General features: G+C 50.1%; 182 protein-coding genes, 1 tRNA gene, 1 other RNA gene and 1 pseudogene (2 of these 185 cut by a window edge). 86 read left to right on the forward strand and 99 right to left on the reverse strand.

Features of this window, described 5'->3' with window-relative positions; genetic code table 11:
• On the reverse strand, positions 1-274 hold the 5' end (the start) of the coding sequence (locus B5X72_RS10050; protein WP_079716745.1) for a SusC/RagA family TonB-linked outer membrane protein. The gene continues 2,726 nt to the left of window position 1, outside the view; 274 of the gene's 3,000 nt are visible here — the first part of the coding sequence; it begins with the start codon at positions 272-274; its stop codon lies beyond the left edge, outside the window.
• 213 nt (positions 275-487) lie between these two features.
• A complete protein-coding gene (locus B5X72_RS10055) occupies positions 488-2,011 on the reverse strand; it encodes a sialidase family protein (protein ID WP_079716746.1) in 1,524 nt (507 codons plus the stop codon).
• A gap of 247 nt (positions 2,012-2,258) precedes the next feature.
• Here B5X72_RS10055 and B5X72_RS10060 point away from each other — a divergent pair, with 247 nt between their 5' ends.
• The gene (locus B5X72_RS10060; protein ID WP_079716747.1) at positions 2,259-3,143 is read left to right on the forward strand and encodes an AraC family transcriptional regulator; all 885 of its coding nucleotides are present in this window, start codon (positions 2,259-2,261) and stop codon (positions 3,141-3,143) included.
• Between the two features lie 7 nt (positions 3,144-3,150).
• Here the strand turns inward: B5X72_RS10060 and B5X72_RS10065 are convergent, their stop codons facing one another.
• The 15 genes from B5X72_RS10065 to B5X72_RS10135 form a co-directional block, all read right to left on the reverse strand.
• Complete coding sequence (locus B5X72_RS10065) at positions 3,151-4,446, reverse strand: bifunctional folylpolyglutamate synthase/dihydrofolate synthase (RefSeq protein ID WP_079716748.1); 1,296 nt, start codon at positions 4,444-4,446, stop codon at positions 3,151-3,153.
• A 4-nt stretch (positions 4,447-4,450) separates the two neighbouring features.
• Entirely contained in the window at positions 4,451-5,272 is an 822-nt protein-coding gene (locus B5X72_RS10070; RefSeq protein WP_079716749.1) for an energy transducer TonB, read from the reverse strand.
• Between the two features lie 63 nt (positions 5,273-5,335).
• Positions 5,336-5,743 carry an ExbD/TolR family protein gene (locus B5X72_RS10075; RefSeq protein ID WP_079716750.1) on the reverse strand — a complete coding sequence of 136 codons (408 nt, stop codon included), beginning with the start codon at positions 5,741-5,743 and terminating at the stop codon, positions 5,336-5,338.
• Between the two features lie 13 nt (positions 5,744-5,756).
• Positions 5,757-6,458, reverse strand: coding sequence for a MotA/TolQ/ExbB proton channel family protein (locus B5X72_RS10080; protein WP_079716751.1), 702 nt, complete (start codon positions 6,456-6,458; stop codon positions 5,757-5,759).
• A gap of 67 nt (positions 6,459-6,525) precedes the next feature.
• Complete coding sequence (locus B5X72_RS10085; protein WP_217698125.1) at positions 6,526-7,578, reverse strand: SPOR domain-containing protein; 1,053 nt, start codon at positions 7,576-7,578, stop codon at positions 6,526-6,528.
• Between the two features lie 145 nt (positions 7,579-7,723).
• On the reverse strand, positions 7,724-9,439 hold the full coding sequence (locus tag B5X72_RS10090; RefSeq protein ID WP_139378632.1) for a TonB-dependent receptor: 1,716 nt from the start codon (positions 9,437-9,439) through the stop codon (positions 7,724-7,726).
• Positions 9,440-9,474: 35 nt separating this feature from the next.
• Positions 9,475-12,504, reverse strand: coding sequence for a tetratricopeptide repeat protein (locus tag B5X72_RS10095; RefSeq protein ID WP_079716754.1), 3,030 nt, complete (start codon positions 12,502-12,504; stop codon positions 9,475-9,477).
• Positions 12,505-12,664: 160 nt separating this feature from the next.
• Entirely contained in the window at positions 12,665-13,600 is a 936-nt protein-coding gene (locus B5X72_RS10100; RefSeq protein ID WP_079716755.1) for an aspartate carbamoyltransferase catalytic subunit, read from the reverse strand.
• A 21-nt stretch (positions 13,601-13,621) separates the two neighbouring features.
• Positions 13,622-14,173 carry a bifunctional pyr operon transcriptional regulator/uracil phosphoribosyltransferase PyrR gene (gene pyrR / locus B5X72_RS10105; protein WP_079716756.1) on the reverse strand — a complete coding sequence of 184 codons (552 nt, stop codon included), beginning with the start codon at positions 14,171-14,173 and terminating at the stop codon, positions 13,622-13,624.
• 223 nt (positions 14,174-14,396) lie between these two features.
• The gene (locus B5X72_RS10110) at positions 14,397-14,858 is read right to left on the reverse strand and encodes an RES family NAD+ phosphorylase (protein ID WP_079716757.1); all 462 of its coding nucleotides are present in this window, start codon (positions 14,856-14,858) and stop codon (positions 14,397-14,399) included.
• 2 nt (positions 14,859-14,860) lie between these two features.
• Complete coding sequence (gene parS / locus B5X72_RS10115; protein ID WP_176146158.1) at positions 14,861-15,298, reverse strand: type II RES/Xre toxin-antitoxin system antitoxin; 438 nt, start codon at positions 15,296-15,298, stop codon at positions 14,861-14,863.
• Between the two features lie 44 nt (positions 15,299-15,342).
• Complete coding sequence (locus tag B5X72_RS10120) at positions 15,343-16,368, reverse strand: WD40/YVTN/BNR-like repeat-containing protein (protein WP_079716759.1); 1,026 nt, start codon at positions 16,366-16,368, stop codon at positions 15,343-15,345.
• Between the two features lie 23 nt (positions 16,369-16,391).
• Positions 16,392-19,412: a glycosyltransferase family 117 protein gene (locus tag B5X72_RS10125; protein ID WP_079716760.1), complete on the reverse strand. Its 3,021-nt coding sequence runs from the start codon at positions 19,410-19,412 to the stop codon at positions 16,392-16,394.
• Positions 19,413-19,530: 118 nt separating this feature from the next.
• On the reverse strand, positions 19,531-20,223 hold the full coding sequence (locus B5X72_RS10130) for a helix-turn-helix transcriptional regulator (RefSeq protein ID WP_079716761.1): 693 nt from the start codon (positions 20,221-20,223) through the stop codon (positions 19,531-19,533).
• A 9-nt stretch (positions 20,224-20,232) separates the two neighbouring features.
• Entirely contained in the window at positions 20,233-23,262 is a 3,030-nt protein-coding gene (locus tag B5X72_RS10135; protein WP_079716762.1) for a glycosyltransferase family 117 protein, read from the reverse strand.
• Between the two features lie 204 nt (positions 23,263-23,466).
• Between B5X72_RS10135 and B5X72_RS10140 the strand changes: the two genes are divergently transcribed.
• The 5 genes from B5X72_RS10140 (at position 23,467) to pth (ending at position 26,417) form a co-directional block, all read left to right on the forward strand.
• Positions 23,467-23,537: transfer RNA gene (locus B5X72_RS10140), tRNA-Gln, on the forward strand.
• A gap of 266 nt (positions 23,538-23,803) precedes the next feature.
• Entirely contained in the window at positions 23,804-24,748 is a 945-nt protein-coding gene (locus tag B5X72_RS10145; protein WP_079716763.1) for a ribose-phosphate pyrophosphokinase, read from the forward strand.
• A gap of 73 nt (positions 24,749-24,821) precedes the next feature.
• The gene (locus B5X72_RS10150; RefSeq protein ID WP_079716764.1) at positions 24,822-25,412 is read left to right on the forward strand and encodes a 50S ribosomal protein L25/general stress protein Ctc; all 591 of its coding nucleotides are present in this window, start codon (positions 24,822-24,824) and stop codon (positions 25,410-25,412) included.
• Between the two features lie 144 nt (positions 25,413-25,556).
• Positions 25,557-25,742, forward strand: coding sequence for a hypothetical protein (locus B5X72_RS20555; protein ID WP_139378633.1), 186 nt, complete (start codon positions 25,557-25,559; stop codon positions 25,740-25,742).
• A 108-nt stretch (positions 25,743-25,850) separates the two neighbouring features.
• Positions 25,851-26,417, forward strand: a complete 567-nt coding sequence (gene pth, locus B5X72_RS10160) for an aminoacyl-tRNA hydrolase (protein ID WP_079716766.1) — start codon at positions 25,851-25,853, stop codon at positions 26,415-26,417.
• 38 nt (positions 26,418-26,455) lie between these two features.
• Here pth and B5X72_RS10165 read toward each other — a convergent pair whose 3' ends face one another.
• Complete coding sequence (locus B5X72_RS10165) at positions 26,456-28,144, reverse strand: M56 family metallopeptidase (RefSeq protein WP_079716767.1); 1,689 nt, start codon at positions 28,142-28,144, stop codon at positions 26,456-26,458.
• A gap of 2 nt (positions 28,145-28,146) precedes the next feature.
• A complete protein-coding gene (locus tag B5X72_RS10170; RefSeq protein WP_079716768.1) occupies positions 28,147-28,512 on the reverse strand; it encodes a BlaI/MecI/CopY family transcriptional regulator in 366 nt (121 codons plus the stop codon).
• A gap of 200 nt (positions 28,513-28,712) precedes the next feature.
• Between B5X72_RS10170 and B5X72_RS10175 the strand changes: the two genes are divergently transcribed.
• From B5X72_RS10175 to B5X72_RS10210, 8 genes are all read left to right on the forward strand, one after another.
• Entirely contained in the window at positions 28,713-29,999 is a 1,287-nt protein-coding gene (locus B5X72_RS10175) for a citrate synthase (RefSeq protein WP_079716769.1), read from the forward strand.
• A 136-nt stretch (positions 30,000-30,135) separates the two neighbouring features.
• Positions 30,136-31,218 (forward strand): complex I subunit 1/NuoH family protein, encoded by a 1,083-nt coding sequence (locus tag B5X72_RS10180; RefSeq protein ID WP_079716770.1) that lies wholly within the window; start codon positions 30,136-30,138, stop codon positions 31,216-31,218.
• A gap of 38 nt (positions 31,219-31,256) precedes the next feature.
• Entirely contained in the window at positions 31,257-31,817 is a 561-nt protein-coding gene (locus B5X72_RS10185; RefSeq protein ID WP_079716968.1) for a 4Fe-4S binding protein, read from the forward strand.
• A gap of 6 nt (positions 31,818-31,823) precedes the next feature.
• Complete coding sequence (locus tag B5X72_RS10190; protein ID WP_233632456.1) at positions 31,824-32,366, forward strand: NADH-quinone oxidoreductase subunit J family protein; 543 nt, start codon at positions 31,824-31,826, stop codon at positions 32,364-32,366.
• Complete coding sequence (gene nuoK, locus B5X72_RS10195; RefSeq protein ID WP_079716772.1) at positions 32,363-32,668, forward strand: NADH-quinone oxidoreductase subunit NuoK; 306 nt, start codon at positions 32,363-32,365, stop codon at positions 32,666-32,668. The genes B5X72_RS10190 and nuoK overlap by 4 nt, the downstream gene beginning before the upstream one ends.
• A gap of 11 nt (positions 32,669-32,679) precedes the next feature.
• Entirely contained in the window at positions 32,680-34,728 is a 2,049-nt protein-coding gene (gene nuoL / locus B5X72_RS10200) for an NADH-quinone oxidoreductase subunit L (RefSeq protein WP_079716773.1), read from the forward strand.
• Positions 34,725-36,335 carry a complex I subunit 4 family protein gene (locus B5X72_RS10205; protein ID WP_079716774.1) on the forward strand — a complete coding sequence of 537 codons (1,611 nt, stop codon included), beginning with the start codon at positions 34,725-34,727 and terminating at the stop codon, positions 36,333-36,335. Before nuoL ends, B5X72_RS10205 begins: the two co-directional genes overlap by 4 nt.
• A gap of 68 nt (positions 36,336-36,403) precedes the next feature.
• Positions 36,404-37,888, forward strand: coding sequence for an NADH-quinone oxidoreductase subunit N (locus tag B5X72_RS10210; RefSeq protein ID WP_079716775.1), 1,485 nt, complete (start codon positions 36,404-36,406; stop codon positions 37,886-37,888).
• A gap of 72 nt (positions 37,889-37,960) precedes the next feature.
• Here the strand turns inward: B5X72_RS10210 and B5X72_RS10215 are convergent, their stop codons facing one another.
• The 3 genes from B5X72_RS10215 to B5X72_RS10225 all read right to left on the reverse strand — a co-directional run bounded on the left by B5X72_RS10215 (position 37,961) and on the right by B5X72_RS10225 (position 42,957).
• Positions 37,961-39,277 (reverse strand): PQQ-dependent sugar dehydrogenase, encoded by a 1,317-nt coding sequence (locus tag B5X72_RS10215; RefSeq protein WP_079716776.1) that lies wholly within the window; start codon positions 39,275-39,277, stop codon positions 37,961-37,963.
• Between the two features lie 103 nt (positions 39,278-39,380).
• Entirely contained in the window at positions 39,381-40,160 is a 780-nt protein-coding gene (locus B5X72_RS10220) for a GLPGLI family protein (RefSeq protein WP_079716777.1), read from the reverse strand.
• A gap of 4 nt (positions 40,161-40,164) precedes the next feature.
• Entirely contained in the window at positions 40,165-42,957 is a 2,793-nt protein-coding gene (locus B5X72_RS10225) for an outer membrane beta-barrel family protein (RefSeq protein WP_079716778.1), read from the reverse strand.
• A 350-nt stretch (positions 42,958-43,307) separates the two neighbouring features.
• On the opposite strand from B5X72_RS10225, the gene B5X72_RS10230 reads away from it, so the two are divergent.
• The 5 genes from B5X72_RS10230 (at position 43,308) to B5X72_RS10245 (ending at position 46,680) form a co-directional block, all read left to right on the forward strand.
• Positions 43,308-44,675: a dipeptidase gene (locus B5X72_RS10230; RefSeq protein WP_079716779.1), complete on the forward strand. Its 1,368-nt coding sequence runs from the start codon at positions 43,308-43,310 to the stop codon at positions 44,673-44,675.
• Positions 44,676-44,776: 101 nt separating this feature from the next.
• Complete coding sequence (locus tag B5X72_RS10235; RefSeq protein WP_245826911.1) at positions 44,777-45,439, forward strand: lysophospholipid acyltransferase family protein; 663 nt, start codon at positions 44,777-44,779, stop codon at positions 45,437-45,439.
• Positions 45,440-45,479: 40 nt separating this feature from the next.
• Positions 45,480-46,238, forward strand: coding sequence for an ABC transporter ATP-binding protein (locus B5X72_RS10240; protein WP_079716781.1), 759 nt, complete (start codon positions 45,480-45,482; stop codon positions 46,236-46,238).
• An 8-nt stretch (positions 46,239-46,246) separates the two neighbouring features.
• Positions 46,247-46,414 (forward strand): hypothetical protein, encoded by a 168-nt coding sequence (locus tag B5X72_RS20770; RefSeq protein ID WP_176146159.1) that lies wholly within the window; start codon positions 46,247-46,249, stop codon positions 46,412-46,414.
• A 44-nt stretch (positions 46,415-46,458) separates the two neighbouring features.
• Positions 46,459-46,680: a DUF2795 domain-containing protein gene (locus B5X72_RS10245; RefSeq protein WP_002996718.1), complete on the forward strand. Its 222-nt coding sequence runs from the start codon at positions 46,459-46,461 to the stop codon at positions 46,678-46,680.
• Positions 46,681-46,780: 100 nt separating this feature from the next.
• On the opposite strand, the gene B5X72_RS10250 is transcribed toward B5X72_RS10245, so the two are convergent.
• Positions 46,781-47,596, reverse strand: a complete 816-nt coding sequence (locus tag B5X72_RS10250; RefSeq protein WP_079716782.1) for a tRNA threonylcarbamoyladenosine dehydratase — start codon at positions 47,594-47,596, stop codon at positions 46,781-46,783.
• Entirely contained in the window at positions 47,597-48,253 is a 657-nt protein-coding gene (locus tag B5X72_RS10255) for a TatD family hydrolase (RefSeq protein ID WP_217698126.1), read from the reverse strand.
• Between the two features lie 248 nt (positions 48,254-48,501).
• Here B5X72_RS10255 and trpD point away from each other — a divergent pair, with 248 nt between their 5' ends.
• From trpD to trpA, 4 genes are read left to right on the forward strand one after another with little or no spacing between them, the layout of a single operon-like run.
• On the forward strand, positions 48,502-49,494 hold the full coding sequence (trpD, locus tag B5X72_RS10260; protein ID WP_079716784.1) for an anthranilate phosphoribosyltransferase: 993 nt from the start codon (positions 48,502-48,504) through the stop codon (positions 49,492-49,494).
• A 56-nt stretch (positions 49,495-49,550) separates the two neighbouring features.
• Positions 49,551-50,180 (forward strand): phosphoribosylanthranilate isomerase, encoded by a 630-nt coding sequence (locus tag B5X72_RS10265; protein WP_079716785.1) that lies wholly within the window; start codon positions 49,551-49,553, stop codon positions 50,178-50,180.
• Positions 50,173-51,357 (forward strand): tryptophan synthase subunit beta, encoded by a 1,185-nt coding sequence (trpB, locus tag B5X72_RS10270; protein ID WP_079716786.1) that lies wholly within the window; start codon positions 50,173-50,175, stop codon positions 51,355-51,357. Before B5X72_RS10265 ends, trpB begins: the two co-directional genes overlap by 8 nt.
• 3 nt (positions 51,358-51,360) lie before the next feature.
• Positions 51,361-52,134, forward strand: coding sequence for a tryptophan synthase subunit alpha (gene trpA, locus B5X72_RS10275; protein WP_079716787.1), 774 nt, complete (start codon positions 51,361-51,363; stop codon positions 52,132-52,134).
• 11 nt (positions 52,135-52,145) lie between these two features.
• On the opposite strand, the gene B5X72_RS10280 is transcribed toward trpA, so the two are convergent.
• On the reverse strand, positions 52,146-52,595 hold the full coding sequence (locus tag B5X72_RS10280) for a PepSY-like domain-containing protein (RefSeq protein ID WP_176146160.1): 450 nt from the start codon (positions 52,593-52,595) through the stop codon (positions 52,146-52,148).
• Between the two features lie 131 nt (positions 52,596-52,726).
• Here B5X72_RS10280 and B5X72_RS10285 point away from each other — a divergent pair, with 131 nt between their 5' ends.
• Together B5X72_RS10285 and B5X72_RS10290 are read left to right on the forward strand one after the other, a co-directional pair.
• Positions 52,727-53,185, forward strand: a complete 459-nt coding sequence (locus tag B5X72_RS10285) for an HYC_CC_PP family protein (RefSeq protein ID WP_079716789.1) — start codon at positions 52,727-52,729, stop codon at positions 53,183-53,185.
• 124 nt (positions 53,186-53,309) lie between these two features.
• Positions 53,310-56,177: a TonB-dependent receptor gene (locus tag B5X72_RS10290; protein ID WP_079716790.1), complete on the forward strand. Its 2,868-nt coding sequence runs from the start codon at positions 53,310-53,312 to the stop codon at positions 56,175-56,177.
• Between the two features lie 71 nt (positions 56,178-56,248).
• On the opposite strand, the gene B5X72_RS10295 is transcribed toward B5X72_RS10290, so the two are convergent.
• From B5X72_RS10295 to B5X72_RS10315, 5 genes are all read right to left on the reverse strand, one after another.
• A complete protein-coding gene (locus tag B5X72_RS10295) occupies positions 56,249-57,091 on the reverse strand; it encodes a VOC family protein (RefSeq protein WP_079716791.1) in 843 nt (280 codons plus the stop codon).
• Between the two features lie 84 nt (positions 57,092-57,175).
• Positions 57,176-57,745, reverse strand: coding sequence for a Maf family protein (locus tag B5X72_RS10300; protein WP_079716792.1), 570 nt, complete (start codon positions 57,743-57,745; stop codon positions 57,176-57,178).
• Between the two features lie 4 nt (positions 57,746-57,749).
• Positions 57,750-58,247 (reverse strand): KdsC family phosphatase, encoded by a 498-nt coding sequence (locus B5X72_RS10305; RefSeq protein WP_079716793.1) that lies wholly within the window; start codon positions 58,245-58,247, stop codon positions 57,750-57,752.
• 534 nt (positions 58,248-58,781) lie between these two features.
• Positions 58,782-59,771: a flotillin-like protein FloA gene (gene floA / locus B5X72_RS10310; protein WP_079716794.1), complete on the reverse strand. Its 990-nt coding sequence runs from the start codon at positions 59,769-59,771 to the stop codon at positions 58,782-58,784.
• A gap of 120 nt (positions 59,772-59,891) precedes the next feature.
• Complete coding sequence (locus B5X72_RS10315) at positions 59,892-60,611, reverse strand: head GIN domain-containing protein (protein WP_176146161.1); 720 nt, start codon at positions 60,609-60,611, stop codon at positions 59,892-59,894.
• Positions 60,612-60,771: 160 nt separating this feature from the next.
• Between B5X72_RS10315 and B5X72_RS10320 the strand changes: the two genes are divergently transcribed.
• From B5X72_RS10320 to B5X72_RS10355, 8 genes are all read left to right on the forward strand, one after another.
• The gene (locus B5X72_RS10320; RefSeq protein ID WP_079716796.1) at positions 60,772-61,938 is read left to right on the forward strand and encodes a hypothetical protein; all 1,167 of its coding nucleotides are present in this window, start codon (positions 60,772-60,774) and stop codon (positions 61,936-61,938) included.
• 85 nt (positions 61,939-62,023) lie between these two features.
• Positions 62,024-65,107, forward strand: a complete 3,084-nt coding sequence (locus tag B5X72_RS10325) for a response regulator (RefSeq protein WP_079716797.1) — start codon at positions 62,024-62,026, stop codon at positions 65,105-65,107.
• Between the two features lie 13 nt (positions 65,108-65,120).
• Entirely contained in the window at positions 65,121-65,933 is an 813-nt protein-coding gene (locus B5X72_RS10330) for a CheR family methyltransferase (RefSeq protein ID WP_079716798.1), read from the forward strand.
• Positions 65,926-66,558 carry a chemotaxis protein CheB gene (locus B5X72_RS10335; protein ID WP_139378634.1) on the forward strand — a complete coding sequence of 211 codons (633 nt, stop codon included), beginning with the start codon at positions 65,926-65,928 and terminating at the stop codon, positions 66,556-66,558. Before B5X72_RS10330 ends, B5X72_RS10335 begins: the two co-directional genes overlap by 8 nt.
• Positions 66,546-68,159, forward strand: coding sequence for a response regulator (locus tag B5X72_RS10340; RefSeq protein WP_079716800.1), 1,614 nt, complete (start codon positions 66,546-66,548; stop codon positions 68,157-68,159). The genes B5X72_RS10335 and B5X72_RS10340 overlap by 13 nt, the downstream gene beginning before the upstream one ends.
• Positions 68,160-68,290: 131 nt before the next feature.
• Complete coding sequence (locus tag B5X72_RS10345) at positions 68,291-68,824, forward strand: plastocyanin/azurin family copper-binding protein (protein WP_079716969.1); 534 nt, start codon at positions 68,291-68,293, stop codon at positions 68,822-68,824.
• A gap of 123 nt (positions 68,825-68,947) precedes the next feature.
• Positions 68,948-70,354, forward strand: a complete 1,407-nt coding sequence (gene lpdA / locus B5X72_RS10350; protein ID WP_079716801.1) for a dihydrolipoyl dehydrogenase — start codon at positions 68,948-68,950, stop codon at positions 70,352-70,354.
• Between the two features lie 115 nt (positions 70,355-70,469).
• Positions 70,470-70,859 (forward strand): acyl-CoA thioesterase, encoded by a 390-nt coding sequence (locus tag B5X72_RS10355; protein WP_079716802.1) that lies wholly within the window; start codon positions 70,470-70,472, stop codon positions 70,857-70,859.
• A gap of 3 nt (positions 70,860-70,862) precedes the next feature.
• Here the strand turns inward: B5X72_RS10355 and B5X72_RS10360 are convergent, their stop codons facing one another.
• Positions 70,863-71,168: a DUF3817 domain-containing protein gene (locus tag B5X72_RS10360; RefSeq protein WP_079716803.1), complete on the reverse strand. Its 306-nt coding sequence runs from the start codon at positions 71,166-71,168 to the stop codon at positions 70,863-70,865.
• A gap of 183 nt (positions 71,169-71,351) precedes the next feature.
• Here B5X72_RS10360 and lpdA (B5X72_RS10365) point away from each other — a divergent pair, with 183 nt between their 5' ends.
• Both lpdA (B5X72_RS10365) and B5X72_RS10370 read left to right on the forward strand, forming a co-directional pair.
• Positions 71,352-72,740: a dihydrolipoyl dehydrogenase gene (lpdA, locus tag B5X72_RS10365; protein WP_079716804.1), complete on the forward strand. Its 1,389-nt coding sequence runs from the start codon at positions 71,352-71,354 to the stop codon at positions 72,738-72,740.
• Positions 72,741-72,908: 168 nt separating this feature from the next.
• On the forward strand, positions 72,909-73,988 hold the full coding sequence (locus tag B5X72_RS10370; protein WP_079716805.1) for an acetate and sugar kinases/Hsc70/actin family protein: 1,080 nt from the start codon (positions 72,909-72,911) through the stop codon (positions 73,986-73,988).
• Between the two features lie 17 nt (positions 73,989-74,005).
• Here the strand turns inward: B5X72_RS10370 and B5X72_RS10375 are convergent, their stop codons facing one another.
• From B5X72_RS10375 to B5X72_RS10395, 5 genes are all read right to left on the reverse strand, one after another.
• Complete coding sequence (locus tag B5X72_RS10375) at positions 74,006-75,016, reverse strand: LacI family DNA-binding transcriptional regulator (protein ID WP_079716806.1); 1,011 nt, start codon at positions 75,014-75,016, stop codon at positions 74,006-74,008.
• Positions 75,017-75,242: 226 nt separating this feature from the next.
• Positions 75,243-76,685: a S41 family peptidase gene (locus B5X72_RS10380; protein ID WP_079716807.1), complete on the reverse strand. Its 1,443-nt coding sequence runs from the start codon at positions 76,683-76,685 to the stop codon at positions 75,243-75,245.
• A 27-nt stretch (positions 76,686-76,712) separates the two neighbouring features.
• The gene (locus tag B5X72_RS10385) at positions 76,713-77,327 is read right to left on the reverse strand and encodes an HAD family hydrolase (protein WP_079716808.1); all 615 of its coding nucleotides are present in this window, start codon (positions 77,325-77,327) and stop codon (positions 76,713-76,715) included.
• An 82-nt stretch (positions 77,328-77,409) separates the two neighbouring features.
• Positions 77,410-77,895, reverse strand: coding sequence for a hypothetical protein (locus tag B5X72_RS10390; protein ID WP_139378635.1), 486 nt, complete (start codon positions 77,893-77,895; stop codon positions 77,410-77,412).
• Between the two features lie 13 nt (positions 77,896-77,908).
• Positions 77,909-78,574 (reverse strand): ABC transporter ATP-binding protein, encoded by a 666-nt coding sequence (locus B5X72_RS10395; RefSeq protein ID WP_079716810.1) that lies wholly within the window; start codon positions 78,572-78,574, stop codon positions 77,909-77,911.
• Between the two features lie 166 nt (positions 78,575-78,740).
• Between B5X72_RS10395 and B5X72_RS10400 the strand changes: the two genes are divergently transcribed.
• The 7 genes from B5X72_RS10400 to B5X72_RS10430 all read left to right on the forward strand — a co-directional run bounded on the left by B5X72_RS10400 (position 78,741) and on the right by B5X72_RS10430 (position 87,902).
• Positions 78,741-80,681: a KUP/HAK/KT family potassium transporter gene (locus tag B5X72_RS10400; protein WP_079716811.1), complete on the forward strand. Its 1,941-nt coding sequence runs from the start codon at positions 78,741-78,743 to the stop codon at positions 80,679-80,681.
• Positions 80,682-80,752: 71 nt separating this feature from the next.
• On the forward strand, positions 80,753-81,943 hold the full coding sequence (gene sucC, locus B5X72_RS10405; RefSeq protein ID WP_079716813.1) for an ADP-forming succinate--CoA ligase subunit beta: 1,191 nt from the start codon (positions 80,753-80,755) through the stop codon (positions 81,941-81,943).
• A 94-nt stretch (positions 81,944-82,037) separates the two neighbouring features.
• Complete coding sequence (gene lgt, locus B5X72_RS10410) at positions 82,038-82,880, forward strand: prolipoprotein diacylglyceryl transferase (protein WP_079716814.1); 843 nt, start codon at positions 82,038-82,040, stop codon at positions 82,878-82,880.
• Between the two features lie 68 nt (positions 82,881-82,948).
• Positions 82,949-84,394, forward strand: coding sequence for an asparagine--tRNA ligase (gene asnS, locus B5X72_RS10415; protein WP_079716816.1), 1,446 nt, complete (start codon positions 82,949-82,951; stop codon positions 84,392-84,394).
• 150 nt (positions 84,395-84,544) lie between these two features.
• Entirely contained in the window at positions 84,545-85,165 is a 621-nt protein-coding gene (locus B5X72_RS10420; protein WP_079716817.1) for an L-threonylcarbamoyladenylate synthase, read from the forward strand.
• Positions 85,166-85,198: 33 nt separating this feature from the next.
• Complete coding sequence (nhaA, locus tag B5X72_RS10425) at positions 85,199-86,368, forward strand: Na+/H+ antiporter NhaA (protein ID WP_079716819.1); 1,170 nt, start codon at positions 85,199-85,201, stop codon at positions 86,366-86,368.
• 1 nt (position 86,369) lies between these two features.
• Entirely contained in the window at positions 86,370-87,902 is a 1,533-nt protein-coding gene (locus B5X72_RS10430) for an ATP-binding cassette domain-containing protein (RefSeq protein ID WP_176146162.1), read from the forward strand.
• Between the two features lie 149 nt (positions 87,903-88,051).
• Here the strand turns inward: B5X72_RS10430 and B5X72_RS10435 are convergent, their stop codons facing one another.
• The 5 genes from B5X72_RS10435 to B5X72_RS10450 all read right to left on the reverse strand — a co-directional run bounded on the left by B5X72_RS10435 (position 88,052) and on the right by B5X72_RS10450 (position 94,341).
• Positions 88,052-88,360: a hypothetical protein gene (locus tag B5X72_RS10435; protein ID WP_139378636.1), complete on the reverse strand. Its 309-nt coding sequence runs from the start codon at positions 88,358-88,360 to the stop codon at positions 88,052-88,054.
• 65 nt (positions 88,361-88,425) lie between these two features.
• On the reverse strand, positions 88,426-88,599 hold the full coding sequence (locus tag B5X72_RS20775; RefSeq protein WP_176146163.1) for a hypothetical protein: 174 nt from the start codon (positions 88,597-88,599) through the stop codon (positions 88,426-88,428).
• Positions 88,600-88,824: 225 nt separating this feature from the next.
• Positions 88,825-91,128 carry a GH92 family glycosyl hydrolase gene (locus B5X72_RS10440; protein ID WP_394332952.1) on the reverse strand — a complete coding sequence of 768 codons (2,304 nt, stop codon included), beginning with the start codon at positions 91,126-91,128 and terminating at the stop codon, positions 88,825-88,827.
• A gap of 160 nt (positions 91,129-91,288) precedes the next feature.
• On the reverse strand, positions 91,289-93,553 hold the full coding sequence (locus B5X72_RS10445) for a GH92 family glycosyl hydrolase (RefSeq protein ID WP_079716824.1): 2,265 nt from the start codon (positions 93,551-93,553) through the stop codon (positions 91,289-91,291).
• A gap of 98 nt (positions 93,554-93,651) precedes the next feature.
• Complete coding sequence (locus B5X72_RS10450) at positions 93,652-94,341, reverse strand: basic secretory protein-like protein (protein ID WP_079716825.1); 690 nt, start codon at positions 94,339-94,341, stop codon at positions 93,652-93,654.
• A gap of 416 nt (positions 94,342-94,757) precedes the next feature.
• On the opposite strand from B5X72_RS10450, the gene B5X72_RS10455 reads away from it, so the two are divergent.
• From B5X72_RS10455 to B5X72_RS10470, 4 genes are all read left to right on the forward strand, one after another.
• Positions 94,758-97,775 carry a SusC/RagA family TonB-linked outer membrane protein gene (locus B5X72_RS10455; protein WP_245826912.1) on the forward strand — a complete coding sequence of 1,006 codons (3,018 nt, stop codon included), beginning with the start codon at positions 94,758-94,760 and terminating at the stop codon, positions 97,773-97,775.
• A 36-nt stretch (positions 97,776-97,811) separates the two neighbouring features.
• Positions 97,812-99,461 carry a RagB/SusD family nutrient uptake outer membrane protein gene (locus tag B5X72_RS10460; RefSeq protein ID WP_079716826.1) on the forward strand — a complete coding sequence of 550 codons (1,650 nt, stop codon included), beginning with the start codon at positions 97,812-97,814 and terminating at the stop codon, positions 99,459-99,461.
• Between the two features lie 382 nt (positions 99,462-99,843).
• Positions 99,844-101,277 (forward strand): sensor histidine kinase, encoded by a 1,434-nt coding sequence (locus tag B5X72_RS10465; protein ID WP_079716827.1) that lies wholly within the window; start codon positions 99,844-99,846, stop codon positions 101,275-101,277.
• 7 nt (positions 101,278-101,284) lie between these two features.
• A complete protein-coding gene (locus B5X72_RS10470) occupies positions 101,285-101,983 on the forward strand; it encodes a response regulator transcription factor (protein WP_079716828.1) in 699 nt (232 codons plus the stop codon).
• A gap of 29 nt (positions 101,984-102,012) precedes the next feature.
• On the opposite strand, the gene B5X72_RS10475 is transcribed toward B5X72_RS10470, so the two are convergent.
• From B5X72_RS10475 to B5X72_RS10505, 7 genes are all read right to left on the reverse strand, one after another.
• Positions 102,013-102,306: a DciA family protein gene (locus tag B5X72_RS10475; RefSeq protein WP_079716829.1), complete on the reverse strand. Its 294-nt coding sequence runs from the start codon at positions 102,304-102,306 to the stop codon at positions 102,013-102,015.
• Positions 102,303-103,418 carry a DNA replication/repair protein RecF gene (gene recF, locus B5X72_RS10480; protein WP_079716831.1) on the reverse strand — a complete coding sequence of 372 codons (1,116 nt, stop codon included), beginning with the start codon at positions 103,416-103,418 and terminating at the stop codon, positions 102,303-102,305. Before recF ends, B5X72_RS10475 begins: the two co-directional genes overlap by 4 nt.
• Positions 103,419-103,444: 26 nt before the next feature.
• Positions 103,445-103,750, reverse strand: coding sequence for a DUF4834 family protein (locus B5X72_RS10485; RefSeq protein WP_233632453.1), 306 nt, complete (start codon positions 103,748-103,750; stop codon positions 103,445-103,447).
• A 101-nt stretch (positions 103,751-103,851) separates the two neighbouring features.
• Entirely contained in the window at positions 103,852-104,343 is a 492-nt protein-coding gene (locus tag B5X72_RS10490) for a hypothetical protein (RefSeq protein WP_079716834.1), read from the reverse strand.
• A gap of 3 nt (positions 104,344-104,346) precedes the next feature.
• The gene (gene tilS, locus B5X72_RS10495) at positions 104,347-105,678 is read right to left on the reverse strand and encodes a tRNA lysidine(34) synthetase TilS (RefSeq protein WP_079716836.1); all 1,332 of its coding nucleotides are present in this window, start codon (positions 105,676-105,678) and stop codon (positions 104,347-104,349) included.
• 30 nt (positions 105,679-105,708) lie between these two features.
• Positions 105,709-108,375 carry a carboxypeptidase regulatory-like domain-containing protein gene (locus B5X72_RS10500; RefSeq protein ID WP_079716837.1) on the reverse strand — a complete coding sequence of 889 codons (2,667 nt, stop codon included), beginning with the start codon at positions 108,373-108,375 and terminating at the stop codon, positions 105,709-105,711.
• Between the two features lie 93 nt (positions 108,376-108,468).
• Positions 108,469-109,266 (reverse strand): GLPGLI family protein, encoded by a 798-nt coding sequence (locus tag B5X72_RS10505; RefSeq protein ID WP_079716839.1) that lies wholly within the window; start codon positions 109,264-109,266, stop codon positions 108,469-108,471.
• 596 nt (positions 109,267-109,862) lie between these two features.
• Between B5X72_RS10505 and B5X72_RS10510 the strand changes: the two genes are divergently transcribed.
• Positions 109,863-112,226 carry an OstA-like protein gene (locus B5X72_RS10510; protein WP_394332954.1) on the forward strand — a complete coding sequence of 788 codons (2,364 nt, stop codon included), beginning with the start codon at positions 109,863-109,865 and terminating at the stop codon, positions 112,224-112,226.
• On the opposite strand, the pseudogene B5X72_RS21185 reads toward B5X72_RS10510, so the two are convergent.
• A pseudogene (locus tag B5X72_RS21185) lies at positions 112,224-112,457 on the reverse strand (DoxX family membrane protein); the annotation flags it as partial. The gene B5X72_RS10510 and the pseudogene B5X72_RS21185 sit on opposite strands and share 3 nt — an antisense overlap.
• 310 nt (positions 112,458-112,767) lie before the next feature.
• Between B5X72_RS21185 and B5X72_RS10520 the strand changes: the two are divergent.
• Together B5X72_RS10520 and B5X72_RS10525 are read left to right on the forward strand one after the other, a co-directional pair.
• Positions 112,768-113,115 carry a YciI family protein gene (locus B5X72_RS10520; protein ID WP_079716842.1) on the forward strand — a complete coding sequence of 116 codons (348 nt, stop codon included), beginning with the start codon at positions 112,768-112,770 and terminating at the stop codon, positions 113,113-113,115.
• Positions 113,116-113,120: 5 nt separating this feature from the next.
• A complete protein-coding gene (locus B5X72_RS10525) occupies positions 113,121-114,371 on the forward strand; it encodes an RNA polymerase sigma factor (protein ID WP_079716843.1) in 1,251 nt (416 codons plus the stop codon).
• 19 nt (positions 114,372-114,390) lie between these two features.
• Here B5X72_RS10525 and B5X72_RS10530 read toward each other — a convergent pair whose 3' ends face one another.
• Complete coding sequence (locus B5X72_RS10530; RefSeq protein ID WP_079716844.1) at positions 114,391-115,113, reverse strand: SDR family NAD(P)-dependent oxidoreductase; 723 nt, start codon at positions 115,111-115,113, stop codon at positions 114,391-114,393.
• Positions 115,114-115,237: 124 nt separating this feature from the next.
• Between B5X72_RS10530 and B5X72_RS10535 the strand changes: the two genes are divergently transcribed.
• The 4 genes from B5X72_RS10535 (at position 115,238) to B5X72_RS21045 (ending at position 117,588) form a co-directional block, all read left to right on the forward strand.
• Positions 115,238-115,783 (forward strand): hypothetical protein, encoded by a 546-nt coding sequence (locus B5X72_RS10535; protein WP_139378637.1) that lies wholly within the window; start codon positions 115,238-115,240, stop codon positions 115,781-115,783.
• Between the two features lie 286 nt (positions 115,784-116,069).
• Positions 116,070-116,924, forward strand: a complete 855-nt coding sequence (locus tag B5X72_RS10540) for an SPFH domain-containing protein (RefSeq protein ID WP_079716848.1) — start codon at positions 116,070-116,072, stop codon at positions 116,922-116,924.
• Positions 116,925-116,969: 45 nt separating this feature from the next.
• Entirely contained in the window at positions 116,970-117,143 is a 174-nt protein-coding gene (locus tag B5X72_RS10545; RefSeq protein WP_079716849.1) for a type II toxin-antitoxin system antitoxin, read from the forward strand.
• Between the two features lie 268 nt (positions 117,144-117,411).
• Positions 117,412-117,588, forward strand: coding sequence for a four-helix bundle copper-binding protein (locus B5X72_RS21045; protein ID WP_245826916.1), 177 nt, complete (start codon positions 117,412-117,414; stop codon positions 117,586-117,588).
• A 118-nt stretch (positions 117,589-117,706) separates the two neighbouring features.
• On the opposite strand, the gene B5X72_RS10555 is transcribed toward B5X72_RS21045, so the two are convergent.
• Both B5X72_RS10555 and B5X72_RS10560 read right to left on the reverse strand, forming a co-directional pair.
• Positions 117,707-118,336: a gluconate 2-dehydrogenase subunit 3 family protein gene (locus B5X72_RS10555; RefSeq protein WP_079716852.1), complete on the reverse strand. Its 630-nt coding sequence runs from the start codon at positions 118,334-118,336 to the stop codon at positions 117,707-117,709.
• 21 nt (positions 118,337-118,357) lie between these two features.
• Positions 118,358-120,097, reverse strand: a complete 1,740-nt coding sequence (locus B5X72_RS10560) for a GMC family oxidoreductase (RefSeq protein ID WP_079716853.1) — start codon at positions 120,095-120,097, stop codon at positions 118,358-118,360.
• Between the two features lie 275 nt (positions 120,098-120,372).
• Here B5X72_RS10560 and B5X72_RS10565 point away from each other — a divergent pair, with 275 nt between their 5' ends.
• The 3 genes from B5X72_RS10565 to B5X72_RS10575 all read left to right on the forward strand — a co-directional run bounded on the left by B5X72_RS10565 (position 120,373) and on the right by B5X72_RS10575 (position 122,382).
• Positions 120,373-121,251, forward strand: coding sequence for a bifunctional helix-turn-helix domain-containing protein/methylated-DNA--[protein]-cysteine S-methyltransferase (locus tag B5X72_RS10565; RefSeq protein ID WP_079716854.1), 879 nt, complete (start codon positions 120,373-120,375; stop codon positions 121,249-121,251).
• Between the two features lie 85 nt (positions 121,252-121,336).
• Positions 121,337-121,945: an alpha-ketoglutarate-dependent dioxygenase AlkB family protein gene (locus tag B5X72_RS10570; RefSeq protein WP_079716855.1), complete on the forward strand. Its 609-nt coding sequence runs from the start codon at positions 121,337-121,339 to the stop codon at positions 121,943-121,945.
• A gap of 71 nt (positions 121,946-122,016) precedes the next feature.
• Complete coding sequence (locus B5X72_RS10575; protein WP_079716973.1) at positions 122,017-122,382, forward strand: VOC family protein; 366 nt, start codon at positions 122,017-122,019, stop codon at positions 122,380-122,382.
• A gap of 12 nt (positions 122,383-122,394) precedes the next feature.
• Here B5X72_RS10575 and B5X72_RS10580 read toward each other — a convergent pair whose 3' ends face one another.
• The 3 genes from B5X72_RS10580 to B5X72_RS10590 are packed head-to-tail and all read right to left on the reverse strand — an operon-like array spanning position 122,395 to position 124,476.
• On the reverse strand, positions 122,395-122,973 hold the full coding sequence (locus B5X72_RS10580; protein ID WP_079716856.1) for a non-canonical purine NTP diphosphatase: 579 nt from the start codon (positions 122,971-122,973) through the stop codon (positions 122,395-122,397).
• Complete coding sequence (locus B5X72_RS10585; RefSeq protein ID WP_079716857.1) at positions 122,970-123,494, reverse strand: hypothetical protein; 525 nt, start codon at positions 123,492-123,494, stop codon at positions 122,970-122,972. The genes B5X72_RS10580 and B5X72_RS10585 overlap by 4 nt, the downstream gene beginning before the upstream one ends.
• Before the next feature lies 1 nt (position 123,495).
• On the reverse strand, positions 123,496-124,476 hold the full coding sequence (locus tag B5X72_RS10590) for a deoxyhypusine synthase family protein (RefSeq protein WP_079716858.1): 981 nt from the start codon (positions 124,474-124,476) through the stop codon (positions 123,496-123,498).
• A gap of 264 nt (positions 124,477-124,740) precedes the next feature.
• On the opposite strand from B5X72_RS10590, the gene gltB reads away from it, so the two are divergent.
• Complete coding sequence (gene gltB, locus B5X72_RS10595) at positions 124,741-129,255, forward strand: glutamate synthase large subunit (RefSeq protein ID WP_079716859.1); 4,515 nt, start codon at positions 124,741-124,743, stop codon at positions 129,253-129,255.
• A 21-nt stretch (positions 129,256-129,276) separates the two neighbouring features.
• A complete protein-coding gene (locus B5X72_RS10600; RefSeq protein WP_079716860.1) occupies positions 129,277-130,743 on the forward strand; it encodes a glutamate synthase subunit beta in 1,467 nt (488 codons plus the stop codon).
• On the opposite strand, the gene B5X72_RS10605 is transcribed toward B5X72_RS10600, so the two are convergent.
• Genes B5X72_RS10605 through tgt form a run of 3 tightly spaced genes read right to left on the reverse strand, consistent with a single transcriptional unit; the run spans position 130,740 to position 133,906 of the window.
• Entirely contained in the window at positions 130,740-131,657 is a 918-nt protein-coding gene (locus B5X72_RS10605) for a DMT family transporter (protein WP_317043110.1), read from the reverse strand. The two genes, B5X72_RS10600 and B5X72_RS10605, sit on opposite strands and share 4 nt — an antisense overlap.
• A gap of 14 nt (positions 131,658-131,671) precedes the next feature.
• A complete protein-coding gene (locus B5X72_RS10610) occupies positions 131,672-132,772 on the reverse strand; it encodes an LptF/LptG family permease (RefSeq protein ID WP_079716861.1) in 1,101 nt (366 codons plus the stop codon).
• A 3-nt stretch (positions 132,773-132,775) separates the two neighbouring features.
• Positions 132,776-133,906 (reverse strand): tRNA guanosine(34) transglycosylase Tgt, encoded by a 1,131-nt coding sequence (tgt, locus tag B5X72_RS10615; RefSeq protein WP_079716862.1) that lies wholly within the window; start codon positions 133,904-133,906, stop codon positions 132,776-132,778.
• Positions 133,907-134,110: 204 nt separating this feature from the next.
• Here tgt and B5X72_RS10620 point away from each other — a divergent pair, with 204 nt between their 5' ends.
• Together B5X72_RS10620 and rsmG are read left to right on the forward strand one after the other, a co-directional pair.
• Positions 134,111-135,253, forward strand: a complete 1,143-nt coding sequence (locus B5X72_RS10620) for a glycosyltransferase (protein ID WP_079716863.1) — start codon at positions 134,111-134,113, stop codon at positions 135,251-135,253.
• A 19-nt stretch (positions 135,254-135,272) separates the two neighbouring features.
• Positions 135,273-135,908: a 16S rRNA (guanine(527)-N(7))-methyltransferase RsmG gene (gene rsmG / locus B5X72_RS10625; RefSeq protein WP_079716864.1), complete on the forward strand. Its 636-nt coding sequence runs from the start codon at positions 135,273-135,275 to the stop codon at positions 135,906-135,908.
• Here rsmG and B5X72_RS10630 read toward each other — a convergent pair.
• Positions 135,905-136,435, reverse strand: a complete 531-nt coding sequence (locus B5X72_RS10630) for a DinB family protein (RefSeq protein WP_079716865.1) — start codon at positions 136,433-136,435, stop codon at positions 135,905-135,907. The genes rsmG and B5X72_RS10630 overlap by 4 nt on opposite strands.
• Before the next feature lie 259 nt (positions 136,436-136,694).
• Here B5X72_RS10630 and dprA point away from each other — a divergent pair, with 259 nt between their 5' ends.
• The 5 genes from dprA to B5X72_RS10655 all read left to right on the forward strand — a co-directional run bounded on the left by dprA (position 136,695) and on the right by B5X72_RS10655 (position 140,550).
• The gene (gene dprA / locus B5X72_RS10635) at positions 136,695-137,789 is read left to right on the forward strand and encodes a DNA-processing protein DprA (protein ID WP_079716866.1); all 1,095 of its coding nucleotides are present in this window, start codon (positions 136,695-136,697) and stop codon (positions 137,787-137,789) included.
• A gap of 77 nt (positions 137,790-137,866) precedes the next feature.
• An RNA gene (gene ffs / locus B5X72_RS10640) (signal recognition particle sRNA small type) lies at positions 137,867-137,965 on the forward strand.
• A 102-nt stretch (positions 137,966-138,067) separates the two neighbouring features.
• The gene (accD, locus tag B5X72_RS10645; protein ID WP_079716867.1) at positions 138,068-138,910 is read left to right on the forward strand and encodes an acetyl-CoA carboxylase, carboxyltransferase subunit beta; all 843 of its coding nucleotides are present in this window, start codon (positions 138,068-138,070) and stop codon (positions 138,908-138,910) included.
• A 210-nt stretch (positions 138,911-139,120) separates the two neighbouring features.
• Positions 139,121-140,089 carry a M23 family metallopeptidase gene (locus B5X72_RS10650; protein WP_079716868.1) on the forward strand — a complete coding sequence of 323 codons (969 nt, stop codon included), beginning with the start codon at positions 139,121-139,123 and terminating at the stop codon, positions 140,087-140,089.
• 125 nt (positions 140,090-140,214) lie between these two features.
• The gene (locus B5X72_RS10655; RefSeq protein ID WP_079716869.1) at positions 140,215-140,550 is read left to right on the forward strand and encodes a MerR family transcriptional regulator; all 336 of its coding nucleotides are present in this window, start codon (positions 140,215-140,217) and stop codon (positions 140,548-140,550) included.
• Here B5X72_RS10655 and fbp read toward each other — a convergent pair.
• From fbp to B5X72_RS10670, 3 genes are all read right to left on the reverse strand, one after another.
• On the reverse strand, positions 140,547-141,575 hold the full coding sequence (gene fbp, locus B5X72_RS10660) for a class 1 fructose-bisphosphatase (protein ID WP_079716975.1): 1,029 nt from the start codon (positions 141,573-141,575) through the stop codon (positions 140,547-140,549). The two genes, B5X72_RS10655 and fbp, sit on opposite strands and share 4 nt — an antisense overlap.
• A gap of 106 nt (positions 141,576-141,681) precedes the next feature.
• Positions 141,682-142,176, reverse strand: a complete 495-nt coding sequence (locus B5X72_RS10665) for a metallophosphoesterase family protein (protein ID WP_079716870.1) — start codon at positions 142,174-142,176, stop codon at positions 141,682-141,684.
• 22 nt (positions 142,177-142,198) lie between these two features.
• Complete coding sequence (locus tag B5X72_RS10670; RefSeq protein WP_245826918.1) at positions 142,199-142,942, reverse strand: tRNA1(Val) (adenine(37)-N6)-methyltransferase; 744 nt, start codon at positions 142,940-142,942, stop codon at positions 142,199-142,201.
• Between the two features lie 204 nt (positions 142,943-143,146).
• On the opposite strand from B5X72_RS10670, the gene hutH reads away from it, so the two are divergent.
• The gene (hutH, locus tag B5X72_RS10675; protein ID WP_079716872.1) at positions 143,147-144,712 is read left to right on the forward strand and encodes a histidine ammonia-lyase; all 1,566 of its coding nucleotides are present in this window, start codon (positions 143,147-143,149) and stop codon (positions 144,710-144,712) included.
• Positions 144,713-144,815: 103 nt separating this feature from the next.
• Here the strand turns inward: hutH and B5X72_RS10680 are convergent, their stop codons facing one another.
• The 3 genes from B5X72_RS10680 to alaS all read right to left on the reverse strand — a co-directional run bounded on the left by B5X72_RS10680 (position 144,816) and on the right by alaS (position 149,345).
• Positions 144,816-145,502 carry a response regulator transcription factor gene (locus B5X72_RS10680; protein ID WP_079716873.1) on the reverse strand — a complete coding sequence of 229 codons (687 nt, stop codon included), beginning with the start codon at positions 145,500-145,502 and terminating at the stop codon, positions 144,816-144,818.
• Between the two features lie 101 nt (positions 145,503-145,603).
• Positions 145,604-146,704, reverse strand: coding sequence for a TlpA disulfide reductase family protein (locus B5X72_RS10685; protein ID WP_079716874.1), 1,101 nt, complete (start codon positions 146,702-146,704; stop codon positions 145,604-145,606).
• A complete protein-coding gene (alaS, locus tag B5X72_RS10690) occupies positions 146,694-149,345 on the reverse strand; it encodes an alanine--tRNA ligase (RefSeq protein ID WP_079716875.1) in 2,652 nt (883 codons plus the stop codon). Before alaS ends, B5X72_RS10685 begins: the two co-directional genes overlap by 11 nt.
• A gap of 205 nt (positions 149,346-149,550) precedes the next feature.
• Here alaS and B5X72_RS10700 point away from each other — a divergent pair, with 205 nt between their 5' ends.
• Together B5X72_RS10700 and B5X72_RS10705 are read left to right on the forward strand one after the other, a co-directional pair.
• Entirely contained in the window at positions 149,551-150,873 is a 1,323-nt protein-coding gene (locus B5X72_RS10700) for an OmpA family protein (RefSeq protein WP_079716877.1), read from the forward strand.
• Between the two features lie 164 nt (positions 150,874-151,037).
• Positions 151,038-152,810, forward strand: a complete 1,773-nt coding sequence (locus B5X72_RS10705; RefSeq protein WP_079716878.1) for a DEAD/DEAH box helicase — start codon at positions 151,038-151,040, stop codon at positions 152,808-152,810.
• Between the two features lie 89 nt (positions 152,811-152,899).
• Here B5X72_RS10705 and B5X72_RS10710 read toward each other — a convergent pair whose 3' ends face one another.
• The 11 genes from B5X72_RS10710 to B5X72_RS10755 all read right to left on the reverse strand — a co-directional run bounded on the left by B5X72_RS10710 (position 152,900) and on the right by B5X72_RS10755 (position 170,747).
• The gene (locus B5X72_RS10710) at positions 152,900-154,276 is read right to left on the reverse strand and encodes an MFS transporter (protein WP_079716879.1); all 1,377 of its coding nucleotides are present in this window, start codon (positions 154,274-154,276) and stop codon (positions 152,900-152,902) included.
• Between the two features lie 120 nt (positions 154,277-154,396).
• The gene (gene uxaC, locus B5X72_RS10715) at positions 154,397-155,812 is read right to left on the reverse strand and encodes a glucuronate isomerase (protein ID WP_079716880.1); all 1,416 of its coding nucleotides are present in this window, start codon (positions 155,810-155,812) and stop codon (positions 154,397-154,399) included.
• A gap of 15 nt (positions 155,813-155,827) precedes the next feature.
• The gene (locus tag B5X72_RS20560) at positions 155,828-157,465 is read right to left on the reverse strand and encodes a UxaA family hydrolase (RefSeq protein WP_139378638.1); all 1,638 of its coding nucleotides are present in this window, start codon (positions 157,463-157,465) and stop codon (positions 155,828-155,830) included.
• A gap of 3 nt (positions 157,466-157,468) precedes the next feature.
• On the reverse strand, positions 157,469-158,935 hold the full coding sequence (locus tag B5X72_RS20565; protein ID WP_245826920.1) for a tagaturonate reductase: 1,467 nt from the start codon (positions 158,933-158,935) through the stop codon (positions 157,469-157,471).
• 8 nt (positions 158,936-158,943) lie between these two features.
• Positions 158,944-160,914: a glycoside hydrolase family 88 protein gene (locus B5X72_RS10725; protein ID WP_079716881.1), complete on the reverse strand. Its 1,971-nt coding sequence runs from the start codon at positions 160,912-160,914 to the stop codon at positions 158,944-158,946.
• 3 nt (positions 160,915-160,917) lie between these two features.
• Positions 160,918-162,576: a glycoside hydrolase family 28 protein gene (locus tag B5X72_RS10730; protein ID WP_079716882.1), complete on the reverse strand. Its 1,659-nt coding sequence runs from the start codon at positions 162,574-162,576 to the stop codon at positions 160,918-160,920.
• A gap of 115 nt (positions 162,577-162,691) precedes the next feature.
• A complete protein-coding gene (locus B5X72_RS10735) occupies positions 162,692-163,453 on the reverse strand; it encodes a rhamnogalacturonan acetylesterase (protein WP_139378640.1) in 762 nt (253 codons plus the stop codon).
• A gap of 10 nt (positions 163,454-163,463) precedes the next feature.
• Positions 163,464-164,864 (reverse strand): Gfo/Idh/MocA family protein, encoded by a 1,401-nt coding sequence (locus B5X72_RS10740; protein ID WP_200119761.1) that lies wholly within the window; start codon positions 164,862-164,864, stop codon positions 163,464-163,466.
• Positions 164,865-164,877: 13 nt separating this feature from the next.
• Positions 164,878-166,560, reverse strand: coding sequence for a RagB/SusD family nutrient uptake outer membrane protein (locus B5X72_RS10745; protein WP_079716884.1), 1,683 nt, complete (start codon positions 166,558-166,560; stop codon positions 164,878-164,880).
• Positions 166,561-166,574: 14 nt separating this feature from the next.
• A complete protein-coding gene (locus B5X72_RS10750) occupies positions 166,575-169,664 on the reverse strand; it encodes a SusC/RagA family TonB-linked outer membrane protein (protein ID WP_079716885.1) in 3,090 nt (1,029 codons plus the stop codon).
• A 60-nt stretch (positions 169,665-169,724) separates the two neighbouring features.
• Entirely contained in the window at positions 169,725-170,747 is a 1,023-nt protein-coding gene (locus tag B5X72_RS10755; protein ID WP_245826924.1) for a pectinesterase family protein, read from the reverse strand.
• A 304-nt stretch (positions 170,748-171,051) separates the two neighbouring features.
• Between B5X72_RS10755 and B5X72_RS10760 the strand changes: the two genes are divergently transcribed.
• Together B5X72_RS10760 and pelA are read left to right on the forward strand one after the other, a co-directional pair.
• Positions 171,052-172,668, forward strand: a complete 1,617-nt coding sequence (locus B5X72_RS10760; protein WP_217698127.1) for a glycoside hydrolase family 43 protein — start codon at positions 171,052-171,054, stop codon at positions 172,666-172,668.
• A gap of 4 nt (positions 172,669-172,672) precedes the next feature.
• On the forward strand, positions 172,673-173,731 hold the full coding sequence (gene pelA, locus B5X72_RS10765) for a pectate lyase (protein ID WP_217698128.1): 1,059 nt from the start codon (positions 172,673-172,675) through the stop codon (positions 173,729-173,731).
• Here the strand turns inward: pelA and B5X72_RS10770 are convergent.
• A complete protein-coding gene (locus B5X72_RS10770; protein WP_217698129.1) occupies positions 173,725-174,987 on the reverse strand; it encodes an alpha/beta hydrolase fold domain-containing protein in 1,263 nt (420 codons plus the stop codon). The two genes, pelA and B5X72_RS10770, sit on opposite strands and share 7 nt — an antisense overlap.
• A gap of 275 nt (positions 174,988-175,262) precedes the next feature.
• Between B5X72_RS10770 and B5X72_RS10775 the strand changes: the two genes are divergently transcribed.
• Both B5X72_RS10775 and B5X72_RS10780 read left to right on the forward strand, forming a co-directional pair.
• Complete coding sequence (locus B5X72_RS10775; RefSeq protein WP_079716888.1) at positions 175,263-176,285, forward strand: LacI family DNA-binding transcriptional regulator; 1,023 nt, start codon at positions 175,263-175,265, stop codon at positions 176,283-176,285.
• Positions 176,286-176,361: 76 nt separating this feature from the next.
• Positions 176,362-177,984, forward strand: coding sequence for an ABC-F family ATP-binding cassette domain-containing protein (locus B5X72_RS10780; protein WP_079716889.1), 1,623 nt, complete (start codon positions 176,362-176,364; stop codon positions 177,982-177,984).
• A gap of 19 nt (positions 177,985-178,003) precedes the next feature.
• Here B5X72_RS10780 and B5X72_RS10785 read toward each other — a convergent pair whose 3' ends face one another.
• Together B5X72_RS10785 and holA are read right to left on the reverse strand one after the other, a co-directional pair.
• On the reverse strand, positions 178,004-178,564 hold the full coding sequence (locus B5X72_RS10785) for a hypothetical protein (protein ID WP_079716890.1): 561 nt from the start codon (positions 178,562-178,564) through the stop codon (positions 178,004-178,006).
• 2 nt (positions 178,565-178,566) lie between these two features.
• Positions 178,567-179,571, reverse strand: a complete 1,005-nt coding sequence (gene holA / locus B5X72_RS10790; RefSeq protein ID WP_079716891.1) for a DNA polymerase III subunit delta — start codon at positions 179,569-179,571, stop codon at positions 178,567-178,569.
• 121 nt (positions 179,572-179,692) lie between these two features.
• Between holA and B5X72_RS10795 the strand changes: the two genes are divergently transcribed.
• From B5X72_RS10795 to B5X72_RS10815, 5 genes are all read left to right on the forward strand, one after another.
• Positions 179,693-180,148, forward strand: a complete 456-nt coding sequence (locus B5X72_RS10795) for a type I restriction enzyme HsdR N-terminal domain-containing protein (protein ID WP_079716892.1) — start codon at positions 179,693-179,695, stop codon at positions 180,146-180,148.
• A 181-nt stretch (positions 180,149-180,329) separates the two neighbouring features.
• Positions 180,330-181,025 (forward strand): ATP-dependent Clp endopeptidase proteolytic subunit ClpP, encoded by a 696-nt coding sequence (gene clpP, locus B5X72_RS10800; protein WP_079716893.1) that lies wholly within the window; start codon positions 180,330-180,332, stop codon positions 181,023-181,025.
• 2 nt (positions 181,026-181,027) lie between these two features.
• Positions 181,028-182,275 carry an ATP-dependent Clp protease ATP-binding subunit ClpX gene (clpX, locus tag B5X72_RS10805; RefSeq protein WP_079716894.1) on the forward strand — a complete coding sequence of 416 codons (1,248 nt, stop codon included), beginning with the start codon at positions 181,028-181,030 and terminating at the stop codon, positions 182,273-182,275.
• Positions 182,276-182,318: 43 nt separating this feature from the next.
• Complete coding sequence (locus tag B5X72_RS10810; protein WP_079716895.1) at positions 182,319-183,140, forward strand: AMP nucleosidase; 822 nt, start codon at positions 182,319-182,321, stop codon at positions 183,138-183,140.
• Positions 183,141-183,301: 161 nt separating this feature from the next.
• Positions 183,302-184,663: a pyridoxal-phosphate dependent enzyme gene (locus B5X72_RS10815; protein ID WP_079716896.1), complete on the forward strand. Its 1,362-nt coding sequence runs from the start codon at positions 183,302-183,304 to the stop codon at positions 184,661-184,663.
• 62 nt (positions 184,664-184,725) lie between these two features.
• Here the strand turns inward: B5X72_RS10815 and B5X72_RS10820 are convergent, their stop codons facing one another.
• The 5 genes from B5X72_RS10820 to dnaB form a co-directional block, all read right to left on the reverse strand.
• The gene (locus B5X72_RS10820) at positions 184,726-185,355 is read right to left on the reverse strand and encodes a YceI family protein (protein ID WP_079716897.1); all 630 of its coding nucleotides are present in this window, start codon (positions 185,353-185,355) and stop codon (positions 184,726-184,728) included.
• Between the two features lie 115 nt (positions 185,356-185,470).
• Entirely contained in the window at positions 185,471-186,796 is a 1,326-nt protein-coding gene (gene murA / locus B5X72_RS10825; RefSeq protein ID WP_079716898.1) for a UDP-N-acetylglucosamine 1-carboxyvinyltransferase, read from the reverse strand.
• Positions 186,793-187,440 (reverse strand): DUF4290 domain-containing protein, encoded by a 648-nt coding sequence (locus tag B5X72_RS10830; RefSeq protein WP_079716979.1) that lies wholly within the window; start codon positions 187,438-187,440, stop codon positions 186,793-186,795. Before B5X72_RS10830 ends, murA begins: the two co-directional genes overlap by 4 nt.
• A 26-nt stretch (positions 187,441-187,466) precedes the next feature.
• The gene (locus B5X72_RS10835) at positions 187,467-189,737 is read right to left on the reverse strand and encodes an ATP-dependent helicase (protein ID WP_079716980.1); all 2,271 of its coding nucleotides are present in this window, start codon (positions 189,735-189,737) and stop codon (positions 187,467-187,469) included.
• 232 nt (positions 189,738-189,969) lie between these two features.
• On the reverse strand, positions 189,970-191,550 hold the full coding sequence (dnaB, locus tag B5X72_RS10840; RefSeq protein WP_079716899.1) for a replicative DNA helicase: 1,581 nt from the start codon (positions 191,548-191,550) through the stop codon (positions 189,970-189,972).
• A gap of 499 nt (positions 191,551-192,049) precedes the next feature.
• Here dnaB and ubiE point away from each other — a divergent pair, with 499 nt between their 5' ends.
• Genes ubiE through B5X72_RS10860 form a run of 4 tightly spaced genes read left to right on the forward strand, consistent with a single transcriptional unit; the run spans position 192,050 to position 196,213 of the window.
• Positions 192,050-192,787 carry a bifunctional demethylmenaquinone methyltransferase/2-methoxy-6-polyprenyl-1,4-benzoquinol methylase UbiE gene (ubiE, locus tag B5X72_RS10845; RefSeq protein WP_079716900.1) on the forward strand — a complete coding sequence of 246 codons (738 nt, stop codon included), beginning with the start codon at positions 192,050-192,052 and terminating at the stop codon, positions 192,785-192,787.
• Positions 192,784-193,551, forward strand: a complete 768-nt coding sequence (gene porT, locus B5X72_RS10850; protein ID WP_176146164.1) for a type IX secretion/gliding motility protein PorT/SprT — start codon at positions 192,784-192,786, stop codon at positions 193,549-193,551. Before ubiE ends, porT begins: the two co-directional genes overlap by 4 nt.
• Positions 193,552-193,571: 20 nt before the next feature.
• Positions 193,572-194,360 carry an SDR family NAD(P)-dependent oxidoreductase gene (locus tag B5X72_RS10855; protein ID WP_079716902.1) on the forward strand — a complete coding sequence of 263 codons (789 nt, stop codon included), beginning with the start codon at positions 193,572-193,574 and terminating at the stop codon, positions 194,358-194,360.
• Positions 194,361-194,413: 53 nt separating this feature from the next.
• The gene (locus tag B5X72_RS10860) at positions 194,414-196,213 is read left to right on the forward strand and encodes a M61 family metallopeptidase (protein ID WP_079716981.1); all 1,800 of its coding nucleotides are present in this window, start codon (positions 194,414-194,416) and stop codon (positions 196,211-196,213) included.
• A 14-nt stretch (positions 196,214-196,227) separates the two neighbouring features.
• Here the strand turns inward: B5X72_RS10860 and B5X72_RS10865 are convergent, their stop codons facing one another.
• The gene (locus B5X72_RS10865; protein WP_233632450.1) at positions 196,228-196,722 is read right to left on the reverse strand and encodes a hypothetical protein; all 495 of its coding nucleotides are present in this window, start codon (positions 196,720-196,722) and stop codon (positions 196,228-196,230) included.
• A gap of 166 nt (positions 196,723-196,888) precedes the next feature.
• Here B5X72_RS10865 and B5X72_RS10870 point away from each other — a divergent pair, with 166 nt between their 5' ends.
• Both B5X72_RS10870 and B5X72_RS10875 read left to right on the forward strand, forming a co-directional pair.
• Positions 196,889-198,649 carry an AMP-dependent synthetase/ligase gene (locus B5X72_RS10870; RefSeq protein WP_079716903.1) on the forward strand — a complete coding sequence of 587 codons (1,761 nt, stop codon included), beginning with the start codon at positions 196,889-196,891 and terminating at the stop codon, positions 198,647-198,649.
• A 230-nt stretch (positions 198,650-198,879) separates the two neighbouring features.
• Entirely contained in the window at positions 198,880-199,860 is a 981-nt protein-coding gene (locus B5X72_RS10875) for a YihY/virulence factor BrkB family protein (protein ID WP_079716983.1), read from the forward strand.
• A 26-nt stretch (positions 199,861-199,886) separates the two neighbouring features.
• On the opposite strand, the gene B5X72_RS10880 is transcribed toward B5X72_RS10875, so the two are convergent.
• The 5 genes from B5X72_RS10880 to B5X72_RS10900 all read right to left on the reverse strand — a co-directional run bounded on the left by B5X72_RS10880 (position 199,887) and on the right by B5X72_RS10900 (position 207,869).
• The gene (locus tag B5X72_RS10880; RefSeq protein WP_079716904.1) at positions 199,887-202,613 is read right to left on the reverse strand and encodes a carboxypeptidase-like regulatory domain-containing protein; all 2,727 of its coding nucleotides are present in this window, start codon (positions 202,611-202,613) and stop codon (positions 199,887-199,889) included.
• An 84-nt stretch (positions 202,614-202,697) separates the two neighbouring features.
• Positions 202,698-204,167 (reverse strand): cardiolipin synthase, encoded by a 1,470-nt coding sequence (gene cls, locus B5X72_RS10885; RefSeq protein ID WP_079716905.1) that lies wholly within the window; start codon positions 204,165-204,167, stop codon positions 202,698-202,700.
• Between the two features lie 32 nt (positions 204,168-204,199).
• The gene (locus B5X72_RS10890) at positions 204,200-205,207 is read right to left on the reverse strand and encodes an ATP-grasp domain-containing protein (RefSeq protein WP_079716906.1); all 1,008 of its coding nucleotides are present in this window, start codon (positions 205,205-205,207) and stop codon (positions 204,200-204,202) included.
• A 24-nt stretch (positions 205,208-205,231) separates the two neighbouring features.
• Entirely contained in the window at positions 205,232-207,079 is a 1,848-nt protein-coding gene (locus B5X72_RS10895) for a peptidase MATCAP family protein (RefSeq protein ID WP_079716907.1), read from the reverse strand.
• The gene (locus B5X72_RS10900; protein WP_079716908.1) at positions 207,069-207,869 is read right to left on the reverse strand and encodes an N-formylglutamate amidohydrolase; all 801 of its coding nucleotides are present in this window, start codon (positions 207,867-207,869) and stop codon (positions 207,069-207,071) included. The genes B5X72_RS10895 and B5X72_RS10900 overlap by 11 nt, the downstream gene beginning before the upstream one ends.
• 156 nt (positions 207,870-208,025) lie before the next feature.
• Here B5X72_RS10900 and B5X72_RS10905 point away from each other — a divergent pair, with 156 nt between their 5' ends.
• The 3 genes from B5X72_RS10905 to B5X72_RS10915 all read left to right on the forward strand — a co-directional run bounded on the left by B5X72_RS10905 (position 208,026) and on the right by B5X72_RS10915 (position 213,926).
• On the forward strand, positions 208,026-209,201 hold the full coding sequence (locus B5X72_RS10905) for an efflux RND transporter periplasmic adaptor subunit (protein ID WP_079716909.1): 1,176 nt from the start codon (positions 208,026-208,028) through the stop codon (positions 209,199-209,201).
• 91 nt (positions 209,202-209,292) lie between these two features.
• Positions 209,293-212,463 (forward strand): efflux RND transporter permease subunit, encoded by a 3,171-nt coding sequence (locus B5X72_RS10910; protein WP_079716910.1) that lies wholly within the window; start codon positions 209,293-209,295, stop codon positions 212,461-212,463.
• Positions 212,463-213,926, forward strand: coding sequence for an efflux transporter outer membrane subunit (locus B5X72_RS10915; protein ID WP_139378641.1), 1,464 nt, complete (start codon positions 212,463-212,465; stop codon positions 213,924-213,926). Before B5X72_RS10910 ends, B5X72_RS10915 begins: the two co-directional genes overlap by 1 nt.
• A 64-nt stretch (positions 213,927-213,990) precedes the next feature.
• On the opposite strand, the gene B5X72_RS10920 is transcribed toward B5X72_RS10915, so the two are convergent.
• The 9 genes from B5X72_RS10920 to B5X72_RS10960 all read right to left on the reverse strand — a co-directional run.
• A complete protein-coding gene (locus B5X72_RS10920; RefSeq protein WP_079716912.1) occupies positions 213,991-215,943 on the reverse strand; it encodes an OmpA family protein in 1,953 nt (650 codons plus the stop codon).
• A gap of 17 nt (positions 215,944-215,960) precedes the next feature.
• A complete protein-coding gene (locus B5X72_RS10925; RefSeq protein WP_139378642.1) occupies positions 215,961-216,170 on the reverse strand; it encodes a hypothetical protein in 210 nt (69 codons plus the stop codon).
• Between the two features lie 46 nt (positions 216,171-216,216).
• Entirely contained in the window at positions 216,217-217,227 is a 1,011-nt protein-coding gene (locus B5X72_RS10930; protein ID WP_079716914.1) for a PorP/SprF family type IX secretion system membrane protein, read from the reverse strand.
• A 31-nt stretch (positions 217,228-217,258) separates the two neighbouring features.
• Positions 217,259-224,290, reverse strand: coding sequence for a CshA/CshB family fibrillar adhesin-related protein (locus tag B5X72_RS10935; protein WP_079716915.1), 7,032 nt, complete (start codon positions 224,288-224,290; stop codon positions 217,259-217,261).
• Positions 224,291-224,531: 241 nt separating this feature from the next.
• Complete coding sequence (locus B5X72_RS10940; RefSeq protein ID WP_079716916.1) at positions 224,532-225,659, reverse strand: helix-turn-helix domain-containing protein; 1,128 nt, start codon at positions 225,657-225,659, stop codon at positions 224,532-224,534.
• Positions 225,644-226,741: a helix-turn-helix domain-containing protein gene (locus tag B5X72_RS10945; RefSeq protein WP_079716917.1), complete on the reverse strand. Its 1,098-nt coding sequence runs from the start codon at positions 226,739-226,741 to the stop codon at positions 225,644-225,646. Before B5X72_RS10945 ends, B5X72_RS10940 begins: the two co-directional genes overlap by 16 nt.
• A 158-nt stretch (positions 226,742-226,899) precedes the next feature.
• On the reverse strand, positions 226,900-228,486 hold the full coding sequence (locus B5X72_RS10950) for an AraC family transcriptional regulator (protein WP_079716918.1): 1,587 nt from the start codon (positions 228,484-228,486) through the stop codon (positions 226,900-226,902).
• A gap of 151 nt (positions 228,487-228,637) precedes the next feature.
• Complete coding sequence (locus tag B5X72_RS10955; protein ID WP_079716919.1) at positions 228,638-228,868, reverse strand: hypothetical protein; 231 nt, start codon at positions 228,866-228,868, stop codon at positions 228,638-228,640.
• 13 nt (positions 228,869-228,881) lie between these two features.
• Positions 228,882-230,686 carry the 3' portion of an OmpA family protein gene (locus B5X72_RS10960; RefSeq protein ID WP_079716920.1) on the reverse strand. Its footprint extends 169 nt past the window's final position, so the window shows 1,805 of its 1,974 coding nt (coding positions 170-1,974); its start codon lies off the right edge, out of view; it ends in the stop codon at positions 228,882-228,884.

Here is a 230,686-nt window from a genome sequence, read left to right on the forward strand (position 1 = left end):
CTTCTTGTGTGGTGTAACCCACATTCCTGAATACCAAAGTGTCGCCGCTGTTGGCTTGGATGCGGTATTGGCCGGTTGCGTCGGTGACTGTACGTGCAACACCTTGCTTCACTTCCACGGATACCCCCTCCAAAGGCCCGTCGCTATCGCTCACCACGCCCGACACCGTTTGTTGTCCCTGTGCAAAAGTGGCAGCTATTGGCAAGGTCAAGGCCAGACAGAGGCAAAATACCTGTTGGCTTCTTAATAGCAATAAAAATTTACTCATCATCATTATAATTGATTAGGTTTGAAAATTGGTTAACGCGTTTCCCGTTTATCAACTTCGGCAAATATCCGGCAAAGGCCGGTAAATGCTGTTCAATCATTTATCAACTCTGTATACTCGTTTACCATTTCGCCAAACGCTGGGATGTAGCTGATGCACGAATCAAAAACAACATCCTATAGACCAATATGTTGCATACCACCAAAGCTAGCGCCAAGGTCAGTCATCCGCTTTACTGATCAACTGCTTTTGTTTGGCTTGTTTACCGACAAACCGTCCCTGCTTGATATCTTCCTCGGTAAATGCAGCCATCAAAATCTCTTTCTCTCCCCCACGGGATCTATCGTAGCACACATAGATCAGGCCGTCATCATCCTGTACCACATCCGGATACGAAACGTTGTTACGCTCGTCCAGCAACAACTCATATGGCCATGTCTGCCCATCGTCCAAGGAAAGGCGAGCCGTCATATTCTTCCTTGCCTTACGCGTAGGATCGTTGTTATACACAAGAAGAAGGTTGCCGGACTGCAGCCGTCCGATATATAGCCGTGAATTAGCTGAGGCCAATTCTTCAACTTCCTGCAGGGAAGTCCAGCTTTTTCCTTGATCATCGGAAATACTTTCCTGCACATTTCGTTGCAGCATCCAGATATTTCCGTTAGTCAACTGCACGCACATGTGTTCATAAAAATTGCTGATAGGCTTGTTCAGCGGCCCGCCCTGCAATGTCCAGTGCTCACCTTCATCATCGGAAATGTAAACTGCACTTTGGTGGTTAATCCAATCATAGGACGGCAATAACCACTTTCCCGAAGCCAACACAATGGGTTTGTTCCGGGTCAGCCCATCGCATAAACGCCTTGGAGACGTCCAGGTAGGTTTGTCTGAGGTTGGATTATCAATACGGACAGCCCACGTCCCCCATATGCCGTCAAAACCCTTTGGCCCGGTATTCTGCACCCAAAAAATCCATAATCGCCCTTGGGGATCTTTCCAAAGCTGTGGGTCCATAACCCGCACCGCACTATTGGGATGAGTGATTACCATGGCGGGATCTACCCACTCTTTGCCGTCATCGCTGTACGATATGATGCCGTAATTGCCTGCATCCGGCTCACGAGTGCCGCCCGAAAACCATGCAGCCCACAGCCGCGTTCCCGTTTTTGTGATAGATGGACATCCCTGCCATTTCCGTGTGCTTCTGCCGTATTCAATACCCGGTAACCAGCTGACCTGAGCCGGTTCAGTGATAGATGGCAACGGTCGCGCATCAAAGAATGCTACCGCCCAGCCTTCGTATCGGACATCTTTCAGGCGGAAATTATCGTACACTATGTCCTTCTTGAATATACCAATTTGAACCTCTTGGCCGCTAAAAAGCGTAAACGACGGATGATCCAGTTTAATAAAACCCTGTTCATGTAGAACCGGCTCCTGTGATCCCGGCTCTCCCGCAAGCGGAGTAACGACGAAGAGGCTACCTGTAGTAACCGGAACAATACGGTTTCTCCCTGCCATTGAGCCAATAATGTAGCCTGACCCCCGCAGGAAACGGGGCAATTGCTTAAATACATAACGCTCATCGGCAAATATGGGAGCTCCTTTTCGTGCTATACCCACTTTATCCGCTTTTTCAGGAACAACGGCTGCAAGGACCTTGGTACTGTCGGGAAATTGTGCACGGACATCGGTCCCGAAGCAAATTATCAACGCGATAGTAATGATAGATTTATAAAACATAGGTTTCTCAATTCGTCCAAATATCCCTTGATCAATCCTAAATTCTGTTCAACCATTTAGCTATTATGTATACTAATTTATCATACCAATAATCCCGAATTGACCGTCAAACGATCAGAAAAACAACACACATCACTAAAAATCAATTATTTACACAAAAACAAAACCCAACTACCTCCTACAGGGTGATTTGTATTTGTATACACTTTTCCTTAAACTTGTCCCTATAACCAATTATTAGCAAGTCATGAAGCCCCATTTTCATTTGGTACCAAGGACCACAGCATACCCCTATCTTTCGCGACAGCACACCCTACCTAACTTTGGTACAGTATGGCATTATCATCCTGAATTGGAGTTACATTACATCGTCCGGGGCGAAGGGGTTCGTTTTGTCGGCGACAACATCAGCAATTTCGATGCGGGGGAGTTATTACTGTTAGGCGAAAACCTTCCCCATATGTGGCGATGTAACAAGCGGTATTTCCAGGGAAACCCCAATATTACGGCGGAGGCCGTCGTCGTGCAGTTCCTCGCCGATTTCATGGGAAGAGATTTCCTGCGGAAGCCAGAAGCAGCGGCCATCCACGCCCTGTATGAACGCGCCCGGTACGGGCTGGTCATCCACGGCAGGACCAAAAAACAGGTGGTAACCCTAATGCGGGAGTCCGTTCAAGCTGAAGGCCTGTCCCGGCTGATGCTGATATTCAACATGCTGCACGTATTGGCCGACAGTAAAGAGGTAACGCAAATCGCGACAGGCTGGACGACACACCAGGCGAATAAGGACGAGACCGATCGGATTAATAAGGTATACCATTATATCCTGTCCAATTACCGCAACGAAATCACGTTAGACGAGATTGCTACAGTGGCCCATTTGAGTGTCACATCATTTTGCCGTTACTTCAAGATGATGACCAAAAAGACGTTTCGCGATTTCCTCATCGAAGTGCGCATTAGCCACGCTAAGCGTATGCTTATTGAAGACAGCATATCTACCACGGAAGCCATCTGCTTTGAGTGCGGATTCAACAACCGTTCTAACTTTTTCCGGCATTTCAAACGCATCACCGGCTGCACACCGGTTGAATACCGGCATCGGTATTTGTACGAAAACGTATTTGTGTAGGAGCGCCTCAATAAATCGCCAACAATTCGCCAACCACGAATGTGCTCCCGCCGACGAAAATCAGATCATCCGCCCCTGCGTGCTGCCTCGCCGCCTGCAACGCTTCGCGCACGCTGGTAAATGCGCTGCCCTCCAGGCCATAGTTTATGGCTGCGGCATGCAGCTCTTGCGCAGGGAGTGCCCTGGGCATCGCCACCTGGCAAAAATAATAGCGGGCCTCCCGGGGCAGCATGGGAAGCATGTTGTTCAAGTCCTTATCGCGCATCACACCGATGACCATATGCAACGCATGATGAGGCGTGGCGCTGATATTCGCCAGCACTTCGCGCCACCCATCGGCATTATGGCCGGTGTCGCAAATAACCAATGGGTCAACCGACAGCGTCTGCCAGCGGCCCATCAAGCCGGTAAGGTGCTGCACTTGCATCAGGGCTTGCCCCACATGCGTATCAGTAATGGAAAATCCCATCCGTCGCAGCTCATCCACCGCACAAAGTACGGTAGCAAGGTTTTTCGTCTGGTAGCTACCCGTCAAATCCAATGCATACACCGCTTCGTTCCTTGCAGACCGATGGTTGACGTTTACGTGCAAGAATCCCGAGTGCTTGTTCATGGACGTCACCTGCCACAGCTGCGATGCGTACATCAGGCGGCTTGCATGGACGGCAGCGGCACGTTCGAAAACACCGGCCACTTCCATCTGCCATTCGCCGATTATCACTGGCACACCCGGTTTGATGATTCCGGCTTTTTCACTGGCGATCTCCTGCAACGTGTTGCCCAATAGCTGGATATGGTCATAACCAATGTTGGTAATAATGGAGAGCAAGGGGGTGATAATATTGGTCGAATCAAGCCTGCCTCCCAACCCCGTTTCGACGATAGCGATATCTACCTGTTCGTCAGCAAAACACTTAAATGCCATTGCAACCGTCACTTCAAAGAATGAAGGTTCGACGGCCGCTATCAACGGTTGGTATTCGCCTACGAAGTCAACGACTGCCTGCTTGGCAATCATGGCCCCGTTGATGCGTATCCGCTCGCGGAAATCCAGCAAATGCGGTGAGGTGTAGAGTCCGGTTTTGTAACCAGCAGCCTGCAGGATGGCCGCCAGCATATGCGACGTAGAGCCTTTGCCGTTCGTGCCGGCAATATGCACCGCCTTAAAGCGCTCCTGCGGGTTGCCGAGCGCTTCGCAAAGTCGGTAAGTGTTAGTCAGATCTTTTTTTAACGCCGATGCACCATCGCGCGTAAACATCGGCAAACGCGCGTACAGGTAGTCGACCGCCTCTTCGTATTGCATGCGCTTATTTCAACCGAAATCGAACCGGAACAATGGCCTTCTGAACAGTTGGTGCCCGTTCCAGCTCATTCAGCCGCGCTCCGCGCAAAGCACGCTCGCATTTTTCCCAAAGGCTTCTGTCGGGCAAGGTCGTGCCTTTCACGCCCGCCCGGGCATAAGTAATCGTTCCGTTTGGCGCTACATGCACCTCCACCGCCACGACCCCAGCCTGCTGGCCGTTGTCTTCAATTTGCGGCGGCACAACCCAGCGCCTATTTGCGATGGTGAGCCCCTCGGTACCAAAGCCCGACCCGCCTTCGCCATAGTTTGCTGCCAGCGGATCACCCTGGGCGCTTCCCTGATTGCCTCCTTCGGCTCCCGTACCATCGCCCCTTCCTGCGGCATTATTGCGCTTGCCGGTGTACAGGGCATTGGGATTGACTGCCGGTTTACTTTCCTTTTTTTCTACGGTAGCCTCCTCGGCGTTGGCCTTTTTTGTTTCGTTAGCCACCACAGCCGGTGCATCATCCATATCTTGGGTAGCGACTGTCCGCTCGGTTACCTGCTGGGACGGCGTCGGTTGTGTCTCCTGCTGTGGGTCTATCCTATCCGGCCGTACATGATTAGCATTTGGATCCATGGACGCCTCGTCGACGGTCATGTAGTCATCCCCCATGCCCACTTCCGCAGTGCCGTAATTGACAATAATGCCTCCTGTCCCAATTTCAGGGAAAGCAGAACCGATCATGATAAAAAAACTAAGCAGTAACAGCCCGCCCATCACGCCGCCCGAAATCCACAACGCCTTCGGGTAGTTGTTGTCTTCCTGTAAGTGATAATAGCCCATGGTGTTTAAAACGTCCCCTTTTAATTAGATGCGTGCCCAATACGCATTCCATAAATCAACCTGTTATTCCCGCAGTGGTTCGGTTGCCAATACCAATCGTATCTTGAGCTTATTGGCAATATCCATCACCGAGATAATATTTTGTATCGGCACCGTGCTATCTGCATACAGCATAATGGTCAGCTCCTCTCCCGGCTGGACATAGGCCTGGATAGCGTTCGATAGATTAGCGTAAGGCACCTCCTGCTTATCAAGATAATATTTCAAATCCTGGGTCACAGACACCGTCACCGTCTTCTTCGCGACTGATTGCTCACCCGCACTCGAACGGGGCAACAGTAATTTCACGACCTGCGGGTTTGCCACAGCAGAGGCCAACAGGAAAAACAACATCAGGAAAAACATGATGTCGTTCAACGAATCCGTAAATACCCTAACTTCTGATTTATTTCGTCTTGCTCGTAAATTCATCGCATTAGCCTATTTAAGCCCCCGGCTCATCCAACAAGTCAACAAACTCTATGGCATCTGTTTCTATCCGGAGAATCAATCGCTCGAGCATGGTATTCAACACATGGTATCCGGAGAACGCCAAAATGCCGATGGTCAACCCCGCAGCCGAGGCTATCATCTTTACATATAATCCTCCTGAGACACTGGCGATATCGATTCCACCTGCAGCCTCTACATCCCTGAAGATGATGATAACACCGAAAATGGTACCGACGAACCCCAGCATCGGCGCTACCGCGGCAATGATACTTAATAGATTAAGGTTTTTCTCTAATCTCGCGACCTCCAGTTTGCCGATGTTCTCAATGGCACCCTCGATATCTTTGATGGGCCTACCAATGCGCAGCAGCCCTTTCTCAAGCATTCGTCCAAGCGCGCTGTTACTTGCTCGGCATACGGATAGCGCGGAGTCCAATCTTCCTGATAGTACACTCTGCTTTACGTGCGACATCAAACTGGGATCATATTTTGATGCCTTCTTGATGGTCAGGTATCGTTCAATAAAAACGACCAATGTGGCAAAAAGTAAGAGCGCCAATGGAACCATGATCCATCCTGCTTTTACCAAAAGCCCAATCAAGCTTACTTGTTCGTTTGCAAGTTCTACGGTTTGCTGTGCAGCCCCCGCTAAGCTATCAAGCGGGTATACGGTGTCTTGTTGTAATAGTGACATAAATTGTTGGTGGTTTCCTGAGCTTGTTTTATAATCTGCTTATTAAATTTTATTACTTATCTCCTTATTATTTTTCCTCGCCGTGTTCTATTTTCGCTATCCAAGCACCCGGTTCGAACGTCTTTTGTACCCTCGCCAACTCACGGTACGCTTCTTCTTCGGTCGCGAAAGATCCCCAGCTTATCTTTTTCCGGTTGCCCGGCATCCGGCTCTCGATGGCATAAAGATCATAGCCTTTGGCTTTCATCTGCGCGACATATTTATTAGCTTGCGCCATTGTGGCAAACGAGCCGACAATAATTTCATAAGTGACCGATGGTTTTGCAACCATGCCGTTCCCCGGATGTGCCACACTATCTGCTACGATACTATCCGCAGACATGGCGGCCAATGCCGTGTCTAACTCGGACGTATCGGCGGTAACAACATGCAGTTGAGTAGGCTGGTCTGACGGATCGCTATCCTCCTTATGGGCAGCATCGCTTCCCCGTTGCCCAAAAATCGCGGCCAACTTTGCCCGCTCAAACCAAGCTGGCTTGAAATACCACGCCAACCCGACAGCTGTGGACAACAGCACAGCGGTAAGCACCGCTGCAACCAGCCAGCGCGAGCGCCGCTTTCCGCTTATTGACACCTCATCGGTTGCTTCCTCTCGCTCGGTGACCGCCCCGTTGGTTTCAGCAACCGGCGCTGGCACCACCTTTTGTTCATTCGGCTCCGCCGTAGCGGCTGCAACGGACGGCTGTTTCTGTACAAGGGCGGGCTCCTTGACGGGCTTCAGGCCGAAGCCCTCCATGTCAAAAGGCTTGAATAGCAAGGAAGCACCATCAGCAAATAAATAGCCCAGCCCCGTCAATAGCGCCTGGCCATGGCGACTGATGGATTCCATAACCTGCGCAACTGCCTTATCCAGTATACGCTTGGCTGTCTGCTCATCCACATGACGTTGCCTTTGCAGGTAAGTGATAATTGGAAACGCTTCCGCATCGCTTTCTATCAACTCAATATAGCTCGTAGGCGGAAGGTAGGCCGACTGCTTTTCATCGTACGACGCAGCTACATGCGTTACCTTAAACACACCGATCTCCGGCACATCCACTGCTGGGTATCGCCTTAACAAATTCACTATACACAGACCCAAATTCATACGATATGATTCCCTTTACTTACCACGTCATAACTGCCGACGCTCGACCCGCAAACTTAGCTAACTTGCCGTTTATATGCAAGTTACAAAAACAGCCTCTAACGCTAAGTGCTAGCCATTAAAACGAAAAGTTTACACCACCGATGACATTCAATCCCAACCTCGGGTAAAACAGATACCGTTCATAATGGGTACCCAGCATATTGTTCATCCGCAGATAAACGCCTATCTGGTCAGTCACCCGGTATTCCGCGCCAGCACTTAGATCGGCAAACGACGGGATGGTGGTTTTACGGGCACCTGTACCACCCAACTCGGTGATGGAATACTCCGATAAATCAATATTCGCATCTCGTACCAAGCCATACGTTTGCCCTTGGAACAGCAACTCGCCGTCGATATATAGCTTATCGCTGATATTGAACCGGGCGTTAGCCGCCAAGCGCATTTTGGGCATATACCAGGCCTCTTCCTCGCGTTGCAGGTCGAACTCATTGAAATTCAACCTGCCCCCGATCGTTACGACCTCCGACACACGTACATTGAGCTCGCCTTCCAGTCCGATAATGGTGCTGGCATTTTCGCCATCCTCATAGAGCAGGCCAAATTCGTAAGGTCTATCCGGAGCGACCGCATAAAATGGCATGCCTTCTATACGGCGGTAGAACGCTTTTACTTTATAGCCGAAGGTCGCGCCTGCATTCCCCTTAATACCGCCGAATATTTGCATGCGATCCACCGAATTGCGTATATAGTTTGTCCCCCCCAATGCGCCCAGCCAAGGGTTTTCCTTGGTCAGTTCTTTGACCGATGTCTTATTCACGTCACCGTTGATCCCACCAAAAAGGTGCGCATATTGCGGGATTAGTGCAAAATCGATTTCTGCTGAAGGAAAGATGTTGGTCCGCGAAGAATCGCCAAATTCAGACACAAAGTTAGCGCCCAACGTAATGTTGTAGTTCGAACCCTGAAAACGTATGTAAGGATTTATCCGGGCGATATGGTTGCCCAAGTCATACGAAGCGTCTTTTACCGAGGTAAAATCTCCGGAAATGTTTGCTCCGACATTGAATACATTAAGCTGTTTATTCACATAACCTGACAAGGCAAAAGCACTTTCTTTGGTTTCATAGGCATTGCTGTAACTGTATGCATCTGCCTTGAGCGAATAAGAAAGTGCGTCCGTTGCTTGCTCATCGTAATTGCTCGTCAATTCACCGGTAAAATAAATATCATTGAACGCCTGCTTGGCGGGGTTGAGGTTCAAATTCGTGCCATCGATATCGCCGACCAGACCGTAAAACCGCGTTCCGTACCGATTGTAGCCAATTTCACCGTCCAGGGTGATAGGACCAAGTATCGTCCGGCCAAACACGCCCACTTGTTGTGACGAAAACTTTTGCTCTTCGTAGCTTCCTTGTTGGCTTAAATGCTTTACATAGCCGCCCAACCGCGTATCTACATAATAGTCTGAACTCAAATAGACTTCTCCCAATATCGAACCCAGATTACCGGCGCCGACCTTCACGTAATTGTTGGTCAGCGCTTGTGTCCTCGTAAAAGGCATCTCCTGGATGGTAAGCTGTTTGGTACCTGTGTTGATATCCAGCTTTCTATCCAGGATGTGATAAGTCAGCTTTGGCTGGTATTGCCGTTTATTGGTCATATCAGGGCTGCGCCGTATTTTCACGGCGTCCGCCAATATCGGACGGTAATCGCGTACGACATCAATCGAATCAATAGTAGCAGGTCTTTCGTCCTTCTGCTCTTCCTGGGCGTACCCCATCATGATCATGCCCGAAAAAATCCCTGTAAGCAAATACCTGTAGCGCATTGATGTATGAAAGATCATAAGTTATTAAATTCCCGTTACTTATTATTCAATTTTTGTAGACGCTCTTTTGCAGAAGGTATCACGTCATCCTCACCTTCATAATTTTCAATCACACTCTCCAACGTGCTCTTTGCCTGAAAATCATCACCTTTCCCCGCATACGCGTCAGCCAGTAGAATAAAGCTCTTGGCTACCCAATAATCATGTGATGCCATATTGTTAATCACCTCGAAAGCAGATTCGATAGCTTTGTCATAGTCCTTGGCCTCGTATTGCAGCTGGCCAACCCGATAGCGCGCCTCGGCGCCCACCACAGTCTGGCTTTTTAGGGCTGCAAGGTTCAATTCTTTCATCGAATTTTGGGTATCTCCTTGGCGCAGGAGGGCCCTCGCCGTATACAGGTGCGCTTTCGCAATATCTTCTTCAGACGAGCGATCATAATCCTTGATCAGCTTGGCATACTTGATGACCTGTTCCATATCGCCGATCTCATAGTAGCAAACCAAGAGGTTATTTACGGCATACCCGTAATTGGCCTTGTATTCAGACGTAAGTTCCAATTTCTTAAGGTGCACAATTGCTTCGTTGTACTGCCCCAAACCAAGGTAAAGCTCCGATACCGTAAGCAAGGTATTCTCAGTATACTGGCTGGTCCAATCGTTGAGGATGATGTTCAGATCGTGCAATGCTTCCTTAGGGTGACCGGTCCGGTAAAGGCTCACACCTCGGATATAGCGGGCATGTTTTTCCTGTATCGGCTTGGGGAATTTATCAAAATACGCATTGATAGCCTCCACCGCGGCCTGGTATTCTCCGCGTGCAAACAAGGTATGGGCCGCTTGGAATGCCAGGTTATCCTGCTCGGCGGTAGACAGGTCGCCAATATTCGTGCTCGTGGCGTAGTTGATATACCCCGAAGCATCGCCCCTGTCCAGGTAAATGTTTTCAATAGACCGCAGCGCCTGCCGGGCCTCGTCGGTTGTGGAATGTTCCTCCACGACCCTTCTAAATGTCGCCATCGCCGCCTCAGTGTCATCCTTATTATACTGGACAAGGCCGATCGTCATCAATGCCCGCGGAGCGTAACTGCTGCGCGGATATTTCTCAATCATTTGCTGCAGCCCGTCAATAGCGGTATCGTAATCACCCATGGTGAAATAAGTGTAGGGGATTTCAAACGCTACGTCGTCTGCATAGTTCGAGTTGGGGAACCGCTCCACGACCGATCGCAGCGTACTGAGCTTCGCATCGTTATTGCCTTGCAGGCCTTGAATGATGCCCCGTTGAAACAACGCATAATCCTGGCTGGACGCTTTGCTATTGATCAGCCGATCATAGTATTGCATGGCCCTGCCGTAATTGCGCATCGAGAAGTACGAGTCGCCCAGCCGTGCAATGGCGTCGTTACGTACGTTGGGCTCTATGGCGTTGCCCCCAGTAGACAGAAAACGCTCAAAATAATTGGCGGCGGTATTAAAGCTGTTGTTCCGGAACGCGGCATAAGCCAGCGCATAGTTTGCGTAGGCATAAACGTCGGTATTGCGCGCGGCAGGCATGCGCAGGAAACGTGAAAAATTCTGTACAGCTTCGCCATATTTACGCACTTCGTACATCGCCTCGGCTTTCCAGTACGTCGCTAACGCAGCGATTTCCGGATCGATAGAATATTGCTCCGATCGCATAAACAACGAGATACTGTTTTCGAATGCCCGCTCGTTGTAAAACTCCAATCCCCGGTAGTAAGTAACTTTCTGGTAGGCGGCATCGGCTTCTCGACCACGGTTTTTGATCGATTCCAGGATATCCACCGCTGCCCGGTAGTTGTTGGTGCCCAACAGTGTCTCCGCATAAAGCGTTTTGGCTTCCTCCAGCCGCTTGCTGTTCGGATAGGTGTCCAAATATTCCTTTGCGGCCTCCAATGCCACTTGGTGAAACTCCAGTTCGTACGATAGCTTCGCATAGTTAAAGAGCCCTTCTTCCTTCAGCGCCGGGTCAAAGTCCAGCTTGGAGGCCTTGAAAAATGCATTACGGGCACTCTGTTTGTTGCCCACCTTCAGGAAGGCATCGCCGAGCGCAATCATTGCACTTTGGTAATACGCATCAGGTTCCTCCATTTTCTCCAATTCGGCAATGGCTTTTTCATAGTCGCCATTTTTGTAAGCGATATAACCAATCTGGTAGCTATCCTGGTTATTCTGGGTCTTGCCCTGATCGGCTGATTGGAACCTGTCATAGTATTCCTTGGCCCGCTCAAAATCGTTCTTTGCAAAGTAGGTCGCGGCTATGATACGAAACATATCCGTTTCATGCGCTTGCTTGGTGGTCTCCAATATCGGCAGCGCATAGTCCAACACATCATCATACCGGTGATCAAGATAGTACAGGGCCGTGATGTAATAAGGATAGGTCGCCTCATAGGTCTTCGAACCTTTCAACTTCTCAAATTCAGCCAGGGCAACTTTAAACTCCCTGTCCAGGTAGCACAGGTAGGCGTAATAGTAAATGGATGCTTCCTGGTAAACTCCTCCCTCATCTTTAAGCTGCTGGAAAAGCGGCTTTGCCGAGGCATAATCATCTGTCATGAAAAAGGAGTAGGCCTGTTTATACCGGAATTCCTTATTTTCGCGCCCCGCTAAATTGCGGCTATCCAGCCTGTTAAACCATTCCAGCGTTTTTTTGTAATCTTTCTTCGCGAAATAGGATCGACCCACCTGGAAGTACGCAGCCTTAGCATTTGCACTGGCTGGGTAATCCTTGATATAACGAAGGAAGCGGCTCTCGGCGTCAGACTCTTCCAGTTCAAGCGCGCAGATAGCCTGATAAAAACGGACATTTTCTTTCAGCAGGGTCAGCTCGGCATGTTCATCTTCCTGCAAGGTCGAATTTATCCGGATCGCTTCCACTTTATCGAAGTGCTTTGCAGCTGCGGCGTACTTCCCTTTTTCGTACAACTCCATACCGGTTTTGTATGCCTGGTTGACTTCCTGCCATGCGCTTTGCTGCGCTAATGCAGGTGATGCTGCTAAACTTAATAGTAAACCTAACTGATAAATCCGATTACACATGCTTCAAATTAATCTATTTTCGTTTTCCTCGATTTCCACACAAAGTTGGGGCCATAAAATACACTCAACGCCAATCCAACCCCCTAAATTACGGGGAAACCATGACGTTTTCCTCAAAAGTTGTCCACAAATGTTAATAACATTGCCCCGCTAAAGCACCTTATCCGCGTGTACCCGCAAGCAAATACAATACGGCCATCCGTACAGCCACACCATTTTCCACCTGGTCCAGGATAATCGAATGATGGCTGTCGGCCACATCACTGGTGATCTCCACGCCACGGTTTATCGGTCCGGGGTGCATGATCGTTATCTCTTTGTCGAGTGAATCGAGCAATTGCTTATTCAACCCGTAAAGCATGGCATATTCCCGTAGGGACGGGAAATAGGCAATATCCTGCCTTTCCAATTGGATACGCAGCATATTAGCTACATCGCACCAGTTGAGTGCATTGACTAAGTTATACTCAACCTTTACCCCGAGCGAACTGATATATTTGGGTATTAAGGTCGTGGGGCCGCACACCATTACCTCCGCACCCAGTTGGCGGAGGCATAGGATATTCGACAACGCGACCCTAGAATGCAAGATATCGCCAATAATAGCGACTTTCTTCCCCGCTACATCCCCATAACGTTCGCGGATAGAGAACGCATCCAATAAAGCTTGGGTAGGATGCTCATGCGCGCCGTCACCCGCATTGACGATCTGTGCCTTTACATGTTTACTCAAAAAAATCCCCGCCCCGGGGTACGGATGCCGCATGACAATCATATCCACCTTCATGGCCAAAATGTTGTTTACGGTATCGATGAGCGTCTCTCCTTTGCTCACCGAGGACGAAGAAGCCGCAAAGTTGATGGTGTCCGCAGATAGCCGCTTTTCCGCCAACTCAAACGAAAGCCGCGTACGGGTAGAGTTTTCAAAAAAGACATTGGCTATCGTGATATCACGCAACGAAGGGACCTTTTTTATCGGACGGTTCAGCACGTCCTTGAAATTGTCAGCTGTCTCGAAAATAAGCTGAATATCGTCCTCGTTAAGGTCTTTAATACCTAAAAGGTGACGCGTGCTGAGTTGCCTTGATGTTGTCATTGATTGCAAAAAACGATGGTCTTAACTTTCTTCTTCTGTCAGTAATGTAATCCTATCGTGCGTATCCACTTCTTTCCACCTCACGGTTACCCGTTGTGAATCTATGGAATCCACCTGAATGCCGATGTAATCGGGCTCGATGGGCAATTGCCGTGAAAAACGACGATCCACCAGGACTAACAATTCTATCTTGGCAGGACGTCCGAATGCTTGCAGTGCATCCATCGCCGCGCGGATGGTCCTTCCGGTCCACAGCACGTCATCCATAAGGATGACCTTCTTGCCCTCTACAATGAAATCAATATGTGTGCTGCTCGGCACCAGCGGCCCACTGTCTTTTCTTCGGAAATCGTCGCGAAAAAAGGTGATGTCCAACTCACCGTAAGCAATGGCCGATACGCCTTCTATCTCCTTTAGCTCCTCCACAATCCGCCTTCCAAGATAGATACCCCGGGGCTGAATACCAATAATCACCGAATCGGAGAAGTCGGCATGATTCTCTATCAGTTGATGACACAGTCGCTGAATAGTAATCTGGAATTTCTGACCTTCCAATAATATAGATTGTTTCATCAAAAACAATTATTGATTGATTGTATGTTCTTCAGTGGCATCAATGAGATCGCTACGCTGAGTTTTCCTTTGGCCAGATGGAACCTGCATTTCATCGCCTTTTCCGTCGGGCACTGACCTATCAGGCCTCAGTCGAAACTGACTTTCAAATCGGCACGGAATACGGCACAAACCTACTACATTTTTTTGACTTACCATGTCCCCGTACAATATTTTTCCGCCATCACAGCCTATCCAACAGCCTCGAATCCATCGTAAAAACTTCAGGTTTGGAAAATCTCAGGGCATTGAAATTCACGGCCTGTGTATTGATAATGACATTGCGCTCAGATGGAACAATTACCGACGGCACGGAGAAGGCCACAATGGAAGGTTCGTTGAGGATCTGTGCGCCTAACCACTGCGAATAACCAACGTTATCCGGCCAATCATCCACCAAGCGCGAACTATCGGCATGGTAAATCCGGCCCGCAGCTTCCGGTATTTCAATTTGCAAAAGCATCAATTCCGTCATATTTTCCCTCCCCCGGGCATGTACAAATTTCTCCAACAAAGCGAGCGAAATATGTTCGCTGGTATACAGACAGGCCAGGCCTTTTGGATTCCAGCGACCGCCGTACAATCGGGCTCCCACACCTGCCATGTCCATGATGTAATTTCGGGCAGCCAACCGGTACACCTTCATGCTCAACTGTAAACACCATAAATCATCCGGCCCAGCTCATCGGCAATAAGCTGAACCCCACCAAAAGACTGTAGCGCCTCGAATCCAATATCCTTGCCAAGGATGGACTTCGGCATACGAAGCCAGGCTTCAAAAGCCTTTACATTGTCAAAAACCGACAAGCCTGTATTGGCCAACGCAGCCAGCTGATGAAGATGCTCGGCATGTAACCCTTCGAATGGTTTCTGATCCTTAAGGTAGCGCTGCAACGTACGCTCGCTAATGTGGAGAATGCCCGCCCATTCCTGCTGCGTGAAAGGCAACTTCTCGCTAAGGGATTCAAATTGGGATATCGGAAACAAACCGAGCTCCACAGAAGACAAATACATAGCCGCCGGCTCCGTAGCTAGTCGAGCGCTTATGGCCGACGATTGCGGCTTGTCGTATTGGATAGCTTTCATGATTACGCCTTTTGTCATGCAAACATACGACAATTGTTTGACTCCTAAAAATTCATTTGTAAGGAGGCTATCCGCCCATTTGCCCCAGCCAGAACCACCCAGGTACCGGCTTTGGCTTGCCGCACCACATGGAAACCCTCCTTTGAAACGGCATTCCACGTCATCCCGCCATCCGACGAAATATCCACACCCGATGTACCAACGGCCACTAAATCACGCGCACCTACATACTCGGCGGCCGAACGGAAACCATGGGTACCCACCATCGGCTGTTGCCATGTAGCACCACCGTCGGCAGTCACGAATACGACACTGTCCGTGCTCCGATCTACCTGATAGTCACCGCCAACTACGACACCGTGCCTTTCATCCCGGAAGGCCACGGAGAATATTCCGGTGGAAGCGCTGCCGTGGATAATCGGGCAACCATAGGCCCGCCACGTATTCCCATGGTCTGCTGAATGCAAAAGCCGGGCGTGGCTGCCCCCTGTGCCGATAAACGCATGCCCTGCCGACAAGGTACGGATGCCGGTCCCGCTGGCAGCAAACCCGGCTTCACCATCGCCCAGACGGACGTCGGCCTGTTCACTGATGTCTTGCCATGTCTTTCCCCGGTCTTCGGTTGCCAGCAGTTGCATAACGCCGTCAATCGGATCACCGTAGGCCAGTCCCCTCCCGTTGTCCCAGAAATCCATGCCGTCAAAAAAAATTTCGTGCCGCTCATCCCGGTAGGTTTCCTGCCAGGTCGTGCCCCCATCAGTAGTGCGGAGTATCACTAAGGGCGATCCAGCGCTGATAATAATTGCCTCAAGGCCCGAAAACACCTCGATATCACGGAAGTCTGTCGCTTCATGGCCGGCTACCTGTTGCCAGCGCCATGTTCGTCCGCCATCCGTCGTACGGCTTACCCAACCAGCGCTCCCGCTTACCCAAGCTACCGAATCGTCGAGTACTGAAAGCCCACGGATACTGGTTGGCTTACCCCCTTCCAACATCGCGATTTGTGCCCCTTGTCCGTATGCAGATAGCACCACGGCACAGCTACTGATGATGCCTAATAACCACTTCATCGTATTCCTTTCGTTAACCGCCCCTAACCCTTGTCAAAAAACACTTGCCGATACCGGTCAAACACAGCCATAGCCGCCTGATGCTGCTTTTGCTGTCCGCGCGCCGCTGCCACAAATGCAAATTGTTGCAATGCAACCAGGCTATCGCGTATGGCCATGCCCTCGATATTGGGCTTGGTCGCTGCGATGGCCGCGTAGTAAGCCAGCTGCTCATCCAAAAAAGCCACATTCCGATCCAGCAATTCATTGGCTTTAGCCGTTTCTCCCACCTCATACAGCTGATCTGTCAATACGGGGTAACGCGCGGCGAGCTCCACCAGATGGATCCGCTCGGGCAGCACCTCCACCGCACGGTTTACTACATCATGTGCGGCATCTTTCTTTCCTTCCGCTATCAGCATCTCGGCTGTATCTGAAAACACCTTCATCGATTGGCCCACGAGCGCATAGGAGGTGGGATCAAGGTGTGCCGTTTCTTTCATGTTGCCCCAGGCATATTGCTGCATAATGTTTTCATAAGTGGCCTCCGTATTGACCAACCGCTTACCGTCTTTACCTTCCGCTCGTGCGTTTACCGGCATCAGCCTTAAGGCAAACCCTTCGGACACCAGGTAGTCGTCAAGTCCGAGCCGTTGACGTTCAGGCACCGAAAACGCAAAGTATATGGGGCGTTTCCACGCATTATGCACGAGGACGTCCATCATTGCCAGCTCTGCACGGGTCACGATATCCTGGTTATAATTCCAGATCATGGTATCTACGATATCCCCGTACCACTTCGCAGGCACTACCTGGTTTTCAATTACCTGATCTTTATCCACCGTCAGCTTAAACCGTTTGGTCGGGAGAAAATTACGTCGTGTACCGTTTGAATATTCCAGTTGGTCTGACGGGTTATCGGATAGCAGCAGGGCCAGCAATGTTTCCAGCTCCACCGAATCCTGGATACCATAATCGTGATAATAAAGCACATCGCGTTGCCCTTTTACAAACTGGCGGTCCTCCATGGAAATGGGCAGTGCCCCGGCGTCATTAATAGGCTTCTTCATCTGCCGCACCTGCCAGTCCATCCCCAGCAAGCTTAAATTTACGACACGGACATCCGGCCTTATGCCCTCCACCTCCTGCAAGTACCAAAGGGGGTACGAATCGTTATCGATATAAGTAAACAGAATGGCGTTCGGCGCGCAGGATTCCAGGTAATTGCGTGCTATATCCCGGGCCATAAACTTTTGCGAGCGGTCGTGATCATCCCAACCTTCGGCAGCCATCAATATAGGCGCCGCGAACAATGCGATCCCGACGGCGACCGGTACGGCGGTGTGCCGATTCAATCGTCTGTTCAGCAGGTCTGCCACCGCTGCCGCCCCCATGCCTATCCATATAGCAAACGCATAAAACGAACCTGCATAAGCATAATCCCGTTCACGGGGCTGCAGCGGGCTCTGATTGAGGTAGAGCACAATAGCAAGGCCTGTAAAAAAGAACAGCAACCCCACGACTGCCATGTCTTTCCGATGCCGCCGCACATGCCAAACCAACCCCACAATGCCGAGCAACAACGGAAGGAAATAAAACGTATTGCGCGAAGGATCCATCCGCATCGCTTCGGGCAGATCATTTTGGCCGCCAAGCCGCCACTGATCAAGGAAGCTGATGCCGCTAATCCAGTTGCCTTCCGTATAGTTTTCGAAAAGCGGCTGCCTGTCGTTCTGCCGCCCGGCAAAATTCCACATAAAATACCGCCAATACATGTGACCGAGCTGGTAAGTGGTTAGAAACCTAAGGTTATCCGCAAATGCCGGCCGTTCCTGGTCGCCCAGGCCCAGCCAAGCGCGGTACGCCTGCGGATGGAAATCGCGATCGCTGTAAACGCGGGGAAACACCGTCGTGCGATCATATACGTATGTCAATGCTTTCCCGGCCACTTCGTACTTGGTCTCACCCTTACGGTAGGTGTTGGATCCCTGTTTGACATCGACGATATTGGCATCAAAGTACGGTCCGCTCAGCAACGGCTCGCTGCCAAACTGCCCCCGATTCAGGTACCATAAAAACGAAAAAGCATCATCGGGTTGACTGTTGTTCAAGGACGGATTGGCTTTCGCCCTGATAAGCACCATGGCAAATGAGCTATACCCAAAAATGATGAAGCTAAAACAGACAAACGCCATGTTCAGCATAGGTTTTGCACGGCGCATGGTATACCACAGGCCATAGGCAATACCACCTACCAACGACAGCGCAAACACAGCGGCGCCGGTTCCGAATCCTGCTCCCAACGTATTTACAAAGAAGAGGTCGGTATACGCAGCGAATTTGACGAGGTATTGAACCACTCCCCAAAGAATGAAGGCCAGCAGGGCACAACCAATCAATAACGCACGCGTCACGCCTCGGGCGGTCACTTTGGAAGTCCTGCGGAAATACACCACCAGCGCCAGTGCGGGAATGGTCAATAAATTGAGCAAGTGCACACCAATGGAGAGTCCCATGATGTATGCAATGAACACCAGCCACCGGTCGCCCCCCGGCTCATCGGCCCTCGCCTCCCATTTCAGGATGGCCCAAAAGACGACCGCCGTACATAGGGAAGACATGGCATAGACCTCTGATTCCACTGCGGAAAACCAAAACGTGTCCGAAAACGTGTACGCCATCGCGCCGACCACACCCGCCCCCATGATCTGAAGCAGCCCCATTGGGGTGAGCGGTTCACCGTTCTTCCAGCAAATTTTCCGCACCAGCGCCGTGATGGTCCAGAACAAGAACACAATGGTCAACCCGCTGGATAAGGCCGACCCGAAATTCATCCAATAGGCTATGCGTTGCGGATCACCGAATGCGAGGTTTGAAAACACATTTTGAAGCATCAAGAACAACGGCGCCCCCGGTTGGTGCACAATCTGCATACGGTACGCGGCAGCAATGAATTCGCCCGGATCCCACCAACTGGTTGTCGGTTCCATGGTCAATATATAGGTGATTGTGGCTGTCGCCGCACATAACCAGCCGACGAGATTGTTGATCTTTTGGTAATTCATGCTTATCCGGTTAGTCGGTATGCAATACGTTATTAATTGCATAAAATTAAGGGATAAGCAGATACGTTATCCTCACCACGGCCCGATTTAACATTTTTTAACATCGGCATGGCCGGTGTCAGTAATCCACAGGCAACTGCTTCATGAATTCGCTGACAGACGGGTGATCGGTCTTCTGAAAAGGCAGGCCCGTGCTACGCAAGCTTATGATTCGTGAGACCCTGAAGTCACGGTAGTCCTTGCGCAAGTGGCACCAGCCGATAACATGCCAGTTCAGCGCATAAAATATCAAGCCGACGGGCTCTATCCGCCTGCCGCTTTCTTCGCCGTCCGCCTTGCAATAGCGGATGTCCAGTATGGTCTTGGAGACGACCGCCTCCTGCAAGGCGGACAGGTGCTCATAGTCATGCCCTTTCAGGTCCCTGGGAAGTTGAAACCCCGTATTGCTGGTCAGGTATTCCAGCTTTTCTTTTTGGGAGTCGCGCATCACCGCTTTTACTTTATTCAGCGCGCTGGAATAATGCTTGCGGATGGATTTATCGGCAAACCCGGTCAGCAGATTTTCCATCAGTAACAGGGCATTGGCCTCCTCCAAGCTGAACGATACCGGCCGGAGGAAATATCCCTCTACGACGAAATAGCCCTTGTTTGGCTCGAAGCCTACGGGTATCCCCTGCTCATTCAGCGCTTTGATATCGCGGTACACGGTACGGATGCTAATATCGAACCGCTCGGCCAATTGATCGCCCATCACGTACCGGCGCGACTGCAAAAGGGTTAGGATGCCAAACAAACGGTCTATCCTGTTCATGGCAGTCTCCTAATTCGAGGGCACGCCGCCTCCGAAGAACCTGACCTCATACTGGCCGAAAATTTTGGAAACACGCGCAGCCAGATCGTCCTGCCCATGTTCTTTGGCTGATTCAGCAAACCTATTCAACGTAAACATGCTATACTGAATGTTTTGCATTTCCAGGTTGGGCTTCGTTTCTGCAATGGCGGCGAAGTAGCGAAGTTGTTCCTCCAAATACTTCACATTGCGCTCGGTCAGTGCATTAGCCTTTTCCGTCTCCCCCACCGCATATAGGTTGTCTACAATAAAGGAATAGCTGTAAGCATCCATGATCCGGTAAATTCGTTCGGGCAAGGTCTCCAGCGCATTGTTCAGCAATTTTTTAGCTTCATCTATCCGGCCTTCCGCGATAAGCGCCTCGGCGGGTGCCGCGTAGATATTGTTCAATATCAAGCTAATCATCCGATACGATTCCGGGTCGATGTACGGTGAATTCTTCATGTTACCCCATACATATTTATTCATGGCATGGTCATATACAGCGTCTGCATTGACCAACCCCTGTGAGGAGTTCTGTACCATATTAATGGGCATCAGCCGGAGCGCAAACCCCTCGGAAACCAAGTATTTGTCCAACCCCATGAAATTTTCGCTCGGCACCGTGGTCGCAAAATAAATAGGCCGTTCCCAATTGTTGTTTACCAGGATATCCATGATGGCCAATTCTGCACGGGATACATAATTACGGTTGTAAGTCCACTGGAGGACGTCAACAATGCTATCCTGCCAGCGTTCGGGGACAACGTTGTGTTTGATGACGTCGTCTTTGTTGATGGTAAGCTGCAAGTTCTTGGTCGGCAGGAAATTCTCAGGCGCCTCGCCCTGTATCTGCCGTTTATCATTCGGATTGTCGGACAACATCAGGGCAACGATATTCTTCAGTTCGACCGCACCGGGAATTTTCGCGTCCTGATAGTAGATAACGTCGCGCACTCCCTTTACATATTTTTCATCCGGAATGGTGATGGGTAGCGGCTCCGCTTCATTCACCCCGTCTTTCATCTGCCGCACGTACCAATCCGCGCTCAATAAGCTGAGGTTGACCACGCGTACATCCGGCCGCACGTTCTCCACCTCCTGGGCATACCACAACGGATACGTATCGTTATCCCCGTATGTAAAAAGAATGGCATTCGGTGCGCAGGATTCCAAGTAATCCTTGGCAATATCGCGCGCCAGGAACTTCTGGGAGCGATCGTGGTCATCCCACCCGTCCTTAGCCAAAATCACCGGGCCAGCCAGCAGGCCGATGACGGCAGCCACCAGCCCAGCCGTACGGGCATTGAGCTTCCGCACCAACCAATCACTGATCCCCACGACACCCAAGCCAATCCAGATGGCAAATGCATAGAACGACCCTGCATACGCATAATCACGTTCGCGCGGTTGCAGGGGCGTTTGGTTGAGGTACAGGACGATGGCCAATCCGGTCATAAAAAACAACAGCCCCACCACGCCTGCATCCCGCTGGCGGCGTTTGAAGTGCCAGAACGCGCCTATCAATCCCAGAATCAGGGGCAAAAAATAAAACTTATTGTATGAAGGATCCGTCAGCTGCGATTGCGGCAGTGCGTCTTGTCCACCCACATGCAGCTGATCGATAAACTTGATGCCGCTAATCCAATTGCCCGTGGTGAGATCACCATGGCCCTGCTGATCATTCTGCCGGCCCACGAAATTCCAAAGGAAATACCGCCCATACATATGGCCTACCTGGTAGCTGAAGAAAAAGCGCAGGTTATCGCCAAACGTGGGTTGCTCGTTTTCGCCCAAGTTGAGGTAGCTGCGGTAATATTGCTGGTGGGACGGCTCGCGATAGCCATATATCCTCGGGAAGATGGTCTCCCGATCAAAAACGTAATCAAAATTTTGGCCGGCCACCTCATACTTTTCCGCCCCCTGCCGATAGATTTTACTTCCGTAGTTGACATCTATCGGCCGAGAGTCAAAGTAAGGCCCCTTAAAAAGCGGATTATCACCGTATTGTTCGCGGTTGAGGTAGCTTAAGAACGCAAACGCGTTGTCGGGGTCGCTGTTATTCAACGTCGGGTTCGCTTTGGCACGGATAAGAATCATGGCAAAAGAACTGTAACCGAATACGATGAAAGCGAACGACAGCAGGATAATGTTAAGCAACGGTTTTGCTCGCTGTATGGAATACCATATTCCGTAAACGGTGCCACCGATGAGCAGCAGGGCAAATACCACCACGCCGGACCCGAAACCCATCCCCAGTGTATTCACAAAAAACAAATCAAAGTAAGCCGCAAACTTGATCAGGTATTGGATAATCCCCCACAATACGACGGCTACCACGACAAAGCCGATAAGTAATGCCTTAAGTGCCCCGCCGCTTGTGACCCGTTGCGTACGGCGGAAATAAATGACCAGAGCGATCGCAGGGATTGCCAGCAAATTCAGGAGATGCACACCGATGGATAGCCCCATAATATAAGCGATGAAAAGCAGCCACTTGTCTGACCCCTGCTCATCAGCACGTGCTTCCCATTTCAAAATCGCCCAGAAGACCACCGCTGTACAAAGGGAAGACATGGCGTATACCTCGGATTCGACCGCCGAAAACCAAAACGTATCTGAGAAAGTGTAAGCCAACGCACCTACCGCACCGGCTCCCATGATTTGAATTAAACCACTTTCCGTAAGATCTGTCCCTGCCTTCCATACCACCTTGCGGGCCAGTGCCGTAATGCTCCAAAACAAAAAGACGATGGTCAATCCACTGGATACCGCCGAGCCAACGTTCATCCAAAACGCAATGCGCTCGGGGTTGCCAAACGCCAAATTCGAAAAGACATTCTGCAGCATCAGGAACAACGGGGCTCCCGGCTGGTGCACAATCTGCATCTTATAGGCCGAGGCGATAAACTCGCCCGTGTCCCAAAAGCTCGCGGTGCGCTCCGCCGTCAAAACGTATACAGTGGTCGCGATCAACCCGCATAACCAACCGATAATATTATTGATCTTATTGTAGTTCATAAAATATCGTGCGAATGGTCCATTACAAAATCACGCCCCGAAAATAAAGAATAGTACCGTAACACAAACATAATATTTGGTTTTTTAACACATGACGCATACTATCAAGCCCTTGCAGCAAAAAATAAAATATTTTTGCAATAATTGTTTTGTCGCCCTATATTTGCAGTCCCATTCGCAAGGGTGGTAATATAAGATTCGGATTGCCCGATAGTATAATGGTAGTACGACAGATTTTGGTTCTGTTTGTCTAGGTTCGAATCCTGGTCGGGCAACAAAAAAAAATTACGGATTGTCTTGCGGCAATCCGTAATTTTTTAACAGGTATTCTAATACGTGCAATCGAATCTTCATGGCACACTGGCATCTCGTAAACTGTGCAGCGATACACTACACACCGTATGGACTGGCGCAGTATACTTATGAATAAAATGTTTTGAAAAAAACAGGAAAGTTGTGGAAACAATGTTTATCTTAGCCTTACAGTGAAACATCACCATATCCCAATCCATTTGCTAACCCCAAAAACAACAACAGAACCATGCCTTTGCAATTCAATCCGGTAAAGCTTTTTTCCGGTTCCGGCTCCACGGAATTAGCCAAAAAAATCGCTCATGCTTACGGCAAAGATCTCGGTGCGATGACCGTTTCGTGCTTCAGCGACGGCGAAATTCAGCCATTTTACAATGAATCCGTCCGCGGATGTGATATCTTTCTCATCCAGTCGACCAATCAACCTACGGACAATCTATTTGAGTTGTTACTCATGATCGATGCTGCGAAGCGCGCTTCGGCACATTACATCACTGCCGTAGTGCCGTATTTCGGCTTTGCGCGGCAAGACCGCAAAGACAAACCCCGTGTAGCTATCGGCGCGAAAATGATTGCCAATCTCATTACTGCGGCAGGTGCACACCGTATTATGACCATGGATCTCCATGCCGCCCAGATACAGGGCTTCTTCGACATCCCGGTAGACCACCTGGATGCATCGGTTATCTTTGTGCCACACATCAAGTCACTTAACCTGCCGAACCTGACTATCGCCTCCCCCGACATGGGCGGATCATACCGTGCGCGCACATTTGCGAAGTTTTTCAACGCCGAGGTGGTCATTTGCGACAAGCAGCGCAAACGCGCCAATGAAATCGAATCCATGTCCATTATCGGTGACGTCACCGGACAGGACATTGTCCTCATTGATGACATCTGCGACACAGCTGGCACATTATCCAAAGCCGCTTCGCTCATCATGGAAAACGGCGCCACGAGCGTGCGTGCAGTGTGTACCCATCCTGTTTTATCCGGCAAGGCCTATGAAACAATCGAAAATTCTGCGCTCACCGAACTCATTGTTACGGACACCATTCCGTTGAAGCAGCCCAGTCCCAAAATCAAGGTGCTTTCCACGGCCAATCTGTTTGCAGAAGCCATTAAGAATGTCAATGAACACGGGTCTATCAGTAATCTTTTTAGAGTAGAATGACATAAAATAGAAATATAGAATATTTTTACATATCTTTGCGGCCTCAAATTTTAAACATAATTTTAGATTCAAAATGAAATCAATTGCTATTAGCGGTTCTTTGAGAAAGAACGTAGGGAAAAGAGATGCGAAGGAGCTGCGCTACGCTGGTAAGGTACCCGCAGTGCTCTACGGTGGTGAAAAACAATACCACTTTGCCGTATCCGCAACTGATTTGAAGCCGGCAATCTATACGCCGGATGTTCACTTCATCGACTTGGAAATTGAGGGCAAAAAGTTCGAAGCTGTCGTTCAGGACGCACAATTCCATCCCTTGACGGACCAGGTGCGCCATGTGGACTTCCTGGAGCTCAACGATAAAAAAGAAGTTGCCCTGGAAATCCCAATCAAGCTTACCGGTACTTCCCCCGGCGTAAAAATGGGTGGTAAATTGGTACAAAAACTTCGTAAACTACGCGTAAAAGCACTTCCGAAAGACTTACCTCAATACATCGAGGTGAGCTTGGAAAGCCTGGAGGTAGGCAAGTCTGTCCGCGTCGGCGAAATCCAACTGGAAAATGCACGTGTACTCAATAACGCTGACGATACCATTGTATCAGTCATCATGTCGCGCGCATTGCGCCAAGCCGAACAAGAAGCGGCTAAGGCTGACAAGAAAAAATAACTTATCACACCACATCTGTGAATGGGCAACCCTCAGCTGCGCAAGCACTGAGGGTTGCTTGTTTTAGTATGGGCTACCTGCCCCTGCCCGTCTTGAACATCCCTGGGAATAAATTCCCCATATTCCGCGGATACCCCGGAAACAATGGTGGAATCAATCACTGAAATACTCGCGGCTTACAAGGCTGACCATGTTGACCCGCTGGATTTCGCGGGGATATTCGAAGAAATCACAAAGCGAAAAACACCTGAAGATGTATTGGCTTATCTCCATGTATACGGTGAATTTCCAGGGGGATACCCAATGAAGCTGGAAGATTACATGTTTTAGCTTTAAGCCTTTATGTATATCTTTGCTGCCATCGATGCGTACAGTGCCGGACGATGTAGCAATCGTGCTGTCCAGCACAATAAATAACAAGCTGCATCATAACAGTTAATGGCAAAAAAAACGTTGATAGTGGGCCTTGGCAACATTGGCCCGGAATACGCGGATACCCGGCACAATATTGGCTTCATGGTGGCCGATGAGCTGGCTAAACAAGCAGGAACTACCTTCTCCACTCTTCGGCATGCTTACTATACCGAATACCGGCAACGCGGCAACAGCGTATACGTCATCAAGCCGACCACCTATATGAACTTAAGTGGCAAAGCCGTCAATTACTGGATGCACGAGTTGAAGATTCCATTGGAAGATATCCTGGTGATTGTAGATGATCTCGCCCTGCCATTTGGCAAGATACGGCTGCGGCCCAAAGGCAGTAGCGCCGGCCACAACGGACTAAAAAACATCGAAGCACTGTGCGGAGGGCAAGGGTACCCCCGGCTGCGCTTTGGCATCGGCGATAACTTTCCGAAAGGTAGGCAGGTAGATTACGTGCTAAGCGGATTTGATGACGATGAATTGCTGGAATTACCCACCCTCATCGAACGTGCGGTACAGATGGTAAACAGCGTTGTCCACGTAGGTGTGGAGCTGACCATGACACAGTTCAACAAATAGCTCCTTTCCAAATTTGCAGGTCCCCAAGGCTACCTAAATCATTGCCGGCGCTTGGTCGTGATTTCAATCACACCATTCCGCCCTTTGTCGCCGTACTTGTCGACCGCCGCCTTGTCCTTCCATACGCGGATCGCCTCAATATCATCGGGAGGAAGCAGCTTGAGCGTCATGTCCTCTTTTTCTTCGCCATCAATGATAACCAAAGCCCCATTGAAGTCTGCATTGCCCGTTGCTACGCCCCTGACAGCCACACGGCCTGCGGCATTGTCCGCATTGTTGTCCGTCACGGCGTTGTCTCCCAGCGTTTGCATGCCGTAGCCCCTGATGCGGATGCTGCTTTCCTGAAGCGTATCCGTGGTGCGCATCGGACTTCCCACAACAGCAACCTCTTCGAGTCCATCCAACGTGCGGCGGCCGCCACCCTCCGAGGCATCCCGCTTCGTCGTTATATATACGATACCGTTATCGCCACGGCGGCCATACAGTGCCGTTGCGGCTTCTCCTCCTTTGAGCACATCAATGCGTTCGATATGGTTCGGATTCAGCCCGTTTAAATCCCGCTCGGGATATATTTCTCCATCTACAACAAATAATGGCGGTGATGAAGAAAGGCTATCTGTCCGCCAAGCAGCCTGCTTAGCCAGCGGCACGTTAGGAAACATGTCGGCGAAGTTGAGCCGCTCCGCTGCGCGATTGTCCGGAACGGTCCCCTTGGGCACCGTTTCCCCGATAGGGTCCGAGCCGCCGTCAAGCATCATCGTAGCGTCATCGTCGGATACCGTTGCTACGGAGGGAGTATCCACCGCCGTCGCGACAGCCGGAATAATGCCGGCCGGATGTAGGCCATCCATTTCTGTTCGATGCTGGTATGCTTTTGTCACCGTAAATACCAGCACGAAAACAGCAACTGCGGGGATGGCAACCATGTATTTCCCCAGCTGCAACCGCGACGATCGCCGTTTATTCATCATCGCAATCCGGCGCTTCAGGCTTTTGAAATTAAACCCGTTCCCGATAGCCGGACTGCCGGCCGCATAGGTACCTACCTTCAGCAGGCTGTACTGATAGGCTTTCTTATCCACGCCGCTTTGCAGCACCCTCCTGTCGGTGATGAATTCCAGATTCTCGTAGATTGCATGGCGGATCAGCCAAGCACCAGGGTTAAACCAGCAAATCACGCCGCACAATTCGGCCAATAAGACGTCCAGCGTATGCAGCCCGTCCACATGGATTTGTTCGTGTTCAAAAATCTCCTCCAGTTCACATTCACTGTGGTTGTGTACATTGACATAGATGTGCTGCCAGAAAGAAAAAGGGAGCACATTACCAAAAACCTGCCGGTAACGGAATAGCCGCCACATTGCCGGCCGCGACCCGCGGTGTATGCGCCACAAGCTGCCCAGCCGCATCAACAACTTCATGGCAAACCATGCCACGCCACCGCCTATCAATGCCGTAACCAGCGGCCACCAATCAAACGTATCCGCAGGTACCTGCTGCCAGTCAGGAATGATATAGACAACCTCGCCTGGCAACGTCTGATCAGCCTTTTCCAACAGGGCACCCACGTCCACCAGGGGATAGCCCATCGAAAAAAACAAGGCAAACAACAGGTAAAACCGGTTGAGGGTGTAGAATGTCAGCTTGCGCAACAGCCATCTGTAGACAACGTAAAACAGGATAACGGCCAGATTGGCCTTCAGCAGGTATATGACAACATCAGGCACGGCTATTCGCTTTTTTCTTCCTTAATCATCCTGATGATGTCGTCCAGTTCATCCGCACTGATTTTTTCTTCCTTAGCGAAAAAACTCACCAGTTCTTTATAGGAATTTTTGAAGTAGTCGCTCACAAAACCGCTCATAAACATTTTTTTGTAATCTTCCTCCGCAACGATTGCCTCGTACCGATAAGCGTTGGCATACTTTACTGCCTTTACATACCCCTTGCGCTGCAAGTTTTTTATGGTGGAAGCCAGCGTAGTGTACGGCACTTTTTCTCCCGGCATGCGCTCAAGCAACTCTTTGACGAATCCACCGTTGTTGCGCCAAATCAATTGCATGGCATCCTCTTCCTGAATAGTCAGTTTTTCCATTTGCTTATGTTCGTGACGTAAAGTTACGAGGAAAACGTAGAACTCCAATATTTCCGTTAAAAATGATTTGTTTTATGGCGCCACACATTGGCCACCGTCGTTATTATATTAATTTAACATTAAAATGGCATCAAATAATCTGTTTAAACGCTTTTATATTTTCCCAATTTCATTACATTTGCAATTCATCCAATTAGATTATGTCAGAAACAGCTTCAATATCATTAAACGGAAAATCCTATGAACTGCCTGTTATCACAGGCACAGAAAATGAACAAGGTATCGATATATCGAAATTGCGCGATGTGTCGGGAGCAATTACCGTTGACCCAGGGTACAAAAATACGGGGGCCACTAAAAGTGCCATCACATTTTTAGACGGGGAAAAAGGCGTACTCCGCTACCGAGGGTATCCGATTGAGCAATTGGCTGAACATTCGACATTTTTGGAAGTGGCGTACCTGCTGATTTATGGCGAATTGCCTTCTTCAGACACCTTACTTGACTTCAGGAAGAAAATCAGCCGCCATACGCTCATCCATGAAGACATGAAAAAATTTTTTGATGGTTTTCCATCAAAATCGCATCCTATGGGGCAGCTCTCCTGCCTGGTGGGAGCACTGTCAGCTTTCTACCCTGAATCACTTAACCCCAATCCCAGTGAGGAAGAAGAAAACCTGACCATCATCAAGCTATTGGCCAAGATGCCGACCATCGTATCATGGATCTATAAGAAATCCCTCGGCCACCCCGTTATTTATCCCCGCAATGAGCTCAACTATGTGCACAATTTCCTCAATATGACATTCGGCCAAATCACCGAAGACATTGTCATTGATAAATCGGTGGTAAGTGCGATGCATAAGCTGCTTATCTTGCACGCCGACCATGAACAAAACTGCTCGACGTCCACGGTGCGTATCGTAGGCTCTTCAAATGCCAATTTATATGCATCCATATCAGCTGGCATCTCCGCACTTTGGGGGCCGCTGCACGGCGGCGCCAACCAAGCGGTCATTGAGATGCTCGAAAACATCAAAAACGATGGCGGCAACAGTGCAAAATGGTTGGCCAAGGCAAAAGACAAAAACGACCCCTTCCGGTTGATGGGCTTCGGTCACCGTGTATACAAAAATTTCGACCCGCGTGCAAAAATTATAAAAAAGGCCTGTGATGAGGTGCTGGATAAACTGGGCATCAATGATCCGGTACTTGACATTGCCAAAGAGCTTGAGGAGGCTGCACTGAAAGACCAGTACTTTGTGGACCGCAAGCTTTATCCCAATGTTGATTTTTATTCGGGGATTATCTACCGTGCATTGGGCTTCCCGACGGATATGTTTACCGTGTTGTTTGCACTGGGAAGGCTACCCGGATGGATTGCCCAATGGAAGGAAATGAAAGCCAACAAGGAACCCATCGGTCGCCCCAGGCAGATATACACCGGCAGCACGATAAGAGATTATGTGCCGTTGGATCAACGATAATCTTTTGTAAACCCAACGGATTCGAGCATCGGTTGGGTTTACACGCTTAGAATCATTCAAAATAATCTAGCGTCCCGCTGCGTATTATCGGGCCAATTCCTTATGTTTGCACGAATGTTTTAGCGTGTAAAGCAACGTGGTCTTCTATATTACATACATCATTGTCGCAATCGCATTATTTGGGTTCATTGCACTTTTCACCTTATTTGCGGTATACAGCGAGCGCAAGATAGCCGGCTTCGTCCAGGATCGTCTCGGTCCGATGGAAACGGGCAAGTACGGCAGCCTACAAACCTTGGCCGATATCCTCAAGCTTATCCAAAAGGAATTTATCACGCCTTCGGCAGCCGACAGCATATTGTTCAGCGTAGCGCCTGTTGTCATCTTCGCTGCCGTTTTTTTGGGTTTTGTCGTGATGCCTTGGGCACCGGGCATTGCCCCGGCAGCACTTCATTTGGGGCTTTTTTATGGGTTGGCCATCGTTTCGGTTGATGCCATCGGCCTCCTGATGGCCGGATGGGGATCCAACAATAAGTTTTCACTGCTTGGCTCCATGCGGGCTGTGGCGCAGATCATCTCCTATGAGATTCCCGCCGGCATCGCATTGATTGCCGCCGTAATGATCGCGCAGACACTTGATATGCAGGAAATCACACGCCAACAAGGTATTATGGTTGAAGATGAGCGCATCCTGTTTCTCGGGCTCTGGGATGTCAGCCACATCGGCGGTATACTGGCTTGGAACATCTTCCAAGCTCCGCACCTTTTACTTGCATACGTTATTTTTTTCATCGCTTCGCTTGCAGAATGCAACCGCGCGCCGTTTGACATTCCCGAAGCCGAATCCGAATTGGTCGGGGGCTTCCATACCGAATATGGCGGCCTGCGGTTCGCGTTTATTTTTCTGGCGGAGTATGCCATGATGTTTCTGGTAGCCATGATTGGCGTGACGGTCTTTCTTGGCGGATGGAATACACCATTACCCAACATCGGGACGGTGAAGCTGGCAGATTGGACCACGGGGCTGGCTTGGGGGATTTTCTGGACACTCATCAAGACGTTACTTGTCGTGGGCCTCCAAATGTGGATTCGGTGGACTTTACCCCGCCTGCGGGCTGACCAGCTTATGGCGCTTTGCTGGAAGGTGCTTACTCCATTGGCGTTCCTCTGTATGGCCCTTTCGGGGATATGGCGGGTGTGGGTGATCGTTGGTGGGTGATTGGGAACTGGCCCTCCCACCACAAAAAATTTAAAAAAATGTTCAAAACGACCTTACAAGCATTCATTACCGCAGCGAAGGGATTAGCTATCACGCTGGCGCACTTCATCGGCGCGCGCAGGTCTCGCCATGCGCTGGACATACGTAAGGCAGGTTATTTCGACAAACAGGAAGGGGTTACCACGGTACAATTCCCCAAGGAGAAGATGCCTATCCCCGAAGTAGCCCGCTACCAACTTGATGTGGAGATAGACGACTGCATTGTCTGCGACCTATGCGCCAAGGCCTGTCCCGTAGACTGCATCACCATCGAATCTGTCAAAGCCACAGGCGTCATCGGTAAAACTTCCGACGGTAGCGTCAAACGCTTATATGCTGCCAAATTTGATATCGACATGGCCAAATGCATGTATTGCGGACTATGCACGGTGGTATGTCCCACGGAATGCATCACCATGACGGACCTATACGATCGCAGTATGACCAATCTGGCGGAACTGACCTATTCCTTTGCGGAGATGAGCCCCCAGGAGGTAGAAGAAAAAAAACGGGAATGGTCCCTATTCCAGGCCGAAAAGGAGGCGGCAAAAAGGAAATAGCTGGCTATGGAAACACTGGTATTTTACGGCTTTGCAGCCATGGCAATCGGTTCGGCCATCTTGTTGGTCAGTATGCGTAATATTGCCCGTGCGCTATTCTTGTTTTTTATCGTCCTTTTCTCGGTAGCGGGTTTATACGTTTTTGCCTTGGCCGACTTCATCGCTATCACACAACTGCTTATTTATGTGGGTGGTGTATTGGTATTACTGCTGTTTGCTTTCATGCTTTCTAATAAGGAGTTGCTCAACCAGCTCCAGCGTGGTGTATCCCACTTCTTCGCGATGCCGGTGTGGCAAGCGCTGTTGATTGCGGTTTCCTTCCTTGCGATATTAATCCATACCGCCATACAGGTTGGTGCGGATGAACCTGCCTGGATAACCGCTTCCAAAACGGCGGGGACGACCATCCAACCGGGGGACAACACTGTGCAACACATCGGTGTACAGGTGATGACCCAATACCTGCTGCCATTTGAAGTGGTCTCCATACTCCTGATGATGGCCTTAATCGGCGCGGCCCACCTGACTCGAAAGGAGGAGACGCCATGATTACACTCACGCACTTCCTGGTCGTCGGTGCCTGCCTGTTTTCAATCGGCCTTTATGCCGTTTTGGCACGCCGCAATGCGATCTTGGTATTGGTAGGCATTGAACTGATGATTAATGCGGCGATTGTGAACCTTGTGGCCTTCAGCCGCTATGATAAAGCGTTCTATGGTGGACAGGTTTTTGCGCTTTTTGCCATCGTACTGGCTGCGGCAGCGGTAGCCGTCGCATTGGCCATCATCCTGAATGTATATAAATTTTACAAATCGGTCAACCCCGAGGACATTAGAAACTTAAAAGATTAACAAAAACGACATTGCCTAACCTCACACTGACATATCCGCTGTTGGCTGCCTTATCGGCGGTGTTGTTGCCTTTCGCGGGTTTTCTCCTTTCCATCGCACTGGGCAAAAAAGCCAGACATGGAACCGTGGCCATCGTTGCCATCTCCCTCAGCCTCCTGGCTGCAGGATATGCGTTCGCGCAGGTATGGGGCCATGATCCTATCCACGTACGCTGGCATTGGTTTACGATAGGCCAGCATGCGTTTCATGTAGGTCTACTTTTGGACAATGCCGCTGTGCTGATGCTCCTACTGGTCTGCCTTATCGCGCTGCCGGTCCACGCCTATTCCTTTGCCTATATGAAAGGCGACCCGGGCATCCACCGGTACTGGGCTTACTTAAGCTTATTTTGTTTTGCCATGCTTGGACTGGTGGTGGCCGACAACCTGTTGCTGATGTACATATTTTGGGAACTTGTAGGCTTTGCTTCCTACCTGCTCATTGGCTTCTGGTATACCCGGGATGCGGCGGCCCATGCCAACAAAAAAGCATTCATTATAAACCGTGTCGGTGATATCGGATTTCTCGTAGGCATTGCCATGGTCTATAGCAGTGTTGGCACACTGGACGTCCAGGCGCTTTTTGGCCCGCAAGGGGTGTTTGCTGCGCCTGCCGGGGCTGATATACCGGCTGCCAACGGGAAAGGCACCGTCACAGCCGGCTGGCTCACCGTCGCGGGATTTGCTTTTTTCCTCGGTGCTATGGCCAAGTCGGCACAATTCCCTTTCCATGTATGGTTGCCGGATGCCATGGAGGGGCCTACCTCCGTGTCGTCACTCATCCACGCAGCTACCATGGTGGCCGCCGGCGTCTTCCTGCTCGCCCGGGTGTTTCCGTTGTTCAACGAAGCGATGTTGCTGGTTATCGCCACCACCGGCACCATTACGGCTTTCGTCGCGGCCTATTTTGCGCTGACCCAATACGATATCAAAAAAATTCTGGCGTTTTCAACCATCTCACAACTGGGTTTCATGATGTCCGGTATCGGTATCGGCATGTACCACATCGCGCTGTTTCACCTTGTCACCCACGCTTTTTTTAAATGCTTGCTTTTCCTGGCAGCGGGTGCCATCATCCACGAGATGCAGCACATGAAGGAAAAACATGGGCTGGCCATCGACCCACAGGATATCCGGAATATGGGCGGCCTGCGCAAGCGGATGCCTATAACGTTTGCTACCATGCTCATCGCATCACTTGCGTTGGTCGGCTTCCCGCTGACCGCTGGCTATCTTTCCAAGGATGCCCTGCTCGTGCATGCCTTTGAATGGGCCGCCCTGCAACGGGGGCCTGTCAGTGCCATCCCTTATGTGCTTGCCATCGTGAGCATACTGACCAGCTTTTATATTTTCCGTTTATTAGCTAAGGTGTTCTTTGCACGGCCGGCCGCCATATTGGCCAACAAGGGTGTCAGCGCGCATGAAGCCCCTCGGCAGATGCTGGTACCCATGGTGTTCCTCGCGTTTTGCTCGCTTTTTCCTTTATTCACGTTTAATCCGCTGAATGATGGACAGGTTTGGCTGCTGCAAGGCATCGCCGCGGAATTGCCTACATTGCCGCCACTCCGCCTGTTGCACCTGCTTGTGCCCATCTTGGCAACAATAACAACAATAATCGTGGCTGTGGTCGTTTGGCGCTGGTATATCCGCGGGCATTATCCACTCAACACTACAGGAGCGTTGTATCGGCTGTCCGAACGCCAAGGCTATGTAAACGAGCTATACGGTGCTGCCATTGTCCGTCCGCTGCTTAAATTGTCGGCCCTGCTGTGGTGGACGGATCGCCATGTGGTGGATGGCATCATAAACGGTATAGCGGCTGCGGGACGGGCGCTCGCAGGCATAACCACATGGATAGACCGGCACATCGTGGATGGCGCCGTCCGCCTGGTGGGTAAGCTGGCCTGGGGTGCCGGCAATGTGCTGAGACGTTCACAGACCGGCAGGGTACAGCAATACCTTGCCCTGGTATTTTTTATTATTCTGTTGATTTTGCTTTATCTTATATTCGCGCAAGCATGAACCCGCATTTATTGACCATACTGATTTTTTTGCCGCTGGCTGCCGCCATGTTGATGATGCTTGTGCCATCAACCAAAAAGACTGTTTATAAATACATCGCATTAATCACCGGGCTCCTTCAATTGCTATTGAGCGGGGCAATGTATTGGTTGTTTCACCCCAAGGGATCCGGCATTACGGAAGAAAGATTATACCAGTTTGTCGATCATGTGCCTTGGATACGGTTGGACATGGGCAGCCTTGGCCTGTTGGAAATCGACTATTATGTCGGCGTCGATGGCCTCTCCATGCCGTTTCTTTTCCTTACAGCGTTCGTGATGGTCATCGCAATAGGTGCTTCATGGGACATTCAAAAGCGTGTAAAAGGTTATTTCATCCTCCTGATGGTGTTGGATATGGCCGTGATGGGCGTATTCTCCGCCCTCGATTTTTTCCTGTTTTACGTCTTTTATGAATTGATGCTGCTTCCCTTGTATTTCCTCATCGGCATTTGGGGCGGCGCGCGGCGCGAATATGCGGCGATCAAATTTTTCCTGTATACCTTATTTGGTTCGGTATTTATGCTTTTGGTCATTGTGGGGCTTTATTTCTCGGTGACCAATCCGGATACCGGCGCCCACACGTTCAACATGTTGTACATGATGAATCCGGCTAATTATGCCCCCGATTCCATCTTTTCGGCCTTTACCCAGCGGGAATTGTTCGGCATCTCGGCCCGGTTGCTCGGCTTCATCGTTTTGTTCGTCGCCTTTGCCATTAAAGTACCTGTGGTACCACTGCACACCTGGCTGCCCGATGCACACGTCGAAGCGCCTACGCCCATTTCCATCATCCTTGCGGGGATCTTGCTCAAAATCGGCGGATACGGTATCCTGCGGGTTTGCTTCAGCATTTTCCCTGATGCCGCATTGCAGTCTGCTTGGTGGTTGGGGCTCATCGGCGTGGTATCCATCATCTATGGGGCATTGGTCGCCCTGGGCCAGCGCGACCTGAAGCGCATGATCGCCTACTCGTCTGTGTCGCATATGGGTTTCGTAATGCTCGGTATAGCCTCCTTCACCGTGGAAGGCACTGCTGGGGCAGTATTCCAGCTAATCAGCCATGGCTTCCTGTCGGCGGCGCTGTTTTTTCTCGTCGGCATGCTGTACGACCGCGTGCACGATCGCGATATCTACCATTTCCGGGGGCTTGCAAGCCTGATGCCCCGGTTTACGGTATTTGTGGCCATCACATTCTTCGCATCACTGGGGCTACCCGGTTTCTCGGCATTCATTGGGGAGGCATTCGTTATCATCGGGGCATTCAACGCTGAGGGTTTGCATGGTCTGCTGCCACGATGGATGGCCATTGGCGGATCGATTGGCATCCTGCTTAGTGCGGTATATTTCCTTTGGACGCTGCAACGAATGTTTTTTGGGCAGCTCCGTGTCAAGGGTGGCAACGCGTGGGTGGCAGCCCTCTCCGATGCCTCCCCGCGCGAGACATTCGTCATGGTGCCGATGCTTGCCCTGACGCTGGCATTGGGTGTATGTCCGGCCTTAGCCTTGGATAACATCAACGCATCGGTATTGGCGCTGGTGGAGCTGGTAACAGGAGTAGATCATTGAAACGACTAATAGGTTGTGAGCTTAGGCGCTAAGCCATAAACTTGGACTGTAAGCTGTAAAGACATATAATGACCGAGCTTTTACCCAATATAAGCAACAAACTGGACCATGTCCTCGCAGGGCTGCCGATGCTGCTGCCCGAACTGGTCCTGACAGCAACGTTCCTTACAGGCATAGGTGCCGGGTTGTTTGCCGACCGTTATTGGCGGCACGCCTCGTTTGCCGTCACCACGGTTGGCATTGTGCTTGCCGGGGTGTGCAGCGCCTGGCAACTGGCATTACCCGCTGTCGACAATCTGCTGTTCGGGATGGCGACGATGGATGCCTTTGGCCGTTATGCCCGTCTGCTGACCGCTGCCGTTTGCTTGCTGTTCGTACTGTTTGCAAAAGCAAATCCGGGATTCAACGCACATCGGAAGAAGACGTCCGATTTGTACAGCATCTTGCTGGCCGTACATATCGGCCTCAATCTCATGGGAGTGGCCACCAATTGGCTGATGGTCTTCGTGGCTATAGAAATGGCGTCCATCGGTTCTTACCTCATGGTGGGATACCTCGCCAAGGAGGCCCGGCAGACCGAAGCCGCCATGAAGTACGTGCTATTTGGTTCGGTATGTTCCGCCGTGATGCTATACGGCCTATCATTTATGTACGGCTTCACGGGCGATCTCAATTTTACGTCAGCCGCCCATATCCAAGGACTGGAAGGTACCGCTCCCCTGCTCGTTGCTACGGCGTTGCTGTTCGTCTTCACAGGCATCGGGTTCAAGCTGTCGTTTGTGCCTTTCCACTTCTGGACCCCCGACGTATACCAGGGGGCGTCTACGCCTGTGACGGCGTTCCTTTCCACCGCGCCGAAAATTGCCGGCATTGCTTTGCTGGCGCGAATAGGCTATGCCTGGCCTGCAGACAGCAATGCTTTCCAGTACTTACATACCCTGATATTGGTATCGGCTATCGTGACTATGCTGCTTGGCAACCTCGCCGCGCTGCGCCAAACCAACGTGAAGCGGATGATGGCTTACTCTTCTATCGGCCATACCGGTTTTCTCATGATGGCGGTACTGGCCTACTCATCCGGGGAATTTGCCATTCTCCTGTTTTACCTTGCTGTATATGCGCTGATGAATATGGGCGTATTCATGCTCGCCGATTACATTGAAGCACGCACGGGTGCAGTCGACGTCGACGAGTACCGCGGATTGGGTAAGGTACTTCCCGCGGCCTTCGTCAGCTTCGTCATCCTGCTGATATCGCTTACCGGTCTACCCCCCACCGCAGGGTTCGTCGCCAAACTACTCGTATTCAGTGCGGTATTCAACAATTGGCAGCTGACGGGCAACGCCGGCATGCTGTTGCTGCTCATCGTTGGCGCGCTTACTACCGTCATTTCTCTCTTTTATTACTTCAAGGTGCCATTGCATGCATTTCTACGGCAACCAGAGCAGGAAAGGAAGACCCTGCCCGCGCACCCCATTGTCGTTGGCCTGGCCCTACTTATGGCCGCGGCTGTATTGCTGCTGGGCATTTTCCCGAGTTGGTTGATGGCCTAACTTTGCCTGTATGCTTGGCCAACACATCATCGCTTTTTATTCTGACAGCATAAAGCAGCGTGTAAGAGTCCGTTATTCCGGCACTACCGCCCAAATGGTATTGGCGGCATCGTCTGTCACCAACAGGTAGCCTTGTTGCGCGAAGGTCACGCCCACCGGACGGCCATATACCTCGCCTTTTTCCGCATCGGCGATGAACCCGGAGAGAAAATCCTCCGGCATACCGGTCGGCTTGCCATTATCAAAAGGTACGTAGACGACTTTATAGCCCACCAATTCGGAGCGATTCCACGACCCATGCTGGCCGATGTAAGCACCCGACCGGAATCCTTCATGTTTGCTGAAAGCCAGTCCCAGCGATGCCGTATGTGATCCCAGGGCATAATCTGGCACAATGCTTTTGGCAACCAAATCCTCATGTTGTCCTTTCCAATTCGGGTCGGGATGCTTGCCCCAATAAGCATAGGGCCATCCGTAAAAACCGCCCTCCTGTACAGCTGTGATATAATCCGGCACCAACGCATCGCCCAGTTCGTCGCGCTCATTGACGGCTGTCCAAAGTACGCCGCTTTGCGGCTCCCAATCCATACCTACCGGATTGCGCAGGCCCGATGCGAAGATACGTTCGCCCGTGCCATCCGGGGCGACCTCGATAATGTTTGCCCGCCGGACTTCATGCTCCATGCCGTTTTCACCCACATTGCTGCCGGATCCGACCGAAATATAAATTTTGCTCCCATCGGCATTGGCAACGATATTGCGTGTCCAATGGTTGTTATATCCGCCAGCCGGCAGCGCCAGCAGCTTCTCCCCTTCGGCCACGATACTCGATGCTTCCGGGTCATAGGGGAACCGCCACAGCCCATCGGTATTTGCTACATAGAAATAGTCGCCCAGTACAAGCATACCGAAGGGCTGGTTCAAGCCGTCCAGATAAACGCGCTGCAAGTCGGGTTTGGCATCGCCGTCCGTATCCCTGAGGAGAATGATTTGATGCGAGCTGACCGCCAGGTTTTCGTTTCGGGATTTGGCTTTCCCGCTGACCAAATCTTTGATGCGTTCGGCACCACGTTTCACCGTGCGCGCTTCTGACACAAAAATGTCGCCATTCGGTGCTTGGTAAATCCATCGCGGGCTATTCAGCTTATCGGCAAACTTTACGACCCGATAGCCTTCCGGGGCGGTCGGCTTCTGCCCCTCCGGCCAACCAACAACCTTGGACAACTTGGTTGCCGACGGCGTCGCCATCGGCTGCGGCAGCGTTACATCCGTCCCATACTCGACAACTTCCTGCGTAAATGCACTCGAAATCGGATAAGCAGATACTGCCATACAGCAGACAAAAAACCTGAAAAACGTGCCAGACAATAATTTGGGTGACTTCTTCATATTGCGATTTACCTAATGCTTGATTACATCGTAGCCAACAACTGGCTATCGCAAATGTTTGTCTTTCCGTTGCGGATTTGACGGAAACTGGCAGTGGTTAGTACTACAACAGGATAGCTTTCAGGATAGCCTGCGCACGATCGCCCCAGTTTTTCAGGCTTGATTCGAGTTGGGTGCGCAATTCGCGGTAGTCAACGGCCTTGCCCTTTTTAGGGGCTTCCAGTTCTTTCGCCGACACCGGCCGATCGTCCACTTTGGTCGCGAAATAGGTGGTATTTTCATAGGGAAGGGCTATGCCCAGGATCAAACCGGGCAAGCCGGTAAATGATTCGGGACCTCCGGTCACCGGAATCTGATCGGTATAAAAAGCAACCACGTAAACGGAATCCAGCACCAGGGCATTGGCCCGCCGGCATTCGTACCCCGCAATCTCCCGGGTCTCATTGGTAAGCCGCCACTGGATGCGCCTCGTGCTATCCGTAATCAGGTAGGTTTCCTCGTAAACACTTTTCTGGCTGATACTTTGTCCGGCAATCAAGTCCGTAACAATAGTATTAGCCATATCAACAGACGGATCATTGCCAAGGAACCCGGTACTGGAACCCGGCGCGGCATGGGGCCAAAACCGTGTTTTTCCATCCGCGAAGGCCAGGCTGTATTTGAACGATTTGAACTGCGGATTGGTCTTCCGGTATTGTTCGAAAGCCTGTTCCATGAATGAGTTGTCGCCTATCCGGCTTTTGATTTTCGCGTACATATTGACCCGTTTTTCGAATTCGACGACACCGCTCTCGACAAAGCGGGCGTACTGCGCCCGCAGCGGCTGGGATACAGTCATGAATACAACTAAACAGGCCAACAAGTGAAACGTATTCTTCTTCATATCGCTAATTTTGTATGGATACGCCGCCCATCTTATTGAAATCCCATGTAAGGGAGAACATCAGGTAGCGTGTAATGGTCGTATAGCTGTTCTGCGAAAGCATGTTGTTGCTGGCATAACGGCTAAAGCCCACGTTTTGCTTAAGCAGGTCGTTGACCCCCACGGAAAGGCGGAGTGTCTCATCTTTCAGGAACTTCTTGCTGACCGATGCATTGATAATAAACCGTTCAAACTCTTCATCAAATGACTGGGTGGCCGCCGTATAGGTATATTGGCCATCGGATGTAATCTGAAACTTCCAGGGCAGGTAAACATTGAAAGTGTAGTTACCGTTTAACCCCCAACCATTGTTATTTTGCTGCCGTTGCAACGATGATTCGCCATGGGTATAGGTTGGGCCGAAATTGATGAAGAAATCATACTTATTTTGGATGTACTGCCGGATATTGACACTTCCGCCGTAGCTCGAGCTTTGGGTCTTATTCAATTCGCCGTTGGTCAGGTTATAATAGACGTTGCCATTCATATTGAGTCCGGCACCGACATTGAGATTCCATTTTTTCAGGTTCTTACTGAAGTTTGAATAGAAGAAATAATTGATGGGCGATTGATTATCCAGGTTTGCATACTGGAACGTGCTGCGGCCTACCGAGTCGGTAAACGTGTTGCTGACGATTGGGTTGTGCGTGTTGGAAAAGCTCCCCGAAAAAAATACGTATTGATTGCCGAGCACTTTGAATGAATTGTACGATACGTTGAAGCGGTTGGTGTACGACGGTTTCAAATCCGGGTTGCCGAGTACGATGTTCATGGGATCATCGTTCACCCGCACAGGCTGGATTTGATTGATAGACGGTTGTGTATTGTTGCCGTTATAAGATAGCGTAAACGACTTCTGCTGGGAAAACCGATATTGCCACCGCAATTGCGGATTGTGATTGGTGAAATTGCGTTCGAAGCGGCTATCAGCATACCGATCCGTCTGATCAAACCGAACCCTGCTGATCCGTGTCCCGAAATTGACCGTAGATTTGCCCTTTTTGAAATTAACGATGGCTCCGAACTGGTTTGACAGTTGATTGAGTTTAAAATCGTTGCTGAATAAGGAATCCAGGTCCACGTAATTGCCGGCACCCACCGGATTGAACGATTGCCTCACTGACGTGCCGTTGCTTGCTGTGAGGCGATAATTCAAGACCAAGGCAAGTGCCTGCGAGAGGGGTTCGGAATAGGTGACATTGGAATTGAACACCATGCTGTTGTTGTCGTTGATCTTGAGCTGATCGATTATCCAAACACTATCTACCGTACCACGTTCATAGAACGTGTTTTCCGAATACAAAAATCCCTGTGCGTTGCTTTGCTCGATCGTTTCGTTGAGTTCCCAAGAGAGTGTCCGTCCCTGTTTCCGGAGCTTTTTGGTCCACAATGCGGTCACGAAAGCGCTGAGTCCTTCGGTATCATTGGTGGTACGGCGCATCGACTGATTGAGCATGCCGCCTGTTCCGTCGGTACCCGTCGACTGGTTGAACCCGCTGGTCTCGCCCTTTCGGAGGGTCCCGTCCACAGTCACTTTCAACGTGGAGGTCGAATCAAACTGTGTTTCAAAGATAGCTCCGCCGCGCTGCCGGAATATCCGGCGATCGAACGCCTCGTCGGAGACGGTATTGATGGTCCCCGTGGGCAGGTTATTTTGCGTGATGGTATTGTTGGTGCCTTCGACGCTTAGTTCGCCGATTTTATAGTTCCCGTTGATGGATTGCCTACCGTCGTTCCACTTGTTGCTGTAGAACGCGCCCCCGTTCAACGCAGAGGGAATTCCACGGCCGTCATACCGGCCGCCCCAGGATTCGATATCGTCCTGGCCGCCCGTTATCATAATCATGATGCCACCGTCTTCCATCAAGCTCGTACTGCCGGATGGCGAATAGCGGTCGGCATCCTGCCAGCTCAACCCTGTCCGCCCCGTGTTGCCGAGCGTGCCGAATGCCGAAAACCGCTGCTTATTATTGAAACGGTTGAACATCGCCTGGCCTTGGTAGAAGTCTTTATTGCCAACACCCGCATCTACTTTACCAAAATGCCCCGTCTTCTTATCTTCCTTAAGGACGATATTGAGTGTTTTCGACCGTTCGCCATCGTCTACCCCAGTAAACTCGGCTTGGTCGCTCCGTTTGTCATAAAGCTGTACTTTATCAACCATGTCGCCGCGAAGATTTCGGGTGACCAAGGTCGGGTCATCACCGAAAAACTCCTCGCCATCCACCAATACTTTATTGACCGTCTGCCCTTGGGCAGTGATTTTGCCATCCTGATCGACTTGGATACCCGGCAATTGCTGGAGCAAATCTTCCACCTTCGAATTGGGCTGGATGGTGAAACTGGCGGCATCATATTCCGTTGTATCCCCCCGAATCGTGATGGCCTGCCGGCGACTGACCAATACCTCTTCCAACAGCTTGGAGCGGAGCACCAACCCCAAATTGCCAAAATCCAGCACCTTGGTCGCACTGTCCAAGGTAAACCGCTCCACATAGTCGGCATACTCGGGAAACGTGGCGAAAAGGATGTACTCACCTGCATCCAGCCCCTCCAGTTGGAAATTGCCCGACGCGTCCGTACGGGTAAACGTAGAAAGCATGGAATCCTGGGCGTGCACAAGCACAATGGACGATTTGGCCAGTTTAATGCTGGATGCCGTATCCACTACCGTACCTTTGATGGCATAGCCTTCCTGAGCTACCGAAAACAACCAGCATGAACATACCGCTAACAGCGTAACGAGGAATCGCTTCATAAATCGGGGTTTAATGCATATATTAGGTATCTTACCTTCTACTGATTACGTGCTGGATTATTTCAGGCTGCCTCTAATCGTGTATACTATTTCCAACTGTCGCAAATATAAAACTAAAAAAATAGTTTCAAAACAAATTATCATCTTTTAACAGTCATTGCCACGCCTACGGTACGTCAGGCAAACGCTATCAAGCCGATGCTCCGAGGTTTTTGACGCAGTTGCGGGCAATATGTTGCATAAACAAGCAGCATAAATTACAGAAATCTGAACGCTGATGTACCCCCATGAGCGACTGCTATTTGTCTATATTTGGCAAATTACCTAAGTTTGCCGGAAAGCCTCTTACTATGCAGAAGATCAAAGAATATGTGAAAGCGAACCAGCAGCGCTTTTTGGATGAGTTGTTTGCGTTACTCCGTTTTCCGTCCGTGAGCGCAGACCCGCAATATGCAGCCGATGTGCGAGACACGGCGGAATACGTTGCCCAAAAATTACGGGATGCGGGGGCCGATAACGTGGAAGTATGTGCTACCGCCGGCCATCCTATCGTATACGGCGAGAAAATAATCGACCCCAACAAGCCCACGGTACTGGTATACGGCCATTATGATGTGCAACCCCCGGACCCGTTGGAGTTATGGGAGACCCCACCGTTTGAGCCTACTGTACGCGATGGCAAAATATTTGCCCGGGGCGCATGTGACGACAAAGGACAGTTTTACATGCACGTCAAGGCGTTTGAACTGATGCAAGCGACAGGTACCCTGGCCTGCAATGTCAAATTCATGATTGAAGGGGAAGAAGAAGTAGGTTCGGATAACTTGGGCGTGTTTGTAAAAGCCAATAAAGCGCGTTTGGCAGCCGACGTGGTACTCATCTCCGATACAGCGATGATCAGCTTGGAGACTCCTTCGCTGGAAACCGGACTCCGCGGCCTTTCTTACCTTGAAGTGGAGGTGACAGGCCCCAACCGCGACCTGCACTCCGGTGTATATGGCGGTGCTGTGGCCAACCCGATTACTATCCTGGCCAAACTCATCGCTTCGTTGCATGATGAAAACAACCGCATCACCATCCCCGGCTTTTATGACGATGTAGCTGAGCTCAGTGACGCGGAACGCAACGCGCTGAACGAGGCACCATTTGACGAAGATGAATACAAGCAGGATCTTGGCATAAAGGCACTTTGGGGCGAAAAGGGATACTCCACCATTGAACGCACTGGGATACGCCCCACGCTTGAAGTCAATGGCATCTGGGGCGGATATATCGGCAAAGGTGCCAAAACGGTGCTGCCATCAAAGGCATATGCTAAGATTTCGATGCGGCTGGTGCCCAACCAAGATTCAGCCACCATCACCGCCCTGTTCACCAAACACTTCGAACGCATCGCACCCGACTATGTATCCATGAAGGTGACGCCCCACCATGGTGGCCAGCCGGCGGTGACACCGACCGACAGCCCAGCCTACCGAGCCGCCGAGAAGGCGATTGAGGAGGCCTTTGGCAAGAAACCTATCCCCACGCGGGGCGGCGGAAGCATTCCCATCGTATCGTTGTTTGAAGACGAATTGGGATTGAAAACCGTACTGATGGGCTTTGGGCTGGACAGCGACAACCTGCATTCGCCCAACGAAAAGTATGACATCGCCAATTATTTCAAAGGGATAGAAACGATTCCGCTGTTTCACAAGTATTTCGCGGAATTAAGCTAACTTCGGGGGGCTTGAAGGGGATGATACACGTGATAAGAAAAATGCACAGATGCCTCTATTTAGCATCTGTTTTAGTTTTCTTTGCCCTCTTTTATCCGTTATTGAAGTTTTTAGCCCGCAATCCCGAACGCCATTCGCGAAGCATCGCACGTTGCCGCCGGGCCATTGGCTTTTTAAGCTCGGTATGTGTCGGAATAATTTACAGATTCCGATTTGAAACGTCCATCGATTGGTCGCGCCCATACGTCATTTGTGCGAACCACACGTCCAACCTGGACATTACGGCGTTGGTGTTGCTCTGTCCGGCTGATTTTTCCTTCATGGGAAAAATCGAGCTGTTGGACAATCCGGTGACGGGTATGTTTTTCAAGACAATCGATATTCCGCTGAACCGGCAAAGCAAAATCTCCGCCTTCAAGGCGTTCAAACGCGCCGACGGATACCTCCGAAAAGGACGAAGTATGGCTATCTTTCCCGAGGGGCATATCGGTGAAGAATACCCGCCCCGCCTGTATGACTTTAAAAACGGCCCCTTCAAATTAGCCATCGAAACGCAAGCGCCCATCATACCGGTCATTATCCACAATGCATGGAAAATTTTCTGGGATGATGCCAAAGCCTACGGAAGCCGGCCGGGAGTCATCGATATCGAAGTCCTGAAGCCAGTGGAGACCGCCGGCCTTGGATTGGACCAAGCCGATCAACTGCGGGATGAAGTCCACCAGCTGATAAAAAAACGCTGGGTCAAAATTGGAGGCTTGTAACTTTTGCTATATTCGTACGTCTTAAGGAAAAGAAAAATTTATGTCGCATCAGGCCCTCATTCAAATCAAGGATATCGGACGCAAATATGTCATCGGCTCGGAAACCATCCACGCACTGAAGTCAGTGACGCTTGAAATCAATAAAGGTGAATTTGTTGCTCTCATGGGGCCATCGGGCTCCGGCAAATCGACCTTGATGAATATCCTTGGTTGCCTGGACACACCCACGCGTGGAGAGTATATCCTCAACGGCATCAATGTGAGCGACATGAGTGATGATGAACTTGCCGAAGTGCGCAACAAGGAGATCGGCTTTGTATTCCAAACATTCAACCTGCTGCCACGCTCCACTTCCCTGGACAATGTCGCATTGCCCTTGGTTTACGCCGGATACAGCAAGAAGAAACGGGATGAAATGGCACAACGGGCCTTAGAAAGTGTCGGTTTAGGAAACCGTGTTGACCATAAGCCCAACGAGCTTTCCGGTGGTCAGCGCCAACGGGTGGCTGTAGCCCGGGCCTTGATCAATAACCCGTCTATCATCCTTGCCGATGAGCCTACCGGTAACCTGGATACGAAGACGTCGATCGAAATCATGGGGCTGATGGAAGAAATCCACTCCCGCGGTAATACCATCATCCTTGTCACACACGAAGAAGACATTGCGCAACATGCACACCGGATTGTCCGCATGCGGGACGGCCTGGTGGAAGACGACTACCCCAACAAAGACATCAAAAGTGTATCGCCACGGCTCGCTGCTTTACGGGAAAAAGGAACCGATTTTGAAAACATTTAGCCGTGTACTTGACGCGCGTTATTCCTCATTTTTACGGTTTCCCGTTGCCGCTTTTTGCTGAAAAAGCGGCATTTTTTACGCAAAAACAACGCCTTAACGCCAAACAACCAGCTGTTAGCCAACAGCTTAAACAAATATTAAAAAATATTGACAAAAAATTTAAAAATCATAATTGAAATATTATATTTTTGCGCAAAATTGGAACTTAAATTGACAAGTTATGTATTGGACACTCGAGTTAGCCTCACATTTGGAAGATGCACCTTGGCCGGCAACAAAAGACGAGCTTATTGATTATGCCATACGCTCAGGTGCTCCAGTGGAAGTAATCGAAAATTTGCAAGCCCTGGAGGACGATGGTGAGCCTTATGAAAATATAGAAGAAATTTGGCCCGACTACCCGACCAAGGATGACTTCTTCTTTAACGAAGATGAATATTGACACATAGCCGCCCCGCACGATAAAGTCCGGGGCGGTTGTGTTTTTGTACCGATAATTACGACATCCTAAATCGGCAACCGGACTGGCAATTGATGTAATTTTATCTCATACCGAGGGTTTGCTTCGCTGCGATGTGTTTATTAGTCTTTACTTTTTTCGGTTGTATCCGTTTCGGCCTGGATACCATCGTTACCGGAACGTCCAACAAATCACGGATAACTACCGATGCACACACGCCGCCGAACGCAGCCGGCAGATAGGAAATCGTACCGTAGGCCGAACGCTTGAAATTGCTGCCGTCGGTCATCACTAATGAATCCCGCTTTACCTCCTCGACCGAAAACACGGCCTTGACGTTACCGGCATTGGCCAACTTTTTCAGCCGCTTCCGTACATACTGCGCAAATACGCATTGGTAGGTTTCCGGCAACCGCGTGACGCGTATCATCGTGGGATCGAGCTTCCCACCGGCACCCATCGAACTGACGATTGGCACGCCCGAATGCAATGCGGTGGACAACAATGTCACCTTTGGCGTGATGCTGTCGATGCAGTCCATGACGTAGTCATACGGTTTGCTTAATATTTCCCGGCATTTCTGCGGGGTAAGGAAGTCTTGTATGACGTGCAACTTAAGACCGGGATTAATAGCCAGCAATCGCTCTTCCATGATGCGTGCCTTACTTTCGCCGTGGTTGGTCGCCAGCGCCGGCAGTTGGCGATTACGGTTGGAGGGATCGACCACATCCCCGTCAACGATGGTCATCTCCCCTACCCCTGCCCGGCAGATAAATTCCGCTGCAAAAGACCCTACACCGCCAAGTCCTACCACCAATACGTGTTTCTGTTGTAACAATGCTATTCCCTCATCGCCCACGAGCAACGCCGAACGCGATAACCAGCTAGTATCGATCATTTAAGTCAGTTGAATTTTTTTCCAGCTGGCAAAAATAATATCTTTCAAGTCATCTAACGCCATTTTGCGCAAAAAAGCTGCTTGCTCATAAATGGCTTGTATGTTTACCCCGCTATCATCCGTCTCGAGAAAAAAAGGCGGCGCTATCTGCCGGATGGTCTTCGCCGCATTGCTGGTTTCTTCCATTATTGCCGCACCAAACGAAAGGTAAAAACCTTGCCGTAATAGCTGGCCAGCCAAGGCCGGCGACTTGTTAAAACCGTGCACAATCATCGGTACTTTGGCAGCGTAGCGTTTGCCGTAGGACTGTAGCTCGTCAAATGCCCGCACACAATGAATAATCATCGGCTTATTGTGCCTCACAGCCAGTACGGCCTGCCGCTCGAAGGCGGCTTGCTGGATAGGCATAGCGGGGCCGCGCAGCCGGTCGAAGCCACATTCACCCACCAGCTTGACGCGGGTGTCACTGATGCGGTCCGCCAATACATCCATCTGCGGTTCCAGGTTTTCTTCGGTAAGATACCAAGGGTGTAGGCCGATGGAGATCCAGGTATTTACCGACGTTGGTTTTTCGTGCAACGGCAGGACATTATAAATTACCGAGGCGCCGGCCGAATGTGGCGCACCACGATGAGCATGGATGTCAAAAAAAGGCACAAGCATACGCTATAAATCGAGTCAAATTTCAACTATTTATTTCACTTCCTTGCATCTTTCAAAACAAAAACGCATATTTGCGTCAAACGAAATGAATTGTAAAAACGAGCATATTACTTGGTGGTGGCACAGCAATTAAATGTTGTGGCAATCGCCTATTATGACAAGTAATCATGTTACTGAAATATATAGCGGCTTGCCCATATCGGCAGGCTTTTTTTATGTGTTATCAACAGTGAAACCTGCAAATGAAACAGATACTAGCGCATTTATTCGAATTCAAAACATTCACCAAACGTGAAGCGTATGAAATACTGATCCATATCGCTTCAGGAAAATACAACAACTCGCAGATAGCGGCATTTATGACCGCATATGGGATGAGAAGTATTCGGGTGGAAGAGCTGGAAGGGTTCCGCGATGCGATGTACGATCTTTGCCTGCAACTGGATTTTCCGGGTTATCAGCTAATTGACCTGTGCGGCACTGGCGGGGACGGGAAAAACACGTTTAATATTTCTACGCTCGCTTCTTTCGTGGTGGCCGGAGCGGGATATCCTGTGGCCAAACACGGCAATTATGGCGTATCTTCGGGATGCGGGTCGTCCAATGTCATGGAGTATCTCGGATACCGGTTTACGAACGACAGGGATGACATCAACCGGCAACTGGATGAGGCAAACATTTGTTTCCTCCATGCGCCGCTGTTCCATCCGGCAATGAAAACCGTGGCACCTATCCGCCGTGAGTTGGGCGTAAAAACCTTTTTCAATATGATTGGACCTCTGGTGAACCCCACGAACCCCCGCTACCAATCCGTCGGCGTATTCAGCCTCGAACTGGCACGCCTCTACGGCTACCTCTATCAGCAGACGAACAAGCAGTATACGATTCTCCATGCACTTGATGGATATGATGAAATCTCGTTGACAGGCGATTTTAAAACCGTTACCAACAATGGGGAACATTTCTATACCATTGAGCAACTTGGCTTTACGCCGCAATCCGCTCAAAGCATACACGGGGGCGAAACCATAGCGGATGCCGCAAAAATATTTACTATGGTCATCAATGGCGATGGTACTGCGGAACAAAACAACGTGGTCCTCGCTAATGCGGCGATTGCCATACAGACCATCCATCCGGAGAAGAGTTTCGGCGACTGTTACTACGAAGCAGAGGCATCATTATTGGGTAAGAAAGCCTTGGGTAGTTTTAACAGGTTAGTTAATGGAGCATAGGTAGGAAGCGATATGCACAGTGGGCAACTATGGCCCGGCGCAAGGCATAAAAAGAAATGAACCCAAAAATCAAAATATGTGGATTGAAGTCCCCGGAAAACATTCGGGATGTGTTGGATTTGCAGCCGGATTATGCCGGTTTTATCTTCCACCCCACCTCTAAACGCTTCATCGGGGATCTGGACGCCGCATGGGTGGCGGAGCTACAAGGTCCGGCGATAAAGACAGGCGTGTTCGTCGATGCGCAGTTGGAACGAATACGAACAACGATACATCAATACCGCTTGGCAGCGGTGCAATTGCATGGAAACGAAACGCCCGAATATTGTACTGAATTGCGTAACCTCGGAATCGAAATCATTAAGGCATTCGGCATCAGTGATGGCTTTGATTGGTCGGCATTAGCGGCATACGAAGCGGTAGCCGACTACTACCTATTTGACACCAAAAGCCCTCAGCATGGAGGCACGGGCATGAGCTTCGATTGGAAATTACTTGAGGGCTACCGATCCAGCAAGCCCTTTTTCCTGAGCGGCGGTCTGAGCGCCGACAATATCCATGATGCGGTGCGCTTAGGCGACGATCGGCTGTATGCCCTCGACCTGAATTCTAGATTTGAGACCGAACCCGGAATCAAAAACATTGAATTACTGAAACGAACGTTACAAAACATCAACGATGAGTAAATATCAGGTAAACGACAATGGATATTATGGCAATTTCGGGGGGGCCTATATTCCAGAAATGCTTTATCCCAATGTGGATGAACTGCAGCGAAGCTATCTTCCCATTATCCAAAGCGAAAGCTTCCGGCAGGAATTCGACCAGCTGTTGCGGGATTATGTAGGCCGGCCCTCGCCGCTGTACCGTGCCGGACGCCTTTCTGACCGGTACGGCACGAATATTTTCCTTAAACGGGAAGATCTCAACCACACCGGTGCACATAAAATAAACAACACCATTGGCCAAATCCTGCTTGCCGAACGACTGGGAAAGAAACGTATCATCGCCGAGACAGGGGCGGGACAGCACGGCGTGGCAACCGCCACGGTGTGTGCGCTGAAAGGGCTGCAATGTGTGGTATATATGGGAGCAATCGATATCGAGCGGCAGGCACCCAACGTCGCCCGCATGAAGATGATGGGCGCCGAAGTGATAGCTGCCACTTCGGGCAGCAAAACCCTCAAGGATGCCACTAATGAGGCCTTGCGTGACTGGATAAACAACCCATTGGATACCCACTACATCATCGGATCGGTGGTGGGCCCCCACCCTTATCCGGATATGGTAGCCCGGTTTCAATCGGTCATCTCGGCGGAGACCCGGAAGCAATTGCTCGAAAAAACCGGACGCGAAACTCCCGACTATGCCGTTGCCTGCGTAGGGGGCGGGAGCAACGCCGCAGGCATGTTTTATCATTTTCTCGACGAGCCCTCCGTCAGACTGGTGGCTGTAGAGGCGGCCGGAAAAGGCGTGCACTCCGGCGAGTCAGCAGCGACCACCGTCCTCGGCCGCGAAGGCGTATTGCATGGCAGCCGTTCCATCCTGATGCAAACCGAAGACGGACAGGTCATTGAACCGTACTCTATATCAGCGGGGCTGGATTATCCCGGTATTGGGCCGCAGCACGCCTGGCTGCATAAATCAGGCCGTGCAACGTACGCTGCCATTACGGATGAGGAAGCTATGCAAGCCGGACTCTTGTTGACCCGTCTTGAAGGAATTATCCCGGCAATCGAAAGTGCACATGCGTTGGCACAGCTGGAAAAAATGACCTTCGGCAAAGACGAAAGTGTCGTGGTCTGCCTCTCTGGCCGCGGCGACAAAGATTTGGATAATTACATGAAGTATTTTGGCTTTTAAACCATGAACAGGATAAACGAATTATTTGCAAAAAAAGGCGACAAACGTATACTTTCCATTTATTTCACCGCCGGATACCCCACACTCGACAGTACCCTCGACATTGCCGAGGCGCTGGAAAAGGCGGGCGTTGACTTCCTCGAAATCGGTTTTCCTTACTCTGACCCGGTCGCCGACGGCCCTGTCATCCAACACAGCTCGGAAGCGGCCCTGCGTCACGGCATGACCCTTCACATCCTTTTTGAGCAACTCAAAGCGCTGCGTAAGCGGGTATCCATACCGGTACTGCTGATGGGATATGTCAATCCGGTATTGCAGTATGGTGTGGAAAACTTCTGTAAGTCATGCACGGCTGTAGGTGTAGACGGTGTTATTGTGCCTGACCTGCCGATGTATGAATTCGAGGAACACTACCGCCCTATCTTTGAAGCAAATGGATTGAGCAATATCTTCCTTGTGACACCACAAACATCGGAAGCGCGGATCCGTAAAATCGACGACTTATCCACCGGGTTTATTTATCTGCTCTCGTCATCGGCCACCACCGGCAAAAACCTGGCGGTATCTGAAGATACCACAACATATTTTTCGCGCATCCGCGGTATGGGCCTCAAAAATCCGGTGGTTATCGGATTTGGCATTTCCAACCAGGAAACGTTTATCCAAGCGACAGACTATGCCGACGGCGCTATTGTGGGAAGTGCTTTCGTCCGGCTACTCGGCGAGGCAGACTACATGGAAAAAATACCCCGGTTTGTCCGCCAACTGCGGGACTAGCGGATTGGACATCAGTCCATCCGCTCTTTCAGGATTTTACCGTCCGCATTGAAGCGAACTTTCAAATCGCCCTTCCGGTTTTCAAGCTCGACTTCATACGCCACCGCATGGCCCGTGCTGATCTTCTTCGCTTCTTCCGTACGGTATCCGCCAAATTGAACCTTTATTTGATTTTTTACAGCCTCTGGAAGCGAGCTGGAGGCAATTTCTTCCTCATGCACCAGTACCTTTCCTTCGGGGCTGATGACCGCCGTTTGGTCTCTTCCGATTAAACCAACATTGAATTCGGCTTCGTAAGTACCGTCCTGCTTTCGATCCCATTCTACTTGCCGGGCTTTTGGAAATTGCTGTTGAAATGCATTAATCACCACTGCGGGCACACGGTTCACGGAGGCATTTTGAGCCATTACCGGTACACCGGCCAAAAAAAAGACACACAGATTGAACACTAACTTTTTCATGGTCATACATTTTGATTCAAGGCAAAACAACGAATCAAAGTAGGAAAGACTTTGGAAATTGAATCATTGCACCGAAAAAAGCCGAAGGGCTACTATTAGAAAATTGGCAGGTTTTTGCTTACCTTTGCATTGTGGCAAAGGTACTCGTCATATTACTCACCTGCATTTATGCGTTCTCCGCAACCGGAGCAACCGTACACCTCCATTATTGCTGCGGTGAACTCCAGAAACTCGCAATACAGCATGAGCAAGAAAAGCCCGAACACCAAGATTGCCCACTTTGCTTAACGCATGACGAGAAGAAAGAGGCTGATGCTGCATGCTGTGGCGACGATAGTTGTGATAATGACCCTGCAGCGCATCCGCACTGCCAGCATGTAAAGGTCGAGGCAAAGAAAACGACCGAAGAACACCTCCCCGGTGGAGACAAAAATGTCTTGAAAATCCATCCACTGGAGTTATTGGTTTTTACCTTAGTGCATATCAACGACCTGCCGCCGGAATTTCACCATTCCGTCCGAACGATTGATGAAGCCCCTCCCCATGTAACTGTACCGTTATTCATCCAGCATTGCACGTACCGCATTTGATTTTGCTGACCGTTGATCATTCGCCAGCGGGCCAAGCCTAAAAACTGCTTCGCCCCGTTCGGCGGTTGCGCAACAGCATACGATTTAGTTTTTTAAATCAAATCAGCAATCAAATTAATATACCATGAATTTCGTTATTAAAGCGTACATCACGCTATTTCTGTTGCTACCGGCGCCATTATTGATCAAGGCCCAAGACAGCAGCAGCCATCTATTTACCGTAGCTGGCAACTGTGGCATGTGCAAATCACGAATTGAAAAGGCCGCAAAAGATGCAGGCGCCGAAACGGCCGTATGGGATGCAGAAAGCCAACAGCTCCGGCTGGCGGCCAATACCAAACTCATCGACATCGTAAATATCAAAAAAAGCATTGCCGCGGCAGGCCACGATGTTGATGGGCTACGTGCTGACGATAAAGCATACAACGCGCTGCCCGAATGCTGCTTGTATACCCGCATCGAACCAGGACACGACAGCAAAGCCGCGGCAGCCGATCAGAGCAGGGTATCTTTCGAAGTGGCGGGCGTATGCGGCATGTGTAAATCGCGGATCGAAAAGGCTGCCAGGGCAGACGGCCTGAAAAACGCACGTTGGGAAGCCCGCACCCAACTACTTACCCTTTCGTTTGACCCCTCCGTGTATGATTTGGAAGCCGCCAAGGCGCGCATTCTTGCTGCTGGCCATGATGTCGAAGGACGTGCCGCCGATGCTGACGCCTACACGAAATTACCCGCTTGCTGCCATTATCGAGACGAGGCCAATGTGCATAAAGTCACCGGGCGGGACCACGACGACCACGACGACCACACCATCACGGGTGTCGTCATGCATGAAAATAACCGTGGCGAGCTCACCGCTATTGAATCGGCCAATGTTTATTGGGTAGAAGACACTACCATCCAGACTCAGACTGACGCATCAGGGGTATTCAGAATCGACCACCAGGAGCACCTGAAACGGCTCGTGATTTCGTATGCCGGACACCAGCCGGATACCCTGGCAATCGTTGACCCCCATGAGGTGGTAGTAGTCACCGCCAAGGACAATGTATTGGCCGAAGTAACCGTGTCAGCGAGACGGCGTTCTAACTACATCGCAGCGCTTAGTCCAACCAGACTGGAGGTTTTGACAGGACAGGAACTATTTAAAGCGGCGTGTTGTGACCTCAGCGAAAGCTTTGAAACCAATGCATCTGTGGATGTAGTGAGTAGCGACGCGGTCACCGGCAGCAAACAAATCCAGATGCTGGGCCTGAGCGGTATCTATACCCAGCTGACGGTAGAGAACCTTCCAGGTCCCCGTGGCCTGGCCATCCCGCTGGGACTGAACAGTATTTCTGGAACCTGGATCGAGTCTATCCAAATCGGAAAAGGGATTGGATCGGTGGTCAATGGCTTTGAAAACATCGCCGGGCAGATCAATGTGGAGCTGAAGAAGCCGGAGACGTCCGATAGGCTATTTTTCAATGCATATACCAATAATATGGGACGATCTGATATCAACCTCAACCTATCCCACCGGTTTAATGAACGGTGGACAGGCGGGCTGCTCCTGCACGATAATTTCATGTATAACAAAAACATGAATTTCAGCAATAATGGCTTTCGGGATATCCCCGTGGGCAACCTCTTTTCGGGTGTAAACAGGTGGAAGTATGAAGACGGCAAGGGCTTCGTCCTCCAATTTGGCTTCAAGTTCCTTAGCGACGATCGCACCGGCGGGCAAATTGACTTTGACCCAGCTACGGACAAGCTGACCGAAAACCGGTACGGGCTGGGGTTTGACATTGAGCGTTATGAAGTATTTGCCAAAATCGGTTATGTCTTCCCCCAGCAAACCCAGCGCAGTATTGGCCTGCAGCTCTCGGGCTCTGCTTATGATCAGCATTCCTATTTCGGCCTGCGCACATACGATGCCCGACAACGAAATGCCTATGCCAACCTGATTTACCAGGACATCATCGGTACCGTCGTGCACAAATACCGCACAGGCCTGAGTATGCAGTACGACCGATATGACGAACATTACATCGGGCAGCGATTTGCACGCACTGAAGCGGTTCCGGGCGGCTTCTTTGAGTACACGTACAGTCCATCGGAAAAATTTGATGCCGTATTGGGCATGCGGGGCGACTACAACAACCTTTATGGTTGGTTTGCCACGCCGCGCGCGCATATACGCTATCAACCCATAGCCGGCACCACGTTTCGGATCAGCAGCGGCCGCGGACAACGCACGGCCAACATCTTCGCAGAAAATACCGCTGCATTGGCCAGCTCACGGATAGTTCGCATCGCCACAGCAAATCACGGCGAAAATGCGTATGGCCTCAAACCGGAAATCGCGTGGAATACGGGCATCAGCTTCGACCAGTCATTCCGGTTGTTCCAGCGCGAGGCATCGTTCAGTGCCGAATTTTTCAGGAACGACTTCACCAATCAGGTGGTGGTTGACTATGAAAACCCACGCGAGCTGGTGTTTTACAACCTGGAAGGCAAATCCTATTCCAATAGCATGCAGACGGAACTGCGCCTGATGCCTTTGCCACATTTTGAAGCCCGTATGGCTTACCGCTTTTTTGATGTGAAGACCACGTATACCAATACGCTGATGCAACGGCCATTGGTGGCACGTCACCGCGGGTTTCTCAATCTTGGCTACCGTACCCACAGTGGCGGCTGGCATTTCGATTATACGCTCAATATCACAGGCCAGAAGCGCCTTCCATCCACGGCAGCCAACCCGATAGCATACCAAATGCCCGAATATTCACAAACCTATACCACGATGAATGCGCAAATCAGTAAAACCATCGGCAAAAACCGTCCTATCGACCTTTATATCGGTGGGGAAAATTTAACCGACTTTTTCCAGCAAAATCCGGTATTGGCGGCAGACCAGCCCTTCAGTGAGTTCTTTGACTCGTCGTTGCTTTGGGGCCCGATCACCGGCAGAATGTTTTACATCGGGGTGAGGTTTAGCGTCAAGTAGGACGTCGGACTTGGAGCAACGATTGAAGGAGTAACGATGTCCTTACTCCTTCAATCGTTGCTTTTTGTTCATTAAGCATTCAGCAGTGCTTCGATATCAAACTTCTTCATCTTCATGTAAGCTTGCATGACCCGCCCCGCACGTTCAGGATCGCGCAGCAGCTTTGGCAGAACCGCGGGTACGACCTGCCACCATACCCCAAAGCGGTCTTTCAGCCAGCCGCACATACTTTCTTCGCCGCCTTCGCTCAGCTTATTCCAATAGTAATCCACCTCTTCTTGCGTCTCGCAGTCGATCACCAACGAGACGCCTTCATTAAAGTCAAACGGCTGCAAAACAGCGCTATCCATAGCCATAAACAACTGACTACCAAGCACGCGGAAGCGTGCATGTACGATGGTCGCATCATGGGCTACCTGCCCCGGCGTGTATTTTGCAATAAACAGAATGGCTGAATCGGCGAATACCGAGACGTAATAGTCCATCGCAGCGCTGGCCTTCCCCTGCTGATTGCCACAGAACATCAGCAATGGCACAAACCGTTGCCCCACCTCGTCGCTGCCGCCCAATGACAACTGCCAACTGACCCCGAAGCGATCCTGCACCCATCCATATTGTTCACTCCATTCGTACGCTTGCAATGGCATCAACGCCGATCCGCCAGCGATAAGCAGGTGCCATGCACGTTCCAGTACTTCGCGGCTTTCAAGCGTCACATAAAACGAGATGGCAGCGTTGGGCTTGAATTGCGCACCGCCATTTAACCCCATGAACTTAGTGCCGTCAAGTTCAAAAGTAACCACCATCGGGGTGTCTGCCGTGACGGTTGAATTGGCAAAAGCCGAACAGTATAAATCGGCAGCCGCTCTTGCGTTGCCATCAAACCAGAGGCACGGGTATACGGTATTTTTCATTTGATCACACGCCTTGTATAATCGCAAAGCTATAACCTTCTCGTCAAAACGGTGCTGGGTGAACGCGACAACTGCTGGGGGTATTTATGACAACTTTAAGGGATATCGTTTCAATTCAATGCTAAGCCGGGCTGTAGGCAGGCCCACGACGTTGGTATAGGAGCCGACGATCTGCTCGATGGCAACGGCTCCGATCCACTCCTGTATACCATAAGCACCGGCCTTGTCGAATGGTTGATAGCGGTCAATATAATACGCTATCTCCGCGTGGCTAAGCGATCGGAAATAAACCGAAGTCACTTCATGAAACACCGTGATGCCTCCTTGATGGAGCAATGCCACGGCAGTAATCACTTCATGCCGTCTTCCGGATAAGCGCATCAGCATGTCGGTAGCATGCGCGTCATCGGTCGGTTTACCGAGGATAAGATCGTCAATGGTCACAATCGTATCAGCCGTAATGACTAACTCGTCGGTGACCTCGGAAATAAAGGCCCTGGCTTTCTTTTCGGCAATAAACCGGACGGCGGTTATCGGATCAAACTCGGCCGGAAATGACTCATCCACCGATTTGACTATCACCTCAAAAGGAATTCCCATGAGCGACAGCAGTTCCTTCCGTCGGGGTGATTGCGAAGCAAGAATAATATTCATTGAGTCAGCCCTCCCACGTGCCCTGAAGTTTCATCACCTTTTCCATGACATCCCGGACCGCACCTGTACCACCATTACGGAAGGAGATGTAAGCAGCCACCGCTTTTATTTCTTCCACGGCATCGGCAGGACATGCGGGTAGTCCTGCAATCCGCATATTTGCCAAATCAGGAATATCATCACCCATATATAACACATCTGCCGGGGAGAGCCCCAAGGATGACAACCAGTCATGAAAAACCGCACTTTTGTCATCTACTCCCAAAAACACATCGGTAATCCCCAGGCCGGCCAGGCGCTTTTTCACGCCCAGTGATTTTCCGCCCGTGATAACTGCGATTGGATACTTCTTTTTGACAGCAAGCTGCATAGCATAACCATCCTTGATGTTGAATGACCGGAGCTGCTCACCGTGCTCGGTTACCAGCACATTGCCATCGGACAACACCCCGTCTACGTCAAAGACAAAGGCTTTTACCTGTTTAAATCTATCAAATAACATGATTTTTGTCAACTAACCGGCCAAACTTACCCAAAATCTGCTGAATAGCGGACCTCCTATTAAAAAAACACTGCGTCAATCCGGTGTACAGGCTGTCTTGTTTTGTGTTCCGCACGAAAGTAGTTCCATTGTTAAGTTGTTTGGGAACCGCGTACAAAGGCGTACGGCAAATCTCAGATTTGAGGGACTAATGAATGTTTCCGGCTATGTTTTTTGACCCGGCAGCGTGAATTGCGTAGGCTTGTCGTGCCTCCGCACACAAAACACGGATGGCAGTATTTTTTCAATTTGGCACGAGGTTTGTAAAATACCTTTACAGAAACGCTTGAAAAATAGCTTCAGGCCAACTAACAGCAAGGTTCTTTTGACAATTTGTTAACAAAAGAACCATTGAAAAATAAAAAAGTGGTGTTAATTTTGCACCAGAAAATTTAACTCGGGTATCCGAGGATTAAAATTGTCTTTTCATAATTTAGGTTTATAATTGGTTAGTAACAAACCCCGGTGCCCATCACCGGGGCTTTGTTTTTATGGCTATTTTTTATCGCCTTTGCTTGTATCACCACCCGGCTTCGCAATAGCGCCGCGCATATCTGTATCCGCTTGAATATTCTGCATCCTGTAATAGTCCATTACGCCGAGGTTGCCACTGCGGAATGCTTCAGCCATCGCAAGCGGCACCTGGGCTTCCGCTTCGATGACTTTTGCCCGAGCTTCCTGTGCCTTGGATCGCATTTCCTGTTCGGACGCCACAGCCATTGCCCGGCGTTCCTCAGCACGGGCATTGGCAACTTTAAGGTCTGCTTCGGCTTGATCGGTCTGCAACTTCGCCCCCACGTTTTCACCGATATCAATATCAGCGATATCAATGGATAGAATCTCAAATGCCGTACCGCTATCAAGGCCTTTAGAAAGCACGGTCTTTGATATCCGATCGGGATTTTCCAGCACTTCTTTATGATCTCTGGATGATCCGATGGTTGTCACTATCCCCTCGCCTACCCGGGCAAGAATCGTTTCTTCTCCGGCTCCCCCCACCAACTGGTTGATGTTGGCCCTTACAGTCACGCGTGCCTTGGCGATGAGCTGAATACCGTCCTTGGCCACAGCCGCCACCGGCGGCGTATTGATAACCCTTGGGTTTACCGAAAGCTGCACGGCATCAAACACGTCTCGACCCGCCAGATCGATGGCCGTGGCCAGCTTAAAATCCAATGGAATATTCGCCTTGTCTGCCGAAATCAATGCTTTGATGACATTATTGACATTGCCTCCGGCTAAAAAGTGGGTCTCGATATCATTGGACGTGATATTCAATCCTGCTTTCGTGGAGGTAATCATCGCATTGGTGACCAATGATGGCGGCACCTTACGGAGACGCATCAACAGCAAGTTCAACAGGTTGACACGGACACCGGACAACTGCGCGGTAAACCACAAATTTACAGGAAGGAGGTATAGTAAGATAAAAAACGCTACTACAGCTCCTACAACAAACAAAATAGGGGTGAAATTGGGTTCCATAAGGTCAACAAGTTTAAAGCTATCATTTTTATAACAGTCTCTAAAGGTACAACTTTTTGATTGTTATGCAAGGATTGCTGGTACTTTTTGGCTTGTTGATCCGTGACAAAGTCCGATACACTATATTCTACGAAGCCTTCCCGAGCCGGATGTACGCACGTTGGTCTGTGCGTTCCCGCTGTAATGAACGTTGCCGGATCCGCTGATGGATGCTTCCAGGCGTTCATCCGCATGAATCATAATATTGCCGGAGCCCGATACCTTGAGGTTCGCAGACCGGCTTTTCAGTTCACGTCCGTCGAATCGCCCTGAACCACTTATAGAGACGTTGCTCTCCGTGGCACTTCCGCTGGCCGTTATCCGCCCCGAACCGCTAACCGATGCATTGCATAGCTGTACATTTGCGGCAAATGCAATCCGGCCCGAACCACTAACCGATGCATTCAGTTCATCGCCCGATATCGTACCCATGACCGTGATACTGCCTGAACCAGATTGGGCAACCCCATCAAGCCGCTTGGCCGTCACATAAGCGGTCACGCTGCCCCAGTTGCGCCCCATCTTCCATGCATGCTTTTTATACCTGATTTTTAACGTACCTTTTTCCACGATGGTCTCAATTTCACGGATTGCTGCCGCGTCGCCCTCCAGCCTCACGGACTCGCTGGCGCCAAAACGCACTTCGACATTGATGCTGCCACCGCTGGCCAATGCGTGGAATCCAGTCACATCGCGGGTCTCATCCCGGGCGGATAAGCCCGTAGCGGCGTGGACCAGCCCGATACTAAAAATTGGCAGCAGCAACGCCAGCCAGCCTAATGAAGATAGTGTTCTTTTCATGGTATTCCTTTTTTTGTGTTCTTTCCCAATAAGACGCCGCAAAAACCAATAGGTTGCAGCCGTCTCGTTTTTTTTTGGCGTACCCGGGCACATGTCATTTTGCATAAACCGCCTTAAACTTCTATTTTTAACGCGTTTCGAAAATTATACCGTATCATTTATGAAAATACTACCCGTAGCCGGAGCAGAACTAGATCGGTTATTCGTAACGATGGCGCCGCCACTTTACGAGGGAGACCCCAATTATATCAGGCCATTGGATCAGGATGTCCTTGATGTATTCAATCCAATGACCAACTCCTATCATGACCGCGGCCGATGTACCCGCTGGCTTCTACATGACGATTCCGGTCGTGTCATTGGGCGTATTGCGGCCTTCTACAACTTAGACACCTTTGAACGCGATGAGTTCCCTACCGGCGGTTGTGGCTTTTTTGAATGCATTGATAGCCAGGAGGCGGCAAACATCTTGTTTGACACGGCGAAGGCCTGGCTGCAGGAAAACGGCATACAAGCGATGGACGGGCCTATAAACTTCGGCAACAGGGAACGGTGGTGGGGGTTGCTTGTGGACGGCTTCCACCCGCCGTGTTATTGCTGCAATTACAATCCACCATATTATCAGCGGCTTTTCGAGCAATACGGTTTCCAGCTTTATTTCAAACAATTTACGTACCGCCGTGAACTCGCTGCCCACATTTCCAGCAGGGTGGGCGAAAAGGCTACATACGCCTTGCGTGATGCGGGATACACCTTCCGTCACATCGATCCCGGTCAGCTTGATAAAGCTGCCGAGGACTTCCGCACGGTATATAATGAGGCCTGGGCGCGCCACGAGGGGGTAAGCCCGATGAGCAGCGACAATGCACGCAAACTTATGCAAACCATGAAACCCATCATCGACCCAAAGATTATCTGGTTTGCCTACTACCATGGCCAACCCGTGGGCTTTTGGGTAAACATTCCCGATGTAAATCAGCTCATTGTAAAATATATGAATGGACGGCTGGCGTTGTGGGGAAAGGTGCTCTTCCTTTGGAACCGTTGGCGGAAGCGTTGCAAAACGATGTTTGGCATTGTATTTGGCGTAGTGCCAAAGCACCAGCGGAAAGGCGTGGAAGCCGCCCTTGTAATGGCTGCGGCAAAGGTCATGCGAGATCGAACGCAATTGCGCTATGAAGACTTGCAAATGAACTGGATTGGCGATTTCAATCCAAAGATGATGAATGTAGCACGGTATGTAGGGGGTACGATATTCAAAACCCATCACACTTACCGGTATCTATTTGACCGCAGCAAACCATTCGAAAGGCATCCTATCCTTTGACAGCAGCTTGCCACCATGATTGGCAAGCCAAGGCCTGCGACAGTGACGTTTTATATTTTTGCAAAAACAGGGGATTGAGTCCATCATGAAAAAGCTAAAATTCAAGACACATATCTATTTAGGTTTTTCTGTATTAGTTATTCTTCTGTTGGCCAGTTTGTTGCATGTATCCCTATTATTCTCGAAACTGGATGCAGCGCATACGATACTCGACCATATCAAAACCACGTTCCTGGTTACCGCTGTTTTGGTGTTTATAGTGATCCTGTGGCTGCTGGTGTATGTGACCAAGACGTTTGAACATTACAAAAAAACAGAACGCCTTATCCGCAAATCAAACGCCGATCTAAATAAGCTTTCGAAGGAAAAAGAAGTGGATAATTGGGCCTTGAATGGTTTAGCGACGCTGGATGACAACACACGCGGTGGACTAAGCGAACGGGTAATCGCTGTAAACGCCATCCAGACCATTTGCCAATACCTCGACGCAAAGGTAGGTGTCATCTACCTGAAAAGTGAAGCCGATGACAACGAATACCTGCATGGCGGCTCTTATGCGGTGCCAACCGAACATATACGGCCGAAAATCACAAAAAGCCAGGGGTTAATGGGGGAAAGTATTGCCTCCAAAAAACAGGTCGTCCTTACCGATATCCCGGATGGCTATTTAACGGTCACCTCCGCACTTGGCGAGACAAAGCCCAAACATATCGTTATCCAGCCTTTTGTGTATGAAGACGAGGTTATTGGCGTCATGGAAATAGGTTTCTTCCACAAAATTGAGTCAGCCGTCGAGCATTTTCTAATCCGCGCAGGGGTCGATTTAGCTGTGGCGCTTAAAGTATCACGCACGCATGCTGCGCTTACCCACCTCGTTGAGGAAACCCGGCAACAAGCCGAGGAGTTGGCAGCCCAACGGGAAATACTCCGCACCACCAATGAAGAGCTGACGCACAAGACGTATTTGCTGGAGGCGTCCGAAGAAGAATTAAGGGTACAACAGGAAGAACTCAAGCACGCCAATACCGAGTTGGAAGAAAAGGCCCGGCTATTGGAGGAACGTAATTTTTCGATCGAACAGGCCCGGCAGTCCATTGCGATGAAAGCCAAAGAGCTTGAGCAGTCGGGCCAGTATAAAACGGAGTTTATGGCGAATATGAGCCACGAATTGCGTACCCCGCTCAACAGCATCCTCATACTGGCCAAATTGCTGGAAGACAATAAATCCGGCAACCTCTTGCCTGAACAAGTAAGGTACGCAACGGTAATCCACCGAGCAGGTACCGATTTGCTTCAACTGATCAACAACATCCTGGATTTGGCGAAAATCGAGTCGGGCAGTGTCGAGCTGATCATTGAACGCATCGAATGTTCGAGCATTGCACAGGATTTGCTCGATCTGTTTGGAAGTATCGCCGATAGTAAAACCATCGACTTCTTCATTACGATCAACGACGGGCTGCCCCCCTTTATAACCACCGATGAGCAGCGCCTTAAACAAATACTCAAGAACTTATTGTCCAATGCGTTTAAATTCACGCCGGAGGGCGGGCAGGTAACGCTTTCATTTGCCTTAGCAAGCCAATCGCCGGCATGGAAAACAGGCATGCTCCGCGGTATCCGTGCAAATGACGCCCTGGCGATATCCGTGATAGACAATGGTATAGGAATCGCGGAAGATAAGCAGCAGCTGATTTTTGAGGCCTTTAAACAAGCCGACGGTTCCATCAGCCGAAAATTCGGCGGTACCGGGTTGGGACTATCCATCTGCCGGGAGCTGGCCACCATGCTTGGCGGCGAACTTCACGTAAGCAGTATCGAACAGCGAGGCAGCACATTTACCCTGTTCATACCATTGCGTTATACCGGAAGCGCCCTCCTTACGTCGGCGAAAGAAGAACAGGGTGTATTCCCTTTGCCACCCAATGATGCAAAATATGGCAAGAAGCCGGAACCTTCTGCATCGTCAGCTATCGCTAAGCCACGGCGTCTGCTGATCGTTGAAGATGATCAGCATTTCGCCGATTTGCTGGCGCTTTGCGCACGCGAACATGGGTTTGAACCGTTGGTAGCCAACGAAGGCCCTATTGGATTGCAGATGGCCTTCGATCACGTGCCGGATGCCATTATTTTAGACATCTTATTGCCCGTCATGGATGGATGGACAGTACTCAGAAAGCTTAAGGACAATCCAGACACCAAGGATATCCCTGTGCACCTGATGTCTGCCGATAAGTCCAGCAAACGGAAAATCGAGGATGAGACCGTCGGATTCCTCACGAAGCCAGCTGACAAACGATCACTTGAAGCACTCTTCGCCTTATTGGATAAAACCCTCATGCCACCTGTGAAAAAGGTATTGATTGTGGAGGATCAGATTGTCCAAAGCGACAGCCTCAAATCAACCCTCACCGCAAAAGGTGTGGAAGTGGAGCAGGCATTTACAGGTGCGGATGCGCTTGAGCTGCTCCAATCGGACATCCACTACGATTGCATCATTCTTGACATCAATTTGCCTGACAGGTCGGGCATTGAGGTGTTGGACGATATCAGACATACCGCAAAACATGCACAGACGCCCGTCGTCATCAATACGGCAATGGAACTCAATGCCGAAATGACCGGGCGGATAATGCGCCATACCAAAACCCTGGTCATGAAGTCTGATCAATCGGGCCATCGCATCCTGGATGAGATCGATTTATTTATCAACAACGTCAAAAATAACCCGGCGCATAACAAACCGTCTAATGGACAAGGCTCACCTGCGCAACGTACCCCACAAGTAGATAAAATATTACAAGGCAAGCGTATTCTCCTTGCCGACGACGATATGCGTAACATTTTTGCACTGAGCACCGTGTTTTCATCGTGCGGCTTGGAGATAGAGACCGCCAACAACGGACTCGAAGTGCTGCAGGCTATCCAGAAACAGTCTCATATTGACCTGATCTTGATGGATATCATGATGCCCGAAATGGACGGTTTTGAAGCCATCACAAAAATCAGATCGTTTAAGAAATTCGCCAAGCTGCCTATCATTGCCATGACTGCCAAAGCTATGCCTGGCGATCGACAGCGCGCATTGGATGCCGGTGCAAATGATTACATTACCAAACCTGTAGATGCCAACAGACTGTTGTCCTTGATGCGTGTGTGGTTAAGCTAACATCAAAATAAAAATGGGTATATCGTTCGAAAACCTGGAAGAGCTTATCGAGCTGGTCAATAATGTTCACGGCTTTGATTTACGTGGCTATACCCGAGCGTCACTCAAAAGACGGATTACACGCATCATGGAACTTTACCGCCTTGATTTCAGCAGCCTCAAAGATAATTTGGTGAATACTTCGGGATTTTTCAATCGGTTTCTAACAGAAGTGACCGTTAACGTCACGGAGATGTTCCGCGATCCCGCTTTCTACGGCACATTGCGCGAAGAAGTTTTTCCGTACCTCGCGACCTTCCCTCATATCAAGATTTGGAGTGCCGGATGTTCAAGCGGTGAGGAAGCTTACTCCTTAGCCATCATGCTAAAAAAGCAAGGACTATACGATCGGTCTTTCATATATGGCACCGATATCAACGCTAAGATGCTGGAGCGCGCCAAACAAGGCACCATTGATCTGAGAAAGATGAAAACATATTCTGACAACTACCTCCAAACGGCATCCGGCGAATCGCTTTCCGAATATTATGCCGTCCGGTACGATGCTGCTATCATCCATCATGATTTGCGGAAAAACATGCTGTTTTCCATCCACAACCTCGTGTCAGACGGCGTATTCAATGAATTCCAGCTCGTTACTTGCCGTAACGTCTTGATTTATTTCGATTTAACATTACAACAGCGTGTACTCAATTTGTTGTACGAAAGTCTCGCGTTATTTGGTTTTCTTTGCCTGGGATCGAAAGAAAGCCTTCGGTCCGAATCGTTAAAGCACAAATTCCGGTTAATTAACAAAAAGCAAAACATATATCAAAAAATTGCTTAAATTAACACCACATATCGCCCGCAAACTTCAAGGGACTGAAGTGCTCATATTAGCTTGTTCTGCGGGCGGATTTAAGGTTATGTTTGAAATGCTCAAGGTGTTTCCGGAAAATTTGTCTATTGGCGTACTGGTCATTATCCACCGGAATCCCAAGTATGAAACGAATATCGAGGAAAGCATCAGGTCCAAGTGCCGCATTATGGTTAAGGTCGCGGAGGAAAAGGAACGCATCAAGCCCGCTACGGCGTACTTTGCTCCAGCCGGCTACCACTTATTAATAGAGCCTGACCGGAGCCTGTCCCTTGACGTCTCGGAACCGGTGAATTTCTGCAGACCGTCGATTGACGTAACGATGCAGAGTGTTGCCGATGTATATGGTGCCTCGACGACGGCGGTACTGTTGTCCGGAGCCAACCAAGATGGTGCAAAGGGTATGCAATCCATCCAACAAGCTGGTGGTTTATGCGTTGTACAGCGCCCTGAATATGCGGAAATCAAAACGATGCCCGAGGCGGCAATTGCACTTGGGGCGGCAGAACTCCTTCTGAGCGATGAGGAGCTTATCGCGTTCGGTCAAGAATTAAACAACCATATATTGAAGAGCGATCAATCATGGAGAAATTGAAGCTGGTCATCGTCGATGACAAAGAAGAGAATGTATTGAGTTTAAAGGCACTGCTCGCTGATATAGACGACTTGGAGATCTGGGGCAGCACTTCGCCCAACGAAGCGTTGCGCTATTGCTGGAACCAGGAGGTTGCCATTGCCCTGGTTGATGTGCAAATGCCGGAGATCAATGGCTTTGAATTCGTTTCGCTTTTGCAAAGCAACCCCAAGACTTGGCAAATCATGGTCATCATGGTTACAGCCATATCCAAAGAAGACAAGTCCCTATTGAAGGGCCTGTACAGCGGTGCAGTGGATTACCTATATAAACCCTTAAATCCGGATATCACAACGGCGAAGGTCAAGTCGTTTATGCAACAGGTGTATATCCAACGGGAACTGAAGCGGAAGAACGAAGAGTTGGAGCGATCGCACCTGGAACTGGTCAAAGCCAAAAAGGAGGCGGACCTGGCCCGTAAATCGAAAGAAAACTTCTTAGCGAATATGAGTCATGAAATCCGGACCCCTATCAATGGCATTATGGGAATCACCACCATGCTCCGGAACTCGCCGCTCAATGAAGAACAATCCGAATGGCTCGACTACCTGGAAAACGCTTCGCAGCAATTGCTTCTCATCATCAATGACATCCTCGATCTCTCGAAAATTGACTCGGGTAAGATGCGGATCGACTTTGCCAAAACTTCACTTCCCAATATTATCAAGGAGCTCTCCAATCTTTTTGCCTACAAAGCAGAACAGAAAGGCATCGCATTTCATGTCATTACCGATGAAAACCTACCGAAGTTTATCCTCGCGGATTCCCTGCGGCTGACTCAAATATTGAGTAACCTGATTTCAAATGGCATCAAATTTACCGAGCGAGGGAGCGTCACATTGGAAACCAAGTTGCTTAGCCGGGCCAAACACCGGGTTCACATTCAGTTTTCGGTGAAAGATACGGGCATTGGCATCAACAGCAACGCTATAGACAAGATTTTCCAATCGTTTGAACAGGGCGAAGAAGGAATCACCAAACGATTTGGCGGCACGGGATTGGGACTCGCCATTGTAAAACGGCTGGTAAATCTGCACCAAGGACAAATCCATGCCTACAGCGAGGTGGATAAGGGCAGTGAATTTGTATTCGAATGCTGGTTTGATGAAGAAGCCTCCGAAGCAGCACCGAAATCGGACAAGAAACAATACACCGACATGCCGCCATTCAGCGACTTGCATATCCTCCTGGCCGAAGACAATGAGCTGAACAGCTTCATGGTCAAACACATGCTGAATACATGGGGGATCTCCGTAGATACAGTAAAAAACGGAAAAGAAGCGTTGGACAAGGTGGAGGAAACGCCGTACAGCCTCATCCTCATGGACGCACACATGCCTGTAATGAGTGGCTTTGACGCTATCCGAACCATCAGAAACGACCACAGGGAACACATCCGCCACATTCCCATTATTTCCATATCAGCATCGGTACTGCAACGGGAGCAGCAAGCCGCATATGCCGCTGGGGCTGACGCCGTCGTGGGTAAACCGTTTGATCCGGTATCTTTATACCAAATCATTAAAACATTGACACAAGCGAAAACAGCGCCCCAACAGTAACATTAAAATTACAATTACGTGATAAATGCACTTTTCTACCTCTCCAAATTCAACTACCTTTGGGGCGCAAACAACAGCACGGTTTGTATTGTTAACATATATTGATAACCCTGAAAGATTATAAAAAAGCAATGAAACAGTTATTTTTAATTCCAGTAGTAGCAGGTTCGTTTTTTATCGCGGCATGTGGTGGTAGCCAAACAAAGGAAGAGTCAACCGACACGACGGAAGCGGCAGCTGAGCAGTCGGCCCCCGCGGTGGACATCCCCGGCTTAGACACGGTAACGGTAAGCAACGAGATAGCTTTGGAAGGGAACGACCTGATGAAATATGACAAGACCCTGTTTAGGGTAAAAGCCGGCCAGCCGGTAAAACTGACATTTCACAATGTCGGCGAAATGCCGAAGGAATCAATGGGACATAATGTGGTCGTTCTTCAACCGGGCACTGACTTACCTGCGTTTGGTGGCGAAGCCATCAAGGCTCCAGACACCGAATACATTCCGGTGACTTTCGCATCGTCCATCGTAGCCCATACCAAACTGTTGGGCCCTGGGGAAACGGATGTCATTGAATTTACGTTGGATAGCAAAGGTGTATATCCATTTCTATGTAGCTTCCCTGGCCACTATGGTGTTATGCAGGGAAAAATTGTCGCTGAATAAGGCTTGGCGATCCCATGGAATAACAAAAAAGACAGTCGGCAGGCTGTCTTTTTTGCTATACACTTTCTGCCTCAGCGTAATTATGCTTACCTTTGAATCATCGAATCGAATAATTTTCATCACATGCAATACGACGTCATAGTAATCGGTAGCGGGCCCGGTGGGTATGTGGCTGCTATCCGTTGCGCACAATTGGGCTTAAAAACAGCTGTTATCGAAAAATACAACACCTTTGGTGGCACCTGCCTTAACGTAGGATGTATCCCGTCAAAGGCGTTATTGGACTCGTCCGAACATTATCACAATGCCGCCAAGCACTTCGGTGCCCATGGCATCAACTTGAGCAACCTTCAGGTAGACATGAAGCAAATGATGGCTCGGAAGAGCGATGTCATTGCCCAAAACGTAGCGGGCATCGAATTTCTGTTCAAGAAGAATAAAATCGACAGCTTCACCGGGGTGGGTTCCTTTGTCGATAAAAACACCGTTAAGGTGACGAAGAGCGACGGCGCAACCGAGCAGATTACGGCGAAGAACGTAATCATAGCCACGGGGTCAAAACCCACGGCACTGCCCTTCCTTCCGGTAGACAAAAAACGGATCATTACCTCTACCGAAGCGCTGACGCTTACCGAAGTACCTAATCACCTCATCGTCATTGGCGGCGGAGTCATCGGGCTGGAACTTGGCTCGGTCTACGCCCGCCTGGGGGCCAAGGTATCCGTGGTAGAATACGAAAAATCCATCATCCCAACCATGGACGGGGGCCTGGGCAAAGAATTACAACGCGTCTTGAAGAAATCGCTTGGCATGGAGTTCTTTCTGGGTCACAAAGTTACAGGCGCTACCGCCAAAGGCAAAAAGGTAACCGTCACCGCGGAGAGCCCGAAAGGAGAAGCCGTGAAATGGGAAGGCGACTACTGTATTGTAGCGGTGGGCCGCACAGCCTACACCGAAGGATTAGGCTTGGAAAATATCGGCATCACACTGGAGGAACGTGGAAAAAAAGTCCCCGTAAACGAACACTTGGAGACTTCCGTGCAGGGCGTATATGCCATTGGCGATGTTATCAAGGGAGCCATGCTTGCCCATAAGGCCGAAGATGAAGGTGTTTTCGTAGCCGAACACATCGCGGGCCAGAAACCCCACATCGACTATAACCTTATTCCGGGGGTCGTCTATACTTGGCCTGAAGTAGCCAGTGTAGGAAAAACCGAAGAACAGCTCAAGGCTGCGGGCCATGCGTACAAGACCGGCTCCTTCCCATTCAAAGCCAGTGGGCGCGCAAAGGCCAGCGGCGATACGGATGGATTTGTCAAAGTGCTGGCTGACGCATCGACCGATGAAGTGCTCGGTGTACACATGATAGGACCGCGTGCCGCAGACATGATTGCAGAGGCAGCCGTAGCAATGGAATACCGCGCATCGGCCGAAGACATCGGCCGGATCTGCCATGCGCATCCCACTTTTACCGAAGCATTTAAGGAAGCTTCCCTTGCCGCTACCGCCAATAGGCCCATACACATGTAAAAAAAAGCCGTTTAATGCCGCCGTAGAAGACGTACAGCGGCATTAAACGGCAGCCTTTCTATAAACCGTGTTATGCAGTGAACAATTGAGTCGTTAATTTACTGATAATACGCATATGAATTTCCACACGCGCAAATGGGTCAAGCCCGAAGACCTCAACCCAAATGGGACATTATTCGGAGGCACACTGCTCCGATGGATCGATGAAGAAGCAGTGATTTATGCGATTGTACAATTGGGCAATCCGCATGTCGTGACCAAGTTTATCTCTGAAATAAACTTTGTGAGTTCGGCCAAGCAAGGCGATATCATCGAACTGGGCATCACGGCGACGCATTTCGGCCGTACGTCGATTACGCTCACTTGCCAAGTACGCAATAAAATCACCCGCAAAAGCATCCTGACCATCGATAAGCTCGTATTTGTGAACCTGGACCGCGATGGCAATCCAACGCCCCATGGCAAGACGGAAATCACCTATGCTTATGCAGGAAATCGGCCTTGACGTTTAGGCCTCCTGCTTCACTTTCCGCTCTACGAAAAACGGTGCAAACGGAATCAACGAAGCGATGAAAAACAAGACAACGCGGCTGAACTTCCACTTATACCGATCTGTGCACATCCACAGTAGATAGCAATATGCTATAAACAGGATACCGTGTGCCCAGCCCACGTATTTGACGCCTAACGTGGCCCATTCGTAGTCTGTGGTTCGTTTCAGAATGGAGAATGTGACTAACACGACCATGGATATTCCTTCGACAACAGCGACGTTGCGGAACCAGTTTAAAAGTTGCTTAAGATGATTGCTCATGATTAATGATTTGCCCGGCAAGTTAGCCAATTATCTCCGGCACCGATAATTGACCGGCGGGGTTTGACGGAAATGTGACGGTCGGCCTCCCCTACAGCTTATCAAAAAAATACGTAAGTTTGTAGCCACCGTATTTTGATTGGACAACACAAAGTGAATCAATCTCAAGAAACAATTAACTATATGAACTACGACATCATTGTAATCGGGAGCGGGCCAGGTGGGTATGTAGCCGCCATCAGGGCTTCCCAGCTCGGCTTTAAAACCGCTATTGTGGAACGGGAATCCCTGGGTGGTATCTGCCTTAATTGGGGATGTATTCCCACCAAAGCACTACTCAAAAGTGCCCAGGTATTTGAATACCTAAACCACGCTGAGGACTACGGTATTAAGGTAAACGGCGGTGAGGCAGATTTCGGCGCTATCATTAAACGTAGCCGGGGTGTCGCCGATGGCATGAGCAAGGGCATTCAGTTTCTGATGAAAAAGAACAAGATTGACGTGATCATGGGTACAGCCAAAATTAAAAAAGGCGGCAAGGTAGAAGTGAAGGATGCAGAGGGAGCCACAAAGGAGTATAGCGCTAAGCATACCATATTGGCTACAGGTGCACGCTCGCGCGAGTTGCCCGCCCTGAAGCAAGACGGCAAACGAATCATCGGGTACCGCCAAGCCATGAGTCTCGAAAAACAGCCTAAATCGTTGGTCGTAGTCGGGTCCGGCGCTATCGGTGTCGAGTTTGCTTATTTTTACAACGCCATCGGCACCAAGGTAACCATTGTGGAGTTCCTTGATCGCATCGTACCCGTGGAAGACGAAGAGATATCCAAGCAGCTGGAGCGCAGCCTGAAAAAGGCAGGGATAACGATACTTACCAGTGCGGAAGTACAAGCTGTGGACACATCAAATGAACTGAGCAAGGTACAGATCAAAACCGCAAAGGGGACCGAAACCATCGAGGCGGAAGTCGTGTTATCCGCGGTAGGTATTACGCCAAATATCGAAAATATAGGCTTGGAAGAAGTGGGCGTTAAAACGGATAAGGGCCGTGTTGTGGTAGACGATTTCTATAAAACCAACATCGACGGCGTATACGCCATAGGCGATATTGTCAAAGGCCAGGCGTTAGCCCATGTGGCGTCAGCAGAAGGCATCACATGTGTCGAAAAGATAAAAGGACTGGATGTTTCACCCATTAACTATAACAACATCCCCGGCTGCACCTACTGCTCACCTGAAATTGCATCGGTAGGCTACACGGAGAAGGCGGCGAAAGAAGCAGGTTATGAAATAAAAGTAGGCAAATTCCCGTTCTCCGCGTCTGGGAAGGCCAGTGCTGCGGGTGCGAAGGATGGTTTTGTCAAGGTCATCTTCGATGCCAAATATGGTGAATTTCTGGGAGCCCACATGATTGGTGCCAACGTTACCGAGATGATCGCCGAAGTGGTGGTAGCTCGCAAACTGGAGACCACCGGGCACGAAATTATCAAAGCTGTACATCCGCATCCCACCATGAGTGAAGCTATCATGGAAGCCGCGGCAGATGCTTACGGCGAAGTGATCCATTTATAACCGGAAGTCCGGAGCCCGGCGTTGGGAGTGTTGAACTTCAATCTCCGGTCTCCGGACCCCGGTTTAACCAGCCTGAACTTAACAAAAACGTAATAACAAAAAAAAACCGGGATTATTTCCCTAAGCCAAAACAATTATTATATTTGCCATAACACACCTAAAAAGAACATGGCAACAAAATTCCTAAGTATTCCGAGTGTTATCGAACGACATGACAAACCCTTAATGCAGCTCACTTCACCCCTGGAAAAGCGCATCCAGCTATTTGAAAGCGGTAGCGGTTTTTTGGTTGGTGAACTGGCGTTGTCCCAAGGGCATGCCCCTTACCGCAATATCAACAGTTCGCCTGCCGATTTGGATTACCAACTACTGGCGAAGACAGGGCTGCTGTTGGCCTCGGGGGCCAAGTCAGGGGAGCTTGTCGTCACGACGGGGTTTCCATCAGCAGTCTATGAACTGTTCAAGCAACAAGCAGAGAAATTCTTCGCCGTGCGCGACGTCATCACGGAATATAACAGCGATACGCTGAATGGCGGTGGCCGGAGCCGCGTGCAACTGACCATCTCGCACCTGGAAGTCATGTCCGAAATCATGGGCTGCATTACCGCCGTTCGAAAAGGTCCCTTAGCGGATGACGGCAATTTCTTCATCGTGAGCTTGGGCTACGGCACCTGCGAAACTGCGTTAAGTACTGCCGAAGGTCCGATCGCCCGGACATGTGTCAGCGTCCCTGGACTTAGGCACGCTGTCAACACGCTTTACGACGAGCTGACAGCAAGCTACTACCTATCCATGAAAAACGAACACATGATCAACCAGAGCTTCCAACGCGGCGACATGGTCATTGGCCGCAAGCGTATGAGCCTATTAGGTGCAAGGAGTACGCACCTGGCAAGCTATTACAATGAGATCGTCTCTCCGGCCATGCGAAAAGCGTTCACCGACACCGATTTCGAAAAAACCAATCGGTTATATTTGGTCGGCGGAGGGGCGCGGTACCCGGAATTGGTAGCACACTTCAAGCAGGAGTTCAATGAAGTACTTGATGTCATTGTTCCTGAGGGCGCTGAAAATTTTGCCGCGTTGGGCTATTACCTACGATCGGCCTTGTGGTGTGGTCCAAACCACATCGAGCGTGCAGTAGGGCTCGATATCGGCAATGCTTATACCGTCATATCTACTTATGAAGCGGATAAGCCCGTAAACCAACACGTGGAGGCACAATCGCCGGTGTTCATGGAAGAATAATAAAAACCGGTGGTATATTACACTTGATTGATGAGCCGTGAATTAAAAACAACCTTTACAGGCTCCTTACGGCCGGGAGTCTTAATAAGATCAAAAAGTAATGCTGCGGCTTTCCTTCCCTGATCGCCGGGGAACTGTTCGATGGACGCCATCGGTGGGTTTTCCATGTACTTCCAGAGCGGGTAATTGGCATAGCTGATAAAATGAATGTCCTGATTGAGTGTCAAGCCCCGTTGGCGGACGGTCATCATTACATCCAACGCTACGTAATCATTAAATGAGACCACGGCAGATGGTCGGTCAGGCAGGGCAAGCAATTGCAAAATAGCGGCTTCGTTGCCCTCGGGCGTAAGATCCGTATGTACGATGTATTCCTCACGATAGGGAATATTATTCTTCTGTAAGCCTTTGATATAGGCATTTTTTCGTTCGATACTGGCGGGTAAGAGCTCAGGTCCGTTAATGAGCGATATGGCGTGATGTCCACAAGAGACAAAAATATCGATTGCCTCCAGCATCCCGGTTTCCAGCTCACTCATTACTTTGTTAATGTTATCCAAATCGGGTACGCAATCAAAAAAAACGATGGGGATGCCCGCGCTCTCCAGCAGGTCAATAAACCGATAATCTCGCGTGTTTTTACCGATAGACATTAATATGCCATCCACGCGGTGTGTTTTCAAGGTTTGCAGGATACGCAACTCGCGTTCGGGGTCATCAAGCGATTGCCCCATGATAACGGTATACTGCTCTTCGTGCGCGACATTTTCGATTTCACTGATGGCGGCGGAAAAAAACGGTTCTGACAAGCTTGGCAAGACTACACCTATCGTGAAGGTCTTCCGCTGCTTGAAAAAAATAGCGGTTTGATTCGGTTCGTAGTTCAGCTCCGCGGCCACCTTTTTGACCCGCATGGTGGTCACCAACCCGATGCTCGGATGGTCATTCAATGCACGGGAGACCGTAGAAGGCGATATCTTCAATCGTTTTGCAATCTCCTTTATTGTCGCAGGTTTGCCCTCTTTCATTAGATTCAGTTCGTTATCAAGCGGGATTTCCGTCTAAAGTATGCGCAATATACTAATAATTTGGTAAAGTCTGACATGCAATAGTAGCCTCGGGTACGCGGCGTGCCATGGTCTAAGCATTAAGGACGTTTCCTGCTATTGTTTTTGGGCTTGAACAAAAACAGCTGCGGGAAACAAACGGAAATTTGCCGTACTCCCAGTTTCGCCGCTCGTGCAATTAACACAATCAGCGCGCAAATTGATACATTCCTTTCTGCCCATGCCGGTCCAGCAGGCTATTGATACGGCCTGAAGCCGGCCCGGCATGGGCAGTTCGCTCACTTGATTGCGTACTGGCCACATTGGATGAAAAGTGGTTATTGGTGGCATAATACAATGCCTCGGCGATCATATCTTCGGCCGGGTCCCCGAAATCCCTGGTCAAGTCGTCATATATCAGCTTATCGACAGGCATCCCCGAAAAGTAGTCCCCCTCTCCCATCGCGTTGAACGTCTGGTAGGAAACCGCATACAAATCTACTCCCAAGATATTCCAATTAAAATACCCCACAGGTTTTCCGTAGGTTGCATGTTCTCCTATTAGCTTGACATCCATGTAGGGCTTCAAGTTGTTGATCAGCAGCTCACTCGCCGACGCGGTGCCTTCCGTCACGAGAAAATAAATCCGTTCGAGATTGAGCGCATTGGGCTTGTTAAAATGCACCGGCGAAAAATCAAGGGATACGCCTTCGGCGCGCAAGAAGGCGTCAAGCCCATCATTTGTCTGGTTGGAATACATCAATTGATGCCCAACAGCGGCAGGTGCCAATAAATTCGACAGGTACTCAGCCGTTATGACCGCCCCGCCCCCATTATATCGTAGATCAACAATCAACTCGCGGATACCCGATTCTTCAAATTCCGCCATCAATTGATCCAACTGTCCCTTTACATAAGTCGGGTTGCCGCGTGCATTGAGTGTCGAAATAAAAATATCAAAGGCAAAGTAACCGACTTTCTTGCTTCCCGCATCGTACACCTGATGGGCGAGGATGGGCTGCAATTGATAGTTTCCCCTATTCAGGTTGACGGACACCTCTCCGCCGTCAGGTTTACGCAGCGACAGGCTGATATGCGTTCCGTCCAGTGCATTAAAAAGAAAAGCGAGATTATCACGTTCCATCGATGCGAGCGAAAGATCGCTGTTGCCATTGATTTGCAGGATTTGCCACCCCCGCCTTATGCCCATGGCATATGCCGGCGATCCGATATCCACTTTTTTCACATACAAACTATTCTCATCGTGATAGCGCACATCAATACCGAAGCTGCCTGCAAGCCCCTGCTGCACTTCGGCATTTATCGTACCCCATCGATCCAGGAAGCTGAACCGATCGTATGGGTTGCCGTGATCATCCCGCGCATAGCCCTTTAATGCTTCCAACACCGCATCGGCGGAATTATAGCGGATGGTGTTTGCCCGTACGTCCGCGAACCAATCCGGCAAAGCGTCCTGCCATAAATAAAATTGATAGGTGTAGGTATACACGGAATCTTTCAGCAAATCTTCTTGGCTCTCAGCACGTGCCGGTCGCTCCAAAGCAGGCATAACCGTATCGCGATTGCAGCCAGCCAACGCCATGCCCAACAGCAGTGAGGCAACGAAAGGCTTAACTAAATTTATCTCCATTTTCTAAAAACTAATCATCGATGCTACCTATGAGCCCAAGAACCGCTCCGCATCGATGGTGTCGATACCCAAGTCGTTTGGCAATACGGAGCTATCCACAGCGTGGACATACAAAACGTCCGGCGCTTGCAAGCTATTGTCTTGCAGGAGAAACCCCAACGGATCAAGCTGCCTCTTCAACAGTTCCTCTTGGAAATATACTTTTACCACGCGGTCAAGCCCGCTCCATTCCATGTGTTTCAGTTTGTTCAGCTGCATGGTGGGGTTACCTTCCGTCAATACGAACAATTGCTTTCCTTGCTGATGCAACGCCTCCATCAACGCCAGCATGGGTTGGTACGGCAAAAGCTTTAGGGGCAGCCGGGCAGCCAAATGCAGGCGATCAAAATGCTCTTTATATTTGCGGTCAATGCCGAATGCTTCTGCCGCACGTTCGAAAATCCCCTCTTCGCCGTGGTGCGTGTAAGCAGTCTTAAAAAAATCCGTTAAATCATTAGCCGGGGGTACAGTTTCGGTGTACTCCAATAGATTGGCAAACAGGTAATATACCTGCAATACATAATCCTTTCTTGGAAAAAGCACATCATCCAATTCGAAAACAACGGCTTTTTTTCCGGCAGGGATATCCGCGTACGTCAACATATTCGGTTTGAATCAAAAATATGGAAATGGTTTAATGATTCCGTGTCCGTTTTCGCGGAATCATTGCTATCGTTTCGCCAGGTTAATCACCGACGCAGCACAGCGCCAGTTCGTCGCCTGACTCCAGCTGTGTAAAAACCCCGGATAACGTGCCATAGGATTTATCTCCTACAGTGGGCGGCTCGGCTATTTTTCCGTCGAGCAATAAGAGCAACGGCAGCTGCTTTGGTGGGTTTTTAATGACCGCCACTGCAGCAAGTTCAGCCAGGGCAGGCACCCACACCGCTATCCCATATTCCGAAAAAAGTTGCCGTGCCTCCGATAGCGGATATAGTTCATTGACACCCAGCGGGATGAGGGCACTAATATTTCTATCGAGGCAGATTTTTAGCATCTCATGTGCGAAAGCCGGCGCGTTTGCCTTGGGGATTTCAAGGTAGTTCTCCAAGCTTAACAACGCTTGTGGCATTCCATCTGCAGATCCAAACACCATATGCTGCCGTTGCCCTGCCGGCAAACGGTTTGCCACCCGCTGTGCAAATGGCTGTGTGCCCTGTGTAATTAACATTTTGCTCGACATATCACTGTGCTTGGCCAGGCTCAATCTGTCCGTCTTTGATGTGTACGATGCGATCGGCGATGTTCGCCAATTCTTCATTGTGCGTTACGACCACAAATGTCTGGTTCAGTTGAGCCCGCAGTTCGACAAACAACTGGTGGAGAGCCGTTGCGTTTTCCGAATCTAAATTTCCTGACGGCTCATCCGCCAGCACAATAGCCGGATTGTTTACCAACGCACGGGCCACGGCCACCCGCTGTTGCTCACCACCCGACATTTCGCCCGGTTTGTGAGCGCTGCGATGGCTCACCCCGAGCAGTTCCAACAATTCGGAAGCCCGGTGTTCGGCAGCTTTCCTGTCTACCCGCTTGATAAAAGCAGGAATACATACATTTTCCAGCGCCGTGAATTCAGGCAACAGGTGATGGAACTGAAAGACGAATCCGATGTGCGCATTGCGGAAAGCACTCAACTGTTTGGTACTTAGCTTATCGATGTTTGTCCCATCGATGACGAGGGTTCCCCTGTCAGGGCGATCCAGCGTGCCGATGATGTGCAGCAAGGTGCTCTTTCCGGCGCCGGAGGCCCCCACAAGGCTGACAATCTCTCCCTTGGCAACGTGCAGGTCTATCCCCTTCAGGATAGCCAGTGTTCCGTACGACTTATATATGCCTTTTGCTTCTAGCATTCCGCGAAGGTAGGAAATTCCAAATCAATACAGAAAATGGCAAGGAAACAAAACAGCCTGACCGGTATTAAGTTATCTTGAAGACAGTAAACATAACGCTGTTTCAAAATAGGAAATTAAGCCGGATATACGTTATGTTTGCAGGCGAAAAATAACGACAGCAAAAATGCAGCAGCCGTCTTCCAAACATCCGCTTACCACCGCGGGACTTCTTATTGCACTTGGCATTATTTACGGAGATATCGGCACTTCCCCGCTATACGTGTTCAAGGCCATCATGGGTACGGACCGTATCGAGGCGGATTTGGTATACGGGGGATTATCGTGCATTTTTTGGACATTGACGCTCCAGACGACCATAAAATATGTCATCATCACGCTGCGGGCGGACAACAAGGGGGAGGGTGGTATCCTCTCCTTGTATTCGCTGGTCAGAAAACAAGGCAAATGGGTGGTATTTCCGGCAATGCTTGGCGGGGCAGCACTATTGGCTGACGGCATGATTACGCCAGCCATCACGATTTCGTCGGCTATCGAAGGGTTGGACATCTTTTATCCGCATCTGCAGACCGTACCCATTGTGTTGATTATCGTCGTTACCCTATTTTCGCTGCAACGGTTCGGAACGGCGGTTGTAGGGCGGCTATTCGGGCCGATTATGTTTGTCTGGTTTTCGATGCTTGCAATCATCGGGATTACACTATTTGCGGATACCCCGTCAATCCTTAAGGCCTTAAGCCCGCATTATGCCATCCTGACCATCGCTTCACACCCTAATGCACTGCTGATTATCGGTGCTGTATTTCTGTGTACAACAGGGGCTGAAGCCTTATATTCAGACCTCGGCCACTGCGGCTTGAAAAACATCCGGATTTCGTGGATATTTGTAAAAACCTGCTTACTATGCAATTACTTTGGACAAGGCGCTTGGCTGTTAAGAAACGAAGGCGCATTGCTTGATGGCGGCAACCCGTTTTACCTCATGATGCCTGTATGGTTTCTCCCCTACGGCATTTCCGTGGCCACCATCGCAGCGGTAATCGCCAGCCAAGCCATGATTTCAGGCGCCTTCACGCTGATCTCGGAGGCTGTAAGGCTTAACGTCTGGCCCAAGGTACGGATTGTACATCCCAATATGCTGAAAGGCCAACTTTATGTGCCGTCGGTCAATTGGATATTGCTCATCGGCTGTATCCTTGTGGTGCTGATATTCCGCGAATCTGCCCGGATGGAGGCCGCATATGGGCTCGCGATCAACATCAGCTTCATCGTTACCACAATATTGATGACCGCATTTCTTTTACAGAAACGGGTTTCGGTATGGCTGTCGGTGTGTTTTCTACTGTTGTACCTTTCGATTGAAGTCACATTTTTCGTGGGCAACGTCTCCAAATTCACCCATGGCGGATGGCTTACTTTGCTCATCACAGCCATATCGTTCATGCTGATGCTGTGCTGGTGGTGGGCGAGAAAGATTAAGAATAGGCATACGCGGTTTGTAAACATTGAAAAATACCTGCCCCTTATCTCTGAAATTGGCAAGGATACCTCCATACCGCTTTATGCTTCCCAACTTGTCTATCTGACGAGCGCAAATTTTGATTCCGAAATTGAAGAAAGCATCATCTATTCGATCACCAAAAAGAAACCCAAAAGAGCCGATGTATACTGGTTGGTACATGTGGATGTCACAGATGCTCCTTACACAGGTGAGTATGAAGTCACCCAACTGGTGCCGGGGAAACTAATCAGGATAGATTTCAGGTTAGGGTTCCGCGATGAACAGCGCATCAGTGTATTATTCCGGGAGGTTGTGGAAAATTTGGTTGCCAATGGAGAGGTAGATATCAAAAGCAACTTCGCCACGCTCCGTAGGTACGGAATAGACGGCGATTTTCGGTTCGTTGTGCTGGAGCGTATCCTATCGAACACCTCCGAGCTCAACTTTATTGAGCGGATCGTACTTGACGTTTACAGTTTGCTGAAAACGCTCAGCCTGTCGGAAGAACGCGGCTTTGGTCTTGACTCAAGCTTCGTGACCATTGAACGGGTTCCGTTGATGGTGCCCTCGCAATCCAAGCGCGGGAAGCTGAAAAGGATAAAATAGCTACCGGTTTTTGGCTATTTTCCTTGACCGTTCCCAATTAAAACGCTACTTTTACGGCAAATTTTTCGCAAATGAACATTCACGAATATCAAGGCAAGCAAATACTGAAGAGTTTCGGTGTGCGGGTGCAGGAAGGCATCGTGGCCGAAACGCCTGAACAAGCTGTGGAAGCAGCCAAAAAGCTGAAAGAAGACTACAACTCGGATTGGGTAGTGGTGAAAGCTCAAATCCACGCCGGTGGCCGTGGTAAAGGCGGCGGCGTGAAATTAGCCAAGAACCTGGATGAAGTGAAACAACGGGCCTCCGACATCATTGGCATGCAACTGGTCACCCCACAGACCGGCCCAGAAGGCAAAAAGGTAAACAAAGTATTAATTGCCCAGGATGTTTATTATCCCGGTGAAAGTGAGACTAAAGAATTTTACATGAGCGTATTGCTCGACCGTGGACGCGGCCGCAACATCATCATGTACTCCACCGAAGGTGGTATGGACATCGAAGAAGTAGCCGAAAAGACCCCGCATCTGATTTTTAAGGAGGAAGTCGATCCGAAAGTGGGGCTCCAAGCCTTCCAGGCACGCAAAATCGCTTTCAATCTTGGACTGAGTGGTGCTGCGTTTAAGGACATGACCAAGTTCGTCGCCGCTTTGTACAAAGCTTATGACGCTACGGATTCTTCGCTCTTCGAGATCAATCCGGTACTGAAAACATCAGATGACAAAATATTAGCCGTAGATGCTAAAGTAAACTTGGATGAAAACGGCTTATTCCGTCATCCGGATTATGCTGCGCTGCGCGACATCACCGAAGAAGACCCGACTGAGGTCGAGGCGGGCGAATCAAACCTGAACTATGTGAAGCTCGACGGAAATGTGGGCTGTATGGTCAATGGTGCGGGGTTGGCAATGGCAACCATGGATATCATCAAGCTGGCCGGTGGCGAACCTGCTAATTTTCTCGATGTTGGTGGTACCGCTAATGCACAGACGGTAAAGGCCGGATTTAACATTATCTTGAAAGATCCGAACGTGAAGGCCATTCTCATCAACATCTTCGGTGGCATTGTCCGGTGTGATCGTGTAGCTCAAGGGGTTATCGATGCTTATCAGGAAATCGGCAATATTCCGGTGCCCATCATCGTACGTTTGCAGGGCACCAATGCCGAAGAGGCCAAACAGCTGATCGATGAATCCGGACTGGAGGTATACTCCGCGATTCTGCTCAAGGAAGCCGCTGAATTGGTGACGAAAGTGTTAGCCTAATAGCCAGATTTAGATCTTGGCTCTTCGATATTTAAGGCCAACTAATAAAAAAACCTCCAGCTTATTGGAGGTTTTTTACGTTAAATCCCGCGATATGATTGCAACCGTCATCCACTGGGGCACTTCGCCTGAAATCACCAAGCTGTTTGGTGTGTTTCCGCTTACCTACTATGGCCTGCTGTTCACTGGAGGCATCGCACTAGCATATTTTATGATGGCATGGATTTATCGGCGCGAAGGCATTGGCGACGAACAGTTCGATAGGCTGAGTATTTACGTCGTCTTGGGTACCATCATCGGTGCCCGGCTGGGGCATTTCCTGTTCTACCAGCCCGAATATCTTTGGAAAGCGCCGCTGGAGGTCGTGTTGCCTATCGCCAAGGTAGATGGGGGGGTATACCAATTTGATGGATACCGCGGCCTGGCCAGCCACGGCGGCATCATTGGTATCATTATCGCCGTCATCTTATATTGCCGGAAAACCAAGCTGAGCTTCCTGTGGGTAGCTGACCGGCTGGCTGTCGTAGCACCTGTGACCTGTGTATTTATCCGCGTGGGTAACTTCATGAATTCGGAAATCATCGGCAAACCTACCGGGGGCGACTACGGAGTTGTTTTCCGACTGGTAGATGCCATTCCCAGGCACCCTGCGCAGCTCTATGAAGCCATCGCTTACCTGCTTGTCTTTTCAATGATGATAATGCTGTATCGCCGAAACGTAAAACCTGATGGCTTTATTTTTGGAATATTCCTAATCTTGTTATTTTCGGCCCGCTTTGGCATCGAATTCTTCAAGGAAGAACAGGTAGCATTTGAGCGGGGCATGACGCTTAACATGGGGCAATGGCTAAGCATACCGTTTATTTTGATCGGCTCGGCGCTGGCTGCACATCGGAGAAAAAGCGCTGTAAATAATGAATACGGCCATGCCTATTAAGCAATGATCAGGGATTCATCGCAATCGCATATCGCAATACGCAATACTAAGATACGCAATACTAAGAAATGAAACATACACGTATAAAAGACTTACTGAACGCTACCGAATACGGGCAGCAGGTGACCGTAAAGGGATGGGTAAAAACATTTCGCAACAACCAATTCATTGCCATCAACGATGGTTCTACGCTCGGCAACATCCAAGCCGTGGTTGATTTCAACAGCACGGAAGAATCACTGTTGAGACGGATCACCACGGGTGCCGCCATTGCTGTAACGGGCCCGTTAGTGGAATCCCTGGGTAAAGGCCAGCGGGTGGAAATAAAAGTGGATACATTGGAGATTCTTGGTGACAGCGACCCGGAGAAATTCCCGTTGCAACCTAAAAAACACAGTCTTGAATTCCTTCGCGAAATTGCCCACCTCCGTTTTCGCACCAACACGTTCAATGCGATATTCAAGGTACGCAATGCGTTATCATTTGCCATTCACCAATTTTTCTATGAACGGGGATTTGTATATATACATACCCCCATCATTACGGGCTCGGATGCAGAAGGAGCTGGGGAGATGTTTAAGGTAACCACGCTTGATTTTAATGACACCCCCCGGACTCCCGATGGCGCTGTTGACTATAAAGAAGATTTTTTTGGCAAGCCAACCAACCTTACGGTATCCGGCCAACTGGAAGGAGAATTGGCCGCTATGGCCCTGGGCAATATTTATACGTTCGGCCCAACGTTCCGCGCCGAAAACTCAAACACCACCCGCCACTTGGCAGAGTTTTGGATGATTGAACCTGAAATGGCCTTTTATGACTTGGTAGACAACATGGATCTGGCCGAGGAACTTTTGAAATACGTCATCCGTTTTGCATTGGATCATTGCCCGGATGAAATCGAGTTTCTCAAAAACAGGCTATTGGATGAAGAAAAGGGCAAGCCGCAGCAGGAGCGCTCGGAAATGGATTTGATAGCTAAACTCCACTTTTGCCTTGACAACAGGTTTGAGCGTATTACCTACACGGAGGCCATTGACATCTTGCATCGCAGCAAGCCCAACCAAAAGAAGCAATTCAAGTATCCGATTGAAGGATGGGGGGCTGATCTGCAATCCGAACATGAGCGGTACCTCGTCGAAAAACACTTCAAGAAGCCGGTCATCTTAACGGACTACCCTGCCGACATCAAAGCGTTTTACATGCGGCAGAATGACCCCGATGAGCAGGGACGCCGTACCGTCCGCGCCATGGACATCTTATTCCCCGGCATCGGGGAAATGGTGGGAGGCTCGCAACGGGAAGAACGACTCGACAAGCTGGTCAGCCGTATGGAGGAAATGGCTGTACCGGCAGCGGAACTGGACTGGTACCTGGATACCCGTCGTTTCGGCACTGCCCCGCATGCCGGATTTGGGGTTGGTTTCGAGCGCTTGGTCCTGTTTGTCACAGGCATGACCAATATCCGGGATGTCATCCCCTTTCCGCGAACGCCAAACAATGCAGCATTTTGAGTGTTGGTGAATGGTGATGGGTGTCTGGCCCATTGCGCCACGTCTGGCTCCGGAGCGCTTCGCGGCTGTCTCCTAAGCCGCGTCAGTAACGGACTAATCGGGTGGAACGAGGCGTGCAGTGAATGGTGATTATAAGCGACAAGCAGCAACATGTTAGTTAAGATATACGACGAAAACCCGAATCCCAAGGCTATCAGACAGGTAGTGGATGTGCTACAAAGAGGGGGGCTCATCATCTACCCTACCGATACGGTGTATGGCCTCGGATGTGACATCAAGAACCAAAAAGCCATCGAACGGATATGCGAGCTTCGTGGCATTAAACCGGAGAAAGCCAACCTTTCGTTTGTTTGCTATGACCTTACCGATATTGCCCAGTATACCAAACCCTTTGACACAACCACCTTCCGGGTTTTAAAAAAGGCGCTGCCCGGACCGTTTACGTTTATCTTCAACGCCAGCAGCCAAGTACCTAAGCTGTTAAGCTCAAAGAAAAAAACGGTAGGTATCCGTGTGCCGGATAATAATATCGCCCGCGAAATCGTGCATGCACTAGGTAATCCAATAGTCTCTGCCTCCATCCATGACGAAGACGAGATTATCGAGTACTCTACTGATCCGGAGCTCATTCATGAAAAGTATAAAGACTTGGTCGACATGGTTATCGACGGCGGGTATGGAGGCAATGTTGCCTCAACCGTCGTGGACACTACGGAAGGTGAATTTGAAATTATCCGGGAAGGTAAGGGAGATTTAGCACTTTTTTTATAATTTAGTATGCGATTTACCGACTGATTTTATTCGATGCGCAAACATATCAAACAGTTTTTCGAGGCTGACTCAGCCAGTGGTATTACACTACTTATTTTTTTAGTGATTTCACTTGTTATCGCCAATTCGCCGTTGGGACCGGGGTTTGAGTCGCTCTTGGCGCAAAAGGTTGGTTTTGACTCTGGCGCGGTGCACCTGAGATACAGCATACTCCATTGGATAAATGATGGGTTGATGGCTGTATTTTTCCTGATGGTGGGCATCGAGATCAAGCAGGAGCTGGCCCATGGACAGCTTTCCTCTGCAAAAAAAGCATCACTTCCTTTCTTTGCAGCCATGGGCGGGATGCTCGTACCCGCCGGTGTCTATGTATTGTTCAACGCTGGCACTGATACCAGCCATGGGTGGGGCATTCCGATGGCCACGGATATTGCTTTCGCGATTGGTATTCTTTCCATACTCGGCAGACGTGTGCCCGTGGCATTGAAAGTATTTCTAACCGCTTTAGCGATTGTCGATGATTTGGGTGCTATCCTGGTCATTGCCATATTTTATACCACGGAACTGGAAGCCACCTATTTGCTGTATGCGCTCGGTATTTTCGCACTCTTGATGTTTATCAATCGGTTGGGCGTGAAGTCACTGTGGTTTTACCTCATTCCCGGTCTGTTTATATGGTACTTCATTCATCATTCGGGGGTACATGCGACTATCGCCGGGGTACTCACGGCATTTGCTATTCCGATAAAGGGAAAAAGGGAAGGTTACTCACCTATTCAAACTGTGGAACATGCCATTGCCACTCCGGTCAATTTCATCATCATGCCCGTTTTCGCCTTGGCCAACACCAATATCCGGTTTGAAGCCGGCATGGTGGACGGGTTGGCCAGTCCGCTCGGATTGGGCATTATTGCCGGTTTATTCATCGGCAAGCCCCTTGGTATAACCCTCTTTTCGTGGCTATCTTCGAAAGCAGGATTAAGCGAACTACCAATAGGTGTTAAGTGGTCTCAGGTACTTGCAATTGGGCTGATGGGGGGTATCGGTTTTACCATGTCCATTTTCATCGCGTTGCTTTCCTTCGACGCAATCCATTATCAGACAGAAGCAAAATTTGCTATTCTTGTGGCTTCAGCACTTTCTGGCGTCATTGGGTATATGATTCTTAAAAAGTTGGGAAAAGGATATCTGAAAGATGTCTAGCATGGCCACAGCGCCTCCCTTCACCTTACTTGAGATGACAGGCGCAACACTCGTCCGAAACGGGGCGATTGTGTTGCAGCACGCCGGATTCTGTGTACAGCACGGCCAGCAGTGGGCCATTATCGGTGAGCCGGAAACCGCCAAGAACTACTTGCTGCAGGCGCTTGCTGGTAAAGTGGTCATAAACCAAGGCGCTGTACACCATTTCCATGCGTCCTCTTACCTGCAGGCTGGCGAGGGCAATGGAGGATACCGTACCCATCATGATTTGGTGGCCTATGTGCCGTTTCACCATCATTTCCGGAGCAAGAGTAACACGCAGAACTTTTATTACCAGCAACGGTTCAACAGTGCTGATGCCGATGATGCAGCAACGGTACGTGAACTGCTAAGCAAGACCCGCCCCAAACACAACGATATCCGGTGGACAACCGACGACGCCATCACGCTTTTCGGCTTGGATAAACTGGCGGACAAGGCGCTCATCAAGCTATCCAACGGCGAAACCCGGCGGCTGATGCTGGCCACCGCCCTGGTCAAAAACCCCAACATCCTTTTGCTCGACCACCCATTGGTTGGTTTAGACGTGGAGGCGCGCAGCCGTTTTGAAGGTATCTTACAGGCGATTATCCAATCGGGCATCCACGTGATCATGGCCACGACTCCACAGGAGATCCCACGCTGCATGACCCATGTAGCCGTCATCGAAAATGACACCATTGCCATACAGGGGCCGGTGGACCAGATCTACCTGAACAAATACCGGCAATTAGCCACGCCCGGCAATGTTGCATTGCCTGATGCAATGCGCGGCACCATCCGTACCCTATTTGAACAGCGTACGACTCCTGCGATAGGTTCTCCGATAATAAGTATGAACGATGTATCCGTCCGTTATGGCGATAAGCTTATTTTGGATGGCATCAACTGGCGCGTTGAACAGGGAGAAGCATGGTCTTTGAAAGGACACAATGGTGCAGGGAAGTCCACCCTACTCAGCCTCATTAACGGTGACAATCCCCAGGCATACAGCAATGACATCATCCTCTTCGGACGCAAGCGGGGTACCGGAGAAAGTATATGGGACATCAAGAAACAAATTGGCTATGTATCGCCCGAGTTGCATCAGTATTTCCCGAAAAACCATACCGTCCTACAGGTGGTATTGTCTGGATATTTTGATACAGTAGGGTTATTCCGGAAGGTCGCCCCCGCGCAGCGGGAAGCAGCAGTGCGATGGCTGCAGCTTTTCGGGTTGTCTGACGCCATCCAGCAGCGCCTTGCCTTACTGAGCCCCGATAAGCAACGGTTGTGCCTGCTGGCGCGTGCTATCATCAAAAACCCCAATCTGCTTATCCTCGATGAGCCCTGTCAGGGGTTAAGCCCCCAGCACCGGGATTTTTTCAAGGCCCTCATGGATGAAATCCATGCCGTCAGCGGTACCACGATTATCTATGTAAGCCATTACGAAGAAGATATTCCATCGTGTGTGACCAAATACATCCGGCTGGAGCAAGGCAGGATTAAACTTTAGCGATTCAGGAAAATCACTTGGGTCATTCATTGAAAAGCCGGCCGGCTTTTATCAAAAACGCGCCCGGCTTTTGAACGAAAGGCGCCCGGCTTTCAATAAAAAGGCGCGCGCCTTTTATTGGCTCAGAGTAGGTGGTAAAAAAAAACGACTTAGTAAACATGCCTTTGGTGCACGTAATAAAAGAATAACGCTCCCGAAAAGTAAGCGAATATATCACCGACATCAAAAACATAATCAGCGGAAATCTTGGGGAGCGCTAACTCCATCACACCGGCAGTCACCGAAGCGGCCACTAACAACGGAAGCAACGCATATCGATAAGTAGCCCCTTTTTTAAACAAAACACGGACGGTTGTCAAGGATATATGGGCGACGACAGGAATAAATAAAAAGTCGGTCAGGTAACTATTAAGCATGGCAATAGGCATTCCCGTGTAGCGGCTTACGACGATGCCCAACCAACAAATGATATATACGGTGAAAAAAGGATCAACTAATATATGAATCCAACGAAGTATTATTTTCACAAGAAAAAAACCGCTACAGCTAACAACGACAAAGCCAACGTGATGAACAACGTCATTACGGCGTAAAACCCTATGTGCTTGCTCATGCGTTTCGCGCGGCTGTCAGAAGGATGTATCCCGAATAGCTGTTCGCGAAATGACCGGATGAACGAAGTTTTCTCTTTTTCCATACGTTTTATTGATTAATACGTTTTTCCCCAAGCAAGTGTTTTGCTTGGCCAAGATCAGCGCTGAAACAGCTGCTCCTTTGCGGCGCGAAACCGGGAACCGTTTGTAGCTGGTTGCAGTATCCAGCCGCTGCACCTGGGTTTCTTTGCCGGTAGCTGTATGGAGGAAGTTAGCTATAAGGAATTTGCCTGATAAAACGGTGCGTCATGATTGCGCAACCAGAAAAACTAAATCGGCTTGCGCCCCATCCTGAATTCCAGCTCGCCGCCATTGACAATATCACTATGCTTCAGTCGATAGCCTTTCAAAGGCTTGCCATTGAGCAGTACCTGCTGCACATAAACGTTCTTGGCGCCTTGGTTGACAGCCGTTACGGTAAATTGCTTTCCGTTTTCAAGGTTGATGGTAGCTGATTGTACCAATGGACTGCCAAGCCAGTATTCATCCGACCCCGGCGATACCGGGTAGAAACCGAGACTGCTGAATAGGTACCAGGCGCTCATCTGCCCGCAGTCATCATTACCCCCCAGGCCATCCGGACCGTTGTGGTACTGGTTTTCAAGAATCATCCGTACACGCTCCTGCGTTTTCCAAGGTTGACCGGCAATGTTATAAAGGTACACCACATGATGGGCCGGCTCGTTGCCGTGCACGTAGTTGCCGATGATCCCTTCTCGGGTGATATCTTCCGTATTGGCAAAAAACTTGTCCGGCAGATGCATCGTAAAGAGTGAGTCCAAATAACATGCAAGCCGCTTTTGCCCGCCCATCAACTCCATCAGCCCTTCGGGATTATGCGGCACATAGAGGCTATAGTTCCATGTGTTGCCCTCAATAAATCCTTGACCATGCGTTTCCAGGACATCAAAATCTTTTCTGAAAGCGCCATCGGCATGACGCGGACGCATAAAACCGATGGTTGCATCGTACATATTGCGCCAGTTTTCCGACCGTTTAATAAACGTATCATAAACATCCTGGCGACCAAGATGCTTCGCCAACTGAGCGATGCACCAGTCGTCATAAGCATATTCTAAGGTGTTCGACACCGAGGTGCCGTTTTTTTCATCGGGAATATACCCCAAATCGATATAGTCGCCGATGCCCTCGTAGCGGCGATAATTAGCTGTTGCCACGCAAGCTTCCAGTGCCGCCTGAGCATCACCCCGGTACACCCCCTTGATGATGGCATCCGCAATGACCGAAACGCTGTGATAGCCGCTCATGCACCAATTGTCATTGGCATAATGCGACCAAATTGGCAACATCTTCAACGGGCTCTGATCATAATGTGCCATCATAGAGGCTACCATATCCGCATTGCGTGATGGGTTGACCATATTCAAGTATGGGTGGAATGCACGGAACGTATCCCAAAGCGAGAAAGACGTATAGTTGGTGAAGCCCTGGGCGGTATGCACCTCGTAATCCAAGCCGCGGTACTGCCCATCGATATCCATATAGACCGTGGGCATCAACGCCGCATGGTACATAGCGGTGTAGAAATTGATGTAATCAGCTTCCGTAGGTAGAACAGCCTCGATTCGACGCAATTCCTTTTCCCACAGTGCCTGCCCCTCTTGTTTGGTACGTTCGAAGTCCCAATGCGGTACTTCGGCCGCCATATTGGCTAACGCGTTACGCATGCTTACGGGCGAAAGCGCCACCTTGGCAAGCACCTGTTCGCCGGCCTGCACATCAAAATCGAAGTGCATACGAAGCTTTTTACCGGCAATATCGGGGAAATTGTCGGTCTGATCGAATTTACGCCAGAAGCCCCGGTATACGGAAGCATTTTCGAAGCTTTTGCTCCCATAGGATTTAAACGGCTTGGAAAATGACATCGCAAAATAGACGGTGCGCGTACGTGCCCAGCCGTTGGTTTGCCGATAACCAGTAATGGTGCTATCATTAAGCACACGCACCACCGTCCACACGTTCTTGTCGTCATAATTGTAAATGCCGTGCATCAAGTCCAAGACAATGTGGGCCTCTTCCTGCGCAGCGAAAGTATAGCGGTGCATACCTACGCGTGCACTTGTGGTCAACTCGGCAAGAATATCATGGTCGTCTAATTTCACCCGATAATAATTAGCCGCAGCCACCTCGTTGGCATGTTGGTACGCGGATCGGAACCCAGCCTTAGGCATTGCAGCAATGCCGGGATTAAGCTGCAACTCTCCGGTGGTAGGCATGACAAGGAAATCACCCAAATCGGAATGCCCCGTACCGCTGAAATGGGTATGGCTAAAACCAACGATGGTTGGGTCGTCATACTGGTACCCCGCACAGTACTTATATACATCGGGGTTGTACTTGCCGTCCACCGCATACGGAATCGTATCCGTATCGGGGCTCAATTGTACTGCACCGAAGGGTACCGTAGCCCCCGGAAAAGTATGGCCCATTTTAGCTGTGCCGATTAGGGGCTGTACGTAATGCACCAGGCTATCTGTCGGGTTGGCTGCAACAATCCGCGATACAGCCGCCAACAGCAGCCCCGTTAAAAATGTATATTGAGTACGTTTCATTATCATTCCGTTTGCCGAGTTCGCTAAAAATATATGCATGCCGCTGGATCGATATGAGCAGGTTGGGCAATCTACCCGTTGCCACAACCTGAACCAATGACCAACAGCCCATCAATAGTCCGGCTGATATACACCGAACGAGACGAAAGCGCGAGCATCGTTAATCGTTTAATTCATTCGTCAACGAATACGGAAAGTCGGTTGCGTTCACACCTCTCGACTTGTTGGGCTGATCGCCCATCTTGACATCCAGCACTGCTCCCTTCAGTAGCTCTCCATGCTTCAAGAAATTAGGTGTGTATATCTGACCATTCACATGCAACGATTGAATATACCGATTTTGATCGCTATTGTCCTGTGCATTGATGACCAATTTTTGGCCATTACTGAAATTGACCGTTGCCTTTTTAAATAAAGGAGCACCTAACACGTATTCATCTGTAGCCGGGCATACCGGGTAAAAACCCAAGGCGGAGAAAACATACCATGCGGAGGTTTGGCCATTATCTTCGTCGCCGCAATAGCCATCAGCTTGAGGGTTGTACATCCTATTCATGGTTTCACGCACCCAATATTGCGTTTTCCACGGCTCACCGGCGTAGTTGTACAGGTAAATCATGTGCTGGATGGGTTGGTTGCCATGTGCATACTGGCCCATATTCGCGACTTGCATCTCACGGATTTCATGGATGACACCCCGGTAGTAGCTCTCATCAAATATAGGCGGCAGTGAGAACACGGAATCCAGCTTTTTCACGAAAGCTTTATGCCCACCCATCAAACGGGCAAGCCCTTCGATATCATGGAATACCGACCATGAATAATGCCAGCTATTGCCTTCAGTAAATGCATCTCCCCATTTGAACGGGTTAAACGGTGTCTGGAAACTGCCATCTTTGTTCTTCCCGCGCATCAGGCCCGTCTCGGGATCGAAAAGGTGCCGGTAGTTCCGGCTGCGCTTGGCATACAGGTCGATATCAGCCTGCGATTTACCCAGCGCTTTGGCCAACTGATAGATGGCAAAGTCGTCATAGGCATATTCGAGTGTACGTGCCGCATTCTCGTTGATGCCCACGTCGTATGGTACGTAACCCAAATCGATGTAATAGGGTGCTCCTGCCCGACCTACGGCGGTCATCGGGCCTTCATTATTGGCGCCGTGAAGCAGCGCTTCATAAAGCGTCTCGATATCATAACCACGCAGGCCTTTGATATATGCATCAGACACAACGGATGCCGAATTGTTGCCCACCATGATATTAGCGTAGCCCGGGCTGCTCCACTCAGGAAGGAAGCCGCCCTCTTTGTAGGCATTGGCCAAGCCAGCCTGCATTTCGACATTGATCTCGGGATATACGAGGTTGAGGAACGGGTATAACGCACGGAACGTATCCCAGAACCCCGTACCGCCAAACAGGTAGCCCGGCAATATTTCTCCATTATACGGGCTGTAATGCACGACCTGTCCGTCCTTATCGAGCTCATAAAGCCGGTTGGGAAACAAGACCGTGCGGTATAGACATGAATAAAAAGTTTTGAACTGGTCATGCGTGCCGCCTTCTATGGTTACACGTTTCAGTGTTTCGTTCCAAACGGCTTTTGCCTCTGCTTTGATTTGTTCAAAATTTTTATCGGCGAGCTCACGCTGCAAATTCAACTCGGCTTGTTCGTAGCTGATGAACGAAGAAGCGACACGCATATTGACTTGTTCTCCCCTTTCGGTCTTAAATCCTACGATGGCAGCAGCGTGGTTGCCGCTGAGGTGTAACGCAGTGTCATTATATACGCTGTCGCACCAGCCTTTGGTGAATGCAAACGGTTTGTCGAACTCAATGACAAAATAATTTTTAAAATTCGGTAAATTGCCTCGGCTGTAGCGGCTGGAATAACCGATTATTTTCCGTTCGGCCGGAATAATGGTGATTTCCGATCCCCTGTCAAACGCATCGATGGTCACGAACGCGCTATCACTTTCCGGAAAAGTAAAACGGAAACGGGCGGCACGCTCGGTAGGTGTAATTTCGGTGGTCACATCTGCATCCGCAAGGTACACACTGTAGTAGTAAGGCTTCGCCACTTCCGCTTTATGCGAAAACCAGCTTGCCCGCTCGTCTTGGTCTACCGTGGGCTTGCCAGTACCCGGCATGATGGCATATTGCCCGTAATCATTCATCCAAGGCGAAGGTTGGTGGGTCTGCTTAAATCCGCGGATTTTGTCGGCACCATAAGTGTACATCCATCCGTCGCCCATTTTTCCGGTCTGTGGACTCCAGAAATTCATGCCCCAAGGCACAGCGATTGCCGGATAGGTATTACCATTTGAAAAAGCCGGTTTTGAGTCGGTGCCCATCAACGGGTTTACCCATTCTTCGGGTTCATCGATCGCCTGGATGTATTGGGCTTCAGCTGTCAATTGGCAGGCCATGGCACATGCGACTACAGCTGCAGAACGTAATTTAAAAATCAATCTGTTCACTTTATCGTTTTAGCTAAGTTATAACTGAGTTACTTTCCCTTTCAAACCTACGCATTTCCTTTCGTATAAGCAATCCAAAGTTCATCGAGCGTAGCCCCGGTTTCCCGCTTCCACATGCCATCGGAGTACGTACTTGTTCGCAGAGCCTTATCCAGCCTTTTTACAATCCCTTTTTTATGCGTGTGCTCCACCCAATCCAGGAAACGGGCGGTGATACGGTAGCTGCTGGTATAATGATGTTCGGGCTTCAACTCCGGCAGTGTCCAATTGGCGCCCGGATTATCCACTCCATACTTATAGCGCACATAATCTGCGATGCCTTCCACCAGCCAGCCCGGTCCGCTACGCGGCGGGTAAGCCTGCACAAGATGCATGACTTCATGGGTCACGACATCCACGTCACCAGGATTTTTCTCCAACCAAGATTGGGCAATGGTCACCCGGCCATTATGGGCGTAAGCCACACCATCATAAGCCGTATCAACCGTAATGGTCACTTCTTTCACGGCTTGTTTGTTGAAGTCGCGGGTTAATTTGGGGTAGACCGAGAAAAAAGTCTCCTGCAACCTCCCTAATACATCCTTGGAAAACCCCTCGTCTTGTTGAACCAAGATAAGGGTAACCCCCTTTTTTGAAATTGTGTCCGCCACCGGATCCACCAGTTGAGAAGCAACCGACGGACGACAATAAGTAAGCGTTGCAGCTACACCAAAACATATCGACAATATGCGTTTCATACTTTTTTATGATTAAAATGAAAGAAAATACAGCTTTGGCTACCCGAGGTTTCACAATAATTCATTACAGTATAATTTGTATATCATAAAGTAAGCTTAGTCAATACGAAATCGCCAGGATTCCATTAAATACGGAGGTAAAGTTATTTAGTTGCATGCGTGCAAGTTGTTAATGAACCCACAACGTATCGTTAACATATTGTTAAGGTTTAAGATTCATTAACAATTCGTTGGGTTTCTATTTGCAAAGTGCCCCTGCTAAAACGTTTAATTTTACCGCCCTAACAATCCATTTCCCAATTAACCAGTTTCAATATGAATCAAAACCAGTAACTAACACAATGTCCAAAGCGTAAGTCAACCACAGCATGCGCTTAGAGAAAAAAAAACAACAAACAACCAATGATTTGATTAATATGAAAAAAAACACACTACACAAAACCAATTTAGGGCACAGTGCCTTCAGGCGGCTTGCGCAGGCATGCATGTCTATTCTCCTACTTTTGGCATTTACGACGTACACCTTTTCGCAGGAAAGAACGGTAAGAGGGGTAGTAACCAGTGCCACTGACCAAAATCCGTTACCCGGCGTAACCGTGCGCGCCAAGGGAACCAACAGCATGACTGCTACAGACTCTGAAGGGCGCTTTTCGATTAATGCGAGCGAAGGTGAAGTTCTCGAAGTTTCATTTATCGGCTACGCTCCTCAAGAAATCAATATCGGCACTAGGACGAGCATCCAGGTTGTTTTGCAAACAGATACCCGGAGCATGGACGAAGTAGTCGTCGTGGGTTATGGCAGTTTACGAAAAAGCGAAATTACTGCTGCCTCAACCAATATCAAGGCAGAAGACTTTCGTCAGAGCGGCGCAAGAAACGCAATGGACCTTTTACAGGGCAAAGTAGCGGGGTTACAGATCACGCGCAGTGGCTCGAACCCTAATACGGGTGTCGCATTGCAATTGCGCGGAGCCACATCCATAGCCGGCTCAAACTCGCCATTGGTCGTCATCGACGGGATTCCGGGAGGAAACCTGGATTTGTTGCAACAAGCCGACATCGAGTCGATCAACGTTTTGAAGGATGGTTCTGCTGCCGCTATCTACGGTACGCAAGCAAACGGCGGTGTTATTTTGGTAACTACCAAAAAGGGTGCACCGGGGAAAACACGGTTTGACTATGCTGGCTATGTGTCTCGGGACTTTGTTCAGCGGCAACCGGATTTCATGACTGCAGAAGAATATCGGCAGAAAATCGCAGAGGGCGTGATTGCACCCAATAATGACTTTGGAGACAATGTAAACGCTTTTGATCAATTAATTAATCAAAACAACACCAGTCAATACCATACACTAGCCGTTTCCGGTGGTGGGGAAAACAACAATTTCCGGGCGAGCGCTTACTTTCGCGATCTGCAAGGGATAGCCCGCGAAAACGGCAGAACGGAATATGGTGTACGCGCAAACTTCAATGGAAAGGGGCTGAATGACCGGCTGACAACCCAAGTAGACTTCGCGACCAATTTGAACAATGCTAATCTACTCGGCGGCGGCGGCTGGGAATGGGCATATACCCGCAACCCCACATTACCATTGAAAAACGAAGATGGCACTTGGTATTATGAACAGACGACAACCAATGAAGTCGCTCGGCTTGCCGAAGAACACAATCGCCGCCAACAACAAACAACAACGTTAGCAGGTACAGCTGGGTATGAAGTCATCCCAGATCTGAAAGTCAATGTTTTTGGTTCTGTACAACGGAATGCGTGGGTAGACGGTGCATATGCAAGTCTCGCATCGGAGCCATCTATGGAGAACTCGGTAGGCGCACTGGGGCGGGCTTATCAATCCAGTCGGTTGGAAATGAAATACGCGTTCGAACCAACCATCAGCTATAACCGCGTATTGGATGACATACATTCCATCAATGCTGTGGTGGGTTACAGTTACCGATACGAGGTAAATCAAAACTTCGATGCAACCAACTATGGATTTCAGAACGACGTTTTCGAGGAGAACAACCTCGGTGCCGGAGACCAACTGATTGCTGGACGGGCCGGCATGGGTAGCTATAAAAACGACAATAAGATTATCGGTTTCTTAGGGCGGATCAATTATTCGTATGACGGCAAATATACCTTCCAAGGTATTTATCGTCGGGATGGTTCGACCCGCTTCGGAGAAAATAACAAGTGGGGTAATTTTGGTTCCATAGGTGTCGCTTGGCATATGACATCGGAGGACTTTATGCAAAATATCCGTTTTCTGAACGACCTAAAAGTACGCGCAAATTACGGCGTAACGGGTAATCAGGAAATTGGCAACTACATGTCTTTGGTCACATTGGGTACGGGCAACAACTACATTTACCCCGATGGAGCCTGGCGGCAAACATACGGGCCAACCCGTAATCCCAACCCCAACTTGCGCTGGGAAACCAAACATGAGTACAATGTTGGGGTGGATTTTATGATGCTAAACGGAAGATTGGGTGGTGCAATTGATGCGTATCGCCGCATCACGAAAGACCTCTTAGGCACCTATACTTCGCAACAACCTCCGTTTATCCGCGATAATATATTTACCAACGTTGGACAGATTTCTTCAAACGGCCTGGAAATTACGCTGAATGCTGTGCCGGTTCGGAATGAAAAGGTCACCTGGACCGTTGACCTCATTGGTAGCACGAACCGGAACCGGATGGATAGCTTCTCGGACGACACCTATAAAGTAAGCTACAGGGACTTTTCGAGTATAGGAGGATTCGGTGCTTTAGGAACAGCCATCCGCGTGTTTGAAGGAAGTCGTTTGGGTGATTTCTATGGAAAGCGGTTTGCCGGATTTACGGAAGATGGCCGTTGGCTATTTTACAAACGTGATGGTAGCGCGGTGCCATTCGACCAGATTAACGATTCCAGAACAGATTTGGAAAACACTGATTTGGCCGTTATCGGAAACGCAATACCCAAATATCACTTGTCTCTTAACAGCACAGTTAGCTACAAGAACTTTGATTTCCGAGTATTTTTCCGCGGCCGGTTTGACTACGACATCCTGAATACAACACAGATTTCTTATGGCAACCAAATAGCTCTGCCCAATAATTTATTGAACGAAGCGTTCACCCGGCATGGTGAGTTGAACGATACTTACATGTATTCGGACTATTACCTGGAGAGTGGCTCGCATGTAAAGCTCGATGAAATGACTTTGGGATATACGTTTAAGCTAAACAATGAAAAAATTCGGAACTTCCGTATCTATGTCACGGGAACGAACCTTGCACTGTTTACAAAGTATACCGGTGTCGATCCTGATTACGTTAACGATACGGGTATTGGTTCGGAAAACACAAACCCGCTGGGGATCGATGGCAGAGGTCTCTATCCCAATACGCGCTCTTTCTTGTTTGGCGTAAACATTGGGTTTTAATGGTTAAACGAAAGCTAAAAATTAAGATAGATTGCTATGAAAAGAAATTTTAAAAAGCTCATATATACGTTCGGGTTAAGTGTTGCCTTATTAAGCCTTGATAGCTGCACAAACCTAGATGAACAAATTTATGACCAGTTGGTCACCAACAACTATTATAATAACCGCCAAGAAGTATTGTCGGCCGTTTTAAGGCCTTACACGCATGCCAACGCCTGGGTGACACCCGGGCAGGACGGATGGTGGCGATTGAGTGAATATTCCGCCGATCAATTGGCCTGGCCTGTAAAAGGAAGACATGGACAAGATGGAGGTAAATGGATTCGTCTGCACTACCATACATGGACACCAGATGAAGCCTCAATACAACAGGCGTGGAACCTCATGTTTTGGGGAATGGGATTGTGTACCGACCCGATAGAAAACCTCGAGAGGCGGACGGCGAGTGATATGGGTATTACCGAAGAAGAACGATTAGCTTACATTGGTGAGCTCAAGTTGCTTCGGGCGTTTCACTATCTAAAGATTATGGATCTATGGGGAAATGTGCCTATCGTCACCCAGGTAGGGATACCACTTAATCCTGCTACAGCAAGCCGGGAAGAAGTGTTTAATTTTATTGAACGGGAAATTTTAGAAAATATCCAGCATGTACCCGTCCTTTCGGATCAAATGGTAGGCAGGATGTCTCAAGCCGGTGGATACGCCATGCTGGTTGAATTGTATTTGAACGCAGAAGTCTGGACGGGAACGCCCCGTTGGCAAGATTGTATTGCTGCAGCCGATCGTTTGATTAATGGAGACGCAGGAGGTCAAAATGGCACGGTGGCGTTGGATCCTAACATTACCGATGCATTTAAGCCGGATAACGACTTATCCAAAGAGGTCCTGTTTGCAATTGCCTATGAATTCCAACGTTCGAATACGCAGCCACAATGGACAGGGGATTTCTTTTACTTTAACCAACGGGCTATCACTGGCGGCGCCCGTGACGGAAACAACGGCACGGTGGTTATCCCAGGCGTTTATGCAACATTTCCTGACGCGGATTTACGCAAATCAGAGTGGTTGTTGTATGGCCCGCAGTTCCGGTTTGACGATCCAACCGAGCCTGTACTCGGCCGGAATGACGAGTACCAAGGACAACCCGTTGTATTTGTTGATAACATCAGGAGAAACCTTGAAGCCATTCAGAATGGAACAGATCCTGAATTGCTACCTTCCAACATGACTACCGGAGAAGGAACAAGCGGCGTGCGGTTCAACAAATACAAGTTGGGGCATCTGGAGCATCCTCATTACAATAGTACAGATTGGAACATTTATCGGCTAACTTGGATATATTTTGCGAAAGCCGAAGCTTTGATGAGGCAAAATGGCGGAACTGCAACGGCGGAAGCAGTTGATTTAATCAACGCTTCTAAAATGCGGGCTTATGAAAGTGAGGATTGGGCTGATTATCAATACTCGACAGCCAACTTAACGTTGGATGAGCTCTTGGCCGAACGCGGCAGGGAATTTATATTTGAGGGCTTCAGGCGCCAAGATTTGATTCGTTTCGGACGCTTTCATACTGACGCTTGGTGGGATCACGAGCCAACAGACATTACAAAGACGCTGTTTCCCGTGCCAAATGTTCAGCGGGCGCTGAATCCCAACTTAGATCAGAACCCTGGTTACAATTAACCTATTATCCTAACTACCGTCAAAGCGGGTTAGAAAAGGAAAGAGGTTGTTTCAGTTTTTACCTGAAACAACCTCTTCCTTATTGCAGCTTGCCGACTGCTAAACACTAAAAACGCCGGAAAAAAAAGCCGTCTCGTTATTCGTAAGACGGCTTTCACTACCTGCGCGTTTGACGCCGGATGTTTGCTTTAATAGGTACTAAATCATGGCAAATTAAAGGCCAAATTTCAATCAAAACTACATGATATGACCCACACCAATTGTTAATAAAATCACAATAAAATGTTAATGATACCAATCCCTATTAATTTTGTGGCGGGTATTCTGTGTACCATGCAAATAATCGTTAACATTGCACCACACGGGTTTAGACACGACACTGATGAGTTATTCACTGCTGGTTCATAAAAGCATTTCGTTACTGGGCTTTGTCTTGTTGGCTTCCGTGCTGTTCTATCTTACATACAATACATTCAAACTCAAAGACGAACAGTATCAGACGGTAGAAAAAAAGCTCATCAACGATCGATATACACAGCGAATACGTAATGACAAGGTGTTTCCGGGCGGCGTAGCCATTATTGATCGCTACCTGATGGATAATATCTACACGCTGGAGGCTTTATATGACCAAGATAAAACGGCGTTCGAGCATTACAAAAACCAAGTGCTCGATAGCATGTTCCACGCCCTTCGGGCAGCCAATACGATGGATAGCCTGTTTGCGCAAATAAAAGCCGAATATCAACTCAATGAAGATTTACAATATTTGTTGTCCATTAATGCCGTTCAATTGGTTTTCAAAAATCTCCGTATTGTTAGTATATACCAAGCCGGCGAGTCGTATCCATTCGTTCCAGACAGCTTAAGGACCCGTTATGGTGTATACATCGGCGGAAAACTGGAAAAACCGAGACCACAAAATCAAATTGCCGGCATTACGGTGAGTGCCTCTACGGATTATAATTATTGGATGACTTTTTCGCTCCATGCCGATCACAGCAACCGTATCTTGCATATTATCAAGTTGATGATGCCTACATTCCTGCTGGCACTATTTGCGATTGGTTGCGTGGTGTCCATCTACTACTTCACTTTCCGCAATTGGCTTCGCCAAAAAAAGTTGGCCGAAATGAAATCAGACTTTGTCAACAGCATCACGCACGAATTCAACACCCCGTTGTCTACCATCATCGTCGCGAATAAAAACATGCAAAACGACAAAATACTTGCCGATCCCGACAACATCAAACCGCTCACAAAAATCATTGAACGTCAATCCCTGCGCTTGCAGAAACTTTTTGAGCAGGTCATGGATATCACTACGATGGATAATTCTTCTTTGCAGAAGGAAACCCATGAACTTAACCAGTTGCTGCATGAAATCATCACTGACTATAATGTAAAAATTTCGGTCCACCACAATATCGTTATTGAATTGCAAGCGGGCACGCACCCCCTAATTGTTGAATTGAACCGTTTTTTTTTCACGACCATGCTGTTCAATTTATTTGACAACGCGATTAAATATAACCATTCGGAGCATAAACGCATCGCAGTCCATGTAGCGGTGGGTGATGCCTCCATCAGCCTACAGATAGCGGACAATGGAATGGGCATACCAGACAATGAAATCGAACATATATTCGAAAAATTTTATCGTTTTCAAAAGCAAGGTACCCAGCACATCTCGGGACTGGGCCTGGGGCTCTTTTATACCTACCAGTGCATCAAAAGCCACGGATGGAAACTTTCCGTTACCAGTGAAGAAAAGATAGGCAGTCAATTTATTATCCATATACCTTATAAGCATTAACTGGTCCATGAAACCAAAATTGTTGTATGTAGAAGATGAAGCGGATTTGGGCAACGTAACCAAGCAATACCTCGAAACGATGAATTTTGAAGTGACTTGGTGTACAACCGGTAAAAGCGCGTATCAGGAATACCTGACACATCACACGGCATATAGCTTAATCATCATTGACATCCAGCTACCCGACATCAACGGGTTCGATTTGGCCCGGAAAATCGTGGCACACGACAAAAACGCGTTCTTCTTGTTCCTGACGGCACGCAAGGAGAAAACGGACAGGCTACTCGGGCTGGACATGGGTGCAATAGACTACATTACCAAGCCTTTCGATATCGACGAATTAGTACTACGCATTCGAAACATCACCAGAAGGATGCTCCCCACCACCGATCAAAAACCAGCAGAGACGATTCGAATCGGTGATATAACGTTGAATAAGGAAAAACTCAGCCTCACCATTGAAGGAAATACGGCCACAACGCTCACGTTGCGGGAGGCTGAATTGCTGGAATACCTCTATGAGCACCGCAATTCCATCGTGAAGCGGGAAGATCTCCTTATCCGTTTCTGGGGCGAAAACGATTATTTCATGGGACGTAGCTTGGATGTCTTTATTTCCCGGTTGCGCAAATTACTGCGGCGCTCTTCATCCGGTGCAAGGATTGAAAACATCTACGGCGTAGGGTTTATCCTCTCTATCCCTTAACCGGTATGCTTAGCCGCCCGTTTGCAAAACTACAATACGACCAAATCTTCGATGACCACCTGCCCGACATGCTCATTCATGCGGCCGATAATTTGCGATCGCATCAGTAGAAGTTCGTTCTTAATGACAGCTGATTCAACCTTGATGAATAACTTTTTATCACGGATATACAGTTGCTTGGTTCGGTTGGCAATGGCATTCCCCATCAGCTGCGGCCACGCGGAAATCAAGGCTGTTTCGTCAAACTTGCGCCGCAGTTTATAGACATCAAGCATTTTTTCGATGGCCTCTTTGATGGTGATATCGTCTCCCCTTCTGCTCATGCCGTTTCCAATTGGTTCACCACGCCGCTGTTAATTTCAAAAATACACACTTTCCGATTTATTTCTTCAAAGATACGGTTTATCCGCAGAGCATCGGTATCCGTAAGGAAGATCTGCCCAAAATCGTCCGCAGAGACCATCTGCATCAGCTTACGGGTGCGCACCTCGTCCAACTTATCAAAGATATCATCCAACAGGAGCAACGGTTTGAAGGCTTTTTGGTTATACAGAAAGCTATACTGAGCAAGTTTCAAGGCAATAAGAAACGACTTCTGTTGCCCTTGCGAGCCAAATTTTTTTAGAGGCATATCGCCATGGATGGCAAACAGCAAATCATCCTTATGGATGCCCACGGTAGTGCGTTCCAACGCCCGATCGCGATCAAGCTGCTGTGCCAGCAGATCAGCAAAATCACCTGCCATGAGCTGCGATTCATATACCAGGGATACTTCTTCGGCCGTATCCGTGAGAAATCGGTAATGTTTATTAAATTCAGGAATAAACGCGGCCATGAATGCCTGCCGTTTTTCAAAAATCGGCATACCCAGTTCAACCAGTTGCATATCCAGCACATCGAGTACACCCTTATCAAGCATGCCCGTCTTAGCGGACTGCTTTAATAAGCTATTGCGCTGCACCAAGCAACGGTTATAGGCAATCAGTCCATCTAAATAGCGTAGGTCGGTCTGGGAAATCACATTGTCTATAAAACGCCGACGCTCCTCGCTACCATCGGTCACGATGGTTGAATCGTTGGGCGAAATCATCACCAACGGAAAAAGACCAATATGGTCGGCCAAGCGTGTATATTCCTTCTTATTCTTTCTGAACTGTTTTTTCTGGTTACGTTTGAGGCTGCATGCCACCACATCGGGCTGTCCGTCTTTGTCAAACTCGCCCTGTACCATAAACCAATCTTCGCCCTGTTTAATCTGTTGGGAGTCTACAGGGTTGAAATAGCTCTTGCAAAGTGAAAGGTAATGGATAGCATCCAAAAGGTTGGTCTTGCCCGCGCCGTTTCTTCCGGTAAAGGCGTTTACCTCCGGAGCAAAATGCACAGTAGCCTCGCTGTAGTTCTTAAAATGGAGTACGGACAATTGTTTCAGCCACATACCTACAAAGGTAAGGTTTTTGCTGGCTATTCGGCAGATGACTTAATCTCTTCAAACTCTACAAACTCACCCGCTTTTTTCGCTCCCTGTTTAGGCTTACTTTGTGGAGGCATATAATCGATACGCACCTTGCCATCCGGCTGGTGCGATTGGTGGGGCTGCTGGAACTGCTGCCCGCCTGCGTAAGGACCGCTTCTATACTGATATTGCTGTTGGGCCTTACCCATCACTTTCTCCGCCATTTTGCGCATCGCCCAGGGGAATAGGAGCCGCGCAACCATGCGTAGCAACCACAGGACGGTTATTGCGATAAATAAAAACTTCAATAACATACTCACAAATATAAGTAAAAACTGGACACCTCGCTTATACCGGCGTAATTTTAACGAACTTTAACGTATAATTGACAAACAAAACAGGGATACCAAAGTTTTCACACTCCCGGCTTGCCTTTAGCCTTCAGTATGGCCTGCTGGAGTTCGACCTGCCGCTGGGTACCGATGATATAAATGAGCCCATCTCGATCGGTTAGCCACACCGCGTCCTTACCCCCTGCATAAAACTTAATTTTTCCCCGTTGGTGGAGGTTGTACACCGGATTGTTGATAAAAAAACTGCTATAGGGTTTACATTCCACTTTCACGATGCTGTTGAGGTCTATCTTCACAAGGCGGGTGGTCCAAAGTCCACTTAATTTCACGCTGCCTTGCTCTACCATAATGCGGTAATGAAGCATGTACATCATCACGATAGACACAAAGATAACCGCACTTCCTACGATAAGGAACAGTTGGCTTTCATTTTCCCGTTCGATATTGATGTAGTACGCTATGAAGCAAAAGAGCGCCAGCACCAACCTAACGCTTACCCAACTCCGGTCGCGGCCCATGTATTGATTCTCTATGTATATCGGTTTTTCTGCCATTGGCTAATAAGAACACGCTAAAGTAACTACTTTTTTTGTTTTGTCCGTAATTTTATAGCGATCATCCATCCGATAAGGCGCTACCCACAGAATATTCCCATCGCCGTTAATGACTACCGGTATAAAATGTTTCTGATACGCAGGCACTTTAAGCGACACAAAAAAATCGCTCAGCTTCTTCCGGCCGCCCATGCCGAGCGGCCGGAAGACATCCCCTTCTTCCCATGCCCTGATGCGAATAGGAAAAACCACATGAGCAGCATCTAACTGCACGACATGCGTACTTCTGTTGACCGCCATGTCCGTAGACAAGCCTGACTCAAAGTGATATTCATGCCAGCGTGCGCCGTCTCCGGGGTATGCTATAGTAGCTACTTCGTTTTGCGGTACTTCAATTGGCTTTACGACCCATTCATGCCGATCGACGTATAACATATGCGAGGGCGAACTAAACCGCTTCCCCGGCGTGCCGGGCATCGACCCAGCGATATCGCTTATCACTGCTTCCGTGAATCCGTAAGGACGAAAAAGTTCATAAAGTAAAAACGGCAAGGGATGCAATCCCGCCAACCCACTGATGGGGATATGCCATTCGCCCGGCCTTCGCTCCGTAAATAAATCCTTACGCAATTCCGCCACGTAGGTCTCTACCACGCTATAGGCATCTGCAAAGCGCTCCATGTTTTTTGCCATGGTGCGCTCAAGCTCCGGGTTGAGTTCCTTCAGTCTGGGGATAACCTCTATCCGGATTTTATTACGTGCATATTTGGTGGAAAAATTGGAAGCATCATCACGATAAGCCAATCCATGCTCTGCCACATAGGTAGCTATTTCTTCAGCATTTAAGAAGAGTAAAGGACGGATGATTCGGTCTCTTTTAGGCTTTATCCCTTTGAGGCCCGCGAGGCCCGTGCCCCGCACCAGGTTGAGCATTATTGTCTCAACATGGTCATTGCGGTGCTGCGCCACAGCGATATAATCATAACCCTGCGAAGACCTGATGGTCTCAAACCAGGCATAGCGCAACTCCCGTGCTGCCATTTGGATAGAAATGCCTTGCTGGCGGGCATAGGTTTCCGTGTCAAATCCTGTCGAATAGAATGGTACTTCCAATGCGCGGGCGAGGTCACTTGTCAACGCTTCGTCCGCATCGGAGGCCTCTCCCCGCAGGCGGAAATTACAATGTGCTATGCCAATGGTATAACCTGCTTCAGCAAAAAGATGGGTCATCAGCACCGAGTCTTTGCCGCCGCTTACTGCAAGTAGGATACGCTCATGCGATTGGCACAACGCGTGTTCGTATATGTAGTGGATGAATCGCTCCTGTACGCTCATATGCCCAAAGGTACGGGATATCACGTAGCCTCACAACTTATACCTTACTGAAAGCAGCCACACTCGGGGCATGATGTAGGTGACCTGCTCGCTTGCGAGGAAGTCGGAAATGGAATTGGACACCTTGGTGCGGTTGTCCAGGAAGTTGTTTGCTGTGAGGCGGAAGCCCCAGGGAGTATGCTCCGGTTGGTAGTCCAGCGCCGCATTGGCCACATGGTATGAGTCGCTGAGACCCGTCCGAGTATTCCGGTTGCGGAAGTAGGTATATTCAGCCATGGCGGACCAATCCCTTAGCAGCCGCCAGTCGAGACTGGCATCCAACTGGTCGGTAGTGAAGCGGGATGAGGTATTGCCGCGGAAGCGGTTGAATCCCTTGGTATAGGCAACCGATGCCCGGGGCCAGTCGCTCGGTTCGGTGCGCATGTTTACGGTATACTGGTGGCTTGTGCGGCGGTTGTTTGCCAGTATGTCATTGACCGTCTGGGAATAATCGAACCAGCTGAGCCGTACATTTCCGCCCACGCGGAAAAAAGCCACCCGGTTGGAATACGAGCCGTACGCCATCCAGTTCGTTTCGGGATTGTCGGTCAACACGGGCATCGAATAATGGTTGATGCCTTCAAACTGCAGTTCGTTACGGATGGCGCGCACCTTGCGGTTGAACGTGATGGACGCATTAGCTATTGGCCCCCCGATACCCGTGAAGCGGGTATAGCGCAGGGCAGAGCGGTGATAGCGCTCATTGGCCAGCAGAGCGTTACCCCTGGCCACAGCATTGTACGAGGTGAGCGTAAAGCGGCTGTTCAGCTGCCCAACGCGGGGGAAGCTATTGGCATATTGGTAGTCGAATACGATCCGTTCGTTTTCCCGTATTTCATATTCGCTTTTCCATGTTGGCTCGGGCAAGAAGCGGCTAAGGCGGTGGTTGCCGTCTGTTTGCGCGGTAGAGAGTGCGTACCAGTGGCCATAGAGAGAAGCCGTATTGCTGACGGGGCCAGTGATGAATTTATAGTCTAGGCCGACGAAGGCATCGTTGAGCCGGTAAAGGACATCATTGCCAAATCCGGCCTCGGCAAAGCTATTGACCGAACCATCGGACAACAACTGCCGTTCGCTGGTCAGCAGATCCACCCGAGCAAAGTTGTTGCCGATGTTGCTGTGGAGTTGGTGGCGGCTATTGATGACCCAGTAGTGCTTGAAGAGCGCGTCTACGCTGTTGCTGCGCTGGCGACCCAGCTGTTCAATACGGTATTGATCATCCGTTTCCAGCGGGATAAAACCCACGAGGAAGGCCTGGTCGTTGATCCAAGTATTCAGCGGTGTATTTTTCTCATATACGTGATTGACCACAAAGGTGGTCGTGTGCTGTACATTATACGCCTTATGCCATTCGATATACTGTTTCAGGGAGTGATTATCCGCATCGCTGAGGGTATTAAAGTAACTGTTCTGGAGGTTGGTGACCGAATTGAGCAGGTTGGAGAGGGAATTTCCGCTGCTCTGCCACTGAGCATTGTAATACCATTTCTCGGTGTTGCTGGGGCTGTAATCCAATTTGGCATTGGCCAGTCCCATCAGGTCGTCGTTTCCCTGCTCGGCGAACCGTTCCTCATTGGTCACACCCTGGTTGGTCAGGTATTCAATGTAGGTATCAGCGCGTCGGTCGGTGAGCAGGCGGGAGAAGATGGCGAATCCGGAGACGTTGAGTTTTTCCACCACGTCACTGCTGAAGTTAAGGGCGGCGAAGCGCGAGCGGTTTTCCACCACGTCGCGGTTGTCCGAGGTAAACGTATTGAGGTTGGTAAACGAAGGGCGGCTATTGGTATTGACAAAGGCACTAACACCACCCTGAAAGCGCATCATGTCATCGAAAGTGAATACCGACTTGCCAATGTCGTTGATGTCGCCGATGACGCTCACGTTATGGGCCGGCGTGTAATAGAACAGTGCCGCATGGCCGAGGTGGTGGCCGCCATTGCCGCCCCCGGCTTCAAGGTCACCGAATACGAGCCGTTTGCGGTCTTCTTTGAGCTTTACATTCATGGCCATCTCATCCGTGCCGGAGACCTCTTTGAGGAAGCCCACCTCGTTGAAGTGGTCGATGACCTCAATCTGGTCGAGTGCATCGGCGGGAATGTTTTCCACGGCCAGTTTGCTGCCCCCGCCGAAGAATTTTTTTCCTTCCACGAGCATGTGGCGGATGGGCTGCCCGTTGAAGGTAACGCGCCCATCACGGTCCACCTCTACGCCCGGCAATTTGCCAAGGACGTCTTTCAGCTTGCGTTCGTTGCCCGCAGCAAAAGCCTCTACGTTGAAGACGATGGTATCCTTCTTGATGATGACGGGACGGTATTCGTGCTCGATGATGATTTCCCTGAGCTGCTCGTTTTTGGTCCGGAGTTTGAAATCGTGCCGAAGGTTACTATTGCTTGGGTCGAGTTTAGTTGAATCTGGATGATAGCCGATATAGGAAACGCTAAGGAGATAGGCTTTGGAAGCATCCAACGTAAAATTGTATTGCCCCTGTGCATTAGCCATTGCGAACTTGACATTACCGTCCTCACCTAGGGCTTTTGCCATTACATTAGCCCGTCCCAATGGCGCGCCGCTTTCGTCAGATACGATGCCGGTTATGATTCGGAACTGAGAAAATGTGACCAGCGGGAACAATAGCAATAAATTAAGTAGCCTGTACACCCGTACTGTTTTGACTTATCATGTATGTTTTTGTAATAGGAATTACCTTTTAAAGTAATCTTCACCTTCTAACTATTGACATAAATCACATCATCAAAACGGAGGCATTATTTTCCCCCTCCGTTCCATTATTTTCTTGTGAATATCCCTGTAAAACTGTTCTTCTGAAATTAATTCGAATTCGGGCATTGGCAAAATAGCAATGTTTTCTCCTAGCGAAATGGATTTCGCACCGAATATCGTAGTATTGGTTTGTAATTCCAAAATCAGCCCAGGCAAGCCTCCATATTTCAACGGTCCAAAAGGGAACGGGAGTTCAGGGCAAAACCAAGCAATGACAGGAATTCTTCGTAATCCACCGCTACCGTTCTGAGATAGATTGTCACGGGTCGCTTTAAAACACTTATATCCGGCTATTTCTTTGCTTTCGTTCGTAATTTTCCATCCTGTATGTCTACCGCTCTTAAAAGAATCTACCAAGAGATAGTCTTTGTGAAACGGGGGAAGAGCTGGCATGACACGGTACGCAGCGTCTGGATTTTGCCAAAAATGCCTGTTGGTAGAGACACCTATAAAAAAAATCTCTGCACTTTTAACATCTTCTGGAGGGATTGTTCTACTCTCATCAAGGTTAAACGTCGCGTTTGAATCTATAAAATTCAGTGAAAACGTAAGTTGCTCAAGAATCATCGGTAGACGAGGATTCTGTCTTAGTTCATTATCGGTCAATCTATTTTTTGTATTTTTGACTTTATATTTCACAATCCCACTATTGTAGGATTGGCTAAAGCTGAAAAATTGGCTTGCCAATAGCAAGGCAAGTAATGATAAGCGGATTAATGTCAAATCAACCCTTTTTATTCGGAACAAAACTGTAAGTATTCTCTCCATTTTTCGTAAGCAAAATCCTCGTCAGCATCCTCTTGAGTAACATAATACAGATAGACTTCAAAAGCTGCATCTTCACAGGAAACATTAATTTGCTGAACGTTTAATAAAGATACAGAAGAAGATGAAGTCACAAAAACCATAGGGTTGTGACCATTGTTGTAAGTAGAGATTTCATATTCTGATATATTTTGGTTTGTATACTCAAAATAAAATTAAACTAATTGATTTGAAAATTCCAATTTTTTTTGAAATAACCTTGAAAATTTTACCAAGATTTAGCCGATAGCTCTCTTTTAATTTGGGGCCCCGCGGAGTATTTAACCGTACCTACTTCCCTCGAACTATGAGGCAAATAATCCTTTCGATAAATGGTTTTTCTTTGCTGGCTTTCCGTGTCAAACGCACCCCTTTAGGATTTGCATCCGCAGTGTTCGTGAATACCATGCATTTTAGCTAAGTTTGCGCCTGTGAAGAAAAGCCTGTTGTTCATATGTTTCGCTGCATTCATTTCGACGCTTACGTACGCTCAGCAGCGTGACGAATTGAGATTGATATCGTCTTCACACAGTCGCCTCAATGCAACTACGGGCAACATGATGAATTACCGGCCTGTATATGAACACCACGGTTCGACACTATCAGCCGATAGTGGCTATGTCTATAACGACAATGAAGGCAGGCAATTTTTCGATGCGTTCGGTAAGGTGATTATCACCCAGCCGAATGGAACCGTCATTTATGCAGACAAATTACATTACGTCGCCGAAACCCAACTTGCCACGCTCACCAATAACGTACGCATGGTAGATGGCAATTCGGTACTCACCACCAACTACCTCACATACAACATGAAAAGCAGCGTGGGCACCTATACCGGTGGCGGGCGCATCGTTAATACCACGGATACCATTACGAGCAGAAATGCCTACTACTTCGATAATACCAAGGATGCTTATTTTCGCTATGATGTCGTCGTACGGACGCCAGACGTAAAAATTTATACCGATACCATGCGGTATAATTCGGCCACCAAAATGACCTATTTCTATGGCCCTACCAACATCAAAGGCAATGATGGCGAAAACCTCTACACCGAACGTGGCGAATACAACACCGAGACGGAGCAAGCTTGGTTTGACCGTAACAACCTGTATACGGAAGGGAGCCGTTTCCTCCGCGGCGACAGCCTCTACTACGACGGCACATCGGGCAACGGGCGTGCCGTACAGAACGTGGTGTTTATCGACACGGCACAGCAATACTTTACCTACGGTGGCGAGGGGTTGTACAACCGGATCGATGAATCCATCACGATGACCAAGAACCCCTTGGTGATGACCGTAACGCGCAATGATAGCACGGCGTCGTCCGTGGATAGCATCAGTACCCTATCGCCAGATACATCCGTACAAGCTATCGATACGCTAAAAAAACCTCAACCTGCTGCCGTAGACACCATTTACATGACGGCCGATACGCTGTTTTCAAAGCTCATTTTATTGAAGGACTATTTACCCAAGGTCTTTGACCTTGATCGTGAAGGTGGCGAAATTGATGACTTTGAAGACGAGGACTATGGCGACGATTACGGCAATATGGATGACACCGGCTCGTCGGACGGCATGGACGAACCGCCGCCGTTGAGCAGCGACTCACTGCAAACCGACACTGCCGTTATCGATAGCCTTCAGCGACAACCTCGGGACAGTTTGGAGGCATTCCCCGCCACGCTGCTGGATACGCTGAAAGCACCTCCCGACAGCCTAAGCACGCCCAAAACCGCCGACCCGGCCATCAATATGGCAATAAAAGCTGATTCGGCAGTGCTGCAAACTCATCTCAATCGAGTGGCCGCGGCGCCGCTGGAGACGGCTGGCTTGGATATTTTGGCGCGTAATCTTGCGGCAGACAGTGTACTCCGCGGACAAGCAGTAATACCTACCGGCGGAGAAACCGACAGCCTGATGGCTGCGGCCATGACCGCGCTTTCCCGTCCACCCACCGACACGGTACCAAAAGACACATTGGGTAGCGACACGGTAAAAACGCGCATCATCAAGGCCTATTACAACGTTCGGCTCTTCAAATCGGACCTGCAAGCGGTGGCTGATTCCGTATACTATGGCTACCCTGATTCCATGATGCGTTTCTTTGGCCGCCCGATGATATGGGCGCAGGGATCGCAGATGACGGCCGATACGATTTATATGCAAATACGTAACGAGCAGCTGGACAACATGTTGCTGGTCAGCAATAGTTTTATGGTAAATACCCAACTGGATTCTACCAAGTACAATCAAATCAAAGGAAGGCGGATTACCGGCTTTTTTTCGAACAATGCGCTGGATCGGATGTTTATAGACGGCAATGCAGAGAGCATCTACTACACCGTCGATGAAAAGCGCAAAGTGTATACCAACATGTACCACAATCGCAGCAGCCGGATTAAGATATTAGTCGATAGCAATCAAATTACCTATTTCAATCCGATTAGGCGCGTGGATGGCAAGGTCTACCCGATGCACCTTGTCCCCCAAGACGCGGAGATACTGGAGGGTTTTGTATGGAAGCCGGGGGATCGCCCCACCTCGAAGGAGGATTTGCTCATCCGGAGGCGTCCGCCAGCTGGCGCAGATGCCGTGGTCCCGCCAGACTCGACGGAAGCGCCACAAGCACCCGGCGGGCGACCAGTTCCGGCGGGGGTTGATTCCACATCGATTCAACCGGATACGATTCCGCGACCCGATATGACCGATAGCACAATGAACCTATCGATGCTTTGGCCGTCCGGCAATCCATGCATCGAGGCTGTATCGCCCTGGGCCGAGCAGCAATATCGCAAGATGCATGGTCAGGAACGCGGGAGCCAACTCATGCTTGTCAAACAGCTGCCAATCGTGGACCGAAATGACCACCAGCATCGCGACGATCAACGGCATGGTAGCCAATCGAGTAAATAGTCCCAATACCAATAACGCAGAGCAAAATAGTTCGGCAAAAATAGCCAGCCCCATGGAGACGGGGCCACCCAATCCCATGAAGTCGTAAAACGAGCCGTTCTTAGCCGCAAAATTGACCCATTTGCCGTAACCGTAAGTCGGAATCATCAATACACCGGCCCCCAGCCGCAACATCAATGTCGCCAACTGGAAAGAGGATGCATTATACCCGGTAGTCATGAACCTTTTCATGGCACAAATATATTTATTTAGAAATTATCTAAATATTTTCCGCAAGGTTCATCGACTGGTGTGCGACAGATTTCAAATGTCGAGAATCCAGATGTTTCCTGCACACCCAAATCAAAAATCTTTATCCTTCCTACGTCGACGTCTAAAAAAATTGCATTTTTACCATTCGATATGGTTAGCAGACGAGTCGTACGGTGGCTTAGTATGGAACGAACGAAGCACGAAACGCCGTAAACAGACAAAAATAGCTTCAAAAAAATGTCCCCAAACGGCAAACCCGATTGTCAAGGTAAAAACAAAATAAAAAGTTATGAAAGAATTTCTAATGCTGATTCGCGAAGAATCAAATTACGGCGAACTGTCTGCCGAGGAAATGCAAGCATGTATCGAGAAACATTATCGTTGGGTAGAGACCCTCAAGCAGAAGGGGCAATACAAGGAAGCCCAACCTCTTGACGCGGGTGGCGCATACATCCGCGGCAAGCAAAAAATCGTATCAGACGGCCCCTTTTTGGAGGGAAAAGAATGTGTCAGTGGTTATTACATCCTATTGGCTGATTCCCTTGAAGAAGCCATTGAGATCGCCAAGGGAAATCCAGACCTGGATTGGGATCGCACCGTTGAGATACGGGAAATCATGACAATGGAAGACGCGTAGACGCAATGGACGCCACGGGACAGCTGGTCGCTCATTTCTTCAGACAACACTCGGGGAAGATGGTTGCATCCCTTGCCCGGGTGTTTGGCATGGCGCAATTAGACAATATCCTCGATGCCGTGCAAGATACCTTTGAGACTGCCATGTCCCATTGGCGCTACAACGGCATGCCGGCAGATCCACCGGCTTGGCTATCACGCGTTGCCCGCAACAAGCTGATCAACATCATCAATCGCGCCGCACGGCAGACCACTATTGAAGCCATGGAGGCTTCGATAGTGGCTGCGCAGGGCGAAACCCCGCCCGTGGTCGAGGACGAAGAAGCCGCGGACAGCCAAGTGCAACTGCTGGTGGCGTGCTGCCATCCGGCTCTCGGCGAACGCGACCGCATACTGACCACGCTCCATGTCCTGTGCGGTTTCGGCGTTCCGGAATTAGCCAACGCATTACGGTTGAATCGTGAAGTGGTCAAGAAAGCTCTGCAGCGCAGTAAATCGACCTTACGGCGTGTAAACATCCAATTGGATCCCCGAGCAGCAAAACACGCCGCGGAGAACTCCGCTACGGTGTGCACCATCTTATACCTCATGTTCAATGAGGGTTATAAGGCTACGCGCGATGCCAAAGGCATCAATATGGACCTTTGTTATGAAGCCATGCGTCTGGCGAAGCTGTTGCGCCCCATAGCACCTCCTGCAGCCGAAGTGGATGCGCTATTGGCACTTATGTTTTTCCATTCCGCCCGCTTTCCGGCACGGATAATGGCTTATGGCGAGTGGGTACCACTCGCAGAACAGGACAGGAGGTTATGGGACCGACGGCTGATTGCCGAAGGCTTCCATTATTTGGAATGTGCAAAACGCAGCGGCTGTGCAGGCAAATACTACCTTGAATCGTTAATCGCCTCATTGCATTGTGCGGCAAGGCATTTTGCAGAAACCGATTGGAAAGCGATCCTCGGCCTTTACCGGTTATTGGAAGGCCTTGAGCCGAGTTCAGTCCTCATCCGTCTTAACCGCCTGGTTGCTGAAAGCTACGCCGCCGGGCCTCTCGCCGTCATTACGGAGCTGGAAGCCATTCCGTACGACGCAGATTCCGGCACCGTATTTCTCCTCCAAGCCGTGAAAGCCCACGTATACCAACGCGCAGGTAGCACCGCGCAGGCTCACATCGCCTACCGTGCGGCCCTATCCCTTGCACAAAATCCGCTGGATGCCCAGTATATCCAAAAACAGCTGAACACGTTATACACATGACGTCCAGACAGCCTAGCGCTCAGAGCCGTTCGTGCAGCCAAGCAGGCAACCATCGGTATAGCCTAGCGATAAGTCGCCACCGCCGGGTAATGTATACCACTTTACGGCGTTTACAAAGCCCCCGGTAAATCTGGTTTGCAGCTTTCGGTAACGGCCCCACCCAAAACCGTACAGGAGACTTGGCCGACGGCGTGTCGACAAAGCCCGGACAGATATCCGTAACCGTGATTGGCATGCGTCCATGATATGCTTTCTGCCGCAGACTTTGCAGGTAAGTGATTTGATAAGACTTTGTTGCACTGTAAGCGGGCGCCTGCCTGCTGCCCCGCATACCGGCAATAGAAGTAATTGCCGCCAGATGTCCATATCCTTGGCGCTGGAAATAAGCAAACGCCCAGTCGGCCAACTGGGTAAAGGCGCTGACATTCAGGTCTATCATTTTTCGTTCGATCCCAAAATCCAACGCTTCGTTGGTATCCCCTCCACCAGCGCTGATGACCATGACATCGATACCCCCCATCGCCGCAGCAAGCGCCTCCAAGTGTGCAATACTGGTCTCGGTGTCCGTCACATCAAAGGCGCGGATACAATAGCGATCTGGACGCATGGCCTTCATATCCCGGAGGATCGCCTCCCGCCGACCCGTGATGCCTACCTTATTTCCTGCCGAAACCAACGTTTCAGCCAATGCACGGCCTATTCCAGACGTGGCACCGATAATCACTATCTTCTTATCATTCATGTCTCCATACGGGTAAATAACAATTTAATATAACAACAGTAGGCCAAAGCGCAATTAAAGAAACCTACCGCCGGTAAAGATGATCAAAATACGCCGGTTTCCGATAAAATAGTATATTCGAACAATGAACGCCATATACCCATCCTTGACGAAAGCCCTGTTACTAAACGCTTTCTTTCTTCACATGGGGTTTGCCGCAGTTGCCCAACACCATACCTCCACGAACAAAGAAATAAGGCAAGATATCGAAACGATGTTGCCGGAAGGCGAAATGACAGCCAATGTCGCAGACAGCACAAACTATACGCTGAGTTTATCAATAGCCAATAATGGGAATAAAATTTGGTTCTATACGTATGACGATTCTTCTCCGGCACCTTCGATACTTGATCAGACGTCCATCGATCTCGGAAAAAACGCAGTCATTCTGGACGGGCAGGAATTAGTTTATATAGGCAAAATAACAGTAATTGGCAAAGAAAATAGCTTACAAAGCAAATGGAAAGGCCATTGCTGGTCTTCCGAAAGACCCGATGGAAATGATGGCAAGTATCACCAGTTTGTACTTGGCAAACTTGAACCGAGCGGTCAGACCTACCTACATATCCAGATTAAAGAAATAAAACAGGGCGAAGAAAAACTGTCGTTGGATTACCCCTTGCTTTTCTGATGAAGCCAAAAATATTTGCAATGTGCAGGACAACCTACCCTGCACATATGCAAATGTTAGTGACACTAAATAACGCATGGAGCCTTCCCAATCCCCATACATCTCATGCAAGAAAAAGAACGCTTGGGATGATGGAGGCAAGGTAAAGAAGGTGCGCTGGATAGACAATACCTATTTTGGTGTATTTTGCCGAGTGGCCCGTTGAAGCTAAAACTGTATAAATATTTTTTATTTTGCATTTTTATTAATATTATTGTGATATCAAAATAATATCAAAAAAATAGTCATGATAAACGAAAAAAACACAACTGCAATTTCGGGTTACTTATCCTTTGTTGTGCTGCTGGCTGGCCTCGGTCTCGCAGCGTATGGTATTTACGGCCAGTCGGTGTGGCTGATTGCGATTGGCATTGTGCTGGCATTGGTCATATTGAAAGGCTGGCTTGTTGTCAATCCCAATGAATCTGCCGTATTGATTTTATTTGGCAGTTACCAGGGGACGGTACGGAAGGACGGCTTTTTTTGGGTAAACCCATTGGTCGTAAAACGGACCGTCTCATTAAAGGCGCGGAATCTCGACGGGCAAAAAATCAAAGTCAATGACAAGCTGGGCAATCCCATAGAGATTGCTGCCGTAGTCGTCTGGCAGGTGCGCGATACCGCCAAGGCATTATTTGCCGTAGATGATTACAGCAAATATGTTCAAATACAGAGTGAAGCTGCCGTCCGTCATTTAGCAAATCAGTTTGCTTATGACAACTTCGAGGATGAAGCAGCCGTAATCAGCCTAAAAGATGGTGCGCAGCAGGTAAGCGGGATATTGGAAAAAGAATTGAACGACCGACTGGCCATGGCGGGGATAGATGTGATTGAAGCTCGGATCACCCATTTGGCCTATGCGCCGGAGATTGCCAGTGCGATGTTGCAGCGCCAGCAGGCCACTGCCGTGGTTTCTGCGCGCAGACAAATTGTGGATGGTGCCGTAGGCATGGTAGAGATGGCCTTGGAGAAGCTATCGGAAAAAGACATTGTACAACTTGACGAAGAGCGGAAGGCCGCCATGGTCAGCAACCTGCTGGTGGTTTTGTGCGGCGAACGAAATGTCGCGCCCGTAGTCAACGCCGGTACATTATATCATTAATGATATCTTTGCATCCTTATAACGAATAAAAACGGGAGCTTTTTAATGGCTGATAAAGCGGATAAAAAGGCATTTGCGCTTCGCATACACGCCGATATGCTGAAAGCATTAGAAGAATGGGCGGCAGAAGAATTCAGGAGCACCAATGGGCAAATTGAATTTCTGCTTGCCCAGGCATTGGCACATCGGAAGCGTACGAAAAAGAAGGAAAAAGAATAGTATCGGTCAATTGATTTACAAATTGCGATGACGGTAAACAAACGGCCATCATGCATGTTAGCTACTTACTGGGGGAGCTAACTCATAAAATCAATGAATCATGATAGAAGAGAAATTCACCAACTGCATCGCTGCCTGTTATCGCTGCGCTGACGCATGCGACCACTGCGCAACCTTATGCTTGCGAAACGACCAAGTACAAACTATGGCTGCCTGTATTCATTTAGACCGATTTTGCGCAGATGCCTGCCGCATGGCTGCATCTTTTATGGCAAAAAGCAGCGGAACGGGGCACGAAGGGTATGTCGTACAGCTTTGCGACCTCTGCGCCCAAATCTGCAATGAGTGTGCGGAAGAATGCCAAAAACACGACAATGAACATTGCAAAGCCTGCGCGGAAGCATGCCGGGCGTGTGCCGAGGCGTGCAGAACAATGGCTGCATAGACAACCGTCCATGTCTATGCGCAGCAGCTTACACGGCATCAGGCACCCATGCGCCGAGCAATAACGTGGCACCGACAGCCATAAACTATCCGGCTCATCGGGTGCCCTTTACAAAATTTCACCCCCAACCGTCGGCAAATCCGTGGGCCTGGAGGACATCCTGAGGCACGCCATCCCAAATACCGGGACGGTTGCCGACATAGCCGATATCTTTCACCCCCATCTCGCTGGTAAAGAAGCCTGAAGCGGTGAGGTTGCGTGCTAAGCTGAAGAATGCCACACCTTGTTGCATCTCAGGCCGTGCCTTGCTGGGGTAAGCGATGTCATCCACCAATTGCAATTGCTGTGCTTCCGAGCAATCGACAAACACGCTGCCATACCGCCGTTGGCTTTGTACATCCAGCCACTTCAGTCCGCCCCGCATCGGCGTCTGATAGCTTGGAATATCTTTCACCATAAACTCAATAAATGCAGGCACGCCAGCATCGCTGGCACTTCCGGATACGTCATCCGCCGGAATGATAATGTCGGTCAACACGGTGAGTGTAGCCAGCTCATGCTCGGTAAAAAATTGCTCACCTGCCAAACGTTGGTTGCGTTCATGCTCAAATTCCTGAACACCGGGGAGCTTCCCTCCTCCCGCAGCGGCCTCTTTATTCGTTTCGGCACCGGGCCTACAGGAGTCGATTAGCAATGCGCCGCCTGCCGCGGCGAGGCCTAATGCCTTAATGGAATCTCTTCTGTTCACGTTGCTATGATATATATATGTTTATCCAATGTTTAACTTATTACGCTGCTCCAAAATGTATTCTGCGGTACGCATCGACAGTGCGAGGATGGTCCACGTAAGGTTCTTGTCGCCTTGCTGTACAAACGGTCCGGCATCTACCACAAATAAATTAGGACAGTCATGCGCTTGGCACCACCTATTCAAGACCGACGTTTTAGGATCATCGCCCATACGCGTAGTGCCTCCTTCATGAATGATTTTCCCCGGCGCTTCCAGACCGTAGGACGTTTCTGGGCCAGGCATAGGCGAAGTCATGACGGCGCCCATCTCGTGCAAAATCTCCTTAAAGGTCTCCTGCATATGCTTGGCCTGCGCTACTTCTTCATTGGCCCATTTATAGTGGAACCGGAGTACCGGAATCCCATATTTATCCACCCGATTGGGATCTATCTCGCAGTAGTTGTCATACCTGGCCAATGCTGTACCCCTACCTGCCATACCTACGCTTGCTCCATAAAACCGGCGGTAATCTCCCTTCAGCGACCGGCCGTATCCGCCTTGCTCTCGTTGTTGGCCATCTTGGCCGGGCACCAGGTGATTTACATTCGCTACCCAGTCCATAAAGCCGTATGACGGCATACGCATACCGCCGCCGTATTCGATATGATATCCCCGAGGAAAACTGAGTTTCCTGTTGTCGAGCCACCATGGCGAATAAATGTGTACACTTCCTACCCCATCTTCGTTGTACCGCTTTCTATCCAGCAGTTGCGGCAGAAAGCCCCCCGCACTTGCTCCGGTAGAATCATGCAAATATCGTCCTACCAAACCGCTGCTATTGCCTAGCCCTCCCGGATGTGCTGCCGACTTCGAATTGAGCAACAAGCGGGCACTTTCACATGCACTTGCCCCCAATATGACAATTTTAGCCCGCACGGAATATTCCTGCAAATCCATCGTGTCGACATAAGACACGCCGGTCGCCCGCCCTTCATTATCAGTCAGCACCTCACGCACCATTGCATTGTCTACAACCGTCAAGTTGCCCGTCTTAATGGCCGGAATGACCAAACAGGAAGAAGAAGAAAAATCGCCATACACCCGGCATGCCCTGCCACATTGCCCGCAATAAAAACACGTGCCACGCCCTTCCACACCGGGAAGAGCCTCCGTAAGCACCGATCCACGTCCAGCAATAACCGGGACACCTGCCTTCTGTGCTCCCCGTTTGATATATAATTCGTTGAGCCGCGGCTTAGGTGGTTTCAGAAAAATACCATCCGGCTCGTTGCGAATCCCTTCCACTGTGCCATAAATACCAATCATCCTGTCTACGCGGTCATAATAAGGCTTCACCTCATCATAGGTAATTGGCCATTCGGCGGTCACACCATCCGTTGGTTTGAAATCATCCGGGCCCATGCGCAACGAAATACGCCCCCAATGATTTGTCCGCCCGCCAAGCATTCTTGCCCTAAACCATTCAAATTCGGTACCCGCCGCGCGGGTATAGGGTTCGCCATCCAACTCCCAGCCACCGTAGGCAGCGTCGAAATCGCCGAACGGACGCACAGTACTTGCGCCACGGCGAGGTGATTCCCATGGCCACCGCAATTGCAGGGTATCTTTGGCCGGATCGAAAAATGGTCCCGCTTCAAGCATGAGCACCTTTAAACCCGCATTAGCCAACACATAACCAGCCATGCCCCCTCCGGCACCGGATCCGACAACTATTGCGTCAAATACCGTGGGGTTTTCTTTGATTTGATAAGAAATCATTACTTTTCGGTCTATTTATATTGTTATCGTTTAGCTTGAAGGCGATTGACTATCGGTCTGTCGCTATCAATGGCCAAATATAAAATTTTATTGGTTACAAACACCAAATAAATAGCTAAAACGATTATGCATCTAAACCAGGTCCATTCCGAAAAAAATACAGTAAATTCGTTAAATTAAAAAAACTTGAGTTCAATTGGGGCGCCTGATATTAGCAAGTTCCGGATTGCATGACATGGCCATACTTGCGATTTTTGCCGTATATATCGTATAACATGAATGACCAAGCGAAGTTAAACTATCACCGGGTTGCTGTAGCAATAGACTATATCAAGCAGCATTTCAAAAAGCAGCCTTCCCTTCAAGAAATCGCGGCGCAGGCGCATACAAGCCCCTATCATTTCCAGCGATTGTTTTGCGAATGGGCTGGTACCAGCCCAAAAAAATTTTTGCAATACGTCAGTGTGGAATATGCAAAACATCTACTTAAGGAAAGACAGGCTACGTTGTTTGAAACTGCACTGGAAACGGGCCTTTCGGGGACCAGTCGGCTGCACGATTTGTTTATCACCATAGAAGGAATGTCGCCCGCTGAATATAAAAACGGTGGCCAACACCTGACCATTCGCTACAGCTTTGCACAAAGCCCTTTCGGCACGCTGATCGTCGCTTCCACCGACAAAGGGATTTGCCACATGGCCTTTTGTGATGATGAACAAACGGCTTTGGATATACTAAAACAGAAGTTTGCAAATGCTTCATTTGCGCACGTGCCGGAGCCGGTCCACCAAGACGCGCTTGCTATCTTCCAAGGCGACTGGCATAATCTACGAGAAATTAAATTGCATCTGAAGGGCTCCGCATTCCAGCTAAAAGTATGGGAGAGCCTATTAAAAATCCCAATGGGTGGGCTCACCACTTACGGAACAATCGCCAAAGAAATCGGCCGATCATCTGCCTCAAGGGCGGTAGGCAATGCCATCGGCAGCAATCCGGTAGCCTACTTGATCCCATGCCACCGGGTTATTCAATCTACCGGCGCCTTGGGGGGTTATATGTGGGGCAATACCCGGAAAACGGCTATCATCGGCTGGGAAAATGCGCAGATCGAAAATAGTCGCCTATTAATCGGCGCTAAGCAGCCGGGGCATTGACTCAATGGGGCGTTGCAGGAGTACTAAACTCGAGGACGACGTGCAAGCATCTTGAGACAATACGTTTGAGCCTGATTACTGAAAAATGGATTTGTTCAATAGTGAAATAGACGAAACAAAAAATTTATTGCCGGAAGGCGGCATCGTCAATTACTATGGCAGGCTGCTATCGCCTCCCGAAGCTGACCACTACTTGACCTATTTGCTTACGGCTATTCCGTGGAAGCCTGACGAAGCCTTTATCTTTGGCAAGCATTACGTCACCAAACGAAAGGTTGCCTGGTATGCTGATATCCCTTATGAATATACCTACTCCAACATTACCAAACGGGCACTCCCTTGGACTCCACAATTACTGGAACTCAAACAGTTGGTTGAGGAAAAGACGGGCGAGCACTTCAATTCCTGCTTACTGAACCTTTATCCTACCGGCGATGAGGGCATGGCTTGGCACAGCGACGACGAAAAGGACCTCAAAAAACATGGTGCAATTGCTTCGCTAAGTCTTGGAGCTGAGCGGCGATTTTCTTTCCGCCATAAGCAAACCAAGGAGACAGTTTCGCTTGCTCTTCCGCATGGTAGCCTATTGGTCATGAAGGGCACCACTCAAACCCATTGGTTGCACCGCCTGCCACCTACAAAACGCGTGAAACACGCGCGGGTAAACCTCACATTCCGGACAATGATCGATTGACTCCCATCTTGCCATTTTTTGAAATCTGCTTTGGGATGCATATCTTGTTGCCGAATAAGCGTAATAGCAAAATGACAGCATTACAAGGCATTGATACGGTCATTGTCCGCGTATCTGATATTGGCCGCGCCAAACAATGGTATCAAGAAAAACTGGGCCTAACGCCTGTGTGGGAAGACACTAAGCAACAATTGGTCGTGCTCGATACCGGTAGCCCAACGAGTTTAACGCTTTGGCAGACCGACAAAAAGGCAACGATTGACCGGGAGTTGGCTTCTTACCCGATTTTCCGAACAACTGATGCAAAGCTGTCGTGGCAGGTACTGCGGGATAAAGGCGCGGATGTCGGCGATTTAATTCGTGACGATCACACGACCTATTTCCGGTGCTATGATCCGGACGGCAATGTATTGGAAGCGTGCCAAGTGCACGAGTGAACCGGACGTTGGTTAAGAAGTTGCCTTCAAAAACTCGGCAAGCTTAGCCACGGCGATAGCACGGTGACTAATGGCATTTTTTTCGGCAGCCGTCATCTCGGCAAATGTTTTGTCATAGCCATCCGGGGTAAATAAGGGATCATAACCAAACCCACCGCTTCCCTGTCGCTTGTAGCCGATCTCGCCTTCAACAGCGCCTTCAAAGAAGTACGTCTTCCCGTCCAATAGTAAGGAGATAACCGTGCGGAATCGGGCCTTTCGGTTGGGATGGTTACCCAACCGGCTGAGCAACAAATCAATGTTTTTCTCCATGTCCCGCGTACCCGAATAACGGGCAGAATATACTCCCGGCTCATTATTAAGCGCTTCTACTTCCAGGCCTGAATCATCAGCAAAGCAGTCATAGCCATATTTGGTATACAAATAACTACTTTTTTGCGAAGCGTTCGCTTCGAACGTATCACCCGTCTCGGGGATATCGTCCGTGCAACCTATATCAGCAAGCGTGAGCAATCGAATATCATTTCCCACCATCGCCTGGACCTCTTCAAGCTTATGCGCATTATTGGTAGCAAAGACCAGTTCAATCATATCAATAATGTTTTTACAGTACCCCAAAATAACCGTTTCTTTTCGGCATCAGCCAACATCTCGTCAAACGTAAACGTGTGGAAAACCGTAATGCCTTGGTGGGCCAACACTGTGTTGGGTTCGGGATTGGCAAATCCCTCCCAAGGTAGGGATACCCCGAGCGATACCACAATTTTTGGATTGAAAAAGGCAAAAATATCACCTTGCTGTGGCATTGCGGAAAGCGTGCCGAGGTTCAGCAACGCAATGTCGTCGGCCGTTAGCTTCAAAGCGGTTAACGTTTTGGTTAGCGCCTCCAATGCCGATACAGACAGCCACTCGTGTTGCGGATCGCTTGCCAAAAACAGGTAGTTGCGCACGTTTTTGCCATAGAACGGGAACTGCGGGGCCGCTGCCGGAGCGGTAGCCACCGCGGATAGTTCTGCCGTGACGGGCGCGTCTTCATCCATACCGAAGAGCGTCTCGGTAATCAAGTAGCGCAATGCTACGGAATCCGTCGTCTGGATGTTCGACATGGCCATACTATTGTCCCAATATCCAAGCAAAAATCAATGGCGCCACAATCGTCGCATCCGATTCTACAATGAATTTAGGCGTATGGATATCCAATTTACCCCAGGTGATTTTCTCATTGGGCACCGCACCCGAGTAAGAGCCGTAAGACGTGGTGGAATCCGAAATCTGGCAGAAATAACTCCAGAACGGAATGTTTTCCATCGCCATATCTTGATAGAGCATCGGTACCACGCAAATAGGAAAATCACCCGCAATGCCGCCACCAATCTGGAAGAAGCCCACGCCTTTCCCTTCGGAATTCTTGATATACCAGTCCGCGAGGTAGGTCATGTACTCAATGCCGCTTTTCATGGTCGATGCTTTGAGCTCGCCCTTAATCACATACGATGCAAAAATGTTGCCCATGGTGCTGTCTTCCCAGCCGGGCACCACGATAGGAAGATTTTTTTCGGCGGCGGCCAGCATCCACGAATTTTTGGGATCGATTTCGTAATACTGTTCCAGCACACCACTGTTGAGCATCTTGTACATAAACTCGTGGGGGAAGTAGCGCTCTCCTGCGTCCTCCGCATCTTTCCATATCTTATGGATGTGCTGCTGGATACGCCGGAACGCTTCCTCTTCCGGGATGCAGGTATCCGTAACCCGGTTGTAGTGGTTTTCAAGCAACTCCCATTCGTCCTGCGGACTAAGATCGCGGTAATGCGGCACGCGTTTGTAATGCGAATGCGCTACCAGGTTCATGATATCTTCTTCGAGGTTAGCACCTGTACAGCTGATGATAGCCACTTTATCCTGGCGGATCATCTCGGCCAGCGAAATGCCCAGCTCCGCCGTGCTCATGGCTCCGGCTAGCGTAATCATCATTTTACCACCCGCGTCAAGGTGGGCCTCATAGCCTTTGGCGGCGTCGACCAGCGCCGCGGCATTGAAATGCAGATAATTTTTTTCGATAAACTGGGATATAGGACCTTTTGTTGTACTCATTTCTTACACTTAGTTTTTGCATACAAAGGTACGGTTTTAAGGTCACAGTTCACAGCTTACCAACCCTCGGGGGAAAACGCTCGCCGCCCGGCGCGGCCGCGAACATTGTAAAAATGATAACATGAGCCCATGGTTTTAGCATTTTACTAAAAATAAACACAAAAAATAGGTAATTATTAACAAACAAAATAAAAATTTGAAAATAATTTAATTATCCGCGAAATAATTACTAATTTAGCAAATTGAATACGCTAACTAAATAGAATGACTGGTAAATTGAGACAACAGGAGGGGCTTTATCAATCTGATTTTGAGCACGATGCCTGCGGTGTGGGTTTTATCGCTAACCTCAAAGGCAACAAAACCCATAGGCAAGTAAGGGATGCGTTGACGATGCTGGAAAACATGGAGCATCGCGGCGCATGTGGTTGCGATCCGGAAAGTGGCGATGGTGCGGGTATCATGATTCAGCTACCCCATGAATTTCTTTGGGAAGAATGCATATCGCTTGGTATCCAATTGAGCGAGCCGGGCTATTACGGCACGGGCATGACGTTTTTACCCAAGGAAGCGGAAGCAAACCGCCTGTGCAGGGAAATCATCCAAAGCGCAGCCGAAGAGAGGGGAATGAAATTCCTCGGTTTCAGGCGCGTTCCTGTCAATGCAGAGGGCATCGGCAGTACCGCATTGAGCGTGGAGCCGGAGATCGTTCAGTTTTTTGTTTCACGGCCGGCAGGGGTGACAAATACGACGGACTTTGAGCGGAAACTTTTTGTACTGCGGCGCCTTATCGCCAAAAAAGTGAGGGAAACAGAAGCACTCACCGAAGAACCGTACATCGCTTCGCTATCTTGCAAAGTGATTATCTATAAAGGCCAATTGACCACCTACCAAGTGGGCACCTATTTCCCTGACCTTACAGACGAACGAGTGGTGTCTGCATTTGGACTGGTGCACTCCCGTTTTTCTACCAATACGTTCCCTTCGTGGCAATTGGCCCAACCGTTCCGTATGTTGGCGCACAATGGGGAAATCAATACGTTGACCGGAAACTTGAATTGGTTTTATGCCGGGCTACGCTCCCTGTCGTCGCCTTATTTTACGGAAGAGGAAATGCAGATTCTGCTGCCCGTCGTGGACGGCCATCAATCGGATTCGGCATGTTTGGACAACGTCGCGGAATTGCTGCTGCATAGCGGACGCAGTATAGCACACGTCATGTTGATGATGGTCCCTGAGGCATGGGACGGAAATACGCACATGGATCCGCTGAAAAAGGCGTTCTATGAATACCATGCCACATTGATGGAACCTTGGGACGGACCCGCCGCACTTTGCTTTACGGATGGGACGACCATCGGTGCGATGCTCGACCGGAACGGCTTGCGCCCTTTACGCTTTGCTATTACTTCAGACGATCGGGTGATTGTGGCTTCGGAGGCCGGCGCACTGCCAATAGACGAGCGCATCATCATTAAAAAAGGCCGTCAGCAACCCGGTAAGATTTTACTTATTGACATGGAGAAGGGCGAAATCCTTTCTGATGCACAGGTAAAGGACGAGCTTGCCCGCAAACAACCCTACGGCGACTGGCTGAATCAGTACAAGATTCGCATGGAAGAACTTGCTGATCCGCGGGTGACGTTCACCTACTTGTCCAAGGAATCGGTATTCAAGTATCAGCAGATATTCGGTTACTCGCGTGAGGATGTGGAAGGCATCATTACTCCCATGGCGCTGGATGGTAAGGAGCCTGTAGGCTCCATGGGTACCGATGTACCATTGGCGGTACTTTCCAACCATCCTCAACACCTATCAAGTTATTTCAAGCAGTTTTTTGCGCAGGTGACCAATCCACCGATCGACCCGATAAGGGAACGCTTGGTGATGAGCCTCGCCACCTTTATTGGCAATAATGGAAACATCCTCGATGAGGACAAGATGCATTGCCATTGTGTAGCCCTCGAACACCCGATACTCACCAGCAAAGAACTCGAAAAGCTCCGTAGTATCGATACCGGCATCTTCCAGGCTAAAACCTTACAGTGCTATTTTAATGCCACCGGAGAACCCGGCGCATTGGAAGACGGCCTAAAGCGGCTCTGTCGGTATGCAGAGGATGCCGTACGGGACGGCTTTGAGGTGATCATCCTCTCCGACCGTGCCATTGATTCACAACATGCGGCCATACCATCACTGTTAGCGGTATCTGCCGTACACCACCACTTGATTAAAACCGGTCACCGGGGTGCCGTTGGTTTGGTCGTTGAGGGTGGCGATGTATGGGAAGTGCACCACTTTGCTTGCCTGCTTGCGTTTGGTGCCACGGCTGTCAACCCCTATATGGCGCTTGCGACCATCCGCACGCTTAAAGAACAGAAAATACTGGACACCGAGCTTACATGGCCTCAACTGGCCAAAAATTATGTCAAAGCGGTATGCGGGGGATTACTTAAGATTTTCTCTAAAATGGGAATTTCTACCCTCCAGTCTTACCACGGTGCTCAAATTTTTGAAGTACTCGGTATCAACAAAGATGTAGTCGACAATTATTTCTGCGGCGCCGTATCTCGAATCGGCGGCTTGGATCTCGATGATATCGCGCGGGAGGTGCTAAGCAAGCATAATCGTGGGTTTAGCAGCTCACGCAACGCGAAGGAGCTGCTACCCGAGGGTGGCATATACCAATGGAAAAGAAGAGGTGAAGCGCACCTGTTCAACCCCCAAACGGTTCACCTGCTGCAACAGGCTTGCCGCACGGGTGATTATGAAACCTACAAGAAGTATGCTGCGCTCATCAACAACCAAAAAGAACGCATGTATACCCTGCGTGGGCTGCTTGACTTTGCGAGGCATCGCACACCGATTTCCATTGATGAAGTCGAACCAGCAGAAAATATCATGAAACGTTTTGCCACGGGTGCCATGTCGTTCGGTTCCATATCCCATGAAGCACACAGCACCTTAGCCATTGCCATGAACCGCATCGGCGGCAAGAGCAACACCGGTGAAGGCGGAGAGGACGAGATCCGCTACAAACCACTGGCCAACGGTGATTCGATGCGGTCGGCCATCAAACAGGTGGCTTCCGGCCGCTTTGGCGTTACATCCAATTACCTAACGCAAGCCGATGAGTTGCAAATCAAAATGGCACAGGGTGCAAAACCGGGCGAAGGTGGGCAACTACCCGGACACAAGGTGGACGATTGGATTGCCCGGGTGCGGCATTCTACTCCGGGCGTCGGACTGATTTCGCCCCCACCCCACCACGATATTTACTCCATCGAGGACTTGGCACAGCTTATCTTTGACCTGAAAAATGCCAACCGGGAAGCGAGAATAAACGTAAAACTGGTATCAAAGGCCGGCGTAGGCACTATCGCTGCGGGGGTAGCAAAAGCCCACGCCGACGTCATCCTTATTGCAGGATACGATGGCGGCACCGGCGCTTCGCCCATCAGCTCCATTAAACATGCTGGTCTGCCCTGGGAGTTGGGCCTGGCCGAATCGCACCAGACGCTGGTCAGGAATGGCCTGCGCAGCCGCGTGGTATTGCAGACGGATGGACAACTTAAAACCGGGCGGGACATCGCTATTGCCACCTTGCTGGGTGCTGAAGAATGGGGAGTAGCTACAGCTGCGTTGGTAGCCGGTGGCTGCATCATGATGCGCAAATGCCACCTGAATACCTGTCCCGTGGGCGTTGCCACGCAAGATCCCGAATTGCGTAAGCTATTTACCGGCAAGCCAGAAGACATCGTCAACCTGTTTAAGTTTCTCGCAGAAGAATTGCGCGAAATCATGGCCGAATTGGGCTTCCGCACCATCAATGAAATGGTCGGCCGAGCACAGTTTCTCAAAAAACGCGAAAATGTGGATCATTGGAAGATAAACAAACTGGACCTTTCAGGCATCCTCCATGTAGCCCACAGCCAGGCAGGTGATACCCTATATCAAACCGAACAGCAAGACCACGGGTTGGATATGATACTGGATTGGGGGTTGGTAACCCAAGCCCGTAAAGCATTGGAAAGCAGAACTCCGGTCTTTGGTACATTCAACGTAAGGAATACCGACCGGACTATCGGCACGTTGCTTTCCAACGAAGTATCCAAAATATACGGCGGAGAAGGGCTTCCGGATAATACCATTAATTACAAGTTTACAGGCTCGGCAGGACAGAGTTTCGGTGCCTTTGCGGCAAAGGGGTTGTCATTTGAACTGGAAGGTGAGGCCAACGACTACGTGGGCAAAGGGCTTTCAGGCGCACAATTGGCTATCTACCCACCGCCTAGCAACCAGCGGATTGCACATGAAAATATCATCATCGGCAACGTTGCTCTATATGGGGCCACCTCCGGCCACCTTTTTGTGTGTGGTCAAGCCGGCGAACGCTTTGCCGTGCGCAACTCGGGCGCTACTGCCGTGGTCGAAGGCGTCGGCGACCACGGGTGTGAATACATGACCGGAGGCCGGGCACTTATCCTGGGCGCTACAGGGCGCAACTTTGCCGCTGGCATGAGCGGGGGCATCGCCTGGGTCTACGACCTTGAGGGTACTTTCCGGGATAACTGCAATACTGAAATGGTGGATCTTGATCCGCTTGACACCGAAGATGAAACAGCTATCATTGCCCTGCTCAAACGGCATATTCACCTCACGGAAAGCAAGCGTGCTGCGCATATCCTCCAGAACTGGAAAACTGAGAAGGCTTATTTTATCAAAGTATTCCCCCGGGAATATAAGAGTGTACTGCGGGCAAAGTTAGTAGAAGCATAAACAACGATACAGACAGAAAAGATGGGAAAACCAACCGGATTTAAGGAATTTGAACGAACCCTTCCTAAGAAGGATACGGTCTCAAGCCGGAAGAAAACATACAGCGAATTTGTCCATGCTTACAGCGACGACGAATTGAATAACCAAGCGGCGCGATGCATGAATTGCGGCATACCATTCTGCCACTCGGGTTGCCCACTGGGCAATGTCATTCCGGAATTTAACGATGCCGTTTATGATGGCAAATGGGAAGAAGCGTACCGGATATTGGCGTCCACCAATAACTTCCCCGAGTTTACGGGAAGGATATGCCCGGCCCCCTGTGAGTCCGCCTGTGTACTAGGCATCAATCGTTCGCCCGTAGCCATCGAGGAAATTGAAAAACACATTATCGAAATCGCTTTCAAACGCGAATTTGTGAAAGCGCGCCCCACACACCTGAAAACCGGCAAACGCGTCGCTATAGTTGGAAGTGGGCCCGCTGGCCTTGCGGCCGCGGCACAATTGATCAAGGTGGGCCACGAAGTGACGGTGTATGAACGCGACGACAAACCCGGAGGGTTGCTCCGCTACGGTATCCCTGATTTCAAGCTTGAAAAATGGGTCATTGACCGCCGGATAAAAATCATGGAGGAGGAAGGCGTCGTCTTCCGTTGCAATGCAGAGGTGGGCAAAGACGTGCCTGCCAGCGAGCTCCAGGCCTTTGACGCGATTGTCTTAACCGGAGGTTCGACCATCCCGCGAAACCTTAATATCCCGGGAAGGGAATTGAAAGGGGTGCATTTTGCCATGGAGTTCCTAAAACAACAGAATAAGCGTGTAGGCAATTCGTCGTTTACAGAAGAAGATATTTTGGCAACCGGCAAACACGTGCTGGTCATCGGCGGCGGCGATACCGGCTCGGATTGCGTAGGCACATCCAACCGGCATAAGGCCAAGTCGGTTACCCAATTTGAGCTGATGCCCCAGCCGCCAAAAAGCCGCACAGAAGCCATGCCCTGGCCTACATATCCCATGCTCCTCAAGACTACTACGTCGCATGAAGAAGGCTGTGATCGCTTCTGGAGCATCAGTACTAAGGAATTTATCGGCGACGAAAAGGGTAATGTCAAAAGCGCACGCGTAGTCGACTTGGCATGGGAATGCGACCACCTGGGACGTCCGGTGAAGTTTACAGAGGTAGCCGGTTCAGAACGGGAAATCCCGTGCGAGCTTGCTTTACTGGCCATGGGCTTCCTGCACCCCCAGCACGAGGGGCTGCTCCAACAATTGGAGGTGGAGCTGGATGAGCGCGGCAACGTACGCGCACAAGAAGGAGCATATAAAACATCCGCTGAACGCGTTTTTGTCGCAGGCGACATGCGCCGCGGCCAATCACTCGTCGTATGGGCCATCTCCGAAGGCCGTGAGTGTGCACGCAAGGTAGACGAGTACCTGATGGGATACTCCGAATTGGAAAGTAAGGATACCGTATTTGATTATGCTTAAGCGTTGGGCTTAATCCGAAGTTGGGCTTTCCGTTTCGCCACTTGGTACTTCATCATTGGATAAACGAAAACCGATCCCAAAATAATGATCGCGCCGGCATAAAAACCGGCGCTCATTTTTTCGCTTTGGCCAAAGAATAGCCAGGCTAACAGGATACCATAAATGGGCTCTAAATTACTGGCGAGTGCGACACGGAAAGCGCTGATTTCTTTCATCACCGATACCGCAGCGACGTATGCCCCCGAGGTGCACACGATTCCTAACAAAAGCAAGTACCCCACGTCTTTGCCTGTGGCTTTCAGTCCGTGATGGAAACCACCGGTTATCAGCATAAACAAAGAAATCCATAGCCAGGCTCCCAGCATTTCGTAAAAACTGATTACTGTCGCTTCATTTCTCTTTATCAGCTTAGAATTGATAGTACCGAACAATGCTGCCGCCAAGGCCGCCAGTAAGCCTAAAACGATACCTTTCACATATTGCCCCTCAAACTTAAAGATAAGGTAGATACCAACGATGATGAGCAATCCTACAAGCACTTCCATTTTTGAAGTACGGCGCTTATAAAACAAGGGTTCGATAAACGCCGTAAACAATGTCACCGATGACAGGCATACCAAGGTGACCGACACCGTAGATACTTTGATGGATTCGAAAAAAAGTATCCAATGCAGCCCCACCAATCCGCCGGTTAGGAAAAACTGGATAAGCTCCTTCCGCCCCACGGCGAAAGATTGCCGCTTACACCAAAAATAGATGGCCAATGAAACAAACGCAATCAGTACCCGATACCATACCAGATGGACAGCAGCTATGGAAATCAGGTTGCCCAATATACCGGTAAACCCCCATACGATGACGGTCAGGTGCAAGATAAACAGGTTGCGGTTGATGGTCAGTTTGCCCATGGTCATTCGGCTGTGTCGTATTACTTCGGCGCTTTGTATAGAAGATAAAACGCCAGTGCTCCGAAGATTAAGTTGGGGATAAAAACAGCAATGATAGGTGGCAATCCGCCTTTTAGCGAAAACATGGTAGAAAACTGGATGAACACAATGTAAGTGAAACTCAGTCCGATGCCAATCCCCAGACTTAGCCCTATCCCTCCCCTCACTTTCTTCGACGACAGGGCGACCCCCATCAGGGTCAATACATAGGCGGCCAGCGGCGTCACAAATCGCTTGTATTTTTCCAACAGCAAATCGGTCATCATGCCCGTACCCCTGATTTTTTCTTTTTCGATCCGATCATTCAGCTCCGTCATGTTCATTGCGGTAAAGATGTTATCGTACACTTCGAAGTCGCGCGGTGTCATGTCGAGCAGCGTATCCATGCTTGTGCCCTTGATCATAGCTTCATCCAAAGAATCAATGACACGGATTGAATAATTCTCGATGCGCCAATTATTCTTTACCGAATCCCACGTGATGCGGTCGGCCATCAGCTTCTCCTTCAGCTCCCCCGCTTCAAATTTCTCGAGTACGAAATTGTACCCTACTTTCCGGTTATTATCAAAATTATCGATATAAACATAGCTGTTATCGTCAATCTGCATGTGGGTTGAGCTCTTGGTATTGTTTTCCACAGGCTTTACATAGATGCGTTCGAACCCCACCTTCAGCTTATTCGTGCGCGGGATGATGTACACGCTAAAGACAAAATTAAGCCCAAAAATAATGGTTGCCGCTATCATGTAAGGCCTAATAAACCGGTTGAAACTCATACCGCCGCTTAAAATCGGCACAATTTCCGTTTGATCAGCCATCTTTGCTGTGAAGAAAATCACCGCAATAAAATTGATTAACGGCGAAAGCATGTTTAAATAAAACGGTACAAAACCAGCATAATATTCAAACACAATTTTGGAGAGCGGTGCCTTGTATTTCATGAAATCATCCAAGCGTTCGGAAATATCGAACACTACGGCAACTACCGTAAAGATGCCCATGGTAAAAACAAAGGTAGTCAGGTACTTCCTGATGATATATCTGTCGATAATGTTAAACGACGACCGCAACCATTTCACCATTCGCTATAACCTTTCGTCCAGTTGTTTTACGATACTGTTTTTCCACGCATGAAAATCACCTGCCATGATATGCGCGCGAGCTTCTCCGACCAACCAGAGGTAAAAATGCAGGTTGTGCAACGAGGCAATTTGTGCACCAAGGATTTCTTGTGATCGAATCAGGTGCCGCAAATACGCCTTGGTGTATACGCGGTCGGCAAGCAGATCACTTTCGGCGTCAATGGGCGAAAAATCCTGCTCCCATTTTTTATTTTTGATGTTGATGATCCCGCGACGCGTAAACAGCATGCCGTTGCGCGCATTGCGGGTAGGCATCACACAATCAAACATATCAATACCCAAAGCGATATTTTCCAAAATATTGACCGGAGTCCCCACTCCCATTAGGTAACGTGGTTTTTCGGCCGGCAGTATGTTACACACCACTTCGGTCATCGCATACATTTCTTCTGCGGGCTCTCCGACGGAAAGCCCACCGATAGCGTTGCCATCCCGTCCGAACGAGGCGACGGTCTCAGCCGATTTTTCGCGGAGGTCCCGATATACCGAACCCTGTACGATGGGGAACAGCGTTTGATCATAGCCGTACAGCGGTTCGGTTGCATCAAATCGCTCACAGCACCGTTTAAGCCAGCGGTGCGTCATATCCAGCGATCGCCTGGCATATTGATAATCACAAGGGTATGGCGTGCACTCGTCAAATGCCATCACGATATCGGCTCCGATGATGCGCTGGGTATCCATCACATTCTCCGGTGTAAAGAGATGCTTGGATCCATCGATATGCGAACGGAATGTGACGCCTTCTTCCTTGATTTTGCGCACTTCGGTAAGCGAATATACCTGATAGCCACCACTGTCGGTCAGGATCGGTTTTTCCCAACCGTTAAAACGATGAAGTCCGCCGGCAGCGTGCAGGATGTCCAATCCAGGACGTAAATACAGGTGATACGTATTACCTAAAATGATTTGCGCTTCAATATCATTGACCAGTTCGTGCTGATGCACGGCTTTCACCGTGCCGGCAGTGCCTACAGGCATAAATATAGGGGTCTCGATGGTGCCATGAGCCGTCTCAAGTATACCGGCCCGTGCTTTAGACTGTGCGTCTGCTGCCTGAAGGGTAAATTTCATTGTGGATGCAAAAATAGGAAAAACAAAACATAGGCGTTGATAGTGGCACAAGATTTTCAATTTAACCCCCGTTGATGTCGGCTGAGGCATACGAACAGCCAATTGCTGTGAGGCATCACACGTCGAACAACCAATCACAGCGCGTATTGAAATGCTTATCGAACGCATTATATTCGCGATTTTTATATAAGTTTGGCAGCATATATGGAACTAGTTAACCAAATAGCCGGGATCGGTTTTCTCCTCTTATCCGGAATATGCGGACTGCTCTTGGTTATCCAACTGTACTACTTATTATTTGTGTACAGCAGGCTTGCCTTTTACAGCATCCCGCCCAAACTGGGCAACACCCCTACTCGACCGCTGTCTGTGATCATCTGTGCGCGAAACGAAGAAGAAAATTTGCGGCAGAACCTACCTGAAATACTCAATCAGGACTATCCTGATTTTGAAGTGGTATTGGTCAACGATTATTCGCAGGACGAGACCAAGTGGTTATTAAGAGAATTGTGTACGCGATACCCACACCTTAAGGTGGTCGAGATTGCTGAGCATGTGCGACTTAAGCATGGGAAGAAGTTTGCAGTGAGCCTCGGTATCAAAGCCGCCCGATATGAACACCTCGTTTTCACCGATGCGGACTGTGTTCCGGCATCTGACCAATGGCTCAGGCATATGGCTGATGCCTTCAATGGCGGGGAGGAAATCGTGCTGGGGTACTCGCCCTACCGCAGAAAGCCCGGATTCCTAAATGCCCTTATCCGGTTTGAAACTTTCCATACTGCCATGAGCTATCTTTCCTACGCACTCAAGGGGAACGCCTATATGGGCGTAGGCCGTAATTTAGGGTACACCAAAAGCTTATTTTTCAGAGGCAAAGGATTTGCCTCGCATATGCATATCCCATCCGGCGATGATGACCTCTTTGTCAATCAAAATGCGACACCGCATAACACAACCATTTGCATTCATCCGGAATCACACGTGTGGAGCGAACCCAAAACTACACTGTTGACCTATTCCCGGCAGAAAACTCGCCATGCCGGAGCTTCCAGGGCGTATAAAGTTTCTCATCAGCGAATGCTGGCCACTCAACTGATCAGCGCTGTTCTTTTTTACCTGGCTGCCATCGCTGCGGTGGTCATATTTCCGCAGTACTGGTACATCATTTTGGGGATTTACCTTTGTAGGCTGTTTGTACAGATCGTCATCTACTATCCCATCCTCAAAAAACTCCAAGCTGGCGGGCTGCTTTGGATGCTGCCGTTGCTGGATGTCATTTATTATAGCTATATCTGTGTCAACGGCATTTTTGCCCTGTTCAAAAAAGACGTGAAATGGAAGTAAGACAAAAACATATCATGCCATGTTAAATCCCGGAGTTGATGTCATTTACCGTTATTTTCCAACGCTGTCCGACAGCCAACGTACCCAATTCCTTCAATTGGGTGAGTTATACCCGTTTTGGAATGCGCAGATCAACGTGGTTTCCCGCAAGGATATCGACAGTTTGTACCTTCGCCACGTATTGCATTCTCTTGGCATCGCCAAATTTATCGGCTTCGTACCTAACACCCGGATACTGGATGTAGGCACGGGAGGTGGTTTTCCGGGTATTCCCTTAGCTATTTTTTTCCCGGAAGTCCACTTCCATTTAGTCGATTCGATTGGCAAGAAGATCAAGGTCGTACGAGAGGTAGCCACAGCCATCGGACTGAAAAACATCAAGGCCGATCACATCCGCGCAGAACAAGTGGACCGTAACTACGATTTTGTGGTTTCCCGCGCGGTCACACGGTTGGCAGACTTCTATCCATGGGTCCGCAACAAATTATTGAAAAAAGACCAGAATGCAATCCCTAATGGCATATTATACTTGAAGGGCGGGGACTTGCGCGAAGAAATCAATGAGGCACGTCTTCCGGCGGAAGTACATCCGCTTTCTGCTTATTTTGAAGAGGATTTCTTTGAGACCAAGCACCTGGTTTACATCCCTGTTTAACACTTAGCCTTAAACAAAGGCAGCAGCTTTACGGTGACCAACAGCTGACCTACGTGCCGTTGGGTGTGTTCGGCAGCATGAAACAACAGTCCTATCAAGGTCGTAGGTATCCGCTTTCGGCCTAGATAGCGGGTGTCGGTTAGCCCGGCTTCATCCATCCGGATTAATTGATCGATTGCCTTGTCCACCTGTTTGCCAAAAGCTTCCACTAATTCCGCCGCACCGATATCGGCGATCTCGTCTCCCTCTGACTGCAAGTAAGCAAACTGCGCTTCAGACAAGGGCATACCCAACGCATAGGTGAACATCCTATCAACCACGCCGGTCATATGTTGCAAATGAAATCCGGGCGAGGCTGCACCTCCGGGCTTGTACCATAAATGCCCGTCATCAAAATTTTGCATGCATCGTGCGATTTCCTCCTTTGCCTGCAGCAATGCATGTGCAACCGGCTGCAGCAATGGCGGCACATTTGGGACCGGGCCTCGCATCCACACTTCAAGGCGCATGGTTGACTGTTCTTCCATATCACAAATTTAGCCAAAATTGTTCAAACCCGGCTTACTGGATATGCGGCCGGCCTTTCTGCCCCAGGTGTGGCACCCCGAGGCACCCGCTCGGCAATATGCTGTTCCTGATCAGCGGAGCAGCATATCGACGCGCCTGTTGGGGCACGGATACCTTACCCTATACACTAACCCACTGATACCTTTAATGCGGTTGCCCTGCTTTGCTGTTTTGGCAAGCTCCATTAATCAAACAATTTTTGTATATTAGCCCAATCCTATGAGCCTGCTTCATCAAATTGCATTGACGAAAGTGAAAGGTATAGGGCCCATACTCGGCCGACACCTGGTTTCTCGTTTTGGGAACGCAGAAGCCGTATTTTCCGCTTCAAAGCAGGAATTGACCACTATTCCTGGAATCGGCGGCCACTTGGCAGACGCCATTTTGCACGCCGGGGCGCTCCATGAAGCGGAAAATGAGCTACGTTTCGTAGAAAAACACCGTATTCAAGTACTTTTTTCGGGGAATAAGGATTACCCTAAACGCCTCGACGAATGTCCGGATGCTCCGTTATTACTTTATTACAAAGGATGCGCCGACCTCAATGCGGCACGCATGGTGAGCATCGTAGGGACACGCAACGCAACCTCATATGGGAAAGCCGTTTGCTCCGAGTTTATTGAAGCGCTTTTGCCTTACCATACCACTGTCATCAGCGGGTTGGCCTACGGTATAGACAGCTTCGCTCACCGCAATGCGCTTACTCATGGGATTTCGACCATCGGTGTGCTGGGCCACGGCCTCGATCGCATTTATCCAGCCGCAAATCGTGAGATGGCGGCCAAAATGTTGGATTGCGGCGGCTTACTCACCGAGTTTCCCTCTGGCACTAAGCCTGATCGGCAGCATTTTCCCATGCGCAACCGAATCATCGCCGGCTTAGCTGATGTCGTGATCGTCGTAGAAGCCGCGGCCAAAGGGGGTGCACTTATCACTGCCGAAATTGCGAATACCTATAACCGCGATGTCTGTGCTTTTCCGGGCAATTTGAATCAAGCGTTTTCCGCGGGTTGCAATTACTTGATTAAAACTAACCGCGCGCACTTGATCACCAGTGTAAAAGACTTGGCGTACCTTATGAACTGGGAGCCTGAAGCCAAGCGGACGTCCTCCGGTCAACTTGAGCTTCCCATCTCCCTCGGCGCGCCGGAGCAACGTGTATACGACGCTATCCAGGCAGCCGGCCAAATGGCCATTGATGACTTATTATTGAAACTTCAGTGGCCCCAAAGCAAACTAGCGATTACACTCCTCGAAATGGAGCTAAAAGGTGTGATTGCCGCGCTCCCAGGCAAAATCTATCGCGCCATATGATTGGCTTGAAAATCAACCGATTGAAAACAAAAGCAATTTTTATTGCTCCTTATCCCGATTTTTGCTACTTTTGCGGTGGGTAAGTCTTTTACGACCAGCTCCCCGAGAATCCCCCAGGGTGGGAACGCAGCAAGGGTATCGGGTTGTAGCGGTGCGATAAAAGGAGCTTGCCCATTTTTTATTTATACCCCTTCATCACAACACCTAACTATCCATACAACAGCATTTGCATATCAACGCAAGTTTATCTAAGTTTGCATCCCATAACGACGATTTGCATGAGTTGGTTTAGACGCGAAAAGGCCGGAATAAGTACGGCTACCGAGCACAAAAAGGAAGCACCTGATGGCCTATGGAATAAGTGTCCATCCTGCAAAAAGCCTTTATTGAACATCGAACAGATTGAAAACAAGTATGTATGCCACTACTGTGGCTACCATTTACGCATTGGTTCCGCGGCTTACTTTTCGATTATTTTTGATGACAACCAGTTTACGGAACTGTTCGCCAACCTGCGTTCCGGCGATCCCCTACACTTTGAGGATACTAAAAAATATACCGAACGACTGGAAGAGAGTTACGCCAAAACAGGATTGAATGACGCGATCCGTTGCGCACATGGTAAAATCGATGGACAAGACCTGGTATTGGCGTGTATGGATTTTACCTTCATTGGCGGATCGATGGGATCTGTAGTCGGCGAAAAAATAGCCCGCTCCATCGACTATTGCCTTAAGCATCGGGTTCCGTTCATGTTGATATCCAAATCTGGAGGCGCACGTATGATGGAAGCTGCTTTTTCCCTTATGCAGATGGCTAAAACTTCCGCCAAGTTGGCACTTCTGAATGAAGCTAAAATACCTTATATCTGCCTACTGACAGACCCTACCACTGGCGGCGTAACGGCCTCTTACGCCATGCTTGGCGATATAAACATCGCTGAGCCGGGCGCGCTCATTGGTTTTGCTGGACCAAGGGTAATCAAAGAGACCATTAAAAAGGATCTGCCAAAAGGCTTCCAGACTTCCGAATTTTTGCTTGAACATGGCTTTCTTGATTTCATTGTCGATCGCCGCCAGCTTAAGCAAAAAATTGCCTTATTCCTAAGTATGGTCAGATAAGTCACACGCAAGACATTCTTCAACAGCAAAAAACAGGGCATCTACTCCCAATGGGTGGGGTATGCCCTTACGCGAGGGCATTAATAACACAAAACAAGGAGATTTGTTTTGAAGTTTAAGATTTTTTTGCGTACTTGCGGCATTCAAACTAAGTGCCTTTGTATCAAACTCCGTATACCCCATTACAAGACTAATCGTAAAACAACACGAATGGCGAAAACGAAGTACCATTACAACTCACATACCCTAAAGTACGAGAAAGTAAAAACAAGCACCAGAACCTGGGCGTTGCGAGCACTTGGATTTCTCACGAGCTCCTTTGCTTGCGGCGTGTTTCTACTCTATGTCGGTTTTACAGTTATTGATTCCCCCAAGGAAAAACAGCTCAAGCGGGAAATAGACCAAATGGCCTTGCAATATAACATTATGCAGGAGCGCCTAAAACAGATAGATGCCGCATTGGAAAACATGCAGCACCGTGACGACAACATTTATCGCGTCATCTTTGAAGCCGACCCCATTGACCCGGATGTCCGGAAGGCCGGCTTTGGTGGTGTAAACCGCTATAAAAACCTTGAACATTTCAGCAACTCCGATCTCATGGTGGAAACGGCCAAAAAGCTTGACCAGATATCCAAGGCCCTATATGTGCAATCGAAGTCATACGATGATTTAACGGAAATGGCTAAATCCAAAGCGGAAATGATGGCAAGTATTCCAGCCATCCAACCGGTGGATAACCGGAAAATCCGCGGCGGTATCTCTGGCTTTGGTGTACGGATACACCCGGTATATAAAATCAGGAAGATGCATGCCGGCATCGACTTTACGGCGCCGGTGGGCACGCCCATATATGCCACGGGCAACGGCAAAGTCGAGGCAGCTGGTATTGACGGCGGATACGGACGGCGCATCATCATTAACCATGGTTATAATTACAAGTCACTTTATGGCCACATGAGCCGGTTTACCGTAAAGGTAGGTCAACAAGTGAAACGTGGCGACCTCATCGGCTACGTAGGAAATACCGGCACTTCGACAGGCCCTCACCTGCACTATGAGGTACATAAAAACAATAAGCCCGTAAATCCGATCAACTTCATTTACAACGACCTGACGCCTGCGGAGTACGTTGCTATACTGGAAGCAGCCTCACAGGAGAACCAGTCCTTTGACTAACAGGATGAACAAGATCGTTGATGCCGGGGAGGAAAACGGGAATATAAAAACGGCATGTGGTTTGTGCTATAATTCAAGTGTAATTGTATCTTTGCAACACGTACTACTGTATTCTTTTTCGTAGCATGCCATATAAAGAGCGCGAAATAAACAAACTTTACTACACAATGGGCGAAGTGACGGCCATGTTTGGCGTCAATGCTTCCCAAATCCGGTTTTATGAACGTGAATTCGACGTCATACAACCCAAAAAAAATAAAAAAGGCAACCGCTTGTTCACCCCCGAAGACATTGCCAATTTAAAAATCATCTTCAACTTAGTCAAAGACAAAGGCTACACCCTTCAAGGTGCACGTGATTATTTGAAAAACAATAAAAGCGAAGCGCGCGAAAACCAACGGGTTATCGACTCCCTCCAGCGGCTAAAAGCCTTTTTACTGGAAGTGCGGGATAGCCTTTAGTCGCTTTCCCCGCTCGCCGATGCAGCTGAAAGACGAATAAATTCTTCTACTTTTTCGACCATGTCAGTGCTTCCGATAAAAATGGGCGTGCGTTGATGCAACGACTCCGGCTGGATTTCCAGTATCCGGCGGTGCCCGTCAGTAGCCCTTCCGCCAGCTTGTTCGATAATAAAGGCTAGCGGATTACATTCATACATCAACCGCAACTTGCCCTGCGGATGAGATGAAGTGGTAGGATAAAGGAAAATCCCTCCCTTAATGAGATTGCGATGGATATCCGCAACCATAGAGCCGACGTAACGCGAAGTAAACGGCCGCTGCGTAGCCTTATCTTCCACTTGGCAGTATTTAATGTAATCTTTAACACCCTGCGGGAATTTAATATAGTTCCCCTCGTTGATAGAGTAAATCACGCCATCGCGGGGCATTTGCATATCAGGATGAGACAAGCAAAATTCCCCGATAGAAGGATCCAGTGTAAAGCCGTTGACTCCCTTGCCTGTTGTATATACCAGCATCGTGGAAGACCCATATATCACGTATCCGGCCGCTACTTGGTAAATTCCTTTTTGAAGAATCTCGTCCAGACATACGGTCCCTTCCGTCGTTGCGCGCCGGTAAATCGAAAAGATGGTACCCACCGACACGTTTACATCGATATTCGACGAGCCATCCAACGGGTCGATGCAAACAATGTATTTAGCGTTTTTTGATATTTCAGAATGGATAAGGATACAGTCATCGTGTTCTTCGGAGGCTACCACGCAGCATTCGCCGCCGCTGCGCAAAGCAGAAATAAATTGCTCATCGGCATATACATCCAGTTTTTTCTGGCCTTCCCCTTGTATATTAACCGTACCATTGTCTCCAAGAATATCGACGAGCCCGGCTTTATTGACTTCCCGGTTTACAATTTTTGCGGCAATGCCAATGTCCCGTAAAAGCCTTGACAGTTCGCCTTTGGCGTAAGGAAAGTCCGCCTGTTTTTCGATAATGAATTGGCCGAGGGTAGTCACCTTTCTCATAGTCAACATTAGTTAGTGTAAAGAATTTGATTTCAAACAACACAAAAATATACACCAAAAACCAATAAAACGACGATTTAAGAATATCTTAGTGTAAAACTATCCTTTACTTTCCTGCTAACTCAATAACTTCTAAATTCTCAATACGGCTGCCGTCGATGCTAAATCGTAAAAGCGTACGAACCTTATGCCAGCCCTGCTTGCCAGCCGCACCCGGATTGAGGTGCAGGCATTGTAACTTTTGGTCGTACATCACTTTGAGGATATGCGAGTGACCGCAGATAAAAAGTTTAGGTGGGTAACGGCGAATGGCGTCCTTTACCTGTGGGCTATAGCGTCCTGGATATCCTCCGATATGGGTGATCCAGACATCCACCGCTTCACAGGTAAAACGTAGCGTTTCAGGGTATGTTGCACGGATTTGTTGCCCATCGATATTACCATATACGCCTTTCAGTGGTCTGAAAGCGGCCAGCGTGTCAGCAACGGCAATATCCCCGAAATCACCGGCATGCCAGATCTCGTCGCATGATTCAAAATGCCTGAATACCGCCTCGTCGAGGTAACCGTGCGTATCTGAAAGTAATCCGATTCTGGTCATACTGCTGCTAATATAGCGATTCTTAACGTGTCAGGAAAAAGTCTTCCAGCAACCTGTGGTACGCTCGGCTGTAGACTCCTTTGTTTTCATAAATTACAAAGTCCGGCTGATCCCACATTGCTTCATAGGGTGCTTTACCGACTGCCAATACCCGGCGTATGGCTGGGGCCGATTCAAAGGAATGGATATTTCGTTCCCCCTGCAAGACTAACTGAAACTCTTTTACGGCTTTTTGTTTGACTTGTTCAGCCAAAGGGACGGGCAGTATAAGCTGCAGGCTTCCTCCCGGGCTAAGCCAGCGAGCGGATCGGTCTAATAAATCCGAGAAAAAGGCCATATCGGTATGCCTGGCCAGTTGCTTGCGCAGATCGGGATTTTTCAGCGAATATAAAAAGTAGGGAGGATTCGACACCATCAGATCATACGGCTGCGTTGGCTCAAAATCTTCCAATGCTACGGCATATGCTGTTGTACGCGCCGCAAAAATCGACGATTCAAAATTTTTACGGGCGACGCTCGCCGCCAGCGCATCAATTTCGATCGCATCAACCACTGCTTCAGGAAAGCGCTGAGCAAGCATCAACGCGATAACCCCTGTACCCGTTCCGATATCAAGCACACGCCCAGGACTAGGGCTTGTCGCCATAGCCCCCAGTAGCACACCATCAGTGTTGATTTTCATGGCGCACCCCGCCTGAACAACAGCAAATCGCTTAAACCTGAATACCGACATATTGATGTCCGCAAAGTTAGCGGAATAGTTCAAAGCATCTTATGTGCTTTTGTTATTTAATTTGATAAATTCGTGGATAGTTTCTAACATTGTACGAACGCTAAATGAAGGGTTGTGGATTTTACAGGCTGTGATGTGTTCCGATGTTCTTCCTCGATCTAAAACAATTGATCTTTATCAAAAAAAACGATGGTTGATGTGGATTAGCGGTGGTAAAGGCAAATTAGACAGAACCAGATGAAAAGTTTTCGATACGGTACAGACAAGCTAACGATTGAGGCGGCCATGGCGCTCACGCGCGGAGAAATGAGTGGTACATTATCTGCCAAAGCCCGGCACAGGATTGACCAATCTGCGGCGTTTGTTGAAGGCATTGTATCGCAGAATGAAGTCGTCTACGGAATCAACACAGGGTTCGGCCCGCTTTGCGATACCATTATTTCGCCTGAAGACACCGCCAAATTACAGCATAACCTACTTAAAAGCCATGCCGTCGGCGTCGGCGACATGCTTCCTGTGGAAATGGCGAAAACGATGATGATCATCAAAGTGCAGTCATTGGCACAGGGCTACTCGGGTATACGGCTGCGAACGCTTGAACGAATCATCTGGATGGTTGAACAGAATATCATCCCGGTCGTTCCAGCACAGGGATCGGTCGGCGCATCAGGTGACCTCGCCCCGCTCTCCCACCTCTTTCTGCCGCTTATTGGCCTTGGCGAGGTGTATTACAAGGGCTACATCATGTCTGCGGAGGAAGCGTTAAGTACACAGGGGATGCCACCCATCCAGCTTGGCCCCAAAGAAGGACTGGCACTGATTAACGGCACGCAATTCATTGCAGCACACGCTGTCCATGCGCTATACCGGATGCATAATGCATTGGAAGCGGCTGACATCATCGGTGCCATGTCGCTCGAAGGGCTGATGGGCTCCTACAAGCCATTTGACGCCCGCTTGCACCAAATCCGGCCTTTCCCGGGCAATCAATTGGTCGCCCACCGGCTATGGGAATTGCTTCATAAATCTGAAATCGCCAACGCTCATCCTGATTGCGGCCGGGTGCAAGACCCATATTCGCTGCGCTGTATGCCCCAAGTGCACGGTGCTTCGCGCACGGCATGGCTCCACCTCAAAGAGCTCACCGAGATAGAAATCAATGCGGTGACCGACAATCCTATTGTCCTGGGCGCACATGATGCCATCAGTGGCGGAAATTTCCATGGACAACCTTTGGCAATAGCCCTTGATTACGCCACCGTAGCCGCAGCTGAGTTGGGCAATATTGCCGACCGCCGGAGCTACCTCATCATCGAAGGGCGGTACGGGCTTCCGAAGCTACTTATCCAGGATGCAGGGCTAAACTCGGGATTCATGATCCCCCAGTACACCACGGCGGCTCTAGCGTCCGAGAACAAAACGCTTTGTTTTCCGGCAAGCGCTGACAGCATTCCCACTTCACTGGGCCAGGAAGACCATGTGTCCATGGGCTCCATCAGCGGGCGCAAACTAAACAAGGTCATTGATAACCTCGAATATATTCTTGCAATAGAACTATTGTATGCTGCACAGGCCATAGACTTTCGTCGACCGCTTAAGTCGTCCGAGGTATTGGAGGCATGTCATGAACTGGTGAGGAGCAAAGTACCTTTTGCTGACAGTGACCGCATCTTTTCCTATGATATCAAAACGCTTAAACAACTGATCAGCAGTGGCACATTCGTACACCGGGCAAATGAAGCCGCAGAAACATACGGCTACCATCTCAACAAAACGGTTTACGAAGCCTTCAGCCTTTCTTGAATGACGAGCTAAGATAGCTCAATTAAAAATTACTGCTCCCCCAACTGGGTAATGGCTGGTATAGCGAAGATCGCGGCATGCCCGATTTTTAAGGTAGAACGGCCTAAGCCTCAAATTTGTAACCCACCCCTTTCACGGTGGAAACATAGCTTTCGCCTATTTTTTCACGCAGTTTGCGGATGTGAACATCGATAGTGCGGTTTGTCACGACCACTGAGTCCTCCCAGATATTTTTTAGGATCACTTCCCTCGTGTACACTTTACCCGGCTTGGATGCCAACAGGTAGAGCAGCTCAAATTCTTTCTTGGCCAACACTATTTTTTCACCGTTTTTGAACACTAAAAACGCTTCTCGGTCGATAACGAGGTTGGCAATCTCAAGCTTTTCGTTCGGGAGCTCTTCATGCTGTGCATTGCGGCGTAGGATGGCATTAATCCGGCTTAACAAGGCGCGTGGCTTGATTGGCTTGGCAATATAGTCATCAGCACCTACATTAAACCCAGCTATCTCAGAGTATTCTTCGCTACGGGCCGTCAAAAATACCATAAACGTACTTTTAAACTCGGGCATAGCCCGCATAATGCGACAGGCCTCAATGCCATCCATTTTAGGCATCATGACATCAAGGATAATCAGATCGGGCATGACTTTCTTTGCCGTGGTCACAGCCTCCTGGCCGTTTGACGCCGTATAGACCTGGTAGCCTTCGCGTTTAAGGTTATAAGCAATTAACTCTACGATATCCGGCTCATCGTCTACCACCAATATCTTTTGTTTTACGGTACTCATGGTGTTATTTTTTGCTAAAGTATGTACTTAATGACAAATAATGGTTAAACCAGCATTAATAAATCGTTAAACAACACCGCTGCTTTAACAAAAAAGAAGCACTAATCCAATGTTTTCTTCAAAAAGGCTTCGAGGTCGGGGCCCCGTAAATTCTTAGCGATAATGATCCCCTGGGGATCAAGCAGGTAGGATGTCGGGATGGCCTGTATTCGGTAAAGCCCCACTACTTCGCTCCCCCACTGCTGTAAATCAGAAACCTGTGTCCACTCCAATCCGTCATCGCGGATGGCACGCATCCAAGCCCCGGGGTTACCATCGAGCGATACTCCCAACACAGTAAACCCTTTATCCTTATACGCATGATACTGCTTAACGATGTTTGGGTTTTCTTCACGACAAGGCACGCACCATGATGCCCAGAAATCGACAAGCGTATATTTGCCTTTGAAATCAGATAGCTTTATTGGCTGGTTATTTGGCGTAAGCGACTCGAAATCGGGAGCGGGCTGCCCGACGGCCAGTCGCTTCAATCGTGCCATTTCCTCTAAAAATTGCCGTACTCGTGCATTATCATCCCACCGTCCGGCAATGCGGTCGGCATACGCAATCAATTCTGTTTCTGCAAGTTCGGCATCCAAGGTACTCATTGCGTAGAACCCGGCCAAATCGTCGTGCTGATTGGCAAACTGTACCGCGGATTTCGTATACTGTTGCATACGTTCGCGATATTTTTGAAGGAATTGCTGCCTGAGGTTCATCAGTGCCGTATCATCCAGCCCCACCGCCTGGCTCGCAAAAGATGTTTCAAGCTCCTCCTGAAAGCGCTCTTTTTCGGCTATAGTGCCGGCAAAGCTCTTTATTTTTTCCGACAGCGGCGAACCGGAAATTTCATAATCGTCGCTATCCTTCGTCAGGTCTGCGCGAAAAGATAGCTGGTCCCCGTTTTGCAGGATAACGTGATACCTGTTAATTCCCGCTTCCAGCGTCAGCAGCCGGGGATGTGATGCTGCGCGGCGGAACCGGAATGCTCCCTTTTCATTTAAGAACACCGAATCCAACTTCCGATCGCCTTCATAGAGCAGAACGGTCTTTATGTTACCAGCGTTATCGATTTGCCCGTCGATCGTAAATGCTTCGTTGCCTGAACAGGCCAGAAAAAGCACGCTTACCCATCCCAATAAGATTGCAATATTATTCGTCATCTTTGATAACCTTTGTGTGATCGTCCACATAACTTTTTGCCTTAACCAAAGCCCTGTCCAAGCCACTTGCGTCCTTACCACCAGCCGTCGCGTAAAACGGCTGGCCGCCACCACCGCCCTGTATCTCCCGGGCTAGCTCCCGTACAATTACACCCGCATTCCAGCCCCGGTCTGAGACCAGATTGTCCGAAATGACAACGGTAAGCCCCGGCTTGTCGCCGATTACCGTCCCCAGCACCAGAAAGAGGTTGTCGACATAGCCTTTCAGCGCATATGCCAGCGTTTTCACCGCATCCGCGTTGGGCACGTCTATCTTTTCGGCGAGGAAGTTAACGCCATTCACAGGCACAACCTTGGCTGCTAAATCCTGTTTAAGGCTAAGCGCTCGTTCGGCCACGGTCCGTTCGATTTCCTTTTTCAGGTGGCTATTCTCGTCGACTACCTTCGACAGCGCTTTGACGAAATCCTTAGGGTTGTTGAGCAACTCCTTAAACTTACTGACAATATCAATCTGTTCATAGATAAACTGCTCCGCACGGCTTCCCGTAATCGCTTCAATTCGCCTTACACCGGCAGCCACTGCGCTTTCCGCTACAATTTTAAAGAAGCCGATTTGGCCGGTAGCACGGACGTGTGTCCCACCGCACAATTCTTTCGAAAATTGGTCGTCAAAGGTAATGACCCGCACCCTATCACCATATTTTTCACCGAATAATGCCGTTACGCCGGCATCAACAGCTTGCTGGAACGGCACATCCCGTTCTTCCTTCAACGGAATATTTTCGCGGATTTTTGCGTTGACAATACGTTCGATCTGCAAGAGTTCCTCTTCGCTGACTTTGGCAAAATGCGAAAAATCAAATCGCAGGTATTCCGCATTCACCAATGACCCTTTTTGGTTTACATGCGTACCTAGCACCTGTTTCAATGCGGCATGAAGCAGGTGGGTGGCGGAATGGTTACCTTCTGTTTCACGTCGTTTGGCAACATCAACCTTGGCCACCAACGTAGCGGACAAATCCTTAGGTAAGTGCGGCGTAAAATGCACAATCAATCCGTGTTCCTTTTTGGTATCCGTAATGGCTAGTTGTTCACCGGTGTCGGCCACGATTAATACGCCGGTGTCGCCCATCTGCCCACCACCTTCCGCATAAAAAGGTGTTTTAGCAAGCACAAGCTGGTATTGATCCACTCCTTTTGTACTGATTTTCCGATATTTCAGGATTTCGGTATGACACGTTAATTGGTCGTAGCCGACGAAATCCACCTGATCTTCTTCACGCAAAACCACCCAATCGCCTGTATCGACAGCCGTAGCAGCACGGGATCGGCTTTTTTGAGCTTCCAGCGCTTGCTGAAAACCCTGCATGTCAACCGTCCATCCTTTTTCACGTGCCAGCAGTCCGGTTAAATCAATCGGAAAACCGTAAGTATCATACAACTCAAAGGCAAAGCCGCCATCAATCATCTTAGCGTCTCCATTGCCAATGTAATTTTCAAAGCGCTGCACGCCGGTAACGAGCGTACGCAAAAACGATTGCTCTTCCTCGAGCACCACCTTCTGCACAAATTCCTGCTGCGCGGACAACTCGTCGAATACCCCCTCAAACTGCTTGGCCAAAAGCGGCACCAACTCGTGCAAAAACGGCTCCTTGAAGTGCAGGAACGTATAGGCATACCGCACGGCCCGGCGCAAAATACGGCGGATGACATAACCAGCCTTATTGTTGGATGGAAGCTGCCCGTCAGCAATGGTGAAACTGATCGCACGGATATGGTCAGCCATGACCCGCATTGCGATATCCGTCTGCTCGTTGGCACCATAAGACACCCCTGCCCGCTCCGCAATGTAGTTGATGATGGGCCTGAACACATCCGTGTCGTAATTCGACGCCTTGCCCTGGATGACGCGTACGAGGCGTTCAAACCCCATCCCGGTATCGACGTGCTTGGCCGGCAGTGGCTTCAGGGATCCGTCTTTCTGCCGATTAAACTGCATAAACACCAGATTCCAGATTTCGATGACCTGCGGGTGGTCAGCATTGACCAAGGTCCTGCCATCCACGGTCTGGCGTTCGGCGTCCGGGCGGCAATCCACATGGATTTCCGAACACGGGCCGCATGGGCCAATATCCCCCATCTCCCAGAAATTATCTTTTTTGTTGCCCAGAAGAATACGATCTTCGGCGATGATCGCGCTCCAAAAGTTATACGCTTCTTCATCCTTCGGCAAACCATCTGCTGGATCGCCCTCAAAGATGGTAACGTACAACCTGTCTTTATCCAGCTTGTACACCTCGGTAAGGAGCTCCCAGCTCCATGTAATGGCTTCTTTCTTAAAATAATCACCAAAACTCCAGTTGCCCAGCATTTCAAACAGGGTATGGTGGTAAGTGTCTATCCCCACTTCTTCCAGGTCGTTGTGTTTACCGGAGACGCGCAGACAACGCTGGGTATCCGCAACACGGGGATACAGGGCCTGTGCTTCCCCTAATAAGATATCTTTGAACTGGTTCATACCAGCATTGGTAAACATCAGCGTGGGATCATTTTTGATAACCACCGGTGCTGACGGTACTATCTGATGCCCCTTATCGTTGAAAAAAGCCAAAAAAGCTTCGCGGATTTCCCTACTTGTCATTTGAAAAAATGCGTTTGATATTTTTCGCAAACTTAGGCAAAATTGCCTGTTTATGCAATTTGTACAAGCGGCCTGCCACCGGCAAAGATGCCGAAACGCACTTTTTGGCGCAGCCAAATCAAACATTTCACGTAAAATACAAAAAATGGCAAGCTAATTGCTTAATCGCTTCCAAAATCAAAACTATCGCTTAATAAATTACCGCATGAAAATGAACGTAAAAAAAGCCGGCGCCCTTGCTGCAGCAGGGATACTCGCCGTTACCCAACTTGTTGCCCAAACCCCCACAATCAATGAGGTAAAACCTTTTGCACCCGAATCCGAGTACCGGACTTGGTCTATTGGTGTACATGGCGGCCTTCTAAATCAATCCAACCTCATCGGTCTACGACGCAGGTTCGATAAGGTAGAGCACAATTTTGGATATGGCGTATATGTAAAAAGGCAAATCCTCCCCGGTTTCGGCATTCAAGCTGAATATATGGGCGGGAAAGTAACAGGTGCCTATAAAGACAATAACAACTCTTTTGAGACCAAGCTGCCTTGGTCCGTGGCATTATCAGCCCACGTCACACTGGCCAACATCAACTGGCGGCATCATCAAGGACTCATTAAGCCATACTTAAACGTTGGCCTGGGTGCATTGGGTTTTGAGCCCACCACCGAAATAAATGGCATCACAGCGACCTATGACTCGACTACCGAACTTTTTGTTCCTGCAGGCCTGGGGTTGAAATTTGCCGTTGCACCTGATATCAACATCGATTTGGGCTACCGGATGAACCTGGTACAATCAACCACTTTTGACGGTGTGCGCGGCGGAGGATCGAAAGACCTCTTTTCCTATGCCCATGTAGGTGTTGAATTTGCACTGGGCAACAAGTCAAAACCAGTTTTGGCGAACAGCAATCCAGTATCGAGCATGCAGAAAGAATATTTGGCTCAATACGACGACTTGGTCGCACAAAAAGAAGCACTGAAAGCGCAGCAAGCTGAGAACGAAAAATTACAGGCTCAAATGGAGCGGTTGTATGCAGACTTAGCCGATGACGACGGGGATGGTGTAGCCAATCGTTATGACAAGTGTCCGGATACTCCTGAAAACACAAAAGTAGATGGTGCAGGATGCCCATTGCCTGAACCCAAAGCGCCTGTCGTGCAACAAGTGGTTGTGACCGAAGAAGACCGCCGCGTCGTAGATGAAGCGATTCAAAACCTGGAATTTGATCTTGGGAAAGCGACCATTCGTCCCTCATCGCACGCCAGCCTGAATAAAGTTGCCGCGTTATTAATTGAGAAAAACTTCAGCCTCAAATTAGCTGGCCATACAGACAACACCGGCTCCATGCAAACCAATATGCGCCTATCGAAGGAACGTGCGGAAGCGGTGAAGGCATACCTCGTCAGCAAAGGCGCCAATCCATCGCGCATAGAAGCCACGGGATACGGGCCGACGCAACCCATCGCCAGTAACAACACAGCGGAAGGCCGCCAACAAAACCGGAGGGTAGAGTTTACGTTGTACTAAGTTGGGAATCCCAAAACCGGTAGTCGGAAGGTTGGAAGTCCCATGTGGTCTTCCAACCTTCCGATTCCCGGTTTTCTTACTTATATTAAATTTTGAATTCCAATTTATTAACCGTACCTTTGCACCGCCTTAGGCAATAGTGCCTATTGTAATTAAACATATTGATGAACCCATTTATTGAACTGGGGATCCGTCATGATATTGTTAATGCCATCACAGAGTTAGGGTTTGAAAAACCTACTCCCATTCAGGAACAAGCCGTTCCCGTACTTTTGACAGGCAGCAACGATTTTGTCGGATTAGCCCAAACCGGTACCGGCAAAACCGCAGCTTTTGGCTTGCCATTGTTAGAATTGTTGGACTTTTCGCAAAAACACCCGCAGGCGTTGGTACTATGCCCAACCCGCGAACTGTGTTTGCAGATTGCGAAAGACATCGAAAAATTTGCCAAGAACATTCCGAATGTGCATGTCGTCGCCGTTTACGGTGGCGCGAGCATCAGCGACCAGTTGCGGCAGATCCGTCGAGGTGTACAGATTGTCGTGGCCACCCCTGGCCGCATGCTGGACATCATCGGCCGTGATGCCATCGATTTCTCCAACGTGAAGTATGTTGTGTTGGACGAAGCCGATGAAATGCTCAACATGGGCTTTCAGGAAGACATCAACAATATCTTGTCTACCACCCCGGACGAGAAGAAAACGTGGCTGTTTTCAGCCACTATGCCAGCCGAAGTGCGGCGGATTGCCAAAAATTACATGACCGATCCGTTTGAACTGACCGTAGGCACCAAAAACAGCGGCAACGCAAACATCGAGCACCATTATTACGTGGTGCGTGCTCGCGACAAGTACGCTGCATTCAAACGCATCGTAGATTCCAATCCTGAGATTTTCGGCATCGTATTTTGCCGTACAAAGGTAGAAACGCAGGAAATCGCCGAAGCACTCATCAAAGACGGCTACAATGCGGACTCGCTGCACGGCGATCTGTCGCAGCAGCAGCGCGATAAAGTGATGAAACGCTACCGGGATAGGAGCCTTCAACTGCTTATTGCCACGGATGTGGCCGCCAGGGGCATCGACGTGAACGATGTGACCCACGTCATCAATTTCTCGTTGCCTGACGAAATTGAAAATTACACGCACCGTAGCGGACGAACCGCCCGCGCAGGGAAAACGGGTATTTCCATTTCTTTGGTAAACCTGAAAGAACTGGGCAAAATCCGCCAAATCGAAAAGGTCATCGGCAAACCCTTCGTTAAAATGGAGGTACCGAAAGGCGATGCGGTTGTTGAAAAGCAACTCTTTGCTTTAATCAACAAGGTACACGAGGTAGCCGTCAATGACGATCACATCGATCGGTACCTGCCCCAAATCATGGAAAGTTTTGCCGATTTGAGCAAAGAAGAAATCATTAAGCGTTTTGCTTCCCTTGAATTCAACCGGTTCCTGGAATACTATCAAAACGCACCGGACCTCAACGTGGATGCCCACGAGGCACGTAGCGGTGATCGCAGAGGAAAAGCAGAACGCTTTGGCCGCGACGGGTATAAATCGGATTACACCCGGCTGTTCATCAACCTCGGTTCGGTAGACGATTTTACGCGCGGAGACATACTCGGTTATATCTGCAACACGACAAATATCAGCGGAAAAGCTATTGGCAAGATAGACCTCAAAGGTGTATATACATTTTTTGAAGTTGAAAATTCATCTGTTGACAAGGTGTTCCGGGGCTTTCAGAATGTTGATTTCAACGGACGTTCCGTACGTGTGGAAAACGCTGGTGAAGGACGCGGTGATAGCCGAGGCGGCGAAAAGCGTACCCGATCGTTCCGCAACGGAGGCGGGGAAAGCGGTGGACGCCGTAAACGTGAAAGCGGTGGTGGTTTCCGGGATTTTGGCGGGAAACGCCGTGAAAAAAGCCGTTGGTAGACAATAACGTATATCACAAAACAAGGGCTTGCCGGAACACCGTGCAAGCCCTTTTTCTTTTTATTGCTTATTGACCCCCGTATTACACGCTATTTCAGGTCTACCAATTTCATCCGCGGCACCAACGACTTCATAATCACCCAGGCTATCAGATAAGAAACCGCACAAATGGAAAACATGATGGTGTACCCGGTGTGAATACGGTCAATTGCCGCATAGTGGTCGAAAACAGCACCGCCAAGTTTACTCATTACCACACCGCCCAAGCCGCCCGCCATGCCGCCGATACCGGTCACGGAAGCTACAGTAATCTTGGGGAACATATCCGATACAGTCGTGAAGATATTGGCCGACCACGCCTGATGCGCCGATGCACCGACACCGATCAACACGACAGGAATCCAGTAACTGATTCCTCCCAGCGGTTGCGCAGCCAACACGACAAGTGGAAACAATGCGATGATCAGCATAGCTTTCATACGCCCGTCATAGGGTGAATAGCCTTTATTGATATAATACTTGGGAAACCAGCCCCCGCCGATGCTCCCGAACATGGTCATGCTGTAAAGCACTGCAAGGGGAAGCATAATCGCTACGCCTTCCATACCGTATTGTGCCTTCAGGTATGCCGGCAACCAAAACAGAAAGAACCACCAAACCCCATCCGTCATGAATTTCCCGGCAGCAAATGCCCACGTCTGGCGGTACCCCAACAAACGGACCCAGGGCACTTTTTCGGCTTTTTCTTCCTCCCGGTCAGCAGGCACGTCCACGACCTCCACATCACTTTGTATGTAAGCAAGCTCAGCAACCGACAGCCGCTTTTGCTTTTCAGGCTTCTCATAAAACCAAAACCAGAAAATGAGCCACAGGAACCCTACTGCGCCAATGACGACGAAGGTACTCTGCCACCCCCAGTTCAGCGCCATCCAAGGCACTGTGAGCGGAGCCAAAATAGCGCCCACGTTGGAACCCGAGTTAAATATACCGGTAGCAAATGCCCGATCTTTCTTGGGAAAGTATTCCGCCGTCGCTTTGATGGCAGCGGGGAAATTGCCTGATTCGCCAAACCCCAGCAACGCCCGGGCAATGATAAAACCAACCACAGATACCGAGAGTCCTGTGATGCCGAATACCCCCAACAAGCTGACAGCCCCTTCGCCGATGGGAATCGCAACCGCGTGTACAATGGCAGCAACCGACCAAACGATGATGGCAATGGCAAACCCCCACTTGGTTCCCAAACGATCGATAATGCGTCCGACGAACAACATTGACAAGGCATAGATAAACTGGAAAGCCGCCAAGATGTTGGAATAATCCGTATTGGACCACCCGAACTCCTCCTCCAAGGTAGGGTGCAATAAACTGAGTACTTGCCTGTCTAAATAGTTAACGGTCGTGGCAAAAAACAACAATGCACAGATCGTCCATCGGTATCTGCCTACTGGCTGTGTTGGAGTCATAATATAAGTATCAAGATGATTAGATTTATATCGCGTAAACGTTTACGCCATCCAAAGATAGGAAGACTTCGTTAATTACCACCTTTTACTACCGGAATTTTTGCGAAATCGTTTTCGTTGCTAAGCCGAAGTTCCTTCCCAACCAAAGTACCGATTGGCATTGTGATAGCATATATCCTGAATCATTTGCCCTATCCATTCGATGTCATTCGGTAGTTCGCCGTTCTCGATTTCCGTTCCAAACAGATCGCATAAAAGCCGTCTAAAATACTCGTGCCTGGGAAACGAAAGGAAGCTCCGTGAGTCCGTCAGCATGCCGACAAAACGACTGATCAGCCCCATGTTGGAGAGTGCATTCATTTGTTTAATCATCCCATCCTTTTGATCAAGGAACCACCATGCTGATCCAAACTGGATCTTCCCCGCAATAGAGCCATCGTTGAAGTTGCCAATCATGGTCGCCATCAACTCATTATCGGCGGGATTTAGGTTGTAAAGAATTGTCTTGGCCAGCTGATCACGACTGTCAAGCCGATTCAAGAATTTCGAAAGCGTCTGGCCCTGGCTAAAATCACCGATGGAATCCCAGCCGGTATCCGGGCCAAGTTTATGCAGCATCCGTGAGTTGTTGTTGCGCAAAGCACCCAAATGGTATTGCTGTACCCAATTCTTTTCTGCATCCCATTGTCCAAACAACAGCAACAGTGCGGATTTTATTTTCCGGCATTCGCCATTGTCCAGGGGGGTTCCGTTCAGCGCCTTTCTGAATACGCGATTAACCTCCTCGTCCGTAAAATCGTCACAATAAATTTCCTCAAGGCCATGGTCAGACACCGAACAGCCCATATCTGCAAAGAAATCATGGCGTCTCTTAAGAGCCTCCACAAAATCGGCGTACGAGGCAATGGATACTCCTGCCGCTTCCTCCAGCCGGGAGACGTACCGTTGGAATTTCGTTAAATCATCCAGGTTCATGGCCATATCAGGGCGGAAAGCGGGCAGAACAGGTATTTCATACCCCTCATCTTTCAACTGCTGATGAAAATTGAGCGAATCGACCGGATCATCCGTTGTGCAGATGACCTTGACATTCATTTTGTCCAGCAACCCCCGCACCCGGTACTCGGGCGACTGCAATTTTTCGCGGGTCTCGTCATAAATCCGGTCGGCCGTATCCGCATTCAGCAGATCCGTGATCCCAAAATAGCGTTGCAGCTCGAGGTGTGTCCAGTGATACAGCGGATTCCGCATGGTATAAGGCACAGTCGCCGCCCATTTACGAAATTTCTCCCGGTCGGGTTTATCACCGGTGATATACTGTTCATCCACACCATTCGTGCGCATCGCCCGCCATTTGTAGTGATCACCATTCAACCATACTTTGGTGATGTTCTCAAACTGGGTGTTTTCGGCAATCTGTTGCGGCGGCAAATGGCAATGGTAGTCGATGATGGGCATAGCCGACGCATAGTCGTGATACAGCGTCTGCGCTGTCTTTGTGTTCAACAGAAAGTGCTCGTCTAAAAACTTCTTCATACCTATATTCGTAAATTATAAAGACACTCCTCGTTTCCAGGGAATAAAATCATCCTGATTAAGTCTTACCGCATGAGGTATCACTTCACCCGAAGCCGCTTTTATGCAGTATTCAAGAATTTCTTCGCCCATCTCTGCGATGGTTTTTGCGCCATTGATAATCGGCCCGCAATCGATGTCAATGATATCCCCCATACGCTCGGTCAGCCTACTGTTGGTCGCCACTTTGATCACCGGGCATACGGGATTCCCCGTAGGCGTACCTAATCCGGTTGTAAACAAAATCAGGGTCGCTCCGCTGGCCGCTTTTCCGGTGGTTGCTTCCACATCGTTACCCGGCGTACATACCAGGTTCAATCCGGGTTTATTTGCCTGTTCGGTATAATCCAATACATCGACGATCGGTGATGTGCCGCCCTTTTTGGCGGCACCGTTGCTTTTGATGGCATCGGTGATCAGCCCATCTTTGATATTTCCGGGGGAAGGATTCATATGGAATCCGGACCCTACCCGCTCTGCTGCCGCTCCATATGCCTGCATCAACGCCATAAACTTACGGGCGGCATGTTCATCAGGCATCCGGTCAAGCAGATTTTGCTCCGCGCCGCACAGTTCTGGAAACTCCGCCAGCAAGACCGTTCCGCCCAGCGCCACCAGGAGATCGGCACAGTACCCCACGGCCGGATTGGCTGAAATCCCGCTGAAGCCGTCACTGCCGCCGCACTTCACACCAATAGTCAGTTTATGCAACGGCGCTGGCTGGCGTAACAGCTTATTCGCCTCCACCAGTCCCATAAACGTTTGGTGGATGGCCGCTGTGATCAATTGTTCTTCGCTAACCGCCTGTTGTTGTTCAAAAATCAAAAGCGGCTTATCAAATGTAGGATTCAATTGTTTAAGGTCTTCCACGAAGTCACGAACCTGCAAATTCTGGCATCCCAGGCTCAACACCGTAACCCCCGCTACGTTGGGATGGTTGGCATATGCAGCGAGCAGCTTACTCAACACCGCAGCATCTTGCCGGGTACCACCACATCCGCCTTGGTGGTTAAGGAATTTGATACCATCCACATGCTTGAAAAGCCGGTCCACCGGCACCACCGATTCCTGTACAGTGAGGTCTACTTCCGATACATCGTTCTGCCGTTCGTACCATTCCCGCAGGATACGCGTCTTGGCTTTGTATTTATCCGTGACCGCATACCCCAGCTCGTTGTGCAACGCCTCGCGTATCACATCCAAGTTTCGGTTTTCACAGAACACCGTTGGTATAAACAGCCAATAGTTGGCCGTGCCCACCCGGCCGTCGCTCCGATGGTATCCCATGAAAGTACGTTCTGCAAACCGTGACACGTCCGGTGGGTTCCAAACGTATCGGTAAGGATGGTACTCATAGGGCGAAGTATCGTGTTTTACGTTACCTGTATTCATCCATTGCCCGGTCGTCACCTCATGTTGCGCCCTTCCCACGATGACACCATACATGATGACCGCCTCTCCGGCGTCCAGCCGTCTGCCAAAAAACTTGTGCTTTGCCGGAATATCTTCCTGCAATGAATACACGGCACCTTCATAGGTCAATCGTGTCCCTTTCTTTAAATCTTGCAACGCTACCAGCACATTATCCTGCGGATGCACTTTCAATACCTGCACTGCTCACTTATTTTGTAGTTTCAACTCCATTTCTTCATTCAGTTCTTGTATCACGTCTAGCGCATTTTTTTGCTGGAGTTGTACCAGAAAGTACCTGATCTCATCAGCAAGCCCCGGCAAACCATTCAGATCCATGCCCCACCGGTCTTCGTTGCGCAGCACCTCAACGACCAATTCTTCTCCATCGACCGTGCTCCACAAGCCGGCCAACCAGCCTGCGTGCTCATCGGCAACCTGGTGGGTTCCTTGCATGAAATACAGGTAGGCGGCAAAACCCAATGCCATGCATCGCGGTACGGCGCGGTTCTTGCGTATAAACCGTTCCAAGGACGCCACATTACGCATCTGCATCTTCGACGTGTAGTTTAAGCTGATACTTTGCCAAGCATGATCCAGGAAAGGATTTGCAAAACGATCCATGACGTTCGCTGCAAAGTCAAGTGCCTCCGCCTCCGAAATCCCGTTGCCAATTATTGTGTCGGCTATCTCCCTGAACATCAACCGCCGCACATACCGTGCAAACCCATCATGCTGCATGGCAACTTTAACTGTACTAAAGCCGCAAAGGACGGCCAGTCCGCACGAGAACGTATGGCTTCCGTTTAATAGGCGCAGTTTGAGTTCTTTGAATTTGCTGATGTCCGGAGTAATGATCATTCCCTCATCCCCTTGGGCGAAAGCGAGCCGGTCGTGTACGCGATCATTATTCGACTCGATCGCCCAGAGCCGGAATGGCTCGGCCATGATTGCCAACGCATCACGATAGCCCAGTTGCTTTTCTGCTTCTTCCGCCTCATTCTCCGGCAATTTTCCCGGTACGATGCGGTCGACCAATGTGTTGCAAAAATCGTTAGCTTCCACTATCCAACGAGCAAACTCGTCTCCCAATCCGTGCCGGCGGGCCAACTCCAATACAATCGACTTCAATGTGGCTCCATTGTCACTGATCAGTTCGGTCGGCAATATCACCCACCCTTTGTCTGGGTCGCCATTGAAATGCACAAAACGGCGATAAAGCAACGCGGTAAGTCTACCCGGAAAAGACGATGGCGGCGCAGCCCGGGGATCGTCTTGATCATCCAATACAATCCCCACCTCGGTCGTGTTGGAAATGACGATCGAAATATCTGGATGTTCCGCAATCTGAGCAATCGTCTCCCACTGCGTTGCTGCATGCAAGACCCTGCTGATAGCAGACACCAGCAGGGTTTCGCGCACCTCTTTACCGTTTTGCAGCCCGTTGGTATGTAGCGTATACAGCCCGTCCTGCCGAGCAAATTCGTCGGTACCGCCTTGTCCGGTTGATTTTACCACTACGATCCGTCCGTTGAATATCCGCTGCCGGTTCGCTTTTTCAATAAAATAGTCGGGCAACCCGCGGAGCAGCACCCCGGTTCCAAATTGCAAGACCTTCTCCGGGAGTTCCTCCGTCGCGCCGGTTTGCAATAAATCCTTATTCAATGTTTTCATTACTTGCATTATTTTCTCCTTGCTTTTGCTAGCAACCACTGCACCCATGCATCCGCCGCCTCGTAGTTTTCAAAATCCGGGGGCAGCTTACGTCCATCTATGTACTCATTGTATATCCACGGGTCACCTAGTGCAAAAACCGTCCCTTTGCCATATTTGGCCGTAGCCATGAGGTGTTTTCCCTCCTTTTGGACGAGTGACCGCGCGGGCGGTGTAAGCTCCAGGGTACTGACCTCTTTGAGGAAAAGCCTATAAGGTTTTTTAAAGACGCTGTTCCCTTTTTTAAGTTGAACGGCTCCCTCCGGGAAGTGGTCGTTTTTTACCAACAGCGCATTGTCTTCGTTAAAGCGGATACCGAACCGCCCGGCCAGTTGATTGAAATGTGCAAATTCCGCGTTGCCGGCATCATTACCCAAAAGGACCAATACACCACCCTGCCGTACCCATTCGGTTATCACGTCGATTTCAGGGCGTTCCAGAAAATTTGGCGAGTTTGTCTCTTTTTCCGTATCCGGATCGACGATGATGTAAACATCGGCATTACCCAATGTCGCTACCCCAGGTTTCGTCTCCAATGATGCCGTCCTTACCCCATAGCGGTTGAAGAGGTGTCCCAGAAACGAATAGCCGCTGTTCGACTGATCTTCCCATACGTAATGATAACGTACCTGCCGGCCGGTCACGTCCACACGGTACTCATTATTGTAATAATAGTCTAGAACCACCGTCTTACCTTTCGCTCGCCCCAGTGTGGGCAACAGCTCCATCTCAGCTGCACATTTGATAAATGCACCCATCCCCTTCGGGTCGTTCTGAATCACCGGCTCGCTCATGTAATACGCAAAGCTACCGTCGCGATAACGGCCCGAGCCCCCAAGGCCAGACACCGCCACCGTACGTTCGAGATTGATGCCGCCATCGTCACGACCGGAGATAAATGTCTTCAAGATGCCGCTGTACCCTTTCTGCGCCTGTTTGATATAGCCTTCCGGCAGGTAGCCCAGGCGTACGCCTTTGGCCAGCGTATATACCAGCATGCAGGAAGCCGACGCTTCGAGGTAATTCTCAGGGCGATGTGCCATGTCGACCACATCATACCACACACCCGAACGTTTATCCTGAAACGCAATCACCGCCTTTGCAAACCGCTGAAGGATCCCTGCCAACGAATCCACGCCGGGGTGGTCTTCGGGGAAATGCTCGATAGCATCAACCAGGGCCATCCCGAACCAGCCCAACGAGCGCCCCCAAAAGTTCGGAGACCGGCCAGTAGCCTTGTCTGCCCAGGCTTGTTCCCTCGATTCGTCCCATCCATGGTACAACAGGCCGGTCTCGTCGTCGCGGCTATGGCGTTCCATCAACACAAACTGATTAGTGATATCGTCAAATGCATCCCGCTCATTAAATAATTTGGCATACTCGGCAAAAAAGGGCTGCCCCATATAAAGGCCATCCAGCCACATCTGGTGTGGATAGATTTTCTTGTGCCAAAATCCGCCCTCGGATGTCCTTGGATGCGTACGCAATTGATCCCGCAGCAGGGAGGCTGCATTGTAATACTTCGCCTTTCCTGTCACCTGATACAAAAGCAGGAGCAGCTTACCATTGTTGATGAAATCGATGTTGTAGTCTTCCCGCTTGTAGGCTTTGATGGTTCCATCGTCTTGCACGTAGTGATCCATCTGCTGTTGGATATAAGCAAACCACCGGGCATCGCCGGAGCCCTTCCACACCGCTTCCACACCTTTGAGGATTACCCCCAAATCATAACTCCATTTTGCCGGCGTACCTGGTTTTCCCAAACTGAATGAGTCGGGCCACAGTTTCATGGCGGTCTCCGCCATCCGCTCGCTGTATTTCTCCGGCTGTGCCCCTGCCCAGCCTACGGCACCAAACACTAAACCACACACCAAGACAGGTTTCAAAGCTGCTTTCCGCAGCACAAACTTTATCAGCTCATTATTCAGATTTAACTTCATCGGTTAGTTCATTTTTACAGCCGTTTCCGCGGCACCATGGTCAGCCTGCAGCGGTTTTTCGGCCAAGGATGTATCGATATTATGCAGTACCACGCCTTTGCTCCGCTCACCCTGCACATGGAGCAACGTTTTCACACGCCCGCCGTAACGCAGTGCATCGAACACGACGTCTCTACCATTAAGCACATAGGCCAACGGCTCATCTGAGGTGGTTTCCACTACCGATTCGGTAACCGTGATCGCTGCGCCCTCCTGAATGTCGATTCCCGCTGCCGTCTTCATGCGCAAGCCCGACAAGTGGATCCCCCGTATGGGCATCTCGGGTAGCCCGCGTATGAACACCGCCTTCTTAGCCCCCTCGCAATGGATGTTGGCAATGTAGAAGTTACGGAATTGCGGTGTCTCTTCAGACACAGGCAGCGTTTCCGCTTTCGGCGGCTGGCGAACCTCTCCTGCAGCGGGAATGGGATCCTTCGCCTCGTAATACATGTCAAACAGGATCGCCTCCCCCGGGATGTCCTTCATGTATATGTCCCGGATATAGACATCTTCCACCACTCCGCCCCGGCCGCGAGTGGTTTTAAAGCGCAAGCCTATGTCTGTACCAATAAACGTTAAGCCGGAAACATAGAGGTTGCGCGCCCCTCCACTCATTTCACTGCCTACCACAAAACCACCGTGCGCATGGAAAACCGTACAGTTGCGCACCCATAAATTTTCCGTAGGCATCCCCAACTGCCGCCCGTGTGTGCCTTTCCCGCTCTTTACACAGATGGCGTCATCGCCGACGTCGAACGAACTCCCCTCTACCAGCACATTGGTACAGGACTCGATGTCCAATCCGTCGCCATTTTGCGAATACCACGGATTGCGCACGGTAATATTGCGGATTGTGACATCCCGGCTCATCAGCGGATGGATGTTCCATGCTCCGGAGTTTTGGAAGGTCACCCCTTCCAGTAAAATCCGCTCACAACGTTCCAATACCACAAGGTTCGGTCTCAGGAAATCCGCTATCTCTTCAAAGAACGTCTTGGTCTTATCCGGCGTAATCAGGCCGGCATCTTGGTATTGCCGTCCCTTCAGCGCACTTTCTGAGGGGTACCATTCCTTGCCGTCCGGGGTAACCACGCCGCCGGATGCGACAAGGTTTTTCCATTGGGAGTCCGTCATCTTTGCTTTTTTCACGTAGCGCCATGCATCGCCGTTTCCATCAATTACCCCTTCACCGGTTATGCCAATATTTTGCTGTCCCTCAGCACGGATGGGCGAGTGCCGGCGTACTTGGGGCAATCCCTCCCACCAGGTTTCAATCAGCGGGTAATCGTTGAAATCACGCGAAAACTGCAAAAGTGCATGGCGCGACAAGTGCAGGTTTACGCCGCTTCTCAGCGACAAGGGCCCCGAGCTCCACACCCCTTCGGGGATCAACACAACGCCGCCGCCCTGCCCGTGGCAAGCATCGATGGCCGATTGGATGGCCGCCGTGCTGACAAATCCCGGGGCATCAGACGCACCGAAGCCCCGTATATCAAAGGTATCCGTTTTAAACACCGGCAAGCGGACATCCGGCTCCGGCCAGGTGTCCTGACCGCAGACAACGGATATTGTTCCGCTTACCAAGCAAACCGCCACAACGGTCATCCATCCTATTTTTTTCATGTTCTTTCGCATTCTTGTCCCTGCAATTTTATCGTTATCCGATAAGCATCAAAAACTTTCCGCGCCATTTATTTGCGGAATCGTTACCGAAAACGATTGCGACCGGCAGACTTGTCTAACGCTTGAAGTGCGCCGCCAACGCTGGCAGGCAACGCTTCATCTCAGCCACTGCCAGGTCGCAGATTTTAAAAGCGCCTGTGCCAGAGAGATGTGTATCATCCTCCGCGCCGTTCGGCAACGCCTCGTACTGCCCCGGCATCAGGTGCAGGAACAGTGCCTTTGAACGCTCAGGCCCCCACTCCAGCAGCAGCTCCCGGGTTTGCGCATGCATGTCGAGCAACGCCACGCCTGTTTCACTTGCCACATTCCGCACAACCTCCGGATAGGCCCCGTGTGTTTCCTCGAGGTATCCCCGGACATCAAACTTACGGCGCATGATTGGTGTCGACAGTACCGGGATTCCGCCGCGCTCCCGCGTCTCCGCGATGTATCGTTTCAGCTGACGCGGAAATTCGACCTCCGGATCCGCATAGCGCTCCGGACTGTTTTCCTTCTGGTCATTGTGTCCGAACGCGATGACGACATAATCGCCGCGCTGTACCCGTGCCTTCACCTTATCCCAGTGCCCTTCGTTGCGAAAACTCTTGGTACTCCGGCCGTTCAGCGCATGGTTTTCCACCCGCACCCCTTCGTCAAAATACAGGGGCAATACCTGCCCCCACCCTTTCTCGGGATTGCTTGCGCGGTACGGCTTATTGGCCACGGTTGAGTCGCCGACGAGAAATACAGTTACCTCCCGTTGACCAGCCCATAGGAAAGCTAAGAATAAGCCGGCGCATGGCATCACTATCCATTTCGCCAATCGTTGTATCATCATTCAACTAACGTTAGGCCATGCGTTTGGGCATAGGCTTCAAGTCCGTCAACGAAGCGATCTTCACCGGCGCGCCGGTTTCAATACTTTTCCTGGCAGCTACGCCGATCAAAATGGACATCGCCCCATCCCGCACACCTGCCGCGTGGCCATAGGGATCAGGCGCATGCTTGTCCTTGAAGATCTTATCATGCAACCGCCGGTCTCCGCCTCCATGCCCACTCCGTTCGCTGGCAACCTGGATCACCTTGTAGTCGGACCAGCTTTTATAGAGCACGAGCGGTTCGTGTATCATATCCTCATTTTTCGACTGCTCCATTTCCGCGGCGTGCAGGCTTTCCTGATCCAGCTCGTCGTTTTTCATCCAAGGGATATCCAGCCACGCTTCGATCCGCCCTTTATGCCCATTGAACGCGATACGCCACCCTTCAAATGGCGAATATGTCGTGAGCGAATAATTAGCTACCACATTGTTGGCGTATTTAATTTGTGCAGACATCTTATCATAAATATCAATCTCATGCCTATATACGCAGCCATCGCGGATATAGCCGTCGTGTTCCTCATTTTCCACATACAGCTTCATACTATGGCTGTCCTTGGTGATATCCCAATAGTACACACACTCCTGCTTATGGGGGCAACTGCGGCAGCTTTTGCCGCGGAAAGGGCCGTTGCTTCCGTAATGTTCGAGCGCCCCATAAGCAAAGACTTCCTCCGGTTCAGCATCAAGCCACCAATTCAACAAGTCGAAATGATGTGTGGCTTTGTGTATCCACAGCGAGCCGCCACTGTTCATTAAGCCGTGCCAGCGCCTGAAATAGGAAGCCCCATGGTGCACGTTCAGATACCAGTTGAAGTCTACCGACGTGATATCTCCGATCTCCTCCTGCTGGAGCAATTCCTTAATTTTCGTCATGTAGGGACTCCACCGGTAGTTGAAACCGACAATTAGGTTCTTGCCATACTTGCGTTCGGCATCCAGGATAGCTTGGGCCTTCACTTCATCAGTAGTAAGCGGTTTCTCGGTCAAGACGTCGCAGCCAGCAGCTAGCCCCTTGATGATAAACTCATGGTGCGTCGAGTCTTTCGTACACACGATAATGAGGTCCGGTTTTACTTGCTGTACCATCTCATCAAAATCGACAAACGTGGGGCAGTTTACCCCCATGTATGTCTTGGCGTAGGCAAGCCGGCCCGGATTGATATCGCTGAGCCCGACGAACTCCAGCAAATCCGGATATTGCTCCACCAGCCTTTTGCCCCAAAATGAAATGCCGCGCACCCCCGTGCCGACCAGCACCACCCGGAGCCGGCGCTGCATGCCGAAGGCGGTACCAGGCATGCTGACTGCCGTCCCAGCTGCCAGCATGCTCAACGCATACAAAAAGTCTCTTCTTGAAAAAGTTGTCATATTTAGTTGTTGTTTAGTTCTGGTATCCAGGATTCTGGGTGATATCAGCCTCGTTGATGTCGATTGCAGTTTGTGGGATAGGCCGGTAGATTTTGTCCTGTCCATCCACCCCGCGGAACGCATTATCGACCCCCACTCGTCTGATATCATAGTTATAGGCCCCACAGAATTCCTTCAATTTCCCCGTCCGCCTCAGCTCGGGCCACCGAAGGTACTCGCCCGCAAACTCTTTGGCGCTTTCTATGAGGTAGGCATCCAAGGCCTCGCTTTGGCCCGAGGCGGCGGCAATTGACTGACTGGGCAGCAACGTCCCTCCATCCTTCGCATTGCCGGGCCGGTTAAGCACTGATTGCACATATTGTGCCGCCGTAGCGAAATCATTCAGCCCGATACACGCCTCCGCGTACAGGAAGTAAGTCTCCGCGGTGCGGGCAAGCACGATATCCCTCACGCTGGCCTGCGTGTTAAACACATGGCGTGTTGACGGACTATCAAATTTTTTAATGACCGGCGAATTCATATCAATCTGATAAGCCGCCCGGTATGCTTCTTCGTTATATTTGAAGGGATAATACCTGAAATTGCTGGCGATTTGGTGTTCCCGTCCCGCCACCCAGTCCAACGAATCAGCGGTCGTGTATTCGCGCCCCCAAACCCTGGGGTAGTATGCACGAATCAATAGTTCATCTTTATTTTTGTTGTTGTCATAGTAATCGAAATACTGGTCGTAAATCGTCAGCATGAAAGTCGCCTCATAGCGGGCATCGTTTTCACCGAAAAAGGTGTGCAAGCTCCACGAGGGCATAAATGCCGAGTTCATGTATTTATGGTTCAATTCCGGACCGCCAAGGTATGGACCAAAGAGAGATTGCTGGTCGTTGCCATCTGTTGGGCTGGCAATGGATTCGCTGTCATATTGCACGGCAAAAATGACTTCCTCGTTATTTTCATTTGTAGGACTCCACAATTGGTCGAAAGGAATGGAAATCGTGTAACCAGCTATAGCTGCTTCGGCATATACCTTGGCACGCTCGAAATCAGTGGTTTGCCCCAGATCCCAGCCCCGGGTGAGGTATGCCTTGGCCAGGTAGTGGTTCGCCGCCGTTTTATTCGCCCGTGTGCGATCGTCCGGCAAGTCGGGCAGCGCGGCTTCCAGCTCGGCAATCACAAATTGGTAAGCATCGGCCAGCGAAGCCCTCGGCAGATTCATGCGTGGCCCCTCCAGGGTAGGCTCGTCGTTGATGATGATGCCCCCAAACTGCTCAATCAACAAAAAGTGGTAGAACGCCCGCAAAAAGCGAAGTTCGGCCCTCCACATGGCCCTCTTGGTCTCATCCGTTTCGACCAACGCGTTGTAGTACAATCCGATATTAGTGGTCTGTATGGCGTTATAGCAATTCCGATAAAAGGTCAACACGTCGCCATTGTCCGCAAAAAGTTGCGTATACTCCATCAGCGCCCGGTTTTCGAACCCCCTGTTCATCTGATACATGTCGGTACCCGCCAATAGCAGCCACGGCGTGGTCCTGAATGTCGTCCGCAACGAACTGTAAGAAGCGGTCACAAGGGTTTCGTACCCCGTCTCCATGCGATAAAACTCCTCGTTCGTTATTCCACCCAAGTTGTCCTCTTCCAAGAACTTTGTACACCCCGTGGCGACCAACAAACACAGGATAACCAAACTGAACTTATTCATAATTTCTATCCAAATTAAAACCTAACATTTACGCCCAATTGGTACGTGATATTACTCGGGCCGTTCCCGCTGGCCAGCGCTGTAGTGGCATATTCCGGATCCCACCCCTCATAGTTCGTAAAGGTAAAGGGATTGAGCACGTTTGCATAAATCCGGAACTGCGACATGCCCCATTTTGAAATCACGTTTTGCGGCAATGAATAACCCAAAATAATGTTGCGCACCTTTACGAACGATGCATCAGTGTACCGTCCGTTGCCGCCATAATACGGTCCCTTATTCTGCGGGTGCGGATATTGTGCGGCTTCATTGCCGGTTCCGCTGTCTCCCCATACTGCTTGGGGGCGGCCATCGGCATGCGTACCCCAGTTATTCCAATCGTATCGCGGAACGGCCGGCGGTATGTAATAGTCGTAGCGGATCTTCGGCCGGCCCCGCTGTACGTTATCCGGGCCGAATTCTTCCAGAAACCGATCATTTACAAACACACCTTGTCGCGTATAGAGGTTAAAAGAAAAATCCCAGTTACGGTACCGGAGGTTTGACGTAAAGCTACCAAACCACGTTGGATCTGGCGATCCCAGTATCACCCGATCGGCGGGAGTAATCGCACCATCGCCGTCCGTATCATCAGCTATCGCCTGTCCAGGCTGTTGCCCCCAGGCGGTAGCTTCCGCCAATTGGTCCATCCGCCAGAGCCCGATGATCCGGTAATCGTAGATGACATTGATTGGCTGTCCGATAAACCGAGCCTCACCCACCACATCTTCTGCCCGGCCATACAGGGTACGAATAGCATTCTTATTCCGGGAAAACATCAACGATGTGGTCCATTCCCAATCGGTGGTACGCACGTTTGTGGAGTTGAGTGCCACCTCCACGCCCCGGTTATTTACCGAACCGATGTTGTCAATCATCCACGGCACGCCAGACTCAACCGTCAAGGTCCGTTGCATCAGCAGCCCATCGGACAATTTATCATACCAATCCACGCTCCCACTCAGCCGGTTATTGAATAAGCCAAAATCCAATCCAACATTTATTTCACGCGTCTTTTCCCAGGTTATTGACTGGTTTACGGGTCTTCCGGGCGCAAAACCTGTCACCGCCCCGCTTCCATAGTCATACCACACTAAGGCGTCGGTTTCAGGTGTTTGTTGGGAACCGAAGGCACTGATGCCGTTGTTGTTACCCGAATAACCGAAACTGAACCGTGCTTTTAAATCGCTCAGAAAATTGGCCCGCTGCATAAAATCTTCTTCCGAAATGCGCCAGGCTAGTGCGGCCGAGGGAAACGCCTCCCATTTATCCCGCAGCTTAGAGCTGCCGTCATAGCGGACCGTAGCGGTAAGCAGGTACTTGCCCTTCAGGTCGTAATTGGCCCTTGCGGCATACGACAGCAATGTCGTTTCACTATAGGCCGTATTCGAACTCCCGGGCATGAAATTACCGCTAAAAAGGTTGTACCACCAAGAGCGGTATGGCAAGTCGTTTGCGGCTGCCTGTATGCGCTCGAAACGGGTCTTGTAAGCACTCTGGATGAGTGACACGTTCAGGCGATGGTCCTCATTGAACTGCTTGTCATAGTTAATAACGTTGTCCCACGTCCATTCGAAAGCTTCTGTGTTCGACTGGTAAGCATAGTCTTGGTTGCGTTGGCCCAACACCACCCCATAGTACCGGCCATCTCTCGTCCGGTTAAATCGTGGCAGGAATGTACTCCTGATGGAGAGATTTTCCATGGGCCGCAATTCTGCAAAAATGCTGCCCAGAAAATCATATTGCCGCACCTCCTGCGTGCCGCTGTTGATTTCGTTGAGCGGATTAGGCGAGCTGGTGAAGTTACCGGTGCCCTGAATGGACTCCGCAATGCCGGGTTGGTCAATCAAGTTTCCTTGGTCATCGTAGGCATACAAGATGGGCGGCATCCGCAGGATATCACGGTAGCCGGTTTCACTTCCATAATTGTTTACTCCATGCACCAGGTTTACGCTGGCACCGGCTGAAAAATAATCCGATGTCCTGTGCTCCACGGCAAGCTTCAAAGTGTAGCGGTTAAGGTCTTCGCGCACGAAGTTTCCCTCCTCATTCTGGTATCCCACGCCAAGGTTATAATTCATCTTTTCCGAGCCTCCTGCAATGCCGATGTAGTGGTTTTGTTGCTGTCCGGACCGCGTACCCAAATCGAGCCAATCCTCATATTGCTCATTATACAACCTGCTTTCCAGCAGCGGGCTGTTTTGAAGAATCGCTTGCGGCGTTGCCAATACATAGCGCCCGTCTTCGAACGTATAATAAGCCGAGGTCCGGAAATCCACCCATTCCCTGCCATCCATGAAATCGGGAATTCTTGCCAGCTGCCGAATACCATAAAAACCATCATAGGTGACCGTCGTCCGTTCGGCGCCGGGTGTTCCCGCATTTTTCGTCCGTACGATGACGACGCCGTTTGAACCCCTTGAGCCATAAATCGCTGTAGAAGAAGCGTCCTTCAAAATATCGATCTGCTCGATATCCGCCGGGTTCAGAAAATCAATATTCGATGTCACCACGCCATCGACCACGTACAGCGGATTCCCGGCCTGCAAGGAGTTCTGCCCACGGATCTGGATGCTGAAGCTTCCACCGGGACGAACCGAATTGCTGCTGATATCCACACCGGCCACCGTTCCCTGAAGTGCCCCCATGACCGATGTAGTGCCTCGCGCCACGAGGTCGTCGGCGCTCACGGTTCCGACAGAACCGGTCAGATCCCCTTTACGCACCGTTCCATACCCCACAGCCACCACTTCGTCCAACATCGCCGCTTCATCTTCCTCCATCACGACGATCACCTGCTGTTGCTGTCCGACGGACACCTGCTGTTCTTTGAATCCAATGAAGCGGAGCTGGATCCGTACGTCGCCCGTTGCGGGTATCGCTAAGCTGAACGTTCCATCTTCCCCCGAGCTCGTGCCTTGCGTGGTCCCTACGATGGCGACACTCACCCCCGACAGCGGCATACCGTCGCTATCCGTGACCCGCCCGCTAATTTGCCTGGTTTGGGCGGCCAAATAGGCTTTCCCGCACACCACCAGCAAAATCATTAACACTAATTTACGCATACTTGGTTTTACTATAAGTTAATAATTGGTAAAATATATTCGTTAATCAGTCGGACACCGTCATGGTTCATCAGGACTCCATCCATCCAATATCCGTTCTTCCGTATAATATTCAGCTTGTGCGGCGGTCAGCTCATGCGCCCAGGATACGCGCCTTCCCCGTAGCGCCCCTTCCCCGTGGTTGTTGTACTCGGCATAGCCGGCCGTCTGCTCATTGCTCGCCTTCCCCCAGTTATGCCAGCCTTCCGGCCGAATCTGCTCGCTCATGCGGCAATCCATGAAGACGGTTTTTGCATACGGGCGCCAAGGCCGCCCCAGGTAAGTAGATTGTGGAGGGGCTTCGCCGCCAACGATGCAGTTTTTAAACACAAAACCGTATGGAACGGTATCTGGCGTAGAGGCTGCTGTCATGTACGATCCACCCGGTTTGCAGTGGATCTCGCACGATTGGAAGAGCGCGGTTGCCGCACCGAAAATAAAATCGGTTGTCCCTTCGATGTAACAGTCCTTGTAGTACTGCCTGCTCCCGTCTAACTGCGGATAAAGCGTATCCTGGTGTCCCAAAAAGCGGCATCTGTTAAAAAACACCCGATCTGCACTCACGCGGACGGCTACTGCCTGCCCCACCGGCCCTGCGCTGTTTTCAAATGTGATGTTTTCCGCATAAAATCCATCGCCAAAAACGAAGAACGAAGAGGAACCCGATGTGCCCATAGCTTCACCGAACCGGTTTTTTTTGCTGGCGTAATCATCATATGTGAGTATCGTCGTGCGCGCATCTTCGCCAATGAACGAAACATTCGTCTTTGAATCAGGCAAAACCAGCTTTTCCTTGTAAACACCGGGTTTTATGCGGATGACGGTACGCACACTGCGCATATCCGGAACCGCCATGATAGCCTCCTGCACGGTGCTGTAATTGCCAGTACCGTCCTGTGCCACCACCAACTCGCCCGTTTGTCCAAACAGCGCCAGGCAAACGGAAAGCAAGAACCAAACCGGGAAGACGCGATACTTCAAAATCAACATGGTCACCTGTGTGATAGATTCAACTAATTGGTATAATCGGGTACGTTTAAACATGGCCCGATATCGTAAGCGCAAGTATAAGGGGAATCCAGCCAAAACAACGACTGTCGGGCCGGATAAAATTACGCAAACGATACCGATATCGTTTGCAGACAGATCCGTAGGGTCTCCGGATGAATTCGGTAACGATTGCGTAGTTATTTCTGTATCGGAGCTTCCGAATATTCCATAAACTGCCTATCCTTGTGTCGCACATCGACGCCCGAACGGGTGTCTGCCGTGGCTCAAAACTGATTTTCAGACCTATCAATTGCTTATCAATAATATGAAGACTGCTGGGATTATATCGGTTTTTATCATGATGTATTTCGGTGTAAATACCGTTCTCCACCCTATCCTTGCGCAACAGGTTTCGGAAGTGTGGGTGGCAGACCAGGGCGATGAGACCTATAAAAACCCCATTTTGCATGCCGATTACTCGGACCCCGACGTGATGCGGGTAGGAGATGATTACTTCATGACCGCTTCCAGCTTCGACGCCGTGCCCGGCCTTCCCATCCTTCATTCCAAAGACTTGGTCAACTGGACGCTCGTGGGGCATGCCTTGCGTCGCCAGCCGCCGTTTGAGCATTTCGAAAAAACCCAGCACGGCAATGGCGTATGGGCTCCTTCCATCCGGTATCACGACGGTGAGTACTATATTTTCTGGGGCGATCCGGATTTTGGCATTTACCGCGTCAAGACCAGCGATCCCTTCGGTGAATGGGAGGCGCCCGTGCTACTGGAGCCTGCCAAAGGAATCATTGACGTATGCCCGATGTGGGATGAAGACGGCGAGGCTTACCTCGTATATGCCTATGCCGGCAGCCGCGCGGGCATCAAAAGCGTCCTCGCTATCAAGCGCATGGATGCAGCGGCCACCCGGACACTCGACGAAGGCGTGATTGTCTATGACGGCCACGAGTTGGACCCTACCATCGAAGGCCCCAAATTTTACAAGCGCGATGGCTACTATTACATCTTCGCCCCTGGCGGCGGCGTTGCCACCGGCTGGCAAACCGTCTTGCGGTCGACGCAACTTTACGGTCCTTATGAACGCCGCATGGTATTGCATCAAGGCGCCACAGCCATCAATGGCCCTCACCAGGGCGGGTGGGTCGATACCCAAACCGGCGAAGACTGGTTTATTCATTTCCAAGACAAAGGCGTGTACGGCCGCGTCACTCACCTGCAACCCATGGTCTGGAAAGACGGGTGGCCCGTGATCGGTACCGACCGGGAAAATAAGGGCTATGGTGAACCCGTATTGACGCACCGAAAACCGAATGTAGGGCAGCCCCATCCCATTGCCACGCCTGCAGAAAGTGATGAATTCAACGGCCTGCGCATGGGGCTGCAATGGCAATGGCAAGCCAATCCAAAGGCCACGTGGTCGTTCCTTTACCCAGACAAGGGCGTGTTGCGTCTCTACGCACAGCAGGTGCCAAACGGGGCGCGCAATCTCTATGAAACCCCAAACGTTCTCATGCAGAAATTTCCGGCCCCGGCGTTTGTAGCGACCGCCAAAATTGAATTTACACCACACCCTGACAAACTGCTGGGCGAAAAAGCCGGCTTGGTCATTATGGGGAGAAGCTACGCGGCGTTGGCCTTCCGTAAAGATGCTGATGGCATTGCGCTGGTGCAAACCACTGCCAATGGCGCACATCAGGGGAAACCCGAAGAGGAGGCGGTCATCACGAAGCTGGAAAGCGGCGCATGCTACCTTCGGGTAGTGGTAGCCGAAGGCGGACAGTGCCGGTTTTTTTATAGTATGGACGGCCGCGATTACCGCGAGGCCGGGGAGCCATTCCAAGCTGTTGAAGGCCACTGGATCGGCGCAAAAGTCGGCCTGTTCTGTACCCGCACCGAAACCATCAATGATGCCGGCTGGATGGACGTCGATTGGTTCAGGGTGACCCCTTTAGCTCAATAATAGTATGATGGCAACATCCAGATTGACCGCACTAACGATCCGGCACATCACCACGATGTGGCTGGCCGTATTGGCGGCCAACACCGGAGCCGCTGCGCAAACGGCCGTGGCAGATAGTGTGGCCGAACAGATGCTGCTACTCCAACGGTCCTATGGCGGGTGGTCCAAAACCTTCGACGGCAAGGCCGTCGATTATCGGCGCCCATTCAGCGAAGGCGAACGCAGGCTGGCGTGGAAGCAAAAAGAGGCCGATGATGCCACAATTGACAACGGTGCAACGACCAAGGAAGTCATTTACCTCCTTGAAGCACACAGGAAAACAGGAAATGCCCGTTATGCCGACGCCGCCCGTCGCGGGGTCGATTACCTGCTGAAAGCCCAATACCCCGGCGGTGGATGGCCGCAATATTTTCCTGACACACGCTTTTACCGCTCGCAGATCACGTACAATGACGATGCCATCTTCAATGTGCTGACGCTGCTAAAGGCCGTCGCCGACGGCGAATATGGGCCGGTTTTCGGAAGGAGGTATCGCAAGCGGGCTCAGCGAGCGGTACTCAAAGGGGTCGAAAACATACTTGCCACGCAGGTTGAGATTGACGGGAAAAGGACTATCTGGGCAGCCCAATATGACAAAGATAGCCTCAAACCCGCCACCGCACGGGCCTACGAACTGCCATCGTTAGCCACGTCCGAATCGGCCAATATCCTCATGTTTCTCATGGCATTAACAGCGCCGAGCGAGCGCGTAAAGCAAGCCATACACCAGGGCGTTCGGTGGTTTACCGAACATGACATCGAGGGGTACACGACAAAAATCGTGGTGGCACCGGATCAGCCTACGGGAAGAGACCGGGTATTGGTCGTTGCTCCGGGGGAAGTTATCTGGGCACGGTTTTATGACCTTGCAGAGCAACAACCGCTGTTCGCGGGGCGCGACGGCCAACCCAAGAAAAAGTTGGAAGCGGTCGAAAACGAACGCCGCGTGGGCTATGCTTGGTATGGCGGATGGGGCGACACGGTCATCAAGCGCTACAAGAAATGGGTGGAACACCATCAGTGACCTGCGGTCGATCCGGCAGCCATCACCCTGTTCAAAAAGGCGGTAATCGTCTCCAACATCGGCGTAAACCAGGGTTCGAACAAGCAAAAGGAATGGGGCGCATCGGCGAAGACTTTCCTTTCGTGATAAATTCCGTGTTCGTCCAATACTCGTATAAAATCGTCTCTGCCGGCATGCATGCGATCCACCGAACTGTTGATAAACAGCGTGGGAGGTGTATTTTCCGAAACGTGTGTCAACGGTGAGGCCTCCACCCACAGGTCCGGCCGTTCGTATTTGGTGTATCCAAACCAATAGGTGGCGGCAGAGGTGGATTTGGTGTCGTCGCCTTCCCCAGATTCGGGATGGATAAACGCCAGGATGCCATCAATATCGATGATGGCTTGCACCCGGTCTCCGCCGACTCCACCGCAAGCCAGCGCAAGCTCCGGATTTCCCGCTGTCGTGCCCGCCAATGCGGCAAGCTGGCCGCCAGCGGAAAAGCCCAGCACCGCGATTCGATGCGGATCGATACGTAAACTATCGGCATGCTTATGCATCCAACGTAGTGCGGTTTTCACATCGCATACCGCAGCGGGATACAGCGCATGCGTAGATAGCCGGTAATCAATCGTCACGCAACTGAATCCTTCGGCGGCCAACCGCTGGGCCAACGGCCCCAGTTGGCGTTTGTCGCCACTCCTCCATCCGCCACCGAAGATCAGCAGCACGGCCGGCGCCTTACCTTCAACGCCCTCGGCAGGATAAATGTCTGCGACTAATTCCCAATTATCCGCATCTCCATACGGTACATCACGGACTACCTCGCTTCGATGCGGTTGTTCCCGAACCAGTCGAATGAAGGGATAGCTTTTCAACATACGTTGAAACTCTTTTTCCGGCGTGAAACCGGTATCCCTAATCCCCGTCAGACCCGCTTTGTTCGGGGCAACGGTAAGCGGGCACCAGCCCCGAAAAACGGTATCAAGCATGTGGCGTGTCCGACCACTGCGTGCCAACTGCTTCGACCGAGGCACCCGTGGTTCAGGACCGGCGCCCGACGCCACGGCCGATAGGCCTGCCGAAACCTGTACCCGGTACCGTCCCGATTCATCAGTCTGAACGGTGCTTCCGGTCTCTTTCACCAAAACACGCACGCCGGCAACCGCCTGTTGGGTCACTTGGTCTGTAACCGTTCCACTCACCATACCTTGGCCATAGCTGCGTTGGCCTGGGACGACCAACAACGTAAAAATCAACAGTACGTAATGCCTCATAATCGCTGATTGCTATCGCTTATACTTGGTTTAGCCATTTGCATTTTCTTAAACGATGGCCGTTGGTCGCATTACGGCGAATACGACTGTGCAAGTTTACCGGATTTGCAAGACCAAACACCACGCGAGCCGTAGAAAAAACTACGCAATCGATACCGGTATCGATTGCGGGGGAAGACCGGGCGTTGGCCACGCCATGTGCGCCTATTCACTGCTTGTGTTACTTGTATATAAGGAATGAATTAACTAAGTTTGTCAAATAACTAAATTAAACCGTGTTCAAACCCATCACGATTAAAGACATCGCGCAGGCGTTGGAGCTTTCGCCCTCCACGGTATCCCGTGCACTTAGCGACAGTTATGAGATCAACGAGGAGACGAAGAAACGCGTAATCGAATATGCGGAAAAGCATAACTACCGCCGCAACCCGATGGCATCGAGCCTGCGTCAGGGGCGCAGTTATTCCATTGGTGTCGTGGTGTGTGAGGTTGCAAACAGCTTTTTCTCACAAGCTATCGATGGCATCGAATCCGTTGCCTATGGCAAGGGGTACCACGTCATCATCTCCCAGAGCCACGACGCCTATGAGCGCGAGGTGGTCAATATGCAACACCTGGCCAACAGGGCTGTCGATGGGCTGCTCATTTCCATGTCGGCGGAGACCAAGGATTTCTCACATATCGTCAACCTGCACGAGCAGGGGTTGCCGATTGTCTTTTTCGATCGCATCATCGATGCCTTTGAAACCCATACGGTCACATCCAATAATCGTGAAGGAGCCATGAAGGCGACGCAATCGCTGATTGACCGGGGCTTCCGGAAGATAGCCCATTTAGCCAACGCCCCGCACCTGTCCATTACTGCTGAGCGGCTTGAAGGCTATGAGGATGCACTCCGGCAAAATGGCCTCGCGCTGGATGAATCATTTATCCGCTGTTGCCACCACGGTGGGCGTATACAGCAGGAGGTCGAGGAAGCCGTACGGTACTTCCTTAGTCTGCCCGAAAGGCCGGACGCTGTCTTCGTGGCGAGTGACCGGTTGAGCATGGGCTGTTTAAGCGCTTATAATAAGCTCGCGCCAAAGAGCGAGCACCCTGCTGTCGCAGGATTTTCCAATTCAGACGTATTGGATTTGCTTCAGCCCAATTTTACCTGTGTGCGCCAGCCGGCATTCGAAATGGGCCGCATGGCGATGGAAATGCTTATACAGCTCATTGAAAGCCGTTATCCAGTCTATGATTTCGAAAACGTGGTGCTGCAAACCGAATTGATGATGCCTCACCGCATCAGCGGGTAGCTCCGTTTCAAATCGTATCCCCTTTTCAATAGTCACCTATATTTCATACCTCGTATTTAAACCGTACCTTTGCACCATGATTAATGTATCGAATCTTTCGCTTCGCTATGGCAAGCGCGTGCTGTTTGAAGACGTCAACCTGAAGTTCACTCAAGGCAATTGTTACGGCATTATCGGTGCTAACGGTGCCGGGAAATCTACCTTCTTAAAAATCATTTCCGGTGATGTAGACCCCACAACAGGGTCGGTAAGCTTCACGCCTGGAGAACGCATGGCCGTGCTCAAACAAGACCACTATGCGTTTGATGAATTTTCGGTCATTGAGACGGTACTCATGGGCCATCAAGAGCTGTATAACATCATGAAGGAAAAGGATGCGATATATGCTAAAGAAGACTTTTCGGATGCGGATGGCGAGCGCGCCGGCGAGCTAGAAGCCCGTTTTGCAGAGATGGATGGCTGGAATGCCGAAAGCGATGCCGCGACATTGCTCAGCAACCTGGGCATTGACGAAAACCTGCACTACAAGCTGGTGAAAGAACTAGACGGCAATCAAAAGGTACGTGTATTATTGGCGCAGGCGCTATTTGGCAATCCGGATATCTTGTTGTTGGACGAGCCGACCAACGACCTCGATATCGAGACGATTGCCTGGCTGGAAGATTTTCTGGCAGGATATGAAGCCATCGTGCTCGTGGTATCCCACGACCGGCATTTCCTCGATGCCGTGTGTACACATGTTGTAGACATTGACTTTGGAAAGATGACCATCTATACCGGCAATTACACCTTCTGGTATGAATCCAGCCAATTGGCGGCGAAGCAACGTGCTGAGCAGAATAAGAAAATGGAGGATAAGGTCAAGGAACTCCAGGAATTCATCCGCCGCTTCAGCGCAAACGCCTCGAAATCAAAACAAGCGACCAGCCGAAAGAAGGCCCTGGACAAGATCAATCTGGAAGAAATCAAACCGTCAAACAGGAAGTATCCGGCCATCATGTTCAATACGATGGCGCGTGAAGCCGGTGATCAGATTTTACAGGTTGAAAACCTGAGCAAAACATTGAGTGGCGACGTGCTTTTCAGCGATGTAACGTTCATGGTCAACAAAGGCGATAAAATCGCCGTACTGTCGCAGAACAGCCTGGCTACAACGGCATTTTACGACATTCTTACAGGCAGAGACCTTGATTTCAACGGCAGTTTCAAATGGGGAGTGACCATCAGTATTGCGGATATCCCGATGGACAATAGCGCCTATTTTGATGGCAAGGATGAAAATCTCATTGACTGGCTGCGGGAATATTCTTCCACCGATAAAGACGAACAGTTTATCCGCGGTTTCCTGGGCAAGATGCTGTTTTCGGGTGAGGAAGTGCTCAAAAAGTGTTCGGTACTCTCCGGAGGCGAAAAAATGCGTTGCATGTTTTCGCGGATGATGCTCCAACAGGCCAACGCCCTGTTGTTTGACGAACCAACCAATCACCTCGATCTCGAATCGATTACGGCACTCAACAATGGCATGAACGATTTCCGGGGCAGTATACTGTTTACGTCGCGCGACCATGAACTGACCCAAACCGTAGCCAACAGGATTATTGAGCTTACACCGCGCGGCATCATCGATAAGCTGATGAGTTATGACGATTACATCAGTAGTGAAGCTATAAAAGAACAGCGCGAAGCGATGTACGCTTAAACTACGCTGCGGCGCATAATCAATGGATGAACAGCCCCACGGTAAGGAATACGTTGTGCTGACTAAAGGTGTTGCCCAAAAAGCGGGTATCAAACTGCTGGAAGCCATAACCGGCGCTGAACAACAGATCCGAACCTTCCATCAGCAGGTGGCCGTAAGTAACGCCTACTTTACCAACAAATCCTTTGAAATAATCGCTGCCGATGCTTGGTGCATACCCGACGTTGGCCAGCACGCCGACTGTGCCTAAGGGAGACAGCTGGGCGAGAGGCAACCGCACGTCGGCAAATATCGGCAAGGTGTTTACCCGGCGGGTGGATCGGGTGCCGTCGGCCAATGTCGTCCGGCCGCGGTAAACATCAGTACCGATGCCAAGGCCTACATACACGTCATCATAAAAGTTGCGACCGAAAGAAAATTGAAACTGATAGCCATGCATGGGGCTTTGGTCGCTGGTCGTCGACAGGCCAAAGAGCCCTCCCGCCTGCAACAACGTATATGTACCCCGTTGCTGGGCTTGCGCATGAAAGCAAAAACCAATCAATAATCCGATAGCTGCAAAAAAACAACGATTCTTCATTTTTAATACAAGATTTTATACACTAATTCCTTGAGTAAGTCACCTTGTTCGACATTTACCGCATTTAGCCCTTTTGACTTGAGGTCATACTCGCGGAGGTAGGCAATGATATCGAACGTCTTGCGGCGGTTGTAACTGCGGGCCGCCATATCGTACTCCTTGGTAAAAAACGGATGCACACCGAGCTCCCGCGCCACGGCCTGCGGCGATTTGTCTGGAAGGTAATGGTACTTCAAAATTTTGGTAAAATAGCCCGCCATGGCTCCGAGGATTACCTGAATAGGGCTGCTCCGCGGATTTGCGGCAAAATAAGCCACAATCTGGAAAGCCTTTCCGATGTCTCGTTTAGCTAAGGCCGTGTTGAGTTCAAAAACGTTAAAATCTTTGCTTATCCCAATATTGCGTTCGATGTCAGCCGCCGTGATTTCCTGTCCTTTGGGCACATTGAGCATCAGCTTTTCCAATTCATTAACCACCTTCGCCAAATCATTGCCCAGGTATTCGGCCATCATTGCCGCTGCTTGCGGATGGATTCGCCATCCCCTGTCCTTCACAAACGCGGTGATCCACGGCGCTACTTTATCGTCATAAAGCTTGGCTGATTCCAGCACCACCCCGATCTTCTCCGCCAGTTTATAACTTTTCTTGCGTTTATCGAATTTCGCGTGTTTGTGGGCCAGCACCAATACGGTGCTTTTCATCGGGTTTTCCAGGTAGGCTAAGAACAGTTCATCGTCTTTCCACTTGAGATGCTGGGCTTCTTTTACAACAATCACTTGATAGTCGCTCATCATGGGATAGCGCTTGGCGGCGTTCACAATCGTGGTAAAATCGGTGTCCTTCCCGTAAAGCACCGTTTGGTCAAACCCCTTCTGGGCTTCGTTGAGCACGTGCTCCTCGATATAATCACTCACCAAATCAATGTAATACGGTTCCTCTCCGTGCAGCAAATATACCGGTTGGAGCCTTCCCCCCTTGATGTCCGTGATGATCTGATTGGCGTCCATTTAGTTTCCCTCTGATTTCGCGTCGCCAAATTAAACATTATGTTCCAGCTGCAAAAAAGTTTTCGATGATGCGGCTTGGCGATGACTTGTCATTTATCCACAAGTTGGCTAAGTTTGCAGGATGTTCACCCCCATTCCACTCAATCTTCCCGCATATGCGGCCAAAATCCGGCGGGACGGCACGAGGCTATTTATCTTTGATGAGTTGCGAAAAAAACAGCTTGTCCTGACGCCTGAAGAGTGGGTGCGCCAGCATTGGATACAGCACCTCATCCACACCAAAAAATACCCGAAGGCACTGATCAAGATTGAAGGTGGACTTAAATTGAACGAAATGCCGAGGCGAAGCGATTTGGTTATCTACGATACCCTGGGAAATAAGATCCTGCTTGCCGAGTTTAAGGCACCTTCCGTCAAGATTACTCAACGTGTTTTCGAACAGATCGCACACTACAACACCATACATCGAATCCCTTTGCTATTGGTCAGCAACGGCTTGCAACATTTCTATTGCCGCATCGATTTTGAGCAAGGCGACATCAATTTTCTGGACGATCTGCCGGATTATCTGCCGTAGGCAAACCCCGCAAGCGCTCCCGACGATGCAGACAGTCTGGCAGCACGGTCACACGGCATTTTGACAGTTGCCCCGCAGCCAACGCGTAGTGGCTCGATGTTTGTCCAATGAAGTTGATACCATGTTGGTATACATAAATTGAACGAAATAACCTATCTTAGCAATTTAATACAAATAAGAAATGAGTATTGATAAAAACGAATTCAGGAAATATGCAATCAAGCACCATCGGATTGGCAGCCAACATGTAGACAGCTTCATCTCCCGTGTAGAGCGCAAGACGCCGACTTCACTGACCCCTTATATCATCGAGGAGCGGCAATTGAACGTCGCGCAAATGGACGTATTCTCCCGGTTGATGATGGATCGTATCATTTTCCTCGGCGATGCCGTGACCGATCAGGTAGCAAACATTATACAGGCACAGTTGTTATTCTTGCAATCTGCCGATGCCCATCGCGACATCCAGATATATATCAATTCGCCAGGCGGTAGCGTTTACGCCGGGTTAGGTATCTATGACACCATGCAATACATCACGCCGGATGTAGCGACTATCTGTACGGGTATGGCAGCTTCCATGGGTGCAGTACTGCTTTGCGCGGGCGCAAAAGGCAAGCGGGCAGCACTGACCCACTCGCGGGTCATGATTCACCAACCTTCCGGCGGTGCACAGGGTGTAGCAGCTGATATGGAGATCAACCTCCGCGAAATGCTGAAACTTAAAAAAGAACTTTACGAAATTATTTCGCAGCACTCAGGAAAAACCTACGAATGGGTAGAGCGTTCCTCGGACCGCGATTATTGGATGACCTCTTCTGAAGCCAAGGAACACGGCATGGTGGATGAAGTGCTGACCTCCAAAAAGGAGAAATAAAAATGGCAAAAAACATGAAGGAAGTAACGTGTTCATTTTGTGGTATCCGGAAACAGGACGCGCTGATGCTCATCGCCGGTGATGGAGCGCATATCTGTGACCGCTGTATTACGCAGGCCAGTGAGATACTGACGGAGGAAATGAATCTTCGTAAAAGCAAGGCGCTGCAAACCACGTTGAAGCTTATACGGCCTATTGAAATCAAAGAACACCTCGATCAGTACGTCATCGGACAGGACGACGCCAAAAAGGTGATGGCCGTATCGGTATACAACCACTACAAGCGGCTCAACCAGAAGGTAGACAAGGATGAGATTGAAATTGAAAAATCCAATATCATCATGGTGGGCGAAACCGGTACCGGAAAAACGTTATTAGCAAAGACTATCGCCAAAATCCTAAACGTCCCCTTCTGCATTTGCGATGCCACGGTTCTTACCGAAGCCGGCTATGTGGGCGAAGACGTCGAGAGCATACTCACCCGCTTATTGCAGGCGGCGGATTACGATGTCGCCGCTGCGGAACGGGGAATCATCTACATCGACGAGATTGATAAAATCGCACGGAAGAGTGATAACCCGTCGATTACACGCGACGTATCGGGTGAAGGGGTTCAGCAGGCGCTGTTGAAAATATTGGAGGGAACTATCGTGAACGTGCCCCCACAGGGCGGACGCAAGCATCCCGACCAAAAAATGATCGCCGTAAACACCAACAACATTCTGTTCATCTGCGGCGGGGCGTTTGATGGCATCCAGAAAAAAATAGCCAACCGGCTACGCACCCAGACAATTGGCTACAAGGTCAATAAAGACGAGGCCGACATCGACGTGAACAACCTGTATAAATACATTACACCGCAGGATCTGAAAAACTATGGGCTTATCCCAGAGCTAATCGGCAGGCTGCCTGTATTGACTTACCTCAATCCCCTTGATAAAGACACGTTGTTGAATATTCTTACGGAGCCGAAAAATGCGTTGATAAAGCAATATAGAAAGCTGTTCGATTATGAGGGGGTCGAGCTGAAGTTTGATGAAGACGTATTCCAATTCATTGTCGATAAGGCCGACGAGTTTAAGCTTGGTGCGCGTGGACTACGGTCCATCTGTGAGGCCATCATGCTGGACGCGATGTTTGAAATTCCGTCCAGTAAAAGCAAGGGCGAGCAAAAAGAGCTTTATATAACGCTTGAATATGCGAAACACAAATTTGAGAAATCTGATTTGAAAAAGCTGAAAGCAGCATAACCTAACCCCCCGTTTTAAAGCGGGGGTTTTTTATTTTATAGCTATGTCACGAGCCAAAACAAAACCTGTACAGAGCCCCGTGAAGCCGGGATTGAAAACAAAGGAAGACATTGTAAACAACTGGTTGCCACGGTATACAAGTCGCCCATTGGAAGAATTTGGCGAGTATATCCTGCTTACCAACTTCTCCAACTATGTCAAGCTGTTTTCCGAGATGCATGACAACGCTCCCATCATGGGGCTTGACAAGCCGATGCAAAGCGTGACAGCTGAAGGCATTACCATCATCAATTTCGGCATGGGAAGCCCCATGGCTGCAACGGTCATGGATCTGCTCGCTGCCATCGCCCCTAAGGCCGTATTGTTTCTGGGGAAAGCAGGGGGGCTCAAGAAAAAGAATAAAATCGGCGATTTGGTCCTGCCCATTGCGGCAATCCGGGGCGAGGGCACGTCCAATGACTATTTCCCACCGGAAGTACCTGCGCTACCAGCTTTTGCTTTGCAGAAAGCCATCTCAACCACGATACGCGACCATTCACTGGACTATTGGACGGGGACGGTTTATACGACAAACAGAAGAGTCTGGGAGCATGACAGGTCATTCAAGCGTTACCTCAAAAGCATCCGCGCCATGCTGGTCGATATGGAAACCGCGACTATCTTTTCCGTGGGGTTTGCCAATAAAATCCCCACTGGGGCTTTGCTCCTCGTGTCTGACCAACCCATGATTCCTGAAGGGGTAAAAACGGTCGAGAGCGACTCCAGTGTCACTGCCCAATATGTCGAAACGCATCTCACCATTGGCATTGAATCCTTGCGCCAGCTAATCAACAACGGGTTGACCGTAAAACACCTGAAATTTTAGTATGCTTATCGGTCCGCACACCTTCCGGGATTTCGCTTTTAAGCATTTTGAATATGCCGCGCCGCCGCAGCGGTCGCTACCCACGACGCCGCACGGTTGCTTATGTGCGTCCAAAGCGTTATTATTCTTATTTTTGTTAAACACCAGCAAAGGGACAGATGATGTGGTACAACAATATTTTAGAAACCATTGGTAACACACCGTTGGTGAAGCTCAATACCATTACGAAAGGGATCAAGGGCACCATATTGCTCAAGGTGGAAACCGCTAATCCCGGCAACTCCATCAAAGATCGTATGGCGGTAAAAATGATTGAAGATGCCGAGCAGGCCGGGCTTCTTAAGCCAGGTGGCACCATTATCGAGGGCACCTCCGGCAACACGGGCATGGGCCTGGCCATGGCCGCGGTCATCAAAGGGTATCGTTGCATCTTTACGACTACGGATAAGCAATCCAAGGAAAAGATCGATGCGCTGCGTGCGTTCGGCGCTGAAGTCATTGTTTGCCCCACCAATGTTGATCCCGATGATCCTCGGTCGTATTATTCCGTTTCCAGCCGCCTGGAACGTGAGATCCCCAACTCCTGGAAGGCCAACCAATATGACAACCTCTCCAATACCCAAGCACATTATGAACAAACGGGACCGGAGATATGGGAACAGACGGGGGGCAAAATTACCCACTTCATTGCCGGTGTAGGTACCGGAGGTACCATAAGCGGTGTCGGCAGATACCTCAAAGAGCGAAATCCAGCCATACAAGTATGGGGCATCGACTCCTATGGTTCCGTTTTCAAAAAGTACAAGGAAACGGGCATTTTCGATAAAGAGGAGATTTATCCGTATATCACCGAAGGTATCGGAGAAGATTTTCTGCCGAAAAACGTCGACTTTTCGGTCATCGATCGGTTTGAAAAAGTGACGGACAAAGACGCGGCATTAATGACACGCGAAATCGCCCGGAAAGAAGGCATATTTGCCGGTAATTCGTCTGGAGCAGCTGTAGCCGGCCTTTTGCAGCTCAAGGACGAGCTCACGGATGATGCCGTTGTGGTCATCATTTTACATGACCATGGATCGCGCTATATGGCCAAGATGTATAATGACGATTGGCTGCGCGAGCGTGGATTCCTCAAAGATGAAAAGCTAACAGCGTTGGCCATCCTGAAAAAAAGAGGCGAGGTTCCCATCGTCACCGCAGACGTCGGACAATCGGTAATCGAAACGTTTAATATCATGAAGACGCTCAACATCTCACAGATACCGGTGACGCAGCATGGAATGGTTATTGGCAAGGTGACGGAAGCTGACATCCTGCACGCCCTGCTGGAAAACCCCGCGTTACGATCGGCTCAGGTTGCTGAGATATGCACCCCACCGTTTCCTTTCGTGGAACTCAGGACATCCATCGATAAGATCTCTTCGCTCATCCATAAAGACAATCAAGCGGTATTGGTCGAGGACGAATCCGGCAAACTGGCCATCATCACACAATATGACATTATCAATGCTATCTCCGAATAAGCAAAAAGCCCGGACTCAATGGCCCAGGCTTCTGCTAATTCCTGCATATATATTATTGACGCTTATGCGCCAGCTACCAGCGTAATCTTCAGGTTGATCTCTTTGCTGATTAGGTCGTCCGCCTGGCCGGCGTAGTTTACTCCCCAGTCTTCACGCGCAATATTGAAGTCAGCAGTTGCTCGTAGGGACGTATCGCTTGCTTCCGCTACATGCGCATCAAAGGTGATGTTTTTCGTCACGCCGCGAAGCGTTAGGTTTCCGGAGATCACCGCCACGCCTGCTTCCGCACCGTCTTTTACGCCGGTTATCTCAAAAGTAGCTTCCGGATGATTTTCCACGTCAAAGAAATCAGCTGACTTCAGGTGTCCTTCCAGCTTCCCTTTGTATTCCCCTTCCAAATCCTGATTATCGATGGTATTCAGATCGATGACGAAGTTGCCGCCAACAAGCTTTCCGCCGTCTACTGTCAATGATCCGGTTTTAATCTTGACGGTACCGTGGTGTTGGCCACTTACTTTTCTTCCTGTCCACACCACGGAAGATGCGGCTGTGTCCACGGTCAACGCATTGCCAGAGCCGGATACCGTTGCTTCTACGCTGTCTGTCGTTTCTGCCTTCTTTCCTTCGGGATTGCTTACGCATGACACCAATAAACATGCCCCTGCGGCCAATGATAAGAGTACTTTTTCCATGATTTTTAAACGATTAAGTAATTTGATGGTTAACTATTTGTTATGCAAAAATATCGATCAATACCAATTTCTGAATTACACTGGAAAAAATAACAATTAATCAGCTAAATTGTTCTCAATGAGATAAGGGATTAGCGTCTATACGCCGGATATCTGCCCCCAAGGCACGTAGCCGGCCCTCGATATCCTGGTAGCCGCGTTCGATTTGCTCGATATTATGAATAACCGATCTCCCCTGTGCGGAGAGGGCGGCAATCAGAAGGGAAACGCCCGCCCGGATGTCCGGTGAGGTCATTTCAATTCCGCGCAGTTTGAACGCCTTATTAAGGCCGATTACCGATGCCCGATGCGGATCACACAAGATGATTTGCGCCCCCATATCTATCAGCTTATCGACAAAAAACAACCTGCTCTCAAACATCTTCTGGTGGATCAACACATGTCCCTTCGCCTGTGTGGCGACGACCAGTACAATACTCAGCAAGTCGGGCGTAAAGCCGGGCCAGGGTGCGTCAGCAATGGTCAGAATAGAGCCATCGATAAACGTGTCTATCGTATAGCTCTTTTGGGACGGGATGAAAATATCGTCGCCGCGCAATTCAAACTGAATACCCAGTTTGGCAAAAACCGACGGAATAATGCCCAGCTCGTGATAGTGTACATCTTTTATGGTGATTTCCGATTCCGTCATGGCAGCCAGGCCGATGAAGGAACCGATTTCTATCATGTCGGGCAACATGCGGTGTTCGGTTCCGCCCAGGTATTCCACCCCCTCAATGGTCAATAGGTTGGAGCCAATGCCACTTATTTTCGCCCCCATCCGGTTTAACATCTTGCACAGCTGCTGGAGGTATGGCTCGCAAGCGGCATTATAAATGGTGGTCGTCCCCTTAGCCAATACCGCAGCCATCACGATGTTGGCCGTACCGGTCACAGATGCCTCGTCCATCAGGATGTACGTTCCCCTGAGGTCGGTGGCATCCACGTTGAAAAAGTGGGCATCCGGATCATATTGAAACCGGGCTCCCAGTTTTTCAAAGCCCAGAAAATGAGTATCCAGCCGTCTACGCCCAATTTTATCGCCGCCCGGCTTCGGGATGGCCGCACGTCCGAACCTTGCCAACAGCGGTCCTACTATCATGATGGAGCCGCGTAAGCCGCTGCCTTTGCTTTTAAACTCCGGCGAGCGAAAATAGTCCAGATTAATATCCTTGGCCCGGAACGTATACATATCCTTGCTTCTCCGGGTGATCTGCACGCCGAGGTCGCCAAGCAGCTCAATGAGCTTGTTGACATCCTTGATATCCGGCACGTTGCTTACCGTTACCTCTTCTGGAGTAAGCAATACCGCCGATAGGATTTGCAGGGCTTCATTTTTTGCACCTTGGGGAATAATATCGCCTTTCAGTGGCCTTCCGCCGTGTATTTCGAACGCATTCAATGCTTCTTCTTTTTCTTTAGCTTTTTGTTGTTCTTGCCGTTGCCGTTTTGTTGTGTAGTGCCTCCTTTAGTCCGCACACCCGGAGGCGGCGTTTTGAAGTCGAGCTTCGTCAGGCTCACATCAGGTCCAAGCTGCAATTCGCCGCCGGACAGCTCACGGAGATCCGCTATGATGGTTTCGTCTTCTACCGAATCTTTATTCCAGGTCACATACGCCATTTTCATAAAGTTGGCGATGGATTGGGTCATGCTCTTCTTTTTCTCCGGATCGGCAATTTTCTTGGCCCTTTCGATCATTCTTTCGATGGTGTAGCCATAATGCTTATACCTTATCCGGTGCTGAGGATAATCCAGCAGCTCGGGTTTGGGGTGAATAGCGTCCCGCTCGGGAATAGGGTATGGAGAGTCTACATCAATCTTGAAATCCGATATGATATGCAGGTGGTCCCATAGCTTATGCTTGAAATCCGCCACATCCCGAAGATGCGGGTTGAGGAAGCCCATCATATCGATGACGACCTGCGCATGGTTGTTGCGCTCCTCTTTTGTCGGCAATGTGGTGATATAATCCACCATATTCTGCACATTCCGCCCATATTCCGCCAAAATCAGTTTTGGCCTCGTACTATTGTAATCAAAATCCATTTCCATAGTTATATAATTCCCGTTTTTCACCCCACGATTCTCAACTTCGCAAATTTAAGCAACAATTGTTTCTGCCCCAATTCTTTGAAGAAAATAGTTGCTTTGACGTCGTTTTTGCTCCCTTCCAGGTTAATGACCTTTCCGAAGCCGAAGCGTTCGTGTTCCACTTCCATGCCCACCTGCAGGTTGCTGATATCCGACGGAGCAAAACCCGGGGTCGGCGTGTGGGCTTTCGGCAACATAGCCGTCGTTTTAGGCATTACCTTTGGCTTGGGTTTCGTAAAAACATCCCGTTGTCCCCATGCCTGTCGCTCGTCCGCAAACGACGCTGCACGCTCCGGTATATCCTTCGGCCTAAAGTCCAATTCGAGGTAGGCCGGATTCAGTTCATCCAAAAAACGGCTTGGCTCGCAATTGTTCAGCGTACCCCAACGGTAGCGTGATGTAGCATAACTTAGCGTAAGCTTCTTCTCGGCCCGGGTCACAGCGACATAAAAAAGCCTGCGTTCTTCCTCCAGTTCACTGCGCGAATTAAGCGACAGTTGCGATGGAAACAGGTTTTCCTCCAGCCCTACGATAAACACGTGGGGAAACTCCAGTCCCTTGGAAGAATGGATGGTCATCAATGACACGGTATCCGCGTTGGGATCCTTGTCATTGTCGTCATTCGTAAGTAAGGCGACATCCTGCATAAATACATCGAGTCCCTTTTCTTCGATATCTTCCCGCTCGCTGAACTCTTTAATACCGTTGAGCAATTCCTGGATATTTTCATAACGGCTGAGGCCTTCCACTGATTTATCTTCATAGAGATCTTTCAGTATACCCGAATGCTGGGCGATATGCATGGCGGCATCAAAGGCCGAATGGTTTTTGGCCACCACCTGAAATCCCTGTATCATGGTCGCAAAGACCCCCACAACGCCCGCACTGCGGCCGTCCAGATAAGACGACGCGTTGCTGATGACATCCCAAAGCGTCAATTGCTGTTTGTCTGCTGCTATAAAGATACGATCCACCGTGGTGTCCCCTATCCCCCTGCGCGGGTAGTTGATGACCCGTTTAAGGGCTTCTTCGTCATTCGGGTTAAATGTCAGCCTAAAATAAGCGATCAAGTCTTTAATCTCTTTGCGCTGGTAAAAAGACGTGCCGCCATAGATTTTATACGGGATGTTAATCTTGCGGAGGGCTTCTTCCATGGCCCGGGACTGCGCATTGGTACGGTAAAGGATGGCAAAATCACGGTAGTTCCCCCCTTTCAGCGCCCGTTCCTGCGCAATGGCTTCAGCCACTATTTTCCCTTCTTCATTATCGCTGAATGCCCGGCATACCTTGATTTTTTCGCCGGCCTCGTTTTCAGAGAATACGTTTTTCTTGAGCTGATTCTTGTTATTGGCGATAATGCTATTGGCCGCATTAACGATATTCTGGGTCGAACGATAATTCTGTTCCAGCTTAAAAACCTTCAGGTCAGGATAATCCTTCTCAAAGTTGAGGATGTTTTGGATATTAGCCCCGCGGAACGCATAGATACTTTGTGCATCGTCACCCACCACGCAGATGTTTTCATTGATGGCGGCGAGCTTGCGTACGATCAGGTACTGGGAAAAATTGGTATCCTGATACTCATCCACCATGAGGTATTTAAACTTGTGCTGATAACGATGCAGCACTTCCGGAAATTCGCGAAAGAGCACATTGGTTTTGAACAACAGGTCATCAAAATCCATCGCTCCCGCCTTATAGCACCGCTGGGTATAGGTCAGGTAAATTTGACCCAGCTGGCCCCTGCCGTTGGCGTAATCTTCAGCTTGTATCTGATCGTTTTTGAGATATTCCTGTGCAGCTATCAGGTTATTTTTGGCTGATGAAATCCGGTTATACACAAAATTTGCGTTATAGAGCTTATCATCCAATTGCATTTCCTTGAGAATGCTGCGGATGAGGCTTTTGCTATCATCGGTATCGTAGATGGTAAAATTTCGCGGATAACCGATATGTTCGGCTTCCACCCGCAATATCTTGGCAAATACGGAGTGAAAAGTTCCCATCCAAATATTTTTCGCCTCATCACCGACCACTTTCATGATACGTTCGCGCATCTCTTTAGCTGCCTTGTTGGTGAATGTCAGCACCAGGATGTTAAAGGGGTCCACACCATGGCGCACCAGATGGGCCACCCGGTAAGTGATTACCCGCGTTTTGCCAGATCCAGCTCCGGCCACTATCATCACCGGCCCTTCGGTTTGTTCCACCGCGGCCCGTTGTGAAGGGTTTAAACCTGCTAAATAATCCAAAATCCTATTCCTCTTATGTCTTTTCCGATTGCGGTGTAAAGGTACGAAATTACCGGCATAGCCGGAAACAGGTGTACCCACAGATTTCCGTTTGTTTCCGGTCGTAAAGTTTCTGACTGGAACGCACACTCCGTTCACGCTCCTGGGGCAAAAATTTTACAGCCAGAAACGTGATGATTGCCCACGATCTAAGGTTTGTCATGCACAACCGCCTACCGCTGAGCGCTATGGCTTAAAAAGGCGAATCATCGCTCATGTCATTCATCCGCGACTGCCGGATAATGCTCCCCGGCTGGTCGAAGGAAGAGGACGGTGCCATACCGGAAGAAAACGAATTTGAATCAGCGAATCCCGCTTCGCCACCAAAAGCAAATTCGTCTTCCAAGTCCGCAAATTTGACATATTTGCCGATGAATCGCAGTTGGACCGTACCGGTTTCGCCATTCCGGTGTTTGGCAATGATGACCTCCCCCACCCCGGCCGTCGGTCGCCCAGCCTCATCTTCGGTGAGGCCATAGTATTCCGGCCGGTAAAGGAAAAGCACCATATCGGCGTCCTGCTCGATGGAGCCGGATTCACGCAGGTCAGAAAGCATCGGGCGCTTACTGCCCCCCGGGCGGCTTTCCACGGCCCGGCTAAGTTGCGAAAGCGCAATGACCGGTATATTCAGCTCTTTTGCGACAGATTTCAGGGATCGGGAAATACTACCGATTTCCTGCTCGCGGTTGCCCCCCTTGCCGTCGTTCTTGCCGTGCATGAGCTGCAGGTAATCGACAATAACCATCTGTATATCATACTGGGCCTTGAGCCTGCGGCATTTGGCCCTGAATTCAAAGATGTTAAGTGCCGGTGTGTCGTCGATGAGTAAAGGCGCTTGCGTGAGCCGCCCGATACGCGAGTGCAACTGCGTCCATTCGTGGTCAGCTAGATTGCCCTTCCGCAGCTTCTCCTGTTCAATTTCCGTTTCGCCCGCAATGAGGCGGTTCACCAATTGCACCGAAGACATTTCCAGTGAGAATACCACCACGGGTTTGCTGTGATCAACCGCTGCGTTGCGCGCACAGCTCAACACAAAGGCCGTCTTACCCATGGCCGGACGGGCGGCCACAATCACCAGGTCTGACGGCTGCCATCCGGAAGTCATCCGGTCCAGCTCGGTAAAGCCAGAGGGCACGCCAGTAAGGCCGTCGGTACGGTCTCTTAATATTTCCAACGACTCCACAGCCTCCCGCATGATGTCATCCATCTTACGCGTGTCCCGTCTCAGGTTATTCTGCGCTATATCAAATAAGCTTTTCTCAGCATGATCCAACAGGTCGAAAATATCCGTCGTGTCTTCATACGCATTATTGATGATTTCTGTAGACACTTTAATGAGCTCGCGTTGGATATACTTCTGGGAAATGATGCGGGCATGATATTCAATATTGGCGGCAGAAACTACCCGATCCGTAAGCTGGGTAATATAATAAGCCCCGCCGACCAATTCCAAGGCCCCCATTTTCCGGAGCTCGGCTGTGACGGTCAGCAGGTCTATCGGAGAGGTTTTCTGGAAAAGATTGTAGATGGCCTCAAAAATCTTTTGATGGGCCTCCACATAGAAAGTTTCCGGTTTGAGAATATCGATGACCTCACTCAGCGCATTTTTCTCCAGCATCAATGCCCCCAGTACGGCCTCTTCCAAATCCACAGCTTGGGGAGGAAGTTTTCCAAGTCCACTTACCAGGTTATTCAACCGCGTACGCCGTTCGGCAAACGTGCCCCGTGAAGACGTGCCGGTTTTGTTGGAGGCATATTCATTCTCATTCGTCATAAATTATATCTCTTTAAGTGGTAGCATTGATTACGCGGTCCGTCACTGGTTGCCGTTTCTGTAAACCAGCAGAGCAAATGTATGGATTTTTGCCGCTCACGATTCCATAAGTTCTGAACAGCCATTTAACAACTAATTTCTCCAAAACGTTTTGCCTTGAAACAAGCATAATTAGCAATATACCTTGTTAACACGATATGTGCAAAAAATGTTAAAAAAACACAACAAGCATTGATTAACAATACCTTACAATAATGTTAACAACTTTCCAAATTGTGAATTACCGCAAACATACAGATAAAAAACGGAATTCATTTTGCGTCAAAACACATCATGCACGATACCAGTTGATTATCAATATCCAGTACAAAAATCCATAGCCGCTACCCAACGGGCCGCATGGCAGCGGCATGGATCCGTAGGCCTGGTACGGCAAGCATAAGAATACCTTTAGCCATTCAGCTTCGGACTTCCGACTAAAATCCTATCTTTGCGTATCATGACGACATCCGAAACAGTAAAACCCTATAAAGACAGCGAAACGGATAAAAAGCAGCAGGTAGCGGACATGTTTGACAACATTTCACCCACCTACGATTTCCTGAACCACTTTTTATCGTTCGGCATCGATGTCATTTGGCGGAAAAAAGCTATCCGCGCATTGCAAACCATCCAACCGCAGCAATTGCTGGATGTGGCCACGGGTACCGGAGACTTCGCGCTGGAAGCTATTAAGACACTAAAGCCCGCCAAGGTGATCGGGGTTGATATCTCCCGAGGCATGTTGGATGTTGCCAAAGACAAGATCGCCAAAAAAGGCCTTGAAGGCCAATTTGAAGTATTATTGGGCGATTCCGAAAACCTTCCCTTCCCGCAGCACACGTTCGATGCGGTGACGGTGGCCTTCGGCGTGCGCAACTTTGAAAACCTGGAAAAAGGCTTGGCAGATATTTGCCGCGTACTTAAGCCAGGCGGAAAAGCCGTCATCCTGGAGTTTTCAAAACCAAAGAAATTTCCCATTAAGCAACTCTACGGCTTTTATTCCCATCGGGTATTGCCCTTTATCGGGAAGGTGTTTTCCAAAGACAGCCGCGCCTACACCTATCTCCCCGAATCCGTCGCGCAGTTTCCGGATGGAAAGGACTTTACCGATATCCTATCGCGCGTCGGCTTCAGCGAGACGGCATGCCGGCCGCAAACGTTTGGCATCTGTACCATATATATCGGCACCAAATGAAGCCTAAATCGGCAATATGTACCGTTTACATCACGGCACTGCTGCTGATGCTTATACACTCTCCATCCCTGGGCCAGCAGCGCTTCCAACGATGGGGAGGCGGTGTAGATGACGAAACCATTCATTTTGGTTTCAGCTTCCATTATATCAGTGCAGACTATAAAATAGCTTTAAAGGACAACTGGCAAGAATCTCATCTTCCCCTTGCCCCTGCAGGTCATGGGCAACTAATAAGCATAACTTCACCATTTGCCCACAATGTGGGCTTAGGATTATTGGCTGACTTCAAGTTGTCTGAAAATCTCAACTTGCGCTTTTCTCCAAATCTAGTATTTCTCAATATCAATGTTTTATATAAATACCGGACACCAAGCATGGCGGACGAGACAATAGCCAAAGATATGCATCGATCTAATATCGAATTACCGCTATTGTTAAAATTCAAATCGGATCGCAAAGGCAATCTTAGAGGCTATCTCATTGGTGGTGGGCAATATGTTCTTAATGTAGCATCGAGTAAACGCTATACTGAGGACCCCGGTTCTGGCGAATTAGATAAAGTTCTGCGAACCAAACCTACCTACTTTGCGTATACGATGGGCATTGGATTTGATATTTACTTCGATTTCTTCAAGATGTCACCAGAAGTTAAATGGGTACAAAGTGTCGGTAACGTGATGGATATCCGGAGTGTTAATATGTTCAACAGTCCGATTGATAAACTAACGCTACGTAGTTTCCAGTTTAGTCTATTTTTTGAATAATAATATACCTTGTATTCATTATGGCAATTATATCAGACAGAAAAAAAGCATGTATCACCGGAGCGAGCGCAGGCATCGGCGAGGCCTGTGCAGAAGTATTCGCCAGAGAAGGTTACGATCTGCTGCTCGCCGCGCGCCGCATCAACCGCTTGGAAAAACTCGCTGCGCGTTTAATGGAGACGTACGGCATCGACACCCATTTGCTCGCGCTCGACGTCCGCAACGCTGAAGACGTATTTACTTCGTTCAGCAACTTACCTGGCGCATGGCAGCAAGTGGATGTACTGGTCAACAATGCCGGCTTGAGCCAGGGTCTTGATCCCATCCACGAAGGCGATGTGGGCGACTGGGATCGCATGATTGATACCAATATCAAAGGGTTACTCTACGTCACCCGGGCGGTGGCCCCCATCATGGCGGCACGGCAGCGGGGGCACATCATCAACATCGGATCCATAGCCGGCAAGGAAGTCTATCCCAATGGCAACGTATACTGTGCCACCAAACATGCCGTGGACGCCCTCACGAAAGGAATGCGCATCGACCTGCTCCATCAACATATAAAAGTGACGGCCATCCATCCAGGCATGGTCGAAACCGAGTTTTCGACGGTACGCTTTAAAGGCGACAGCGAGCGTGCTGCCGCCGTATACCAAAATGTAGCGCCCCTCATAGCCAACGACATTGCCGAGGCGGTATGGTTTGCCGCGTCCAGGCCCGACCATGTCAACATCAACGATATGCTTATTATGCCTACCGCACAGGCCAACGCCACCACGATAGTGAGAGAAGACAGCCAGCGAAAATGAAATTGCATGCCATAGCCATTTTAGCTAACTTTGCACTCCCAAATTACGTGACCATGAAACAACTCTGCACCAAGCTTTGCCTCCTTATGACTACCGTTATTACCTCGACATTCGCCGCACCGCGCATTCACTTTGAAGTCTCCTTCAGCGAACCCCAAGCTCACTATGCCGAAATCAAGATGGAAATTTCGGATATCCGCAAGGATTACGTCGATGTGAAAATGCCGGTATGGACGCCGGGTTCTTACTTGGTCCGTGAATATTCGAAAAATGTGGAAAGCTTTGAGGCCTGCGATGAAAACGGCGCCCAGCTGCCCGTCACCAAAATTAACAAAAACACCTGGCGCATTTCTTCCGACAAACGCAGCCAGGTGGTGGTCAACTATCGCGTCTACGGCTTCGAAGTATCTGTACGGACCAACTTTATTGACGATGCCCATGCATTTTTGTCGCCCGCCGCTACCTTTATGTATGTAGATGGGATGATTAACCATCCCGTGGACGTCACGATTATCCCGCATCCGTCATGGAGCAAAATTTCCACCGGCCTGGAACCGGTAAGTGGCCGTCCCAATACCTACCATGCGGCTGATTTTGATATCTTGTTCGATTCGCCTATCGAAATCGGGAACCAGGACGTTTTTACCTTTGAGGCCGCAGGGGTGCTTCATGAAATCGCGATGGTCGGCGGCGGAAACTACGATCGCGAACGGCTGAAAAAAGACGGCGCTAAGATTGTGGAAGAAGCCACCCGCATATTCGGCGTGAATCCCAACAAACGCTACGTTTTCATTGTACACAATTACCAGTCTGGCGGCGGCGGGCTTGAGCACCTCAATTCAACGGTGCTGGGGGCAAGCCGTAATGGCTACCAAAACGAGCGCTCCTATCTAAGCTTTTTAGGGCTTGTGGCCCACGAGTACTTTCACCTCTGGCATGTCAAAAGGCTCCGTCCCATCGAGCTTGGCCCGTTCAACTACGATGCAGAGAATTACACCACCGCCTTGTGGATTATGGAAGGCTTTACGGCCTATTTCGACAACCTCCTGCTCCGCCGTTGCGGCTTTCTAAATGAGAGCAGCTACTTACAGGCGTTGGCCAACGACGTCAATACCGTAGAAAACCGTGCCGGCAATCGCCTTCAGCCAGTGGCATTAGCGAGCTTCGACGCCTGGATCAAATATTACCGCCCCGATGAAAATTCGGCAAACACCAGTGTTTCTTATTACAACAAAGGTGCGTTGCTAGCCATGATGCTCGATTTGAAGATTCTGGCGGCCACGCAGGGACAGCAGCGCTTGGATGATGTATTGAAAGCGGCATATGAAGAATTTTACGTCAAGAAAAAACGTGGTTTTGAAGAGCACGAGTTCCAAGCATTAATTGAACGGGTCACCGGCGTATCGGTTGACGAGCTGTTCCATGCGGCACACACCGTAGAGCCATTAGACTATAACCACTATCTCAATGCCGTCGGATACGAATTGGTTGACTACAACAAAGGCCGGGAATTGCCGGAATTGGGCATGACAACCACGGCAAGTGACGGCCGCATTATCGTCACCGGCGTGAGCCGTGGCACCGGCGCATGGAACGGCGGCATTAATGTGCGGGATGAGCTCATCGCCATCAATGGCGAACGTCTGGACGTCAACGGCAGGGAATTAAACCGCGTCATGCAAACGGCAGCCATCGGCGATACGCTCAACATCATGGTTGCCAGAGACGGAAAAATACGCGAACTCAACGTCGTGCTTGGAAGAGATACGAAAGGTGCGTTCAGCATTGTTCCACTGCAAAACGCTACGCCTGAGCAAGCACGTTTAGGAAAAATCTGGCTTTCGTTGGAATGATTGGCGGCTGAACATCAAAACGAAAACCGTACAGACAGGCCAATACCGTCAAACCGCACACCCGTTTCGGGTGTCAGCTCCATGGTCGGTTTCCAATCCAGCGACAGGTTGATGGGCGCTGTGGATAGCTTATAATCCAGGCCGATAACCCCATCGAAACTCCAGGCCATTCCGCTTTCATCGGTATCTTTATAGCGGTAGCTGCCCAAGCCGCCACCGAAACCATAATACCATTGCAGTCCGGTGATGTCGGCAACGGTCAGCGGCTGGTGAACTTCGAATAAGCCCAGCAGTTTGAAAATGGTAAAGCTGCGATTTCCCTGAAAATTGACGATACCGTCTATCGCGTAGCTATCGGTTAGAAAATGTTTGTAAGTGATTCCGTTCGCCACCCCAAATCGTCCGCCGATGGCTCGCTGGTATGTGATATCTTCTTGCGCCAAGGACTGCTGGCCGGCGATCATGAGGGTGATGATGACCAGGAATAAGGTTGTCCGTTTTCTTTCCATGCCGCTATCCGCACAAAACAAATGCCAACTTCCCGTCGGCCGGAGCAGCCGCCTGGATGTTTAGCCGATATTTATTAAAGGCAACAGTTTTACCAATTTTTTGTTAACTTTAGATGCACTACTGCGGTACTGCATAGGAAGTATTATAAACCAATAGGACAAATTTATGGCTTCTCCAACGCGTATTTTTGACATTCTGACACACTACGAGACGCACTTCGCCAAGCCAGTAATGGTTGCCGGAAAAGCACAAGGCAAGTGGACAAACTATGCGACAAACGAATTTGTGGCTATCGTAAACAACCTGAGCAAAGGGTTGCTGGCCAAAGGGATTGGCAAAGGAGACAAAATTGCGCTGATGTCGGCCAATCGGCCCGAATGGAATTTCTGTGATTTCGCTATCAATCAGCTTGGCGCTGCCACGGTACCGCTGTACCCGACATTGTCCGATCAGGACCTGTCGTTCATCATCAATGACGCCGATGTAAAAATGATTATCGTCAGCAACAGTGAGCTTTACAGCAAAATAAAGGCCGCTTTGCAAACCAACAGCCTGGAAATCCCCACCTACGCCTTTGACCCTGTAGCGGGCGTGCCTTCGTGGCAACGCCTGGTCGAAGCCGGCGAACAACACGACGTCGATCTCACCATTTACCGCGATGCAGTCGATGGCGAAGACCTGCTTACCCTCCTTTATACATCAGGTACCACGGGCAAGCCCAAAGGGGTGTGTCTTTCACATAAAAACGTGCTGACGAATGTCTATGACTGTTATCACCTGCTTCCCGACTACTTCAAAAAAGCGCTTAGTTTTCTCCCGCTCTGTCATATTTTCGAGCGTATGGTCGTCTATTTATACTTTGCAAAAGGTATTGAAATCCATTATGCGGAAAGCCTGGACACCATTGTGGCAGACATCAATGAAGTCAAGCCAGACGGGTTCACCACCGTACCCAGGGTGTTGGAGAAAGTATATGATCGCATTGTATCCAAAGGAAAGGAACTTAGCGGAATAAAAAAACAGCTGTTCTTTTGGGCACTCCAGACGGGGCTCGCCAATAAGGAACCAGGTCAAAACAGTGCCTGGTTTAATTTCAAGTTGGCCATCGCCCGCAAGTTGGTGTTCAGCAAATGGCAGGCCGCACTCGGTGGCAACATCAAGCTCATCGTGTCAGGAGGAGCCGCCCTTCAACCACGGTTGGCGCGGGTATTTTGGGCTGCAGGCATACCCGTACTTGAAGGTTACGGTCTCACCGAGACATCGCCTGTCATTGCCGTAAACAATTTGGAAGAAGACGGCGTCAAATTCGGAACAGTAGGCAAGGTACTCCAGCATGTGGATGTCAAGATCGCGCCCGACGGCGAAATATTATGCAAAGGCCCCAGCATTTTTACGGGGTATTACAAAAATGACGGTGCCACCGCCGAAGCCATTGATTCCGAAGGCTATTTCCATACGGGCGATATCGGCGAACTGGACGCCGATGGTTTTCTACGAATCACCGACCGTAAAAAGGAAATGTTCAAAACTGCCGGGGGAAAATATGTGGCTCCCCAAGCACTCGAAAACAAATACATGGAATCGACGTTCATCGCGCAGGTGATGGTTATCGGCGAAAACCATAAATTTCCGGCGGCGCTCATTGTCCCGGCATTCGATGTACTCAAAAACTGGTGCGACATCAAGGGCATTCCCTTCGATTCGAGGGAAGAAGTAGTCAAAAAGCCGGAGGTCATCGACAAATACCAGCGAGAAATCGATCGGCTGAACCAAGGCTTCGGCCAATGGGAGAAGGTAAAAAAGTTTGCCTTGCTGGCAACCGAGTGGACCATTCAAGCTGGCGAACTGACGCCAAAACTGAGCCTGAAACGAAAAGTGATTCTGCAGCATTACGAAAAGGAGATCACGGCCATCTATCAGGAATAAGGGTGTACCAACTTTCCGTTGGTTTCCGGCGGTAAGCTTTTTGGCCTAGGAGCGTGAGCGGAGCAAGCGTTCCAGTCAAAAAGCTTACCGCCGGAAACATCATAAATGGCGTGAAACCTGAACGTTGCCGCGCTCCCCGAAACAAAAGCATTTGCAACAAAAAGCGTACATTCGCTTTGTTGCAAATCAATAGGTGCCGTTTTGTTGTTATTGGAAGTATTCAGGATTGCATGATGAAATTGTTTAAAAAATCATTTTACAAGGAAATCTTCGGCTTGCTCGGCAACACCTTTTCCGAATTTTCCAAAGACAGCGCCATGAAGATGAGCGCATCCTTAGCCTATTACACCATCTTTTCGATAGCGCCGCTGCTGCTTATTGTCATCTGGTTGGTCGGTTTTTTATATGGCGAAGTACTATCGGGTGAGCAGGACGCACGGACTGAAGTGTTTGAGGAATTTGCCAGTATATTCGGGCCGGAAACCGCCGCTCAAATCCAGCAGATCATCCAAAACATCAATTTATCCAATAAGTCGGGCATTGGCATAGCCATCGGTATAGGCACGCTCATCATCGGGTCTACGACCATCTTCGTGGAGATACAAGATTCGCTCAACCGGATATGGGGGGTCCGGCCCAAACCCAAAAAGGGTTGGCTCAAGATGCTGCTTAACCGTGCCATCTCCTTTTCCATGGTGCTCGGCCTCGGTTTCCTGTTGATAGTATCGTTAATTGCAAACGGCATTATTTTGGCGCTCAGTTCGCAGATCACCCAATACCTGCCGGACATTTCCGTTTACGTCGTCGAATGGGTCAACATTGGACTTACCTTTCTGGTTATTACGGCACTGTTCGCCTTTATTTTCCGGTTTTTGCCTGATGCCCGCATGCGTTTTCGCGATGCCGTCGGGGGGGCTATCTTCACTGCTGCGCTTTTTATGCTTGGCCGGTATCTTATTGCCCTATATATGCAGTACAGTGCGCCTGCATCAGCTTACGGCGCGGCCGGAGCAATCATCATCTTGTTGCTCTGGATATACTATTCGGCGGCCATTCTTTATTTCGGCGCTGAGTTCACCAAGGTATATGCGCTGCGATACGGCAAAGGGGTATGGCCATCTTCCTACGCCGTGAAGGTCGTATTGAAAGAAGAAGAGGTCGAAGACGAACCAATAGCGCCTCCCCAAGTGCCGACCGATCCGGAAGGATGATACACTTCTGCAACCCGCATGCCCGGTCACTTCACCGTATAGCGGTAGATTGCCCGCCCAATGTTACCCAAAGAATCGACTCCCTCCACAACCACGCGATAGCTTCCTTTACCATCTGCATTATAGAAGTCGAGCTGAGCTCGCCCATCCTCGCCCGTTACCACGTCCGGATTCCAGTAAACCGTTGAGCGGATATCGTTGACGGCGCGCCGTTCGGGGGTATCATACTTCGGTGCATAGAATTTCCGTTCTTTGACATAACCAAGCGGTGTAAGGTCGATGATGTTGCTTTTAGGCAGTAAGCTTTCGATTTGACTAAGTGACATCCGGGGGCCCTTTTCCTGCTTTTTGGTCGTGTAGATGGATACCACCCCGTTGTTCTGGTACATCCGGCTTACCGTTCCCAGCTCATCCCGCAGGAAGATTTCAATCCCTTCGACCTCCGAGGGCATGATCCCGTTCAGCGCCGGAACATCCATCGCCATACCATTCACAAAAAACTGCACCGGTATACGGCCTCCGGCATTGTAATCGCGGGTGATGTAGAATAGCTGGCGTTGTGAGTCATAGGTAATTCCGGTAAGTGCCGTCTGCAAGCACATCAACAGGTTGTTGCAACCTTTGAGCCGGTCTGCACTAATCTGATGGTCCGCCATGCCGAGCCCTGAGATAGCGGGATACTCCTTGTGCGAAAAAGCAGGGCGTGCAGAGGCCGTCACCTCTACTTCTTCCAGTAAGATCGACGTCCGGTACTCATTGCGGCTGTTATCGAGATAGGCCGTCAGCATGTTGTCGATGTTCAATGCATCGTTTGTACGATAGGCTGTCGTATCGATGGCCGGAAATTGCGTTGGATCAACATTGATAACCATATTCCGGTAATCATCATTACCGCGCGCATTGATGGTTACACGTGATGAATCGGTAAATACCAAATCCCTGAAAACGAACCGTCCGTTTTCATCGGTATACGTATCTTTACGGAAACTGATATCGGGGATGGAGAGCAACAATCCGCCATTAGCCACCGGCTTTCCGTTGTTGAGCCGCAATACGCCGGATAGCTCGATGCCCTGTTCGGGCAGAAAATGTACTTGCGGATAATTATCTGCCAAGACATCGTTGTATGAAAACCGGCGGTACCCTTGCGTCAATAGCAGGGCATCCAGCGCTTCACGTTTACGCTCATCCGGCTGATTGAAATAAAAATTGGGTTCCTCTACGTAGCCCTTAAGATCGGACGTAAGCAACAGGTTGCTGAGTATGGTGGTTTCCTTATTTTCGTCATAAGGCACTTTCGTTTCGTCGACCACCGCCACCGAATAACTACCTGCGGTAACCGTATCGTTGTTGCTTACAGTTAAAACCAGCTTGACCGGCTGTTTGGCCGAATACTCTTTTTGGTCACTGCTGATGGCAATATCCAGCGGTTTGATGTTTTCGACAAACACCAATCGTTCACTCACCGGCCTGCCGGATGACGTGAAGAGGGTGAGCTGGGCAACACCGGTCGGGAAGCGCTCTTTAGGCAGGTTCACCAGTATGGCATCGTTGCGCAGCGCAGCCTGAGCCGCATAGCAAAGAATGCCGTTGGCCTGGGCAATCAAGTAAAAGACTTTTCCCTTATTGGCCGCAAAAAAACGATCGTTGGCAACGAGAGCAAGCTGCAATTGGGCAGTATCCGACTTCAGCACCGTCACGTTGATTCCCTGGTCAACCACTGCGGGCAACGGGTAGCTGCGTGTTTCGCCATTTTCAAACGTCAGGTTGGCCGTATACGCGTTTCCCGCTTCCGGGATCATGGTAAAAACGCCCATCCCTTTATGGATATCGGCGATGGATGCCTGTTCCACGCCGTTCTGGTCTACGATTGTTCCTTTCACAGCGAGTCCCCGCCCGTCACTTCCAATGGCTTTGAACGCTACTTTCTTTGCCAATCCCGCAATAAAATCGCCACCTTCCGGAAAAAACTGCACGTCGGCATCCCACAATGCGGCCTGCAGGGGAAACGAACCAATCATCGGGGCAGCGCTGCCCCCCGATTCGACAGAGACATGCAGGTTACTTTTTCTCAGCAGCTCCCTATCCTTCCCGTTGATATTGATGATAACGTTGCCGACTGCATCGGTCTGTCCTTTACCATTGTCAATCGGCTCCCATCCCGATACAGCGGCCCATGTAAGTTTCCGGTTGCCCAAGGGTTTACCTTCCCGGTCCTTAAACTGGATAACGGCTTGGGTACGGGCATTTTTGCCTTTGCTGACGTCGTTGAAGGTGACGGTATGATGCAGGTTGTTGTTCAGCACGTCGCCTATCGGCACAATTTTATTGAAGAAGTAAGCCGGGTCAAAGTTCACCATCCATTTCGTATAGGCCCTGAATCGGTAATTGCCCTGCGTATACCATTCCTGATCCAGCACCAGGTGGCCGTCCCCTGCATTATCCTTCAGTGGAATGCGCAAGGTTTGCATCAAGGAGTCCTTTCCGTTCATGACCTCAAGATACACCACTTTGCTGAGGTCGTAGTTGTACATGTTGCTGGCAAGGTAGGTTTTGAACCATACGGTGTCCCCTACTGCGTAATAAGGCTTATCGAAATGGACATGCACCTTTTCTATCGGATACCCTTCGAGCAACTTCTGGGTTTTCTCGACAACGGTATTGATGCTGAGACTATCTTGCTGGGCGAATACGGGTATGGTGTTACTGTAGATAAAAAGCGAAATAAAAAACAATTTAATGATACGGTTCATTCCCATCCTGTTTAGAATCAATCAGCGGCTAAGATATCTTTTTTCGGTTGCTTCTGCCAAACGATAGCATAATTTTAACATTTGTCAAAGCAAGGGAGCCAATAACCGGCATACCGAATCGAGGCCGCGCTTCCAACGCGGGCGTTTGCGCCAATCACCTATGGTGATGCAGGTGCTATCCAATTTATCCGCCTCAAATTGAGCTTGCAACTGCTGGCACAGCACGTCATCGCTCACGATGGCACTCACCTCAAAATTGATATAGAAGCTACGTATATCAAGGTTTACGGTACCGACGTAAGCAAGCTTACCATCAATACAGATGGTTTTGGCATGCAGCAATCCCTTTTCATAGAGGTATACGGATACTCCCCGTTCCAGCAACGGTTTCAGGAAGGAAAACGATGCATGCTGCACGATAAACGTATCCGACTGACTCGGCAACATCAGCTCAACCTTCACCCCCGAGGCTGCGGCCAATTTCAGGGCGGTGCTCAGCTCGTCACTCGGTATAAAATAAGGCGTGCACAGCTGGATGGATACTTCCGCCTCCGCTATCCCGATCAACATGGCCTCCATATTGAATGGCCCCACCGAACCCGGGTCGCTGAACGCAAAGGTCACTGCGGCCCGGCCAAACGGGCGTATCGGCGCTGTATGAAAATACCCGTCGCGAAGACGGAACGCCTCCCCACCGGCCAGGTGCCAATTCATCCAAAACTGGGTCTGCAACATGTTTACCGCCTCGCCCTGAATCTTCACGGCGGTATCCCGCCAAAACAAGGTATGTTTACCGTTATTGATATACCGGTCACTGATGTTGATACCGCCTACGAATGCCGTATGGCCATCCATGATGGCTATTTTACGATGGTTCCGGTAATTGCTATCGGCCAAGGAAGCAAAGCCGACCGGCATAAACGGGACAAATTGGATCCCCATTTGGGCAAAGCGCTTCTGCCGCCGGCGGAGCTTCGGCGATCCGAAAGCATCCACCACCATCCGCACGATGACGCCCGCCGATGCCTTTTGCTCAAGCAGGGATAGAATAGCATTCCCGATATCATCGCAATCAAAAATATAATATTCCAGGTGAATGTGATGCTGCGCTTTGCGGATCGCATCGATAAGTTCAGGAAATTTCTGCTCCCCATTGACCAGCAGGGCCACCTGATTGTACAACGATGGCGGCGCAATTCGTTGGTTTTTCAGAAAAGTAAACACCCGGCTAAGCGGGCCGATAGCTTGTTTCAGCGTTTGGATATTGTCGTCCATGATGGGATTCAGTCTATCCCAAACCCTTAACAACCGGATATGCCTTTCCTGATTCTGGCTTCTGAACGTTTGGACTTTCTTAAACTTCTGCCCGAAAAAATAATAAATTGCGATACCGATGACCGGCAAGAAAACAATCACCATAATCCATGCAATGGTTTTTGATGGATTACGGTTTTCAATCAGGATGGTCACCATAATGGCGAGGTATACCAAAAGGAGCGGCAACCAATACCACTGATAAATGAAAGTCCCTATCTGATGAAGCGTTTGCGTCATAAACGGCCCAACAAGCGAATGCCAGACCAAACTTACGGATTCCCCTTGAGATTCGCTACTTTTTGCTCGACTGCAATGATGACTTCTTCCATGAAATCCACCTGATGGAATTCGCTGGCATGAATAAGCCCTCCCGGACTGAACACATTGATTTCCATTAGTTTATCACCAACAATATCCAACCCCACCAAAAACATACCGTCTTCCCTCAACAGCGGTCCCACGGCTTCGATAATCGTCTCCATGCCCTTGGTCATGGTTGCCCCTTTTGCCCGGGCGCCCTGGTGTATATTGCTGCGGATTTCGCCCGCCTGTTGTATACGTTGAATCGCGGCCACTTTATCTGCCTTCATCAAGGGCCTACCGTCCATCAAAAATAGCCGGGTATCCCCCTTCTTTGCCGCAGGCAGGTATTCCTGCGCGATGGCAAAGCCGTCCCGGCAGATAGCTTCGACAATCTGCTTACGGTTCTTGTCATCCTTCTTGTCCAACAGGAAGACATTCTTTCCGCCGGATCCTTTCAGCGGTTTCAGGATGATCCGCTGATTTTGGGCGCGGTAAAATGCCTCCACGTCATCCATGTTGCGCGTAACGACCGTTTGCGGCCGCACAGATTCGGGAAAGTACTGCAGGTAAATTTTGTTGGATGCCTTCACCAGCCCATCCGGATGATTAAGCACCAAGACCCCCTGCTTGCTGGCCAGCTGACCAAATAATACGCCGGCATCCTGTGCCCACGGCCGCTTTTCCATGTCTGCAGCCGGGTCATTGCGTAACCACATGACATCCCATTCTGACGAGCTCGTCAATTGCTTATCCTCCTCGATCAACGCTTCCAGAAAGGTACGCAACGACCGAAACTCACGGTTCGGCGCCTTGCGGCAGTGCGCGCCCACACGCCCGTCAGAAAGATAAACTAAATCTCCGATGCCTACGTAGTAGACCGTATGGCCCCTACGATGGGCCTCAAGTGCCAGTGCCGTAGTGGTATAGCCCGGCGACTCTTTACGTACCTGATTGACGACAAATAGAATGGTCATATAGTATATTTTGATTTTTACTTCCTACCCAATCATCTTAAACACGCTGCCCCCATTTTTTATCTCCTTGATTTTGTTGATGTACGGTTTTTCCAGAAATTTCGGCCGCAAGGGCAGCGGTTTCAACAACCGCCTATGCATGAGTTCTTCAATAATAGGCAGGTAGTCTTGCCTTATTTTACCCACCAATAACCGCGAGATGTCCTTTCCTTCTTTGACATATTCGATCACATTGAGCAATCCTTTGAGGTAAACCGCATCTTTGGTCAGCCCGCCTCCGCGGTACACACGCATGGTAATGTAAAATGCGTTTTCGGGCTTAAAGGCATACTTCTCCACCAGAAGCGCAAAGGTCTCCGCGAAGGCGTTTCCTGCCAGCATGTGGTGGACGGCTACGACGCGTGCGGCAAGCGTGCGCATCCGTTGGTTGGTCAGCCCGCCGGTCATGTATTCACTGAGCACGGCAAGCCCCTCCTGAAGTTGTTCATAGCCCGGCACGCCCAGGTAAAATAGTTTAAACGGTTGTGCCATACCATTGTAGTAGGTGGCCACATGCGTACCCACTTCGTGCTGAAGCAACGAAAACGCCCGATCCTTGGATATCCGGTAGCGGGAGCCGATGTTCAGCGTGCCGCGGGATACCATGACGCCCTCCACATCATCCCTGACACGCACAGCGGTGGATACCGGATGATACTGTTGCTTCAGGTATTCCAATTCGCCTTTTGCTAATTTGGCAAACGCGCGCGCATCCAGCATGTCGCTCGCTACAGGTGGGCGCTGGGGTTCAGAGGCCACTAATATTGCGCTGGCGATGTCAAGCAGGTTTTCCTCGACATTGCCAAAAACCTGCTGGCTGCTGTAGAGGAAATCAGGCTTTTCCCTGTCGCTGAGCATATTGAGCATCCTGTCGATTTCTTTGCGTTTGTCCCGGAAGAGATAGGCCATCGTCGGGTCCATGATTTCCTCGATCGGTAGGTTGTACAGCTTCCGCTTGATAAGTTCGGGGTCAATGGGCATAGGCCTATAGTGAAATACCGGATTTTTCCGGTATTTGCTTTTCAAAAAGCTCTCCCAGGCCTCCTGGGCGTTAATCGGTGTCACCAGCAACAAAAAATCGAACAGATTGCTATATTCCGCCAGCTTTTCATCCACTTTCCATACGACTTCGTCCAGTTCTGTGGTGCCCAGCATTTCGAAATGAGCCGCACTGTACGAGGTTTTCATGCGGATAAATTCAAAAAAGCTCTTGCGCAGCGCTTTGCCGAAGCTTTCGCGCAACTCCCGAAGAAATAACGGATAAGGCGCACCGGTTTGCTGGTTGATATAAAAAGGGGCGATCTCCAATCCCACGAGAATGATTTCGCTTTTCCGTGCCTCTTCGAGATTAAAAATCTCGCGGTAATACGCCGGAGCAGGCACCTTTTTCCGCTTCTCCAGCCCTACGGCAATTTCCGGGGTCTGAAACAGCTGAAGATGGCGCAGTTCGAATTGCAGCTTCTCGGCGACAGCCAACGCGCTTTTTTGGCAAACATGGACGGTGAACGATGCCGTCTCCACACGGGTTGACAGCCATACTTCAAGGAGCATAAATCCGCCGAATTTATCAGCCATCGCGTTAGCGATAGCTCGAATAATCGGGGTTACGTTACATTCCGGTGTATCCGGGGCCACCAGGTAGGCAGACTCCGTTTTTCCCAAGGTCGACGTAAACGCGTCTTCCCCATCGGGCGGGATACGGTAAATCAGCAGGTAGGGAACGGGTCTGTCCATATGAAGCTCACCCTCGCAAGGTAAACGGACATGCAGCGGCTTTCCCTTTTTGAGCTTATCCACAATATGTTGGATGGTTTTTTTCGTGTCAGTAGCCATTCGGATAGGTAGATTTAGCTGGCGTATCCAATAAGTCGAGCAGAAACGGAATCGTCCCCTTCAGCATCGATTTGATGTCGTTAAAATGCTTCCGATCTAGCCGGCCTGTCCATTCATCCATAAATGTTTTTTTGAATTCCAGAGACAGCGCGCAACCGTACTCGCCGAAATCATGGTTAATCCATTCGGCAAAAGCCCCACCCTTAAATTTGACATTTTCCCTCACATCCGGAAACCGGCCTAAGATGTGGTGGTGCGAAAGGAACCGGGTCATGCAATGGCCCAACGGCTTCCATTTGTCCCGGTTATGCCCCGTCCCGATATTGATCTCGGGATGGTCGCCGATGTGCGCCGCCTTCAGTGGATGCTCACGGCGGTGATTATAGCTATGGATATCCAGCATCACGAATTTGCCAAACAGGGCTATCGTCCATTGTATCAGCGCAGCCACGTCGGCATAGAATTGATCATAACCTTCGAGCAGTTGTGCCACCATGATCTCGGGCAAGGCCGGCTTCCAAACGGTCAGTCCCCACGCATCTTCCGGCTTACGGTACACTGCCAGCTCCCGCCTGCGATTCAAGTCGGTCTGAAACCTGGAGGTCTCCACGACAATCCGGCTGACCGGTAGGTTGGCCATATCGCCGGTATACGGATCTTCTTCCCTGAACCGCTCATGCTCTTGCAGGTGCATGTATTCCAGCAAGGGCAGTGCAAGCCGGTGCCCTTCGTGGATAGCAGCGACGATTATCGGCGTCTGTTCCCGGTGTATGGTGTAAACCAATTCCATTTGGAATCATAAACACGGATGTAGAGCAAATGTTTTCCACAGCCACTTTGGCATGCATTCTGAAATTTATTAAGTAACCCTATGCGATCAAAACCGCAGGACTTACACAGTTAGCAATACACAACAACAGATACGACGACACTTAAATAAAAACGTATGAACACTTCCGTCAGATTAAACACGAAAACACTTATAATCACCATTTTATCAGGAATCGCCCTGTTTTTTATGTTTAGCTGTTCCACGGGATCATCCAAAACCAACAGCAGCGAAAACAACGCCATTGCACTGCCGGTACAACGTATCGACACCACTACAGCCAGCACGGTAAAGGACTATTTGGGGACGATAGAAGGCAAGGTAAATGTGGAGATACGTCCACAGGTTGAGGGTATTTTGGAGGAAATTTATGTGGATGAAGGCGCATTTGTAAAGGAAGGCCAAAAACTTTTCAAGATCAATCCCCAGCCTTATCAGGAAGAGCTGAACAATGCCCTGGCCAACGAAAATGTCGAAAAAGCAAAGCTGGAAAATGCCAAACTGGAAGTCGACCGGCTGAAGCCGTTAGTTGAAAATGACGTTATCTCCGATGTGCGCCTGCGCACCGCCATGTCGGACTACGACGTGGCAAAAGCTTCGCTTGCACAAGCTTCTGCTGCCGTAGCCAGTGCCCGCATCAACTTGGAGTTTACGACCATCAAAGCACCGGTAAGCGGTTTCATTGGCCGCATCCCCAAGCGAATAGGCAACCTGGTAGGCAAGAGCGATGCGCTGACCGAGCTCTCCGATATCAGCGAAGTATATGTCTATTTTGCCATGAGCGAGTCCGATTTTCTCTATTTCCGCAAAAAGTATGGAAAACGCGATTCGGCCAAGGTGCATTCCGCTGATACGGCCCAGATCATTCCAAACGTGTCGCTAATCATGGCAGACGGGACAGCGTACCCCGAAAAAGGGGTGGTAGACGCCATCAACGGCCAGGTAAACCGTACAACCGGAGCCATCAGTTTGCGTGCGACCTTCCCGAACAAAGACAACATCCTTCGTTCGGGCAATACCGGTACACTCAAGATGGAGGAGTACGAACGCGGCGTGCTGACCGTCCCCCAGGTAGCAACCACTGAATTGCAGGATAAGATTTTTGTTTATACCCTCTCTGCCGACAACAAAGTGAAGCAACAAGCCATCCAAGTGGCCGGAAAGAGCGGCAATGCGTACATCGTGAAGGCCGGCGTCAAGCCCGGCGACCGCATTGTGCTTTCCGGCTTGGACAAGCTCTCCAATGGCATGGAAATCAAACCGCTCAACGTTCCCGCGTCCGCCGCGGAATAACACGTTTGCAGGCAACCATTATGTTTAACGCTTCAAGACAAGGCAAGTGCATGCTTGTCCTTGGTAAACTTTGACAACTAAAAACGAATAAATGCTCAAGACATTCATCAATAGACCCGTACTGGCGACAGTTATTTCCATCCTGTTGGTTATCCTCGGGCTGGTATCCATGTGGCAGCTGCCCATCACCCGCTTTCCGGAAATCGCTCCGCCGAGTGTCACCGTATCCACGTCCTATCCCGGCGCAAACGCCGAAACGGTGGCAGGGGCCGTGCTCTTGCCCATCGAAGAGGCAATAAATGGTGTGCCAAACATGACGTATATCCGTTCGTCGGCCACCAATTCCGGTTCAGGAAACATTACGGTGTTTTTCAAGACCGGCACCGACCCCGACCAAGCGTCGGTAAACGTGCAGACCCGTGTTTCAAAGGCCAACTCCCGTATCCCTCCGGAGGTTATCGAATCCGGCATCACGGTAGAACCCCGCCAAAGCGGGATAATCATGACCATCAATATTTTCAGCAACCATCCGGATACCATATATGACGAGACGTTCCTGCAAGCCTACGCGCAGATAAACCTCATGCGCGAACTCGCCCGTGTGGATGGCGTAGGCGAAGTGAGGCGTGTAGGGGCGCGTGATTACTCCATCCGCACCTGGTTGAATCCAGAAAAAATGGCGGTATACGGCTTGGTTCCGCAGGATGTGCAGCAAGCCATCCGCGACCAGAATTTTGAAATCGCCCCGGGGAGATTCGGAGAAACCTCCAACGAAGCCTTCGAAACGATCCTGCGGCACAAGGGAAGGTTCACCCTGCCCGAGGAGTTCGAACAAATCGTGATAAAAACCAACGAGGATGGTTCCGTCCTTTACCTGAAAGACATCGCCCGCACCGAACTGGGGGCCACCAACCTCGGCAGTGACAATAAAGTCAACGGTTATCCGGGGCTTACCCTGAATATCCTTCAGACCAGCGGCTCCAACGCCCGCGATATTGACATCCAAATACGGGACGTGCTCGAGCGGCTGTCCCGTGATTTCCCGGAAGGTATCCAATACGAAATTTCGTATAGCGTGCGTGAGCAGATTGATGAATCCATCAGCCAGGTACAGCATACGATTTTTGAGGCGTTCATCTTGGTGTTTATCATTGTTTTTATCTTTTTGCAGGACTTCCGCTCTACGCTTATCCCCGCCATAGCGATTCCGGTGTCACTGGTGGGCACCTTTTTCTTCCTGCAGCTTTTCGGGTTTTCCATCAATGTGCTTACGATGTTTGCCCTCGTGCTGGCGATTGGGATCGTCGTGGATGATGCCATCGTCGTCGTGGAGGCCGTGCACCAGAAAATGCATGCAACGACCCTTGGGCCACGGAAGGCCACGCTAGCGACCATGGGAGAGATTACGAGCGCCATCGTGTCCATTACCTTGGTCATGGTGGCCGTCTTTTTCCCGGTAGGGTTCATGGGCGGGCCCTCGGGGGTCTTTTTCCAGCAGTTCGCCTACACGCTGGCTACAGCGATACTGATCTCCGCACTGAATGCATTGACCCTCACGCCTGCGTTATGCGCGCTGCTGCTCAAGAGGCCCGCGCGGCACCCCTCGGTAGCCGATAGCACACCGAAAAAAGGCAATAAAGCCGGCAAGCTGGCTTCCCGTTTTTTCGAAGCATTTAATACCGCCTTCGCTACCCTTACCAACAAATACATCGGCTCGCTGCGTTTCTTAATCCAGCGGAAAGCATTCGCCTTTGGCGGGCTGGCGATTGTGACCGCCATCGGTATATGGCTGATGAACAGGACACCATCGAGCTTTATACCCACCGAAGATGATAGCTTCATTACCTACTCGCTATCCATGCCACCGGGAGCATCGCTCGCCCGCACCACCGTTGCCCTTGCCAAAGCTGACAGCATCCTGAAAAAGCGCGAAGCCATCGAAGGCATGACCACTGTATCCGGATACAATGCCATAGACGCCAGTGCAAGCTCCGCCTTTGCCGTCGGCTACATCAATTTAAAACCCATCAAAGAGCGGGGAGCTATCCGCAACATTGATGCGATAATGGATACCATACGAAACGATCTCGCACAGGTTACAGAAGCGTCGTTCAGTGTTTTCCCAAGGCCTACCATACAAGGATTCGGCGACTTCTCGGGCCTCGAATTTGTGTTGCAAGACCGGATGGGCGGCTCCATGTGGGATTTTGGCATGGTAGCAGACACCTTCATGCGCGAGCTCGAAAAGCGGCCCGAGATTGCCTCGGCCTATACGACGTTCAATGCAAACTTCCCCCAATACCTGCTGGAAGTCGATCCGGTAAAGGCGAAGGCCTTGGGCGTGAGCATCAATGACATGATGCGCACCATACAGGGCTATTACGGCCGCGTCACCGTGAGCGATTTCAACCGCTTCGGCCGGCAATATCGGCTATTCATGCAAGCCGATTTTGAATACCGTGCCGATCCGGAGTCCTTTAAATCCATCTTTGTGCGCAACGACAATGGCGAAATGGTGCCTGTCAACACCATTGTCAGATTGAAGAAAGTCATGGGCCCCGAAATTGTAAACCGGTACAACTTATATAATGCCATCGCCATCAACGCCATACCGTCAGATGGCTACAGCACGGGGGAAGCCATGGCCGCAATGGAAGAAGTCGCCGCTGCCTCCCTGCCCGGCAATTACAGCTATGAATGGACCGGCATGAGCCTGGAAGAGCGCCAATCAGGCAATGAAACGGCCCTGATTTTTGCATTGAGCATTGTTTTCGTCTACTTCCTGTTAGCAGCCCAGTACGAGAGCTACATTCTCCCGCTGGCGGTCATGCTGTCCGTGCCTGTAGGGCTAATCGGCGTGTACTCGGCCATCAACCTGGTGGGTTTGGAAAATAACATTTATGTACAAGTCGGCCTTATCATGTTGATAGGCCTGCTGGCTAAAAATGCCATCCTCATTGTGGAGTTTGCCGTCCAGCAACGACGGGCTGGGTTGCGCATCTACGAATCAGCCATTGAAGGGGCGCGTATGCGGCTTAGGCCCATTCTCATGACCTCACTGGCCTTCGTGGCGGGCCTCATTCCGTTGATGTGGACGGTAGGCCCCTCCGCGCAGGGCAACCACTCCATCAGTTTCGGCGCCGCGGGGGGGATGCTCATCGGTGCCACACTGGGGATAGTTATCATTCCCGTGTTGTACGTTGTGTTCAAACATCTCGATGAGCTCGTAAAAAATAAGTTGACCATAAAAGAAGAAGATTAATGATGAAGTCCATCCGGCAAACAGGTTTAGTTGCGATCATCGGCTGTTTATTAGCTTCGTCCTGCAAGTTGGGGCGGGATTACGTCCGTCCGGATACAGGGCTTACGGCCGCGTTCCGCGGCGCCGATACCCTTGTCGGTACGGCAGACACGGCCAACATTGCTGATATCCCTTGGTATGATTTCTTTACCGACAGCATGATGATTATGCTCATTGATAGCGCTATCGCCAACAATTACGACATGCAAACCGCGCTTAAGAACATTGAAATTGCCAATCAGTCATTGCGGCAATCCCGCGCGGCGTTTTTCCCGGAGGTAGAGGCCCAGTTGGGCGGTACCAACCAGCAGTGGCGATCGCGCGACTTTTACAGCTCCCCGTCGTCCAAATGGTATGGGCGCGACGGCCAGGCCGAACCGCCTGACAACCTGTTTATGTATCAGTCGCAATACCTTTCCTCCATCAGCATAAGCTGGGAGCTGGATATCTGGGGGAAAATGCGCCGGCAGAATGAAAGCGCGCTAGCCGAATACCTGCAGACTTTTGAAGCCAGAAAAGCCATACAGACCGGCTTGATAGCCACCATCGCCGAAGGTTATTATAACCTGCTGATGCTCGATGCACAGCTGGAGGTCGCACGGCGGAATCTTCGGCTCAATGACAGCACGCTGCAAATCGTTAAACTCCAGCGCGATGCCGGCGAAGTGAGCTCGTTGGCCATCCAGCAGACAGAATCGCAGATGCTGCTCGCCACGTCCCTTATCCCGCAGTTGGAGCAGGAAATCGCCATTCAAGAAAATGCGTTGATGGCCTTGACCGGGCGCATGCCCGATAGCGTTTACCGGTCCTCGGCGCTAATGGATTGGCGCATGCAGGATACTTACGACGCCGGGGTACCGCTACAATTGCTGGCCAATCGGCCAGACGTGCGGGCCGCCGAACTAGCGCTGCGCGCCGCGAATGCCGACGTAGGCGTAGCGCAAGCCTACCGGTATCCGACACTGACCATCGATGCATCGGGCGGGATCAACGCCATGCTTCCACAAAACTGGTTCAACATCCCCGGCGCGTTATTCGGCGGGCTCATCAGCGGTGCCACCCAACCGGTATTCAGCCGAAGGAGACTTAAAACGCAGCATGAAATTGCCAAACTGGAACGCGATAAAGCCGAAATCAGTTTCCAACAAACGGTCATGGATGCGGTTCATGAGGTGACGAATGCCCTGATCATGATTGAGAAGCTCAATGAGCAATATGCCATTGCTGAGCGGCGGGTAGCCACGGCTCAGCTCGGTGTCAAAAATGCCAATTTGCTGTTCAAAAGCGGGGAAGCCACCTACCTGGAAGTGATCACCGCCCAAAGCAATGCGCTCACCAGCGAGCTGGATTTGGTCAGCATCAAGCAGCAACAGCTCAATGCCAAGGTCGGACTTTACCGGGCGCTGGGCGGCGGGTGGAAATAAAAAGGCCGATCCATCGTGGACCGGCCGTTACATGAGATATTTAGGGTTAGTTTGATAGCCGGCTTTAATAGGCCAATACCGTTACTTCGGTACGCCTGTTCGCCTGGTGCTGCTCGCGCGAACAAGGCACACCGTTGCCGCATTCGTTCACCAAACGAGTTTCGCCGTATCCTTTAGCCACCATCCGGTCGCGGGCAATACCCCGGCTTACGAGGTAATCCACAGCGGCCTGCGCGCGGCGCTGCGACAGTGCCATGTTATAGGCATCGCTGCCCCGGCTGTCCGTATGGCTTGACAATTCGATTTTCAATGTCGGATTATCCCGCAGTGTGCGTACCAATTCATCCAGTATGGCAGCCGCGTCCGGCCGGATGTTGTGTTTGTCAAAATCATAATAAATATTTTCCAGCTCGAATGTTTTACCCACCTCAAACACGGGTTCCAGCAGCAGTGCTACTTCAAGCGTATCGGAGGTCGTTATGCCCACCGTACTCACTTTTGCAGAGTCCGCATGGTATTTCTCCTTTTGCCCCAATACCGTATAGGTGCTATTCCTGTCAAGCACAAACTCAAAAGTCCCGTTTTCCGTACTGCTCTTTTTGGCCACGATCGAACGGGTACCATCATAAAGCGTCACCATGGTTTCAGGCAAGCGATCGCCGGTGTTTTTGTCGGCTGTCGTTCCTCTCAAGACAATGACGATCTTCGGTCTCTCATAGGTAAACCCGTAAATATCGTCACTTCCTTTCCCACCTTTGCGGTTTGAAGACAAATATCCCGCAAGTCCTTCTTCGCCTTCATAATTTGTTATGTAGGCAAAATCATCGCGCGCCGAGTTTACGGGATACCCCAAGTTTGCGGGGCTCGTCCACGTCGCTTTGCTGCCCGTAGCCTGGAAAACATCCAGCCCACCCATCCCCGGGAAGCCATCGCTCGCGTAATACAAAATGCCATTGGGACCAATATTAGGGAAAAGCTCATTGCCAGCGCTGTTTATCGTAGCTCCCGCATTGATTGGCGTACCCCAGCTGCCGTCGGCCTGTTTTTCACAATACCAGATGTCAGTACCGCCCTGCCCGCCGGGCATGTCACTCACAAAATAAAGGATATTGCCATCGCCGCTCAGCGCGGCGTGCCCTACCGAATAGGCAGCAACGTCATTATGCGCAAAAGGCATGGCCTCCCAGTCATCGTCTGTCTGCGTGTACAAGTAAAGTTCCAGCTTGTTGGTCATGTATTTCCGCCGATCTTCACGGGACACAGACCCCTCCTTTCCCGGATAGGTGCGCGTCACATACAACGTTTTACCGTCGTGGGCGGCCGCCACCGGACCGATGTGATAAGGCGCATTGTTGATGCTATTCACCGCAATTACGGGGTTATGGAGTGTATTATCCCCGGCACGATCCGCCGTATAAATACGAAGAAACGAATTGCCCGTCCATCCATACGTACCGACTCCCTGCATATGGCTATCGGGCTCGCCGGTATAATAGACCTTATCGCCCATCGGAAAAACCGAAAACTCGGCCAACGACGTGTTGACCGCCTCATTACGCAATTTATGGGCCGTTGGGTTGGCCATCCACACCACAGCCGAATCGCAGCCTGCTATCGCTACGTTGACCCGCGCCGTATCGCCTGTCCGCGCGGCATACGTTTCCAGCTGCACCTTTGCTTCCGCATACTTTCCATTCACTTTCAGCACCTCCCCATAGCGCAATAAGTTTTCCTCGCTGCTGTCTTCCATGCCCACGACACGTGCATACCAATTTTCAGCCGATTCATAATCCTTCATTTGCATGTAACAATGTGCCAGCCGTTCCAGGTCGGCGAGCTTAGGCCGCTTGCTGTCCGCCAGTTTTGTATATAGGATGGCCGCATTGGCATACTCGTACTTACGGAACAACTCATCTGCACGCTCACGCAATCCGGGTTGTTCCTGGCCAAAGGCCGGATGAGCCAGTAACGCGATGCCGATAATGCCAAAAAACAACGTTGTCAATTTTTCCTTCATTCTCTTATTCAATTTTTTCACCTTTCGGTGATGTTGGTAATCATTCGTAACAGGTAAGTGTAGGCTTTCATCTCATCACTCACTTTGTATTCAATATCGCCCCATGATATGAGATAGCCGCGACCTTTCAATTTAGACACCAAAATGGGCAGCCATTCTTTCCCTTTTACCCAAATTTCTAGGCGGGGCTCATCTTTGATGTAGGCAAATTCCGTCCTTGTATCCAAATATTGTGCAACTCTTTCCAGCAACATAGGGATCGTTATGTTTTTGTTAAAAGAATCTTGGGCTTAACAACCGGTTTGACCGCCGTCCGAAGGTGATGCCCAGCGTCACCTCATGCGAACCATTTTGCACACCGCTTAGCCGGCTTAGGATGTAATCATACGAATACCCGATCCGCAGTGTAGGCGTCACATACAGCTGCGTGATGGCAGAAACCGAGTTCCGCTTGCTTAGCCTGTCTCCTGTAAAGCGGGCATAATCCCGTTTAAAGACGGTCACACCCGTCCGCCATCCGGCACCAATCCAGAATCGGTTATCAAAGATAAACATCGCGTTCACGTCTACACTCGTCGGCCCTTTAAAATCCTCCTTCACCAAGACGCTTGGCCGCAGCTTCAGCCCGTTATCGAAGTTGATCAATCCCCCACCGATGAAATACAGGTGCCGGCGACGCCGGATATTATCAGTTGTGGTATTATCCCAGCGGAAGATGTTGTTGCTTTGGTCGCCGGACAGCAAATCCATTACCGATACACCGGCATACCAATGCGGATTGTAATAATAAACCCCAAAACGGATATCGGGCACCCAGTTGCTTATTTTCCCCGGGGGGACCAACTGGTCGCCCCCATCATTCGGTTGCAGCAGTGTACCATCCAAACTATATTGGGTCACACCGGCGCCGATACCGAAACTCAGCCGTTGGGTATCTTCATCGTTGAGCCTCAGTCGGAATGCATAGTTCGCATAGGCTGACGTTGCCGATTGAGGGCCCAGCCTGTCGGCCATCACCTGCAATCCCACACCATGCCGCTTGGCGCCCGGGTCGACAATCCCGTCTATTGAGATCGTGCCTGTTTCCGGCGCCCCGTCCAGGCCCACCCATTGGCTACGCAGCCCCAGCTGGCCAAACCACTCTTCTTTATAGCCCGTGTACGCGGGGTTGACACTCATTGCGTTAAAAATGTACTGCGTAAACTGAATACTCTGCTGCCCTTTGACGGTCATGCAGGTGCAGGCAAAAACCAGCAGTATCGACGTTCTTATGCTATTCTTCATGTTATACTTATTCATTGCTAAATGCCTCCGGCTATTTACGTTTCACCACTATCCATCCCTTGTGTACGGTTTCCTGCCCATCCTTCCGCAGCGTGATGAAGTAATAATAGGTACCTTCATTCAAGCCCTGGGCATCCCAGTCCTGCTGGTAATTGCGGCTACGGTAAACTTCGTTGCCCCAGCGGTTGAAGAGGACGACCTCAGCGTTGTCATAGTCGGAAAGCCCGATGATCACGAAGCGGTCATTCAGTCCATCGCCATTGGGCGTGATAATGTTCGGGATGTGGAATCCAGCAACCGTAATCCGCACCGTCGCCACGTTCGTCCAGTTGCCGTTTGCATCCATCACCCGGTACGTAAACTCGTCCGGACCGGTATAATATTGATTCGGCGTATAGGTCACTGTACCGTCACCGTTGATCCGCAAGGTACCGTGCTGTGGCTGGCTGATAATTTCAATTGTCGACGGATCCAGCGGTGCGCTATCCGGTTGGTCATTTCCTACCAATTGGATTTGCAGCGGCCCGTTGAATGAGCCGGTTGCCGTATCATCGGATGCCCTCGGCTCGCTTTGCACCACCGTAACCGTGAGAGTCGCCGGTTCGGCCCGCAGTCCATTGACATCACTCACCACATACCTCACGGCAGATTCGCCGTAGAATTCACGGATTGGCGAGAAGGTAATCGTGCCGTCGTCATTTACGGTATATGTCCCTTCCCGATCGATCGTTACCGTTTTAACCGGATCGCCCGTTGCCGGATCGATCAGCCAGACCGAACGCGGATCCAGCGCACTGCTGCCCTCCTCGTCATTTTCCAGTACATCGGCGGTCACCGGTGTATGTTGTGGAGTAGAAGCCACATCGTCCGAAGACTCAGGGCCCTCAGCCACCGGTACGCGTGTCGGCACATCATTATCCACATTGTCGCCCGATACGTCGGCAGCAATTTCCCCATTCGGCCCTTCGGCACGTACACGTGCGGAGGTCACCACTTGGCCCGCCGCAATATCAGCTACGGTCACCACATACCGGAATACCCGTGTGAATTGCGCACCCGGCGCGAGCGTTTCATCCACGCGCACATTTTCCAGGTTGAGCTTTTCATCGTTCAACACGAAGCCGCTCAATGTCATATTGCCCGTATTGGTTACCGTAAAGCGGTACTCAATTTCGTCGCCGACAAGGAAGGCGCCGTTTCTTCCCGATCCGGTGTTGGTGACCACCGCTACCAATGCCACGGCCGGCCTCATTTGAATCGGTGTGATCGTACAATTGTTGCAGTCTTCATTTACCGGGGCATCCGGGTCCGCCGGATCAGGATCATGCGAGTCGTCACGCACTTCCTCACCATTTGGTGCCCTACCCACGGCCTCAGCCGAGTTATATACGTAGCCCACATCAATATCGGCCTGCGTAATGGTGTGTGTCGCCGTCGCGCGGCTAGATTCCCCGGGCAACAGCCTGGCAATCGTTGCAGGCGATAAGCTGCCCGCATCGGCGTTATCATCGGTCAGCTGGATATCGGTCAGCGTTACGTTTCCAGTGTTTGTGACCACGATGTCATAGGTAATCACATCGCCGACGTGCACATACTCACCCGGACGTGTGCTTTTGGTGATGGTAATCGCCAATGAGCGTGTCAGCTCGATTCCTGTTGGATCATTGGTCGGATCGCCATCGCCATCGCTATCTACCGTGTGGGGGTCAGCGATGTTGTCGCCATTGGCATCCGTGCCGGCATCGGATTCATCAGCGACGGTGTATCCTTCCGGATCTTCACCGGTAGCCACAGCAGTATTCCAGACGGCTCCACTATCGATGTCGTCCTGCGTCAGTCGGTAAGTAGCCGTGGCTGTCGCCACCTCACCCGGCGCCAACGTAGCTGGCGTCGGCGTCAGGCCAGACACCCCTATACGCGTATCGTTTATCACGATGCCGCTGACCGGCACATTACCCGTGTTGGTCACGGTAAAGGTGTAGATGACCGCGTCGCCACTTGCTGCCACGGCGGCATCGGTGGCTATGGCCGCCGATTTCACCAGTGCAATGGAAGGCGTGGCCACAAATACGGTCACGGTAGCATCATCACAGTTGTCAGGATTCAGCAGTTCGCAAATCCGATAAACGATGGTGTATGTTCCGCCAGGCGTTCCTTCCGGCACACGTAGCCGTCCTGTTAGTTCATCCACGACGGGCACAGGTCCGCCATCAATCGGTGTAGCCGGCGTGGTCACCGTCAGGGTTATCTCGTCAATGGCCGGCCGGCTGCCATTCAGCAGGTCATTGTCCAGCACATTACCGAGGTCATCATCCCCCTCGAATCCGTTCACGTAATCAACCGTGTTATCTTCCGCCACTATCGGTGCAGCCACTACATTTACGGTTATTGTAGCATCGCTGCAGTTGGCTATCCGAGCGTTCTCGCAAATGGTATAGTTCAGTGTATACGTACCGGCAGGTGTGCCAGGCAGCACATCCACGGAGCCGTCCGCATTCAGTACCACTTGGGTTGTCGGATTGTTCGCATCATCATAAAACGGAACCGCTGCCGTCACTTCTTCACCGTTGACCGAAAGGGTTACATCCGCCGGATCAACATCGGCAGCATTCAGCTTGTCATTGGCAAACACATTCAACGCGTCTACCAAACCGTCGTATCCGTTGATATTGGTTATTTGATCATCAGCGGCCTCGATAACAAACGTCGGGGCGGCATAGCAGTCTGCACTTGCCGGCGGATAATCCACCGTAAGGGTTACGGAGGGATTGACCGTTATCGTCACCACTGCCTGCGGCCGCAAGCCCTCAAAACCATCCGCTGTCTCCATCCATTGCCCGTCAACGAACGACCATCCCGGCCAGTCGATGCCGTTTCCGTCGCCGTCAACGACGGCTCCCGGCCACAATATCCGTCCGCTCAATGGCAAGCCGGTCATCTCGTCAATCACATTGCCGTCAGTATCAGACCACGTGATGGTGGCCGTTACGCTTGCGGCAGGTGTGAAGTTCTGAGGGGTTATCGTATAGTTAAGGTGCGGCACATCGTTGATACATTCCCCAAAAGCGGTCGCGGTAATCACTGGCGCTTCCAATGGTTCCTCGGTGGCATCATCATTTCCCTCGGCCGTACCCGATTGATCGGTTACATCGCCATCGCCTGGGTCTTTTCCTGCCACCAGCGCCTGGTTGGTTACCCCACCGGCATCAATATCTTGTTGCGTAATCGCGTAAGTGGCACGATATACAGCAGACTCACCCGGAAGCAATGTCTGGTTATACGCCCCTGTACCACTATAACTGTCAGCCACATACGTTGGAACAGGAAGTGTCCCCGTTCCTGTAAATACGGCTTCCGATTCGGTGACCGATATATCCGTCACCGTCACGTTACCACGGTTTGTTACGATAAATGTGTAGGTAATTTCATCGCCAACATTCACCATGCCGTCACTGTTTGCATCGTTATAAGCCGACGATTTGATAAGGGTCAGCTCCGGTGCTTGGTCTAAGCCCGCCACCGTCGGGTCGCCCGACGGGTTACCGTCGCCGTCGCTGTCCGTGCCGCCGGGGTTCGTTAGCTCATCGCCGTCGCGGTCCGTGCCCGTGTCCGAATCGCCCGTCACCCGGTCTGCCGGATCTGCAGGGTCCCCGCCCGGGATGACTCCCGTCGCAACCGCCTGGTTGCTCACCTCGCCCGCATCGATATCATCCTGCGTTACCGCGTAGGTCGCCGTCGCCGTTGCCGACTGTCCCGGAAGCAGCACGCCCCCGGCGCCGGGCCAGCTGTACGTCAGTGCCGACAGCCCAGCAAGGCCGTCCGTCACCGAAACGCCGCTCAGCGTCATGTTGCCCGTGTTGGTTACTTCAAAGGTATAGGTGATGACGTCGCCCGCATCAATCCGGCCGTCGCCACCGTCGGCAACCGCGAACGATTTCACCAGCGCTATCGACGGAGCCGCAGGAAGGCCCGCCACCGTCGGGTCGCCCGACGGGTTACCGTCGTCGTCGCTGTCCGTGCCGCCGGGGTTCGTTAGCTCATCACCGTCGCGGTCCGTGCCCGTGTCCGAATCGCCTGTCACCCGGTCTGCCGGATCTGCAGGGTCCCCGCCCGGGATGACTCCCGTCGCAACCGCCTGGTTGCTCACCTCGCCCGCGTCGACATCCCCCTGCGTTATCGTGTAGGTCGCCGTCGCCGTTGCCGACTGTCCCGGAAGCAGCACGCCCCCGGCACCGGGCCAGCTGTACGTCAGTGCCGACAGCCCAGCAAGGCCGTCCGTCACCGAAACGCCGCTCAGCGTCATGTTGCCCGTGTTGGTTACTTCAAAGGTATAGGTGATGACGTCGCCCGCATCAATCCGGCCGTCGCCACCGTCGGCAACCGCGAACGATTTCACCAGCGCTATCGACGGAGCCGCAGGAAGGCCCGCCACCGTCGGGTCGTTCCCCGGGTCGCCGTCATCGTCGCTGTCAACCGTATCAGGATCCTCGATTTCCCCGCCATCCCCGTCTGTGCCTGTGTCTGAACCACTTGAAACATTATCAGCGGGACCGCTGGGCGGCGTACCGGTCGCTATCGCCCGGTTGCTTAAACTGCCCGCGTCAATGTCCGATTGTGTAAGCGTATAAGACGCTTGAAATTGCGCTGATTGATTAGGTAATAGCGTTAAAACATCCGATTCGTACTGCCCTCCGGAAACGTAAACCGGCTGCGGAAGTGAACCGCTACCCGTAAACGAAGACTCGTCCTCTTCCAAGGTAACTCCGGCAAGTGCAACGTCGCCGGTATTTGTCACCATGAAGTTATAGGTAATCACGTCGCCTGCATCAAACCTTCCATTGTCACCAGCGGCGATACTAAACGTTTTCACTACTGCAATAGCCGGACTTGGGGCAAAAAACGATACAATAACCTCTCCCGTATTGTTGCTCTCCGAACCGGCGTTATCCACCACCTTGAATGGAATAGTGACATTGACACCTCCGTCGACGGGATCAATTTGAATGGGAACAATCGGGTGGCCATCTCCATCGGTTTCAATCCGAACGCCATTCTCCGGAAACGGATTTCCATTACCGTAAGTGACCGCACCTATTGTCAAACTAGTAACGTTGTCAGGAAACTCAGTAATTATTAATTCCGTTATATGGCCGTCGCCGCCATCGGTTCCCGAAAAAGCCGCTGCCGGGACCATGACTGGATTTGTCCCACCAACATTTAAGAGCGGATCGGGTAATGTGGACCCGACAGCTTCTGGAATTTGATTTAATGCAAAATTGACACCTTGTATGTCTAAAGAACCAGCAGGTATCAGCACGGCTATGCGCAAATCGGGATTTTCATCAAATAATTCGTCAGTCTCCGCCTCATTATTTATACCATAAGCGTCACCTACCGCTACCCATCCATCGGGGAGTGCTGCGGAAAGTGTGCTTTGGTCCGTTCCTACGGCAACGTCACTGACCGAAACAGCAAGCGTATATCCCCCTGTTTGGTTGGCCACCAAGTCATAGGTGCCGTCTGGATTCACTGCGGCTTTGCTTACAATGGTACCGTCCGAGTCAATCAGATATGCATACAATTGATCATCCTCCAACACACCGGTACCCGTCCCGTTAATCGCATCGTCCGTCAGGCCATTCGCATCATTGTAAACCGTACCCGAAATCGAAACCCCTTCTATCGTTTTTAATTGGTAGTCCTCCGTTTCACCGTCAGCAGATAAGCCGAAGCTTCTTTCATCGGCCGTCGTCATTGGATCATCTAACAGTTCACTGGTTGTAATCCGGAAGCGGGCGTAGAGATCCTGTCCGGCTCGGGCAATCCCGTTGAACATGTCACTCGTAAACACCAGCTGAAAATCCTCATTGAGCGTATTGGCAGGAACAGTTACCGAAACCATTTCGTTGGGAGAAAACTGCCCATCACCGTTGAAATCTATCCATCCATATAAAGTGGCCGGTATCGACTTTCGGTTGGTTACCGGGATTGTGATGGTATAGTCATCATCTTGGTTTATTTTGATAGCAGGCAAGCCATCGGGATCGATTGTCTGTTCGTCGTCTTCTTCAAGGAAATTATCCGCCACAGCGCCATCATCACCGAAGGATTCGCCGTCAGCATCTACGTTATCGTCGCCGATGAACACGTTAGCCACCGGCTTTAATTCCGTTGGATCCAAGTCTGCAAGGGTATATGTCCCCTCTTCATGCATCACGCCTGTGAGATCAAAATCATCCATATAACTGGTCGCGAAACCGTAGCTATCGGGCGCATCACCCAAATCAAAAGGAGCGACAAAACCAATGGCTAACGCGGTATTTCCTCCACCTTGGAGTTGCACACCGGTTAGGTAGGTGGCGCCGTGTGCGTACATCACCGCAGCAACTTCACCATCCCCTTGAGTATCCATGATGATCCGAAAGGTTTTGTCTTCGTTTGATATCACCAGCTTGTAGTTCTCTGGGTTCGGAGTCGCACGATCAAAGCGATACCAATAGTCGAGCAAGCGCCATCCATCGGCGTCGGTTGTCGCTTGGATGTACTCTCTGTCGTTAGCCATGGATTCCCCATCGGCCACCACGATGCCGGGATAAGGATGTGACACCCAGCTGTTGCTCCCGCTCGTTCGCAATTCCAACGTAATCTCGATATCGAACTGGCCCAAGGTACCCACCGCAACAATCCCGATATCGGAAACCCCGGGATAAAGCTCGCTTAAGCGGTCGCCGCTCCAATCACCGGGATTATAGCCGGTCATTACATCAGCTACCGGTGCTCCATCCCTTGTCACGGATACATTCGACAATTCCGCAACAATCCGGATATTATCAGAAAACTGCCAAATGTATGTTCCTTCAACAACGGCACCTGTCGTTTCAAATGTGTTGGGTCCAGAAAGCCTTGGATTGTTCCGATCCCAATTGAGCCAGAAAATAGCACCTTGCATAGAGCCCGTCCCCGATCCGTCGGCGTAATTTTGGGCATAGCCTTCCCAACTTAAAATTGAACCGGCGACCAACAGAAATACCCGAGTAATAATGCAGTAAAATTTGCTTTTCATACAGTTTGTCTAGCGATAGATACGATTAAGGCTGCCTTGAAAAAACATTTTGGCAATCCCATATTTTAAGCCGCGAACTTGCGGCTAATTACCCAAAAAAAAGTATCACGTGCTTGGGATGTCAATCTATCCAATCATTTGATACTGCATGTTTGTCACTGTTTATGAGCGGTTTACAGTGCCGGCACAATACAGGAAGCTTTAATCGGGCAAACTTGTATCCGTAGATCACCTGAGTGATCTATTTTGCGGCGATCCGGCTTCGGTATTCCGTTGGCGTGCAGCCATGGAATTGTTTGAAGTATCGGTTGAACGAAGCCTTCGCCGTAAAACCGCTGTTAAAGAAAATTTCCGCAATGGTCATTTCGGGGTGCGATCGCATCAGCATGATCGAATGGTTTATCCGATGCTCATTGATATAGGTGTTGAAATTCTTGCCTATTCGGATGGAAAACACCTGAGACAAGTGATGTTTGGGTATCTTTAGCAGCTGTGCCAGTGTGGCCAATGACAGGCCGTCATCCAAATACACCTGTTTTTCTTTCATCAGTTGCCGCAGCTCGCCCTCGTATGCGTCCAGCAATTCCGGCGAAATAGCGGATTTCTGATATCGCCCGTCGCCTTGCGTATCTTCCGTATCCGCAGGTCGCCGTATTTCATCCTCCGGGATGGGATCGATTTCTTCATGAGCGGTGTCCGGCCTGGCGACAAGCCGCCTAATGATGTTGGCAAACAGAATCATAGCGGCGCTTAGCATCGTCAAAAAGATAATAGACCCCTGAAAACGCGAGCGGAAATATCCATTGGAAAAACCGGAGTAGGTAAATACCAGAAACACGACCGCGATAAACGCGAGCACCATGGCCATCACCGAAACCATCCGGATGTCCTCATTGCGTTCGGCATCCGGGCTTGCCCGCCGGAAAAACAACGCCCATATCGCGTACAGCAGGAAAGAAAGCGATAACGTTCCATAGAGGCTTAGCCCCAAAACACGCGCATGTGCCGCTCCCCATGAAGGGAAAGCCAGCCAAAGCAAATAACAAACCAGAAAGACAAAGAAGGGAAGTGTATGCGGCAAAACGTGCCGCATTTTCAACGGCAGGCCAGCGGCGACCTGATAGGCAAAGTATAAAGACGGGCCATACAATAAGCCGTAAGGCGCCAGATAATCCAACCGCAAGTTATCAGGAAAATAGATACGTACCAGCCATGCATGGGTGGCGTGCAACGCCAAATACCCCAAAAAACAACGGATATAGCGCTCCATTGGCGAGCGGAGCCCTGCCCGGACACTGATATAGACGGACAACAACGATACGCAGATGACCGCGACCAAGATATAAGAAGGCATCACTGCAGCACGCATAACATTTGGCCACAAAACGCACGGTACTCGGAGGGCGTCATGCCTGTATAAGCCTTGAAATACCTATTGAATGACGTTTTCGAATTGAAACCGCATTCATAAGAAAGGGAATCCAACGTCATGGTATCACCCATCTCCGAAATCCGGACCAACGAATATTCGATCCTGGCAGCAGCGATAAACTGGTAAAAGGCCTTTTGATAGTGCCTGTTGAATACTTGTGTCAGTTGATGGCGGGGTATTGCTGTATGTTGTGAGAGCATATCCAGTGAAACATCCGGATTTAAGAAAAGTTTGGATTGAATAAGCTCCCGTTCAACGACATCGATAATGTGCTGTTCTAACGCCCGGGGCAGTTTTGGTGTCGGCAAATCGGCCTGCTTTTGCTCACCCGATGCGGCCGCCAACTTCTCGTCATCAACCGCCTTGCCGGCCCCTTCGGTCCACCAGTATTTCAGTACCAGCGCAAACCCAATAGCCAAAAAGAAATATACCATCGGTCTGGCTTCAAAACCGATACTGCTGGTTCCGACAAGGATTTCATATAACATAACATAGGTCAGAATAGCCAATCCGAAACACAATACCGTCAACTGGCGAATCAGGATATCGGTTGCTGTGGACGGTCCGTCTGCACGGCTGTACAGCCTGACGATAAGGATTGCATAGGTCAATAACGACAGCAGGCACGCGCCATAATAACACGTCGAATACCCCATTGCCCATCCGCTCGCCACCGGCTGCATCGAAGCGACGGCAAACAACACCACGTGCAAGGAAAACGGCAAAAACAACAGCGCTAACCGCATCGGTGAAGCCACTTCTGCCGATCGGTAGTGCGCATGGGCAAAAAGATACAGCAACACCGGGTATATCAGTCCAAGAGGTATCGGCATTTCATACTGTTGCCCGTCAATCAATGCCAGCCACATCAGTTTGTAAACAATGTGTGCGCAGATAGCCCAGAAACCGACCACCACATAGCGGCGAGGTTGGGCACGGTAGTTGAAAAATGCGATCAGTAAAGCGCCGCACGATAACAACGTATAAATCAGTACAGCGTTTGCAAGTAGACCGTTCATGTAATTAATATCGTGTTAGCAAGGCACGTCAAAACTACGGCGCACAAGCCACACTTTAAACTGTTTAACTTATCATATTACCGAATACAACAAGCGAAAAACACCCATAAATCTACTGATTATCAACAGTATACAGCACTTAGTTATAAATACGTTTATCAGTTGATATAGGCCGGATCCTTGATTCCCTGTTCCCTTTTATGATAAGCCATAAACGTTGAGGGCGACAATCCGGTGATGTTTCTGAATACCGTGGTAAACTGGCTGTGGGTCGCAAAACCGCATTCCTCCGCCAGGTAGCTTATTTTGTAATGAAGGTAGCGGCTATCCGCTCCCATTTTTGAAATGATGTAATTAATCCGCAGTTCGTTGATGTAGCTATTGAAATCCTTGTTGCGGTAATTGTTGATGATATAAGACAAGTATTTGGTATTGGTTTTCATCTTTCCGGCCAACACGGCAATCGAAATATTCCTATCGGTAAACTGCTGGGAAGATTCAAAGCGCTCCAGTTTCTTCAACAGCTCTTGTTTGGTGCTTTCGGGCATGAGGTCCCGATCGCGGTCAGCCGGAGCTTCGGCTTCCGCCATGCGTCCATCCGCCAATGCCAGCATCCGCTCCCTTCTGAGCTTATTGATAATATCCCTATAGCGCTGTCGGTCTTTACGCTGCTTGCGGATGTATATGCCTATTCCTAATCCAGCGAGCGCCACGCCGGCTACCGCACCGGCACCAATCGCTTTATTGGCAGACGCTATTTCCAGTACTTGGCGCTGCACATTTGCAAACATATTATCTGCGTATTTTTTGTGTTTGGCGATATCGTTTTCCGCCTCTTTCAGGTATTTTTCGTTGTACCGCTGGTATCCCTCATTATCACCCGTAAGTCGATAATACTGCGCGAGGTCTTTGTACACACGCATTTTGAGATTCGGGAAATCACTTGCCTCGGCAATAGCCAGCGCGCGCTGGAAACAGGAATCAGCTTGTTCATACCGCTCCTGGGCCAAGTATATCTGGCCCAATCCATCATAAATAAAGCCTTTTACGGGCGTATCCGCTTCCGAAGCCCGGCTTTCGTGCGCCAAAGCGCGCTTATAGTAAAACGCAGCCGAATCGATAGCTTCCAACCCGAGATAACATAAACCCAGCCGCTCATCATTTTGCGCCAATGCCACATGCCTGACCACACTGTCAGCAAGCTTGGTAAAAAATGGTTCCGCCTGCTCAAAATACGTTATTGCTTCGGTGTAATCTTTTTCTTCCAGTGCATAAAAACCCAACTCCTGAAAGCACTGTCCCTTGAACTGATTCACAAATTCAGGATTATCGACCCGTTCAATGATTTCCAGCCCCTTTTTTATATATTGCTTCCCCGCGCTGGACAAGCCGGTTTCCCGGTGCTGCGTAGACAGCACACCACATATCCGTGCTTGCCAGCTGTAGTTCGCTGTCCGGTCAGCTATTTTTTCAGCTTTAATGGCGTAATGAATCGCGGAATCCCTGTTCGCCTGCCGATGATGCATGTCGGATATCAGCATCAACGAACGAATCTCCTGCACGTCGTTTACCGCCGTCCGGTGAAGCGAGTCCGCTGCCCGCAGGGCTTTATTGATATCTTCGCTGGCAGTGTACATATAAATATGCATGAAAGCTCGATTAAAATTTTCATCTTCATTGGTTTGGCTAAGCGCCTGTATAATGGTAATGGAATAAATAATGGAATAGGATAAAAATTTTCTCATTTCGGGCTAAACTAGCTAATTCGATTGCCGGCAGCAGCGCTGCAACCTGCTGTTCATTTTGTTCACAAATATTGTGATTTTTCACAAACATCGCAGCCCCAAATGAAAATTTGCTAATTCCCTGCCATTTTTATTGCCATAAAGAGCCGGTTTAATCCAAAACAATGTCGTGAAACTGCCTTATACAGATCCGGCCTTTATACTCCCCATCAAAAAATTGCAACACCCGCTCCCTGATCGCCTGCTTCAAATCGGCCAGGGTTTCCCCAAAAGCCACGAGCCCCAGGTTGCTTTCGAATGCCGTCATGACCGCCGGTTCCGGCTGCATGACGATAAAAATCAATTCGCTGTCCGGAGACAGCAGCTGTTTAATCCGGTCCATGTTCAACTATGCTTCAATACTCCAATACAGTAACCTCCGTGCGCCGGTTTGCCTGGTGCTGCTCGCTGCTGCAAGGCACCCCGTTGCCGCAGCCGTTCACCAGCCTCGTCTCCCCATACCCTCGCGCCACCATCCGCTCCCTGGCGATGCCCCGGCCTACCAGGTAGTCCACAGCCGCCTGCGCCCGCCGCTGCGACAGCGCCAGGTTATAGGCGTCGCTGCCCCGGCTGTCGGTATGGCTTGACAGCTCGATCTTCAGCGTCGGATTGTCGCGCATCGTACGGACAAGCTCGTCCAATACGGCCGCCGCGTCCCGGCGGATGTCGTGCTTGTCAAAGTCATAATAGATGTGCTCCAGCTCAAAGGTCTTCCCCGGTTCGAAAACCGGCTCCAGCAGCAGCGCCACCTCCAGGGTATCCGACCGCGTCATGCCCGCCGTGCTCACCTTCGCAGAATCCGCATGGTACCTCTCCTTCTGCCCCAGCACCGTATAGCTCCTGTCCCTTTCCAGCACGAATGCAAAGGCACCTGATCCGTCGCTGCTCTTCTTCGCCACGATTTCCCGGCTGCCGTCATACAAGGTCACCGATGCGGCCGACAGGCGTTCGCCCGTGCGCTTATCCGAAGTTGTGCCGCGCAGTACAAGGACAATCTTCGGCTGCGCGTAGGTAAACGAATAGATGTCGTCGCCGCCCCTGCCGCCTTTGCGGTTCGATGAGAGGTAACCCGCCATGCCTTCCTCCCCTTCGTAGGTCGTGACATACGCAAAATCGTCACCCGGAGAATTCACCGGATACCGTAGGTTGCGCGGGGTGGTCCACTCGCCCCTGCTGCCCGTTGACCGGAACACATCCAGCCCACCCATCCCCGCAAAGCCGTCACTCGAATAATACAGCGTGCCGTCCGGCCCCATGTTCGGGAACAGCTCATCACCCGCGCTGTTGACCACGCCGCCCGCGTTTACCGGTGCGCCCCAGCTGCCGTCCGCCTGCCGCTCGCTGTACCAGATGTCCGTGCCGCCGTGTCCCCCGGGCATGTCACTGACGAAATACAGCGTACTGCCATCGTTGCTCAGCGCCGCATGGCCCACCGAGTATTCCCTCACATTGTTGTACGCAAACGGTTCGGCCAGCCACTCGCCCCCTTCCCCCTGCGTATAGCTATAAAGTTCGAGTTTATTGGTTCGGTATTTCCTCCGGCTTTCCCTGCTTACCCCGCCCTGCTTTCCTGGATAAGTCCGTGTCACATACAATGTCGTCCCGTTGCTATCGGCAGCTACCGGGCCGGTGTGGTAAGGCGTCTGGTTAATACCCTCAACAGCCATCACCGCATTCGAGAGCGCGTTATCCGCACGGCGATCCGCCGTGTACACCCGCAGGAATGAATTGCCCGTCCAGCCATGCGTATCCACACCCCGCATCCGGTTATCCGGCTCACCGGCGTAATAGACCTTGTTTCCAGCCGGAAAAACCGAAAATTCGGACAACGAGGTGTTGATCGCTTCATTGTTCAGCTTGTGCACGGTCGGGTCAGCCATCCATACGACTGCCGAGTCGCAGCCCGCGATTTCCAGCGCTACCCGGTCCCGGTTTCCGGTTGCCTGGGCATAGGCTTCCAGTTGCTGCTTGGCTTCCGCGTATTTGCCGTTCATCTTCAGCACCTGGCCATACCGGAATAAGCTTTCCGGAGCGCTGTCCTCCATCGCCACTGCACGTGCATACCAGTTTTCCGCAGCCTCGTAGTCCTTCATCTGGCTGTAACAATAAGCCAGCCGCTCCACATCCGCCACACGCGGCTTTTTCGCATCCGCCAGTTTCA

This window comes from Parapedobacter luteus (assembly GCF_900168055.1).
GTDB lineage: Bacteria > Bacteroidota > Bacteroidia > Sphingobacteriales > Sphingobacteriaceae > Parapedobacter > Parapedobacter luteus.

Bases quoted from the DNA above. Each gene is read 5' to 3' on its own strand.
- B5X72_RS10055 (WP_079716746.1), bottom strand. From the start codon at position 2,011: ATGTTTTATAAATCTATCATTACTATCGCGTTGATAATTTGCTTCGGG.
- B5X72_RS10060 (WP_079716747.1), top strand. From the start codon at position 2,259: ATGAAGCCCCATTTTCATTTGGTACCAAGGACCACAGCATACCCCTAT.
- B5X72_RS10065 (WP_079716748.1), bottom strand. From the start codon at position 4,446: ATGCAATACGAAGAGGCGGTCGACTACCTGTACGCGCGTTTGCCGATG.
- B5X72_RS10070 (WP_079716749.1), bottom strand. From the start codon at position 5,272: ATGGGCTATTATCACTTACAGGAAGACAACAACTACCCGAAGGCGTTG.
- B5X72_RS10075 (WP_079716750.1), bottom strand. From the start codon at position 5,743: ATGAATTTACGAGCAAGACGAAATAAATCAGAAGTTAGGGTATTTACG.
- B5X72_RS10080 (WP_079716751.1), bottom strand. From the start codon at position 6,458: ATGTCACTATTACAACAAGACACCGTATACCCGCTTGATAGCTTAGCG.
- B5X72_RS10090 (WP_139378632.1), bottom strand. From the start codon at position 9,439: ATGCGCTACAGGTATTTGCTTACAGGGATTTTTTCGGGCATGATCATG.
- B5X72_RS10095 (WP_079716754.1), bottom strand. From the start codon at position 12,504: ATGTGTAATCGGATTTATCAGTTAGGTTTACTATTAAGTTTAGCAGCA.
- B5X72_RS10100 (WP_079716755.1), bottom strand. From the start codon at position 13,600: ATGACAACATCAAGGCAACTCAGCACGCGTCACCTTTTAGGTATTAAA.
- pyrR (WP_079716756.1), bottom strand. From the start codon at position 14,173: ATGAAACAATCTATATTATTGGAAGGTCAGAAATTCCAGATTACTATT.
- B5X72_RS10110 (WP_079716757.1), bottom strand. From the start codon at position 14,858: ATGAAGGTGTACCGGTTGGCTGCCCGAAATTACATCATGGACATGGCA.
- parS (WP_176146158.1), bottom strand. From the start codon at position 15,298: ATGAAAGCTATCCAATACGACAAGCCGCAATCGTCGGCCATAAGCGCT.
- B5X72_RS10120 (WP_079716759.1), bottom strand. From the start codon at position 16,368: ATGAAGTGGTTATTAGGCATCATCAGTAGCTGTGCCGTGGTGCTATCT.
- B5X72_RS10125 (WP_079716760.1), bottom strand. From the start codon at position 19,412: ATGAATTACCAAAAGATCAACAATCTCGTCGGCTGGTTATGTGCGGCG.
- B5X72_RS10130 (WP_079716761.1), bottom strand. From the start codon at position 20,223: ATGAACAGGATAGACCGTTTGTTTGGCATCCTAACCCTTTTGCAGTCG.
- B5X72_RS10135 (WP_079716762.1), bottom strand. From the start codon at position 23,262: ATGAACTACAATAAGATCAATAATATTATCGGTTGGTTATGCGGGTTG.
- B5X72_RS10145 (WP_079716763.1), top strand. From the start codon at position 23,804: ATGCCTTTGCAATTCAATCCGGTAAAGCTTTTTTCCGGTTCCGGCTCC.
- B5X72_RS10150 (WP_079716764.1), top strand. From the start codon at position 24,822: ATGAAATCAATTGCTATTAGCGGTTCTTTGAGAAAGAACGTAGGGAAA.
- B5X72_RS20555 (WP_139378633.1), top strand. From the start codon at position 25,557: ATGGTGGAATCAATCACTGAAATACTCGCGGCTTACAAGGCTGACCAT.
- pth (WP_079716766.1), top strand. From the start codon at position 25,851: ATGGCAAAAAAAACGTTGATAGTGGGCCTTGGCAACATTGGCCCGGAA.
- B5X72_RS10170 (WP_079716768.1), bottom strand. From the start codon at position 28,512: ATGGAAAAACTGACTATTCAGGAAGAGGATGCCATGCAATTGATTTGG.
- B5X72_RS10175 (WP_079716769.1), top strand. From the start codon at position 28,713: ATGTCAGAAACAGCTTCAATATCATTAAACGGAAAATCCTATGAACTG.
- B5X72_RS10185 (WP_079716968.1), top strand. From the start codon at position 31,257: ATGTTCAAAACGACCTTACAAGCATTCATTACCGCAGCGAAGGGATTA.
- B5X72_RS10190 (WP_233632456.1), top strand. From the start codon at position 31,824: ATGGAAACACTGGTATTTTACGGCTTTGCAGCCATGGCAATCGGTTCG.
- nuoK (WP_079716772.1), top strand. From the start codon at position 32,363: ATGATTACACTCACGCACTTCCTGGTCGTCGGTGCCTGCCTGTTTTCA.
- B5X72_RS10205 (WP_079716774.1), top strand. From the start codon at position 34,725: ATGAACCCGCATTTATTGACCATACTGATTTTTTTGCCGCTGGCTGCC.
- B5X72_RS10210 (WP_079716775.1), top strand. From the start codon at position 36,404: ATGACCGAGCTTTTACCCAATATAAGCAACAAACTGGACCATGTCCTC.
- B5X72_RS10215 (WP_079716776.1), bottom strand. From the start codon at position 39,277: ATGAAGAAGTCACCCAAATTATTGTCTGGCACGTTTTTCAGGTTTTTT.
- B5X72_RS10220 (WP_079716777.1), bottom strand. From the start codon at position 40,160: ATGAAGAAGAATACGTTTCACTTGTTGGCCTGTTTAGTTGTATTCATG.
- B5X72_RS10225 (WP_079716778.1), bottom strand. From the start codon at position 42,957: ATGAAGCGATTCCTCGTTACGCTGTTAGCGGTATGTTCATGCTGGTTG.
- B5X72_RS10230 (WP_079716779.1), top strand. From the start codon at position 43,308: ATGCAGAAGATCAAAGAATATGTGAAAGCGAACCAGCAGCGCTTTTTG.
- B5X72_RS10240 (WP_079716781.1), top strand. From the start codon at position 45,480: ATGTCGCATCAGGCCCTCATTCAAATCAAGGATATCGGACGCAAATAT.
- B5X72_RS10245 (WP_002996718.1), top strand. From the start codon at position 46,459: ATGTATTGGACACTCGAGTTAGCCTCACATTTGGAAGATGCACCTTGG.
- B5X72_RS10250 (WP_079716782.1), bottom strand. From the start codon at position 47,596: ATGATCGATACTAGCTGGTTATCGCGTTCGGCGTTGCTCGTGGGCGAT.
- trpD (WP_079716784.1), top strand. From the start codon at position 48,502: ATGAAACAGATACTAGCGCATTTATTCGAATTCAAAACATTCACCAAA.
- B5X72_RS10265 (WP_079716785.1), top strand. From the start codon at position 49,551: ATGAACCCAAAAATCAAAATATGTGGATTGAAGTCCCCGGAAAACATT.
- trpB (WP_079716786.1), top strand. From the start codon at position 50,173: ATGAGTAAATATCAGGTAAACGACAATGGATATTATGGCAATTTCGGG.
- trpA (WP_079716787.1), top strand. From the start codon at position 51,361: ATGAACAGGATAAACGAATTATTTGCAAAAAAAGGCGACAAACGTATA.
- B5X72_RS10280 (WP_176146160.1), bottom strand. From the start codon at position 52,595: ATGAAAAAGTTAGTGTTCAATCTGTGTGTCTTTTTTTTGGCCGGTGTA.
- B5X72_RS10290 (WP_079716790.1), top strand. From the start codon at position 53,310: ATGAATTTCGTTATTAAAGCGTACATCACGCTATTTCTGTTGCTACCG.
- B5X72_RS10295 (WP_079716791.1), bottom strand. From the start codon at position 57,091: ATGAAAAATACCGTATACCCGTGCCTCTGGTTTGATGGCAACGCAAGA.
- B5X72_RS10300 (WP_079716792.1), bottom strand. From the start codon at position 57,745: ATGAATATTATTCTTGCTTCGCAATCACCCCGACGGAAGGAACTGCTG.
- B5X72_RS10305 (WP_079716793.1), bottom strand. From the start codon at position 58,247: ATGTTATTTGATAGATTTAAACAGGTAAAAGCCTTTGTCTTTGACGTA.
- floA (WP_079716794.1), bottom strand. From the start codon at position 59,771: ATGGAACCCAATTTCACCCCTATTTTGTTTGTTGTAGGAGCTGTAGTA.
- B5X72_RS10315 (WP_176146161.1), bottom strand. From the start codon at position 60,611: ATGAAAAGAACACTATCTTCATTAGGCTGGCTGGCGTTGCTGCTGCCA.
- B5X72_RS10320 (WP_079716796.1), top strand. From the start codon at position 60,772: ATGAAAATACTACCCGTAGCCGGAGCAGAACTAGATCGGTTATTCGTA.
- B5X72_RS10325 (WP_079716797.1), top strand. From the start codon at position 62,024: ATGAAAAAGCTAAAATTCAAGACACATATCTATTTAGGTTTTTCTGTA.
- B5X72_RS10330 (WP_079716798.1), top strand. From the start codon at position 65,121: ATGGGTATATCGTTCGAAAACCTGGAAGAGCTTATCGAGCTGGTCAAT.
- B5X72_RS10340 (WP_079716800.1), top strand. From the start codon at position 66,546: ATGGAGAAATTGAAGCTGGTCATCGTCGATGACAAAGAAGAGAATGTA.
- B5X72_RS10345 (WP_079716969.1), top strand. From the start codon at position 68,291: ATGAAACAGTTATTTTTAATTCCAGTAGTAGCAGGTTCGTTTTTTATC.
- lpdA (WP_079716801.1), top strand. From the start codon at position 68,948: ATGCAATACGACGTCATAGTAATCGGTAGCGGGCCCGGTGGGTATGTG.
- B5X72_RS10355 (WP_079716802.1), top strand. From the start codon at position 70,470: ATGAATTTCCACACGCGCAAATGGGTCAAGCCCGAAGACCTCAACCCA.
- B5X72_RS10360 (WP_079716803.1), bottom strand. From the start codon at position 71,168: ATGAGCAATCATCTTAAGCAACTTTTAAACTGGTTCCGCAACGTCGCT.
- lpdA (WP_079716804.1), top strand. From the start codon at position 71,352: ATGAACTACGACATCATTGTAATCGGGAGCGGGCCAGGTGGGTATGTA.
- B5X72_RS10370 (WP_079716805.1), top strand. From the start codon at position 72,909: ATGGCAACAAAATTCCTAAGTATTCCGAGTGTTATCGAACGACATGAC.
- B5X72_RS10375 (WP_079716806.1), bottom strand. From the start codon at position 75,016: ATGAAAGAGGGCAAACCTGCGACAATAAAGGAGATTGCAAAACGATTG.
- B5X72_RS10380 (WP_079716807.1), bottom strand. From the start codon at position 76,685: ATGGAGATAAATTTAGTTAAGCCTTTCGTTGCCTCACTGCTGTTGGGC.
- B5X72_RS10385 (WP_079716808.1), bottom strand. From the start codon at position 77,327: ATGTTGACGTACGCGGATATCCCTGCCGGAAAAAAAGCCGTTGTTTTC.
- B5X72_RS10390 (WP_139378635.1), bottom strand. From the start codon at position 77,895: ATGTTAATTACACAGGGCACACAGCCATTTGCACAGCGGGTGGCAAAC.
- B5X72_RS10395 (WP_079716810.1), bottom strand. From the start codon at position 78,574: ATGCTAGAAGCAAAAGGCATATATAAGTCGTACGGAACACTGGCTATC.
- B5X72_RS10400 (WP_079716811.1), top strand. From the start codon at position 78,741: ATGCAGCAGCCGTCTTCCAAACATCCGCTTACCACCGCGGGACTTCTT.
- sucC (WP_079716813.1), top strand. From the start codon at position 80,753: ATGAACATTCACGAATATCAAGGCAAGCAAATACTGAAGAGTTTCGGT.
- lgt (WP_079716814.1), top strand. From the start codon at position 82,038: ATGATTGCAACCGTCATCCACTGGGGCACTTCGCCTGAAATCACCAAG.
- asnS (WP_079716816.1), top strand. From the start codon at position 82,949: ATGAAACATACACGTATAAAAGACTTACTGAACGCTACCGAATACGGG.
- B5X72_RS10420 (WP_079716817.1), top strand. From the start codon at position 84,545: ATGTTAGTTAAGATATACGACGAAAACCCGAATCCCAAGGCTATCAGA.
- nhaA (WP_079716819.1), top strand. From the start codon at position 85,199: ATGCGCAAACATATCAAACAGTTTTTCGAGGCTGACTCAGCCAGTGGT.
- B5X72_RS10430 (WP_176146162.1), top strand. From the start codon at position 86,370: ATGGCCACAGCGCCTCCCTTCACCTTACTTGAGATGACAGGCGCAACA.
- B5X72_RS20775 (WP_176146163.1), bottom strand. From the start codon at position 88,599: ATGGAAAAAGAGAAAACTTCGTTCATCCGGTCATTTCGCGAACAGCTA.
- B5X72_RS10440 (WP_394332952.1), bottom strand. From the start codon at position 91,128: ATGAAACGTACTCAATATACATTTTTAACGGGGCTGCTGTTGGCGGCT.
- B5X72_RS10445 (WP_079716824.1), bottom strand. From the start codon at position 93,553: ATGGCCTGCCAATTGACAGCTGAAGCCCAATACATCCAGGCGATCGAT.
- B5X72_RS10450 (WP_079716825.1), bottom strand. From the start codon at position 94,341: ATGAAACGCATATTGTCGATATGTTTTGGTGTAGCTGCAACGCTTACT.
- B5X72_RS10455 (WP_245826912.1), top strand. From the start codon at position 94,758: ATGAAAAAAAACACACTACACAAAACCAATTTAGGGCACAGTGCCTTC.
- B5X72_RS10460 (WP_079716826.1), top strand. From the start codon at position 97,812: ATGAAAAGAAATTTTAAAAAGCTCATATATACGTTCGGGTTAAGTGTT.
- B5X72_RS10465 (WP_079716827.1), top strand. From the start codon at position 99,844: ATGAGTTATTCACTGCTGGTTCATAAAAGCATTTCGTTACTGGGCTTT.
- B5X72_RS10470 (WP_079716828.1), top strand. From the start codon at position 101,285: ATGAAACCAAAATTGTTGTATGTAGAAGATGAAGCGGATTTGGGCAAC.
- B5X72_RS10475 (WP_079716829.1), bottom strand. From the start codon at position 102,306: ATGAGCAGAAGGGGAGACGATATCACCATCAAAGAGGCCATCGAAAAA.
- recF (WP_079716831.1), bottom strand. From the start codon at position 103,418: ATGTGGCTGAAACAATTGTCCGTACTCCATTTTAAGAACTACAGCGAG.
- B5X72_RS10485 (WP_233632453.1), bottom strand. From the start codon at position 103,750: ATGTTATTGAAGTTTTTATTTATCGCAATAACCGTCCTGTGGTTGCTA.
- B5X72_RS10490 (WP_079716834.1), bottom strand. From the start codon at position 104,343: ATGGCAGAAAAACCGATATACATAGAGAATCAATACATGGGCCGCGAC.
- tilS (WP_079716836.1), bottom strand. From the start codon at position 105,678: ATGAGCGTACAGGAGCGATTCATCCACTACATATACGAACACGCGTTG.
- B5X72_RS10505 (WP_079716839.1), bottom strand. From the start codon at position 109,266: ATGGAGAGAATACTTACAGTTTTGTTCCGAATAAAAAGGGTTGATTTG.
- B5X72_RS10510 (WP_394332954.1), top strand. From the start codon at position 109,863: ATGAATTACCGGCCTGTATATGAACACCACGGTTCGACACTATCAGCC.
- B5X72_RS10520 (WP_079716842.1), top strand. From the start codon at position 112,768: ATGAAAGAATTTCTAATGCTGATTCGCGAAGAATCAAATTACGGCGAA.
- B5X72_RS10525 (WP_079716843.1), top strand. From the start codon at position 113,121: ATGGACGCCACGGGACAGCTGGTCGCTCATTTCTTCAGACAACACTCG.
- B5X72_RS10530 (WP_079716844.1), bottom strand. From the start codon at position 115,113: ATGAATGATAAGAAGATAGTGATTATCGGTGCCACGTCTGGAATAGGC.
- B5X72_RS10535 (WP_139378637.1), top strand. From the start codon at position 115,238: ATGAACGCCATATACCCATCCTTGACGAAAGCCCTGTTACTAAACGCT.
- B5X72_RS10540 (WP_079716848.1), top strand. From the start codon at position 116,070: ATGATAAACGAAAAAAACACAACTGCAATTTCGGGTTACTTATCCTTT.
- B5X72_RS10545 (WP_079716849.1), top strand. From the start codon at position 116,970: ATGGCTGATAAAGCGGATAAAAAGGCATTTGCGCTTCGCATACACGCC.
- B5X72_RS21045 (WP_245826916.1), top strand. From the start codon at position 117,412: ATGGCAAAAAGCAGCGGAACGGGGCACGAAGGGTATGTCGTACAGCTT.
- B5X72_RS10560 (WP_079716853.1), bottom strand. From the start codon at position 120,097: ATGATTTCTTATCAAATCAAAGAAAACCCCACGGTATTTGACGCAATA.
- B5X72_RS10565 (WP_079716854.1), top strand. From the start codon at position 120,373: ATGAATGACCAAGCGAAGTTAAACTATCACCGGGTTGCTGTAGCAATA.
- B5X72_RS10570 (WP_079716855.1), top strand. From the start codon at position 121,337: ATGGATTTGTTCAATAGTGAAATAGACGAAACAAAAAATTTATTGCCG.
- B5X72_RS10575 (WP_079716973.1), top strand. From the start codon at position 122,017: ATGACAGCATTACAAGGCATTGATACGGTCATTGTCCGCGTATCTGAT.
- B5X72_RS10580 (WP_079716856.1), bottom strand. From the start codon at position 122,973: ATGATTGAACTGGTCTTTGCTACCAATAATGCGCATAAGCTTGAAGAG.
- B5X72_RS10585 (WP_079716857.1), bottom strand. From the start codon at position 123,494: ATGGCCATGTCGAACATCCAGACGACGGATTCCGTAGCATTGCGCTAC.
- B5X72_RS10590 (WP_079716858.1), bottom strand. From the start codon at position 124,476: ATGAGTACAACAAAAGGTCCTATATCCCAGTTTATCGAAAAAAATTAT.
- gltB (WP_079716859.1), top strand. From the start codon at position 124,741: ATGACTGGTAAATTGAGACAACAGGAGGGGCTTTATCAATCTGATTTT.
- B5X72_RS10600 (WP_079716860.1), top strand. From the start codon at position 129,277: ATGGGAAAACCAACCGGATTTAAGGAATTTGAACGAACCCTTCCTAAG.
- B5X72_RS10605 (WP_317043110.1), bottom strand. From the start codon at position 131,657: ATGACCATGGGCAAACTGACCATCAACCGCAACCTGTTTATCTTGCAC.
- B5X72_RS10610 (WP_079716861.1), bottom strand. From the start codon at position 132,772: ATGGTGAAATGGTTGCGGTCGTCGTTTAACATTATCGACAGATATATC.
- tgt (WP_079716862.1), bottom strand. From the start codon at position 133,906: ATGAAATTTACCCTTCAGGCAGCAGACGCACAGTCTAAAGCACGGGCC.
- B5X72_RS10620 (WP_079716863.1), top strand. From the start codon at position 134,111: ATGGAACTAGTTAACCAAATAGCCGGGATCGGTTTTCTCCTCTTATCC.
- rsmG (WP_079716864.1), top strand. From the start codon at position 135,273: ATGTTAAATCCCGGAGTTGATGTCATTTACCGTTATTTTCCAACGCTG.
- B5X72_RS10630 (WP_079716865.1), bottom strand. From the start codon at position 136,435: ATGGAAGAACAGTCAACCATGCGCCTTGAAGTGTGGATGCGAGGCCCG.
- dprA (WP_079716866.1), top strand. From the start codon at position 136,695: ATGAGCCTGCTTCATCAAATTGCATTGACGAAAGTGAAAGGTATAGGG.
- accD (WP_079716867.1), top strand. From the start codon at position 138,068: ATGAGTTGGTTTAGACGCGAAAAGGCCGGAATAAGTACGGCTACCGAG.
- B5X72_RS10650 (WP_079716868.1), top strand. From the start codon at position 139,121: ATGGCGAAAACGAAGTACCATTACAACTCACATACCCTAAAGTACGAG.
- B5X72_RS10655 (WP_079716869.1), top strand. From the start codon at position 140,215: ATGCCATATAAAGAGCGCGAAATAAACAAACTTTACTACACAATGGGC.
- fbp (WP_079716975.1), bottom strand. From the start codon at position 141,575: ATGAGAAAGGTGACTACCCTCGGCCAATTCATTATCGAAAAACAGGCG.
- B5X72_RS10665 (WP_079716870.1), bottom strand. From the start codon at position 142,176: ATGACCAGAATCGGATTACTTTCAGATACGCACGGTTACCTCGACGAG.
- hutH (WP_079716872.1), top strand. From the start codon at position 143,147: ATGAAAAGTTTTCGATACGGTACAGACAAGCTAACGATTGAGGCGGCC.
- B5X72_RS10680 (WP_079716873.1), bottom strand. From the start codon at position 145,502: ATGAGTACCGTAAAACAAAAGATATTGGTGGTAGACGATGAGCCGGAT.
- B5X72_RS10685 (WP_079716874.1), bottom strand. From the start codon at position 146,704: ATGACGAATAATATTGCAATCTTATTGGGATGGGTAAGCGTGCTTTTT.
- alaS (WP_079716875.1), bottom strand. From the start codon at position 149,345: ATGACAAGTAGGGAAATCCGCGAAGCTTTTTTGGCTTTTTTCAACGAT.
- B5X72_RS10700 (WP_079716877.1), top strand. From the start codon at position 149,551: ATGAAAATGAACGTAAAAAAAGCCGGCGCCCTTGCTGCAGCAGGGATA.
- B5X72_RS10705 (WP_079716878.1), top strand. From the start codon at position 151,038: ATGAACCCATTTATTGAACTGGGGATCCGTCATGATATTGTTAATGCC.
- B5X72_RS10710 (WP_079716879.1), bottom strand. From the start codon at position 154,276: ATGACTCCAACACAGCCAGTAGGCAGATACCGATGGACGATCTGTGCA.
- uxaC (WP_079716880.1), bottom strand. From the start codon at position 155,812: ATGAAGAAGTTTTTAGACGAGCACTTTCTGTTGAACACAAAGACAGCG.
- B5X72_RS20565 (WP_245826920.1), bottom strand. From the start codon at position 158,935: ATGAAAACATTGAATAAGGATTTATTGCAAACCGGCGCGACGGAGGAA.
- B5X72_RS10725 (WP_079716881.1), bottom strand. From the start codon at position 160,914: ATGAAGTTAAATCTGAATAATGAGCTGATAAAGTTTGTGCTGCGGAAA.
- B5X72_RS10730 (WP_079716882.1), bottom strand. From the start codon at position 162,576: ATGAAAAAAATAGGATGGATGACCGTTGTGGCGGTTTGCTTGGTAAGC.
- B5X72_RS10735 (WP_139378640.1), bottom strand. From the start codon at position 163,453: ATGATGATACAACGATTGGCGAAATGGATAGTGATGCCATGCGCCGGC.
- B5X72_RS10740 (WP_200119761.1), bottom strand. From the start codon at position 164,864: ATGACAACTTTTTCAAGAAGAGACTTTTTGTATGCGTTGAGCATGCTG.
- B5X72_RS10745 (WP_079716884.1), bottom strand. From the start codon at position 166,560: ATGAATAAGTTCAGTTTGGTTATCCTGTGTTTGTTGGTCGCCACGGGG.
- B5X72_RS10750 (WP_079716885.1), bottom strand. From the start codon at position 169,664: ATGCGTAAATTAGTGTTAATGATTTTGCTGGTGGTGTGCGGGAAAGCC.
- B5X72_RS10755 (WP_245826924.1), bottom strand. From the start codon at position 170,747: ATGTTTAAACGTACCCGATTATACCAATTAGTTGAATCTATCACACAG.
- B5X72_RS10760 (WP_217698127.1), top strand. From the start codon at position 171,052: ATGATGTATTTCGGTGTAAATACCGTTCTCCACCCTATCCTTGCGCAA.
- pelA (WP_217698128.1), top strand. From the start codon at position 172,673: ATGATGGCAACATCCAGATTGACCGCACTAACGATCCGGCACATCACC.
- B5X72_RS10770 (WP_217698129.1), bottom strand. From the start codon at position 174,987: ATGAGGCATTACGTACTGTTGATTTTTACGTTGTTGGTCGTCCCAGGC.
- B5X72_RS10780 (WP_079716889.1), top strand. From the start codon at position 176,362: ATGATTAATGTATCGAATCTTTCGCTTCGCTATGGCAAGCGCGTGCTG.
- B5X72_RS10785 (WP_079716890.1), bottom strand. From the start codon at position 178,564: ATGAAGAATCGTTGTTTTTTTGCAGCTATCGGATTATTGATTGGTTTT.
- holA (WP_079716891.1), bottom strand. From the start codon at position 179,571: ATGGACGCCAATCAGATCATCACGGACATCAAGGGGGGAAGGCTCCAA.
- B5X72_RS10795 (WP_079716892.1), top strand. From the start codon at position 179,693: ATGTTCACCCCCATTCCACTCAATCTTCCCGCATATGCGGCCAAAATC.
- clpP (WP_079716893.1), top strand. From the start codon at position 180,330: ATGAGTATTGATAAAAACGAATTCAGGAAATATGCAATCAAGCACCAT.
- clpX (WP_079716894.1), top strand. From the start codon at position 181,028: ATGGCAAAAAACATGAAGGAAGTAACGTGTTCATTTTGTGGTATCCGG.
- B5X72_RS10810 (WP_079716895.1), top strand. From the start codon at position 182,319: ATGTCACGAGCCAAAACAAAACCTGTACAGAGCCCCGTGAAGCCGGGA.
- B5X72_RS10815 (WP_079716896.1), top strand. From the start codon at position 183,302: ATGTGGTACAACAATATTTTAGAAACCATTGGTAACACACCGTTGGTG.
- B5X72_RS10820 (WP_079716897.1), bottom strand. From the start codon at position 185,355: ATGGAAAAAGTACTCTTATCATTGGCCGCAGGGGCATGTTTATTGGTG.
- B5X72_RS10830 (WP_079716979.1), bottom strand. From the start codon at position 187,440: ATGGATTTTGATTACAATAGTACGAGGCCAAAACTGATTTTGGCGGAA.
- dnaB (WP_079716899.1), bottom strand. From the start codon at position 191,550: ATGACGAATGAGAATGAATATGCCTCCAACAAAACCGGCACGTCTTCA.
- ubiE (WP_079716900.1), top strand. From the start codon at position 192,050: ATGACGACATCCGAAACAGTAAAACCCTATAAAGACAGCGAAACGGAT.
- porT (WP_176146164.1), top strand. From the start codon at position 192,784: ATGAAGCCTAAATCGGCAATATGTACCGTTTACATCACGGCACTGCTG.
- B5X72_RS10855 (WP_079716902.1), top strand. From the start codon at position 193,572: ATGGCAATTATATCAGACAGAAAAAAAGCATGTATCACCGGAGCGAGC.
- B5X72_RS10860 (WP_079716981.1), top strand. From the start codon at position 194,414: ATGAAACAACTCTGCACCAAGCTTTGCCTCCTTATGACTACCGTTATT.
- B5X72_RS10865 (WP_233632450.1), bottom strand. From the start codon at position 196,722: ATGGAAAGAAAACGGACAACCTTATTCCTGGTCATCATCACCCTCATG.
- B5X72_RS10870 (WP_079716903.1), top strand. From the start codon at position 196,889: ATGGCTTCTCCAACGCGTATTTTTGACATTCTGACACACTACGAGACG.
- B5X72_RS10875 (WP_079716983.1), top strand. From the start codon at position 198,880: ATGATGAAATTGTTTAAAAAATCATTTTACAAGGAAATCTTCGGCTTG.
- B5X72_RS10880 (WP_079716904.1), bottom strand. From the start codon at position 202,613: ATGAACCGTATCATTAAATTGTTTTTTATTTCGCTTTTTATCTACAGT.
- cls (WP_079716905.1), bottom strand. From the start codon at position 204,167: ATGACGCAAACGCTTCATCAGATAGGGACTTTCATTTATCAGTGGTAT.
- B5X72_RS10890 (WP_079716906.1), bottom strand. From the start codon at position 205,207: ATGACCATTCTATTTGTCGTCAATCAGGTACGTAAAGAGTCGCCGGGC.
- B5X72_RS10895 (WP_079716907.1), bottom strand. From the start codon at position 207,079: ATGGCTACTGACACGAAAAAAACCATCCAACATATTGTGGATAAGCTC.
- B5X72_RS10900 (WP_079716908.1), bottom strand. From the start codon at position 207,869: ATGGAATTGGTTTACACCATACACCGGGAACAGACGCCGATAATCGTC.
- B5X72_RS10905 (WP_079716909.1), top strand. From the start codon at position 208,026: ATGAACACTTCCGTCAGATTAAACACGAAAACACTTATAATCACCATT.
- B5X72_RS10910 (WP_079716910.1), top strand. From the start codon at position 209,293: ATGCTCAAGACATTCATCAATAGACCCGTACTGGCGACAGTTATTTCC.
- B5X72_RS10915 (WP_139378641.1), top strand. From the start codon at position 212,463: ATGATGAAGTCCATCCGGCAAACAGGTTTAGTTGCGATCATCGGCTGT.
- B5X72_RS10920 (WP_079716912.1), bottom strand. From the start codon at position 215,943: ATGAAGGAAAAATTGACAACGTTGTTTTTTGGCATTATCGGCATCGCG.
- B5X72_RS10930 (WP_079716914.1), bottom strand. From the start codon at position 217,227: ATGAAGAATAGCATAAGAACGTCGATACTGCTGGTTTTTGCCTGCACC.
- B5X72_RS10935 (WP_079716915.1), bottom strand. From the start codon at position 224,290: ATGAAAAGCAAATTTTACTGCATTATTACTCGGGTATTTCTGTTGGTC.
- B5X72_RS10940 (WP_079716916.1), bottom strand. From the start codon at position 225,659: ATGCGTGCTGCAGTGATGCCTTCTTATATCTTGGTCGCGGTCATCTGC.
- B5X72_RS10945 (WP_079716917.1), bottom strand. From the start codon at position 226,741: ATGAACGGTCTACTTGCAAACGCTGTACTGATTTATACGTTGTTATCG.
- B5X72_RS10950 (WP_079716918.1), bottom strand. From the start codon at position 228,486: ATGAGAAAATTTTTATCCTATTCCATTATTTATTCCATTACCATTATA.
- B5X72_RS10955 (WP_079716919.1), bottom strand. From the start codon at position 228,868: ATGGACCGGATTAAACAGCTGCTGTCTCCGGACAGCGAATTGATTTTT.